The following is a 230,686-nucleotide window of genomic DNA, read 5'->3' as shown; positions in this document are numbered from 1 at the left end:
TGAAGTAAAAGGGTCATTGCTTCCAAAACTTATTGAAAAAAACATAAGCTTAGTAATAGAGGACAATGATTTTGAAATGATGATGCAACGTGATTTAATGAAGGTACTACTAACTAATCTTATAGACAATGCTATAAAAGCTTCTAAGGTTAAATCAGAAATTCACATTGGTATTAACAAATATAAATATGAAGTTGAAATAAAAGATCATGGCATAGGGATTGCTAAGGAACATATAGATAAGATCTTTGAACCCTTCTATATGGTTGATAAAGCAAGAACTAGGGCAAGTAATGGTGCCGGATTAGGTTTATCAATATGTAAAAAGATATTGGATATTCATAGTGGATGCTTTGTAGTTGAAAGTGAAATAGATAAGGGAACTTCAATTAAATTAATATTTAATACTTGTAAAGGTGGTGACTCCTTTCATGAAACATAAAATAATACTTCTCGTATTATTGATTTCTAGTATTTTTTTAACTTCCTGTAGTGATTTTAGTAACATAAAAAAAAATCAACTGGTAGTTATAAAGCTTGATAAAAATACTATATCTACTTCAGATATAGTGAATGGAAAAAAAATCTTAACAGAGGAAGGAGCAAAATTAAAAGCTCTAGAAATTTTAGAAAAATATTTTAATGTGAAACTTTACCTGACAGAGGTTGGAAGTAATGTTCAGTTCTTTAGTTCATCAATGTTAAAAAAAGATTTAGAGCTGATAAAGCCAAGTAATTATTCAAAAACGCAATTGGAATATAGTAAATCTGTGTTAGAAAACGGTTTATATAATGTAGAATTTTTTACAAGAGTAGAAAAGAAAACACAAAATACAAATTACACAGGCTATGTTATGAAAATAGATTCAAAAACAGGAGAATGTATATATTTTAACAGTTATGATAGTGAGATTATACCTTCTTCAAACAGTAGTATTGATATAACCGAAGCAAAAAAAATAGCAAAAGAATTTATACTAAAAAATAATATTGCTAATATTAAAAATATAAAGTTAGTTAATCAAAATCCGAAAAGCGTAAAGGAGCCAGTTGGATGCAGTTTAGTATACGAGGATGCTGACGTAGCTAGTAATAAGGTAATAATTTCTATTGATGAGAGCACTAAAAAAATATACAGTTTCTCAATAGGAGTAATGGCGATAATTCAATCTAATACTAGTTGGTAAGAAAATAAACAAATGGAATAAAATCATAAAACTTACTACTTTAGTGTAAGTGACATAAATAAGAAAAGGCATCCCATATTCGGAATGCTTTTTCTTATATATGTCTCTTTACAAAATACTCACCTTTAACAAAATCTTATTTTGTTAAAAGTGAGTATTTTTTTAGAACTAGATAATTCTTTTCTTTACATATGCTTTACAACTATTAAAAACTTCTGATATATTCTCCTATTATAATTAAATATATCAGATAAACGATAAAAAGCAAAAACAATGTAGAAAGAAGGGAAATCTATGAAAAAAAAGTTGTCGAAAATAAGTATAAAAGCACTCTTTGTATTCTTATTAATCTTGGGATTGCTATTTATTAGTAATCCAGTAAAAAAAGGAGCGAATGCTAATCCACAGATTATTAATAACCACGAGCAAAAGAGTAATACTTCTAATTTTACAGTATGTATTGATGCAGGCCATGGCGGATATGATGTTGGTGCTACAAACTCATCGAATATTTTTGAAAAGGATGTAACATTAGCAATTGCTCTTAAAGTAGGCGATCTCTTAGAAAAAGATGGTATTAAGGTGTTATATACAAGGACTACTGATAAAGTGTCCTGGCCCTCTGATAATAAGCTAGATCTTAGAGCAAGAGTTAAAGTATCAAATGAGGCTAAAGCAGATGCATTTGTATCTATACATTGCAATGCTGCTACTGACTCTAGTTATCATGGAGTAGAAACCTGGTGTAGGTTTCCTAATACTGATGGTGAAAAACTTGCTAAAAGCATCCAAAAGGAACTTGGTAATAGTAATTACTCCGCCGATAGAGGTTTGAAATATGAATCTAATGGACACTCATTGGCTGTATTACGGCTTAATAATTCTGTTTCCGCATTAATTGAAATAGGTTTTTTAAGTAATTCTTCAGATGCTAATTTTGTAACATCTGAAAGTGGACAAGATGTATGTGCTAATAGTATAGCAAAAGGAATTTTAAATTATAAGTCATCAGTTAAAAAGTAATTAGTTTTTAACTAAAATTAATGTTTAGATATAACAAAGGAGAAAAAAATTATGAGAATAAAAAGCAATAAATTTAAGACAATAAGAAACACTGTAATTATAGTATTTTCTATTATATTATGTGCTTTATTTTATACAGGGTATACATGGGTTTCAGAAGTGAATGTTCAAGCCAAGGGAAATCAGGTATTACAGGCTAAGGCACAGGAAATAAAGGAAAAAGACGAAGCGGATAAGAAAGCTAAAGATTTAAATACTAAAGCCGCCAATGCTGCAGCTGATTATGATATACAAAAAGTATCAGATATATCTAGCGGTAGAGGCGTGAAAGATGGTAAGAAAATCGCGTTTCTTACTTTTGATGATGGCCCATCTACTACTGTAACACCACAAGTACTAGATGTATTAAAAGATAATAAAATAAAAGCAACCTTCTTTACTGTTGGAAACCTTATAGAATCTAATAATTCAAGTAAAGAGCTTATAAAAAGAATTTCCAAAGAAGGACATTCTATAGGAAATCATAGCTATAGTCATTCAATGAAAACATTATATCCTCATAACAGACTTGATGTAAGTATTTATATGGCTGAACTTGAGAAAACTAACAATATCTTAAAAGATATTTTAGGACAAGATTTTAATGCACGAGCAATGAGAATGCCAGGTGGATATATGTCTAGAGTGTACTACGATGATCCTAATTTGACTGAATTGAATGCCAAGTTAAAGGAAAAAGATATGTATAGTATAGATTGGAATGCATATATTTTCGATGCTGAGGGTAAAAACAAAACTGCACCCGAATTAGTAGAGGCATTTAAAGAATCTGTAGGTACACAAGAAAAAATAGTAGTATTAATGCACGATACATATGGTAAGGAAGAAACTGCAAAGGCATTACCTGAAATTATAGACTATCTAAAAATAAATGGATATGAATTTAAGATTATAAAATAACTTAAGGCAGTATTTGTAATATAATGGTATAAAACAACTTATAAGTGTTGCCTAATTAGTGTAGCGAAGGCGCGATAATTAATGATGCCCGTAACTTACTCGGAAATGGTGGGTATTAAATTCAAAGCGTAGATATGACAGGCGCCATCGCTGAAGATGAAGGGATGGTATGTGGAGGAATCATGGAGGTAATAATAGAGTCTTTTTAAACATCACGAGTACGGTTGCATTTATTTTTAGTTAAATAAAATATACTTGTCCATATCTAAAGGTTACAATTAAAATAATTACAAAAGCTATAAGTCTTAATCTTATTCTTGGTTTTTTATTTTCTGAACATATCTATAAATGGTGGCTTCTGATGAGCCTAATGTTTTAGCAAGTTGTTTAACGGCACCTTTTAATAGAAAGATTCCTTTTTGATGAAGTTCCTCGACTATATGAATCTTATCTTCTTGTTTTAAATATTCAATAGTAATACCTTTAGCAGAGGTTATTTTATTAATTGAACATTGAGCTAATTCTTCAATGATTGAAGAGAGATTTTCTGATTCACTATCATCTTTACGTTCTAATTCAGGTTCTTTTTTATAAAGAGAATATACCTTTGAAACAGTTTCCATCAAAGTATTAAGTGCTGTTTCATCAGTGTTCACAGATATAAGACCAATTAAATTCATATCATCATCTCTTATAAAAAAAGTTGACGAACGTAGGGAGTTATTTATTTTATTATCTCCGTTATAATTAGTAATAAAATCATTTTTTTCATTTGAATTTTCTTTTAGTATTTTTAAAATTAAATCTGTTGCAGGAGCACCAACTTCTCTTTTGGAAATATAGTTATTTTTTATACTAATAATAGAATGGTCTAAATCTGTTAAGTCGTGTAAAGCCACTTCACTATTTTTACCCAAAATCGCAGCAATAAAATCTACCAACGGAATATATTTATTTAATTTATTCTGTATAAGTTTAGATGACATTTTTTCACCTCATAAATATCTTTATATTTAGCCTTGTGCATATTGCAAAGTGTTGTCTTTATAGAATTTTAACTGAAGAAGATATAATTCCAGTGAAAATATAATATTTACTGGAATTATAGTACTATCTCCTAACTTACATAAATGATTCTGTTTCTATATGAGATATTTTATTAGTGGCAATTTTTTTATCAGCCCAGTTTTTACCTTCAATAATGCGAGAAATAATCATTGCAACCCCAGTATCACCAGTAGCGTTAATTGCTGTTGCTGGTGCGTCTGTTATTGTTCCAATTAAAACCATAATTGGAATTGAAACAGCCGGAAATCCAAAAGCAGCTACAATAAATATTTCTCCAACATAGCCACCTGCCGGTATTGCACCCATTACTGATGAGGCTACTACAGATACTACAATAGCAGTCAATAAGTTTTTAGGATCCAGAAAGTTAATGTTAAAAATAGAACACATAAATGCAATTTTTAAAATTGAAATTAAACACGCTCCATCTTTATGAAGATTACAACCCATAGGAATAGTAATATTCTTAATATCTTCTGGAATGCCAATGTTTTTTGAGGCAATAAGATTACTCGGAATACTTGCAGCACTAGAGCACGTACCTAAAGATGTTAAAGCTGGCGGAACAATGTGTTTCCAAAAATTTCTAATTCCTCTATTTCCATCACCAATGAAAGCGAAAATAGTATTTGCTAAAAAGAAATATATTAGAGCCGCTATAAAATATATTATTAATGCTCTTGATAGTGGTCCTGCAATTTCATCACCATACTGCCCAATCAAAGTAGCGAAGAATGCACCTAGTCCTATTGGGGCTAAAAGCATGACATATCCAACCATTTTCATAATAACACTAGATAGTGAGTCAAATAATTGCATTACAGGTTTTCCTTTTTCTCCTATAGCAACAGTAGATACTCCAAAAAACATAGAAAAAACAATTAAAGCCATCAAATTTTTTCTTGACCATAACAGTGAAAAGTCATTTACTGTAAACATCGATAAAAAATTACTACTGCTCGTCATATCCTTTACTGTTTCATTCATAACGATATTTGCTCCATGAGCTGGATCAAACACTCCACAGATGACAGCCATATAAACGCTGGCTATGATTTCTGTTACAATAAACAATACCATCATGATAGATAACACTTTACCAAGTTTGTGCAAATTCTCCATATTAGCAATGGAAGATACTAAAGATACGAAAATCATAGGGACTACACAACAATATAATAAATTTAGAAAAACATCTGCTATAGGAGTAAGAAGTACAGCTTTTGGTCCAAGTATCCATCCTACAATGGACCCTACTAACATTCCCCCAAGGAGGATAAAAGAAAATTTATAATTCTTTAAAAACTTCATTAGTGTTCCTCGCCTTCTATTTTTACAAAGAATTGATATTCTTTATGATGTTGTCTACAGCCATTTCAACATATTTGGGATCAGTAGCCATATTGAGTCTAACAAAACCTTTGCAATCTTTACTAAACAACTCACCTAAATCAACAGCAAGTCTACATTTGTCCTGTATAAAGGTTTTTGTGTCCTTAGGATCTATATATTCTCGTAAATCTAACCAAGCAAGATAGGTTCCTTCTAATGGCGTAATAATTATTTTTGGTGCTTTTTCATTTAGTCTGGTTTTAACATAGTTATAATTATATCGTATTACATCTAGTAAAGAATCTAACCACTCTTTTCCATGGCTATAAGCAGCTTCTGCTGCAGTGAGTCCCATGATATTTACTTCTGTTTGATTAACAGTTTTTGCATAAGCGTCATATTTAGCTCTTATTTCTTCATTGGATATGATTATATGGGAATTTAATAACCCAGCTAGATTGAAAGTTTTTGACGGTGCTGTAACTGTTATTAGATTATCTGCATACTTTCCGCAACTTACAATCGCTGCTGGAATTTGAACATTTTTTCCAACTATAATATCCTGATGAATCTCATCTGAAACAACAAGTACATTGTGTTTTTTACATATAGACAAAACTTTATCCAATTCTTCTTCTGTCCAAACTCTACCAACTGGATTATGAGGAGAGCATTGGATAAATAATTTGACGTCGTTTTCAACAATATTCTTTTCAAAATTCTCGAAATCAATAGTATATACTCCGTTAGTATTAATTAATTCCGATGTAATCAATTTTCTTCCATTATCGTTTACCGCATTGTGGAAGGGATAATAAACTGGAGTAATAATCATTACTGAGTCATTGGGTTTTGTAAAAGCATTAACAAACCAGTATAAGGCAAGAACAACACCAGTTGAAAAACGCATCCATTCTTTATTTATCTCATAATTATGTTCATTCTTTTCCCACTTAATGAAGGCATCATAATAGGATTCAGGTACATAAGAATATCCAAATATTCCGTGTTGAATTCTTTTCTTCAGTGCATCAACTACAACTTCAGGAGTTTTAAATTCCATGTCTGCAACCCACATAGCAATTAAATCTTTATCACCATAACGCTTATCTAGTGCATCCCATTTTAAGGAGTTTGTCCCTAACCTATCTATTGAATACTTTTCACAAAATTCTTTGATATTCATTATAAAAGCTCCTTTTTTTTTATAAATTAGCTATTGCGTAAACTTCGACTAATACTTTTTATACGTTTACAATATTATATAAACTAAATAGCCATTAATTTATTATAACAATATATTATCATAGCTGTAAAAAAACGTCAACATAATAAATTATCTTAATCTTGATAAATTTTTATTAAAATTAAGATAATTTATTTTAGAATAATTTATGGATGCGAAGCATATGGTTATGTGAAAGATGAAATATTGGCTGAAGATTATTTAGTTTTTGTACTAGAATTAATGGTTAGATATAACAGGGGGAGAAAAGAATTATGAGAAGAAAAAGTAATGATTTTAATACAACAAGTAGCACTGTAAATATAGTGTTTTTTATTGTATTATGCAGTTTATTTTATACAAGCTATACATGGTTTTCTAAAGGGGCGAAAGCCGCTAATGCCGCTAATGCCACTAATGCCACTAATGCCACTAATGCCACTAATGCTGCAAATGTTGCAGCTGATTATGATATACAAAAAATATCGGCCATAGCTAGCTGCAAAGGGGAGAAGGATGGCAAAAAAATGGCATTTCTTACTTTTGATGATGGGCCGTCTACTACGGTAACACCTCAAGTACTAGATGTATTAAAAAATAATAACATAAAAGCGACCTTCTTTACAGTTGGAAAATTTATAGAATCTAATAATTCGAGTAAAGTGATTATAAAAAGAATTTTCAAAGAGGGACATGCTATAGGAAATCATAGTTATAGTCACTCATTGAAAACCTTATATCCCCATAACAGACTTGATGTAAGTACTTATATGGCTGAAATTGAGAAAACTAACAATATCTTAAAAGATATTTTAGGACAGGATTTTAATGACCGAGCAATAAGGATGCCAGGTGGTTATATGTCTAGAGTGTACTATAAAGATCCTAAGTTGATTGAATTGAACGCTAAGTTAAAAGAAAAAGATCTGTATAGTATAGATTGGAATGCATACATTTTCGATGCTGAGGGTAAAAAGAAAACTGCACCCGAATTAGTAGAGGCATTTAAAAAATCTGTAAGTACACAAGAAAAAGTAGTAGTATTAATGCACGATACCTATGGTAAGGAAGAAACTGCAAAAGCATTACCTGAAATTATAGACTATCTAAAAATAAATGGATATGAATTTAAGATTATAAAATAACTTTAAATATGTTTGGAACATAATGGTATAATTGACTTAGAAGTGTTGCCTAATTGTAGGAAAATAAGAAAATTATAAATTTAACTAAAAAAGCACCCATAAATGAGTGCTTTTTATTACTGATATTAAGAACAAAGGTAATTCTAAAATTATGCTCCCATAAACATTTTTATATCATCATCTACATTACTTATTCCACCAATACCAAAGCTGTCAACCAATACCTTTACTACGTTTGGTGATAGGAATGCTGGTAGTGTTGGTCCTAAATGAATATTTTTAACTCCTAAATGCAGTAATGCAAGTAATACTATAACTGCCTTTTGCTCGTACCATGCAATATTATAAGAAATCGGAAGTTCATTTATATCATCTAATTCAAATACTTCTTTTAGTTTAAGTGCAATTACTACTAATGAGTATGAATCATTACATTGTCCTGCATCCAATACTCTTGGAATTCCACCAATATCACCTAAATTTAACTTGTTATATTTATATTTTGCGCAACCGGCTGTAAGTATAACTGCATCCTTTGGTAGCTTTTCAGCAAATTCTGTGTAGTAATCACGGCTTTTCATTCGTCCATCGCAGCCTGCCATTACAAAGAATCTCTTTATTGCTCCAGATTTAACAGCGTCCACAATTTTGTCCGCAAGAGCTATCACTTGATTATGAGCAAATCCTCCTACTATTTCACCTTTTTCAATTTCTTTAGGTGCCGCACATTTTTTAGCCTGTTTAATTATTTTAGAAAAATCTTTTGAATTTCCATTTATTCCATCTGCTATATGCTTAACGCCTTCAAAACCTGTTAATCCTGTAGTGTATATTCTATCTTTATAAGATGCTTTTGGAGTTACAATACAGTTTGTAGTCATAAGTATTGGTCCATTGAAGCTTTCAAATTCCTGGTTCTGTTTCCACCATGCATTGCCATAATTTCCAACTAAGTGCTTGTACTTTTTAAATGAAGGATAATAGTTAGCTGGAAGCATTTCACTGTGAGTATATATATCTACTCCCGTGCCCTCCGTTTGTTTTAATAACTCTTCCATATCTTTTAAGTCATGTCCACTAATTAATATAGCGGGATTATTTTTAACTCCTATATTAACTTTTGTTATTTCAGGATTCCCGTAACTCGTAGTGTTCGCCTTATCAAGTAAAGCCATTGCATCAACACCATACTTACCACATTCAAGTACTAAGGCCACAAGTTCATCAACGCTTAAATTATCGTTAAGCGTTGATGCTAACCCCTTTTGAGTGAATGCATGAAGCCCATCATCGTTGTATCCAAGACTACTCGCATGCTTAGCATACGCAGCCATTCCCTTCAGTCCGTAAATAAGCAATTCTCTTAAAGATCTTACATCCTCATTCTCTGTTGAGAGTACTCCAACTTTTCCTGCTTTTTCATCAAATGCTTTTAAGTCATTAGAAAACCAAACTGCTGCATCGGGTAAGTTTAATTCCTCCTCTTTGCCAAATCCAAACGTATTAAATATCCTTGTAAGCCAACTAGCATTTTCGCCTTTATCACTTAACTTAATTCCAGCTTTAAGAAGCTGACCTTTTACTTCTTCCCTTAATCTTAAACCTTCTCTTATTCTTTTAATAAATACATTTCTATCAAAATTTGCATTAGTTATAGTTGCAAATAAACTTTCCATTATAAAAGCATCTACTTCTTTATTAACGATACCATTCTCTCTAGCACGTACACTGTATATAGATATTCCTTTAGTTATATAAATTAGCAGGTCCTGAGCTTTTGCGAGACTTTCAGTCTTACCACAAACTCCCTTTACCGTACAACCTTTGCAATTAGCTGCTTCTTGACATTGATAACAAAACATAGCCATATTAATAAACCTCCATTTTTCTCTTTTGTAAGCACTGGTTGTGCCTGTTCTATGTGATTATTATACTGATATATAATCATGTTGTCGGTAACATATGTTACTAACTTATTTTATTACTATACGATGTCTAGTGTATTTTTGTTTCTTCTAATTTTCTGTGTACAACACTTGCCTCTTTTATGTATGTTTAAAATCAATCTAAATACTTCTTCTCTAATTCTTCTAAAACACTTATATATTCTTTTTGTAATTGATTTTTAGTTGCCTCTAATTCAATATTTTCACAACTTACATTTACGCCCTCCATGTCCACTTGGCTTAATGCTCTTCTAGCAAAGGTATATATCAATTTATCTTCTTTATCAATATGTCTTGTTAACAGATCAGCATAGCATACAGAATTTGCGATTATATCCACTCGTGAATCTAAGTCACCATTTTTAACTCTTAAAAGAGCTTCTTCTAAAAGCGTTATATGTTGCCTTCCTAAATCGTGTTCTATATACATTCCAGATAAGGGTCCTTTTACCATATTTTGACCTAGTTGAGTTTCCATCTTCTTAAAAAGGACAACCTCTTCCTTATTGTGATGATGCTTATCACCATAGTTTCTAACAAATAGAATCATCTTTTCAAAAGATACAAAATCAACAGTATTACTATTTAATATTTCTACGCTTAATATCTTAAATAATTTTAATCCACGTAAAATATATTTATGTTCGTCCATCATTAAATCTATTGCATCCATAATTAATCCTCCTAATTTTTTCAATTCAATACTTATTTCAAGTTATAATTATATTATTAACTTGTTTAATAATATAATACTAGTTCTTATAGTGTAGAACAGTAGATTTCATACTCCTATGTTATAATTCTACTTAACTTTAATTTGAAAAAATATGATTTAAATCAAAATTATAAAAAAACAACCTAAGGCTTATGTAATAGGCCTTAGGTTGCTTGAAAATTACTATTCTACATATGATTTTAATATATCTAATTGTTTTATAATTACCACTTTATTACCCTTAAGGATGATAATACCCGACTCTTCAAATATACTGAGCTTCCTGCTTATGGTTTCTCTCGTTACCCCAACATAATTTGCCATCTCTTCCCTATTTATAGGTAAGTTGATTTGCAAACCCTGATTTGTAGCAACTCCATACTTTTCACCAAACTCTAAAAGCATAAACGCAACTCTTATTTCTGCATCATTAGTAGCCAGATTTTGGGCAAGATTTTCAGTCTGAGTTAGACGCTTTGAAATAACTTGTAATAGCTTTATTGATATTCCTGGGTTGCTCATGATAATTTTATCCATATCTTGTTTGGTTAATGTACATATTTTAACATCTGATATGGCGTAAACATTAAAATTATATATTTCATCACTACTGAACAGGCTTAGTTCTCCAAAGAAATCTCCACTAGTGAAGATATGAACTATTTGCTCTTTACCCTCTTTTGTTAACTTAGATATTTTTACTTGACCTTCATTAATAATAAATAATGTATCTGATTTTTGTCCTTGGCTACACAGCATATCTCCTTTTTTATAGAATTTATGCCCTGTCATATCAACAATTTTTATAAGTTCATCGTCAGAGAGGAATGAAAATATAGGTACCTTCTTAGCACATAGGCTATGATTACAATTTCCACAACTACACTCTTTCATATATATCACCTACCATTTAGTATAATAACATCTTTAATTTAGCCCAGTCAAATAATAATCAATATACTTTTTTAGTACTTAAAGATTTTGATTTTCTGTTTCCCCTTATTGAAACTTTGAAATAACAAAGGATGATAGTGTCTTATCAAAAATACATCAGGTTATAAAGGATACAGAGGATGAGCATGATGCTGCTGGAAATATAATTAAAGAATTAGAGAAGATAACCAGAGATTTCAATGCTTCGGAAGGGGTATATGAATATTCTCATTAATATCGTGTATAATCATGCCAGTAATGTGCAAAATATTATATAGAAGTTTTAAAAATTAGGAGGGTTACATATGCAAGGAAAAATGTTTTGTTTTCAATGTGAACAAACTTTCGGCGGAAAAGGTTGTACCAAAGTAGGAGTCTGTGGAAAAACGCCTGAAATTGCAGCAATGCAGGATTTGCTCATTTATCAGTTAAAAGGAATAAGCTGTTATGCTACTAAACTTTTAGCCAAAGGCGAAAAAATTGATAAGTCATGGGTTTCATTTATTGAAAATTCATTGTTTATGACATTAACTAATGTAAATTTTGATCCTGAATCTCATATGGATATGCTTAAAAGATCTCAAGTAATAAAAGAGGATGCCAGGAAAAAAGCAGCAGGGGAAGAAGTAAATTCTGAGGAAGCTTTATATAATTTAAGTGATACTAAGCAGCAGATACTTGAAGATGCTAAAAAAGCTGGCGTTATGTATAATGAAGACTTAGATGCTGATATCCGTTCAGTTCGCGAAACTATAAAATATGGATTAAAAGGAATTGCAGCTTATGCACATCAAGCTAGATGTATTAAATATAATAGCGATGAAGTAGATGATTTTTATTTTATAGGTTTAGCAGTAATGACTGATGATAGTTTAAATCTACAAGATCTTATCAAGTATTTAGTTAAAACTGGAGATATGTGTGTTAAGGTTATGGAGGTATTAGATAAAGCCAATAATGAGAAATACAATTCTCCAACACCTACAAAGGTTAATGTAAACATTAAAAAGGGTCCATTCATTGTGGTTTCTGGTCATGATTTAAGGGATCTTGAAATGTTACTTGAGCAAACAGAAGGCAAGGGAATAAATATTTATACACATGGTGAAATGTTACCATCGCATGGATACCCAAAGCTCAATAAATACAAACATTTAGTAGGTAATTTTGGAGGAGCATGGCAAGATCAACAAAAAGAATTTGATGGTATACCTGGTTGTATTTTAATGACAACAAATTGCTTAATGAAACCAAGAGATTCTTATAAAGATAGAATATACTCAACAAGTGTTGTTGGTTGGGATGGTCTAAAACATATATCTAATGATGAGAATGGATATAAAGACTTCTCTGAAATGATAAATAAAGCACTAGAACTCGGTGGATTTGAAAAAGATGAAGAAGTTAAAGAAATTCTAGTAGGATTTGGTCATAAAGCAACTTTAAGTCATGCTGAAACAATCGTAAATGCAGTTAAAGAAGGAAAAATTAGACACTTCTTCTTAATTGGAGGATGTGATGGTGCAAGACCAGGAAGAAACTATTACACCGAATTTGCTCAGCAGGTGCCTAAAGATTGTATTATTCTTACTTTAGCTTGTGGAAAATATCGTTTTAATAAGTTAGAGTTTGGTGAGGTAGCAGGACTTCCAAGATTACTAGATGTAGGTCAATGTAACGATGCATATTCTGCTGTTAAAATTGCCTCAGCACTAGCTGATGCATTTAAATGCAGCATTAATGATCTACCACTGGCAATTGTTTTAAGTTGGTATGAGCAAAAAGCTGTTGCTGACCTATTGGCATTACTTTCACTTGGAGTGAAAGGGATTTACCTTGGACCAACGCTTCCAGCTTTCTTAAGCCCTAACGTATTACAATTTTTAGTTGATACTTTTGATATTAAACCTATAAGCAATCCAGAAGATGATTTAAAACAAATACTCGGATAAATAATATTAATTTTATAATTATAATTTAAAATAAACGGCTGCTAAATGTAATTTGAATACATTTAGCAGCCGCTTATTTTACGTTTTTAGATTTTTTGTGACTTCAATCATATTCTAATGAAAAACAAATATGTATAATCAAAATAATATAGTGTCAATAATAAAAAATTCATTATAAAAACAAGTGATTTATAATCGAAGTCGAAGATGTAAGTTATTAGTAAATAACTTTAATTAAAAAAGGGAATATTAAAAGTAAATATTAAAATGAAATGGTGATAAAGTAAAAATATTTATTAATACAAAGGTATTGAATATAAATACAGATAGTTGATGAGTTGTTGGATAAATTAAAGAACAATAAATAATGATGGAGGTATAAATATGACAGAAATTAAATTTTGTGAGAATAACTTTACGTTTGGAACAGATGAAACTATGAAAAAATTAAAAGAGAACTATCCAGGTGTAGATATAACAGCTGAGGCATGCCTGGGATATTGTGGAGATTGCGCAGTGGGACCTTATGCTTTAGTAGATGACGAACTGATACAGGCTGGTACCGCAGATGAATTATATAAGAAAATAAAAAGCATGATGTAAGAAACAGATAAAACTATATTTTAGGATATTCATTTTAAGAACAATACCTTATTAAAAAATATATGAGAAGGGATTTTAAATCTACCATTAGATATGATTTGCCCAAGTCATGGAATTATTTGGAAAGATAATCCGCTTCAAATTGCAAATAAATATATGGAATGGGCAAAAGATTATAAAGAAAATCAAGTTACAATAATTTATGATACTATGTGGAATGCTACTAGAATAATGGCAGAGGCAATAGCTGTCGGAATAAAAAAACTGTGGAACCCTGATGAAGTAGGGCTAGACAGGTGTAAAGATTTTGGTAAGAGTATAGGAAAATCATATTGAAAGTCAAGGAGCTCTAATCACAAAGTGATTAGAGCTTCTTGACTTTATTGCATTCAATCATAATGATACTTATTAAATAACTTCATTATTTTTAATTTTTGATTTAAATCATATTTTTATAATTAGAATAAATATAGAATAGAGCCATAGGAAAGCAAGAACATATGAAAATAAATTAATATTGGAGGGACACATTATGAAGAAAAACATTATGCTAAGTGAAAAAATATTTTGGGTTGGTAAGGTTGATGATAGAGAGGTACCTTTCCATAGACTAACTTTAACTAAAGGAACCACTTATAATAGTTATTTATTAATGACTGAAAAACCTACAGTGATTGATACTGTTGATATAAGCTTTGGTAGAGAATTTGTAGAAAATTTAAAGAATATAATTGAACTTGATAAAATTAAATTTATTGTAATTAATCACACTGAACCTGATCATTCTGGTGCCCTTGGGAGTTTGGCGGCTAGAGCTAAAAATGCAGTAATTGTGTGCACAAAGCTGGCTGTAGCTGAACTTAAGGAAATGTATAATCTTCATAATAGAGAATTTTTAGTTGTGGGGGATGGGGATACTCTTGATATAGGCGGCAAGACCCTAAAATTCATAGAGACGCCTTATCTTCATACGCAGGAGACTATGATAACTTATTGCATCGATGATAAAATTTTATTCCCTTGCGATATCTTTAGTACCCACGTAGCTAACTATGAGTATTTTAATGATATGGCAAAAGACGATATCAATGATGACTATATTGGCTACTACAAATTAATAATGCACCCACATAGAAGATATGTTCAGAATATGATCGAAAAAATTAGAGATTTAGACATAAAGATAATAGCACCATCCCATGGATTTATTATTAGAAATAACGTTCAAAGTTTTATAGATATTTATGATAATATGAGTAAGAATACAGAGGTAGGTAAAAAAACACTTATTTTATACTCGACTATGACAGGTAGGACAAAAAAAATTGCTGATATTTTTAAGAAAAAATTTGAGGAGCAAAATATAGCTTCCCAAATCATGGATGTAAATAAAATACCAAGAGAAGAAGTAATGAAGGCTATCAATGAAGCCGATGCAATTTTCTTTGGCAGCTCTACCAAATATGCAGATATGATTGGAAATATGGAAGATATATTGAAGAATCTTCATGAAATAAATCTAGAAGATAAGATAGGGGCGGCATTTGGTTCTTATGGTTGGAGTGGAGAAGCTGTGGAAGTAGTTCAGGATTACTTAAAGGAAACCGATATTAAAGTTTTAAATACTTCTGATGTAATTAAGTCGACTGGTATGGTCGATATAGAATTCCCACTAAGGATTAGGTTTTCACCAAGTGAAGATAACATAAAGAGCATTGAAAGGGCAGTTGTCTATACTGCTGATTTATTACTTAGTACAATTTAAAATATGAGGAGGTATTTATTATGGGAAAAATTATAAATAAAAATCAAAGCCTTGGAGAAATAGTTTCAACTTTTCCAGGTTCTACAGAGACCTTTAACCGGTATAAAATAGATTATTGCTGTGGTGGACACGACACGTTAGCAGAAGCCTTGGAGGTCATAGATTTAGACGCTGATGAAATTATTGAAGAACTTAATAACGAGTACGAGAAGTTTATAAAAACTAATTCAGAGTATAAAGACTGGAGAAAAGAAAAACCTTCCACCTTAATAAGACACATAGTAGAAACACATCATGAATTTACCAAAAAACAGCTTAAAGAAATAGATACTTTATTATTAAAAGTACTCAAGGTACATTTTAAGCTTCATAGTGAAGAACTATTAAAGGTGCACAAATATTTTGGAACATTGAAAACAGAGCTAGAAGAGCACCTTATCAAAGAAGAGGAGAATTTATTTCCCCTTATTGAAAATTTTGAAATAACAAAGGATAATAGTGTCTTATCAAAAATACATCAGGTAATAAAGGATACGGAGGATGAGCATGATGCTGCTGGAAATATATTTAAAGAATTAGAGAAGATAACCAGAGATTTCAATGCTCCAGAAGGGGCTTGCACTTCTTTCAAGCTTGTATATACAAAACTTCATGACTTAGAAAAAGATTTATTTATTCATATTTATCTGGAAAACAGTGTTTTGTTTAATATGCTTTGGCAGAAAAAGAGTTGCTCTATAAATTAATTTTTAGAGTAAAATTATTATTATAGGAGTTCAAATATGGAAAATAAAAATATAAAAGTTGTTGTATCAGGAGACATATGTGTAAATTTGTTGCAAAGGATAACATGTCCTCAGAATAATACTGGTTTGAATTGGCAAACTAATTTAAATATGCATAGTACTTTAAAACCAGGGCAAGCTTTGCTTCTATCAAAACTTGTATCTTTGGCAACAGGAGCATCTGTGCTTTCACCACAGATGCATAATATAGAATTAATTCTACCAGGAGAGGTTCTTAGTTCTAGTGCAGAATTAGAGCTTTTTCCGAAATTTGATGATAAAAACAATAATGAAAAAGTTTATAGAATAAGGCGTTTTATGGGTTTTACAGGGCCGGTTTCTGGTGTGCCGAGGTTACTCCCTATTATTAACGACGACGCTAATGCAGATATAATTATATTAGATGACGAAAATAATGGATTTAACTCTAATAAAGAATTTTGGCCTTTAGCTTTAAAGTCATCCGAAACATCACCAATAATCTTATATAAAATGGTTAATCCTATTGATTCTAGTGCACTTTGGAAATGCCTACAAAAATTTCATAAAGAAAAGACAATAGTAATTATAAATGGTGATGATTTGCGTTCGAAGGGAGTTAATATAAGTAAAAGTCTTTCTTGGGAAAGGACAGCGCAAGATTTTGTTTGGCAAATTAACAATAATCCAAATCTTGCTTTTCTAGCAAGTTGCCGCCATCTTATAGTACCTTTTGGTCTTGAAGGTGCCATCTATTATAGAAATGAAGGTGTGCCTGAAATTAAATTGTATTTCCTACCATATGAATTTGAAGGGGGCTTTATTAAAGACTCCCAAGGTAAAATGTACGGACTTACCTCCAGTTTTGTTGCAGGACTTGCAAGCACTATTGTTTCAGGAAGTCAAGATAATGAAGAATTATCTGAATTGATAAGCATAGGAATACGCAAAGGGACTGTTTCTGCTCAAAAATATTTTATTGAGGGATTTGGTAAAAACATTGAAAAATCTCAATTTTTAAGTCCAGATATATTTGTTGAAAGGGAAGATGATTTTGTACATACGGAGCATGTACAGGATGTATTAGTACCTACTTCAACTAATCCTAATTGCCGTGCTTGTTGGTATATTTTAAAAGACAAAAGCGCTACTAACTTAGCAGAGATAGCTTATGACATTGTTAAAAATGGAGTGAAAAATGCACTTGAATTTATACCAATAGCCCGATTTGGAAAGCTAACAACAGTTGATAAGGCAGAAATAGAAAGTTATAGGAGCATTAAAAATCTTATGCTTGAGTATATCTCAACTAAAAACACAGTTCGGCCTCTTTCAATTGCAGTATTTGGAACGCCTGGATCTGGAAAATCTTTTGGTATACTGGAAGTAGCTAATAGCATTGCGTCAAATTTAATTAAAAAATTAGATTTTAATTTATCTCAATTCCGTACACCATTAGATTTAGCAATTGCTTTTCGTAAAGTAAGTGATATTGCATTGGAAGGAAAAATTCCATTAGTGTTTTTTGATGAATTTGATTCTGTTATCGAAGGAAAACTTGGATGGTTAAAATATTTCTTAGCACCTATGCAAGATGGTGTATTTAGAGAAGGAGATTCTATTCATCCTATTGGAAAAGCTATTTTTGTATTTGCTGGAGGAACAAGCAGTACTCTCAAAGGATTTTGTGGAGAAGACCTTGAAAATGAAAAAGAACAAAAACAGTTTTTACTTGAATTTAAAAATGCGAAGGGTCCTGACTTTTTAAGTCGTTTGAGGGGTTACGTAAATATCCTTGGGCCAAATCAAACCGATAATAAGTTGGATTCTTTATTTATAATTCGAAGGGCAATGTTATTACGTTCACTTTTGGAGCGTAAGGTACCTCATCTTATAAATAACAAAAAAGAGGCTCAAATTGATAATGGGGTATTACGGGCGCTTCTTAAAATTCCAAGGTATAAGCATGAATCAAGGTCTATGGAAGCAATACTCGAGATGAGCATGCTAACTAATTCGAAAAAATGGGAACAATCTCATCTACCTTCTAAAGAACAGCTACAACTACATGTAGATGAAGAACAATTTTTACGCCATTTAATGCATGATGCATTCTATAGTGAAAAAATTGAAAGTCTTGCAACTGCTATTTATGAAAATAACAGAAATATGAATGGGGATTTTATAATGCCATGGCAGGATCTTCGTGAAGAGCTTAAAAATTACAACCGTGATCAAGCAAAAAATATTCCTAATGCCTTACTTAAAATTAATTATGATGTTGTTTCTGTTAAAGAAAAACCAGCATTTATAGAATTTACAATTAAAGAATTAAATGCCTTAGCTAAGAAGGAGCATATGCGTTGGTATTATCATAGAAAAAAGGTTGGCTTTAAATATGGTGAAGTTGAAGATAATAAGAAAAAAACTAATCCTGCACTTGTACCTTGGGGCAAGCTGACAGAAGAGAAGAAAAATAAGGTATGCCAAATGATTAAGATTTGGCCAGAAATATTGGCCAAATCAAATTTTAAGATAGAACCACTAAAGAGTCTATGTCATTGTGAGACTATACTTTAACGACATTTCAGAAGGAAAGTCTCCCACTTCTATAAGTGGAGTATAAATCTCCTTCTGAAGTCGTCAATGCATCTTCTGCGAAGATGTTGCAGCTCCGCAGGAGATGATTTAACTAGAAAATAACTTTAAATGAAAAAGGGAATAATAAAAAATAAATATTAGAATAAGATGGGTGATATAAATGGCTAAAAGAATCGTAATCGTAGGGACTGGTATTGCATCAGTAACAGCAATCAAGGCAATTAGAGAAATAGATTTAGGTTCAGAGATATGTTTGATCGGACAAGAAAAATTTTATCCATATAACCGAATAAGGCTGTCGAAGGGTATATTTGATGACCTGGAGGAAAATAACATACTTCTTCAAAAAAAAGAGTGGTATGAGCAAAATAAAGTAAAAATAATTATTAATACAAAGGTATTGAATATAAATACAGATAGCCTTGAATTAATATTATGCGATGGACGTAAAATAAAGTATGATAAATTGCTAATAGCAACTGGATCCAGCAATAATATACCACCAATTGATGGTATAGGTAAAGAAGGTGTCTACACATTAAGAGGCCTTAATGATGCTTTAAATATTAAAGATAGCCTCAATGCAAGTGCACAAGTGATAGTTATTGGAGGTGGAATACAAGGAATTGAAATGGCTTGGATATTACATCAGCATGGCAAAAAGGTTACGATTGTTGAATTGCAATCAAGGCTTATGCCTCTCCAATTAGACAATAAAGCATCAGAAATATTAAAGGATATAATGCATGGTTATGGGATAGAAATACTAACAAATACTGGTGTAGTTAAAATAACAGGAGATGCTAAAGTAGCAGGCATTCTTATAGACAAAGAAGTGGAATTAAAATGTAATATGATTGTGTATTCCACAGGAATTAAACCTAATAAAGAACTAATCGCGTATACTAAAGTTAAAGCAGTAAGAGGAATATTAGTAAACAATAAAATGGAAACCAACATAGAAAATATTTATGCAGCAGGAGATATTGCTGAATATGATAATGAAGTTAATGGACTATGGAATATTGCTATAGCACAAGGAAAAGTTGCAGGTTACAACATTGCTGGGAAGGAAACTGTTTATGAAAAAATAATCCCAGTTACAACATTAAATGCTTTTGGCATTTCGTTATTTTCTATGGGGTGCATTGATGAATTAGAGTCTACAAAGGTACTAATAGATGAAGATACTAATCTTAAAATTTATAAAAAAATATTTATAAAAAATAATAAGGTAATCGGTGCGATTGTTATAGGTGATATGAAAAGATCGCCACTTCTTAAATCAGCTATAGAAAAGGGAATAACGGTAGGTGATGTTGATCTATCTGTTGATGAGTTGTTGGATAAGTTGAAGAACAATAAATAATGGTAAGAGTATAGTGAAAATTATAGGGGAGACTATAATATTAAGTAAATTTAAAGGGGATGTTTTTATGGATAAATACGTTTGTTTGGTGTGTGGATACATTTATGATCCAGAAGAAGGAGATTCAGATGGTGGAATAAAACAAGGTACTAAATTTGAGGATATACCAGAAGATTGGGTTTGTCCATTATGTGGAGTTCCAAAATCAGACTTTGAAAAAGTTGAATAAAGTTTCGTCTACTTTTAAAGTTACGGATTAAATCTTTTCTAATAACTATATTGAAGGGGTGATATTAATGAAGGCTCACGTTGATAAAGATATATGCATTGGATGTGGATTATGCCCAGGGGTATGTCCAGAAATCTTTCAAATGGAAGATGACGGAAAAGCTGTGGCATCGCCAGATGAAGTGGCAGAAAATCTCGTAAGTAGTGCAAAAAAAGCAGAAGAACAATGCCCTGTTGATGCAATTTCTGTAGAATAGTAATATCATAATAAAAAATATAATAAACTGAAAACTTGTGTTGTCAACAAGAAAATCATATTGAAAGCCAAGGAGATTTAATCACAAAGTGATTAAATCTCCTTGACTTTAGTGCATTTAAAATATAATAAAACTGAAGAAGAGCCCTAAGGCTCTAGTTATATGCATATCCAAAAGATTTATGGAAGGGTTAGGGAGTAGAAAACCTTTGCAAAAGAAAGACATTCAATATAGAATATTAATAACAGCATATAACAAATTAACATACTTATATGTTAAACAACCAATTTGAAAATGTGGTTAAAATAATTTAAATGGAGTGGTGTTATAATGAACAACATTTTAGAAATTATTAAAAACGGAACCTTAACCTACGAGCAAAAGGTATTAACCCTCGCTAGAGCAGCGGAAGACAGTATAGACGTTCTAAATATTAGAAGGGATACTCAGATGCTTCGCGATGAGGGAATAATATGTGATCTTTTTGAAGGCCATGCACCGTATAGACCTAGGTATATAGTACCTAACTATCAGAAATTCATGAAAAATGGAAGTGAATTTTTAGGACTCACGCCACCAAAGGATATTTGGGAGGCTACAAATAGTTTATTAATATTATACAAACATGTGCCATCAATTTCTTCATTCCCAGTATATATAGGGAATATTGATTATCTCTTGGAACCGTTTGTCTTAGATGAAGAAGAAGCTTTTCATGCTATAAAATTATTTTTAACACATATAGACAGAACCATAACAGATTCTTTTTGTCATGCAAATATAGGGCCAGAAGATACTAAGGCAGGAAGATTAATATTAAGAGCGGAAAGAGAACTGCAAAATGCAATTCCTAACTTAACTTTAAAATATAGTACAAGTACTCCAGATGATTTTGCTATTGATGCAATTAACACTGCCTTAATAACTGCAAAACCAAGTTTTGCTAATCATGAAATGTTCTCAAATGAGTTTGCTGGGAATTACGGTATAGTTAGTTGCTATAATGGATTAACTATAGGTGGGGGAAGTTACACTTTATCTAGATTAAATTTAGCGAGGCTTGCTAAAAAAGCAAAAAACCAAGATGAATTTATAAATGTTATATTGCCGGATGCAGTAGAGAAAATGGCTGGGTATATGCGTGAAAGAATTAGATTTTTAGTGGAGGAAAGTGGTTTCTTTGAGACCAATTTCTTAGTAAGGGAAGGATTAATAAGTAAAGATAACTTCACAGGCATGTTTGGGATGTTTGGACTTGCTGAATGTGTAAATTGTTTTATTGATTCTTCTAAATTAGAAAATAGGTTTGGCCATAGTGAAATAGCTAATACTTTAGGATATAGAATTATTGAAAAGTTAGAATCTGAGGTTAATAAATATAATGATCCTCACTGCAATATATCGAAAGGTAGATATCTGTTACATGCTCAAGTGGGTATTGATTCTGATATGGGAATAAGTCCAGGATGCAGGATTCCAATTGGAGATGAACCTGAACTTCCACAGCATATAGTGGAGTCTGCTAAATTTCATAAGTTCTTTCCCTCAGGAATAGGCGATATATTTAATTTTGATAGCACGGTTAAAAGTAATCCGGAGTATGTGCTTGATATTATCAAGGGTGCTTTTAAAAAACAAATGAGATATTTTTCAGCATATTCTACTGATTGTGATGTAATAAGAATTACTGGATATCTTGTTAAAAGATCAGAAATGAAAAAATTGCAAGAGGGGCATCAGGTGTTACAGGATACAGTAGCATTAGGACTTGGGGCAGTTCTGAATCAAAAGGTACTGGAAAGAAAGGTAAGAAAAAATGATTAAGGGATTAGTTAACCGAATTATTCCCTTTAGCTCGGTGGATGGACCGGGAAATAGGACTGCCATATTCTTGCAAGGGTGTAATTTTAACTGTTCTTATTGTCACAACCCGGAGACTATAAATATTTGTAATAGTTGTGGGGAATGCATAGATGCTTGCCATTATAATGCATTACAATTTAAGTCCTCTAATGTAGTATGGGATAAAAGAGCCTGTAGTAAATGTGATGAATGTATAAGATTTTGCAAAAGGAATAGCTCCCCTAGAGCACAAAGCATGACTGTAGAAGAAGTCGTACGCGAGATAGAGAAGAATAAAGTTTTTATCTCTGGGATTACAGTCTCAGGTGGTGAGTGCACCCTTCAAAGTGAGTTTTTAATACATTTATTTAGAGAAGTTAAAAAAATGAATTTAACATGTTTTGTGGATACCAATGGTTCGGTACCTTTATGGGAACATGAAGAGCTAGTGGATGTAATGGATATGGCAATGGTAGATATAAAATCCTATAATAACGAGGAACATAAGAGACTTACGGGTATGGAAAATACTATTGTTATAGAAAATGTAAAATATTTAGCTAAGTTAAATAAAATTTATGAGATTAGAACGGTTGTTGTACCAGAAGTTTTAGAGAATCACAATAATGTAGATAAAATCAGCAAGTTTATTGCGCTATTAAATCCAGATATAAGATATAAACTTATAAAATATAGGCAAATGGGCGTACGATCTGAAATCATAAACAGTTACACTCCTAAGGAGGAATTCATGGAGGAATTAGGAGAGATAGCGACGTATAATGGTTGCAGAAGTGTAGTTATAGTATAGTAATTATTAGAAACCTCACAAAATGTGAGGTTTTTAGTTTACCTACCGTTGTTGGATACTGAGAAATTGGTATCTTTTTTAGATTCTGGAATAGCTTAATAGTAGGAGATATAATGTAGGTACCTTTATATTTCTAACGATATAAGATATTACCTTCTTTAATATAAGGTAATATCTTATAGGGGCGGTGAATAAGATGAATTGGAAAGAAGAATTAGTTTTACAATTAAGAAATTTGACTATTGATAAAAGCATTATTGGCAGAGCAATGCAAAACTTTGTTGAGGTATTTAATAGTAATCTAGACAAATACAATATAAAGAATATTCGAGCAACAACAGATTCAAATGAATATATAGATATAAAGTATTATAAAAAAATCAAAATAGAATGTTCTGATAAAAATGTTACTTTTATTTTATTTAACAAAGATAGGATTCAGCAAAACATATCTATTAAATTAAGTATTGCTGAAAAAGTAGGAGGTTATTTTATTCAGTATATTAATACGGAAGAGCGTAACCCAAAATTGAGAGCATTTATTGATGAAAATACTATTGATGGAATTTTTGAAGATTTATTTGAATTGAATGAAGAAATAATAACTATGAATGAAGAAACAATCAATTAAATAATAAAGAGCATCCGCTTGGATGCTCTTTATTATTCAAAACATCTTATTTCCCACGTGCTAGGCCTCTATCCATTTTCATTTTTTCTCTTAATTATAGCACTGATAATAACATTTCTATTCTGGTTTATTGTAAAATAATCATATTAATTACATCATCTGGTGCTAATTTAATTAGTTAAAAGTATTTTAATTAATTAATTGGTTAAAAATGGTGGTAATTTATTTAATTTACGATATAATATAAGTACTAGTGGTCTAAATTTATTGTATAATTGTGTCAATAATTGACAGAGAGCTTCCAGTATTTAATACAAGGGATGATATTCTTGGAAGACTTACGATAACTGTAAATAATACATAGGTAAATAACTCAGAAGTAAGAGATTATTCAGTTGATACTAATAAATTTAAAGAAACTCTACATTTTAATATGTTTAGAGAAAGCAGCAAAGAAAGAAGGTAATAAAAGCAAGTAATTGATAGGAGGACTAACATATGAAAAAGAAATTCAAGATGCCAACGGCTTATACTATTTTAGCTATTATAATTGTAATGGTAGCGATTCTTACATGGATAGTGCCAGCAGGACAATATAACTTTCTAGATCCAAACGCTGATAAACTACAGCTTATCCCAGGAACATATCACGCAGTTCCTTCAAACCCACAGGGTTTTAAAGATATTGTTTTAGCTCCTATAATTGGATTCTATGACGCAGTAGATGTTATATTATTCGTTATTGTAATAGGTGGATTCTTAGGAACAGTTATGAAGACTGGGGCAATAGATGCAGGTATAGGTAGACTTGTTAAAAAGCTAGCTGGAAAAGAACGATGGCTTATACCATTGATAATGCTATTCTTCACAATAGGGGGAACAACTTTCGGTATGGATGAAGAAACACTAGCATTCTTCCCAATATTAATACCAGTGTTTCTTGCAGCTGGGTATGACACGCTTACAGCAGTTGCCGTTATAAAGCTAGGGTCAGGAATGGCAGCTATGGCATCTTTAACTAGCCCATTTGCTATTAGTATAGCATGTAAATTTGCCGGCATTTCCATTGGTGAAGGAATTGGAATAAGAATGGTACTTCTTGTTACTTTTGTAGCTTTAGGTATATTCTGGACTATGAAATATGGTGAAATGGTTAAGGCAGATCCTACTAAATCATTGATTTATGATTTGCACCATGGACACAAGAAGCATTTTCTTGGAAATAGAAATGAAAACGATATCCCTGAATTAACAGGTAGAAGAAAACTTATACTTACTGTTTTTGGGTTAACTTTCGTAGTAATGGTAATGGGAATTATTCCGTTTAGTGATTTAGGTATTAAATTCATTCCAACACTAGGCTGGTGGTTTGGTGAACTCGCAGGAGTATTCCTTGTATCTAGTATAATTATAGCTATAATAGCAGGGTATAAAGAGGAAAAATTCCTTCCTATTTTTATAGACGGTGCACGTGATTTGTTAGGAGTTGCGATAATAATAGGTTTGGCAAGGGGTATTACTGTTGTAATGGATGCAGGACATATTTCTGACACAGTTTTACATTTGGGCGAAATTTGTCTTAAAGGAAAAGGATCAATAGGGTTCACTGTATTTACTTATTTATTCTATTTACCTATGTCATTCTTAATACCTTCAACATCAGGGCTTGCAACTGTTACGATGCCAATTCTGGCACCTTTAGCCGACTTTTCTGCTGTGCCAAGACATATAGTAATAACTGCTTATCAAGCTGCAAATGGATTGTTAAGCTTATTTTCACCAACATGTCCGGTTATTATGGCTGGATTAGTTATGGGTAAAGTACCATATGAGAGATGGTTTAAATTCATATGGAAGTTGATAGTAATAACATTTGTTGTTACACTTGTACTTTTAGTATTATCTATGTTTGTATATAGATAAATAATATATTTTAATAGTATGATGTATTTATATGAAAATGATGAAGACCACTAGGCAACAGTATAATGTACCTTATAGAGTAGACAGCTAGAAAAGCCTACCCTATAGGGTACTTTTATATATAATTAAACATTATTGTCATGAATTTTCTCAGGGTATGTAAATTTTAAAAACTATTCACCTTCTAAAAAATTATGGATGTAAGGTTTGTGGTTGACTCTCATGACTTGTGATTTCGAATATAAGATGTACTAGGACCACCTCACAAAATGTGAGGTTTTTAGTTTATAGAGTTAAGTTACAAATATAAAAGTAGTATCTATTTATAATTCGTCTAAAAGCTCATTTTCATAGTGGACTACGACCAGCATTCAACATTGACCTAGGCATAGTAGCATGGTAATATATTCTTATTAGGCGATTATATGGATAAAGATTATTTAGTAACTGAATCAAATTATTTTATAATGTAAAGTACTATATAATACTTTACATAATAAAGATTTTAAATATAGAGTAAAAAAGGAGGGATAATTTTGACAAAAAAACTTACAGAAATGACAAGATCCTCTGGTTGAGCAGCTAAAATAGGGCCGGAGGCTCTCTCTAAAATATTAAGCCAATTACCTAAAATGGTGGATGAAAATTTGATTGTCGGAATTGAAACTTCCGATGATGCAGCTGTTTATAAGATAAATGATGAAATGGCAATGATACAAACTTTGGATTTTTTCACTCCTGTAGTGGATGATCCATATACTTTTGGACAAATTGCAGCGGCGAATTCTTTAAGCGACATATATGCAATGGGAGGAAAACCAACGCTTGCACTTAATATAGTTTGTTTTCCGACCTGCATTTCTATGGATATACTTGGAGAAATACTTAGAGGTGGAGCAGATAAAGTAATTGAAGCAGGAGCAATTGTCATAGGAGGACATTCAGTTGATGATAATGAGCCCAAATATGGCTTATCAGTCACTGGTTTTGTGCATCCGGATAAAATTCTGAAAAATTATGGATGTGAGGTTTGCGATGTACTGATACTTACAAAACCTTTAGGTACGGGTATAGTGAACACTGCAATAAAAGGAGGCGTCGCGTCTGTTAATGCATATAATCAAGCAGTAAAGGTTATGACTACTTTGAATAAATATGCTGGAGAAATAATAGCATCACATGAAATAAACGCCTGTACTGATATAACTGGATTTGGAATTATGGGGCACTGCTTTGAAATGGCTAAGGCTTCAAAAGTTACACTAAAGCTTTGGAAGAATAAAATACCATATATCAAAGAGGCAAAAGAGTACGCTGAAATGGGTTTAGTACCGGCAGGTTCTTATAAAAATAGGGATTATATAAAAGAGGAATACGAGCTTAGAAATATTGAACCTTGGCTGGAGGATATTATATTTGATCCTCAGACATCTGGAGGACTACTGGTTTCATGTACTAAAAGAGAAGCTGAAAAACTAATTGAAGAACTTTCAGAACTTGAATTGAAATCTGAAATTATTGGTGAAGTTCTTGAATATGGAGATAAATATATTATTGTAGAGTAAAAACAGAATGGAGAATAAAAATGGAAAAAAATTTACTGCTACGAAAATTACCAAAAATTGATGGTCTTTTAAATGAAGCTTTTGTAATTGATGTTTTGTTAAACACATCGAGAGTCAAGGTTGTTGATGCACTTAGGGAAACAATTGATCTATTTAGGAAAAACATTTTATCTGGAGATTTAGAAAACTTTGAAACAAAAGATATCCTTGAGCAATTTAAAAGAAATATAGAGGAAAAAAAATCTGTAAGTTTAAAAAAGATAATCAATTGCACTGGAGTAATTATTCATACAAATTTGGGAAGGTCGAGGCTTTCGAAAAATGCAGTAGAAGGTGTATTAAATATAGCTAACAATTATAGCAATCTTGAATATAACTTAGCTGATGGGAAAAGGGGATCTAGATACAGTCATGTTGAAGATATCCTTACGAAAATTACAGGGGCCGAAGCTGCATTGGTTGTTAATAATAATGCCGCAGCAGTACTTTTGGCTTTAAATACACTGTGCAGCGGGAAGGAAGCGATTGTATCAAGAGGACAGCTTGTAGAAATTGGTGGATCTTTTAGAATACCAGATGTAATGAGATTTAGCGGCGCAAAGCTAATGGAGGTTGGAACAACTAACAGAACCCACCCTCATGATTATGAGAGTAACATAAATGAAAATACGGGGGCATTATTAAAAGTACATACTTCAAACTTTAAAATTCTTGGGTATACACTTGAGGTTCCTAATGAGGAATTAGTTGAAATAGGACTTAAGAATGACATTCCAGTAATTGAAGATATTGGTAGTGGAACTCTAGTTGATTTTTCAAAGTACGGTTTTACTCATGAACCAACAGTTCAAGAAAGTGTAAAAAAAGGGGTAGATGTTATTACATTTAGCGGAGATAAAATGCTCGGAGGACCTCAAGCCGGGATTATAGTAGGTAAAAAGAAATACATAGATATGATGAAAAAAAACCAACTTACTAGAGCACTTAGGATTGATAAAATGACTCTTGCGGCGCTTGAAGGCACACTTAAATATTACTTTGATGAAAGTGAAGCTGTGGAAAACATTCCTACACTTTATATGATATTAAGCTCTAAGGAGCTTCATAAAAAAAGAGCATTGAGGCTTAAAAGAAAACTGAATTCAAATTCAGAAAATTTTACATTTAAAGTTTGCGAAGATTTTTCTATGGTAGGTGGGGGTTCAATGCCCGAGGCGCGGATAGCGACCTTTGTAATTAAAGTAAAAGGTAGTAATTTACCCTCAGAGGAAATTGAAAAGAGGCTTAGGCTAAATAAAGTCCCAATTATAGTACGCGTAAGTAATGATGAGGTCATACTCGATTTAAGGACTATTGCTGATAATGATTTTGAAGTAATATCAGAAGCTTTTAAAAAAATGGATCTAAATTGAAATTTTATTTGGGGTGGTGATAACTATGAAACATATTATAATTGGTACAGCGGGGCATATAGATCATGGTAAAACATCACTTGTAAAAGCACTTACAGGTAGAGAAACTGATACCTTAAAGGAAGAAAAAGACAGAGGAATATCAATAAATTTAGGATTTGCCTGTTTTGATCTACCCTCCGGAAGAAGAGCAGGAATAATAGATGTTCCTGGTCATGAGAAATTTATTAAAAATATGCTGGCGGGTGTAAGTTCTATTGATATAGTTTTAATGGTAATTGCTGCTGATGAGGGTATTATGCCTCAGACAAAAGAGCATTTTGAAATACTTCAACTACTTGATGTAAAAAAAGGAATTATTGTGCTTACTAAAATTGACATGGTGGAAGAAGAATGGCTTTCAATGGTAAAAGATGACGTTAAGGAGCAATTTAAAGACAGTTTCCTAGAGAATGCACAAGTCCATTGCGTATCATCTAAAACTAGGCAAGGAATATCGGAACTTGCATGTGAGATAGATACGATGACGCAGGAGGTACGTTCAAAAGATATAACAGGGCATTTTAGGCTTCCTGTTGATAGGGTGTTTTCGGTGAGTGGTTTTGGAACTGTTGTAACTGGTACTGTTATTAGCGGTAAAATTGAAGAAGGGCAAACAGTTATGATGTACCCCTCAAAATTAATGTCCAAAATAAGAGGAATTCAAGTGCATGACAATCCAGTTAAAATTGCAGAGGCAGGTCAAAGGTGTGCAATAAATCTTGCAAATGTTAAAACAAAAGATATCGAAAGAGGAGATGTTATTTCAATAGAAAGCGTAATGGAGCCATCTCTTATGGTAGATTGTAAGAGTTACTATTTATTGAGCAATTCAAAACCTCTTGTAAATAGACAAAGGGTAAGATTGTACCATGGAACAAGTGAAATTATTTGCAGAGTAGTAATACTTGACCTTGAGGAAATAAATCCTGGAGAGGAAGCGTATGTACAGCTTAGGCTTGAAAAGCCTCTTACAGCTCAAAGAAATGATAGATTTGTAATTAGAAATTATTCACCAATGTATACGATTGGTGGAGGCTCGATAATAGAGCCCTCAGCGCCAAAGGCTAAGAGGTTTCATGATGACTACATAGAAGATCTTAAAATAAAAGAAAGTGGGCACTCTGAGAGTATTATTGAAAAAACTGTAGAAAAATTAAGCTCAGAATTTCCAAGGATTTCTGATATATTGAAATCACTAGGTAAAAATGAAGGAGATGTTCAGGAAAAGCTTAATATTTTAGTTTTAAATCAAAAGCTACTAAAGCTTAAAGGTGGAGATTCTCCAGTTTATATTCATATAAACTATTTAAATAAAAAGGTAAATACTCTTTTAAAGCTTACTTCGGATTATCATAAAATTAATCCGCTCAAGCTTGGAATCTCAAAGGAAGAAATTAAAATAAAAGTATTTGGAAAAAATATAAAACAGAAGACCTATGATGATTTGCTATTTGGGCTTGAGCAAAAAAAAGTAATTAATCTTAAAAGCAAGTTTATAGGTGAATATGGCTATGAAATAGTACTTACCAAAGAGCAACAATCAGAAAGAAACACAATAATAAAAGTCTTTGAAGATGCACATTATATCCCACCCAAATATGAGGAGTTGCTCGAGACTTCAAAGGATAAAAAGATTTTTACTATGGTATTTGAACTACTACTTGATGAAGAAATACTCTTTAAAATAAACACAGAATGCTACTTATTAAATGACTATTATAAAGAAGTAAAAGATAAGGTTAAAAAATATATTGATGAAAATGAAAGTATTACTATTGCACAGTTTAAAGACATGATGAATACTAATAGAAAATATGGACTTATTTTACTAGAACATTTAGATGGAATAAAATTCACTAAACGTGTGGGAGATAGTAGGGTACTTTTATAGCAGGTGAAATAAAATTTAATTTTACAAAAGATATCATAGTGTGAGTATCTGTGATAAAATGGTACTAGAGTTAAATTTTTATGGGAGTAGATAGGTGCTGGTGTGCCTGCCAGTCTTCAAAACTGTGTTGACCTGCTAAGACCAGGTTGGGTGTGTTCGATTCACACATATTCCCGCCAATTAAATAGGCAGACCGCGGCTTAGATACATATTTTTATGTTATCTGAGCCGCGTTTTATTTTGGCTTTGAGAACAAAAGTTTTAGATTGATTTTCGAAAATCTGATTAAGCTTTTTTACAGCTTCCTTTTTCATGTTTGGTAGAACGTGAGAGTACGTGAGAGTACGTATAAAATAACCACATGTAAGTAGAATTATAAGTGGCTCTCTGGTAGAAATAAAAAACACAAGTCACCTTAGAATATTAGATAAATTTAAAGGCATAAATATAGAATTATTAGCAGTATGGTTTGATATAGATAGTTCAATAAAAGGGGTAACGAATAGATGTTTAGCTACGAAATTAATATAGAAAAAAGTGAGATAAATAGGTTAAAAAAATAGAATAGCAACGGAAAGAACATAGCAAAAGAGCATACAATTCGTATGCTCTTTTGCTATGTGTGTTTAAATAACATTTATATAATTGGTACAGAAAGTAAAATATGTTCTAAATTCCACAAAGGTATAAGTTATTTTAATGTTTTTTAATAAACAAATATAGACAAGTATAGACAGTTATATGCAAATAATTTTTATAAGGGAGCTTCAAAAAAAATAACAAGTCATATTCCGCCATATTTTGCACTACGCTCATCACCACAACATTTACATAGCCTAGCTATGTAAATATGAATGTTCTTTGCCTGGCACAAAACATTCACATAATCTTTGACTTGTTATTTTCTTTCAGCTCCCTTATTAATTAATAATCAAGTTTTCTTGACTTTTAAATTGAAATCGTTTAACATTAAAAATGTAAAAAAAATTGTATTATATTGACGAAAGGAGGAACACCTAACATGAAAAATTTTGGTGTTTTTGATATTATAGGTCCTATAATGGTCGGTCCATCATCTTCTCATACAGCGGGTGCTGCTAGACTTGGTAAAATAGCAAAAACTATTGTTGGAGCTGATATAAAAGAGGTTACATTCTTACTTCATGGGTCCTTTGGTAAAACTTACAAAGGTCATGGAACTGATAGAGCGCTAGTCGCTGGCATACTTGGAATGGAACCAAGTGATGATGATCTTAGAAATTCTATTTCAATTGCTGAAAGTAAAGGCTTAAAAATAAAATTTATTGAGTATGATCTTGGACAAGTACATCCAAATACAGTTAAATTGTTAATAACAGATGTTAATAATGATTATTTTGAAATAATGGGTTCGTCTATTGGTGGCGGTAATGTAGAAATAAATGAAATAAACGGAAATAGTGTTCTTATAACCGGTTTATATCCTACTATTATCACTTGTCATGATGATATCCCAGGAACAGTAGCAAAAGTGTCAGACCTTATTTATGAGGATAAAATTAATATTGCTTTTTTAAAACTTGTTAGAGGCGAAAAAGGAAAATCTGCAACTATGACTTTTGAAGTAGATAGTACTATTAGCGATTCTTTAGTAAAAAATATAAAAAAAATTACTGGAATAAACAAAGTAATAGTTATTAATCCAGAAACAAGGAGGAAGCATAATGATAGCGAAGTCAGCTAGTGAACTTATCGAAATATGTAAAACAGAAAATATAAAATTAAGTGAATATGCAATAAATCTTGAAAGTGAACAAAAGGATACTTCACGAGAAGAATTATTTCTGCATATGAAAGAAATCCTTGATGTAATGAGACAAGGTGCTACTTCTGGAAGAGAAAAAGAAGTTTATTCATTAAGTGGTCTTATAGGTGGAGATGCTTATAAACTGCAAAAATATTTAGAATCTGGTAAATCACTTTTAGGAGACACTGCTGTAAAAGCTATGGCTATGGCGTTATCTTCTTCAGAAGTTAATGGTTCTATGGGTAAAATAGTAGCGTGTCCAACAGCTGGATCCTGTGGGATACTTCCAGCCGTAATATTAACTGCTGGTGAAAAGCTTGGAAAAAGTACTGATGAAATGATTGAAGGATTATTTGCAGCTTCTGCAGTTGGTATGATTATTGGAATGAATGCAACCTTTGCAGGTGCAGAAGGTGGTTGTCAGTCAGAGTGTGGTTCTGCAGCTGCCATGGCCTCAGCTGCAGTTGTGGAAATGATGGGAGGAACACCAGAGATGAGCTTAAATGCTGGTGCCATCGTATTTAAAAATGTATTAGGACTTGTTTGTGATCCAGTTGCAGGGCTAGTTGAAATTCCTTGTGCAAAAAGGAATGTAGCTGGTGCAATTAGTGCACTTTCTACCGCTGATTTAGTTATGGCTGGTGTTTCTTCAAAAATACCATTTGATGATACATTATCTGCAATGTATAAAATCGGCATAGAATTACCAGCTTCCTTAAGAGAAACAGCTCTTGGTGGCCTTGCTGTTACTAAAACTGGTCTAGCACTTAAAGATAAGGTGTTTTCAAAAAAATAAATTTGGAATTATAAGGAGAAAAAAACAATGAACATTTTAATAGGAACTGGTCTTTTATTATTAGTATTAGCTTTATTTACACTTTTTAGTTGCAAAGCACCTGAAGGAATGAAAGCGATGGGTGCACTAGCAAGTGCTGCCTGTGCAAGCTTTCTAGTTGAAGCTTTTCAGTCTGCATTTTTTGGTGATGTATTAAAATTAAATTTTTTGAAAGAAGTTGGTTTATCTAATGGTAGTTTAGGAGGAGTAGCCGCTGCAATACTTGTACCTCTAGCTCTTGGAGTTTCACCAATATATGCAGTATTGATTGGGCTATCTTGTTCTGGTATTGGTATCTTACCCGGATTTATAGCTGGATACCTTATGTCATTTGTAGTTAAATATCTAGAAAAGAAATTACCAGGAGGCTTAGACTTAATAGTTATAATTGTTTTTGCAGCTCCATTAACTAGATTTATAGGAAACTGTATGACTCCTGTAGTAGATGGCACACTATTAAATATTGGTAGAATTTTAACTTCTGCGTCAAGTTCTAGTCCAATAATAATGGGTATAGTACTTGGAGGAACAATAACCGTTGTTGCCACTGCACCTCTTAGTTCAATGGCTTTAACCGCAATGCTTGGGCTTACCGGTGCACCTATGGCTATAGGCGCATTAGCAGTATTTGGTTCATCATTTATGAATTTCGTATTATTTACAAGAATGAAATTTGGAAGTAAAAAAGATACAATTGCAGTAGCTATAGAACCTCTAACACAAGCTGATATAACCACAGCAAATCCCATACCAATTTATGTAACTAATTTTATAGGTGGTTCTTTATGTGGAGTAATAATTGCATTAATGGGACTTGTAAATAATTCTCCAGGAACAGCAACCCCTATAGCAGGGTTCGCAGTAATGTTTGCATATAATCCAGCTTCTAAAGTGCTAATAGCAGCCTTAGGTTGTATTATAGTTAGTATTTTCAGTGGTTACGTAGGGTCTATTATGTTTAAAAATTATAAAATACATACTGCTGCAGAAATCCGTGGAGAGATTATCCCCGATTTAAAAGAAGTATCATAAATATATGTTTTTTTAAAACAATATAAGAAAAGGCTGAGTTTACTTTTATGTAAAACTCAGCCTTTTTTTAGGTATTTTAAAATTATCAAGGCGGTAACTTTCAGTTACCGCCTAAGGGGTCTGGACAGCAAACTAAAAAAAGGGAGCAAAGCGACAGTTTGGCGAAAGCCAGTGAGGATAACTATTTATATATATTTTGGCAGTTTTTCTTCGTAAAATATAATTTGATTGCATTGCTAAGGTATCTCTCTTGACTGCATTTTGACAACGCTGCATATATTTCCATACTATTTCATACTGGTATCAAAACAATGTAAAAAGACGTTAAAGCACTCAAAACACTAACTTTTGAGTGCTTTATATTATAATAAAATTTGTTATAGATAAGCATTTAAACAGTCTTCAAAACTGTGTTGACCTGCTAAGACCAGGTTGGGTGTGTTCGATTCACACATATTTAGAGATATGTTCGCATTTTATTGAAGAGTGGAGGCAACAGAATAATCCGTCATCAAGCTGGTACAATTATGTAAAGACAATCATTAATCGTTTAAATGATATCTTAGATGAAAAACCCTATGTTCGTATGCATTCTTCGAAAGGGTTGATATATCCTGCTGTTTTACGTTCCTATCTGAATGATTATCTGTCCTTTATGCGAAAGCATGGAAACAAAGAATCAACTATAAATGTACGACGAGTATACTGTACGCAGTTCCTTTGTTCTCTTGAATCACAAGGGCTTAGATCTATAGGGGAATTGCAGCCCATTCATATTTATGATGCATTCATTTCGACTTTATCCAAAGAAGGCTTAGCTGCTATATTTAACTTTAAAAAGAAATTAGGCATACATAAAGAAGATAAATTACATGTAAGGCTAAATCTCAAGTATGCTACTCAAAAAGTAACTAGATTAGCAAAATATGGAAAATCTCTTCCGTAAATTTCAAAACATTAGGCATAACTGTTTCTACTATCAGTAAATATAGAAAAAAGCAGTGAGAGAAGGATTGTTAGAAAAAGCAGAAAAACGGAATAAAGAACAAATGTTTATTTGAAATGTACTTATATTATTTTTTTGCTCAAAACAAGTTAGTTAAAGTAGAAGTATAGTATTGATAATGTTAACTAAAAAGGTAATAAAAAATATATATTAGCTAATTTAAGATCTTTGAGAAAAATATTAAAATAACACGAGTATATTTAATATTCCCCCTGAAGTTATCGTTATTTTAGTAATATATGTCTTAACTTATAAAATCCGCGTTTCGCGGTTACTATCCCTAAGGTAAATAATTCAAAGTAAATGTTTTGAGTCTGTATAACGTTTTATTTGCTGCCACTACCCCAATATGGGGAGCGGAGTTTCGCCACCGCCAATGAAACCCACGAATACATATTAACGTATTGGAGAGATCTAGTGCGGTTTTTGTTGTAATTGAAAGAGGATGTCGGAAGTATGTTGTGTCTCTATGTCCAGGTATAAAAAAACAGTTGACATTTATGGATTACAGTAGTAATCTTTCTATAGATTACTACTGTAATCTATAGAAAGAAAGTAAAAGTTATATTGAATTAAGTACAATATTAAAGGAGAGGTATTTATTAAATGAAAAACAAATTTTTGAATGGTAGGTTTTATAGATGTAAAAAATTAGTCTTAGTTATTTTAGTGATAGTTACGCTAGTATCAGGTATATATTTCCTATGGTGGAATAAAACTAAAACCATTTCAGCGAATAAATATTTTGATAGTTATGTGAATTCATGGAAGAAAAAAGATTTTGCATTAATGTACAATATGATTGATGCGGAAAGTAGAAAAAAGATTAGTGAAGCAGATTTTGTTCAGCGTTATAAAAATATTTATAGTGGAATCGAATTAAAAGAAATTGATGTTAAAATTAAGGATTCAGAAAAAAAGAAATATGATTCAAGCATAGAGAGTGTTAAGTTTGAGGTTATAATGGATACGATAGCAGGTAAATTAACTTTTGATAATACTGGTGAATTAATTAAAGATAGCAAGAATAAAACATGGAAAATTCTATGGAGCAGCAAGATGATTTTCCCTGAACTTGAGAATGAAGATAAGATACGTGTAGCTACCTTGTATGCTAAAAGAGGTGAAATAAAGGATAAAAATGATAAATCCTTGGCACTGGATGGTACAGTAGCTGAAATAGATATTATACCAGAAAAGCTTGGTAATGATGCAGCTAAATCAAAGGGAAATGTTTCAAAAATACTACAAGTCTCCCTAGAAGATATTAATAAAAAGCTGTCAGCTACATATGTAAAACCAGACATGCTTATTCCTATAAAAACAATATCTGAGGATGAAACAGAAAAAATAAGTGTGCTATTAGAAATACCAGGAGTAATGGTAAATGAGAAGAAAGCAAGAGTATATCCGTTAAAGGAAAAAGCTGCACATCTAATAGGATATATTCAAGCAATAAGTGCGGAGGAAATTGAAAAAAATAAGGGGGAAGGCTATAGAAAGGATGATATAATTGGGAAAACTGGTTTGGAGAAAATATATGAAAAAACACTTAGAGGAAAAAATGGATATGAAATATATGTAGTAGATAAAAATAATAAAAAGAAAAAGTCTTTAATTAGTAAAGCAGTACAAAATGGTGAAGATTTAAAGTTAACCATAGATGCTGATATGCAGAGTCTTCTTTATGATGAATTAAGTAAAGATGCAGGAACTTCAGTAGCAATGAATCCTAAAACTGGTGAAGTACTCGCTCTTGTTAGTACCCCTTCATATGATCCTAATAATTTTGTCATGGGAATGTCGCAAGATTTATGGAAAAGTTTAAATGAAGATGAGAAAAAGCCTTTGTATAACAGATTTCAAAGCAATTTATGTCCTGGATCAGTTTTTAAGCCAGTAATTGCTGCCATAGGGGTTAAAACAAAGAAGATTGATGCAGAAATTTCTAAGAATATTTCAGGACTTAGATGGCAGAAGGATAAAAGCTTTGGGAATTATTTTGTTACAAGAGTTGTAGATTATGGACAACCATCAGATCTAAGAAATGCTTTTATTCATTCGGACAACATATATTTTGCACAGGCAGCATTAGATATCGGCAAGGATACGCTTCAAGCAGAGTTAAAGGAATTTGGCTTAGGTGAAAAAATTCCTTTTGAATATGGATTGTCTAAATCTCAATTTGATGCAGATGGAGATATAAAAGGTGAAGTTCAGCTAGCAGATAGTGGATATGGACAAGGTGAAGTATTGATAAATCCTCTTCATTTAGCAGCTATTTATAGTTCCTTTGTTAATAAGGGCAGTATGATAAAACCATATATTAAATATAATGGAACTGCAAAGTCAGAAATGTGGAAGTCTAATGTTTTTTCAGAAGAGGTGGCAAGCACAATTTTAAAGGATTTAACTCAGGTTGTTGAAAATCCTAGAGGTACTGGACATCAAGCATATATTAAAGGACTAAGCTTAGCAGGAAAGACTGGAACTGCAGAAATAAAGCTTTCTCAAGATGATGTTAATGGTACAGAATTAGGCTGGTTTGCGGCAGTTAATACGGATAGTCCTGATCTTCTTGTAATAGCTATGGCTGAGGATGTAAAAGAAAGAGGTGGAAGCCATTATGTAGTGCCAATGGTAAGAAAAGTATTTGAAAAATTTCATCCTGTTAAATAATAGAGGATGTATTTTAGAAGGAACTCTAATAAGTTTCTAATAAATATATATAGTTGTATTAATATAAATTATGAGGGGAGTTAAGAAGAATGAAAGAAATACCAAGAATTGCTGAAACTGAGTGGAAGGTTATGAAGATTATATGGTCTGATGCTCCAGTGACAGCAAATAATGTAATAGAAAAATTAAGTGGTGATGTTAGTTGGAAACCTAAGACTGTAAAAACGTTGATTAACAGGTTACTAAATAAAAATATTATTTCCTATGAAAAGGAAGGACGAATATACAAATATTACCCTATTTTTACTGAAGAACAATGTGTAAAAATTGAACGTAACTCCTTTCTTGATAGGATATATAATGGGGGCTTTAAAGAAATGCTTTTAAATTTTATAGAGGATGAAAATTTATCAACAGAAGATATAGAAGACCTTAAACAAATTCTTGATTGCAAGAAAGATAGGTAAATTTATTATGTTAATATCTAAGTTTTTTTCTCATTTAATTTATTCTTCCATTACTAGTAGCATAGTGATATTTGGCATATTGTTAATTAAAATTTTATTTAATAAGAAATTGGGGGCAAAATGGAATTATTATATTTGGTTTATACTAATTTTAAAATTACTAATTCCTTATTTTCCTCAAATCCCAGTAAGTATAGATAGAATTATAAGCTTTTTTTCAAACATTGCACACAAAAGCATGAATATTACCAATGTAACAGTTTCAAATAATTCACATAAAGAATTATCTATGTTAATGGATTCAACGAAGGACTATGCTATTTCTATAAATAGAGATTATTCAATATTTTATATTCTGTGGTTAATAGTTTTTCTTATAGGCTTTGCCTTAATTGTTATAACCAATATTAAGCTTAGGGCAGGAATAAAAGATAGACCACAAATTTATGATGAAAATATTAAGGTTTTATTGGGAGGCTGTAAAAAAGATCTAAATATAAATCGTAGCATAAACATTGTAAGAATAGATGGTGATAGATGTCCAGCACTTTTTGGATTTATAAACCCCTATATTCTTATTCCTGATGGAATAGAAGAGAAAATTACACAGGATGAGATGAGATATATATTGCTACATGAACTAGCTCATTACAAGAGAAAGGACATGGCTGTAAGTTTGTTAATAAGTCTACTACAATTAATTTATTGGTTTAATCCTATTATATATTATGGTTTTTATCTTATGAAAAAAGATATGGAAATAGCTTGTGATGGACATGTTCTTTCAAAAATAAATGAGGAAGAGATAAAAGGCTATGGCCTTACTATTATTAAACTTCTAGAGCTAATTGCTTATAATAGAAATAATATTTTAACGCTTGGTATTATAAAAAACAAAAAGAATGCAAGAAATAGAATAAAGATGATAGCTGGATTTAAGAAAGATTCAAAAGGCATAGTTTTGACTAAAACAGTTGTTTTTATTATTTTAACATGTATGTTTTTAGGTAGTACACAAGGAAATGCTATAGTAAAGGATAAAAAAATATTAGAAAAAAATAGTGATCATAAAGATTTAAGCAGATTTTATAAAGGCTTTGAAGGAAGCTTTGTATTGTTTGATGTTAATAAAGGAGACTATATAGTTTATAACAAAGAGAAAAGTGAAAAAAGAGTATCACCTTGCTCAACCTATAAAATAGTAGAAGCTTTGATAGGGTTAGAAACAGGTGTTATTAAAGATGAGAAAGAACTTTTCAAATGGGATGGGAGTAAATATCCTTATAGGGAGTGGAATCAAGATAATACATTATTTTCTGCAATGAAATATTCTGTAAATTGGTATTTTGAAGAAGTAGATAGAAAAATAGGCAAAAATAAATTGAAGTACTATATAGATAAGATGGATTATGGTAACAAGGATATTTATTCTCTACAAGCTGATTACTGGCTTCAAGCTTCTTTAAAAATTTCACCTATAGAACAGGTGGAAATGCTAAAAAAAATGTATAATTATGAATTGCCTTTTTCCAAGAAAAATATAGACATAGTAAAAAATTCAATAAAAATAATGGAAGATGGGGAAAGAGTAATATATGGCAAGACCGGTTCAGGTGTTGAAAATAATAAAGAAGTTAATGGTTGGTTTGTAGGATATATAGAAGAAAATAATGATATGTATTTTTTCGCGACAAATATTGAAGGAAGAAATGGTGCTACGGGCGTAAAGGCCAAGGAAATAACATTACAGATATTAAGAGATTTAGGTAATGTTATGAAAAAATAACTTAACAGATTGATTAAATAACAAAGGAGAATTTATATGAAAAAATTAGTAAATTCAAAATTCAAGGTAAATAAGTTTAAAATTGCTATATTTATGCCGCTTATGATCTTTTCTCTTACTAGCTGTGGAAAGGTAGCAACTCAGCCACCTGTAAACACGAAGTCTGACACACAATATAATTCGTCATTTTCACAACTTGAAAGTGATTATGCTGTTAAACTTGGTGTATATGCTTTTGATACAGAGACGAATAAAGAAGTCGTATATCGTGCTGATGATAGGTTTGCTTACTGTTCTACATTCAAAGCTTTAGCCGCTGGTGCTGTTTTAAAACAAGATTCATTAGAGCAGCTTAAACAAGTAGTTAAATATAACAAAGAAGATGTTCTTTCTTATGCTCCAATTACAAAAGATAACATTGATAAAGGCATGACCATTGAAGAAATTTGCAATGCAGCATTACGGTTTAGTGATAATACAGCTGTAAACCTTTTATTTGATCATATAGGTGGACCTAATGGTTTTAAATCAGCACTTAATCAATTAGGGGATAACGTTACGCAACCTACACGTATAGAACCAGATCTAAACGAAGCCATACCTGAAGATATTAGGGACACTAGCACACCACGACAATTGGCAACTGATTTGCAAGCATACACAACTGGAGATATATTAATAGACGATAAGAAAAAAATTCTTATTGATTGGATGACAGGAAATGCAATAGGTAATACACTAATTCGTGCAGGAGCACCAGATGGCTGGGTAGTTGCTGACAAAAGTGGAGCTGGTTCTTACGGAACAAGAAATGATATTGCCATAGTAATGCCACCAAACAAAAAACCTATAATTATTGCAATATTGTCAACTCACGATAAAAAAGAGGCTAAATACGATGATAAACTGATTGCTCAAGCTTCTAAAATTATATTTGATTCTTTTAGCACAACTGAAAATAACAATTAAAGTAAGTTTGCCTATGTATTAAATTAGCGGAAAATCTCTAGCAAGTAAAACAGGAACTGCTGAACTGGAAAAGAAAAGTGCAGATGATAAAAATGGAAAATAAAATTTAATGTATTTAACTCAATATTATTAAAAGGAAAGATTAAAATGGCAAATAAATAAGTTGAACTTTCAACTAAATTATATGAATTTATAATGGATGAAGAAATTAAATAGTTAAAAATATCATTTAAAGGTTTTAGTGAACAAGAAAAGCAAATGGCAACTGAATTAGTAAAAAGAATGAGTGAAATATAGAAAAATATTGGCTCGATATAAAAAATAAATCAGTGTTAGCAAAGCAAAATAATTCAAGGTAATATTTGGGTGTAATAGATTAACAAAGTAGAAATATGGTAACTAATACAGAAGTTTATATATAGGCAAAACAGGGGCTATTTGTAGCTGTAAGGAGGATTGAAATGGAATTTAGAAAAGCAGTTGAAACAGATGCTAATGATATAATGAGTATTATTATGCAGGCACAAGCATACTTAAAAAAACATGGGATTAACCAATGGCAGAATAACTATCCCAATGTTGAAATAATAAGTAATGATATTGATAATAAAAATGGTTATGTACTGTTAAAAGACGATAATATTGTTGCTACGGCAGCAGTTTCTTTTGATGGAGAAAAAACATATGACTCTATTTATGAGGGGCAATGGATTAGTGATAATGAATATGCAGTTATTCATAGAATCGCTATTGACAACAATTATAAAGGATTAGCATTAGCATCACAGATTATCAAAAATATAGAGCAGATTTGTTTGAATAAAGGTGTGTACAGTATAAAAATGGATACACATGAAGAAAACTTATCTATGCAAAAGCTGCTTAAGAAAAACAAATTTCAGTATTGTGGAATAATTTATTTAGAAGATGGAAATAAAAGAATAGCTTTTGAGAAAACACTATACTAAAAAATAGTCACAAAATCATGAGTAATCTTAATTAATGGATCTTCATTAGAATTACTTATGGATATATTTAATCATTCGTCAAAATCACAGACTTTAAGATACATTGAGATTACTGAAAACAAAAGAGGGAAGTTTATTTGAAATCTAACATCGGATAGAAAAATGTACCCCTATTTCTTTATATAATCTGTAAGATCAAATTCTCCATCTTTTTGAGACCAATTGTATATCGTCCCCCTTGAGATTAGAAGCAATTCATCACGAATTTGATTTGCTCGATAATCAGTTCTCAAAACACTCTCATCCTGTGATTTTTGTATGAGTATCAACAAATTGCTTGAATTGCTACTTTAAATGCGTCCCAAATAGATTTCATAATGTTCTTAACTTCCCTAGAATCCCCAATGTTATATGTTTCCTTTTTACTTTTGTCAAGTATGCTTTGTAGTGGATTATGAGGCTCGTACCCTGTTGCAGCTATTATTGTGTCTGCGTTTAATATACTTTCTCCATCTTTATTAGAAACTTTAACACCATTCGAATCTATTTTTTCAATCTTTGTGCTAGTCATTACTTTAATATTGTTGAATGGAAGTAAATCCTTCATCATATCCCAGTTCATAAATGGCATATTGTGAGGACCACCGCAAATAACCGGAAGCATTTCTATTATGCTAACATTTTTGCTCATTTTTGACAACCAAAGACCGGTTTCACAACCAACAAGACCTGCACCTATTATTACAATATCTTTACCAGCCAAGGATGGATCCATTCCTGAAATAGTGACTGGAACATCCACAACCTGCTTAACTTGTCTACCGAATTCTCTGTACATTCCCTTATCGTTAAAATACATTGGTGGGTGATTCCAATACCAAGAATCATAAGTCCCAGCATCAACATTTAGCATATCATAGCCCGCTTCTACTAATATTTTAGCTGCTTCCAATCCTTCTTCTGTGTCCTTACCAACTTCATCAAATTTTTCTCCTGGTAATGCGCCTTGACGAAGTCCCTTCATCATACTCTTAACACTGAAACGTAGTGAAACTGGGAAATCTTCACCACATTGTGCCTTGATTCCCTTAACTATATCAGTTGCGATTTTCAAACGGCCTCTTAAGTCTCCGCCATATTCATCAACTCTTTTGTTAAAGAAACCGATTGCGAATTGATCTAAAAGATATCCTTCGTGTACAGCATGGACCTCAACTCCATCAAAACCTGACTGTTTTGCCACTGCTGCTGATTTTATGAAGTTTTCTATTAAAACTTTTATATCTTCAGTAGTCATTGCTTCATGAGTTAATCTTGGGTCAAAGCGGTTTTCTGCCTTTGAAGGAGCAATTGGCTTTTTATATAGTCCAGGCATTGCAGAACGTCCCAAACCACCTGTCAATTGTAAAAATATTTTTGCATTATAAGAATGAATTCTTTCATTCATTGGAGCTGTTGACATATTAAAGCATAGTGGATTATAAGTAGGGCAAGGTTGAATTTTATTTATCCCAGTTTTCTGGTACAGGCTTAGTGATGTATTCAGTTCCTGAGAATATAGGGCAAGCACCACCAAATTTACCAACCACACCATCAATCATCTTAATTGAATGAGGAACACCTGCTGGAATATAAACAGCACCTGGAGTTTTAATTTCGTAATAGTCATCACCTAAAGTTACTGCGATAGTAGCTGCATTTTCTTCTCCTAAGATTAAATACATTTCATCTCCATAATGAATATGTGGAGTTGCCTTTCCCATAATGCTTTAGCTTCTGGAACAATGCTAGAGCTCATAATCAATTCTAATTGTTTTAACAACATACCCCATAGAGAATATTTACATAACATATTCACCGAATGCGTTATGTAAATATATTCTATAACAATGATAAAAAAATGTAAACAATATGATTTAAAACCATAAATTACAATTAAATTTACGCTGCAAATTTAATTGTAATTTATGGACTATCATTGCTTACAGAAGTGAACAACAAGTTAATAAAGTAATCGATGAAAACGAATCTGATATAAAAGAAAAAAATACATACAAAATGAAACTTGCAACATTAGAAGGTTATAAAAAGTTAAATAACAGTAACACACTCTGATTCAGAAATCTATACCTGAAAAACAGTTATAATTCCAATATAATGCATAATGTTCATTGTGAATAAACTGTAAATATAGTAAAATAATATTATGTTTTATATATTATGGAGGGAATGAAAATGAATTGCAAAAATGTGTGATTAGTTTAGAGGTTTATTATTTTTTTAATTATTTACAATAAGAAAGTGAAGGTGAAGGACATGCTATACATAGGAATTGACATTGGATCAACTGCTTCTAAGGTATGTATTCTTGAACATGATAAAATTAAAAATACTTTTATTTACCCAACAGGTTGGAGTAGTGTCAAAACAGCTGAGGAAATAAAACAAGCAATAGAAAAGCTAGGAATGACCTCTAGTAATAGTAAAATAGTTGCAACAGGGTATGGAAGGGTTTCTGTACCCTATGCAGATAAAACAATAACTGAAATAACTTGCCATGCAGTTGGAGCGTATTACTTATTACATGAAGATTGTACAGTTATTGATATAGGTGGACAAGATACAAAAGTTATAACTGTTGAAAGTGGTAAGGTTACAAATTTCTCTATGAATGATAAGTGTGCAGCTGGCACTGGTAAATTTTTAGAATTAATGGCTGGAACACTAGGATTCGATATTGATGAACTTTGCACTGAAGCCGCAAAGGGGAGTGGAACAACTATCAGTTCAATGTGTACCGTTTTTGCAGAATCTGAAGTCATTAGTCTTATTGGTAGTGGAAAAAAACGTAAAGATATTGCATTTGGTGTTATAGAATCTATTACAGGTAAAGTAAAATCTCTGTGTCAAAAACATTCTGATTCACATAATTATTTCTTAACAGGAGGACTTTGCGATAGCCCATTTATTGTGGATCAACTTTCAGAAAAATTAGGTTCACCTGTAGCTACTCAAAGAATGGCAAGATATGCAGGTGCTATTGGAGCGGCTATAATGGCAAGCAGAATTGAAGAAAATTCTAATGAAGCATTATAACGGAGGGGGATATATTAATGAATAACTTACCAGAAAAATTTGAGGATTTTAGTGAAGCAAGAAGAAATGCTTTTTTAAGCATCAAGAATTTAAAAGATGAAGGCAAGAAGGTTGTGGGGGTGTTTTGTACTTTCACACCAACAGAAATAATAATGGCCGCAGATGCTATTGCAGTTTCATTATGCAGTATGACTGAGGAACCTATAGCTGATGCCGAAAGGGATTTACCAAGAAATCTATGCCCATTAATTAAAGCATCTTATGGCTTTGCAATTACAGATAAATGTCCATTTTTCTATTTTTCCGATATGATTGTTGGAGAAACTACATGTGATGGAAAGAAGAAGATGTATGAATATTTAGCAGATATTAAGAAGACTCATATTATGCAGCTTCCTCAAAACTGTAATGATGAGGATTCTTATAAACTATGGAGCAATGAATTAGTAAAGCTAAAGAAGTGTCTAGAAAATTTTTATGGTGTTGAAATTACGGATGAAAAGATTAAAATAGCGATTAAGCTTAAAAATAGGGAAAGAGTAGCTCTAAGAAAGTTTTATGAGCTAGGCCAGCTAGAACCACCAGCAATTACAGGCTACGAAATGCATAAGGTTCTATCTGGAGCAGGATTTAAATTGGATAAAGAAGTATTGATAAAAGATCTTGAAAGCATAACAAGTGAGTCACTAGATAGGTATAATAGTGGGGAAAGAAAAGTTTCGAGTGATGCAAAGAGAATACTTATTACAGGATGTCCTCTAGGACAAGGAACTGAAAAAATAATTAAGGCAATAGAAGAGAATGGTGGAGTAGTGGTATGCTATGAAAACTGCGGTGGAGCTAAAACAACAGAGACATTGGTTGATGAAAACAAGGATCCTCTTTACGCTTTAACAGAAAAATATTTAAATATTGGATGCTCTTGTATGACTCCAAATGATAACAGAATAGATTTGTTAGAAAAGTTATGTAAAGAATATAAAGCTGACGGAGTAATAGATGTAATACTTCAAGCTTGTCATACGTATAATGTAGAAACTCTTAGATTAAAAAGAGTTTTGAACAAGAAAAATATTCCATATATGAGCATTGAAACAGATTATTCTCAAGCAGATATAGGACAAATTAATACAAGAATGTCAGCATTTATAGAGATGTTATAATATAAATGATTTAGATGGATATTATTTCAATTTATAGATAGTATTTGAATTAAAAGCTTTACATTGTTAAAAAAAAGACTATAATAAAGTTGTAATAACTTTTAAATATTGATAGATGATGTTTTCGGGAGATTAAGCTTAAGCTTAGTTATTTAATATAACATCCTTAAATGGATAGCCGAAGGGCCAAGTATTACATGCGCTGTAATATGAATATCTCAGGCAAAAGGACCGAAGATTGATATACCTCTGGAAAGCAATTGCACCGAAGGAGTAATTCTCTCAGGTAAAAAGACAGAGATAAAGGCTTAAATGAGCTTCTTATCTTTGTCTTTTTTTATGCGCAAGCGGAAATAAATTGAATTAATGTATTTGTAAGGGGGGGATTAATTGATAGAAGAAGTATTGATTGTAACTAATAACCCATTATGTCTAGACAAATTTGGTGAAAAATATAAAGTCGAATTTTTAAGTACTGGAATAATGAATGTACTAAAAGCTGTAAGAAATCATATTCATAAGGGACACCTTTTGCTCACACATCCGCTTTCTAGTAGCATAAAGCCAAATGAAACGCCCTACAAAACTGTAATAATAACAAAATCAAAAAAAGAAGTAATAGATTTACAGTCAGTTAATTTTATTGAAGAATCAATACACACAACTGAAAAATTCATTAAAGATAGGGGAACACCAGCATGGTCAGATGCGGTGCGAAATGATTTCATGTTAATAGATTACGATATTATAAGTCATGGTCTAAATTGAAAATAAATGCAATATACTGGGAGGGCTTAAAATGGAGCATATCTATGACACTATAATTATAGGAGGTGGCCCAGCTGGGCTATCGGCAGGGCTTTACGCATCAAGGTCAAAACTTGATTCTATAATAATTGAACGAGGAAAATTTGGAGGACAGGCCGCAATAACAGATGAACTTGCAAATTATCCTGGCTCAATTGAAGAGTGCACTGGTCCAAAATTGATTAAAAGAATGAGAACTCAAGCCGAGGAATTTGGTACAAAGTTTGCAAAAGATACTGTAGAAAATATTTTACTTGAAGGTGAAATAAAAACTGTTAAATGCAAAAAAGAAACATATAAGGCTAAAACTATTGTAATTGCAACAGGCGCTTATCCCAGATTAGCAGGTTTTAAAAATGAAAATGAGCTACGGGGCAAGGGAATCTCATATTGCGCTACCTGTGATGCTGATTTCTTTACGGAGCTCGATGTAGCCGTAAATGGCGGTGGAGATTCCGCCATAACTGAAGCAATTTATCTCACAAAGTTTGCAGATAGTGTAACAGTAATTCATAGAAGAGATGAATTAAGAGCTTGTAAATCAATTCAAGAAAAAGCTTTTGCTAATCCAAAAATCAAGTTTATATACGACTCAGTTATAGATGAGGCAGAAGGCGATGAAATACTTGAAGGCCTTAAGGTCAGAAATGTTAAAACAGGCGAAGTTCAAAAAGTGAAGGTTGATGGATGCTTTGTATTTGTCGGATACATTCCTATTTCAGAAATATTCAAAGGTAAGGTCAATATGGATGAAAGTGGTTATGTAATGACGAATGATGATATGGTAACCAACATTCCAGGCGTTTTCGCAGCTGGAGATATTAGGGTCAAGAATTTGAGACAGGTTATAACTGCAGCAGCTGATGGCGCAATAGCAGCAACTTCTGCAGAAGTATATATAGCAAATAAATAGAATTAGGGGGTATTTAAAATGATTAGTTTGACAAAGGAAAATTTTGATGAGGAAGTAGTATCTTATTCTGAAAAAGCAGTATTTGTTGATTTCTGGGGTGACAAATGTGAAGTATGTAAGGAACTTATGCCTGGAGTACACGAACTAGAAAACAAATATAGCGATAAAATCAAATTTGCAAGTCTTAATATCGGTGGTTCTAGAAGACTCGCTATATCTCAAAGAGTACTTGGACTCCCAACGATGATAATTTATAAAAATAACGAAAAAATAAGCACTATTACCCCTGAAAACATCGAAACAATTGATGATGTAGAGAATTTTATTAAAAGCGTTTATGAAACATTGTAATAAATGGCTAAACTATTTCGGAGGTGGAAACTTTGCGTTTAGAACTTGGTGAAATTAAAATTAATGATGTTCAATTTGGCACTTGCACAAAGGTTGAAAAGGGAGTTATTTTTGTAAATAAAGAAGAACTGCTTGCACATATAGGCGGAGATGAAAGAATTGAAAGTATTAGCATTGAAATTGCAAGACCCGGAGATGAGACAAGAATAATTCCAGTTAAAGACGTTATTGAGCCAAGGGTAAAGGTATCAGGTAGCGGTGGGATATTTCCAGGATTTATAAGCAAGGTTGATACAGTTGGAAATGGAAGAACAAATGTTTTGAAAGGCGCAGCTGTTGTAACTACTGGAAATATTGTTGGGTTCCAGGAAGGAATCATTGACATGAGTGGAATTGGTGCTAAATATACACCATTTTCAAAATTAAACAACGTTGTAATAACATGTGAAACAAAGAAAAGCGTACTTCCACATGATCACGAAGAAGCTGTTAGAATGGTTGGATTTAAGGCTGCAACATATCTTGGTGAATGTGCAAGAGAACTTGAGGCTGATGAAATTAAGACTTTCGAAACACTTCCTCTTTTAGAACAGGTAAAACAGTATCCCGATCTTCCTAAAGTAATATATGTATATATGCTTCAAAGTCAGGGGCTTCTTCATGACACTTATGTATATGGAGTTGATGCAAAGAAAATAATACCTACATTCATATACCCAACGGAAATATTTGATGGTGCTATTGTTTCAGGAAACTGTGTTTCAGCTTGTGATAAGAACCCATCGTATGTTCATATGAATCATCCTGTAATTGAGGATTTGTATGAGAGACATGGTATTGACTACAATTTCCTTGGATGCGTATTAACTAACGAAACTGTATACCTTGCAGATAAAGAAAGATCTTCAAGCTACACTGCAAAATTAGTTGAATATTTAGGTGCAGATGCAGTAATAATTTCTGAGGAGGGTTTTGGTAATCCAGACGCAGATTTAGTTATGAATTGTAACAAGATTTCAGCACTAGGAATTAAAACAGTACTAATAACCGATGAATATGCTGGTCAAGATGGAGCTTCACAATCACTTGCAGATTCAACTCCTAAGGGCGATGCAGTAGTAACTGCTGGAAATGCAAATGAAGTTATTGTACTTCCCACAATGAAGAAAATTATCGGTCATCCAGAAAATGCAAATGTTATTGCTGGAGGACATTTTGGAAGTTTGAGAGAGGACGGCTCAATTGAAGCTGAAATCCAGGTAATTACTGGAGCAACAAGCGAAGTTGGTTATAATACTTTAAGTACAAGAGGGTACTAATTTTTTTATAGAAAGGATGATATAAATGTTAAAAGGTAAAAAAGTAATTGCTATAGGTGATAGAGATGGAATACCAGGTCAAGCAATCGAAGAAAGCGTAAAAACTGCAGGAGCAGAAGTAATATTTGCTTCAACAGAATGCTTTGTCTGAACTGCCGCTGGTGCTATGGATCTGGAGATCCAAAAAAGAGTTAAAGAATTAGCAGACAAGAATGGTGCAGAAAACATTGTAGTTATACTTGGTGGAGCAGAAGCAGAAGCTTCAGGACTTTCAGCTGAAACAGTAGCTGCAGGAGACCCTACATTTGCAGGCCCACTTGCAGGAATTGAACTTGGTCTTGCTGTTTATCACATGATCGAGCCAGAAATAAAAGATGAATGTGATGCGACGGTTTATGATGAGCAGTGTGGAATGATGGAAATGGTTCTAGACGTTGACGATATAATTAAGGAAGTAAAGACAATAAGAGATGAGTTTTCAAAATATTAATTTTAAGTTAAAAAAGTAAATTCAAAATATGAGAAAAGGGGGAAACCCAATTGATTAAGGTAGTTCATTATATAAATCAGTTTTATGCTGGTATAGGCGGAGAAGAAAAGGCAAATTATAAACCAGAAGTAAGAGAAGGTTTCGTTGGTCCTGGAATGGGACTAAACAAAATTTTTAAAGGTGAAGCTGAAATAGTTGCTACTGTTATTTGCGGAGATTCATATTTTAATGAAAACCTAGAGGAAGCAAAAGCTGAAGTAATTGAAATGATAAAAAGTTACAACCCTGATTTAGTAATTGCAGGCCCAGCTTTCAATGCAGGAAGATACGGAATGGCATGTGGTGCTGTTGCAAAAGAAGTTAAAGAAAAATTAAATGTTCCTGTGCTTACAGCAATGTATATTGAAAATCCTGGTGCTGATATATATAAAAAGGACGCATATATTATTGAGACTAGAAATAGTGCGGTTGGCATGAGGCAAGCTCTTCCCGCTATGGTAAAGCTTGGTTTAAAACTTGTTCACGGTGAAGAAATAGGATCACCTGCAGAGGAAGGTTATATTGAAAGAGGAATAAGAAAGAATTATTTTGATACAGTTAGAGGTTCAAAAAGAGCAGTTAATATGCTCGTTAAGAAGCTTAAAGGAGAGGAATTTGCAACTGAGTTTGTAATGCCTGTATTTGATAGGGTAGAGCCAAATGCAGCTATAAAAGACATAACCAAAGCTAAAATTGCATTAGTTACATCAGGTGGAATAGTTCCAAAAGGTAACCCTGACCATATTGAATCCTCAAGCGCTTCAAAGTTTGGTAAATATGACATTTTCGGTGTTGACGATTTAACAGAGGCGACATATGAAACTGCACATGGTGGATTTGATCCAACTTATGCCAATTCTGATTGTGATAGGGTTCTTCCAGTAGATGTATTAAGACAAATGGAAAAAGAAGAAAAAATAGGTTCGCTTCACAGATATTTTTATTCTACGGTTGGAAATGGTACATCCGTTGCCAATTCAAAGAAATTTGGAGCACAAATTGTAAAGGAATTGTTAGCTGATGGTGTGGATGCTGTTATATTAACGTCAACATGAGGAACTTGTACACGTTGCGGTGCAACACTCGTTAAAGAAATAGAGCGTGGAGGACTTCCAGTAGTCCACATGTGCACAGTAGTTCCAATTTCACTTACAGTTGGAGCAAATAGAATAGTACCGACAATAGCTATCCCACATCCACTAGGAAACCCTAGTTTAGAGAAGGAAGCTGAAATGAAGCTTAGATATAAACTGGTAGCTAAAGCACTTAAAGCATTAGAAACCCAAGTTGATGGGCAAAAGGTTTTTGAAGAATAAAACTATTATTAAAAAATGCAAAAGTGAAGGTGTTTATCTTCACTTTTGTTAATTTAAATAAAGGAGGAATGAAATAATGAGCTTTCCAGTAGTAAAAAAAGCATCTTATATTCTTATTAACACTCCAGATATGGTAATGCATTGCGGAACAACAGCTGCAGTTGAGAGAAAAAACAATCCGGATTCAGAATTCTTAAAAGAGGCAAAAAATCATTTAAGAACTTTTGAGGATGTAGTAGCATATCCTCCTAATCAAACTTATATAGGTAACATAATTCCAGAGCAGCTTTTAGAAATTAAAAGACCTTGGAACAATTCAAAAATTGAAGGTGCTCAAAAAACAGGAAAATTCGGAGAAATAATGCCTCAGGATGAATTTTACGGATTGCTTAAGGTTTCAGATGTATTCGATTTAGTAGTCTTAGAAAAAGGGTTTACGCAAAGTGTTAGAGAAAAATTTGCGAATCATGAATTGCTTAATGTAAAAGTTGAAGCACTTGGCGTTGGCGAGGATATAGTCAACATAAAAGAATTAGTCGATACTCAAGATGCAGAGGGGTTGTATCTTGGTGATGATCTAATTGGGTGTGTAAAAAAAGCCCATGATGTAGATATAAATCTTTCAGCACATGTTATGCTTGAAAACCTTGCTGTTAAGGCTTCAGGTGTTCTTGCATTAATGCAGTTAGTTAAGATTACCGGAATTGATGTAAGCGAAGTTGATTACTTAATTGAATGCTCTGAAGAAGCAGTAGGAGATATGAATCAAAGAGGGGGGGGCAATCTTGCCAAAGCATGTGGTGAAATTGCTGGTATTAAAGGAGCAACTGGTATTGACATGAGAGGTTTTTGCGCTGCACCTGTTCATGCAATAATAAATGCTTCTGCTCTAGTAAAATCAGGAATATTCAAAAATGTTATAGTTTTTGCAGGCGGATGTACTTCAAAGCTTGGAATGAATGGACGAGACCATGTAAAAAAAGGACTTCCAATTCTTGAGGATTGCCTTGGAGGATTCGCACTACTTATAACAGAAAATGATGGCATAAGCCCTGAAATAAGAACAGATATCATTGGAAAACATACAATTGGAGATGGCTCAGCACCTCAAGCTGTACTTGAAGCTTTAGTATTAAAACCGTTAACTAATGCTGGAATGAAAATAACTGATGTTGATAAATACGCTCCAGAGCTTCAAACTCCCGATATAACGGAGCCTGCTGGAGCCGGAGATGTACCAACTCAAAACTATAAAATGATCGGTGCTCTTGCTGTTAAAAACGGACAATTAGACAGAAAAGAACTTCCAAGCTTTGTGAAAAAGCATGGCTATCCCGGATTTGCTCCAACACAAGGACATATTCCATCAGCAGTACCAATAGTTGGACATGGAATTAGTGCAATATTGGAAGGAAGAATGAATAATTTTATGTTAATTGGCAAAGGAAGCTTGTTCCTTGGAAGAATGACTAATTTATTTGATGGAGTTTCAGTACTTGTGCAAAAGAATTCCGGAAAGCAAGATGATGGAGCTGAAGTTTCAAATGAAGAACTAAAGCTTATGATAGCCGGCAGCATGAAAAAATTTGCGGAAATGCTAATGAACGAATAATTGATGATTGTAGGGAGAGTGATTTTATGGGAAACATAAAAACAAAAAAGGCTATAGCTGAGGCTTTTAATGAAATAGCAGATGGTATTAAAAGTGGAAGCTTTAAAAAGAGAATTAAAATAGGCCTAACAACATATGGCTCGGAGCATGGTATTTCTGAAATGTTAAAAGCATGCATACTAGCATCAAAAAAATATGGCAGCTTTGATATTGTACTGATAGGTGAAAAGATTGATTGTGAATTTGAAGTAGTTGAAGTAGCTTCTGCAGAGGACGGGCACAATAAAATGTTAAAGCTTTTGGAGGAAGGTGAAATACAAGGTTGTGTTACCCAACATTTTAATTTTCCAATAGGAGTTTCTACAGTGGGAATGGCTGTTACTCCAGCAAAAGGACGCGACATGATAATATCTACAACTACAGGGGCGACTTCAACTAATAGAGTAGAAGCCATGCTTAAAAATGCTATAGGTGGAATTGCAGTTGCAAAAGCTACAGGAATAAAAAATCCTAAAGTAGGAATTTTAAATATTGATGGAGCAAGGGAAGTTGAAAGAAACTTAGGTGAATTAAAAAAGTCTGGTTATAATTTTGAATTCGCCGATTCATTAAGAGCAGATGGTGGACCAATGATGAGAGGGAATGATGTACTTGCAGGAACTCCAGATGTACTAATTTGCGATTCACTTACTGGAAACCTTCTTATTAAAATGCTTTCATCTTATACAACTGGTGGAGATTATGAAACTTCAGGTTATGGATATGGTCCAGGAGTTGGAGAAAACTATGATAAGATTATTAACATAATATCAAGGGCATCTGGTGCACCTCTTATTTGTGAAGCACTTAAATATTGCTTTGAGTGTGCACAAAATAACCTTATGATAGTAGCGGGGAATGAATATAAAGCCGCAGAAAAAGCTGGAATTAAAAAGTTAATTGATGGGATACTAAGCAAAAGTGGAAAATCATCAGAAGAAAAAGTTGCGATGCCTTCAAAGGAAGTAGTTACTTTTGCTATACCGGGTATAGACATTTTAGAACTCGATGATGCATGTGCTGCTCTTTGGAAGGAAGGCATATACTGCGAAAGTGGAATGGGTTGTACTGGACCTGTATTAATGATAAATGAGAAAAATTCTGAGAATAGCACAAAGATACTTGTAAAATGTGGTTATAAATAAAAATATTGGTTATAGAGAAGAAAGAGGTGTAGCAAATAATTAATTAACATAATTGTCTCCAATAGAATAATATATGAATGTAAGATTATTATTGGAGGTATTTAGTGGGATATTATATTAGAGTAGAAGAAAATGTAAAAATCTATGTAGAAGATATTAACCCTAAGGGTGAAAAGACAATAGTGTTTCTTCACGGTTGGCCCGGAAGCCATAAGTTGTTTGAATATCAGTTTAATGAACTTCCAAAGATGGGCTACAGGTGTATCGGTATAGATCAGAGGGGATTCGGTGAATCCGATAAGCCGTTCGAGGGCTATGACTATGATAGGTTATCAGACGATGTTCGAGGGGTAGTAGATGCACTTAAATTAAAGAATTTTACACTAGCGGGACATTCAACAGGAGGAGCAATTGCTATTAGATACATGTCCAGGCACAATGAATACGGGGTATCCAAACTAGCTCTTTTTGCAGCAGCAGCACCCAGCCTTATCCAGCGCCCATATTTCCCTTATGGATTGCAAGCGGAAGTTGTCAAAGATATGATTAAGGAAACATATAATGATCGACCTAAAATGTTAAGGGGATTTGGAGACATATTTTTCTTTCAGCATATAACCCAGGCATTTTCAGATTGGATTTTTCAATTGGGGCTACAAGCAGCAGGTTGGGCCACTGCGGCAACTTCAACCAGTTGGTTAGGCGAGGAACGTTTATTTTTTGATCTTTCTAAAATAAGTGTTCCAACTTTAATTCTTCATGGTATTCATGACAAAGTCTGTCTCTTCCCATTAGGACAGGCACAAAGACAAGGCATTAAAAATTCTAAACTTGTACCATTTGAATTCAGTGGCCACGCATTATTCTATGATGAGAAAGATAGATTTAACAAAGAATTGGCTTTATTTATTGAGGAGTAAGAAATTTAAAAGAGGCAATGGTTGAGTATGATGGATAGGCTTTTTAATACGATAAGAAGTATCTTAATTAACTAAGATACTTCTTTCTTATAATACACATTTCCTTTAAAACTTTATGAGTGAAATAAGGAAGTATATCTATTAGAAAAAAATCAGAATTTAGAAGGAGTGTAGATACATATGTAGAAACTATAGTTAATAATATTAATATCTACAAGTGCATTTGAAACATATGGAAGATTGAATCCATACCTAATAATAAAGTGGTTTAAATTGAAGGCATTACCCTTTCTTATGGTTCCTCATAGAAAAGGACAAATTAAAGATTATGTAAGTGGTAATTATAATTTAATTAAGACGTTAAAGGACTCTAATTTGATTATAAAGATTTCCAAGTTTGTAAAAAGGTAAAATTGTGTTGCATGAGGGGGATAAATTATGGAATGGATTAAAATAGAAAGTGATAATTATATATTTAATTATCATGTTGGTTCTATTGCAGAAAAGGACATAGAAGAAATAATTGACATACAGGAAACTTGTTATGATTTTATTTGTAACTGTTTAACTATTAAAATGGGAACTAAAATTAAATACTACTTATGTGAGTCTTCTATAGAAGTTGGCAAATTGTATGGAGACAATGAACCATGCAATGGATTTGCCCGTAAACCAAATGAAATATATGCTGTATATAATAAAAAAGTTAAGTGTGTAGGATTTCATGAAGATGCACATATAATTTCATATAATATATCAATGCCTCCTCAAACATTTATAAGAGAGGGACTGGCAATGTGTTTTGACAAAGTTTCCTTGGGTATACCTAATTACAGTTGGGTAAAATTTTTTATTGATAATGATTTGTATGCAAATATAGAAGATTTAGTAATTGATGAAAATTTTTATAAGTATAGTTATTTAATAACTTATCCTATTGCTGGGGCATTTGTAGATTATCTTATTTCACTTTTTGGTATCGACAAATTCAAGCTATTCTATTGCTCACTAAAAGAAGAGGATTTTAAAGTGAATTTTTTTGAAATATTCAATATCACCCTATCTAATGCAAATAGAAAGTTTATTAAATATATTAATAGTATAGGAAATAATAATGCTATTTCTAATATAATAAAAGGTGAATTAGAAGAGCGAAATATCTTAAAATTAATAAAATGATATAACACGTATGGGCATGGAACTCTAGTCTTGATAATATTGCAATTTTTAAAGGAATCTATTAATTAAGGATTCCTTTAATTAATAGGAGAATTTATATGGAAAATAAAATAATGAATTTTGCAATTAAGCAAATGAAATCTGATAAAATAAATGAAATATTTAATCAAGAACCCTTTTTTGAAGAGTATTTTAAAGTGTTTTGTGGGAATAAACCATTTGACAAAAATATTATTAATTCTATACAGCATGAGTTAGATAATGTAATTACATTATCTAACACCCTAATTAGCATATTTGAAAATAAAGCTAGTATCTTATCCAAAATTGAAATCAAAAATGATATTGGTTTAATTATTTTTATTGGAGATGGTAAAATAGATGGTCATAGTATTATTTTAAATAATTCATCTTATGTTTTTGTTGATATAAAAGCAATTATTTCACGTTCTAATAAAAATTATGATTTAGATGTTTTTCTATCTCACGAAATAATTCATGCAGTACATTATGATTTAAATAAAGAGTTCTATTTAAAAAACTATAATTCAACAGAGGATAGATATTTGAAAACATTAATTGTAGAAGGTGTGGCTACATATATAAGTATGTTTATATTTGGAATATCAGAAAATTTAGGATATTGGTTTGGATTTTTAGAAAACGATGAAGTTAATGAATGGGTTTATAATTGTAAAAAAATGAAAACAACTATAGGGATAAATCTTAAAGGATTAATTTCTGATAAAAAATTTGATAAGAATATATATGATAAATTATTTTGTATTAAATCTAAAAAAATTACTTTTTATAGAATAGGATATTATTATGGTTGTGAAATAATAAAGAATATATGTTATGAAAATAATATTAATGAAGTGTTTAGACTTGGATTCAGTGATATTAAAGAATATATAAATCATTATTTTGAAATTGCAATAATATAGATGGAAATTTTTATTGTTGCCCTTGAGAAAAATTCTATAACTTATCATTACTATTAAATTATTTTGCATAACTTTCATAGTTCAATGTTTTTAAAATGGAGAAACCTTTAGAATTATCCAATTTAAGTCAATGATGGTATAATTGTATAGGTGTTTTGTGTCGTAATAGTTAAATATTTTCAAGAAATATTAATGTGAAAAAAGGAGGTTGATAACAATGGGAAGAAAGAAAAAAATTATAATTGGATGTATACTAATTTGTTTAGTTTGTATCATTGGAGCTTATAAGTATGTAAATAATAATCAAAAGAATAACTTTAAGATAATTCAAGTAAGTTGGAATGGCGACACAAAAATTTGGACTGATAATACTCAAAATAACATTTATGATATTAAATTTCAAATATTTGATGGAACAGATTTAAAAGAGATAACTTCTGAAAAATCTACTTATGCTATGAAAATTAATTCTACTGCTGAGAATGGGGAATTAAAAATTAAGATTTATAACGATAAAAAAATATTATTTGAAAAAAATGGAACTATGAATAAAACTATAACAATTTCAAATGGTGATAGTAAAAATGTAAAGATTGAAATTACAGGAAAAAAGTCTAAAGGTCATATTAAAATTAAACTAACATAAAAAAATTGGTGTATCACAATTTTCTTTAAATGTAAGTTCTAATACAAGGTACTTTCTATCATGTGATATATATAAGTTTATATAATGGATTATATTATTTTAGAGTAAATGAAACCCAATAAGGGCATACTTTTAGTTATGTTCTTTATGGGTTTTTTATTATATTAAATTTGGGGAGGGATTTTCATTAAAATAACTAATATTAAAAAACTGCGTTAAGAACGGTGAATAGTGTGGTGATGTTATAGTAGAAATACACACTGATATAGATAATTAATAAAAATTAGCTTCTATTTTTTTGTTTTTGATGGTAATATACTTATATAGAAAAATAGTCGTAAAAAAAGCACAAAATATTTCTATTTCGACTTTTTCTAAGATCCAAAACGTATAATGTGAAATTTAGAGATGATTTAATTATAATACCTTTATAAATGAATGGAGGAAGTATTTTGCGGAATGGTTTCTTGCATCTAGATAATATTATTAATGTAGATAATTTTCAAAAAATCCAGGATAATATAGCGGAGGTAACCGGCATTGCTATGGTGACGGTTGATTATAAAGGGAAAAGGATTACTTCACATAGTAAGTGTAGTGAATTTTGTAAATTTGTAAGATTGCATCTAGACGTGGGTCACCTTTGTGAGAAATGTGACGCTAGAGGAGGACTCGAGGCTGCTAGATTACAACGACCATATCTATATATATGTCATGTAGGTGTAATAGACCTTGCAATTCCTATTGTAATAGATGGACAATACTTCGGTGCGGTAATGGCAGGGCAAGTTATTATTAAAGATGAAGAAAAGGAAGATTTAGAACAAATAGTTAACAATAAATATTTTAATATGGAATTAGAAAAAGAAGGCGAACTTAAAGTTTTATATGAAAAGTTACCTATGATGACTTTGGACAGGGTTAAATCTGTCGCCAACATGATTTTTCATATTAGTAACTATATTGTAGAAGAAGCCTTATTAAAAATAACTTCAAATAAACATAATGATAAAATTTTAACTGTGGGTTCATTTAAGACGACAAATTTACAATTTAAAAAGGCTAATAAAGTGAAAACAGTGGAAGAAAATTTAAAGAATAATGTTAACTTAGATTTTAGTGAAGATAAAAATAATATAAAATGTGAGAATAAATGCGATATTATTTTAAAACCAGCATTAGATTATATACAAAAGAATTATAGGTACGCAATTACCCTTAATGGTATGGCATCCTTGTGTAACATTAGTCCTAGTTATTTTAGTAAGCTTTTTAAAAAATGTATTGGAGATAATTTCTCGAGTTATATAAATAAAGTGAGAATAAAAAAAGCTAAAGAGTTGCTTGAGGCGTCTGATGTCCCAATAAGCAATTTAGCATTGGATTTAGGGTTTGAGGATTGTGGTTACTTTATAAAAGTATTTAAAAGGATTGAAGGGGTAACCCCGGCGGTTTATAGAGATGAATATAATGTAGAAAAATAGCACTAGGCTAAAACTAGTGCTACTTTTTTCGTCTAAAACACTAAATGCGACAAATTACTGTGGAAATTTACATAAAGTGAGCAATGTTTTTCTACAAGAATGCAATATTTTTCAATGAAAATTTATTTATACAAGCTTATACTTTAGATAGTTAGTAAATTAACAAGGGCTGTGTTAACAGTGAAGAAAATGTTAATATCACCTTAAAATAGAGTTCAGGTTACAATTCAACAAATTACAATGTTTAAAAGAACTAAGGAGGAATAATATATGAGAATGTATGATTATTTAGCACCAGCGGTTAATTTTATGGGAGCAGGAGCTGTAAAAGTAGTAGGCGAAAGAGCTAAAATTTTAGGTGGAAAAAAAGCGTTAATAGTGACTGATAAGTTTCTTCGTAGTCTTCCGGGCGGTGCAGTAGCACAAGTTGAACTTTCATTAAAGGAAGCAGGAATTAGTTTTGTATTCTATGATGATGTTGAACCAAATCCTAAGGATAGAAACGCAATTGCAGGCGTAAAAATATTTAAAGATGAAAAATGTGACATGATTATTACAGTTGGTGGCGGAAGCTCACATGACTGCGGTAAGGGAATCGGTATATTGGCAACTCATCCAGGAGAATTAGTTGACTATGCAGGTATAGAAACTCTTGCAAATCCACTTCCTCCAATCATTGCTGTTAATACAACAGCTGGAACAGCTAGTGAAGTTACTCGTCACTGCGTTATTACAAATACTAAAACTAATATTAAATTTGTTATAGTTAGTTGGAGAAACTTACCATCAGTTTCAATCAATGACCCACTAACAATGGTTGGAAAACCTGCAGGACTTACAGCTGCAACTGGTATGGATGCTTTGACTCATGCTATAGAAGCATACGTTTCAAAGGATGCTAATCCTGTTACAGATGCTGCTGCTATCCAAGCTATTAAATTAATATCAAACAACTTACGACAAGCTTATGCACTAGGAGAAAACTTAGTGGCTAGAGAAAATATGTGTTATGCTTCACTGCTTGCTGGTATGGCATTCAATAATGCTAACTTAGGTTATGTACATGCAATGGCTCACCAATTAGGTGGACTTTATGATATGCCTCATGGAGTAGCTAACGCTATATTACTTCCATTCGTTGAAAAATGGAACGTTATTTCAAATCCACAGAAATTTGCTGATATAGCAGAATTCATGGGTGAAAATATACAAGGACTTTCAGTACTAGATGCAGCTCAGAAATCTATCGATGCTATGTTTAGACTTGCAAATGATGTTGGAATTCCAACTAACTTAAGATCACAAGGAGTTAAAGAAGAAGACCTCGAATATATGGCTGAATGGGCATTAAAAGATGGTAATGCATTCAGTAACCCAAGAAAAGGAAACAAGAAAGATATTGTTGAATTATTTAAGTCAGCATTATAAATTCTCTTTAACGACATTTTCGAAGAAGATAATTTAATATAAATTAAAACAATTATAATATGTCCTTGATGCAATCATCGAGGACATATTATAAATTATATATGTCTTTGATAGTTATAAATTTAACAAAATCTTACGTTTTAGAAGATGTTTTAATAAATTGTAAACAGTAGTTAAATAAAAAAATTATATTAAGAGAGGAAGTTTTAATATGTATATTCTACAAGATGGATTTAGTAAACCAACAAAGAGGATAGTAGCATTAAAGGAACAAATACTTTTAGCAGTTCCATGTATTGAAGTTGATAGAGCGTTATTAATAACAGAATCATTTAAAGAGACAGAAGGACAACCTGCAGTAGTTCGTAGGGCTAGAGCACTTGAAAAGATATTAAATGAAATTCCTATTATTATAAGAGATGAAGAGCTAGTAGTTGGAAGTCTTACTCAGGAAGCAAGATCAGCTCAAATTTTTCCTGAATTCTCAAATAAATGGATTAAAGATGAATTTGAAACCATAGGAAAGAGAAAAGGTGATTCATTCCAAATTACTGAAAAGGCAAAAGGACAACTTACAGAAGTCTTCAATTATTGGGAAGGCAAAACTACTAATGAACTTGCTACTTCATATATGTATCCAGAAACTATTGATGCAATTAATGAAAATGTATTTACAGTTGCAAACTATTATCTTAATGGAGTAGGACATGTATCTGTAGATTACGCTAAGGTTTTAGCTAAAGGATATAAAGGAATTATTGAAGAAGTTGAATGTGCAATTGCATCTGCTGATAAAGAAAATCCTGAATATATTAAGCAAAAACTATTTTGGGAATCTATCATATGTTCTTGCAAAGCCATAATAAATTATGCACATAGATATGCAAAGCTTGCTAGAGAAATGGCTTCAAAAGAATCTAATGACGTGCGCGCTAAAGAATTATTACAAATAGCTAAAAACTGTGAAACAGTACCTGAAAATGGAGCAACTAATTTTTATGAAGCTTGCCAATCATTCTGGTTTGTACATGCAGTTATAAATATAGAATCAAATGGACATTCTATTTCTCCAACAAGATTTGATCAATATATGTATCCATATTATGAAATAGAATTAAATTCAGGAAATTTTGACATAGATGCAATTCAAGAACTTATTGATTGTGTATGGGTTAAATTAAATGATATTAACAAAGTTCGTGATGAAGTATCAACAAGAGCATTTGGTGGATATCCACTGTTTCAAAACCTATGTGTAGGCGGACAAACTAGAGAAGGCAAAGATTCTACAAATGATTTATCATACATGTGCATAGACGCTACAGCTCATGTAAGATTAGCAGCACCTTCATTCTCAGTAAGAATATGGAACAAAACTCCAGATGAATTCCTATTAAGATGTTGTGAGTTAAGCAGATTAGGCCTTGGTATGCCAGCATTTTATAATGATGAAGTTGTAATTACTGCATTAGTTAGTAATGGATTAACAATTGAAGATGCTAGAGAATATGGAATTATTGGTTGCGTTGAACCACAAAAACCAGGTAAAACAGAGGGATGGCATGATTCAGGTTTCTTTAATTTAGCAAGACTATTAGAAGTCACTATAAATAATGGTATGAGTAATGGAAAACAAATTGGACCTAAGACTGGAGAATTTACACAGTTCAAGTCTATTGAAGAAATTATTGAAGCTTATACGAAACAAATGGAATACTTTGTTTATCAATTATCAGTGGCAGACAATTCTATTGATATTGCTCATGCAGAAAGAGCTCCATTACCTTTCCTATCTTGTATGGTTGATGACTGTATAACAGATGGTAAATCACTTCAAGAAGGCGGAGCACATTATAACTTTACAGGACCACAAGGTGTTGGTGTTGCGAATGTAGGAGACTCTTTTGCAGCTATTAAAAAGCTTGTATTTGATACTAAAATGATAACTTTAAAAGATTTAAAAGAAGCTTTAGACACTAACTTTGGTCAAGAAGATTCAACTTCAAAGATAGATTTTGAGGACTTAAGACAAATGTTAATTCATAGAGCACCTAAGTTTGGTAATGATATTGATGAAGTTGATGAATTAGCAAGTCGAGGAGCATATATTTACTGCAAAGAAGTTGCAAAACATAAAAATCCAAGAGGCGGTAATTTCCATGCGGGATTATATCCAGCAGCAATTAACATCCTATTTGGTGATCTTATAGGAGCAACTCCAGATGGTAGAAAAGCACATGAAGCATTAGCAGATGGTGTATCTCCAGTTAGAGGAGCAGATAGTAATGGACCAACTGCTGCTATAAATTCAGTAGCTAAATTAGATCATTTTATTGCATCTAATGGTACTTTATTAAATCAAAAATTCCATCCAGGTTCAATTCAAGGAAGTACTGGATTAAATAATTTAGCATCACTTGTTAGAAGCTTTTTCGATCAAAAGGGTATGCATGTACAGTTTAATATAATAGATAAGGAAACTCTTGTTGAAGCACAAAAGAATCCAAGCAAATATAGAGATTTAGTAGTACGTGTTGCCGGTTATAGTGCGCAATTTATAACATTAGATAAAGCAATTCAAGATGATATTATAAAGAGAACAGAACAAACTTTCTAAAAGGAGGAAAAGCAGATGCCGATAAGAAGAATTAATTATAAGCAAAAAGGCAAAATTTTTAATATGCAACGCTTTTCTATTCATGATGGACCTGGGATTAGGACAATAGTGTTTTTTAAAGGTTGTCCTTTAAAATGTGATTGGTGTAGTAATCCAGAATCACAGGATCCATTAGTTCAAATTATGTTTAATGAAAAAAATTGTATTGAGTGTAAAAAATGTGAAAAAAATTGTCCGGCAGGCGCAATTGATATGCTAAGACCTGGAAGAATAGATAGAGAAAAATGCACAAGTTGTGGACTTTGCGCTGAAAATTGTTATCCAGGAGGTATTGTGAAATCTGGGGAAGAAACTACTGTAGAGAAGGTAATGACTGAACTAAAGAAAGAAACTATTCAGTTCAGACGTTCTGGAGGTGGAGTTACATTATCTGGAGGAGAAATGCTTATGCAACCAGAATTTGCAATTGAACTTTTAAAAGCTTGCAAGTCAATGGGATGGCATACTGCAATAGAAACTACAGGCTATGCTAGTGAAGAGACAATAGATAAGATAATTCCTTTGGTTGATTTAGTGCTTTTAGATATAAAACATTTAGATGATGAAAAACATAAAAAACATGTTTATGTAAGTAATGAAATAATAATAAGAAATGCTAAAAAAATTGCTGCTTTTGGCACAGAGCTTATTATAAGAGTACCTGTTATTCCACAATTTAATTGTGATAAAAACAGTATATCTGATATTGCTAAGTTTGCAAAAAGTTTAGGGATAGTAAAGCACTTAGATTTATTACCATATCATAAGCTTGGGGCCAATAAGTATGAGAACCTAGGATTAGATTATATAATGGGACAGGAAATTAAAACGCCAGATGAGGATACTATGAATAGCTTTAAAAAAATAGTAGAGGAATATGGATTGGAATGTTCTATTGGAGGCTGAAGATGCTTACAGTATTTCAAGCATTCAGCATATTATATTGCAAAGAATAAAAGAAGTAATTGTTGATTATGATGGATAGGCATTTAATGCCTATCCATTGTTTTTTGTTTTTAATCATATATATCAGATAACTCTATTTTAATCCGTTCTACTTTAGTTTCTTTTGTATAAATACTATTTTCATTAAATTTTTCATCTTTAGGGAGCAATTTCACAGGAATCTCTACTCTAAATTCACTGCCATTATCTAGAGTACTTTCTAATTCAATAGTTCCATTATGTATAACTACTAACTCCTTAACTAATGAAAGCCCTATTCCACTTCCTTCTCTGTTTCTAGATAGAGACTTGTCTACTTGAACAAATTTTTCAAATATAGAAGATTGTTTTTCAATAGGTATTCCTATTCCTGTATCTTTAACAGATATAACTACACTATTTAGCTTATTATATATATTAACTTCTATTTTCCCACCACTAAGAGTAAATTTTATAGCATTTGATAACAAATTCAGTATTATTCTTTCCATTGCATCTGCATCAAAAGCCATAAATCTTTCTTCTATTTCTGTATCAAAAAGGATAGAAATATTTTTGTTTTCTACATAATCAACAATTGATGATACAATATTTTCTACTACATTTACTATGTCATTGTTTTGCATTTGTATAAAAAAATGACCTGCATCAATCTTTGTTATATCTATAAGATTACCAATAATTCTAAGTAACCTATAGCAATTTTGTTTCATTATATCTGTATATTTTTTTATGTTTTTATCTTCTTGCTTAATTTCACTATTTTTTAATTCTATAACCTGAAGAGCACTAAAAATTAAATTTAGAGGTGTTCTGAGTTCATGAGAAATATTTGAAAAAAAGTTTGTTTTCAATTTATCATAATTCATAAGTTCTATAATCATCTTTTCATTTTGCTGATTATTCTTAAAATCTGTTATATTAAACCCTAACAAAATCAACCCTTTATAAGTTCCATCATCACTAAATAGAGGTATTCTCAATGTATCATAAATTTTATTAATGTTCTCTCTTTCATCTTGCACTACTTCCTCACTTCTATATACAGTGCCTGTTTTCAATGCTTCCTCATCCTTATTTGACCAATTTTCTAATACATATTTTGCCCGAGTTGATATATTAGTTAATTCCCCGATATTTTTATCCTTACAATCTTTTTCATCGATATTTAGTAATGTTAAAAGTACATTATTTATATCAAGAAACTTACCTTTAGCACTTTTAAAATAAATTATATTAGTAGTAGAATTTATTAATGTATTTAACAAATTTTCACTTTCAGATAATAATCTTTCAGCACGCCTACGTTTGTTTATATTAATAATGACAAAAATCGTTGCTCCTATAATTATAAATATAACAATAGATGAGGCATATAAAATTTGTTTTTTAGACATATTATAAGATTTATGAGGTTCATTAACTATCTCTGATCCTTTAGGCAAATCCTTCATATCAATAGTAAATTGTTTTAATTTATCATAATTAAATACGTATCTATGAGATGAATCCTCAGTAACAGGTATATCAGAAACTTTTTCACCATTCAATATTTTCAAGGCTAGTTTACCTACTTCTTTTCCTAAGTCATTACCATATGTAACCACGCCTCCAACACTTTCTTTGTTAGTCTGGATATAACCTGTAGAATATATGGGTATAAATGTATCTTTGAAAAGTACATTTACAGTTTCCCCAATTGAAATATCCTTACCCTTATTATTTTTAGTTGTTCCATTAGAATCAAAATAAATAATAGTATCTTTAGGTAAGCTTTTTACTCTTTCTTTAAGTTTTGTAACATTTTCCTCATCAGAAAATAAAAATTTAACTTTGTCTTTATATAAAGGTATTAAACCTTCTATAAGATTTTTAGTAATTATTCCCCTTGGGTTTTTATTTGTAATTATAAATATTTGCTTAGTACTTGGATGAAGCTTTAAACCAACATCAATGGTACTTTGAATATCCGGACTCTTTGAAAGCCCTGTAAAAAGAGGATTGGCGTTAATCATAGACTTATTAAAGTTATAGACTCCACAAAATACAACTGGAGTTTTAGGAAACAAGGTATCTCCATATTTCTGTAAGAATTCAAATGCATTATCATCTAAAGTAATTACAACATCAAATTTTGTGCTTCTAAATTTATATTTAAATAATTTATAAACTATCTGCGAATACTCTTCTTCAAAATTATAACCTGAGTCCAAGTATTGAATTTTAACATCTATATTTTTTTTACTATTTACAAACTCTGAATTTATTGCAGATGTAATTTGTCCAGTCCAATTTATGGATTGATTTCCAGCGGCAATACTACTATCATTACCATATGAATTTAAAATCAGTACATTTTTCTGAACTGTATTTTCGGCATGAACAGAAGTTTGAAGAAAAAGAAAAAAGATTATAAAAGATATTAAGAAAATATAATATTTTGTATATTTATTAATTGTCATATAAGAATTAAATCCTCCTGAAAAAAATTATATACATTGATTACTTCAATGTTAATTACTTTTTATATATTCTTCTACTTTATATTACAAGTTATGTATATGTATTCTACATAAAATATAAATTTCCTTTTTTTTCTGTGTTTTACACAATTTTAGGAACACTCTTTTAGCAAGTTCAGGCGGTCTTCCTTTGCAAATACACTTGAGATAATTATTTTTATTTTTTATACAAATTCCGCAGGATAATTGCGAATGTATGTTGAATTATGCTAAATAGAATATTTTGGAGGCCTGAATAAAGAATATAACGATAACTTTGGCCATTTAGAAGGGGATAAATGTTTAGTTAGTGTTGCTAAAACTTTGAAAAAATTGAGTGATGGACATTATTTTGCTGCAAGGTATGGTGGTGATGAATTTGTAATTGTGTTACCAAAGTGTTCAATTGAGCATGCAATTAGATTTGGGGAAAACAAAAGAAATAAAATGGTAGAGATAAATATTTCACATAAATTCTCGAAAATTTCAAGTAGAGTTACGCTATCAATTGGGATCTCTTTTGTAATTCCCAGCAAAAATGTTTCAATAAATGAATTCATAGAAAAAGGTGATACCCGGCTTTATATTGCTAAAAGAAATGTTTGATATTCAATAGGAACCAGCGGGAAACCTAATAACAAGTACGATGTTACATTGTATGGTAACGTATAAAAGGAGTTGATTTTTATGAAATATACAATTGCAATCTGTGATGATGAACCTGTTCAAGTAAGAGTTATTGAAAAATATATGGAATCATTCAACAAAGAAAAAAAATTTCATATCATTTGTTCTAACAGTGGTGAACAATTACTTTCCCAAATACAATACAAGCCTGCACACATTTGCTTTTTAGATATCCAAATGAAAGGAATGAATGGACTGGAAATAGGAAAAAAAATTAGAGAACTTAATAAAAATGCAATCATTATATTTATTACAGGATTTAAAGATTATGCATTGCATGCTTTTGGCATAAAGGCTTTTGACTACATTATCAAACCGATTACGGAGGAGAGATTTAAAAATTTATTTCAAGAAATATCCGAAAAGCTGAAAAGTACCTATCCTTATGCAGAAGAGGAAAAAGACCTAACTATCAAAACTAAAGAAGGTATCTACAACATTAAATACGATTCCATCTACTATTTTGAAAAACATTTGAGGAAAATCATTGCTGTGTGCAAGGGAAAAAATTTAGAATTTAATGAAAGTTTTAAGAACTTAAAGGATCATTTAGATATGACCTGTTTTACCCAATGTCATCAAGGATTTATTGTAAATAATAAGAAAATTTCATTTTACAAAAATCAACAAATTTGTGTGGAGAAAATAAATCTATATGTTCCTGTAAGCAGAGCATGCGTGAATGAAGTTAGGAGAATTTCCTGTCATAATTTATTCCGTTAGGAGGTGGGATGCATGTGCTTTTTATGGGGAGCTTATGAATTCTCAATTAATCTATTAGAATATTACATATTGTATTTTTTTCTTACTCTAGTTTTTCAAAAAAAAATTAAAAATAAGTATACGGTTGTTTTCATTATTCTATTTCAAAGCATCCTTCTTCAACTTATAAATAAAGGGTTAGGACATGCAAACTTTTTAGGGGTTATCCTTATTTTATGTGTTACTATTGTAATTTATTTTATAACCCTTAATTGCAACTTAAGAAATCTATTTTTTGTAATGATTCTGTTTATGGGATGTCTGGCAACCTTTGATTTTCTCGGTGTTATTATTACAAGTATGGTATTTCATGTTTCTCCAGGTCTTCTTGTGCAAAAAAACATTTATAGAGTAATCAGTGCAGTGACCACCCGAATAGTCATGTTATTTTTTATACAATTTAAAGTGAGTACTTCTTATATTAGAAAAATTCTTATTTACCAAATTACTATTGTTTTAATGATAAATATATTTTTCAATTCTATTTTTTTTAATATATATGAGGGGAAATCTTTTTTTAAAACTAATTTTTTTATAGGATTCATTACCCTCTGTATAATACTTTTCAGTTTTGTTATCATGAAAATTATCCAGCAAATTTTAATCTATTCAAAAAAAGAGGTAGAATGGTCTCTACAAGAAATAGAATATAAAAAGCAGATCTTTTATATGAACAATATACAAGAGTTAATTCATACATTAAGAGCACAGAGACATGACTTTAACAACCATATCAGTTGTATCTACGGGCTTTTAAAGACAGGAGAAATAAATGTCGCAAAAGAATATTCTGAAAAACTAGCAAATCAAACATCAGAAATTAATACTATTCTAAATATAGATATTCCTATTATTGCAGCGCTGTTAAATTTCAAGTTATCTATCGCAAAAGAAAGAAAAATTGAATTGTATATAGAGATAAATTTACCTAAAAGTATTAAAATAGATCCTGTGAATATCTCTATACTTTTAGGAAATGCACTAGATAATGCCATAGAAGCTTGTGAAAATATAGCAAATGGAAATAAGTTTATTCGAATCAAAATGTATATAGAAAAAGTACATCTAATCATTAAAATTACCAATAGCACAAACAAAGCAACACAGGAGGGGACAGGGGAACATAAAACAACACATCCCGATAAGGAAAACCATGGGTTCGGACTTGAAAATATAAATTACATAGTAAACAAATATGATGGTTTAATACAAATAGAAGAAGAAGAAAATTTATTTATACTGAATATTGCCCTATTAATAAAATGACAGACAGATTACCCATAAATTTACAAAGAAATATTCGATTATGACATTTCAACAACCAATCATGCAAACTCTATTTAAACCTTTACATAAATATGTATAATTGTAATAAAAGAGGCAATATTTAATTTCAAATCAAACAATTTATTAAACTTTCCAAAAGAAAATATGTAAATCAAAGATAATTTAGTAGATTTACTTATAAAAATAATGAAAGTAGAAAAGGGGGAAATGTAATTATGAAGAAAACAAAACCTTTGATTATATTAATCTTTACAGTTGCAACATTTTTTATGACAGGTACAGCTTACGGTTGGAATGGTAATAAGGATGGAACAGGAACTCATGCAGTGATTACGGATCAAGCAATGGAAATGTTAAATAACGACTTAGATCCAGGTGAACCACAGAAAGTAAAAGAAAATGTAGAACTTTTAAATCAATATATTAATGACTTGAAAGTTGGGTCTACTTACCCAGATTTTGATCCAAATGGATATGATTTGTATCAAGACCACTTCTGGGATCCAGATACAGGATATAATTTTACTCATACGGCGCCATGGTATACTAGTTATACGGTTACAGAAACAGCAGACAGTCAAAGTAGAAAATTTTCAGCATTGGCTTTAAATGAATGGAAAAAGGGGAATTACCAAAATGCTTCAAATCTACTTGGACAAGCTATTCACTACTTAGAAGATATCAACTGCCCTTATCATGCTGCGAATATAACGGCGGTAGATAGCGCAGGACATGTCAAATATGAGACATATGCTGATAATAACATAGGGAAATACCTTCTTAATACAATGAATGGAACAACTAAGGAGCCAGTATATGCAAACGTTATTACAACGGCTGATTTTTCAAATTGGATTACAAAAAACAATACTTACTGGGGAAAGCTTTCAAAATCATTATATTTTTCAAAATCTACTATGTCTAACTCATATGCAGATTGGGATTATTCGCTAGGAGAAGCACTACCAAATTCTCAAAAAAGTATAGCAATGTTCCTATATAGGTTTATAAATGAAGCGGCGAATACTGTACCAGCAGCATCACTTAACTTTAATCAATTACAAGTTGTTATTAAAACAGCAGACTTTGATTATGCAAGTACAGACGATTATGTTTACTTTGGCATTGAAACACAGGATGGGCAAAAATTTGAATTGCCCTTGGACAATCCGGGGAATGATTTTAAAAGAAATCAAACAGACAGCTATAATTTGACTTTACCTAAAACTATTAATGCAGATACTATTACAAATACATGGTTAAGAAAAGCTATATATACCGCTCCGGGAGATGATTGGAAGCCTGAAAATATAAAGGTAATCATTTGCGGAGAGGTAAGACAAGATTTAAATATTACTCCAGTGTTAAGCGGAAATGTTAAATATACGATGCCTTTTAGTTTGAAATAAGAGTGATAGAAATGCTATGTATTTAGTATTTTATAAAAGTTGAAAATAATTTTTTCAAAAAAACATCATATAAAAGGGATTTCTAAATATGGAAATCCCTTTTGCATGCACTCGATAAATAAAGGTGATTATTTAACAATGAGACCTAGTATGCTCGATATAGAAACGGCTTGCATAGTGGTAACTATTGCGCCCTTAACATCAGCAATGTTTACTCCTATACCTTCAAGATTGCAACTGGTAAAATCTATTCCTTTAAGACTTGTAAAATTAAATTGAGCCTGGAGTAGATTAGACTCTTGAAATTCAACTTTTAAAAATTTTGAATTTTGAAAATCGGAAGAGCGTAATTGACATTGAAGGAAGGCGACTTGTTTACAATTAGAATAACTAAAAAAAGCAAATTGACCGTTACAATTTTCAAAAATCACATTTCTCAAGGTAGCTTCATTTAAATTAATACCAATAATCTTACAATTTACAAATTCTACTCTATGTAACGAAGCCTCATTAAAATCTACATTTGATAAATCACAATTTTCAAATCTCACATCCATAAGTTCTATACGTCTAAAAGCTATTTTATTAAAAATAACTTTTTTAAATATAACTTGTTTAAAATTTACCATGTCTGCTTTATGGTTTTCTAAAGAGCAATCACTAATTTTTCCATAAGAAAATATAGCTTCATCCACTATGTTTTCTTTAGATAACTCTAGGATATCTAAATCGCTATCAAAGGTAGGTCTTAAAATCTTCGTTTTTAGTTTAGTGTTTTCCATGTGTATTACCTCCAATTTAATCTAAAAACAAATAACCCTACGTAAGGGTATGCTCTAAACGAACATTTCATTTATTCTTTCTCTATAATTATAACATTTTTTCACTAAATAAAAAATTAAAGGACTGTCTTTTGTAGGGCAAAATTTTGGAGCAGAAAAGTGGGATAGAATTTATAGGAGATTTTAGAGGTTGAATAATATAGTGTCTATGATATACTTTAAGAGTAAAAATTATTTATGTTTTAAAAATATGAGGTGAGTGAATATGATATATCCACATGGAAATATGTAAGGGCCATACGTCTTATAAAATAAGTTGTATTTAGGCGAATTATCGGTATAATTTCACATAGGAAAGCAGATCATGTAAGCGAAGCAAATTTCGCTTCGAGCATTGTGTATCTGCTCGTTATGTTAGCGTTGTAATTATTCAGTTGATAGGAGTGATACCATGAGAAACATAATAGAAGTTAAGGATTTTGTAAAGAAATATGATAAATTCACAGCAGTCGACAATGTTTCATTCGAGGTAGAAGAGGGAAGCATTTTTGCGTTTTTAGGTCCAAATGGAGCAGGTAAAAGCACAACCATCAATACTCTGTGTACCATATTTGATAAGACATCAGGAACCCTGACTATTGACGGAAAAGACGTTTCGCATGAAAAGGATGATGTTAGAAGTGTTATTGGGGTTGTTTTTCAGGAAACGACATTGGATAATAAAATGACCGTTCTTGAAAATTTAATTATGCATTGTCATTTTTATGGTATACCCAAAAGTGAAGTCACAGAGCGTATCCAATTTGTTTTAAATTTAGTGGATTTACTGGAGTGGAAAAAAGCAATGGTAAGCAGTCTGTCCGGCGGGATGAAACGTCGTGTGGAAATAGCCAGATCGCTACTACACTACCCAAAAGTATTGTTCTTAGATGAACCAACCACAGGTCTTGACCCTCAAACAAGGGCTCATATATGGAATTATATTGTAAAGCTTCAAAAGGAGAAGAATATTACTATTTTTTTAACTACGCATTACATGGATGAGGCCGAAATTTGCAGCAAAGTTGCCATTATGGATGGTGGTAAAATAGTTGCAATGGACACTCCGTATCGTTTGAAACAGCAATATACAAAGGATAAAGCAAATATTACAACTAGTGACGAGCAAGGTCTTGAGGCACTGCTAGACACTGCGGGGTTTAAATACATGAAAAAAACTGGTTATTATTCGATTGAAGTTAATAGTATACCCAAATTGATGGAGTTATTAAGTCAGCAGAAAGAGTCGATAACGGATTTGGAAATTAAAAAAGGCACATTGAATGATGTATTCTTAGAAATTACCGGAAAAGATATAAGGAAGTGAGAAATTTATGGATATTATATTAGCTTTATGGTTTAGAAACATTAAAATTTTTGTTCGCAATCGTGTTCAGCTTGTTTTCACGATTATCATGCCATTCTTCTTTTTATATGTGTTTAGTTCGATATTTAAAAATGACAATATTCAAAATCCAGTAAACTATATGCTCGCAGGTATTGTAATAACGACCGTCTTTCAAACTTCCCTTACTATTGCGACCAGTACAATTGAAGATATTGTTTCGGGATTTATGAAGGAGGTGCTAGTAAGTCCTGTTAAAAGAATTCAGATTGCCGCCGGTCAGCTATTATCAGCAGCAACAATAGCAACCATGCAGGGTATTATTATTCTAATGATTGGTTATTTTATAGGGCTTAAATTCACATCCTGGATAACACCATTTGCGGTAATCTGCGTGATGATTGTTGTTGGACTTGTGTTTTCGGGGTTAGGATTGTTTTTAGCAGCTCTGGTTAAAAATTCACAAACTTTTCAAATTGTAATAACGGCGATAACAATGCCGATGACATTCCTTTGTGGCGCATATATTCCGCTTTCAATGTTACCAAAAACAATGCAATATGTTGCTTATCTCAATCCAATGACATATACAACAGCATTTTTTAGAACTATAATACTGGAAAAGACGTCTTTAACAACCGATCAAATGGTTGCGGAACAGCTTGCTTTTAAAATAGGGGATTTTGTAATTACGCCTCTTATTAGCATGGCGATTGTAATCATTTTTGGGATCGTGTTTTTACTATTATCAACCTATGTTTTCTCAAGGGTGGATTTTTCAACAATTAATCGCTCAAAAAGTAAAGAGGCTGATATATGGAGTTAGTAATAATATGAGCAATGAGTATTAGCTAAGCAAAGTAATAAAGATAAACCTATATGTTCTGATATGACTGACGCTGATAAAAAGGCGTTAGTTTTTATTATTTAAGGTATAAATTCCTCCCCCAATTGCTAGAATAGTAAAAATTGCTCCTACTATATTATATAACATAAATTTGTAACCCTACTTTCTTCATAATAGATTAGAGTTGCGACTTAATCCGTAGAAAAATTATACCATTAAAGTATTAAACTCCAATCTATCCTTTGCTTTTATATTAAATATGCCTTGACCTTCTGATATTAAATAATTAGTACTTAAACTCCGCTCTGTTCAACTTCACATTTCAATGGTACATATTTCTCAAAAGGTATTTTAAAATTATCCATATTTTCAACTTTGTTAAAAAATTCTTCTACAGAGTTGCAGTCGTATTCCCATAAATTTGTATCTAACCCTTGTAATTTAGCATTGGGTTTAAAGTATATTGTAAGTCTTAATTGCTCCATACCGTTATATTCTCCATCATCTAACTCAAAAGTAAATTGTCTAACAAACTCCGAATAAAATAAGGCTTCACCTTTAACTTCTTCTACTCCACATTGAAACAACAGACCATCATCAGCACAATCAACTTTGATACTAAAAAACTTTTTAAAAATTTCCAATGCCAATTTAGAATTTGGATTATTAAAATCAAAATTTGATTCACTTAACATATTAATTAATACTTCTTTGGATTCATTAGCATTTATCATTTTACCCTCCATTAAAATCTTATTTGGTACATAATTTTTTATTAATCTGACGCAACTCATAGGAATATTGTACCATTGAGTTATGCAAGTTGTCACAAATACCCTATTTTTATAAACACTAGCTATATTTCGGCATAATTTTTAATTTATGTATGTTATAATGCGAATGCAACATATCCAATAGGGGGAATATTAAATGAATAAAAACAAATTGTTAGCTAAGGTTGTGCTCATAACCTGTATCATTTCGATAAGTAGTAACTTACGAATTGAGTAAACTTAAAAATTTTCGGAGTCTACTACCCTAATACCTTTTTCAATGATGGCTTCAGTAAATAAACCATGCCCCTCAATTAAAGTACCACTAAAAGACCCATCATAGATAGTATTTACACCACAAGTAGGACTTCTTGACTGTAATATTGCTAAATCTATCTTTTGTCCCTTAATTTTCTCCATTGCAAGTTCTACTCCTTTGCGATATTCTGCATCTACATTCTCACCATTCTCAGACATTACAATGCCGTTTACTATCTCAGCACATGCCCTTGGGCATTTCATACCTGTCAGCAGTTCAGGACATATTTCAATCACAGTATGTCTTTGTATAAATTCAACTACACTTCTATTCAAATTATTTCCGCCATTATATTTGCAGTTTTGGCCTATTACACAGGCACTTACTAAAATATTCATGTACATCTCTCCCAACAATTCGGATTTATCCACGCGTTATATAAATAATGTTTACTTCACAATAATCGACTGTTGCGACAAATACAATTATTTAATTATACTATTATTACCGTAAATTGGATATTAAAAAGAATGTATGATTTTAACCAAATATTAAATGGTTACATAAAAACTTGAGATTATAAAAATAATCTGAAATTTTCATTAACTACGAAATAATATTTTTGCGTATGCTACCCCAAATTTGCTTTTAAAAAGTAAGCAAGTAGTATATAATAAATATAACGAACTGATGTTCTAATATGAGTAAATTAAGATTAATAAAAAGGAAGATGATTTATACTATGAGTAAATTAATATTTCATATTGACGCAAATAGTGCCTATCTCTCATGGGAAGCTGCGTATAGACTTCAACAAGGTGAGCAGTTAGATCTTAGAACAGTACCATCTGTAGTAGGCGGAGATGAAGAAAGCAGGCATGGAATTGTTTTAACTAAATCAATGCCTGCTAAAAAATTTGATATTCACACAGGCGAGACTTTATATAGTGCTAGGGCTAAGTGTCCTGGAATAATAATTGTACCTCCAAGATATTCATTATATATGAAATGTAGCGAGGCTATGCATCAAATATTTTTAGAATACACTCCAATTATTCAGCGTTTTTCAGTTGATGAAAGTTTTTTGGATTTTTCTAATATGGAACATTTATATCCTGACTATTTGAAACTCGCTGAAACTATAAAAGAGAGGATAAAGAATGAGCTTGGGTTTACAGTGAACATAGGGATATCAAATAACAAACTGCTTGCAAAGGTAGCTTCAGATTTTAAGAAGCCAGATAGAATTCACACACTTTTCCAAAATGAAATAAAAGATAAAATGTGGCCATTACCTGTTGAAGATTTATTTATGGTAGGTAGAGCGACAGCACCTAAATTGCACAATTTAAATATTAATACTATTGGGGAATTAGCAAATTATAATTTAGATATTTTAAAGAATAAATTAAAGAGTCACGGTCAAGTTATTTGGAATTACGCCAATGGCATCGAGTTTTCAGAAGTCCGCAAGAGCAATTATATTAAAGTGAAGGGTATAGGCAATTCTACAACAATAGCCTTTGATGTGGAAGATAAAGACACGGCTCATAAAGTATTACTATCCTTGTGTGAAACAGTTTCCATGCGTTTAAGAGATTCACACAATTGTTGTACTGTGATAAGTATAAGCGTCAGGGGTAGCGACTTAATATTTTATTCTCGTCAAAAGAAAGTAGATGTAGCAACTGACTCTACTCGCAAAATATATGAAATAGCATGCTATTTATTTGATAATGTTTGGAAAGGTAATCCAATAAGACACTTGGGGATACATATCACAGACTTTTGTAGTAATGAGCTTTATCAGTGTTCGTTACTAGATAGTTTTGATTATGAAAAAGATAAAAAGATAAATGATACCGTTGATAAAATAAGATTAAAATATGGGCCAAAAGCTGTAGTTCGGTCTTGTTTTCTTCATTCAGGATTAAATAGTATGTGTGGTGGAATGGCAGATGGTGAGGAAGATTATCCATTAATGAGCGCAATACTTTGAGGAGGTTTATAATAAATGAAGGTTTTAGCATTACCTGTAGAAATGGTTTCATACACGGATAATAAAGGCGATATAAAGCCTATAAGGTTTAGAATGCAAGTAGGCGATGAACCTATGCAAGTTATAAAAATAGATAAGGTTATAGTAAAAGATACTGAGAAATTGGCAGGTAATATTATGATTATTTATAAGTGTCAGAGTGTAATTGACGGAGCTGAAAAGTTATATGAGCTAAAGTATGAGATGGGTACTTGTAGGTGGATATTATTTAAAATTTAGATGTCAGACTATCAATTACTGAAATAATATAGCCTGTACACATTTTATATTTTATTAGTTTCTCATATTATGAATTGTGATTAATATGTTATTTTAATCATTAAGGAGAGAAATAAATAGAAGGGCACCTGGGCAGTTAGGTAGTTTTATTATGTATGATTATATGAAATTAATGGTAACCATGGTATGATATAAAATATATTTTGCGTCTAAATTCTATAATACGGCGAGGCAAATGGTATGAAATTAAATTTTCAGATTGGGTATTCCTCTTATATGAAATTGAATATGCGGTTCCTGCTAGATACTCAGATAGATATAGCGATAAGCGCTAGTTAAATGTGAAAGATGTAAAAAAATTAATTATATTAGGTGGTGCAGAATAAATATGAAAATTCAAAACAAAAAGACATATATAGTAGTGCTTATTTTAGTAACAATAGATCAGGTTATTAAAATAGTAATTAACAACAATTTTCTTGACAAGAGATCTACAATATTGCCTCATTTGCTATACTTTGAGCCTATGTTCAATAGGCACTATTCATGGTTTAATTCTATGTTGCAATTAGGTATCAGTAAGTATATACATATTTCACTAGTGGCAATTATGAGTATATTAATATATCTGTTTTATCAATATTTAAATAAACAATTTGGAACTAACAAAACTATTAATAGCATGTATGCTTTTATATTTTCTGGTGCTATGTGTTCATTAATTGACAAGATTTTTTGGAACGGTAGTTTAGATTACATATTAGTAAATGGTTTTTTCACGTTTGACTTAAAAGATGTATATATTAATATTTTTGTTGGGTTGCTAATCTTAACATTGCTCTTAAAAAACAAAGTTTTAGACCAAATTGATGATAATATAGTAAAAGATTTTACTGAATATATTCTACGAAAATTATAAACATAAATTACATCACTGAAAGAATAAGAATTATTAACAATTGTAGTTAAGTCACATTGTTCGTAAATCTCGTAATAAACAATTGCAAAATTACTTGAGAGAGCAGACGAAATAGACAGATTGTGTCATATAAATTGATACTGCCTTAGGGGGGATATTATGACAAGGAAATATAATTTATACCAAATTGACTCATTCACTAAGGAGAAGTTTTCTGGAAATCCAGCTGGAGTAATAACAAATGCTGACGGATTAACTGAAGCTGAAATGCAGAAAATAGCTAGGGAACTTAATAATTCTGAAACAGCATTTATTCTATCTTCAAATAATGATGAGTATGATGTTCACATACGGTTTTTCACTCCAACAAATGAAGTGCCAATTTGTGGACATGCAACTATTGCGGCTCACTATGCCCGTGCAATTGAAAACAGGCTTGTTACTTCTAGGGTTTATCATAAAACTGGTGCTGGAATTTTACCTGTTGATATAGTAAAAGAAAATGATGACTATAAAATTATTATGACACAAGGTAAGATTGAATTTGGATCGATTATTGATGGAATAAATATAAAAAATATTACATTGGCGTTGAATATAAGTAATAAGGATTTACTAGAAGATTATCCAATACAGGTAGTTTCAACAGGTCACTCTAAGGTTATGATTGGTATAAAAAACATTGAAACTTTAAATAAAATGAAACCAAATTATGATGCCCTTTCTAAATTGAGCAACGATATTAAGTGTAATGGATATTACGTTTTTACAGTTAATACTCAAGATACTGATATTTTAGTACATGGCAGAATGTTTGCTCCTGCGATAGGCATTAATGAAGATCCTGTAACTGGTAATGCAAATGGTCCTTTGGGTGCATATCTGGTTCATCACAAATTGGTTAATCATAATAATTCTTTATTTAGATTCAAAGCTAAACAAGGTGAAGCTATAAAAAGAACAGGTATTATCGACGTTGAGGTAAAGATAGAAAATAAAGAACCTGTAGAAATTAAAATTTCAGGAAATGCCATAATAGCATTTAAATCTGAATTATCATTGGAATGACTATCTTAAATAACAACCAATTTAGATAAGATAGAATAAAGTTTAATAGATAAATGAAATGCTGGGAGTGGATTTAGCGTGATTGAAAATCCGATCAAAAAAGAAGGTACAAACTAATTGATACTTTGATGAAATAGTGACAAATAATTAAATATTTATAAGTTTTCATGAAACCGGGGAGGTGTGTATATGGAGTATTGTGCGTGGCTACAGCAATTAATTAATGGTGAAAGAACTAAAGTTGGTGAGGGATACAAAGTTTACTATTCAAATAAGACCTTTGAAGAGCTTGATAGTATTAAAGGAAAAGAAGTATTTCTAGTTAATGAAAAAGAAATTGAAGATTTATTGTTTTTAGACTGCGAAAGGAAAATTATTGAGTTTAGCAAAGAAAAAGAAAACAGAGATGTATATGTTGTTGTATTAGAAATAGATACTGAGGTTGGAGGGATAGGGATATCAATTAATACCAATGAAGCGCTAGAAATAAGTGTGAAAGAAGACTCAAATTATAAACAAGTTCAGACTTTAGGATTAGATGGACTGAGATATAACCCAGCTGATTTTTCATATAGGTTTTTTGAAGAAATCTTATCTAAGGAATCTAAGGAGATTTTAGATGCTTATTATTGTATTAATAATGAACATCATATTTTAGATATTAGTAAAGCAATAGCGTTTAAAAGCGATTTCTTTGATAATGCACTCTTGTTGATTGGGATTAATTTAGTAAATAGATTAAAGCCAGTTTTTCAATATTTAAATAAAACACCGGATTTTATCGCTTATTATAAGGATGGTTTTTCCTGAAGTAAATTGTGGTATAAGGTGCTCCCATAGAAAAGTAAATGAAATTATAGAATTAGGAGGATAAAAAATGAAAGACGTGGCTAAAAGTGAAAAACAGTTGTTAGAACAACTTGGATCATGTCCTATATCAGAGGTTATAGGTATAGTGGATATAAACGGAGTTAGTGCTGGAAGAACAGGTGGTGAGAAGCTATGGACTTTAGGTGTGAAACTTGTTGCATGGAGAGTTGTGAAGGAATATCTAAAGACTGAACCATTACATATTAGACGAAAAGTTACTCATGAGGAACTGAATGATATTAGAAATATGATTAGGCCTGAGACAATAATAAAAATTAATGCTCGTGTTATAGAGGAGAGTGTATTTGGTAGATCTGATGCACTTTTTGAAGGATTTATTGAATTTGTTTCAAATGATAATGAATTAAACGTATATTTAGAGGAACTTAAAAAACCAATTATTTATATTGATAGTATCTTAGGAACATTTACTTTTAATAGGCAAGTTAATTGGTATATAGGAGATATAAGCTGGAATGGGAAAAGTATTAAACTGAATTTGTCGGTAGATGAACCAGAGGGCATAAATTTAGGTCTACAGGTTGCAAAAACCTTATGGGAAGATCAGGTAACATGGAATAACCGTGTATGCAAATATGCTGTACATGAATTATTGAAAATCAAAAATGAAAGTTGGCTTGAGGAAGAAGAGGACAAGGTAACATCTGAGCAGTTCAGAAATTGTATAATACTTGAAGAAATTACTATAAACCCAAATGGTGAATTCGAATTTTGGCACAATGATGGTGACTTATTCTGGGGACATTCAATTTTAATTTCAGGCAATTTGACTGACGGGCCAAATGATGCAGATATTACTGGATAGAGGAATAAATGATTGAAGTAGGGACAATGTTCTCGTATAACAGAATGTTGTCGTTTGCCTTGCTCGAGAGTATTTCGAATAGGTCATGTGATGTACTCAAGTCTATTTTTCAAATCAAGAAAATCTTCAAATCTTAGACAAGACACATTTCTTCACCAAGTCTGGTTAGGTTCAGAAATGTAGTCAACTGTGTGATGAAGTTTATGGGTAGATATTACTGCAGGGTCAAGTCCGGATGAAATAATGCGACCACTGTTTCTTGAATTCCGGTTTTAATTTTGGAAAGTGAACTTGGGCATATTGTAAGCATTTTATTGAGTATTTTAGGAGGATATGGTAAATTAATGTCGAAAAAGTTCCCACTCTTGTACTTATAGGAATTTTTAAAGGTAGGACATATATATATATTTTAATTTAAACCTTAGTCAAGAGGATTTAAATCAACTATTTAAGCCGTTTACACAGGCAGATAACTCAAATACTAGAAAATTTGGAGGAACTGGTCTTGGTCTTGAAATTAGTAAAGAATTAGTAAGGCTTATGGATGGCGCTAGAGTTAAGTGTATAGAAGCTGGTATGGATGATTATATCAGTAAGCCTATTAATTTTGAAAATCTGTTTAAAATTATAGAAGATGGCATAAAGAAGACATATGAGTAAAGGCAATAATCATAAAAAATTTCCGAAAGTTAGTAATAGAAATAACTATAATAAACAAAGCAAACCTAGTGATGAATCAATGGAAAAAGATTCTTTGTTTGGAATACCAATATAAGTAATGTTAATACATGAATTTTAAAACATTTTATATTAAGAATGTGCAGAATTAAAGGGTGGATTTAAATGATAGTATTTATAATAACGTTTGCTTTAGCAATACTAATAATAAGCATCATATGCTTAGATCTTAGCAATAAGGTACTTTTACTCAATAAAAAATTCATGAGCATATATTTTATTTTTGCACCTCATATTGTTTTGTTAGGGTGGCTTTTTAGCGAACGCACTAAATTTGGACAAGATAAAGTTATATGCAAATGGATTATTTTAATCCAAATAATTATTTTCAGTTTTTATATTTGGTTAAAAATAAACATAGCCCCAAACGCATTTAAGCAAATTGTTAACATTAGATTAAAGGTAATGTTAGGTGGCAAACGTCTTGTTCTCTATGGATTGTATGTAGCGTTTATTCAAATCTTAATATACATAATAGGGTTTAAAGCAATAAAAGACTTCGTTATTTCTAATAATATCGTTGTAATAGATGTTATTATTATGGTATTGACTACTATTACTTTACTTGCAAATGGAATGTTACGAATCTTATGTACTTCAAGAAGGCTAAGTATATTAAAAAGATATATAGTAGCCGTTATGGTCTTTATTCCAATTATAAATATTTTTATAATGTTGTATGCTTGTCATATTGCAAAAATAGAATATGATCATGAGTGTTATAAGGTAATTAATAATGAAGCACGTGTTGACTTAGAGGTATGTAAAACAAAATATCCTCTTGTGTTAGTTCATGGAGTTGGATTTAGAGATTTAAAATACATTAATTATTGGGGAAGAATACCTAAGGAATTGATTCGTAATGGGGCAACAGTTTATTATGGAAATCAAGAAGCTTGGGGAACAGTGGAATGTAATGCGCAGGACATTAAAGATAAAATTCTTGATATTGTTAAGGCAACAGGATGTGAAAAGGTAAATATTATAGCACATTCAAAAGGTGGATTAGATGCACGTTATATGATTAGTAAGTTAGAGATGGGGGAATATGTTGCATCGCTAACAATGGTGTCATCACCTCATAGAGGATGTAAGTTTGTTGATATTGCTTGTAATATGCCTGATAAGCTTTATAAAGCATATGTTTAGTGATTATATAGTGACCATTCCTTATATTTTAGTGAAGTTAACGGAAGGTGAAAATGATGGTTTAGTATCTATTAATTCTGCTAAATGGGGAGAATTTAAAGGTGTGCTTAAAAATAAGCATAGGCGTGGAATCTCTCATGGAGATATTATAGATTTAAGAAGAGATGATTATAAAGGATTTGATGTAATGGAAAAATATGTAGAGATTATATCAACCCTTAAAAATGAGGGATATTAAGTAAACCTACTTGTAAATATGCTAAATAAAGGTGTTTCCTCAGATGATTTTGTTATAAATGATACAAAATTTACAGCAGTTTTAATGACTACAAGTATATTGGGTGTGGTTACTATGATTGTGTTAAATAACGTTTATGATGAAAATATAATAACTGCTACAACAAATGCTTATGTAGAACTCCTTGTTAAAGGAGTTTCAAGAAAATAAAAGGAGCCAATAGATTATGATTTGGAACGTAGAAGCTATCTCTTTATTGATTTTAGGTAGATGTAAGGCTTAGTTGTATTTTAATTCCAAGAAATTTATATTGAAAGAGGTTCTAATAATGAAAGTTGTAGTAATTTACAAATCAAAAACAGGTTTTACAAAGCAATATGCAGAATGGATTGCAGAGGAGTTATCGGCTGATATTTTTGATGTTTCAAATGTTGCAACCAATATAGTGGCAGCCTATGACATCGTGATTTACGGTGGCAGTTTGTATGCTGTTGGTATCAATGGAGTAAAATATATAACAAAGAACTTGGATATACTTAAAGATAAAAAAGTCATTATTTTTGCAACGGGAGCATCTCCCTCTAGCCAAGAGGCGATAGATGAAGTAAGAAATACAAACTTTACTCCTGGAGAACAGAAACATATACAGTTCTTTTATTTAAGAGGTGGATTTAATTATAGTAAACTAAAGCCTTTTGATAAGGTGCTTATGACATTACTAAAATGGAAGATGCAGATGAAGGTGAAGATGAAAAAAGATTTAACACCTGATGAAAGAGGCATGCTAGCCTGCTACGATAAGCCCGTAGATTTTACAAGAAAGAAAAATATAGATAAAATAATCACTTATGTTAATTCATAACAGTATTTTATTGTTTAAGAACTAAAGCCATGTACTGGAATCAATATCCAGAATGTGGCCGGTTTTTACACGTATGTCAACTGTACCTGTAATTTTAGGTATTGATGAATTGACGTGTATGGTAGTTACACACAAACTTGTTGATGAAGTACTCAGAATGTATGATGGGATAATAGTAGCCAACAATGGAAGGATAGAGGAGATAGGTAATTTTGATGAATTAACACAGAAAAAAGGTTATTGTCCAACAGCCACAAACGGCAGCAATGCCTTTTTTCTTTTTCCTAAGATTGATGATAAATAGGTATAGTACATAAGATGAATCTTTGTACTATACCTATTTACCTGCCACTTATCATATATATATTGGGTTAGTATACAATTTACGGTAATGATAGTATAATTAAATAAATATTTTGTGTTACAACAGTATAATATTGCGTATTAAATATTATTTATACTACCTTTGAAAAAGAAAATAAGGATGAAGGGATTCATAAACATCACTGCTCTATGAACTATGAATATTTTTAGAAGGAGATGAAATAATATTAAATATTTAATATTTAATGGAAGCCCTCATAGGGGTAATACATGGCGGTTAGTTAAATTGATTCAGGAAGATTTACATGAAATCTCACCTGAATCAACATTTGAGGAAATACAGTTAACAGATTTGGAACTACCCTTTTGCACTGGATGTAGTCTTTGTTTTAGAAAAGGGCATGAACACTGTCCGCATCATAAAATTATGCAGAGAATAATTGATAAAATTGATGAAAGTGATGGCGTGATTTTTGCAATGACAACCTTTAATATGCAACCAAACGCTTTGACTAAAAATTTGATTGACCACTTGTGCTATATGTTTCACAGACCTCACTTTTTCAAAAACAAAGCAATAGTTGTTACAACAGTGGGTGGAGTAGGCGGTAATAGTGCAGTAAACTACCTTTCGGCGTGGCTAAAAGGAATTGGATTTAGCTATTGTTATAAATTACCTGTCATATCATATAGTTGGAATGATTATACAGTAAATAAAAGAATAAAAATAAAATGCAGAAGGTTGGCAGAAAAATTTCATAATGATGTTTCATCTAAAAAAATGCATACACCGAGTTTTGCTGTTTTTGACCTGGTCAAGTAAAATTGTAACACTTGTGTGTAAATAATTACTTAGAATATCTTTTCTCAAAAGGGGTTAATCCTCCCAGAGAACTATGAGGCCGTTTATGGTGATAATATCTAAAAATATAATCATTTGTTAGTTCTTCTAAATGTAGAGCATCTTTAATACTGTAATGCTTAATATGTTCATTCTTGAGTTTTCCAAAGAAAGACTCCATAGGAGCGTTATCATATGGACAACCTGCTTTGCTCATAGACTGCTGCATTTTTTTATCCTCGCAAAAGGAAGTGAATGCCTTTGAGGTATATTGCGATCCCTGATCACTATGAATTATTAATCCCGTAGGGGGCTTATGATTAGATATAGCTTCACTAAGTGTATCAATAGCTAGTTCAGCGGTTATATGATTAGATATTTTAGTTGCTACAATACTTCTATCATATAGATCTAAAATAGAACAATTGTACATTATCCTACCGCTTGAAAGATGTATATAGGTGAAATCTGTACACCATTTTAAATTTTTAGCTACAGCTGTAAAATCTCTATTTAGGATATTTGAAAATACTTTATGTGAAGTTCCTTTTACATAATTAGGTCTTTTCCTAAATGAAACCGACTTAATATTTAATTCTTTCATATATTTATGCACAGTTAATAAGCTCAAATTAGTTCCTTGTTTTTCTAATGAGCGTTTTACCATTCTATATCCCATTTTTCCATTTTCACTGTGGAAAATTTTCTGTATATGTTTTAAAACTAATTTCTTTTGTTCCATATAGATATTTTTTCTGAATTTTAAATAATTATAATATGCATTAGGTGATAGCTCAAAGCGACGTAATAACCATCTGATGCCAAACTCTTTATTGTTGGCAAATATAAACTGGTAGATTAATTGTCTATTTCCTTGGCGAAGAATGCCGCAGCTTTTTTTAAGAAAGCATTTTCCTTTTCTAATTCAGTAGTTCGCTTTTTTAATAATTTATTTTCCTCATAAACACTAGGAGATATTTTTTCTTCTGATTCTTTGCATTCTTCACAATAGCTTTTAATCCACACATTAAGGGTTGATCTAGATACACCATACTCTTTAATTAGACTTGGAATTGTTCTACTATTTTCTAGATTTAATTTTACCAGTTTTTCTTTAAATACTTGATCATATATTTTCTTTGCCATTTGTAACACCACTCTCCTAATTTTATTATACTATTTTATTAGTACTCAGTGTTACAACTTTAGTATATCAGGTCATTTAATACCATACAATCTATTTAGAGGAATGAGCCTTGGATTGTGACAATGTTAAATTCTAAATACAGGGGATATTTCAACTATTACGGAGTAATAGGAAATAGTAAGGGACTTAGTGAATTCTATGGACCATCCCTAAGAATATTGTATAAATGGATGAATCGTAGAAATCAAAGAAAGGGTTTCAACTTGGAAGAGTTTAATAAAAAGATGAATTGGTATGGACTAATTAAACATAGAGTAGTGGAAAGAGCAGAAACACAAATGAGAATCGAAACCTGTTTTGAGTGATTACGTAAGCGAATATATTTGAAGAGCCCGCTGCGGTAGTTCCGCACGCTGGGATCTGTGCGGAGTGTACTGGGTGACTAATACGTCTACCGTGACATTCTACGATACATGAATAATTGTAATATATAACGAACTAATGGAGGAGGGATTTTTATGAATTTAACAGTAAGAGAAGCAATTAGTAGTGATTACAATGATATTAGTAACCTTAATGCCGAGGTACATAATTTGCATGTTGAAAATAGACCAGATGTTTTTAATATCAATAATCCTTTATTAAAAGAGCATTTTAGTAATTTATTGAATACATATAATACAAAATTATTTGTTGTTGAAAATACTGATAAAAAAGAATCAATTGCTTATAGTACAGTGAAAATTATTGATATGCAAAGCGTATCAATATTAATACCAAGAAGAGTGGCTTATATAGATGATTTCTGTGTCAATTCAAATTATAAGAAAAATGGGATTGGAAGATTATTATTTCAATATATTGTAGATTATGTAAGAGCAGAAGGTGCTTCATCATTACAATTAGTTGTATGGGAATTTAATAAAGGTGCAATTTATTTTTATGAAAAAATGGGAATGTTAACAAGAAACAAAAAAATGGAATTAAATTTATAGTGGTTATAATTTACAACATTCTTTTATTGCTCGTCAACTGTATAAGCACCATAAACGGTTGTTTTTGGAACTGAATAGGTGTGTGGTATAACAGCCATTAGTGGGATAAATAGTAATGGTTATTATACCAAACAAATTACGCAAATAGGAGGCAGTTTATCTATGGAAACAGAAATATTAAATGTTAAAGATTTAAATATTAATTATAAAAATATTGTAAAAGGTGCAGAGTATCTAAGAAATGGTGAAGTGATTGCAATTCCAACAGAAACTGTTTATGGATTAGCCGCAGATGCTTTTAATGAAAATGCAATAAAAAAAATATTTGAAGTTAAAGGAAGGCCACAGGATAATCCATTATTGGTACATATATATAAATTGGAACAAGTGTATGACATATGCAAAGATATTTCAAAAGAAGCAGAGAAAGTATTTGGTACTTTTTGGCCGGGATCAGTAACTTTGATTTTTAATAAGAAAGATTGCATTTCAGATACAATTACTGCAGGAATGAAAACTGTAGGAGTTAGATTCCCAAAAAGTGAAATAGCAAGGGCTATAATTAAAGAAAGTGGAACTTTATTAGTAGCTCCATCTGCAAATTTATCAGGAAAGCCATCAACTACTAGTGCCGAGCATTGCTACAATGATTTAAATGGAAAAATTTCTTGTATTTTAGATGGAGGGCCGTGTTCAATTGGGTTAGAGTCAACAATTATAGATATGTCTACTCCAGCCCCAATACTGCTAAGGCCAGGAGCAATAAGCTTGGATGACATATGTAATGTGATTCCAAATCTTATATATAAAAAGGATTTATTAAGCGTGAAAGAAAATGAAATTCCAAAGGCTCCAGGAATGAAATATAAACACTATGCACCAGATGCACCACTAACATTGGTTGAAGGAGATTATGTAAAAACTTCTAAATGGATTAAAGAAAATGCAAATGAGAATGATGTTGTAATTTGTTTTCAAGAATTTTTAAACGATTTTAAGGACTATCAACATATATATAGTTTAGGAAGCTTTAAAATGTTAAATATAGCTGCACAAAAGATGTTTGATTTGATTAGAGAATGTGATAAATTGAGTGTAAGTCATATTTATATACAAGCTCCCAATAACAATGGGTTAGGGAATTCTATAATCAATCGATTAGAAAAAGCAAGTGCAGGAAACATTATTCATATATAAATCATATCGGTTGTTTTTAATTACAATAACAGGAACAGCTGTGATTATTAAGAGCAATATTGAGAATATATTGTAGGATATAATTGACGAACAAAATGCAGTAACTGTGATATGTCGAACTTACTAAACAGTGCGAATTGTAAATAATTTGTAAAAAGCAAAAGGCAACTTCTTTTTATTGAAGCTACCTTCCGGCTCATTATTCAAGCCAGGATGAAATAATCGCTCCTAGCATAGTACAAGCTATCCATACAGCAATATTTCCTACATTCTTTGACAGGATATTAAAATTAATCTCAACTACCTTATAATGTATGGAAAGTATTATGATGGATACTACGAAAAATCCTACTTTAAGATGCTTCATGACAATTCCTCATATAAATAATTCTCAAATTATTCATCGGATGTAGAATTACTTTTGCATCTTTTGCTAATCTATTTATAAGCTTTTGTAAATAATTTTTTAACTAAAGTAGGATATCTAAATTATTGACAATCTTATAATAATTATTCAATGAGGGTGATGAATAATTATTATAAAATTATTGTATAACTGTGGAAGAATAAGTAAAATTGCAATGCCATTCCCAAAAATAAAATAGTCAATTTATTTTTGGGGTAGTGTCAGCGAAAATGATATTTCGTACGTCAAGGAAAGTATAATTACAAAAATGTAATTATTTTACTTGACAAATTCATAAATCTAACTATTTTTATGAATTTAAATTTTAAAATCATTGTGTACGAATGTGGGTGTTTTTGCCTATCCCCCCAATATTCGTTGCGTTTTGTCGAATTACGATAAAATTATTCCAAATAAGACGGTTAAAGTTAATACGTCAATTAGGTAAAATTATATTTATAGCAATAAGATGAATTGCAAGCAGGAGGTATATATGAGAAAAAAGATTTCAATTGTAACCGTGCAAAGGCGGCTTTTGATGAGCTGGGCGTTAAAAAGTTGCATACTGTCAAGGCTCTGCAAATAGAATATTCCGAGCTACTCACCCAAAAGAAAAAAGCCTATACAAAGTACCATTCGGTAAAAAAAGAAATGTAGGAAGTAGTTACCGCAAATGCAAATGTTGATCGTCTTATAGGCGACGATATGGCTCATCGAAAAAAAGAAAAATAACAGGAGCAGAGATAATCTGACCTGTGATTTTTTCAGCTCACGGAGTGAGCGTAGCCACACAATTTATTGTGTGTTCAGTGGGGATTGGGGATACTCCCCAATAAGCAGATTTTCCAAAAATCCCGCAAGGGGATTTTGAGCAAATTCGCAAGGTATGTACCACCTTGGCCTGCTTGCCGGAATACTGACATTTAAAGCCGCCTAACATCTTTAGCCTTTGCGGGAGCGCGAACGCTTTTCAACGCTCCTGTAATTTTTTGTTTTATACCTCAGCATGTAAATTTCCGTCAAAATAAATACAATAGAGTTATGAAGGTATTATGCGTGAATTATATAACGACAAAAGAAGCAGCGAAAATTTCGGGAATCACAGACAGAATGGTTGTGTGCCATTGCTCTTCCGGGCGGATTAAGGGAGCTAAAAAAATGGGAAATACATGGCTTGTTCCTGCTGACACTGAAAAACCGGCTGACGGACGATATAGGAGCAGTAAAGTAAAGGATGGTGAAAATAAATGAAACGGATATTTTTGGTTGAGGACGATAAGGCAATCGCTAAAAACCTTATGCTTTTGCTCCGCGCGGAGAAATTTACAGTCACCCACGCCCCTACGCGGAGTGAAGCCCTTGCCGCTCTTGCCGGGAATAAATTTGACTTGGCGTTGATTGATATTTCTTTACCTGACGGAAATGGCTTTATGGTTTGCACGGAAATCAAAGAAACGCAAGATATTCCCGTTATCTTTCTGACGGCTTACGACGATGAGGCGAGTGTTGTTACCGGCCTGAATATGGGCGCGGACGACTATATCACCAAGCCTTTTCGTCCGCGTGAATTGATTGCGCGAATTGGAACCGCCCTGCGAAAAAGCGGGCGTTCTAGGTCGGCTTTTGAAATCCGAGGGCTTTATGTCGATACGGCAAGCGGCGTTGTGAAGAAAAACGGCAACGAGGTTTTCCTTTCAGCATTAGAATACCGCTTGTTGCTGGTGTTTATTAGAAACCCCAAAAGCATTATCACGAGGGGCAGGCTACTTGACGAATTGTGGGACGCGGCGGGCGAGTTTGTCAATGACAATACATTGACCGTGTACATCAAACGCCTGCGGGAGAAGATAGAGAACAACCCCGCAAGTCCGCAAATCGTTCTGACCGTTCGCGGAACGGGGTATAGATTGGGGGGCGAGTATGCTTCGGAATAGAGAGTTTCGGCAGCTTGCAATCTTGTTCTCCTTAATAGCTACCACCACTGTAACGCTGGGATTTACAATAAATAGGTTGGCTGGAATCCTTGCCATTGCTTCTGCCGCCGTCTTTGGCACAGCGTTTTTCGCGTTTACCAAAGCCCGATACAAAAGCATTGCTCGGATTTCAGATCAAATCGATCTTGTGCTTCATAATGCTGACCATTTGTATATTGGTGAATCGGACGAGGGCGAACTTTCCATTCTGCACAGCGAGATAACAAAAATGACGTTGCGCATTCGGGAGCAAAACGACGTGCTGAAAAAAGAAAAAGAACATCTTGCAGGTTCGCTGGCCGACATAGCCCACCAACTCCGAACCCCGCTCACATCCGTGAACCTCATTCTGTCATTGTTAGCGAATAACCCTGATGAAACCGAGCGGAAAGCATTTGTGCGGGAAACAGAGGAATTGCTTGTGCGGATGGATTGGCTGATTACTTCCCTATTGAAGTTATCCCGCTTGGACGCGGGCATTGTGGTGTTCCAAAGCGAGCAGATAGATGTAAACAACTTGATATGTGCCGCGATTCGCCCGTTTCTAATCCCAATGGAACTGCACGATATTGATTTTCAAATAGATGCACCGAAAGGTATGATTATTCAGGGTGATTCAGGTTGGCTTTCGGAAGCAATTCAAAACATCCTCAAAAATTGCATGGAGAGCGCAGGCGAGAACGGGAAGATTGAGATTGTCTGCACGGACAACCCACTGTTTACCGAGATTGCCATCCACGACAGTGGCGCGGGCTTTGAAAAAGAAGATTTACCCTGCCTGTTTAACAGGTTTTATCGTGGGAAAAACCCAAACGCTACAGGATACGGGATTGGATTGGCTCTCTGCAAGATGATTATAACACGGCAGGGAGGGACGATTACCGCAAAAAATCACCCGCAGGGCGGCGCAATATTTGCCATTCGTTTCCCAAAGTGACTAATCTCTCACCTGAAAGTCACAGAGATGTAAGTTTAAGGTGCTATTATATGGGTAAGACATGAGAAAGGAGACTCACATAATGGAGTTTTTAAAAATTGAAAATTTATACAAGGTCTACGGAAAGGGCGAAAACCAAGTTACCGCGCTTGACCATGTTTCGCTTACAATCGAAAAGGGGGAGTTTACCGCAATTATCGGCTCCTCCGGCTCCGGTAAATCCACATTGCTTCACATCATCGGCGGCGTGGACGTGCCGACAAGCGGAAAGGTGTATTTGGAGGGGCAGGATGTATATGCCCAAAACAATGAAAAACTCGCCATTTTCCGCAGGCGGCAGGTAGGGTTGATTTACCAGTTTCACAACCTCATTCCCACTCTGAATGTGGTGGAAAACATCACTTTGCCTATACTGATGGACAAGCGCAAGGTCAACGAGGAACGGCTGAATGACTTGTTGGAACTGCTTGGGCTAAAAGACCGCAAAACGCATTTACCCAATCAGCTTTCGGGCGGTCAGCAACAGCGCGTTTCCATAGGACGCTCTTTGATGAACTCCCCGGCGGTCATGCTTGCCGATGAACCCACGGGCAGTTTGGACAGCCGAAATGGACATGAAATCATCAAACTGCTGAAAGAAAGCAATAAAAAATATGGGCAGACCCTGCTCCTCGTCACCCATGACGAAAATATCGCCCTGCAAGCAGACCGCATTATCGGCATATCAGACGGCAAAGTAGTGCGAGACGAGAGGGTGAGACCATGAATATTTTCAATAAAGTTACCCTGCAAGGCATGAAAAAAAGCCAAACACGAACGATTGTAACGGTTATCGGGGTTATCCTGTCCGCCGCCATGATTACGGCAGTCGCTACCTTGGGTGTTTCCATACTGAACTATCTGGCAAAAGGCGCGGCCCAGGAATACGGCGATTGGCACGTCGAGTATTTGAACGTTGATTCCTCTTTCGCACAGGAACGAACTCTCGACAATGGAGTTGCAAACACCGCAACATTTGAAAATATCGGCTACGCAAAACTTGACGGAGGGAAAAACCCCAAAAGGCCGTATCTTTTTATAGCCGGATTTAGCAAGAAAGCCTTTGATACCTTGCCCATAACCCTGGTTTCAGGTAGATTGCCGAAAAACAGTGGGGAGATTCTTGTTCCGCTGAGCGTCGAAGCAAGCGGCGGCGTTCAATTTGCGGTGGGTGACACGCTTTCACTTGCTGTCGGAAGCCGCATGGAGGTCAACAAAAATCTCAGTCAACAAAACCCTTACATTTCTGGAAAAGAAACTCTTATGCCAAAAGCCAAGAGAACCTACAAGGTTGTCGGAATCTGCGAAAAACCCGGTTTTGATGAGTCTTCCGCGCCGGGATATACCTTGATAACGAAAGCAGATGCAGAAGGCAAAGCGGACAGCTTAAACCTATTTGTCACGCTTAAAAACCCGCATGGGGTTCACGCTTACGCAAGCAGCACAGCCCAAAGCCATAGCTATGTATTTAACGATAATGTGTTGCGCTTCATGGGTCTTTCGGAGGATAAGTTTTTCAACACGCTTCTGTACTCGATTGGCGGCATTTTGGTTGCATTGATAATGGTAGGCTCGATTTTTCTGATTTATAATTCGTTCAACATATCAATGAATGAACGCACACACCAGTTCGGGATTCTCTCGTCGGTGGGAGCCACAGCGAGGCAGCTGCGAAATTCGGTGCTAGTTGAGGGACTTTGTATAGGTGCGGTCGGCATACCGATTGGCGTTATCGTTGGCATAGGCAGCATCGGGCTTGTGATTTCCGGTGTCGCCAAGAATTTTGAGCACGTTCTCTACAGCAACGTCCATTTCACCTTGACAGTGTCCGTCCCCGCGATTGTCGGCGCGGCGGCAGTCAGCATAGTTACAATTCTGATTTCGGCCTATATCCCGGCCAGAAAGGCCGCAAGCACTCCCGTTATGGAGAGTATTCGCCAGACGAACGAGGTCAAAGTTGAATCCAAAGCCGTGAAAACGTCAAAACTGGCGCAGCGTATTTACGGTTTGGAGGGAACCCTTGCGCTAAAGAATTTTAAAAGAAACAAGAAACGCTATCGCAGCATTGTGCTATCACTTGTTTTAAGCGTAGTGCTGTTTATATCGACCAGTGCTTTTGTAACGGATATAAAACAGGTGTCGGAGCGGACAGTAGAGGTTACTACCTTTGACATCGGTTTGGCCACACAGGACATGGACGATAGCGAAATGTTGTCGCTTTACGACAAATTGAAAACCGCCGACGGTGTTTACGAAAGCTCGTATCAAGCGCTTATGAAGTATTCATGCGCGGTTAAAGCAAGCAATTTTTCAGACCGCTACCGGAAATACGCGGGTTATAATTTGCCGGACAAAACGGTTAATCTGCCAATGGACATCCAGTTTCTTGGTGATAGCGCCTATCTGAATATTATCAAAGGCTTGGGTTTGCCCGTAAAGGAATATACCGGGAAAAACGCGAAAATGATCGCCGTTGCCCAAAAAGTAGACAACGCGAAAGCCGGGCAGAGCGAGCTGATTGATATATTCAAGAGTTCTTCCATGAATTTTACCATCGCTCCCGAAACAAATGGCAAGCCGAAGATAAAACAGGGGCGAAACGTAAGCATTACGTTTGTCAATACCGTGCTGCCTGATACACTCCCGATCCTAGGAAACTCCGGGTCGAAGAATCCGTGCATTTTTAGCGTGATGGTCCCCTATTCGCTCAAAGAGAAGTTTGAAACCTCCGATACCCATGCGGTTATTAAGGGATTGACCTTTAGATTAAAGAATCCCACAAAGTCGATGGCTAAAATGGAAGCGATGATTAAGGGTATGGGAATTAAATCCAATTATAAACTGTACAATTATTATGAAATGTTTGATCAGAGCCGCAATTATATATTAATTGTCAACGTGTTCGCTTATACTTTTATCATTATGATTTCGCTGATTGCGGTTGCTAATGTGTTCAACACTATTTCCACTAATATCAAGCTGCGTCGGCGAGAGCTTGCCATGCTCCGATCTGTGGGGATGTCTGACCGCGATTTCCAAAAGATGATGAATTTCGAGTGTGCCTTTTATGGCATGAAGGCGTTGCTCTTCGGGCTTCCCATAGCGGCAATCTCCTCTTGGCTGATTTACAAAGGGATGGTCAGCAGCGGGGAGGACATCGGTTTTATGTTCCCGTGGGGCAATATGGCAATCAGCGTGTTCAGCGTGCTCTTTGTAGTGTTCATTACAATGCTGTATTCTGTTAGCAAGATAAAAAAAGAAAATATTATTGACGCGCTTCGGGATGACATGAATTAATTCAAAACCGATATTGACTTGATAGAAAATCAAAAAAACATTTAGTTCAAGTGATTCGCAATCGCCCCGAAGTTGTACCACAATAAAATACGGCAAAAAACCCGCCGCGCAAGCGGAAAAAGAAAAAAACGTTATTCGGCGGGGGTTCGTTATGCCATAAAAAGATATACAGAAAACGGTGGTTTTGAAAATCAAAATCGCCGTTTTCTGTATACCGGAGGGATTGATAAACTGTGCCCCTTTTTCGGGACACGGCGGCGTAAAAGGAGGACGTTGCCGTGCTTTGTTATTACTGTATTTCAAAACAGCACATCAAGCCGTTATGGAAACATAACGGCTTGATTTAGCCAGCCGACAGCAAAGTATCTTGTAACTTCGGGCCGGGCCTGTTTACTGCCCCAGCCGCCGTTCCCCGCCATCTCCCTTCATCAGCCATAGTCTGTGGAGCATCCGCAAACATGATAAACGAGGATCTTTAAATGAAACTTAGATGGTAAAATTTAGGACCTGTGTTCCGGTACTACACAGACCCATGCCACATCAGGTTTTCGTATGAAGAATGAATGAGAAAATTTGATGTGGACCAGCCTTTGAGTGCGGCATCTTAGTCTCATACTAAGATTGATTTATAATTCATTACTTCTGCGCCAATCAATTTTCAGGTAAATTGAATGATACCTATCCTCAATATCTATGTCTTTAGTCTCTCCATCCTCAATATTTCCATAAAGGATACCGACAATCAACATATCATGATATGTTGATTGTCTTGATAGCTGAATTATAAATACATTCATAAAATATACATTTGATCATACCATAATTCTCATAAATTATTAATTATAAGATAATAATATAATTAATAAATAAAAGAGGTGATATATATTAAAAAGAATATATTATTTTTAGTAATGACATTATTGTTGTCTTTATCTTTTTCAATTAATTCCCATGCCTCAGTTTCTAGTATCCCACAAAAAAACTCTACGGAAGAATTATATCAGGATATTTTTACTACATTGCTATTTGAAAATATACAAGATGGCTTGGAATCATACTATAAAAAGCCAGTGCAATATGACCTTTTTGATATAAAAGTTTTAGAGGCTATTAGACCTGATGGTTATAGGACATTTGGATTTTTATTAAAGCTTCAAGTTAAACCATTTGTGGGTGCGCATAATACTATTGGTATTGATAACATTACATTTGAAATATCTCCGTCAGGTGTTATTATGAAAAAATTTGAACATATTAAAAGTTTTGAGTTACCTCTATATTTGCAATGATTTTGCAACTTAATATGGACTTTGTTTTCTGTAATAGATTTGCTACTGCATATGGGGGTAGTGCTCGCAAAACGCGGAAAATATACGTTGAGACAGTTATTACCAAAAGAGTCTTTTATCAAAATATTCCGACTTAGAATTAATACTAAAAAGTTCTAACTCGAAAAAATATATAACATCACTGTAAAACATTGATACACATAGGGTTTAATCACGAAATGATAAAGCTCTTATTTTTTTGCTCAAAACAAGTTAGTTAAAGTAGAATTATAGTATTGATAATGCTAACTAAAAAAGTAATAAAAAATATATATTAGCTAATGTAAAACCTTTGAGAAAAATATTAAAATAACACGAGTATATTTAATATTCTCCCTGTATTTATCGTTATTTTGGTAATATGTATCTTAACGTGGTAAATTTACGCTTAGCGGATACTACCCCCTAATATAAGACAACTTGAATACTTCATTACCTAATGGTAATTCTAAAACCATTTTTTCTGTATTAGGGGTTTAGGTAGTAACGGAACAGAAATCAGCTATAGGTCTGTAAATATATGGCGATAACTAAACCTAATCTGTACACAGTAGGTGTTTGAGAATACTAATTATTTAATATGAACGTTCAAAAACACAAAAATTAGATATAGTGAACGCTCTATATACCGTTTAAAAAAGTACACCTTTACGGAGAGTAATTCGTTTTAACATCAAACTAAATTATGAAATGTATAAAGATAGGCTGTATTGGTTTGTAAAAATAGTATTTAATGGTATTATATTTCTAGTGATTAAGTCGCAACTTAAAGCGATGACGAAACAATTTTAAAGGGGGTACTATGAAATATAAGTCTTATTATATATATTTTTTTGGTGCAATAATTGGCTTTTTAGCCTTTGCATTTAGTATGAAATATGCAGAATTTGAACCAATATTGATTATAGTTGGTTGTGGTGGCACAACAGGAATGGCGTATTGCGTTACAAAATTAGTTAATTTCCATAAATGACGCAACATTCATATATTGCTCAACAAACCAAAAGGCAGCGATGCCTTTTTTTCTTTTCTTAAGATTGATGATAAACAGCTATTTAAATTTAAAATTCCATTTTTTTTGCACACTTATAGTAGTTTTTGGTTCCGTTACTACCTGTACCCCTATTTGCAGCAAAATTTATTATGGGAAGTGCTGCCATAGCTAAATTATATGCGTATCAGATGTAAACAATACTACGCACGTATATTTGAAATACCCAGCCACCTTGTGCAAGTTGTAGGTTCATCACAACTTGTTCAAGGTGGACCAGCCCTAAGGTGGAATAGGCAAATTATCTAAAAAACCTTTTAGGTATTTTATGCAATTTTTTTCTGTATATAGATAAGTGGTATATATTTGTAACACCACAACATCCTGAGTATAAAGGTCATCAGGGTGTCGGTTACCACAACAGCGAGTGCTACAGAGCATACCTCCTTTGAACAGAAAAACAGGCGCTCCGGCTGTTAAATAAGTAGGCTTTTCTTACATTGGAAACACACTTTTTTCAAATATTTATTGTCATGGGTCATTCCTCATTGAAGCTAAATTCATGACTGATTCGCTTTTTTTATGGGATTCGAATAATTGCAGATTGAAACAAGATCTTTCACTACTATTGCCATTTCTTCTGGCGATTTCTGTGTACTGTCGTTCAGCCACCTGAGAAGGATGTGCATAAACCCACCAGTGCTAGATGTTAAAGCGTACTGAATATTTTCTTTAGGAAAAGGCATCTTTTCACCCTTTACCTCATCAAAAGCGGGCAGGGGTAACTTTACATTTGGTTTTTATCCATATGTTTATATGCATCCGTTTTAAGCACTATGTACCAGGAGTCATCACATCAATTATTTTACCACTGCCTAGTGTCTGGTCCTTATATACCGCTGAGAAGATATTGCATTATGGCATGAATACAATCATGTTAGCCTCCTTGTTGGGAATTATTCTAACTCTAATTCTGATACCGGCGCTTCACAAAATTATGGGTTCCTGGTCTAAATATTTGTACAAATATTCAGAAATACAGGAAAAAGAATAAATAAAGAATGAAAAAGGAACGGGATCTGTTTTCAGAATCTGTTCCTTTTTACGTTAAAAAAAACAGTTAACTCTGTCAAAAGTGCTTAGCAATAAAACACAATTGTGACTTAATCACTAGAAAAGTTATAACATTAAACGTTAATTTTTTACAAATTAATAAATACCTTATATATATTTCATATTAAATGCGGTAGTATTAAATAATTACGCACTTTTATTATTAGTAAATAAGGTTCAAAATTTCAGTTCTTCTTTCATTTAAGATAACATCTTATTATGTTGTATGTTACTCAATCCCTATTATCAAATATAAATTTATATAACATATCTATTAAGTTGTTTATGTATTCATTTCTTTGTTTAGTATCTTTTATTGCAACGATAGCATTTGCATTACTTTGAACAGTATTTAATATTATTTGACATTTTATATTCCAATTAATGTTTTTCTCTCCATGATATAAACTTTTAATAAAATCTTGAAGAAGTAAAATCATTTTATCATTGTTATAATTATAAATGTTGTATACTTCACAGGACTCTTTTTTTAATGATTCTAAATCATCATATAGATGTCTGTTTTTACAAGATGCTTTTATACCATTACGAATATAGTTTATAAACAAAGGTTTGTAATCTACATTTTCTATAGATAAGTTACTTATTAAATTCTCTAGATAGTTATATGAATATGAACAAGTGGTTTTATAAATTTCTATAAATATATCCGTTTTGTTATCAAAATAATTATAAAATACACCTGTTGAAACTCCAGCATGTTTTGCTATTTCTTTTGATGTTGTATTATAAAAACCCTTAATCATAAATAGATCATCGGCTGATATAACGAGCTTTTCCTTGTTTTCTATAGTTCGTACTTGAATTTTACGTATGTTCTTCACTAATATTTACCTCCATACTTTTACATTATCATTGTAAAATTTCTTTTGAAAAAAGTCAATAAAACAACTTTAATATTATAAAAATTATATTATAATTTTTATAATATTAAATGAACTTTTTTTCATGTTTTATATAAAAGTTAACTAAAATATTTTATTTAATAATTAAATAAAGGTCATTATTTCATGAATTATATATATTCTCTTAAAAAAATTCAATTCATAATAACCTACCGATTCACTGTAGCATGTTAAATACGTACTTGAAGGAGGCATTTAACATTTGAAGTTTACTATTCTTTTTTTTTATATAAGCATTCAGGATTTACAAATAGACTTAAAATAAGGGCTGGAACTAATCCTAAAATAGAAATTCTGAAGGTATCAGTAAACGCTTTTGATGTATTCTCTCGTGTATATTTTGTATCTCTACTTATTATATTACTTAATATATAAGCTTCTTCTTTAGGCGTACTTGTATTTTTTATCACAAAATTTATTCTTTCTGGTAATTTGTTATAGTTACCCTTATCCATATTCTCTAATTGAGCAATAATTTTATTTTTTACATTTGAGTTTAATCTAGATTCAACCTTTATTGAATTAATCATTTCATTTTTAGATGAGTTGAAATAATAATTTTCATTGCTTATTAATATAGCTGATAATATTGAGATACATAGTAAATTCCCTATATTAGCGATCATTCTATTAACTCCAGAAGCTTGACCATTTTTTTCTTTAGGGATGTCTGCTAAAGCAGATGCAACTAATTGACCACCGACTATACCGTTTCCTAATCCTCCTATGAATAAGTATAATCTTAATGTATTTATACTAACATTGGGGTTGATTGTTGATATTAAGTATAATGATGCCATACATATTATTACAGCTATAAAAGATAGAGTTGAAAATTTTAATTTAGTAGATAAAATTCCAGCTATAATAGATGAGACTAAAAAACCTATGGACATAAAGGCTATTATATTTCCAGATTGTGAAGTAGTATAATTCAATATACCTTTTAAATAAAAATTTATTAAGCTTCCACATACAGCATAAACAACACCAACAAAAGCCAAAGTAACTGATGCTACTGTAAAACTTCTTATTTTGAAAAGGGAGAGATCAAATAGAGCATTCTTATTTCTTTTTTCAATAATTAATAAAATTATTGTTGATATTATTGTAACACCAAATAATGTTAATATTTTTATAGAATCGAATCCATAATTATTCCCTTCTAACAGCCCATAAATCAGACAGAATAAGGATATTGAAAGAAATAATATTCCACCCAGATCTATTTTCTTATTGTTTAACAATATTTCATCTTTAGATACAAACATTGTAACCAATATATAAGAAATTATTGCTAAAGGTATATTAATATAAAAAATATACCTCCAATTAATCTTTTCTGTTATAAAACCTCCAAGAGACGGACCAATAGCCATTGCAAGTGCCATTGATGATCCCCATGCTCCAGCTATCATTCCACTTTTTTCTTTTGGAAACATACCTAGAGCTATCGGTATAGCTATAGTCATTAATCCTGCAGAAGCTATACCTTGAACAGCTCTAGCAATGATAAGTATTAATAAAGATGGTGAAATACCACATAAGACAGATGATATAGTGAATACAGATAAAGATATTAGAAATAACGTTTTCCTACCAAACATATCTCCTAATTTTGCTAAAGTAACAAGAGAGCTTGCATTAAATAATAAGAATATTGTACTTATCCACATTACGCCCTGAAATTCTACATCAAAGCTTTGTTGTATTGCTGGTAGAGATACATTTACAACTGTAGAATCTAATGAGCCTATAAACCCAGACATAACTAGACCAATTAGAGCCAGTAATTTTTTTTTGCTATCCTTCATATAAAATATCCTCCTAATTAATATATTTAAGCTTATATATTTTAATAAAAATGAAACAAAGTTCATTTTTTAAACGATAATTAAATTATATAATTAAGATATATAGAAGTCAATTAAAAGTGAAATAAAGTTCATTTTTATTAATTATATATTAAATGTATAAGGCCTTTTGAGAAAAGCTATGCATTAAAAAAAAGCCATATAGGCAAAAGGCTACCATAAAAACTATACAGTAAAAATGTTGTCTGAATACGAATGTCAAAATAAAAATAAAAATAAATAATAGTTAGTAGCATTAATATATGTCGTCACAAGTAAACCCATATCTGATGATATGGGTTTACTTGATTAAGTGTGTATTGAGTTACTTTCACTTTGAGGCTATTACTCATTTTAAAAAAATTGTAAATATACTCAATTTATGGTTGTTGTGATATGATTAAATATATATTATATGTCGTACTCGTAAAGGAGAGTGTCGGCAACACGATACGTTAGGCGTCATACTAATTAAAGGAAAGGGTGAAAAAGATGAAAAAATTAACCAAACTAAATAGCGATAACATTGCAGAAGAACACATTTGCTGCGCTATATCGGATAAGAAATGTAAAGAAAGTTATGAACTAAAAAAAGATTGGCTAAAAAAAGAATTTGATAATGGTTATGTTTTCCGAAGAATTGATGCAAGAGCAAAAGTTTTTATTGAATATGGACCTGCTGAAATGAGCTGGGTTCCTATAGATGCTCCAAATTATCTAATGGTCAACTGTTTTTGGGTTTCCGGACAATATAAAGGTCAGGGTTATGGAAAAGAATTGTTGAAAACCGCTATTGAAGATGCAAGAAGTCAAGGAAAAAGTGGATTAGTTACTGTTGTTGGGAGAAAGAAATTCCATTTTATGAGTGATACAAAATGGCTTTTGAAACAAGGATTCGTAGATTGTCAGAGAATATTATCCGGTTTCAGCCTTTTAGTGATGAAAATTGACCCCGATGCTGAAACACCTAAGTTTAAAAAATCTGTACTCAGTGGTGAATGTTTTGACAAAAAAGGAATAGTTGTATATTTTTCAAATAGGTGCCCATTTGCAGAATTTCACGCAAAGACTTCTTTGATTGAAACCGCTACTAAAAGGAATTTGCCCTACAAGATTATTAAACTTGAAACAATGGAACAGTCACAATTAGCACCAAGTCCTGCAACTATTTTTAGTTTATTCTTTAATGGTAAGTTTATTACAACAGATATAAGTGTCTGCATGGACAGCCACTTTGACAAAATATTAGAAAAAGAATTGAAATGAAGTACGAACGCCTAACAACGCACTCAAGTAGAAGATAGCCAATGCACATTCCTTCGCCAATCGCGTCGCGCTAGGGCTTAGGAACGTCTTGAGTTCAAAACGTTATTTGAAATAAAATGTTAGCAAAAATAATGTTCTGAATTAATTTTTTAATGATGGGTGTTTTTGTGTGTCATAGGTACATCTTATTTATTTCTGACATATGTCAAATGGATAGTACATGTTTTGAAATATAAATATAGGAAACTAGTTTGGGAATGGCTACATTTCAGAGAATATCGAATTAGTGATTTGCCTATTCCCCCTTTTCGGGGGGGTGGGCAAAATAACCACTATCTATTACTTTGGGGGGAAGTCTAAAAGTTTGTGAATTAGGAATAACAAGTACACTTATAAACAGATTACTTATATAACAGGGGGTAAAAATTCAATGAAAAAATCCAAGTTTACTTATGTGTCCCGTATGCAAATGTGACTTGTCTGAAAAATTGGAATGTAAGAAGTGCGGAAATAAATTCTCTTATGAGCACGGAGTTTTTGATGTTGTTTCTCCAAAATTGTCAAGTAATCAGGAGATATTGTGGGAGATAACGGATGATATGATTGAAAACGATATTGAAGCCACAAAACAGAAAGATAATGATAATGCCTGTATTAAAGATTACAATGTACATAAAAACAAAGAAACACTTGAGGCAGAAAAAATGCTGAGTGAGCACATGGACAGCTTGATTGAAGGCTTTTCAGGCATAGTTTGTGATCTTTCTACGGGAATGGGCTGCATGCTTCAAAAAATGCTCAACGCAAATAATAAAAATTTCTCTATTGTTTGTACTGATATAGATAAACGCATATTAATGTGGACTAGAAAATTAAAGCAAACAGATGATCATAGAGTATTCTATATAGCAAGCGACGGCAAATATATGTCAATAAAGGATAAAAGCTTTGATTATATTGCCTCATTAGCCGTATTTGGAAATATTCCCGAGAATGATAAGGTTGCAAAAGAATTATATCGAATACTTAAACCTAATGGCAAAATTGTCATTCAAGGCAATTATATTGAAAAAGACAGTAAAAGCTTTGAGCTTGCCCAAAGCAAAAGCCTTGAAAGAGGCTTGGTTGAAGAATATTTGGTTAATGATTTAAAAAATGCAGGCTTTGAAAATATTATATCAACAGTTGTAGCAGAAGTTGTATGGGCAGAAAATCCATATGATTTACTTCCTGTGGCAGGCGACACTCAGCGTTATTGCATAATTCAAGCTCAACGCACAAAATGAGCATACCACGAAGTTGATAAATTCGAATTTATCTAAGCTATTAAATAGAATTTAATAATAACAATTTTCTTATAGTACGTCATAACAGCCACAAAATAGTAGTTTCATTTTTGCTTTACAGTTCATTTAAAAGGCAAAATGCTGTCTTGTGGCTGTTTTTTGCACGAATCGTCGCCGTACCCCATAGCCATCAAGCTAAGAAAATTCTATAAAAATAAAGACCTCCATTTGTAAAAATGTTATTATTTGAATGATAATAAAAACACATTGATGGGGGTATTTTACAAATGATAGAAGAAAAGGTAAAATTAATACGTGGGAATTCGTTTGCTTATGCTGTTTTATGGATGCAGAGGTTGCGAATAATACACTTGTTACCTTATGTACAAAGCTTAGTGCAAAAATAGGAATAGTTATTTCTAATCAAGCATTAGATCAACGTTTAAATGAAAGATGTGTGGAATTTTTAAAGAAGATTTTTGAGAACCTATTGCGCCAAACAATAACAGGTTTTGGGCGTAGAACCCCTTAATGTAATCAGCTTTTAAAAGCAGTTGGTTACATTTAGGACATCTTACTTCTTCAATTTTGATCACTTCATTTTGTATAAAAAAATAACGCCTAGTTTCCTAAGTGTCATGATATTTACAAGTATACTTCTGTAGTATCTTCCATGTGTTGAGTATTTATCTTACTTTTAAGCTCTTTTATAAAACTGGGCCAATTACTAAAACCAACCATCTTAAAACTTAACACTTTTACATCTCTACTTTGAGATTTATAGTTTATTACCATGTAATATTTAGTTTCCGTAGTATGTTTATCGCCTATTCCACTCATACCACCTACAATAGCGCCTAGCGGCCCTAATAATACTCCACCTACTGCAGCTCTACCGACAGTACTTTTATTTTTTTGGATTATATTACTTTTTGAAATACGTTGTACTCCTGTTATTTGTTCTAACATTAGGTGTATAGGTGGGTTTTTAAATACTCTTGCGTTAATTGTTAAACATTGTTTGTCATTATCTATAGTTAAACTTACCAAAGTTTCTTTGCTATATCCGTCTATTCCATCCACTAAAGATAAAGTTATACTTCTGTTTTTATTTTTCTTACTAAATATACCTATTGCAATCACTCCTCGTGTGTTTTATATCATAATTATACAGTACAAGGGTGCATACTACAATAATTTGGATAAATCCCCACCATTAATCAGCCATAGTTAGTTAAATTTCATTTAAGTTGAAAGGTGCAAGTACCTTTCAACTTCTTTTTCTCTGTACGTTTAGATATTTCACCAAGTCCATATGTGACACTTAGAGAAATACCCATTCAAGATAACATTCGTTATGTTGTATGCTTTTTATCGCTTAGAACTGTAAAATTCTCGTATGAAATATATGTTATATATAGTATAATTAAGCATATAAGTTAATTCGTATTTGTAATCAAGGACGAAGTAAAGATTATTTATATAATAAGCATACAAATTGGAATTTAAACTGCAGATTATTTATATTTTCTGAACATCAAGGAGGTGTTGATTGTGCAGATGTTTTCTTTAGATAAAGACGGATTTTGCGGAACATTTTATAAAGGCAATAAATATTTGGAAAAATCCATAATTTTCATGAGTGGTGCAGGGGTCGGATCAAAACGGGCGCAAGCATCGGCTTCATTTTTAGTTGAACAAGGATACTCTGTTCTTGTCCTTGGTTTTTATAAATGGAGCGGACTCCCAAAAGAAATGCATGGCATTCCGGTGGAATATGTACATAAAGCGATAAAGTGGTCGCTTTCGTACCAAGAACAAAAAATTAAAAAAATAGCCATTATCGGAACATCCACTAGTGCAGGATATGCTTTGTTATGCGCATCGCTTTTTCCGGAAATTAGTTGCGTTATTGCAATTTCGCCGTTTGACCATGTAATGGAGGGGGCAGACAAGAAATTCAGAAGAACACATAAGTCGACCTATACATACGGTGGAAAAGACATTGCTTTTACTTCCAGTACGCTTTTGGATAAGGGCCTTTTTACTTTATTGCATCAAGCCCATAAAAATAAAAAGTACACTCTGCGGCGAGCTATGCGTTATATTTATGACATAAATCCGCCAATACCTTCCTCACGTATAAAGGTTGAGAATATAAAAGCCGATATATTGATGCTTGCTGCGCAAAATGATGATTGTTGGCCAGCTGATGAAGCCGTTCCAAGAATGGAAACCGTGCTATTAAAATCAAATTATCCATATAGAGTAAAAAGCATTGTTTACGAAAAGGCAAGTCATCTACTTGGAAATATACCTATAGTAAATCCATTAAAAAAACTATTTATTAGAAGGGCTATTGAAGCTGAGCAAAAATATCCGAAAGAGTGTGCAAACGCCAGAAAGGACAGTGTACAGCAGATTTTGTCATTTTTATGTGAATGGTAAATCAATGAACAAAATGTGAATTCTACAAAATTCCAATTTGTAGAGTTGAGATAAGAGATAACATAAGTTTAGATTCAGTTATGTCGTCTCTTTCTTATACTATGTACTAAATATTATTAAAATGGTATAGAGTTTAGAGCATGGATAAATTGTTAAAAAGTGCATAAATGGAGTGCATATTCTCAATTAGACACCTTTTATGCAGTGAAATAGTTGCTTAGTGCATATGGAAAAAGAATGAATGAAGCTCTAGGCTATATATAGGTACACAACAAATGTCGTTAAATTAATTATTTCACGACATTGTGTTTTTTTGATACCATAATATAAACTATTCTTTTTACCCCAATATTAACGAACCCTATTTTGCTTTTCTTATATATAATTTAATGTAATTCTATACATAGTGTTAAATTGACATAATAGTAAAATAATGCTATATTAGCAATGTAAGGTTAACCTTACAAAGGTGGTACTAATGAAAAATAAAATAAAACAATTTCGTGAATCTTTTGGATTAACGCAACAACAATTAGGAGAACTTGTGGGTGTATCAAGACAAGCAATTAATTCTATTGAAACAGCAAAATTTGAGCCGTCTATATGGTTAGCCTATGATATTTGTAAAACATTTCGCAGTTCCATAGAGGATGTTTTTCTTTTTGAAGAAAGTGAAAGAAAATCTAGAGCACAGCAAAGTAGAGGGGTAGTTTAAATGGCATTAAGACAAATTAGATTTTTTGATGATGAAATATTGAGAAAAAAAAGCAGATTAGTTGAAGTAATAGACGATAAAATACGGCTTATTCTAAATGATATGGCAGATACTATGTATAATTCAAAAGGTGGAGGGTTGGCGTCTCCACAGGTAGGCATACTAAAGAGATTAATTGTAGTAGATATGGGTCAAGGACTTATAAAATTAGTTAATCCAAAGATAATTAAGTCGGAAGGTATTCAAGAAGTTGTAGAAGGATGTTTAAGCATTCCAAATAGATTAGGGAAGTTAAAAAGACCTGCAAAGGTAACGGTACAAGCGTTGAATGAGAATGGAGAGGAAATTATAGTGACTGGCACAGGAGATTTAGCAAAATGTTTTTGCCATGAAATAGACCATTTAGAAGGTATTCTTTTTACTGATCTAATTACTGAATATATAAAGTAATGCAAATCAATAAACGAACTTATAACACAAATGACGTGAAAGTTATCTTTCACGATATTTGTATTTTTCCTTATTATATTAAGAGTTATTAAGTAATCTATCAATAACATTATCTTTACCAATAACCCATACAATATAATTTAATTATGTTGTATGGGTTATTGGTAGTTTTAAAAAATGATATTCCATATATATTTTTATTTCACCTTAATAATACGTTCCAGTGTTAAAAAAGTGTATGATGTTGTTTTATCATCATTGATGTACCCAGTTTCTTCTTCTCTACTATTCCACTCTAAATAGTTTAGTTTAGGGAAAAAAATATCAGCATTATATTTCTTATGTACTTTTGTTAAATGTATCTTATTACAATAAGGCAATAATAACTTGTAAATCTTTCCGCCACCTATAACAAAGTATTCTTTACTGTCTTCCATAAATGCAAATAGCTCTTCCTTAGAATTTAAAATAGTAACTCTTTCATCATTTATAACAAAATCTTTATTTTGTGTAATAACAATATGATGTCTACCAGGAAGGATACCAGGAAGTGTCTCAAAATTCTTTCTTCCCATTATAATAGTATTTCCACCTGTGATTTGCTTGAATCTTTTTAAGTCTTTTGAAAAATGCCAAAGTAAATTGTTATTTTTACCTATAGCAAAATCCTCTCCAATTGCAACAATACATGTAAGCATTATACCGCCACACTCCCCATATTTATTTTCCCAAGGTGTTTATAATCTATAAGTTTAATATCTTCTGGTGTAAAGTTATAGAAGTTTTTAATATCTGGAATTCTTCTTCTAAATCAAATTGCATAATTTGATGAGGTAGTTTGTAAGTTGCAACTCCAGTACGGTTTTAGTCATGATATCCTCTTTTCAAAATCTTCTCACCCATTTTAAGATATTGTCTATCCATTTCATTTAACATAATTCATCTTTAGTGAGAGGGTATTCAACAATTACCCAAACCCACTAAATATTCACTTCCTTACTATATCCCGTGTACAAAGCACTAATAGTTAGCTGCCCATATTATACAAATACAACATAGCATTCTATAAATGTGTTTTAAATATTATATCATGAATAGCCGCATATGAGTTTACCACAAGGGATATTTTGTATAACTCATACACTGAATTGCATAAAAAGCCACATAAAGAATAAAGTACAAATGACGTGAAAGTCTGTTTTCACGACATTTGTTGTGTTTTCCTTGACTGTTAAATTACACTTTAAGGGGGAATGGTCTAAGATTTTTTTATTGGATTATAGTTAGCACTCTTTGTAAAATTCCCGCTAAATAATAGTAATATATCGTACATAATGGTATTATTTACTTGTCAATTAATCCGTAATTGTATAAAACAACGAAAGAAATAAGGATTATTTTAGGAGTGGTTCTATGAAAAAATGTATTGTAATAATGGGATAGTCAAAAAATTAGCATAATTCATTAGCATAATACAAAGGAGAGAGGTAAACATGACTATTCCAAATACAAATGTATTTGTCAAGTGAAAACTCCCCCATATTCTAACCCAAAACTCCTCCACCAAAAATTGTAAAAAAAAATAATATTCCCTCCAAATTAATTATATAGTGAAGGGAAATTTTATTATTGTTTTGCGAGCCATTCTTTAGTTTCCTTTAATCTGTAGGAGTTACCATTCATATTTACTATATATGCCTTATGCGTAAGTCTATCGATCATTGCAGCGGTCATAATAGGGTCTTTAAATATCTCATTCCACCTTTCAAAGGATAAATTTGTGGTTACTATAGTTGATTTTCTACCTGCTCTTAATGATAAGTGACTAAATAAAAGTTCTGAACCTTCTTTATCATAAGAAATATATCCCAATTCATCAGCAATAATTAAATCATATTTATCAAATTTATTTTCAAATGCTCTTAATACTTTCTGAGAACGACTTTCTTTTAATTGGGTGATAAGCGATGATACCGTAATAAAAAGAACTTTATAGCCAGCTAAACAAGCTTTTATTCCAAGGCCAATACTCATGTGGGTCTTGCCTGTCCCAGGATTTCCAGCTAAAATTACATTTTGTCCTGTACTAATAAATTCAAGTGAACTTAACGTCTTTAATTTCTTTTTAGCATCAACTGGTAAATCTTCAACTACAAGATCTTCGATATATTTTTTATAAGGAAACTTTGCTATTCTAATTCTATTTTGTTTACTACTTTCACTTCTTAAAACAGATTCTTTTTCCAATAATTTGTAAAGAAATTCTTCATAGCTTATGTCATTAATGCAAGCATCTTTCGCACCCACCTCAAAGTTGTTTTTTATACCTGCAAGTTTAAGATCTATTGCTAATTCTTCAATATCTTTATATAATTTCTTCTTATTTATCATATTATAGCCACCTCATTATTAAAATCTTCCGTTGATATTGGTATTAAAGATTTATACACATCTAGTAAACCGTTAGGTTCAAATTCAACAGTTGAATTTAGTTGGATAACATTATTTTCGATAAAATTAGTATAATCTCTATTACAAATAGACTTTATTTTTTCGGTTGTTATATCCGTAGGATTTATTTTATTTAATAAATTTATTGCATTTAGGACCTTAGAGATATTACTTTTACCTATAAATAAAAGTAATTCTATAAAATCTTTCTCTTTTTTGTTATAATAGGTATCATAGATGTTTTGAATCCTAGGGTCTGCTTGTAGCATTGCAGTGCTTGAAGCTAATGATCCTGGCTTTCTTTTAAAGGTATTAAGATAATGTTCAAGCTTAATAGACCATTCATAAAATCCTAACTTCCTTTCATGGGAAGCTATTTTTTTACCCTCACTAAAGCAAACAATGTCATTGGAATATACTTTTATGAATATTCTTTTTCCAACATATATATCAGGTACAGAATACCGACAGGTATTCACTGAGAATGTCGAATATTTATCCACTCTAGGTTCTTCTATCCTAGCAGTGTCAAGTTTTGCAATATAATGCCCCATATGTTGTCTTTCCTCATTAAGAATTTCTTTTGCAGTCTTCATATTTTTTATTTTATGTGGTTGGCTATTCAATTTATCGCATGTTTCCATCAGATATTTATTAGCTTCTTCTAATGATTTAAAACTATCATTTTTACTAAAAGACTTACGTCGTACTACCTCTACACTTCGCTCGACATGACCTTTTTCATTTCCAGCTCGAGTATTGCAAAACCTAAAATCAAAGCCATAATACATGGACATTTTAAGCAATGCATCCGTAGGTTCTTTCTCAGTAGGTCCTACAAATTTTTTAACTGCAACTCTCATGTTATCATAAACGATTGTTCTATATACTTGTCCTATATGTTCAAAAAACAAAGCATGAGCTTCTTGAAAACACTCTGAATTTTGTTTAGCAAATAACTGTGCATATCTATAATTCCCTTTTGCAGATGTAAATACAGCCATTTGAAATGTTCTATCCACAGCATTAATAGTTAACTTTACTTCCCCCCAATCAAATTCACAAATATCCCCAAGCTCATATTCTGATTTTATAAATGCCTCGGCTCCATTCTCAAGTAATTTATTTATATAGTTACTCACAGTTGGATAACTTATATCGTAATCGTCTTCTTTTAACGCTTCATATATATCAATTTTCTTTTTTTGCTGCTTATGCCTCCCGGCATGCCGTTTTTGCTGGTTTTCTTCAATATACCCCTTTATCTTATTTATAATTTCATCGGTTAATTTTTTCTTTTTTCTATTTATGCAATTGTATTTAGGTTTCTCAACAATACTGTCCTGAAGTTCTCTTATATCATCAATTCCTCCATTAAAATTCAAAATTTCTTGTCTTGCCACTTCGTATTCTTTAACATATTTACTAATGGTTTTTCTATCAATTCCGGTCTCTCTAGCTATGGACCTTTGAGACTTTCCGTTTAGATGTGCCGATATTATGATGTGTTGTTTTTCACTCAATTTAATCATCTCCATTTCCCCCTCTTATGATGCCTCTCATAAGAAAGTTTACTGTAAGGTGGGGGATATTTCAATTAGAATTGTGGGGTAGTTTTAGATTAACATATACAACAAATAAAGTATATCCAAGAAGTAACGATTACCAAACAATATATCTTAAAAATATAATTACAAGAGATAATATAAAAGTTGGAGATTATACAATATATAATGATTATTATAATGATCCAAGGGATTTTGAAAAAAATAATGTATTATATCAGTATCCTGTAAACAATGATAAATTAATAATTGGGAAATTTTGTTCAATTGCATGTAAAGCGAAGTTTCTCATGACAAGTGGAAATCACACAATGAAATCACTATCTACTTATACATTTCCAATATTTTATGAGGAATGGGGCTTAGACGTCGGCCATATAACAAATGCTTGGGATAATAAGGGGGATATTGTAATTGGAAATGATGTGTGGATAGGTTATGACGCTATAATTATGGCAGGTGTGAAAATTGGAGATGGTGCAATTATTGGAACTAGGGCAGTAGTTACCAAGGATGTTCCGCCATATACTATTGTTGGAGGAGTACCCTCTAAAGTTATAAAGAAAAGGTATGATGATGACATAATTTCTAAATTGCTTAAAATTAAGTGGTGGAATTGGACATATGAAAAAATCCAAGCAAATATTAAATATATTCAATCAGGAAACATTGATAAGTTAAAGTGATAGTTTAAAAATATCAACTCATGTAAAAGTGAACAACTCAAGTAACCCCATATCATTAGATGTGGGGTTTAGTGTATTAAGGATGTACTAGTAATAATATTTATTGCGATTGCAACGATGTTAATGTCTTAAATGACGTGAAAGTGATCTTTCACGACTTTTATGTTTTTGAATTCCTAATAATATACTATTTAATTTATCATATAATTAACAAAACCAATTTTAATTTATATATATAATTAGGTAAAAATAGTATAATTAGCTAAACATCTATGTCATAATCGTAGATTATTGCGTCTTAGATAATAAAATAATAATTAATCATATGGGAGGTACAATGGGAAAAGTGAGAGGTAGCTGGAGTCAAAAACAATGGAGTAAAAAACAAACAGATGAAAAAGTGCTGTCTGTACTTAGCAATATTTGTTCTATAAGCATAATAATATTTGTATGTACGCAGATTTTAGGTGTTTGGAAAATTGAAACAGGTGTATTTGTTCCATTGTTGGGTGTGTCAATGTTAATTCAAGCCATTCAGTATTGGAAGAAAAATAAAGAGGTTGCTAAAAGTCATTTATTGGCTGCGATACTTGCTTTAGTGTTTTCAATTTTTGAATTTATAATAAAATAAACTCAAATTTGTAAAATGGATTGGATTAGCGAAAGTAACACAATAGTAATTGTGTTACTTTCACTTTGGCTGGATACCATGCATATCAAAATGGATCTTCATTAGAATTACTTATGGATATATTTAACCATTCTTCAAAAGCACAGACTTTAAGATACATTAAGACTTATAATTAATGTATTATTACTGTATCATTACAAATATGAATTAAATTTAATTATTAGGGGGTAATTTCATGAACATTGTGTACAGACAAACTGAACTTTACAAATTCTTAAAACATTGCCAGGATATTTCCTTAGAAAAAACGGTGTTAGATTGTGGAGCAGGAGGAAACTGCCCACCCCTAGGACTTTTTCATGAATTTGGATATGAGACCTATGGAATAGAACTAGATGATACCCAAGTCCAAAAATCCAAAGAATTTGAACTACTTCACGAAATGATACTAAATATCGCCAAAGGTGATATGAGACACCTACCCTTCGAAGATAATTCAATTTCCTTTGTATATTCCTATAATTCAATCTTTCATATGAAAAAACAAGATATAGCCCTTGCAGTCAATGAAATTAAAAGAGTACTTAAACCTAATGGCTTATGCTTCATTAATTTTCTTTCACTGAATAACTTTGGATTTGAAAAGGGTGAAAAAGCTGGTGAAAATGAATTCCTTGAAGATGAAGATGGTGAAAAAGTCCTTCATTCATATTTTGATATAAATGAAGGTGACCAATATTTTAGTGATATGAATATACTATTGAAAGAGAATAGAACCTTGGAAAGAATATATGAAGGCAAAATGATAACTCAGGGATATATTGATTATATAGTAAAAAAATAAAAAAGTTTATATCCCATTAAAAACAAAAATATTGTTTAGGATATTTAGAAATCTTATGAGTAGCTATTCGGATGGTCATCAAGATAAAGAATATTGCAGAGAAAAGGGTTGGTTATAAGGAAAAAGACATTGGTAAGATTAGGATCAAAATCTTGTTTGCAGATAAGTCTCATTATTCTTATATTGTTCATCAACTTTAAAAGGCATTGCTGCTTTTTTTCTATATAATCTACTAATATACCTTTTTGGCGGGATAGGCAAAAACACCCTAATACTTTTAAAAGTTTTGGAAGTGCAGTCAATAATAAAGGACTGAAATTAACAGTTCCATCAGTAGGCAGTACATTTAAAATAGGTGATGCGACTGTTACTATATTAGCACCTAATGGAACAGGATATGAAGATCCAAATGATTACTCTATAGTTGCAAAAGTCACTTTCGGAAATACGTCCTTTTTATTAACCGGAGATGCAGAAGCTGAATCAGAAAGTCAAATGTTATCAAAAGGGTTAGATTTATCGGCAACAGTACTTAAAATAGGTCACCATGGAAGTAAATCTTCTACAGGACAAAGTTTTTTAGATAAGGTAAATCCTAAATATGGTGTTGTAAGTGTGGGCAAAGGAAATAGCTATGGACATCCTACACAATCAACTATGAACAGATTAAAAGCTAAAAATATACCAGTTTATAGAACTGATGAAGACGGCACGGTGGTTGCTACTTCTAACGGTACCAATGTAAGTTTTAATGTGTAACCAGGTAGTTATAATGGGGCCACTTCTACAAGTAGTTCATCATCTAGTAATACATCAACCAGCAAGGCAGTATCAACTCCTAATCCAACAGTTACAACAAGTCAAAATCAAAATACAACTGTGTATACTACTAAAACTGGAAGTAAGTATCATGTAGATGGATGTTCCTCCTTAAGTAAAAGTAAAATTTCAATAAGCTTAAGTGATGCAAAATCAAAAGGATTAACTCCATGCAGTAAATGTAATCCACCACAATAAGAGGAGGATATAATTTATGAAAATAATTATTGATAGATTTGAGGGGCTTTATGCAGTATGTGAAAAAGAAGATAGAACTATGATAGATATTAAAAGGATTACATTACCTTCTCAAGCTAAAGAAGGCGATGTACTAATTATCAATAATAATACGATTACTATTGATATAAATGAAACTGAAAAAAGACGTAAAGAAATCCAAAAATTAACTGAAGATTTATGGGAATAAAGAATGATTTTAATTTGGGGTTCTACGCCTAAAACCCCGAAATTTTTGAGTAAATTGCCCATCTGTACCAATCATCAGAATCTATTTTGCTTAATTCTTTTTTCACCCAGTTAACAGTTTTGTTTATATCATTATGACTGGTCCAAAACATATATTTTGCTACCTCAGGATCACTTTCCCAACACTCAAATACTTCCTGTGCATCTTCCATACAAAATGGCCGTAATATTAATCTATCCGTTTCTAATGTGGGTGTTTTCATACCTATATACCCCTTTCACTATGTTATATATGAATAATCTATAATTCGCAATTTCCTACAGTTGCGACTTAATCACTAGAAATATAATACCATTAAATACTATTTTTACAAACCAATACAGCCTATCTGTATACATTTCATAATTTAAATAGAAACTATAGTTTGATGTTAAAACGAATTGCTCTCCGTAAAGGTGTACCTTTTTAAACAGTATATAGAGCGTTCAATATATTTAGCTTTTGCATTTTTGAACGTTCATATTAAACAATTGATATTTTCAAACATATCCTGTATTATTTTAATAAATATTGTCTTAGAAAGAGGTTATTTATATGTAAAATATTGCATACATATGAGTTTCATCAATTGAACAGCATACAGATAGACAAGAAATAGCACTGTGTGAATTTAAAATTAATAGATATTTTATTGAAAAAGTTAGTGGCAAAGATGCTGAAAGAGCAGGGTATAAAAAAATGATGGAGTACGTTAGGGATGGTGATACTCTTTATATAGAAAGTATAAGTAGACTCGAAAGAAGCACTAAGGATTTACTTAATATTGTTGAACAACTAAAAATTAAAGGTGTAGAACTTGTTAGTCTTAAAGGGAATATCGATACAAAAACAATCATTCATTTTTTACTTCTTACATATACATTATATTGTCTTAATAAAATTAATAAAAGTAGAAAACATTATACTAAATTAATCTTTATGTTGGGTATTATAATAAATTATATGACATATAAGCATTCTCAATATCTTGGATATGATGGTTATTTTTTAGATATACTTCAGGGGGATCTCTTTATAGCTTATGGCCTGTATTTTAAATTTATTTATCTACCGCACTAGATTACTTTACTTGTAAAAAATACGGTAATCCTCAGCAAGATTAAAAACGCAATACTTTCAAAATCTGTCTTAACTTTATAAGTCATCTTCTTCAATAATAATCATAACAGAATATTGAGTTGAAAACATAAGACTGCCCCCATTTGAACTATATTGAATGTCATTAATTTTCACTTTATTATTTTTGATAAAATCATTTACCTCTGTTACTAAACAAAATTTATTGGTATTATTAAATATCCTTATTTGTTTCAAATTCGCCATCACCTTTCTATTTTATCAAACTTTAATTTGCCAGTTGGTAAGAACACATCTTCTTTTTGCGTTATTTTTATGACACGCATGATTCCTCTTACCACTCCAGCTACATAACCTACAAAAGTCCCTAAGCCAACTCCAATTAGGAGAATCATTTTAGGAGATAATTCAAAAAAAGAAGGAGTTCTTTCGCCGACCCAATATCCACTGATCACCCCTAATAAAACTATTGAACCAATTATTAATGAACGCTTAAAAACAGATTTAAGCATGATATCACTTATATTATTACCCATACTTATAATCACCTCCACTAAATTTAAAAGTCGTGCATCCATTGCATTAACAAATACATCAATTATTTCTTTGAAAGAGAGCTTCCTTTTCTCTAAAATATATAAAAACTCATCTTCATAACGTTCTCTCCACTTTTTAGGATATAGATGAATAACCCATTTCATATCATACCTAACCTCTTAAAACCTAAGTTTGTAACATTCTCCATCTCTCTCAATTTTCCTTGTAAATATTCTCTGCCTTCAGGAGTAATTTGATAAGGTTTTCTCCTATCTTTTGAGGGAACACTCTCAATGAACTTTAGTTTTTCAATACGACTAATAGCACCATATAATGTACCTGGTCCAATTTTAATATTGTATGAAATTTCGATATCTTCCATGATCGCATAACCATGTTTGTTACTCTCTGCTAAACTAATTAAAATAAATAATGTAGGTTCTGAAAACCGTTCAATTGAGCTCATTATTATTTGTTCATCTCCTATAACTTATTATGTTGCATGGTATATCACGTAACGTAATAGTAAACCACAAAAACCTATTTGTCAATATTAATATGTAGTAACCGTGTGATTACATTAATTTCTGCTCTGTTTAGTAATTAGATGGATATATAAATTACATTCAAATATATATCAAATTATATTGACATTATACGGAGAATTGTCTAAAATGTATTTAGATGATATTCTAAGTAATACTTAGATACAAATATGAAGAATGAGGGGATAAAATGAAGATAATTTTTGATAAAAGGCAAGGTGTATTACTTGATTTGTTTGATAGTATATCCTGGGTATTGAATGATTGCCACAGGGAAATGCATTCAAAGTTTGAAGCAGAGGTCAACAAAGATGTAGAAAGAGCCGTAAAAGCACTATCTAAGATAGTTAATAAAAATATTGAGCTTTTAGAGGTATATTTTAAAGAAGGGTCACCATTAAATTATCCAATAGGTAAGAACTCAGATATATGGGGCTGCTCTGATAAGGAGGAACTTATAAATTTTATAAGAAAGTTGAATGGTCAGCAAATTAAATATGAAGCGATTAAATCTATGGGAGAATTTAAGGAGGATGCTGCTTCTAAGGAAAAGATTAATGAGATACTGCAAAGTGATATCAAAATATTAGACTTAATAGAATCTTTAAAAGTGGATGATAACATGAAGTGGAAGCTACTAAAACTTATTAATAATAGTGACAAATGGGTAAGAGAATTTATGCAGTTTATTGAGGGATATATCTCTCAATATGAACAGACCATGGAGAAATATGAAAAATCAATACAAGTATTTAATAATTATGTTGAAGAAAATATAAATAACGACGGAATTAAATTTTTAGAGAAAATACTTGGAAACTTCAAGGATGTATTTTTAAAATTTGATGATTATGAGGAAATATACGTTAATACTATTTTTTTTAATTCAATAAGTTGTGCTTTTCATGAATCAGATAAAAAATTATATATGTTCTTGGGGAGGGATTTTGAAGCAACAACAAAACGATTAATTGGAGAAAATGAATTTGAAAAAAATATCAACATATTCAAAAATTTGTGTGATAAAACAAGGTTTAATATACTAAATTATCTTATGGATGGAGAAGTCTATAGTCAGGAAATAGCTAATAAATATGGGATTTCCATGGCCACAGTGTCATATCATATGAATTATTTGGCAAGTGTAAAATTAGTTAAATCTGAAAAAAGAGCGCAAAAGACTTATTATGTTGTTAATAAGGATACTTTAAGAGAGTCTATTGAGTTTTTGAAGAAAACATTTAAATTATAAATAGTTGGGGGGGGAATAAAATGAAGAGGTATTTTTTCAAATTTAAGGGTCTACTTTCTGTAAATATTTTTATGATTGCACTTACAGCAGTAGCAAATGTGTATCTTGCTTTTATATTAAAATCAATTGTTGATATAGGAACAAAGGGTACGGTGAGTGAATTAAAGACAGCTTTGGTATTTTCTCTATGTTATGTGGTAGCAACATTTGCTATAGGTTATACAAGAAAGTTTTTGGAAGCTTTGTATATTAAGAAAACGTTGGTATCATTAAAAAACGATGTATTTAGTAAAATACTTGGGCAAAATTTAAAAAGCTTTAATGAAGAAAATAGTGCGAAATATATTTCTTTGATTACAAATGATATTAATATTGTTGAGCAGGATTATTTTATAAACATTCTTCAGATTATTTATAACGCTATATCCTTTGGAATTGCTACTTTTGCTATAATAAAAATGAATGTTTATATTACAATTGGTGTTTTTGTTGTTGGGGCAGTTACTATTATAATTCCTATGGCGTTTGGAAAAAAATTAGGAAAAAGCAAAAATATATATTCTGATAACCTAGGTATATTTACAACAAAGGTTAAGGATATGTTTTCAGGATTTGAAGTGATAAAAAGTTTTAATATTGAGGACAAAATTCAAGATGAATATAAAATATCAAATTATAGGGTTGAAAATTCAAAATATAAGTATTTACTGCTTAGTGCTTTTGTTGATGGTTTATCTGAAATAGGTGGATTTTTAATGTTTTTTACAGCAATGGGACTGGGAACTTATTTTGTTATTAAGGGTGAGTTAACAGTGGGTGCAATGATTGCTACAGTTCAATTGATGAATAATATAGTTGGGCCGCTTGTTGCAGTGTCAACAAGATTAAACAAGGTTAAAGCAGTTAAATTAATCGGTGAGAAGCTAGTGAAATTTGTAGGTGAAAATCAAAATCGCGATAGTGGGATTGATAAGTTAAGTTTTGAAAGGGGAATAACCTTTGAAAATGTAAATTTCTGCTACAGTGAAGAACGGAAGGCGCTAGATCGTGTATCTTTGAATATTAAAAAAGGTAGTAAATATGCAATTGTTGGGGGAAGTGGAAGCGGTAAATCTACTATAATCAAATTGTTTTTAAGGTATTATGAGAATTTTGAGGGAGCTATAAAAATTGATGGAGTTGATAATAGAGAGATTAAAGTTAGTGATTTGTATAAGTTGATTACGGTAATACATCAAAATGTATTTATGTTTGATAATAGTATAGGAGAAAATATTGCGTTATTTAAGGAATATGGTGAGGGGGATATTAAAAGGGCGGTAAAGCTTTCAGGACTTGAAGAATTAGTAGGTAGACTTTCTGGTGGACTCGATAGTAATGTTGGTGAAAATGGTTGTAATCTATCAGGTGGAGAAAAGCAGAGGGTGGCTATTGCTAGGGCATTGATTAAAAACACTCCAATCCTTGTACTTGACGAAGCAACATCATCACTTGATAATGAGACAGCTTATAATATAGAAAAATCAATTTTAGGTATTAATGAATTGACGTGTATGGTAGTTACACACAAACTTGTTGATGAAGTACTCAGAATGTATGATGGGATAATAGTAGTCAACAATGGAAGGATAGAGGAGATAGGTAGTTTTGATGAATTAACACAGAAAAAAGGATACTTTTTTAGTCTTTATAATGTTACAAAGGAAGATGACAAGTGAAAGTATGTGGAGAAAGCGAATGCCAGTAGGACGAAAGTTCAGGAAAAAAGGTTATTGTCCAACAGCCACAAACGGCAGCAATGCCTTTTTTCTTTTTCATAAGAGTGATGATAAATAGGTATAGTACATAAGATAAATCTTTGTACTATAGCTATTTACCTGCACTTCTCATATATATAGGTAATAAATTACTCCCATTAAAACTGGTAGCATACCAATCCAGTTGGTTTTATTCCACCACTTTTTTTAATTCGTAATATGTCTTCCTGTTGCGATGTATAACTAATATTTGTATTCTAATATATTATAAGTCAAATCGTTCTTTTATCATCTTTGCAACCATTTCTGCTGGAAGAGTGGAATTATCGATTTTTATATAATTTTCAAATGGAATTTCGCCATCATTGCTGACACAACGATAGTTGTTGTCATCATTAATGAGTCTTTGGGTTGACATTTCAACATCTCTTTTTGTTGCTTTGTGCTTCAAACGATTTTCAGTAGCATTCCTTTGTAGTCTGATAGATTGAGGTGCAACAAGTTCCACATAATATATATCTGCACTATGTTTTTTAAAAATGTCACAGACATGTTCTACATAATTCCAATCGGATTGCTGGTCAAATGCCCACATATATGTGAAAATTAATCCGTAACAGTCAGAATTCGCAAATTCCTCAAAAATAACATCCCTCATTCGTGTTATTGCTTTTCCGTAAAAATATCCAAATGTCTCTATTACAGGTTCAATAAGTATATGATTATGGAATAACCGAAAATCCGTAATTTTGGCCAGCTCCTGTCCAACTGTCATTTTACCGACAGCAGTATCTCCAATTAAAAATACTAATTTCAAAACAACACCTCTTTTCTCAAATATAAATATTACTTCGCAATATTTTACGGTTGCAACATAAATATATGGTTAATTATCCTATTTTAACTTCGAACAATATATAAAATAAAAAGATTTTATATATTAGGGATCAAAAAAATAAAATGCCGTGAAACAAAAATTTAGGGTAGGGGGAAAGTACGTCTATTTTTAGAAGATAATCAAAAATAAGAAGGAATATAGATACAATTGTGAGAATTAAAGTTAATAATCTTAATGTTAAAGCTAATTTCAGAAAGAGGAGAAAGATTGAATCTCCATAGTAGCTAACGCGGCATCGTTCAATAGCTCGTTTCAGAAATTGAGCAATTTTCGTAGCTATCATCATTTAAGTATATACTTAAGGTGATAGCTTTTATCGCATAATTAACAAAATTGAGGTAAGTATTATCCAGTAATATGGGCAAACTAAAACTGGATGATAAACATGCCATAGGGAAATTACATATGTGGATACAAGAAGCTTTTCAATTTGATAATGAAGCGGTTAATTAAAAGATATTAAACCATGGAGGGGATAAAATGAGTTTTAAGATTATTGCAGACTATCATACTCATACTAATATTGCAAAGGGACATATTCCCTTATTTAATATTATTTTGGGAGAACATGCAAAAGGAAGTATTGAATCAAATGTTAAAGCTGGAATAAAAAGAGGATTAAAAGAAATTGCTATAACAGACCATGGTTATAAACATATTACCTTCGGGATGAAACTAAATCAATATGAAAAATTACGCAAATCAATTGATGATATTAATAAGAGTTCATTATTGAAGGAGAATGACTTTAAGATTCTTCTTGGCGTAGAATGTAATATTGTTACTAAAAAAGGTGATATAGATATTAAAGATGAAGTAATTGATTACCTGGATATAATTTGTGTGGGTTATCATCCTGGAGCAGTGCAAAATCCATTTTTATTGAGGAATTATACAGAAGCTGCGATTAATGCCATTAAAAAATATGAAATTGCAATATTAAATCATCCTTTAGAGCATGTTAATCCAGATATTATCGAAATTGGAAAGGTTGCTGTTGAAAGAAATACTGCTTTGGAAATTAACAGAAGTCATAAGAATATGGATATTGAAACAATAAAAAAGTTAAAGAATATGGGTGTTAAATTTTCATTGGGAAGTGATGCACACAAATCGGAGGATGTAGGGTATTTTGGTAAAGCTTATAATATTGCAGTTGAGGCAGGTCTTACAGATGATGATATTGTTAATGCTGATGGAAGTGCACATAGATCAATGAAATTATTAAGATATTAGTGTGGCTAGATTAAACTTTATTTCCATTCCGACAATTACTCTTAGAGTCTGTAAGAGCTACCTTTTTTTTCGTTGCAATATATTATATTTATTTTATGTATAAAGAATTGTAGAAACATTTAAGGCATTAGAGAAAGTGTGTTCAAAGAATGTTTAATATCAATGGTTAATATCAATGTTTAATGCATATACTACAATTATTAAAACAAAGCTAAAAATAAGAAATAAGGTGATTTAAATGATATACATATATAATTGTTATGGAGGAACCCACTCATCTATTTTAGCAATCGCTTATCACTTAAAAATGCTGGATGAAACCCGAGAACCGACTAAGGATGAAATATTGGAATTACCTAACTTTAATAAGTTAGTATATGGAAATCGTGGAGAACTTTTTTATTATGGAAGTGATGAGGATGGTAACAAAGTCTATGTTGTAGGTAGGGGACGTTCAAAGGTTTTAATTCCTGGATTATATAATTTAGCATCTATGCTTCATAAACAAAATCTATTAAATGAAAAAATTATATTTTCCAATACGTCACCAACTGTTCCATTACCAATGACCTTTGGTGGATTATTTTCTAGATGGCTAAAAATTGATTTTATAGGAGTGCCCTTGCTTGTAAAAGGAGCAAAACAATCATACCAGGACGTTATAAAACTTGTAAATCACACAAAGAAGGCAGCAAAGGAAGATAAGTCAGGGGTTATTATTTTAGATAATAAGGAATTTAAGAAAAAATGATTTTTAACTATTATACGGGTTACATCAACTAAAAGCTGATGTAACTTTTTATTTCAAAATGGGAAAGTAATTGATACTGAGTTTAATGCTTTTTGTAATATACTCGTTTATTCTATCTTCTGAAAGATTTTATCATTCAATTAACAACTGCGTATCAAATCTGTATTCAAGCATAACTATTCTCCTTTTTCGTTTTACCAATTCTGATTTATATTTTGGTTAATTATAATATATTTTTTAAATATCACACTATTTAATAAACAAAGAACATCTTTTATCAGTTGCTACGTAATACGGATCTTTCACGACATAATGTTTTTATGTAGGTTTATATATTAATTGCCTTTTCCTTGTATATTATAAATATATTCATGCTATAATTACTACTATATACAAATGGTTGGAAGAAGAATATGTTGATAATAATTCATTAAATAATACACATTCTGGAACCCCGCAAGGGCGGTTTGTCTAAAATATAGGATTAAGGATGTGTTAATATGAAAATCGAACATGTAGCTATATGGACTAAAGATATTGAAAAATTAAAGAAATTTTATGTGGATTATTTTGATGGCATTGCTGGTGATAAATATACTAATATAAAAAAACATTTCGAATCATATTTTATTAAATTTGAATCAGGTGCTAGACTTGAAATTATGCAGATGACGACAATTCCTTCCAATTTAAATGATGCTATTAGTCAATATATTGGCTTAATTCATATTGCTTTTTCTGTAGGGAGTGTCGAAAAGGTTAATAGACTTACTGATACATTAAGAAAATCAGGTTACATGGTAGTAAGTGAGCCACATTATACTGGAGATGGTTACTATGAGAGTTGCATTTTAGACCATGATGGAAATCGAATAGAGATAACAGAATAAGGCTGATATTTAACATTATTATGTTATTGTCCAACTACCACGAACGGTAATAATAGTATAATTAAATAAATGATTTGCGTCGCAACAGTATAAAAAGACGACGTAAAAATACTGTAAAATTCATTTGAATTTTACAGTATTTTTAAATATTATTCGGTTTTATTAGTTGTGACGTTTTATAAGGAAATTATTCAGTTTCTATATCCTTTTATAATGGCCACTTATTTTATAATACGGAATTAGAACGATTGGCTGATTTGCAGGTGTAAACAAATCTATTCCCCCTTGGTTTTCATCTGGTCTAAAATATTTCATCCCAAACTTTTCTACCACCCATCCTTTAACTCCAATAGGGATTGAACCATAATTGCCATTTTTCTCAACTGATTCAAATGATGGCATTGCATTACCTGTCGCGCCAATCAGTGTGCAGTAACATCTTTCTGTAATTTCAATTCTGTATAAATTCTTTGTTTCTAAAGGACTCATAGAAATCTTCTCCTTTCTTTATTTAAAAGTTACACGGTCTAATGTTACAACTTCAACCTAATCCCATATAAATTATAACATATTATACATATTTATACACGATTACATTCATATAATAGAGATGAATATAAAAGAATATATATTATTTACCACGGATGGGAAAAACCAAAGGAGAGAAGTGGATTATAAATTCAGATGTAATGCTAGATATTGTAAATGATTTTATTGGGAAAATTATCTCAAGTGAAAATTTTATGCTTGCAGTAAATTTTTTGAACTTTTTGTCCCAGTGTACGTTTAATAATTGTGAGGTGAAAAAAATGAATGCAATAAATATATCGAATCTTAAAAAATCTTATGATGGAAAGACTAATGCAATAAACAATATAAGTCTGCGCATACCCAAGGGTGAAATATTTGGATTTCTTGGTCCTAACGGCTCGGGAAAAACTACTACTGTTAGAATTCTCAATGGAATTCTTTCATCAACCTCAGGTCATGCTGAAATTTTAGGAAAGCCTGTGAATGAACATAATCTTGAACTCCATAGATTATGTGGAGTTATGACCGAAAGTTCTTCCTGCTATGAAAATCTTACGGCTGAGGAAAATCTAAAATTCTTTGGAAGAATGCATGGTATGGAAGAAAAGCTGCTGAGGCAGCGCATAGATTTCATTTTAAAAAGGCTGGAATTACTAGATATAAGAAATAAGAAGGTTAAAGCTTTAAGTACAGGGATGAGGAAGAGAGTTTCTCTAGCTATAGCTATTATTCACAATCCTCAAATTTTATTTCTTGATGAGCCTACTTCTGGCTTGGACCCAGAAAATGCACTTAATGTCTCAAAACTTATAAAAGAACTTGCAGAAGAAAATGAAGTTACAATCTTTCTTTGCACTCATCAGTTAAAATACGCTGAAAATATTTGCACATTGTATGGCTTTATAAATGATGGTAATATTCTTGGATTCGGTACTTTTGATGAACTCGCGTCAAAGAAAAATGCAAGTCTTCAATTAAAAATCAGGGGAAAAAATATTTCAGAGAAATTTGGACTTATTCATGAAGATCATAATCTATATAGTAAATCTATTTCAGGGGACGCCGAAGTGAATGCTATTATACATAATATAATAGCAAACGGCGGAGAAATTTATGAGGTGCTGCAACAGAAATGGTCCCTGGAGCAGCTGTATTTTATGTATATAAAAGGCACAGCCGACGGTGTAACATTGTAATAATGGGGGTGGATTAATATGAATAGAAATGAAAAAGTATTAATTAAAAAAGATTTAAATGAGATAACAAGTTCAAAGCGGGTAATTGTGCCAATGGCTATTGTACCAATTGTTCTCACCGTACTTATACCTTTGGCGTTAATTATCGGTGTCAATTATATCGGGAATGCTTCAGATGTCTTAAGAGGGTTCGGCTCTCTTCTTAAAAAGCTACCTTCTGAATATAAGGCATATAGTCCTGCACAACTTGTAATAAAAATTGCTATAAATTATATGTTTCCATCATACTTTCTTATAATTCCCATAATGTGTTCAGGAATTATTGGAGCCAGCAGTTTAGTAGGCGAAAAAGAACATAAGACAATGGAGACACTACTTTATACACCAATATCCATGGAACAACTGCTAAGGGCAAAGATTTTAGGCGTTTTTATACCATCCTATATTATAACCCTGCTTTCATTTATAGCTTTTGGCATAATAATCAATATAAGTGGATTCATATATTTTGGAGGACTTATTTTTCCAGATATAAAATGGCTCATTATAATACTTTGGATTTCACCTGCTATTAATTTGTTATCCTTAACCTTCACTGTGATGGTATCAGCAAAGTCAAAAACCTTTCAGGAAGCACAGCAGGTAAGTGGAATTCTTGTTCTTCCTGTAGTTATTCTATTGGTAGGACAAATGACAGGTGTAATTATGCTTAATAACCTTATTATGTTTACAGCGGGTGGTGTTCTCCTGATAATTGATTATATATTAATAAAGAGAATTTCTTCTAAATTTATTCCTGAGAAGCTGATTTAAATATAGGGTATTGTTCTATTTACATTCCCACTATCACTTGCATTTGTTATCCATTTAATCTAACGACTTAAGTGCATATTGGAAAGATTAGAATTAGATAGGATAAATCGTATTACAAATGACACAGGCTTTCTGTGAAAGCATTGATATAGCTTAATTTAAATAATGAAATTATCATCTAAATAAATTGCAGATATAGAGTGTATTTCAATAATCATAAATGAGATAGCCATTAAAATAATAAAGACGTAGAAATTCACTTTAGATGAAATATATACAGATATTTGAGAAGTAATAAAGAAGGAGAATCCTCTGATGATGTGGGTTCTCCTTTTATTTTATTTGTTACAAATTTATAGTTGACAAAAATAAAGAAAAAATGTTATGCTGTCTATGAAATTAATAGACAGGAGAAAGATATGAATGAGTTTATTCGCAGTGCAACTATTGAAGATTTTAAAAGAAGTTATGTATGGGATGGTAAAAAAGCAGAATTTATTTGTTTAATATGTGGAAAATATATTGGCGAAAATGATGAAAGTGTAAATATTCATACTGCAAATCATGGAACTCCTATTGAAATGCTGCTGATGCTGGACAAGAAATATACAGGATTGACTGAAATTCAAAAAGAGTTTTTAGATATGGTATCTAATAAATATAGTGACAAAGAAATAGCAATGAAGCTTGCATGTGCAGAATCCACAGTAAGAAATATGAGATTTGCATTGAGAGAGAGGGCAAGACAAGCACGGGCATTTTTGGCGGTTATGGAATTAGCTGAGGAAAAGATGCCAAAAATAAAAAATCCGAAGCTTCGTGTGTTCCCTGTTAAAGAAGAGAAGCGGAAAGCATTATTACCAAGGTTTGCTGATTTGTTTGAACCTGATAGAGAATATACGGAAGCTGAAGTAAAGAAAATCATTAAAACTATTTATGAAGATGATGCAATAATACGACGGTACCTGGTAGACCATCGATACTTGAGCAGAACCAATGATGGCAGCAAATATTATAAGAATTGTGAGGAAAATATCATGAGAAATATAAATAAAAAAGAAATTATAAACAACTATAAGCAGCAAGAAATACAGATGGGTATAATTCAAATATATAATACGGTTAATGGATATTCTAATGTGAATATATGTACAAATTTATATAAGCCCTTTGAATCAATTAAGTTTCAATTAAATTTAGGTAGGATTAAAATTAAAAGATTACAAGAGGATTGGGCTGCTTACGGAGAGAATGCCTTTGAGTTCAAAGTTGTAGAAAAACTTAAACCTAATGAGGTATCTACAGATAAAGAAAAGGTTGATGATTTAAAAGATCTTTTAAATATGTGGATTGAAAGTCAAGGAGAGAACCTAAAGTTATATAAATAAATATTAGGGGCAGAAACTGTAAATGTATTTTTAGCAGAAAAAGATATTAAACACTGTAGAGGTCGCCATTTATGCTGGTTCAAAAGTCCAGGACAATGTGTAATTAAATAAATTGAAAATTAAGGACATTCAATATAGTACAACTGGTGGTATGTTTTCAACTCAATATTCTGTTATGATTGTTATTGAAGGAGATGAAATACTCTGTTAAGACAGAGTTTTCTTAAATTGCGTCATAAACGAATGTACGATTTAATATAAAATCGTACATTCATAAAAATATAACTTTTTATTGTATAGGAAATAGCTTGGGATGACATATAGGAATGTTATAAAGGAATTATACTATTTCTTTTGATGTGGCTTCACTAGAAGATATACCCCAATAAATATAAAAAGTACTGGTACAAAGTATATTCCTATGCTCTGTTTTATAAAATCATATATTGAATTACTTCCAAATAATTTATTAATAATTGAAAGAACACCTATTATCACCAATGCACAGCCGACTATTAGCCCACTTTTATCTTTCATGTTTTCTATAGTATCATTATTTAGATTTTCTTTCTTATTGAAATTATGATAATTACTAAATATAAAGTCAGAGTCACATACATTTTCGCCGCGATCAAGCTTATGAGCGATATTGAATGTGTCAAAGAGCAAATAGAACCAAAGTGGAATTTGAATTACGCTTGTTAATCCTCCTAACCCAATAAATCTAAATAAGGGTTCCACCATGAAAAATATAACCATTGCTTGTATTCCTTTTTTCATAAGTCCTAAGTACATATATCCAAGCCCAGGAACTAAGGCTGCCATAAAGGTTAAAAAATCATTTCTTTTTTGCATTATATCCATCTCCAATCAAATATTTTAAATCATTCATGTTTTCATTATATTTATATTGCACAACCATAATTTCTGTTTTTAATCTGCATTGTGTTTTAATTATTTTATATTGTAAGTTAGTACTAATTATCAGCATCATAGTCAGCCCTGCAACAATTAGTGACATAGCAGGAATATCTATTGAACTTTTTTTATTCTTTTCAATTCTGTTTATTAGCTTCTCATTATAATTGCTACTTAGCTCATGTTCTTCAAAGGAATTTAGTATTAGTCTATCTAAATCATCCCATTTTTCGTGCATATTTCGATATCCCCCCTTTGAATTTCTATCCTCAGTTTTTGTTTTGCCCTATAAACTCTTCCCTCTACAGTTTTTTGAGATACATTTAAAACCTTAGATATTTCCTTTTCCTTTAACCCTACATAATAGTATAATACTACAGCTTCTTTTAAATCTCGTGGAAGGCTACATATGCATTTCCTGACATGATTTTTCTCATCTATGTCACATTCCGTCGGTTGAATATTATTAGTAAAAAGTCCGGTTAAAAATCCCTTTAGATTTCTCTTTCTCTTATAATCTAAAGCTTTTGATATTGATATTTTATAAATATATGTGGATAACGAACATTCTTCTCTAAATTTTGCTATATTATTATACAAGGCAATAAATACTTCTTGCGACAAATCTTCAGCTTCAAAGTAATCTTGAGTATATGCATAGCATAAAGAGATAACCTTTCTTTTGTACTTATTTACTATTTCAATAAAGCTCTCATTGTCCTTGTTTCTAAGTCTCTCTACTATTTGGTGTTCTTCCAAAAAAATCACTCCTGACTATTAACACTCACTACCCCATTAGCAATATCAACTTTTAATTTACCGTCCCCATTCCCAATTTTTGTTGATATTCCTTTATTTACTCTTTTCTCTCCATTTACTATACATGCTCCACTATTTATATTCGCGTCTACATTTAAGTTCTTACTCTCTGTGTATACAGTAATCTTACCATTACTTGCATTCATATTTATATCTTTACAAAGTTTATTTCTAAAATATATATTAGCATTAGAAACATTTATATTACTTTTTTCAATATCTCCCTCTAAGGAAATATTTGCATTACTTGCATCAATATCTATATTAGATTTTATATTTGAATCAATAGTTTTTATCTGACAATTAGCAGCATCGATTTTTAAATTGTATCCATAAGGTACATATATATATGCCTTGACATGTTTAATATAACTTTCTTTAATATTAACCTCATACCCCTCCATAGTTTTTTCCTCAGCTATTTTATAATCGTTAACAGAACTATTTTCTTTCACATAGATATCTGCTTGGATTTTTATATTTTGGTCTTGTGATCTACAAATCTTAATATCCGCATTGGGAGCTTTAAATACAAGTCTATTTCCATTAATAGATAAGGTTTTAGATGCACTTATTTTTTTTGTGTTATTTAAAGAACCTATTTTAAAGTTTTCGTCGTTAAATTCAATGCCAGACCCAACTTTATCTATTATGCTTCCAAATTTTCCGGATAAATTAAGGAATACATTTATTCCTAAATACAAAAATATAATTAAAATCGTCAAGTAATTAAATTGATTTCTACAGCTCTCATGCTTTCTATTAGACTGTATTAATATCTCTACTCCCAGTAGAATGAAAATCCCAGGCCACCATATAAAAATTTGCTTACCAAGTTCTGGATTATTCATATATATAATCATCCAGATACCAAGAAAAATTAGCCCTATTGAAGAAGTAATCGTACCTATTTTTCTCATAAAAATCCCCCTTTAATTTAGTTCTCATAGGTTTAGACGTATGTACTATGAAAAAACCCACAGACTTTTTTAAATTTTGTGGAATTTTTTATTATATTATTAAAATGTAGGTACATGGACCTTGGGAATAGTCTAATAGAATACCATAATAGGTATAACTTCTTGTCCATCACTAATTCCGATATTGGGGTTAGAGGCTAATTGGCTATAATATCAAATATTAGCTATAAATAAAATAAAAAAGCCATCCAATATAAATTTCGTTATATTGGATAGCTTTATTATTAGTTAACCTATTAATCTTTCTATTGTATTATCTAGGCATTCTACAATACCGAATCTACCATTAAATATATTAAAGTTATAATGTTCATATAGATCTTTAGCTAATATATTTCCATTATTAAATGTTGTATTTGTTTTCTCAGGTATAATTAACTTAAACCCATACTCAAATGCAACTTTACAAGTAGTATCAAAGCAATACTCTGTTTGCATACCTGTCATAATTAATTTGTTAATACCTTTATTATCTAAATAATCTTTTAAAATTGTCTCCTTAAAAGCAGAATTAAAAGTTTTACTTATTACCGTTTCATTTATAGCAGGACTTATTTCTCCATAGATTTTCCAGCCTTCTGAATTAGGCTCTAATTCACCCCCAATTTTATCAGTATGTTGAATATAAATTACTTCTACATTTTTTTCTCTACATGTTTTAATTAATTTTTTTATATTACTAATGACCTCTTCTACTGCGAAAGGCTTGGCTAAGACTAGTGCATTTTGAACGTCTACAACTAAAAGGGCTGTATTTCTCATAGTTATATCTCCTTTTTAATTTAATCTATATAAGACTAATATTTACTTAATTATACTATTAATGATGTATATTCCATAGAAAAATATGTTCAGATTGAATACCTAATGCATAATTCATATGTATCTTTAGTTGACTTCGCCGTTATTTTATCATGATTATGTCAATTTTATGTCTTAAAGTGGATTTTGTCGTGAATGTTGGCGGTACGTATAAAAACTATTAAGTTAAAAATAAATAACGCAATCAATAATACTATTGATACGGGAATATAATATTGTGTAGATCAGGTATTTTTTAGTTTTCTAATTTATCTTTTCGATTAAATAATCTCAAAGAGGTTAAAATTGCCCCAATCATACAAATAACCGCTGCAGTTATATATACAGTTTTCATGCCGTAAATAAATGCATCATTTCTTCCTACTACGTAATCTGTTACATGATATCCAATTTTATAGCTCATCATGCTATACAAAAGAGTAGTAGATAAAGCTATGCCGCATACCATTCCCAAATTTCTTACAAGTCCATTTATACTCCCTGCAATGCCTAGCTTATCCTTTGATACTGTTGACATTATTAAAGAAGTATTAGGTGATTGGAATAACCCAGTACCCAGTGACATAACCCCTATAAAAATTACCATGCTTATAGTTGAAGATTTCTCATTTAGAGTTGACATTAATATTAAACCTAAACTTAAAACTACTAACCCAATAAAAGTTAAAATTTCTGAGCCTATTTTATCTGAGAAATGTCCACTAAGAGGTGCCACCACAGACAAAACTAATGGATAGATCATAAGTAATAAACCAGTAGATGAAGGTGAAAAATTCATCACATCCTGAAGATAAAAAGGTTGAATAATACTTGAGCAAAAGATGGCTACAAAGAATATGAATCCACAAAATATACTAAGTGAAAACAATTTATTTTCGAAAATTTCTAGCTGTAATAAAGGGTCTTCACATTTCTTTTCCACCATAACAAATACAATAAAAGAAATAATTGCGATTAAAAACCCTAATAAAATTATGGGCTGAGTAAATCCAACCTCTTGACCTTTACCTAAAGCTACAAATAGAGGAACTATAGCAAACATAAACAATAACGCTCCTGGCACATCTAATTTTCCTTTTGCTCTTTTGTGTTCTTTAGGAAGTATCTTAAAACTATAAAGTAAAGTTATTATACCTATTGGGACATTTATTAAAAAAATATATTCCCAACTAGTAGCTTGTACTATAAATCCTCCCAGTGGAGGCCCAACTAAAGCTCCAAGTGCCACGAAGGATCCTGAGATTCCTAGTGCTTTCCCTCTTTCATTTGATGGAAATACTGCAGTGATAATCCCTTGGCTGTTTGCCATAGTGGCTGCGGCCCCTACGGCTTGTATTACTCTAGCTAGGACTAAAACAAACAGTGAACTTGTTACTCCACAAAATAAAGAACCAAGTGTAAATAAAGCTATACCAAACTTAAATATCTTTGTTTTAGAAGCTATATCCCCCAATCTTCCAAAAACTAATATAGTTGCTGAAATTATAATTAAATAACTGGTTACTACCAGTTGAATACCTGCTGATGTCACATTTAAAGATTTAGCCATCATAGGTAAAGCTACATTTACAATGCTACTATCTAGGGTAGACATAAAAACTACCATTACAATTATAATTAGAATTACCCATCTATGTTTATTAATGCTATTATTTGCTGCTTCCATTTATATTCTCCTTTTATCCTTATAATTTAAAATTTTTCATATTATTTAAAATCTTATTCAATGAATCTAGGGTAATAACTTTCTCCTTTTCACTTAAATCATTTGTTATTAGACCTTCCAACTTATGAATTTCATTGAGCACATTTGGAATTATAATCTTAGCCTTCTGTGTTAAATATAATTTATATGCTCTAGAATCGGCCTCATCCTCTTTTCTATCTAAGTATCCAAGGTTTATAAGTTTTGTGACAGTCCTAGCTGACATTGCTTTATCAAAACCTAATTCTTTACTTATTTTATTCTGGCTTATACCTTCATTTTCATTTAATACAAGTAAATATGGGTAAGAACCACTGCTTAATTCATATTTCTTTAACACCTTATCCAAATAAACCTGGGTGGTTCTAAAAATTTTATTATTGAGCTTAATTAAATGTATTATATCTTCTTTCAAAATTTAACCCCCTTATACTCAAGTATATTAAAAAACTTCTTGTTTTAATTGATAAGTCAACCTTATTATAGAACGATTTTGTTGACTCGTCAACCATATATTTAAACCAAAAATACAGGTATATTTTAAGATTTCTGTAGAACATTATATATATATAGTAGGTTAAAAAATATTAATGATATGGCGGTGTATAAAATGTCAATGAAAAGTACAATTTATGATGTCACAATAACAGAAGAGGGGCTTGAAGATTATAAAGCTGATACGATTAGTGCAAAAGACATGGCTGAAAATCTAGGTATTGATGCCGTTATGACTGATTTTCAGTGGGATGAAGGTATAGAGAGAGGTTTAATTCTTACTGCCAGAATCATAGATGATATATCAGTAGAAGATGCTTTATCCGAATTGAAAAATGTTGACTATATTGATCATGTAGAAGAAAGTTAGCAAAATAAGTTGTGCCGCAATTTGGTAATATACCCCGGGAAATTTTCTGAAGGAGACTGCAACTGCCGATAATTATTATAAAAGGTAACGTAAGTTACGGACTTTTATCACTAATAGTAATATACTGTAATTAAAGAATTTAAGGGGGTAACAGTATGAAAAGCTTAATTAAAAATATAGAATTCTCAAAAGTAATTGATTTAAAGAATTTAATATCTTATCAAGAGGCCCAGGTTATAAGTAGAACGATTGCGCAGACACCATCTGTGAGTATTACATTATTCTCACTGGATAAAGGAGAAGGTATCAGCACCCACGTAACTCCTGGAGACGCTATGGTTCAAGTATTAGATGGTGAAGCGGAAATTACCATAGATAATGATATTTTCAATGTTAAGGCAGGCGAAACAATAATCATGCCTTCTAATGTTCCTCATGGACTTGAAGCTCGCGTAAGATTCCAAATGCTTTTAACGGTGATAAAAGGTTAAATAATTAAGGTTGTAGCAATAGTAGCTCCGCATATGATTTAATTAAAAAAAGCACTAAAAACTTTTCTATTGATTAGTTTTTAGTGCTTTTGTTTGCCAGAAAATAAATAAGGGCTAGTAGCTGCAGTATCCTATTTTTTTAGAAACTTAATTTATTTTATTAAATTCGACAATTTATTTAAATAAAGACACCAATAATTACTAGCCTTTGGTATAATATAGTTATAAGATTTTAAAATAGTTGTATAAAATAAACTAATAAGGCATGCTGAAAAATAGACAAGCGTATTGACTTGTTATTTTTGAAGGTTCTTAAAGGGTTAAATTATCAATAATTAGTAAAATTGTATAAGAATAAGGAAAAGGTGGAGGAATAATTTATGATAATAATAAGAAACTTATTAGGGATTGTAATGTTATTTGGTGTTTTATATCTAGTATCAAATAATAAGGTCAATATTAATAAGAAATTAATTATTAAGGCATTTGCTATACAATTTGTAGTGGCAATCTTATTAGTTAAAGTTCCATTGGGAAGGGTAGTTATACAAAATGTATCAGATGGGGTTAGTAACGTTTTAAACTATGGTAGTGCGGGGTTAAACTTTATATTTGGATCATTAGCAGACGGAGCTGCACCAACAGGAATGGTATTTGGTATACAAGTATTAGGTAACATAATATTTGTATCAGCATTGGTTTCAGCTTTATTTTATCTAGGAGTTTTAGGGCTTGTAATTAAAATAATAGGTGGAGCAATAGGAAAGGTTATTGGAACAAGCAAAGTAGAAAGTTTTGTGGCAGTAGCAAATATGTTTTTAGGGCAAACAGATTCACCATTACTTGTAAGCAAGTATCTACCTAAAATGACTGAAAGTGAAATAATGCTAGTGCTTGTATCAGGTATGGGTAGTATGTCCGTTAGTGTAATAATGGGATATGTTGGTCTTGGAATACCTATGGAATATCTTTTAATTGGTAGTACATTAGTGCCACTCGGAAGTATAATTATCTCTAAAATATTAATTCCTGAGGCAGAAGTGGCGAGTGAAATAGAGAATTTAAAAATAGATAATAAGGGTGATAATGAAAACTTAATATCAGCTATTTCAGAAGGCGCATCTGCAGGGCTTAATATGGCTCTTGGAATTGGTGCAGTACTTATAGCAATAGTAGCACTAGTTGCAATGCTTAATGGATTTCTTGGAATCTTTGGAGTATCACTGGAAGGAATACTCGGATATGCATTTGCACCAATAGGTTATTTAATGGGTGTTCCGAATGACCAAGTATTACTTGCAGGGCAATTACTTGGAAGTAAGATGGCGTTAAATGAGTTTGTAGCATTTGGACAACTTGGTAAAGTAATTAGCACATTAGATTATAGAACAGGACTTATGCTTGCAGTATCATTAACAGGTTTTGCAAACATATCAAGTATGGGAATCTGTGTATCAGGAATATCAGTATTCTGTCCAGATAAGAGAGGACAACTATCAAAACTTGCTTTTAGAGGAATGATAGGTGGTTTCTGTGTAAGTATATTAAGCGCATTAATTGTAGGTTTAATTATTGCAATATAGAATATTAAAGTTAGTCATATAAAATAATAATATAAAAAAAGATATGGGATTCATAGTTTAAAATGAAGCCCATATCTTTTTTTGTAAACTGAATTTTTCTATTTGCTATAGTACATTTAATGATTTCCCTATCTCGAGATTTCTCAATGTTCTATATATAAACATAATAAACTAGTTTTACAACTTTTCAGTTCAAATTATCTGAAAATATATTTATTGGTATTTTGGATTTAAATTACAGTAAATATGGTAAAATAATAAGAGAAAATGCGATTTTCAAGCGTTATATAATATGGAGGGTAGAGGCTATGACAGAAAAAGAAAAAATGTTAAGTGGAAAACCATATAAAGCATTCGGAGAAGAACTATTATCTGAACGCCAATATGCAAAAGAAATGATATTTGACTATAACACCCTACGCCCAAGCCAAGGTGAGAAGCAAATGGAAATTGTAAAGAAATTATTAGGTGTAGTTGGGAGTGGGTTCCATATAGAATCACCATTTCGATGTGACTATGGATATAATATTTCTATTGGAGAAAATTTTTATAGTAACTACAATTGTACTATTTTAGATTGCGCTAAGGTTACAATTGGTGATAATGTTATGTTTGCACCAAACGTAAGCCTTTTTACCGCAGGTCATCCTATTCATTTTGAACCACGCAATGCAGCACTTGAATATGCATTTCCAATTAATATAGGCGATAATGTTTGGATAGGAGGTGGTGTTATAGTAAATCCAGGAATTACTATTGGTGATAATGTAGTGATTGGCTCTGGTAGCGTTGTAACTAAAGATATTGCATCTAATTCTATAGCTGTAGGTAATCCTTGTAAAATAATAAGAGAAGTTACAGAGGAAGATAAGAAATACTACTTTAAAAACTTTAAAATTAAATAAATAGGGTTCTCATATAAAATAGATATTTACAAATAACACCGGCTAGATAGCGGTGTTATTTTTTGTACGCCAGCATGTATGCTTCCTGAAATTTGCAACAAAATATAATTTGAAGTTAAAGCTTTTTTGTAAACGACATGGAATCTATTTTATGTATGGAGTTACTTTATATATATAAAAGGGGGAATTAATATGACCAATAAGAAACGAAAAAATCTGTTCCGCAGCTATACTTTTAGTAATTCTGGTAATACCAACTGTAGTATTTGCGAGTAGCTACGCTTCTACTTTAAGTTTTGATACTACTAGATGAGGAGTAACCCGAAGTTTTACTGGAACAAATCTTACAATGTCAATGACTGCATCTAGCTCTAGAATGAGTGGCTCTGGAGTAATTTGATGGATGGACAATTAAGAGCGGTAGTGTAAGTATGCATAACTAAAATTTATAATAAAATATATTTTTAGTAATAACTGTCTTAACGTATATTCCCCGCGTTTTGCGAGTAAAATCAAATAAAGCTTTTTCATAACGCAGTAAAAAAGTAATTCTTAAATTTTGCATTTTAAATTGGAATGTAAAAAACTAATTAATTAGTTTTTTAACATACTCTATTGTTAATATAAAAAGGATTGATGGTTATGATAAAGAAAAAAGATGATGTTTCTCTGTTTAAAATATTTAAAAGATTACTAACTTTTACATTAAAAGCTTGTCCTATATATATATCTATATATTCTTTGATAAAAATTTTGTTAGGAATATTTTTAGCATTAAATACTATAGCTATAAGTAACCTTTTTGATGCCGTGTCTAATTATATTTTAGGTAAAATAACATTTGTAAATTTATTAATCCAGATTTTTTTATTATTTGGATGTATTGTAACCGTTCAAATTTTGAATGGAGCTTCAAATGTAGTATACAAAGATTTATTTAAAAAAGTATCTGGAAAAATAATAAAAAAAATCAATATAAAAAGTTCAAAAATGAATCCTATTGATTTTGAGAATCCTCTTTTCCTTGATGATATAAATAAAGCCGAAGAGGGTGCTAACAGAGGAATGTCTGCAATAGACGTACTACTTGGTGTGCTTTTAGTGTATATTCCGTATTTTGTGATTATGGGTATATATCTTTACAAATTAAAGCCTATACTTGTACTATCAATATTTATTATATTTGTTCCAGTAACTTTAGCACAGGTGTTAAAAGTTAGACTTTTTGCAAATCTTGAAGATAAAGTTGCTCCATTAAGGAGAGAATACCAATACTATGAAAAATGTATTATGGATAGGGAATATTTTAAAGAAACTAGAATTTTAGGATGTTTTGGATACTTTAAAAAACTTTATAAAAATGCTTTATCAATAATTAATAATGAAGCTTTCAAAACTCAGAAAAAATCTGCGGTTATAGAATTCAGCTTAAAGCTTTTAACTTTAAGCGGTTATATTATAATTCTTCTGATTCTTGTAAAATGTGCATTAGATAAATCAATATCAATAGGTGCTTTTGGTGCAGTATTTGGATCTTTAGATATGCTTATAGGAATGATGGAAGAAATGATATGTTGGAATATAGGCAGCGTACTTCCAAAGATTGGTACTGTGAAAAATCTTATAAGATTTTTTGACATGGACGAATGTAAAGGAGAAGATGTAAAAACAAAGGGGATTCCTGGAATAAATATAGAGGATGTTTCTTTTGTTTACCCTGGAAGTACTAAAAATTCACTATCACATGTTTCTTTTGATATAAAACCTGGTGAAACTGTTGCAATAGTTGAATTTAATGGACATGATACTCGATATGTTTCTAAAGGAAGTATATTTAAAAATACTTCAGGTGTATTTCAAAAGTTTCAGAAATATAAGGATATGTATAAATCTCAAAGTAAATGGTACATTTCTAAATAAGAATCTACGATATAGGTTAAACTCAAAGTATAGACTATCAATATATTTATGAACTATTTCACAAGTTTTAAGTTCACTGGCTTCAAGGTCTTTATTTTATAAAGCTAAAGTCCTCATTTTAAATATTACAGCAGAGCTTATTAGTAGCAAGATAAGTTTTCCATAAAGCTGACATTAAAACCATAGCGTGGGTTTTGTCGAAAATGTTGGCGCTATCCCGAATATAACTCAATTGTATTTTAATGCAAGGCTTATTTGAAAAATAAGCTGCTTGTGTAAAGCAGCTTATTCATATCTATATAAATCATTCATAAATATAATAGGTTTTATTTATGAATACATTTATTACTTGTCAAATTTTTCAAGATGGTTAATCACACTCATTGCATTCGTGTCTTTTACATTCATTACAATCGTGTCTTTTACATTCATTGCATTCGCGTCTTTTACATTCATTACAATCGTGTCTTTTACATTCATTGCATTCGCGTCTTTTACATTCATCGCATTCATGTCTTTTACATTCATTGCATTCATGTCTTTTACATTCATTACAATCGTGTCTTTTACACTCATTACAATCGTGTCTTTTACATTCATCGCATTCATGTCTTTTACATTCATTACAATCGTGTCTTTTACATTCATCGCATTCATGTCTTTTACATTCATTACAATCGTGTCTTTTACATTCATTGCATTCGCGTCTATTACATTCATTACAATCGTGTCTTTTACATTCATCGCATTCATGTCTTTTACACTCATTACAATCGTGTCTTTTACATTCATTGCATTCATGTCTTTTACATTCATTACAATCGTGTATGAGGGACTTTTCACGTTGTTGTTTATCATATTCGCTCATATCAGCGTGCCAATAACTATACATAGTTTTACCTCCTAGCAGTATCAGTTTTTCTAACTGCTACTCTATGTTATTCAAATAAAAATATACTGTGATTAATTATCTAGTATTAAAATTGAAAATAATAAACAATTGGAACATTTAATGCAATTTAAAAGATAAAAATTTATTTTCGAGTCCGGCATAGGAGCCAATAATTTTATGTATACTGAGTAAATAAGTTAACAGAAAGTGTTTCACAAGCTTGGGCAAAAAGAGAGGGGAAGAAATATTTCTTAATAAATGAAAAATACTCTTCATTAATGTATATGTTGGAATGTCCCGATGTACAAGTTAGCCTTACGAAAGGGCCTGATGGATATTTTCGCTTAAACAAAATTATAGATAATAATTCAGCTGTTGCTATATTAGATGGTCCAGATGTATTATCACGTGACCTATTGGACTACACATTTTATAAAAAGGATGAGGTTGAATACCTAAGGGCAGGTGGTGCTACTTATGTATCAGAAGATGCAATTGAAACTTTTCCAACAAAGAATAAATTCAAATTTACAATTAAGAAAGACGGATATGCTAGCTGGTATAAAATAGATAAGGAATCAGCTGGTAAGGAAATTACTGTAGATATACCGAAGAATACAGCCTTTGTAGTTTATGATAGCAATGGAGTTTTAGTGAATGATTCTCTAATTACAGGTATTAAAAAGGTTACATTGTCTAAAAATGGAACAATCGTATTTTTAGGTAATGCACAATCAAAGTTTACGATTCAATATAAGGAATCTTCAAAGCAATAATAAGCAGACTTCAATGGCATAATCCTTACATAGCGCAACTATGTAAGGGTTATAGCGCTTGGTCCGGTACAAAATATTCTGCGGGTCGATACATTTTGAGCAAAGAATGATTTTGTTTAATTTAAAAGCGGCTTTCAAAATTTTTAATGTATATATTATAGTGCCCACAATCCTCCTTGGGGTATAGAAACGATTACTATTAACGTTAGAAAAAGCAAAAGCTACCATGGTTCAAACCAACAGGAATAAAGCGAAAAGCAGTAATTCCAAAGGGAGGTAACAGATGAGAAATACTTCACTAATAATGAAGTCCACATTACCCAACAATGTCATATGGAAACAAATTAATTTTATTCATGTTTACAGATATGTAGAAAAATTGGAACAACGAATATATTAATATTTTTGCATATTTAGAATTAGAGGTATTGTAAGAAAAATGTAGAATAAGTATGAATGCAGTATATTTATAGTAATTACTTGTAGAATAATTTTGTTTTCGGAGGTATGCGTAAAATATGAAGGATTTTTTAATTATGGTTTTTCTAGTTTTAATTGGAGGAATTATCTTACTTTCAATAACTATTATGTTTATTACAAGGAAAATAAAAATAATAAATCCTAAAATAATATATATTATGCTAGGATTATTTCCTATTATTTTGTTAGTCATTCCTACTGCATTAGTTTCACCATATAAAGGCTATTCTATTGAAAATTTATCACTTTCAATTCCGAGATGTATATATTCTTTGGAGATACTATTAACTGTAATAGTAATTTTAGGTATAGTTAATATGTTCCCAGGGTCTACCTTTGTCAGTAAAGATATAAATTACAGTGCTAAGAAAATTGGCTCAGGAGTAAGACTTTTACAGTATTCTATTTTTGGTAACATACTTTATATAATACCAACATTAATATTCATAATATATGCAATTAATTTGATAATTAACACTCCAAATTATGGAAAAGACGCTTTAGGTACCTTCTCTTGGTTTTTCATATGGGGTGTATTGCTTTTTCCAGCAGCTGCACAGCTTTATGTTATTCTAGCAATTTGTATAATTTCTATATTAACTTTAGCAGTTATATTCTTTATAACATCTGTAAATGGAACTATTCGAGTAACTTCAGTAGCAGTAGCAAATAAAAAAATTCGTATATTATACACTATTTCTATGGGATTACCTGTAATCAATGTTATTAGCATGCTTTTCCTATGTTATATTGCAAAGAACAAATTAAAGATTGAATCTATTTATTTTTAAGTTTATTTTTGTTGAAAATCTATGGATAATAAGGGGCTATAGGTACGGCGCCTCTGAATCTTTGTAAAACGGGTGGACAAAAAAGTGGATATAAAATCAAACCAACTAATTAAGAGATCAATTATTAGTACTTACCAATCGTATCTGACTTTTATTTTTACCATAATAACAACTTCCTTGCTCTAAAGAGGTTGTTATTATAATACTTTATGTGTTAACTAATGTTCATTTCTGATAGCATCCAATGCCTTTTTTTCGTATACAACGATTCTTTTAAGACCATTTTCTGATTCTCCACGGTTTAGCTGTGCTAAAATACGCCTACGATAATCTTTGTCATCCAAAAATGATAGTTTATGAGTGGTCTTAAAAATTAGTCCAAATTCTCCAATTGCATGACCCAGTATGGTTGGATGTCCACCTCTTAGGAACATTTTGATAGGGGTTCTAATGTTGGTAGCTCTAAGGAAGAGGTTCTTAGAGAAAAACTTGCATGGTTATTCCAGGAAACATTTGGTGAGGTGATAGTGTACTGGCGTTTGTTGTAAATAATAGTGTTAAGAAAATCTTAGAAAAGAGTTTTATTATTACTATCACAACTGCTTATGGCCTGTATTTTTAATTTATTTATCTATCGCACTAGATTACTTTACTTGTAAAAAATACGGTAATCCTCAGCAAGATTAATCTAATCACATATTTACAAATAAAGGTAGTCATACTGCCGTTTCGGTTCCGTTGCTATAAATGCCCCCATATTTGATATAAATCATTCCATATAATGAGATGTTATATTTAACGGACTTTCTCGTATCCATTTCTTAATATACCTAATAGCTTGGCATTACTGAGTCCAGTTTCCGTAAGTTCCCCTACAACATTCTCTACCATCTTTAAACCTTGTAAAGCATAAGGATGTAAATTAAATTGGCTAAAAAGATTATGTATTTAATATAGCAATAATTATAAAAATCAATAGAAAAACATTAACAATAGTAGAAATACACATGGTAATTAATCTTTTCTTAACGGAAAGCATGGTATAAGAATAGAAAACTTTGTTGTTGTGGAGGAAATTGAAAACATATTGTTTCATTATAAAGTGGCCAAACTAAGCTAATGCTAAAAAACCTTTATGGATATGAACACTAAGTAGTGGGTAAAATATTTATGCATATAAAAATAGATTAGGCTAGAATACTGACTTGATATTTTTTTAAATGATATTTAAAGTAATGAATAGGAGAGGTGATTACAACGGGAAAAATAAAAGCTTTTTATACAATGCCACATCCACCTATAATAATTCCAGAAGTGGGACGTGGAGAGGAAAAAAAGATAAAAAACACATACGATGCTTGCGTGCGCATTGGAGGCGAAATATCAGAGTTAAAACCAGAAGTAATAATAGTAGTGACACCACATGGAACTATGTTTTCAGATGCCATAGCTCTTTCTTTTGAAAGTTCTATTTCAGGAAATTTAAAGCAATTTGGGGCGTCAAAAGTTTCTATGAATTTTGAAATAGACATGGATTTGACAGGGAAAATTATGGCTAAGGCACGCAGTAATAATATACCAACGGTAGAAGTAAGCACAAGTTTTCTTAAAAAATACGATAGAGAATATGAATTAGATCACGGCAGCATAGTTCCACTGTACTTTGTTGTTGATAGGTATAATTCTTTTAAGCTTGTTCATATTACCTATGGGGGGCTTAGTCCTATACAGTTATATAAATTTGGTAAACTCATTAAAGAGGCAATAGAGGAGAGCAATGAAAATGCTGTATTTATTGGAAGTGGTGATCTTTCACATCATCTTAAAGATGAAGGACCTTATGATTATAATCCCTATGGAGAAGTGTTTGATGCCGAAATAATAAGTCTATTAACAAAGGGTGATGTAGCAGGAGTATTTAATATAAATCCAGAAATGGTTGAAAATGCTGGAGAATGTGGCTTAAGGTCTTATTATATAATGCTTGGAGCAATGGAAGGTAATGAAATAAAGGGAGAACTCCTTTCCTATGAAGGCACCTTCGGAGTGGGTTATGCGGTAATGAAATTTGACCTTAAAAACAGTGATAGAGATACATTATCAGAAATTACTAATGAAAAAAGAAAAAAATATGAGGAAAGAGTAAATAACGAAGATGTTTATGTTAGGCTTGCCAGAGAAAGTCTTACTCATTATCTAATAGAGGGTAATTTCATGGATCAACCAAACTATGTAACAGAGGAAATGATAAATAATAAAAGAGGGGTATTTGTTTCTCTTAAAAAATTTGGGCAGTTAAGGGGCTGCATAGGTACAATTTTTCCTGTAACAGAAAGTGTAGCAAGTGAAATAATGCGAAATGCCATTGAAGCAGGAGAAGGGGACCCAAGGTTTAGTCACGTATCGGAGGGAGAACTTGAGGATATTGTGTTTTCCGTAGATGTTTTAACGGAGCCTATAGCAGCTATAAAAGAACAATTAGATCCTAAAAAATATGGAATTATTGTGAGAAGTGGTAGAAAGAGTGGACTACTATTACCAGATCTTGCTGGTATTAATACCATATAGGAGCAAATAAGTATAGTATTAAATAAAGCATCAATTTCCCCAAATGAAAAATATTCTATAGAAAAGTTTGAGGTTATAAGGCATAAATAGGAGTGGTAATTATGGAAAAAGAAGCTTTCTTTTATGAAAAACAAGGAGAGGTAGTTAAATGCAAACTTTGCCCTCATAATTGCCATATTCCATCAGGCGCTCATGGCATATGTAATGTACGGGTAAATAGCAAGGGAAAACTTTATACGATAAATTATGGAGAAATAACTTCTATGGCTCAAGATCCCATAGAAAAAAAACCACTATATCATTTTAAGCCAGGAAGCAATATACTTTCTGTAGGAAGCTTTGGTTGCAATTTTAGCTGTGGGTTTTGCCAAAATTACTCCATATCCCAAGGGAGAGCAAAGAGCGAATATGTACCACCAGAAAAATTAGTGGAAATATGCAAAAGTCTGGAAGGTAATATTGGGATAGCATTTACATATAATGAACCTTCTATTTGGTATGAATATGTATACAATTCATCAAAACTATTAAAAGAAACGGTAAAAGATATAAATATAGTGGTGGTTACGAATGGCTATATTAAAGAAGAACCTCTAAAGATACTTCTTCCATATGTGGATGCTATGAATATTGATTTAAAAGCGTTAAACAACAAGTATTATAAGGATATATGCGGAGGCAGTGTGACACCTGTTATGGATACTATTAAAATAGCATCAAAACAGTGTCATGTAGAGGTAACTACTCTACTCGTAAATGGAGAAAATGATTCTGCAGAAGAAATTGAGGGAATTGCAGGATTTATTGCCTCATTAAATAAAGATATTCCACTTCATTTATCAAGATATTTTCCAAACTATAAGATGGATAATCCTGCTACAAAAGTTGAGGTAATGTATAAAGATAGGCGAATAGCAAAAAAATATCTTAACTACGTATATTTAGGTAATGTAGCAGGCACAGATAACTCGACTTACTGCCCAAAGTGCAGTTACAAGCTTATTGCAAGAGAGGGATGCCAGCTTCATGTTAATACTAGTGATGATATATGTCCAAAGTGTGGTTATAAAATAAATATTATACTTTAAATTAACAATAATCTCCAAAGCTAAATTTATTTCGCATAAATGTAGTTTGGAGGTTTTATTTCAAGAGATGTCTGTTGACTTAAAACCAATTCAAGCAAATATAATGAGTCACGAATGGTTCCTGTTCAATGAGAATATAAGCTTTAAAGAATATTTCACTTTAAATGAACAGAAGACTGGTAAAGAAAAGAAATACTATTATGGATGGAATAATTTTAAAATTAACTTTATGTAATTGTAAAAATTTCATTGGTGATTTATGTTCCATCTTTAAGAATAAAAAGAAGCAAATCGTTGATACTGCACATAGGGTATCTTAGAACTCCATTAATGTACTTTATTTACATATAAGAATATTTATGTTATATTTATAAGCAAATACTCATTTGGCGGTGATTTTTATTTTTGTATTAGAAGGATTAGGCTATTTGCTTTTGCCTGTATTGTTTTTAAATGTTATATTTATAAAAAAATTTGATGATAAAAAATTATCAATATATACCAACATTCAAAAAAATGTTATAGAGGTTTCATTTTTATACTTGATTGGTATAGGTATGATATCTTTAAGTAATAAAAGTATATATATTGGATTAAGACATATAGTGATATCATTAATCATAGTTTTAATATTACCCATGATTATATTTAGTTTATTAAAAATTAAAAGTATTAATATATTTTTTTTGAACTTAAAACTAAAACTGATAAAAGTGTTTAATGCTACATATTGTGTCCTCATAGTGTTAATAATATTATTCCATTTTTTTTATAAAGAAAATTATTTAAATAAATATTCATTTAATGCTATGTTTTATTTGATCTTTATATATTTTTTAATTAATTATACAAAAGAAAAGAAAGAAGAGTTCTAATTATAATGGTACCTATAGACAGGACACTTTGAAAAAAGGTGTTTAGACTATAGGTGTTTTTTATGCTTAATATTTTCAAAAAATGTAACTTACGAGGTGCTATAAGCAGCATAAGTGTGTGACGATTGTTATCATCTAATACCTATGATATGCTTTTTTGAAAGGAGGGAAGTTATGAGAATAATAATAATTGAAGATCCTTTAATGGAAGATATCGAGGTGAAAATACTATGTAAAGAAAGAACTATCTATGTTGATCATTTAGCAGCTGAGCTATCTAAGGATCAAATAACTATAAGTGGCAAAATAGAAAATGAGTATACACGGATTTTTTCCGATGATATCTTTTATTTTGAAGCTGTTGATAATAAAATCTATATTTATTGCGAAAAAGACGTATATCAAAGTGATATGAAATTATATGAGTTAGAAATAAAATTATCAGGTGCAAAATTTGCTCGAATAAATAAGTCTTGCCTTATGAATATTGCAAAATTAGAAAAAGTAAAAGGTCAAATTAATGGCCGGTTGCTTGCAACTTTATCAAATGGAGAAAAACTAATTATTAATCGTAGCTATGTACAGGAAATTAAACGAATTTTAGAGATATAATTTATAATAGAATTGGAGGAAGCAATGAAAAAAATAAATCAATATTTCTGCAGTGGTTGTGTTGCCTTTACTATAACAATAATTTTAGTAATTATTATACATCTTATAAACCATCAAGTAACCATTGGTGTAAAATCAGAGGCTAGTTTGCTATTTTTGATTTTATTAATACAATCAGTTCTGTATTTTATGGAAAATATTCATGTTAAGTCCCCAATTATACATATGGCTTTTGAATTATTCATAATTATAAGTGTGGTTTTTTCTATTGGAATACCACTGAAGGTTATTAAAATTATTTCTTTACCTTCAGTAATAGAAATAATTTTAATAATTGCTGTGGCCTATGCAATAGCTTGTTTAAGCTTATATAAAGATAGTAAAAATGATGCAAAAGATATAAATAAGAAATTACAAGAAAAATAATAAGGAGGTAATATATATGTATTTGTTTGGGAATACATATTTCGAGTTAATAACTATTAAGAGAACTTTTCAAGTGGTATTCATTTTTTTTCTGATCTCAGAAATATTTATTTGGTGTTTTACTTCTTGGATCAGTAGAAAACATTCAGGAGAGAAACAAAATGGAGACAAAGGGTCTTACTTCTTACTTGTAGCTGGTTTTGTATCCATAATATTTTTAAATCTTGTTTGTAGAAAGCAAATCCACTTTATACTTCCAATGTTGTTTTTCTGGATAGGTATTTTTTTTATTATCATTGGAGTTTTGTTCCGATCTTATTCTGTATGGACTCTACGTAATTTTTTTACACTATCTGTACAGGTGAATTCAACGCAAAAAATAATTCAAACTGGTCCATATAAATACCTAAGACATCCATCCTATAGTGGAAGTATATTATCCTTAATTGGCATTACATTATCTTTTAGAAGCTTTGAGGGGGTTATAGGAACTTTAATTATTATTGTTGTAATCTATGGATATCGAATTACAATTGAAGAAACAATATTAGAAAAAACCTTTAAAGAGACCTATAAGGATTACAAAGATAATACTTATAGAATTATTCCATTTATTTGGTGACTAATAAACGTTTTCTTGAATGGGTTTTCGGCGCATAGGGTTAAGTACCTAAGGTATTGCGTTACGTAGAAGCGATACCTTAGGTGAAAAATGGAAAGTATAAACGAAAGGTGAGCCTTCGTAATCTTCGTTAAAGAAGATAAGCTTACTGCGTTGTGACAAGCTTAACATGGATAGGAAAGATTAAATCGCAGTGCAATAATTGATGTTGAGGTACCCGACCACCTACATTCAAACTAATAAAAAAGCCACAGTAAAAAATGTACTGTGGCTTTTTTGATTCAATATAACATCTTGGTTTTTTCACACCAATATACTTAACTTCCCCTATTTATACAATTCTTTAACTGCTTCTCTTGTTTCAATTAAGATTTCTTCAACTTCTTTTATATTATTTCTAACCATGCCTATAAATAACATATCTATTATTGCTAGCTGTGATATTCTCGAGCTAATTGCACCTTCCCTTAAAGATTTTTCTACTGCTGGCACACGTAATACTACATCTGAGATATCAGCTATCTTATTATTTACACTAGCCTTTGTTATTGCTATTACTGGAACCTTTCTCTTTTTTGCATTTTCTACACATTTAATAACTTCTCTTGTTTCCCCTGAGTAGGATATTGCTATTGCTACATCACCTGGCTCCATTAGTATAGATGAGGTTATTTGCAAATGTGTATCTGTATGTGATATACATCTCTTATTTATCCTGCTTAACTTATAATAAAGATCTTGACCTACTAAAGCTGATACTCCTACACTGAATACATATATATTTTTAGCATTTATAAGTAATTCTATTGCATTATCTAGTTCGTCTTCCTTTAAAAATCTAACTGTCTGTTCCATGATAGAATCTACTGAATTTTTTATTACATGAATTATATTCTTTGTTCCTAAATCTTTATCCAAGTATTGAAACCCTATATCTTGATCCATTTTATCTAAATTTATGGATAACTTAAGCTTCATTTCATTTAAGCTATTAAAACCTATTTTTTTAGCAAACCTAACCACTGTTGGAGCTGATGTTTTAGTAGTATAGGCTATATCCTTAGCTGACATTGATATAATACTTTTCTTAGTTTCTAATAAATAATTTGCTATTAATTTTTCACTATCTGTAAAACTATCGTAATTTTGCCTTATATATTGTAATACATTCATAATATCACACCCTATTTACATTTGATGTTAGCTCTATTTATTTACTATATTAAAGTAAAATTTTTTACCACCATTTATATATTTTAATAGATAAATATGATTTTGTAAAACAGAAGCTACAACATTTGTCCTATAATCACTCTTTTGACTTGTTTTTAATATTTGTAATTCTCCCATATACCTCATGTAATTTTCGTTATCTATAATAATATCTCCATAATTTTTATCCACTGTATTTAAGGCCTTTATTTTATTTCCATTAAGAACTAATCTACTTTCACTAGCTCTTATAGCATCTCTAGCCTCATCTTCTCTTTGGGTGTAAGTTTCAGTAAGTAATCCTAGGGTTACAGTATCATATTCTTTTAATTCTATAAAAAGCTCTACTGCATCTGGATTTAATCCAGATAGATCTTCTAGTTCTTTTTTGCTTGGAAGTGAATCACCTATAAATACAGATTTATTTCCTAATGCAAACAAATGATTCGCAGCCTCTCTTACTTCTATACCTCTATGATCTTCTAAACTTGGTAGGCCATCATATAATGGGCCTCTTTTTCTATTATTTGATTGTACAAAAGCAGAAGATTCTATTCCTCTTTTACTTAAAATAGAATTTTTTTCTTTCATACATTCTTCTGAAATACCTGTACCCACTCTTGGATAAAAATTATGTAATGCATCAACATTTTTATAATTAGGGGAATATCTATCTAGGTTTTCAAAAAACTTTTTAGTTATTGTTGATGCATTTAGTTGTATTTTAATTCCATAAGTGTTTTTGCTCATTTTAGATACTTCTTCTTCTGTATATCCAAAATCTATTCTTATAGTCTTAACCCCTATATCAAATAGTCCCTTCAAATCCATATCATTTAAGTCTAAAAACTTAAATGTGTTAGGAGAAATATCGCTTATTATATCCATATTATATTTTTTAGCCAATTTGAAAAATTCTTGTGCCTCAGTCTTTAAGATACTATAATTTGCCTCTGGTATATGAAATGAGGTAAATATTCTAGTAAATCCAAGTTTATGGGCCTCATTTAATAACTTTATATTTTCTTCCTTTGTATTGTCTAGTCCAAAATAAATAGAAAAACCATAACTCATAAAAATCCCTCCTCAAATCATAGATTGTTATTCTACTGGATCTTCAAAACCTAACATGTTAGTAAAGAAATATCCACCTATATATGATACCAATACACCTAATAAGAATACTGGCATTTTTCCATTTGCAATTAATAATGCGAGTGGTAATCCTGATACACCTAATGCAACTGCTCCTACCTTAAATATTGCCATAACTGCTCCACCTAGTGCTGCTCCAAAACAAGCTCCAACAAATGGCTTTCCAAGTGGTAATGTTACTCCATATATTAATGGCTCTCCTATTCCTAAAAATCCTGGTATTAATCCATTTTTAGCTACTTTCCTTAATCTTTCATTTTTTGTTTTTCTAAGTACTGCTATAGTAGCTCCTACCTGCGCCATTCCAGCTGTAGCTAATATAGGAAGTAATACTGTAAATCCAACATTAGCTATTAAATCTGCATGTATTGGAGTTAATGCTTGGTGCATTCCTGTCATAACGAGTGGTAAGAATAACCCTCCTGATACTGATCCTGATATAACTGATATTATCATATTATCGGATGCAATAGTTTGAGCTACAACTATTCCTATACTATCTGAAACAAATCCCCCAATTGGTTGAAGTATAAATATTGCTACTAAAACCGAAAGTGTAAGTGTAACGAGTGGTGTAACGAATAAATCCAACACATCTGGTACAAACTTCCTGCAAACCTTTTCAATGTAACAAGCTAAACTTACTACTAATATTACTGAAATAATCCCCCCACGTCCTGGAGTTAATGCTGTTCCAAAAAGAGTTATCTTTGCAAGTGCTGCTGATGATAGAATACCACCTAATACTCCACCCATCATTGGCATTTGTGAACCGAATTCTTTAGCTGCATTTACACCAACTAAAATTGATAATATAGAGAATACGCCATTACCTATAAGCCCTATTATTTGAGCTGCTGTTGTGGTTTTATATACATCACCCAAATATACTCCTGCTATATTATTAACTGCAAGTACAAGCCCAGAAGCTACGAATAGTGGTATTAAGGGAATAAATATATTCCCTAGTTTTTTAAGTATGTTTTTAAACTTAGTGTTATTCTTTTCTTTTAATTTATTTTTAGTTTCTGCTACTGCATCTTCACCTATAACTGGATTTCCCCCAAGTATTTTTGTTACTTCTTCAGTTACCTTATTTACCTTTCCTGGGCCATAAATAACTTGTAACTGTCCCTCTGACTCAACCACTCCAAGGGCTCCTTCAGATTTTTTTATTTTATCTATTTTAGCTTTTGAAAGATCGTTAAGTTCTAATCTGCATCGCGTCATACAGTTTGTAACAGATTTTATATTACTTTTCCCTCCAACTAGCTCCACTAAGTTTTTAGCAATATCTTTATTTACCATAATATTTCCTCCCTATTTTAGATATTATTTAGTGCTTTTGCTATATATCCTTTATTTTCATCTAATATGATTTTTGCTTCCTCTTTATTAAGCTTTGATAATATCATGAATATTGAAAGCTTAACATCAAAATCTGTTTTATTTAATACTTCGGATGCTTCTTCAATAGCTACTCCCGTTGCTTCACAAATTATTAACTTAGCTCTCTCAACTAGTTTTTCATTTGTTGATTTTACATCTACCATAAGGTTGCCATATACTTTACCTAGCTTTATCATAACCCCTGTTGATAACATATTTAGTACTAGTTTCTGAGCTGTTCCTGATTTTAATCTTGTTGATCCTGTCACAACTTCTGCTCCAACTACTGGTTCTATTGATATTTTCGATGTTTTTGAAACTTGTGAATTAGCATTACAAGTAACTGAAATGGTTAATGCTCCTATTTCATTTGCATACTCTAGTCCTCCTATAACATATGGAGTTCTACCTGATGCTGCAAGTCCTACTATTGTATCATTCGCTGTTATATTTTTATTTTTCAAATCTTTTACTGCGAGTTCCTTAGAATCCTCAGCGCCTTCCTTTGCACTAAACATAGCTTGTTTACCACCTGCTATAATCCCTTGTACTAGTTCTTCAGAAATTCCATATGTAGGTGGACATTCTGATGCATCTAAAATTCCAAGTCTTCCGGAAGTTCCTGCACCTATATAAATTAATCTCCCACCTTTATACATTCTTAAAGTTATACAATCTATGGCTTCTACTATTTTAGGAAGTTCCTTTTCCACGGCTTCTGCTACCTTTTTATCTTCATTATTTATTATTTTCACCATTTCTAAGGTTGAAATTTTATCTATGTCCATGGTATTTTCATTTCTACTTTCTGTTGTTAGTTTTTTTAAGTTTAATATATCCATATTTCCTCCTTTATTGCTGATCATTTTTCTTTTGTGTACGGTTTCATCTTATGAGATTATATTAGCATAACTGAAATTACATTTCAAGTATTTTTTAAAAAAAAGTTATTTCATTTCATTCATGTTTTGTGAATATATTCCTTATCCTTCTTGCTTTCATTAATAATAACGTAATCAGTGATAAACCTAAGTATTTTCAAAAAATATAATGCATAAAACTTGAAAATTATGCTACAATTAGTATAAGAATGTATAAAATATTCATATGATAGCATAGATTGGAAATATGAGCTTAATTGTATATAATGAATATAACAGAGAAATAAAGCTCAATTTTATCTAACATAGCATAATTCATAAAAAATAATTGAAATTTACGGAGGATATAACATATGAGAATAGCTGACGCTATAATAAAGACACTTTCACTTAATGAAGTGAATTACGTATTTGGAATACCATCTGCAACATTTGCGGGTATACTTGATGCTTTAAATGACAGTGATATAGAATTTATAATAACAAAGAATGAAGCAGGGGCTACTTACTGCGCTACAAAATATTCTGATTTATCAAATAAATTAGGGGTATGTATGTTGGCAGGTGGTGTAGGTGTAAACAATGCCATCAATGGAATTGCAGACGCGCAAAGAAATAAACTTCCTATGCTTGTTATAAATGGGGATATAAAAAGGTCTTTCATGGGCAAAGGTGCTTTGCAAGAATTTGATAATATAAAATTGCTTAGTAGCTTAACAAAATACTCGAAAAATATTCTAAATGAAGATGAAGTTATTGAAGAGATTGAAAAAGCGATTACAATAGCCATGACACCACCATGTGGTCCCGTTGCATTATCAATTCCTTTTGATATTCAAAATAATGAATTTAAAGGAATTCTTCCTACTAATAAAATAGTCATTGAAGCAATGCAGTTTGATGAAAAAAGTTTAAAAGAAGCTATTAATGAGATTAATAATACTCAAAAGGGATTAATCTTAGTTGGTAGAGGTTCAAGAGGTATTAGTAAAGAAATAAAAGCATTAAGCGAAAAACTTAAATGGCCTGTAATGTCTACACCCAATGGTAAAGGGATTGTGCACACAGACTTCCCTTATTATATTGGAAATTATGGATTTTGTTCAGCAGATGGAGCTGTGGAGTATGTAGAGAAAGAACAATTTGGTTGTCTATTAATCCTTGGTTCATCTTTAGGACAAGCTGCAACAAGGGATTACAATGATATTCTCGTTAAAGATAGAAAAGTTATAAGAATAGACTGGGATGTAGCGGAGTTTAATAAAGTTTTTAAAGAAGATATTTCTGTTTGTTGCGACCTAAAACAAGCAGTAACTTTGATTAGTAACAATGTATCAGTAAAGGAAAATCCATTCATTAAACCTTTGATGAATAAGCCTTATGTAAAGAACCATACAGGGATGTCTTTAAGACTATTTACTGAAAAAATATCAGACTTACTGCCTGCGGATACTTGTTTCGTAAGTGATATGGGGGATTTTTTTAATTGTTTATTTAAGTATATGCCAATAAAAGAGACAATGGATTTTCAAACAAGTATAAATTACGCATGTATGGGAACCGGTGTAGGGGGAGTTGTAGGTTCATACTTAGCTAATCCTGATAGAACATATGCCGTAATGGTAGGCGATGGTGGATTTTACATGAATGGAATGGAAATACTAACAGCTAAAGAATATAATATACCTATTATCTACTTTGTTGTAAATAATTCAATGTTAGGACTTGTTAATAATGGATTAAATGTACTATATGGTAGAAGTTGCAAAGGCAAAGTTAAATTTGCTAAAAAAAGTATAGCTTCTATTGCAGAAGCCATGGGAGTAGAAGCTATACAGATAACCTCGAATGAGGAAGTTGATAACATAAAGGACTTGCTACACAATAGAACACAACCATTACTTATTGAATTAGTTACTGATGGTTCAGAAATTGTTATAGATACTGATAGATTACAAAAAGTTAAATCATCTCCTGCGGAGAGCTGTGCAGATTCGAAGAGGATGAATTTGAATTAAATGAAGAAGTAATAAATTAAGAGCATCCGTTTGGATGCTCTTTTATCAATCTCAGTCTCAAGCTATTTAGGGAAATATCCCGGGGGACATTAACAAATTGGGAATACAATTTGTCTTGCTAAAACTTAATCTGCGGAGTAGCTTTTTCTTTCTCATCCACATTGAAGAAAGGTTCTTCTTTGAAACTAAACATGCTTGCAATCAGACTTGATGGAAACATTTGTACAGAGTTATTGTAATCCATAGCAACATCGTTGTAAAATTGCCTTGCATAGCTAATTTTATCCTCTGCTTTTGACAATTCTCCCTGAAGCTCAAGAAAATTTGTATTTGCCTTAAGTTCTGGATATGCTTCTGCTACAGCAAACAATTTTCCAAGAACCTGTGTTAACTCACCATTAGCCTTCATCATATCGCCAGGTGTATTTGAGGAAAGATAGTTAGTTCTGGCTGAGGTTACTTCTTCAAAGGTACTACGTTCATGATTAGCATAGCCTTTTACAATTTCAACTAGGTTAGGGATAAGATCAAATCTTCTTTTTAGTTGTACGTCTATTTGGCTCCATGAATTCCTCACCTTATTACGTTTGATTATGAGGTTATTATAAAGAAAAATCAGTATCAGTACTAGTGCAGATATTATAATTACTGGAATTAACATAAAAATCGCTCCTTTATTCTTTTTTAATTATGACGCATTAAAATGCGCCACCGCCGCCACAACCGCCACCGCCACCGGAACTACCGCCACTAAAGCCACCACCACCACCAGAAGATGATGAATTCTCAGAACTTGCAACGCTTTGTGCTGTGGAAATTGCACCCTCCACGGTATGGATAGTATCATCAAACATTGCACCAAAGCCACTGAAGTAACCATAGCTTGCCCCATACATATAGGTGAGATTATTATTATTATTTAGATCCTCATCGCTGAAAACAATAGGAAGCTGTTTTATAACTTCCTTTGCGACGCCAAGAGAAATGGCGTATACAAGATAGTGTTCCCATAATATAATAGACGGAATTTCAGCTTTATCTAATCTGCTGAAGTCTTTTAAAAAGTTTTTGAAGGACTGCCACATTGCATGCTGCTCATTTCCATATGCTGTTCTTCTTTTTATTAATGTTGAGAAAATCACCATTATAACCCCTTGAATTATGGCAACTACAGCAATTGGAGTAAACAGTAGTAATGTAACAGCTATTCCAATTAATAAATAAGAAAATCCTGTTAATGTTCCAAGTAAGATTCCCTTTTTACAGGTTTGATCAAAAAAATCATTTTTAGCAGCTTCCTCACATGCGAGTGTATTCCATTTATCATAATCAGCCTTAAATTCTAGTGCTTCACTCTTTTCTTTAACATAATCCTTTATTTCATCAAGGGCAACATAATTTCCGTTTCCTATTTTACCTATAAACCAGCTTATCAAAAACTCTTCGTGCGTCTTTAAAGTTATTGATGGTGCTTTTTCATTTAAGGTAATTACATATTTATCTATCTCCTTACTATTAAAGAAACCCTTTTTAGTAATCTTATTTTGAGAAATTATAAGTTTCTTCTTTCTTGCAAGATCCATAAGGGTAGCCATTACATCTCTAGTATTTACTTTGCCAAAGGACATTAAAACACTCATTTCTGCGGGGGTATAATCACCCGGAAGCTCCCTGTAATACTTGCCATAAAAGTTTGGTTTAATTTCTTTATCATATTTTATATATATATAATAAATTATTGGAAACCATAACAGTATGAGAACTATTGCTAGAGGGTTGCCTACAGATTTACGCTGCGATTGCATTTCAACCTGCTGCTGCACCTCCTTCCTTGATTCCTCTCTTGTTTTATTTGCTTCATCCGCAAGGGTAGCTTCATTTGCCATTATTCTAGGTAGTGCAGTTTCATCTACTACATTACTCGATCCAGGAACAAGATTTATAGGGAATAAAACCAGGGTTTCTATAAAAGTACCCGGTGACACTGTAGGCACAGTAAATTCTACAGTACGGTTATCTAATATGGAAGATTCGCCTATAAGGGGCCCATGAGTAAATATTTTCAACTCCTCTTTTGTAGCTCCAGGTGGAAGTGTTATTTTTATTTTTATGTTATCCAATCTAGTTTTCCACCTAGAGTCAATTATCTTTCTGTTAAACTCTGCAGTGTCCTTATATTTTGTAACAGCATCAATTAACTTGTATTTTATAACAAAGGTTTTTTCTTGATTTTTTGAAACCTCAAAAAGCTTAAGCCTCGCCAAGGTTCCTTCCTCTATAAAGTTATAGGTGCCTGGTTTACCTGTGGCATCAAGAGAATTACCGGGATTTAGCTGAAGTTCTTTCAAATTATCATTTTCCAGTACATAAACTTTTTTGTCTTTTATGCCTTTTGTAAAAGAAAAATCAACATCTCTAGTAACTCCATTAAACTTACCGTCGAAATTATAAGTAAGCCGCTCTTCAAAGTTAGCTGAACCGTCCTTATTTACTATTACATTAATAGCATACCTAGATAAATTATATGTTTTAGTTCCCGAAGCATATACTTGTTGTCCAAATGTAGAGAGAGTAAAAAGAACAATTGCCAAAAACATTTTAGTAAAAATTATTGTGAAACCCTTTTTCATAAATTCACCTTCCTATAATCTTATTATATACAATTTATTCAAGGAATTCACTATATTTCATATTTTAACGTCATTTTAAAAGGAAAGTTTAATTATGAATGTAGCTAAAGATTTAAAATCAGTAAATAGAGAATTATGTTTTGAAAAATTTGAATTATTTAATACGTCATGCAAAGTCATTTATGAAAGTGACGATAAGGCTAGTGGATTTTCAGCTATTGAAATAGCTGAAAAATTAAACATACAAAGAACTAATGCCTGCAGTGATTTAAATGCTTTAATTAGAGAAGGAAGAATAGAGAAAATTAAAGGGAAGCCAGTTTTATATACAGTGAATAATTATGAGAAACCGGCTAAACGTGATGAATAATGGTACATTATTAGATTTACCAGACAATGTTGGTATTGAAAGAAATGTTATAGTTGATGGTAATGGTGCATACCCTATAAGTGTAGGACATCTACCAGTAAATAGACAAATACAAAATAAAGAATATTCAGGAATTCTGCTACAGCAAAATTTCTGATATAACGGGTGCTATCACTTCACCATTTTCAAGAGGAACAATGATTGAACTCTGCACACCAATTTAAGGTAATTATGGTATAATTAAATAGGAATTTTCTGTCGTAATACTTGAAAATGATGATTACATAAAGCTTGTAAAACAGTTTGATAGACAAATATAAAGTAATTATAGCTGTAGGAGATGAAGGAATGAATAGTAATTTCAATTTATCTGAATATATGAATAATGGCATTGAAAATGTTGTAAGGGGGATATTAAAGGCATCCTTTAAAAATACAAAAGAAACAGCATTTGTATTAAAATATGTATTATCAAGTAGGGAAGCAAAAAAGAAGAGAGGGAGATTTGAAAGAAAAGGAGAAAATGTTCCTGCATTTTTGATTTCTAGCATAACCAGTAGATGTAACCTGTTTTGTAAAGGTTGCTATGCAAGGGAATTTAACTCCTGTGGAGAAGGAGTACAAAAACAACAGTTGTCTACCGAAAGATGGGAAAGTATTTTTATGGAAGCTAGGGAGATTGGAATTTCTTTTATACTGCTTGCAGGTGGAGAACCTTTAATGAGAAAAGATGTTATAGAAAAAGCAGCAAAGGTGAAAGAGATTATGTTTCCTATATTCACCAATGGTGTAATGCTCCAGGAAGAGTATATAAAGCTATTCCATGAAAATAGAAATCTTGTACCTATACTTAGCATTGAAGGAGATATGGAGCAGACAGATGGTAGGCGAGGGGAAGGAACTTATGAAGTTTTAATGAATGTAATGGACAAACTTAAGGAAAAAGGTATTTTGTTTGGGGCTTCTGCTACGGTGACAACTGAAAATTTCATGACTGTCTCCAGTAAAGCTTTTTTTGACAAGCTATACAATAAAGGCTGTAGGGCATTAGTTTTTGTAGAATACGTGCCCGTGACAAAAGAAACATGGAAGCTTGCACCTACTGAGAATGAGCGCAAAAAATTGGAATGTGAGCAGCACAAACTTAGAAAGCACTATGAAGATGCTATTTTTCTATCCTTTCCTGGTGATGAGAAATATTCAGGGGGATGTCTTGCAGCTGGAAGAGGCTTCTTCCACATTAATGTAGATGGTTCAGCAGAACCCTGTCCTTTCTCACCTTATTCTGATACAAACTTAAAGGAATGTACTTTAAGAGAGGCTCTGAAGTCGCCACTATTTACAAAACTTAATGAAACAGGAATGCTGATTGGAGAACATGCGGGTGGTTGCCTTCTTTTTGAGAAAGAAAAGGAAGTGAAAGAATTAATTAATAGCGGTTAATAAATTTAAAACATATATACGCAAATTTAATAATGAAAAGGAGTGAATTTTTTATGAATATTAATGCAAATGTAAGGTCACTGGTTAATGCTTTCTCAAAAATAGAAGAAGTGGAGGGCATCTTATTAGCTGGATCACACGCAACAAAAACTAATGATAAAGATTCGGATTATGATATATACATTTATACATCTAAGGAAATACCAATATTAAAGAGAAAGGTAATTACTGATAAATATTGTAGTTACATGGAACTAAATAATACCTTTTGGGAAACCGAAGATGATGGATTTCTAAAAGAAGGTAATATCCCAGTAGAAATTATATATAGAGACTTAGATTGGATTGATGGTTTATTAAATAGAAACTTAGTAAAATGTGAAGCAGATGCAGGATATACAACTTGCTTTTGGGCTAACTTCATAAATTCGATTATACTGTATGATAAAAATGGTGATTTAAATAAGCTGAAACAGAAATATGAGATAGGATATCCTTATGAATTAAAGCAAAACATAATAAAAAAGAACTATCCACTACTAAAGCTTCAAATGCCTTCATATTATTATCAAATTGAGAAGGCTTTAAAAAGAAATGATTTTATTAGTGTAAATCATAGAGTAGCAGCATTGTTTGCAAGTTATTTTGATATTATATTTGCAATAAATGAAATGCCGCATCCAGGTGAGAAAAAAATTCTTAAGATCATAAAAGATAATAATTTAAGAGTGCCTACAGATATGGGAATAAACGTTAATAATATTTTAAAGTATTCAGCAGTAAATGATATAACAATATTATTAGAAATAGATTTATTGATTGATAAATTAGATATATTGCTAAAGAATGAGGGGATACCATATGGTAGATAGTTCTTATTAACAACCCCCTCGACGAATCAAGATTGAAAGTGAAATATCATTATTTTGAAACTTCCATAGAGTTGGATTTTAGCTAGCATTTTATAAACTATATTAGTTGAAATAAAATCTGAATTTTGAAAAATAAGAAATATGAATGCAGAGGTGAATGATTTGTCATGTAAATCTAAATATGCTTTGATTATTGTAAGTTTAGTTTTAGTAGGGATTTTTTTTATGTATGGTAGTGTAAATTCTAAGAATAAAAATCCTAAAACTATACTTCCTGAAACTACTGGGGTAGAGACTTTTAGTGGCGTTGTAAAAAATATTGAAACTATTGAAAACATTGTTTTTATAGTTGTCGGTAAAGATAGTAAAGAAACAGTTTATTATACAAGCACAGGTAGGGCTGTTGCAAAGGAAGTTTTAAAGCTCAAGGTTGGTGATAATGTGGATTTAAAATATGCACGTGGAGCTCCCAAAAAATACAAAGAAGTAATTGCAATGCCACTATTAAATATTAAAGTTATAGAATAAATTAATTTTTATTTACTATACACTATAAGACATATGTATGTTTTTTAGACAGTTTTACAAATTTGATTATATACAATCCTTTCGTTTGAATTTATATTGTATCTATAGCAAGTGCATGCAAGTGATTGAAAGTGCATGTACTTGGTTAACTTGGTAAATACAAAATTGACCTAGGCTTATGGCTTATGGCATAATTTTTCAAATGGAGGGGTTTAAAATGAGATTTAATTTTGATCAAACTATTGATGTAGAAAAAATAAATGCTTATATGGTTGGTGCTGGACTTGCATCACTTTCTGCTGCGGTATTTTTAATTAGAGATGGACATGTTCCAGGAAAAAACATTCATATATATGAAGAATTAAACATCACAGGTGGGAGCATGGACGGAAGTGGTGATGCTGAGAATGGTTATGTAATTCGTGGTGGAAGAATGTTTGATAGGGAAGCTTATGCTTGTACTTTTGGAGTAATGGAAAGCATTCCTTCATTAACTGATCCTAAAGTTTCAATACTTGATGAATTTAATGCTTTTAATAAAAAAATTCATACCCATGCAAAAGCTAGATTAATAGATAATGATGCTAAAATAACTGATGTATCAGCTTTGGGACTTGTTCGCGCTGATAGAATGGCATTAATGGATATAATGATTAATTCTGAAGATTCTTTGGGAACAAAAACTATTAGAGAATGTTTCCCAGAACCATTTTTTAAATCAAACTTCTGGCTTCAATGGACTACACTCTTTGCATTTGAAACTTGGCACAGTGCTAAAGAATTAAAGAGATATCTTCATAGATTTATTCAAGAATTACCACGTCTAAGTGATTTATCTGGAATACGTCGTACACCATATAATCAATATGATTCAATGTTATTACCTATGACAAAATGGTTAGAGGCGCAAGGTGTTAATTTTGAATTAGATTGCAGGGTAACTGATTTTGAATTTAAACCATCAGATACTGAAACTACGGTTACAGCATTCAAATGTGAAAAAAATGGGAAAGAAACTAGAATAGAAGTTGGAGAGGGAGACCTTGCATTTGCTACTATCGGCTCTTTAACAGCGGGTACTAGCCTTGGATCAATGACTACACCAGCAAAGATTAACGACAAAAGTGTAGGTGGAGCATGGGATCTTTGGGAGAAAATTGCTAAGGGACGTCCTGAGTTTGGTAAACCTCAAGTCTTTGATGAACGTGTTGAAGAATCAATGTGGCAGTCTTTCACAGTTACTCTTAAAGACCCAACAATGTATAAAAGAATAATAGAATTCTCAGGAAATCAACCAGGAACTGGTGCTCATATGACATTTAGAGATTCTGCATGGCTCATGACAATAGTTGTACACAATCAACCACATTTTCTTAATCAACCTGATAACATACAAACTTTCTGGGGTTATTCTTTGTTCCCATATGCAAAAGGTGATTTCATAAAGAAGAGGATGGTGGATTGTACTGGTGAGGAAATATTAACTGAGGTATTATATCACCTAAACTTTAAAGAGGATATGGAGAAGATTCTTAAAACGTCTATTTGTATACCTTGTATACTACCTTTTACAACAGCACAATTTTTAACTAGAGAAAAGGGCGATAGACCACAAGTTATTCCAGAAGGTTCAACTAATTTAGCATTACTTGGACAGTTTTGTGAAATAGAAGATGATGTAGTATTTACTATGGATTATTCTGTAAGAGGCGCACAAACTGCTGTTTATAAATTCCTAAATCTAAATAAAAGAGTTACACCTATTTATAAAGGACAGCATGATGTTCGTGTACTAATTAATTCTGCCCTTGAAATGATGAAGGATGATAACTTAAGTAAAGAAATAAATGCACTTAAATCTATGATATTGAAATAAGCTAATCACAGTTCAGCTTCGAAGAAGATGAATAGCACCGAAGGTGATAAATAGCACCGAAGGTGATAATTAATGGGACGGTTGTCCATTTTTCTATAAAAAGAAGATTGGACAACCGTCCTCATTAATGTCTAGATAAAGCACCAAGCATGCTGCCTTCAACCACATTTCGCATCTTTTCTACCATGATTTGAGGTGAGTCTTTCATGCCGGTTTTAATCCACTGAACGATTATACCTACAAAAGCATGGGTATAAAAATCAGCAATAAACTTTTTGTCCATATCAGGAACATTCATGCCTAAGGATACATCATTAACAATCCCCATAATAAGTTCGCAACTAAAGTCAAAGAAATATCCATTAAAAGCATTTTGACCAGGTGTGTTAAGCGCATTAATATAAAAGGAATTATTATTCATTAGGTAGCACAAGGTTCTATACATGCCATCAGTCCAATTTTCATAACGATTGCAGTTAGCGATGCATTCTGTAACTTCAGTGTAATAAATCCAATTCACAAGATCGAATTTATCTTTAAAATGATAATAAAATGTTTGTCTATTAAGTCTACAATTGTCTGCAATGTTTTGAATTGAAATCTTTGACAAAGGAACTGTTTTCATTAATTGTTTTAAGGATAAAGCAAGGGCCTTTTCTGTTATTATTGATTCAGACATAATAATCACCTACAAAAACTAGTTTTAATAGTAATTATACACCATAAATATGGATTTTTTGTAGATAGTTCTATAATAGAAAATTAAATTTCACGTGTTTTTTAGACAAACACTCAAAAGTGTGTAAATACAATTAACGTTACTAGGTTTATAATAATAGATAAGATATTTATTATTAACGGGACAAAATGGAGGGAAATTTTATGAGTAAAAAATCAAGCAAAAATGGTATGAACGTATTACTTACGTTAGGTGCAATAGCTGGTGCGGCTGCTGTAGCAACTATTAGTGCAAAGAAGTTTAAAAATAATTCTAAAACAACGATAGATTTATCAGAAAATAGAAATAATGAAGATAGACAAGTTTATTTTATTGGTGGAGGGTTAGCTTCCTTAGCTGGTGCTGCTTATCTTGTACGAGATTGTAACTTTAAAGGAGAAAATATTCATATTATTGAAGGAATGAAAATCTTAGGAGGCAGTAACGATGGTGCAGGAGATGCCATAAATGGTTATGTATGCCGTGGCGGTAGAATGTTAAATGAAGAAACCTATGAGAATTTTTGGGAATTGTTTTCAGGTATACCATCCCTAGATATGCCGGGTAAAAGCGTTAAAGAAGAAATTCTTAATTTTGATCATTTACACCCAACACATGCACAGGCACGGTTAATTGATAAAGATGGAGTAATTCTAGATGTGACTAGTATGGGCTTTAATAATTCCGATCGTATGGCTCTTGGAAAACTTATGATTACTTCAGGAGAAAAATTAGATAATAAGACTATTGAGGAATGGTTTAGTCATACGCCACATTTCTTTGAAACTAATTTTTGGTATATGTGGCAAACAACCTTTGCTTTCCAAAAATGGTCCAGTCTTTTTGAGTTTAAGCGTTACATGGAACGTATGATTTTTGAATTTTCTCGTATTGAAACTTTAGAGGGGGTTACACGTACTCAGTACAATCAATATGAGTCTGTTATTCTTCCATTAAAAGCTTACTTAGATAACTTTGGAGTTGATTTTAGTATAAATGCAACTGTAACTGATTTAGATTTCAAATCAGGAGATGAAATTACAGTAACGGCTATGCATATAGAAGAAAAAGAAGGTGAAAGGGTTATTCAGTTAAACCCTAGAGACGTTTGCATTATGACAAATGGATGCATGACTGACTGCGCAACTCTTGGTGATATGTACACACCTGCAGAATATAATCCAAGCAAACCAATATCTGGTGAACTTTGGGCGAAAATAGCTAAAAAGAAAAGAGGTCTTGGAAATCCAGAACCCTTCTTTGGACATGCAAATGAAACTAATTGGGAAAGCTTTACCGTGACTTGTAAGGGTAATAAATTGTTAAACCTAATTGAAAAATTCTCCACTAATATTCCAGGTAGTGGCGCATTAATGACATTTAAGGATTCTAATTGGTTAATGAGCATAGTTGTTGCAGCTCAACCACACTTTAAAAATCAGCCCATTGATACAACTATGTTCTGGGGCTATAGCATATATACTGATAAAGTTGGTGATTTTGTAAAGAAATCAATGCGTGATTGTACAGGTGAGGAAATGCTAATAGAACTTCTACACCACATGCATATGGAAGACAAGCAAGAGGAAATTATGGACACTATAATTAATGTTATTCCATGTATGATGCCGTATGTAGATGCTCAGTTCCAGCCTCGGAAGATGACTGATCGTCCAAGTGTTGTACCAGAATGCTCAACAAATTTCGCTATGATTAGCCAGTTCGTTGAAATTCCAGAAGATATGGTATTTACAGAAGAATATTCTGTACGCGCAGCAAGAATTGCGATATACACGTTATTTGATGTAAAAGATAAAACTATTTGTCCAGTAACTCCTTATAGAAAGAATACGAGGATATTAAAAGAAGCATTAAAAACTTCATTTAGATAAAAAATTCGGAAATATAAGTAGGTTGCTTTTGCAAATCTATTTATATTTTTTTGAGCGGGTAAAATTAAGTTCTATCTGTTACATTCTTTATTGAGTCCTTTCAAAATGAATTTTAAGTGTACTTTATTTTATTTCTATGATATAATATCTTTATACAATACAAACAATAATAATTATTAAGAAATATTTATTGGTGTTTATTAAAAAAATTGTCGTTATAACCAATAAAAGTTGAGAATTATTTGTTGAAATAGGAATACTATAATGTTAATGATAACATTTTAATATGGATAAATTTATATAATATGGAGGGATAGCAAATGTCAATTTATGATTTTAAAGCAATTACAATCGATGGTGAAGAAATATCTTTGGAACAATATAGGGGAAAGGTATTGGTTATAGTTAATACAGCAAGTAAGTGTGGATTTACACCACAGTATGAGGGTTTGGAGAAGATTTATGAACAGTACAAGGATAAGGACTTTGAAATACTAGGCTATCCAAGCAATCAATTTGCTGGGCAGGAACCAGGTGAAAGCAATGAAATAAAGAATTTCTGCACAATTAATTATGGAGTGAGTTTTCAATTGTTCGAGAAGGGTGATGTAAGAGGGGAAAATGCCCTTCCGCTTTTTAAATATTTGACAGAGGAAGCAACTTTCAGAGGTTTTGATCTGAATAAGCCTAATGAAAAAAAACTTAATGATATACTCTACAAAAGATTTCCTGAATTCCTAGAAGGGGATTCAGTGAAATGGAATTTTACAAAATTCCTTATTGGTAGAGATGGCAATGTAGTCGGAAGATATGAACCAACAATTGAGCCGTCAGCTATGTCAACAGATATTGAAAAATTATTAGCGGAGAATGATATATCTGAAATTGACAAATCAGAAGTTGACGTAGACAATAAAAAAATTTATACTGGCAAAGATGATGAAGAAGTTTTAAATTGTGAAGGAAAACCTTGCAACTTTGTATATAATGATAAAAATGATTAGTTAGTTAATGACATTTCAGAATGGAATTTAAAAGGATTAGTAATGAGAATTTTACATAAAATTCCTCATTGCTAATCCTTTGATTTACTTAGATAAATCCTTTTTACTTCCATAATAAGAAACATTTATTTTTGTTCCTATATCTACAAGGGTACCGGCCTCGGCATTTTGCATGAATATTTTTTTATTGTTATTTTTGGAATGATTGCCCTTACGGGCTTTGTCATCCATATTTATAGGTGTTTTCTCCCCAAGCTCTAATTGAATGTTATCTAGAATTTCTTTAGCATCATCAAGGGTTTTGCCATTTAATTGTGGGACAGTAACCTGTTCAATTTTTTTTCCTTGGCTTATAACTAAATCTACTTTGCCATCTTTTTCATAGGATGTATTTACCTCAGGTGATTGACTAATAACTAAACCCTGAGCAATACTATCACTATATTCATTTGAAATATTGCCAAGCATAAAGCCATTATTAACTACAGTCTGATTTGCAATATCTTGGGTCCTTCCAATAAGTGAGGGCACAAATTTATTTTCAACAACGGATAGTTGTTCATCTGCCTGTTGTTTTTTATCAACATGCTGTATCTCATCTGACTGTAATTTTTCATCTGCTTTTGGAACTGTAGTTTCGACAATGGGAGCTGGTGTATTAATAGAAGTCCCGTTGGATATAAATTTACCTAAAATGGAAGCAATCACAACTAAAATAATTGAGGCAATAATAATTACTGCCTTTTTATTATTAACGGTCTTCTCATTCCCCGTTATTACTTCGTTATCTTTTTTATTTGCTGCTTTTTCAGCGATGGATGCTCCACTCATAACCGTTGTGAAATTGTCTTTTATATCAGAAAATATTGTTGCACCCATAATATTTGTAGCATCATCTAGGTCATTATTTACCTTAACTTCATAATTAGAATCTTCTTTAATTGCATTTATTATATCTGCCATGTCCTTAGCCGTTTGGTATCTTTTAAAAGGCTCTTTTTGCATTGCCTTCAAAATTACCTGGTTTATATTTTCAGGAATATCTGTAATGATTTCTTTGGGCGCAGTAACGGGTTCATGAATATGCATTATAGCTATGGAAATAGAGCTTTCTGAATTATAAGGTACTTGTCCAGTAATCATTTCATACATTACAATACCTAAGGAATATATGTCTGTTCTACAATCTATAAAATTTCCTTTTGCTTGTTCTGGAGAAAAATAGTGTACGGTACCCATAACTTTACTAGAATTGGTTATGGTTCTTGAATCAGCAACTTTAGCTATTCCAAAATCCATAACCTTAACTATATTATCTTCTGTTATCATGATATTATCCGGTTTTATATCTCTATGAATTACATTGTTAATATGTGCACATTGAAGTGCTTTGGCTATTTGGAGTGAGATATCTAAAGCCTTTTGCGAAGTAAGTCTAACATTTTCATTTATTAATTGCTTTAATGTTATTCCATTAATATATTCCATAACTATAAAATTAATATGGTTTTCTGCACCAACATCATGAATATTCACGATATTTGGATGTGACAATCTTGCGATTGAAGTAGCTTCCCTTTTAAATCTTAAAACAAACTCTTCATCATTACTTAACTCTGCTTTTAATATCTTTACAGCGACAAATCTATTTAACAAGTGGCACTTTGCTTTATAGACAGTTCCCATACCGCCTTCGCCAATTTTCTCTAATAACTCATATCTATTTAAAAGTAATTTTCCTATCATATTTAGCCTCCCATGAAAAACGGCAATGTATTTATTATAACATAGTAGCACTTATGAGACGTTTATCTTTAATTAAACTACTAAGTTTTTAATTGCTTGTTTTGGAAAACCAATGTCCGCATCTGATTTTCAATATAATTTTATCAATAAAAAATGAAAACAGAAGGCTATTTTACTTTTTAAAAGTAAAATAGCCTTCTGTTTTTTATTTTTAAGAGGAAATTTCAATTTCTCCGTTTATTGTATAATCTTTACCGTTAACGCATAAAGTTATTTGTTGCTTATTTTCGCTGGTAATAATAACTTTATGTGTTTTGATATTTATTTTAAGTAATGATTCTCTAAACAAAACATTAAAAGAGAATGAACTCCAATTTTTTGGTATAAAAGGATTTAAAAGAAGCTTTCCATCTTTTACTCTCATCCCAGCAAAGCCTTCAACTACGGACATCCAAGTTCCAGCCATACTAGTAATATGACATCCATCTTTTGTATCGTTATTGTAATTGTCTAAATCTAGTCTTGCAGTTCTAAGATACATTTCATAAGCTTTTTCATGTTTTCCTAATTTTGCGGCAAGGATAGTATGCACACAAGGAGATAAAGATGACTCATGTACTGTTCTTGACTCATAAAATTCAAAATTTCTTCTTATGGTATCTAAATCATATCTATCTTGTAGAAAATATATTCCTTGCAATACATCTGCTTGTTTTATAAAGCAAGATCTAAGAATTCTATCCCAAGACCATTTTTGATTTAATGGTAAATTTTTGCGATCCAAGTCTTTTACAAGAATCTGCTGCTTATCCATATATCCATCTTGTTGCATGAATATCCCTAGCTCTTCATCTACTGGATAATACATATTTTTAATGATATCTTGCCATTTACTAACTTCTGCTTCTTTTAAACCTAATTTATTTACTAACTCTGAATATCTCCCAGGTTCATTATTTTTTAAATGATTAATTACACAAGTAGTATATTCTAGTGTCCAAGCAGCAATTCTATTAGTATACCAGTTATTATTTGAATTATTTTCATATTCATTAGGGCCAGTAACTCCAAGTATTACATATTTTCCTTTGTTTGAAGCAAAACTAACTCTTTCTTCCCAGAATCTTGAGATCTCTACTAATACTTCTAATCCATATTGACCTAAATAACATTTATCTCCAGTATAATTAACATAATTATATATACCATATGCTATAGCACCATTTCTATGAATTTCTTCAAAAGTTATTTCCCATTCATTGTGACACTCTTCTCCATTCATAGTAACCATTGGATATAGAGCACCTTTTGTAAAACCTAATTTTCTTGCATTTTCTTTAGCTTTTTCTAATTGCTTATACCTATAAAGCAAAAGATTTCTAGATATACTTGGATCAGCAGTACTTAAATAAAATGGTATGCAATATGCTTCTGTATCCCAATAAGTACTTCCACCATATTTTTCTCCTGTAAAACCCTTTGGGCCTATGTTTAATCTATCATCTTCTCCAGAATATGTCTGATTCAATTGAAAAATATTAAATCTAATAGCTTGCTGCGCCGAAACATCTCCTTCAATAACAATATCGCTTTGTTTCCATTTTTCACCCCAAGCTATTGCTTGATCTTTAAGTAATAATTCAAAACCGCTTCCATAAGCTTTATCTAAAAATTTTCTATTAACAGCCAATAATTCTTCTACAGCGTAATCTCTTGAAGTTACATTGCAAACATACTTATACACTACGATTTCTTCATTTTGTTTTACATTTAAACTAACTATATTACCTACAAATTTTTCTGATTCTATAAATTCTGCATTAAAATCTACCTTTTTATCTGCTCGAAAAATATCTAGTTTCATTGAAGAACACACATAAAAATCAAGTTTTTTTGTTTTTACTATTAAAGATGATTGTTCTTTATTGCACTGCTTTGAGATTTCATCCCAAAATTTTTCATCATAATTAGAATCCGCATTTTTTATATCACCATCTAAGTAAGCGGATATACACAATGTACCTTCAAAATTAACTGGTGTAATTGAATATCTAATTGCTCCTATTTCTTTTGCAGCAATACTTACAAATCTCTTTGCATCTACATTTACTTCTTTTCCGCTAGTAAGCTTTGCGGTAAAGCATCTATGTAGATATCCTTCTTTCATATTTAAAATTCTCACAAAATTTTTCACTTCACATTTTGCAAGGTCTAGTGTTTCTCCATCAACACTAACATCTATTCCAATCCAATTGGTAGAATTTAATACCTTTGCAAAATATTCTGGGTATCCATTTTTCCACCAGCCAACTCTTGTTTTATCCGGATAGTAAACTCCTGCCATATAACTTCCCTGAAGAGACTTTCCGCTGTACGTTTCTTCGAAGTTAGCTCTTTGTCCCATATACCCATTTCCTATACTAAAAATTCCTTCAGATACTTCATGATTATCTTGGTTAAAACCTTCCTCTATAATATTCCATTCATCTAATTTTAAATATTGTTTCATATTGAGTCTCCTTTACAATAAATTTAATAGTTTAATAATTTAATTTTTCAAATGTCATTTCTTTCAAAGAAGAAACAACGATATTAGCTTTATTTAAAACAAGTGGATCGCCGATTCCAACACTATACATTCCAGCATTTATTGCGGATTCAATACCCGCCTTGGCATCTTCGAAAACTACACATTCAGAAGGGGATACACCAAGTTCCTTTGCACCCAATAAGAAAACTTCTGGATCGGGCTTTGCATTGCTTGTTTTAGTTCCATCGATTATTGCATCAAAGTGATTAACTAATTTTATATTATTTAATATGGTCATGGCATTTTTACTTGCAGAACCTAGTGCAATTTTAATCCCATTATTCTTTAATTCTTCTAAAAATTCCACTGTACCAGGTAAAATTTCATCAGGGGTCATCTTTAAAATATACTCACGATACCAATTATTCTTTTTCTCTGCAAGAGTCATTTTTTCTGCTTCAGTTAAAGTTAAACCTCCTATATTTAAAAGTATTTTAAGAGATTCCATTCTACTTATACCTTTTAAGCTTTCATTTTGCTCCTTTGTAAAATCAAACCCTAATTCCTTAGCTAGTCTTCTCCATGCTAAATAATGATATTTAGCAGTATCTACAATCACCCCATCTAAATCAAACAAACAAGCCTTAATCTTTGTCATTGCTTTTTACCTCCAGTTTTTATTATTAATAAACTTTTAATACTTATATCTAAAAAAGCTATATTATTTATACTAATTCTAATTGCCAAACCATTTGGATACTTTTACTTTCACCTGGCATTATGCTGCTCATACCTCCAAGAATTTCAAGCTCAGTGTAGGCTAGCTTATCATCCACATAAACTTCAACATTACTTCCATGTGGATATACAACTTGTCCTTCATACTGAAATTTCTGCGTAAGTAAGAGGGTTTTGTGTTTATATGCACTGCAATAATATCTTAGTATCGCATCATCTGTTACTACACCTACTTTAAACTTCTCTTCATTGTTACAATTCAATCTTAAAATTTTTCTATCTTCTTTTCTCAAAGAATAAGCATTGTTTGAAGGTATATCAAAATCTTGATAAAATGTTATTCCTCCTATAAATACGTCAGAGTTTAGTTTTATATCTATATATCCAGGAGATAATGCTTGGGTATTACCCCAAACTGCCCATTGTACTGGTTCTTCATTTAAGTTAACTATGGTTTCCTTTATAGTTATATGATTACATTTATCTTCAAATAATATTTCCCTTATAAATTTAAGACCAACAATGTTTGATATAGGACTACTTAATGTAACTACTAATGAATTTTCTAACTTAGCTATGTCGTATTCAAAAACATTTAAATCAATATCAAATATTGGAGGCCATGCCCATTTTGTTTGTGGAGCAGGCCAACCTTTATATCCTCCAAAATTAAGCCAGTTTTCTGGAATATATTCAGCTTTTATATCACCTTTAATTCCTATAAGATTCGCATTTCTATATAACACATTTAAATTTTCTGTTGAAAACTCTAAAATCCTACCACCCTGCTCTGGGACTATAATTACTTTTATTATTCCGTTTTCAAGTATTATCTCTTGTGTGTTTTTACACTTTACTATTGAATAATTTAGCATACTCAAAACCCTTCCGTTTTAGGGGAATAACCCCAAACTTGTATCTATTTCTACTCCATAATGGTCTGACACCACGAAGTCGTTTTTGCCATTAAATATTACTTTAGAATATTTAACATCTACACATTTATTTGTTAAAATTAGATCCAGCCTTAAATCATTTTTATTTAAATCCCATCCATCTATTTTACCTTTTACAGTTATACCACAATCTTTTTCCTTAGAGAGGGTATAAGTATCCTTTATTCCTTTTTTCATTAAATAATCATAGCCTTCATTTGATGCAAAAGCGTTATTATTAAAATCTCCCATAAAGAATGTTAATCTGTCATTTTTCATATTATTAAGTAACTTATCTACTTGCTGACTGAACGGTTCTTCTTCATCTTGCCACCAGCCTAAATGACAAGAGTAGAAATCTATAATTTCGTTATTTATTCTAATTGAAGCTTTTACGACCTTTCTAGTTTTCCAAAAATCCAAGTCCTTGCTGTTGCTTATGAAAAATGAGTAAGAATCTTCTTCTATTATTTTATGTTTAGTTATAATACTTACCCCTTCTTCATATATTCCATAACCTATATGAGAAAAATCCCACAGCATTGAGTATTCTTTGCATCCTAAGTTCTCTAATTCTTTTAATAAAACTAAAGCAAAATTATCTTGTTTTATGTTATTAAAGGCTATATTTTCCTTTATAGATTGATTTACTTCTTGCAGGGCAATTACATCAAAATTTTTTTCTTTTATAGTATTTGCAATAATGCTCATCTTTTCTTTTGGGCTTTCTTCCATCCAAGAATGACAATTTAAAGTTAATAATTTCATTTTAGACTCCTAATATATCTATAATATCCGATTTTAAAACATCTGCCTTTGGTCCATATATAGCCTGTATCCCTTTACCTTTAATTATTAAGGCTAAAGCCTTATTTTTTTTCCATTCATTTTCTTCGGCAACTAATAAATTATCTTTTACTGTTACACGAAGACGGGTCATACATGCGTCCACATCTACAATATTTTCGTTCCCTCCAAGTAATTCAATAATGGTTGCGGCTTGACTTCCTTTTTTACTAGCCTCAACTTTTTGATTTACAGTAGAATCAATTGAATTTTCCTCCATATCAATTTCATTTCCGTTACGGCCTGGAGTTGCTATATTAAATTTCTTGATCATAAATTTAGATACAACATAATTTATGCAGAAAAATACGACGGTCACCAGTACATATCTTATAAGATCACCTATAATCCCTGCTTTTACAATCATCGGTATACGTGCTACAAGCTCTATAACACCAAAACTGTGAACTCGCAGATTAAATATGTCCGCACACATAAATGCAAAGCCTTGCATAACTGCATAAGTACCATATAATATTGGTGAAACAAACATAAACATGAATTCTAATGGTTCAGTAACACCTGTTAAGAAAACTGCAATGGCTGCTGAAAAAAATACTGATTTATATTTTGATCGTTTTTCATTTGGTACACTTTTATACATAGCAAGTGCAACACCCATTAAGGAGCCAGCTCCGCCAATCATTTGGCCAACTTTAAAACGTGCTGGATGAATTGTTGCAAGTAAGTTATTATATGCACTCATATCTCCAGCGGCTTTTAAGTTACCTAAGTCAGTAGCCCATGCAAGCCAAAGCGGATCTTGTCCAAGTATAAGACTGCCTGCATTAGCTCCAGTTAATACTTTATATGCTCCACCAAGATCTGTATAATTTATTGGTATTGTAATCATATGATGAAGTCCAAAAGGTAGTAATAGACGCTCAAGCGTACCATATATAAAGGGTGAAATAAATGGTGCAGTATTTTGTGATGTTGCAATCCATTTGCCAAATCCATTTATAACTGATTGAGCAAATGGCCAAACTATTACAAATAAAAGTGCAACAACGCTGGAGCCTGCGATAACAACGAATGGTACAAATCGTTTACCATTAAAGAATGCAAGTGCATTTGGTAATTTATTATAGTTATAATACTTATTAAATAAAACTGCTCCAAGAAAACCTGATATAATACCAACAAATACTCCCATATTCAATGCTGGGGATCCAAGAACAGAAATAAAGTAATCTTTAACCAAAAGGTGCTGACCTGTTAAGGAAGTTACTGTTGCATGAGCATCCGTGAGCATCTCATTGGTAATATTAAATACATTACCAGTAATTTTATTTATTAAAATATATGCAATGAGTGCTGCAAATGCTCCACCAGCACGCTCTTTAGCCCAAGAACCACCGATAGCTACAGCAAATAATAGCCCTAAATTAACTATTAGCCCCCATCCTATACCTCCCACAACTTGCGATAACGTTTGCACAAATGAAGAATTAGGTGCTGCTATTCCTATAACTGATCCTAATGAAATCATTAGTCCACCTGCTGGCATAACTGCGACCACCACTAATAATGCCTTACCAAATTTTTGCCAAAAATCGAATGAAATTATTTTTGATTTGTTCTTAACCATAGTCCAATTACCTCCAATATTGATTTAATGAATATGTATTTATAAAAATTTCAATACGCAATTGTATTTTTATATTAAACATGTGCAAACGTTTGCGTTCTTTATTAAAGTATATTTCATAGTGAAAATATTGTCAATGAAATATTAAAATAAATTTCTAAATAAAATTGTACCCATGTTTGAACTGTACACCATGTTTCATCCAATAAATATTTTTCAATCAAGTCATTTGCAAGAATGTTGTTGAAATTTTAGGATATAATATATAAATAATCACTTATATGTGGAATAGACATATTATAATAATTAGAACACATATTGACAATTGGAATAGGTTGGAATACAATAGTTTTAAATTAAAAACTGTGAAGAGGAAAAGTAAATAGTATACTGTTCAAAGAGAGAGAAACTCACCGGCTGAAAAGTTTCTTGAATAAGCAATATTGAAAACCACCTCTGAGTTGATTACTGAACTTAAGTAGGTAATTCCGCAAACCGGCGTTAGTGGTATTGAGTGACAGAGGTGAGTTTAAACTAAGCCTTCTGTAATTTGGGTGGAATCGCGATAAAACTCGTCCCTTATTTTGGGACGGGTTTATTATTTTTTGAAGGAGGAATATTTATGTTAAAGGTTGTAATAAAAGATGGAAGTGTAATAAATTCTAATGAAGAAGAAGGAAAAAGGGCGCTTAGACACACCACATCCCATATACTCGCTCAGGCAGTAAAGAGATTGTATCCAAATGCTAAATTGGCTATAGGTCCTGCAATAGATAATGGGTTTTATTATGACTTTGATGTGGAAGAACCCTTTACTATGGATATACTCCAAAAAATTGAAGAAGAAATGAGAAAAATAGTTAAGGAAGACTTAAGACTCGAGAGATCAGTTATTTCTCGAGAAGAAGCTTTAAAACTTATGAAGGATAAGGGCGAGATTTATAAAATAGAACTCATTAATGATTTGCCAGAGTATGAAGAACTAGTTTTCTTTAAGCAAGGAGATTTTATAGAACTCTGTGCAGGGCCTCATGTACTATCAACTTCAAAGGTAAAAGCTTTCAAATTATTATCAGTTGCAGGCGCTTACTGGAGGGGTAGTGAAAAAAATAAAATGCTTCAAAGAATATATGGAACGGCATTTGCAAGGAAAAGTGAACTTGATGAATATTTGAATATGCTTGAAGAAGCGAAGAAAAGGGATCATAGAAAACTTGGGAAAGAGCTAAAATTATTTGCTTTAATGGATGAGGGACCAGGATTTCCATTCTTTCTCCCTAATGGTGTAGTTTTAAAAAACAAATTAATTGAGTACTGGAGAGAAATTCATAAGAAGGCAGGTTATGTTGAGATAGAAACTCCTATGGTGTTAAACAAAGAACTTTGGGAAACATCTGGGCATTGGTCTCACTATAAAGAGAACATGTATACAGTCAATATAGATGAAGAAGAATTCGCTATAAAACCAATGAACTGCCCGGGAGGAATGCTTGTATATAAATCAGAAACTCACTCTTACAGGGATCTACCAATAAGAGCGGGAGAACTAGGTAAAGTGCACAGACATGAACTATCTGGAGCTTTGCACGGACTTATGAGAGTTAGAGCATTTACACAGGATGATGCTCACATATTCATGTTACCAGAGCAGATAAAAGAAGAAATAAAGGGCGTAGTTAAACTTATAAATGAGGTTTATGGAAGGTTAGGGTTTAAATATAGAGTAGAACTTTCAACAAGACCAGAAAATTCTATGGGAAGTGATGAAGAGTGGCAATTAGCAGAAAGCTCACTTCAGGGCGCTCTCACGGAAATGAACATGGATTTTAAGATAAATGAAGGAGACGGGGCATTCTACGGACCTAAAATTGACTTTCACTTGCAAGATAGCATAGGACGGGAATGGCAATGTGGAACTATACAACTAGATTTACAGCTACCACAAAGATTTGACCTTCAATATATTGGCAGTGATGGAGAAAAGCACAGACCAATTGTTATACACAGAGTAATTTTTGGTAGTATAGAAAGATTTATTGGCATTTTGATAGAACATTTTGCAGGCAAGTTCCCAACATGGATATCACCTGTACAAGTTAAAGTACTGCCTATATCGGAGCAGTATAATGATTATGCAAAAGATGTAGTAAATAAACTGGAAGAAAATAATATCAGAGTTAGTTTAGATGGTAGAGCAGAAAAAATAGGATATAAAATTAGAGATGCTCGAAACGAGAGGTTGCCATATATTATTGTTATTGGTGAAAAAGAAGAAAACTCAGCGAGTATATCCCTTAGAAGTAGAAAGAATGGTGATGAGGGCAATTGCTTACTTGAGGACTTTATTTCAAGAATCATACAGGAAATCGATAGTAAAAGGCTAGATGATTAATTGTAAAAAACATGAAATTTAATTGTGCCATTTCGCTTATGTTATGAATAAGTTATTCTACTGTAAATGTTAAAAATCCTGCTAATAAAATAAATTAGCAGGATTTTTTCTAACATTTATTAATTTTCAGTTTTTAAATTTCTCATATATATTCTAAAAACAAGCTCTTCTAAAAAGTTGAACACACTTGTGGTTATCAAGTATATCCCCACTGCAATTGGAGCTGCTTTAGCAACAAATAAACCAGCTACTGCCATTATTATGATATTACTCTTGCTCATTGTAGCCTGGCCTTTAATTTCTAAAAAAGTTACATATGAAAGCAGGCTTGGGGTTAAGGATACAAGCATATATATCAGTGGAACGATAAAATAACTGTCTGAGATCTTAATACTAGACACCCAAGGTATAAGATATGTACCTACGCTCACAGGGATTTTATTAAATACACTCCACATAGTCATTAATATAGGCAGTTGGAGTAGTGTTACTAAGCACCCCATCATACTTTTTGCACTTTGGACAGATTGTTTTTTAACTTCTGCTTCAAGTTTTTCTTTGTTATCTTTATATTTTTCCTTAAGTTCTTTCATTTTTATAGCAAACCTTTGCTGCTGTTGCATGGATTTTTTTTGTTTGAAAGACATTGGTGAAAGTACTAATCTTACACTTATCGTAAGTAAAACTATTGCTAGGCCCCAATCCCCAGTGAAATTAAAAATTGAATTTAATAAACTACTTAAAAAATTAAAAATGATGTTCATATTTATCCTCCTTCGAATAATTTTGGCTAAAACATCATTTCAATTTTAAAACGATCTGTATATATCCACATACCATATTTCTCATAAATAATATAATCTTCTGGAAGTATTTTTTTTATAAATCCAAGCCACTGAATTAAAATATTTCTTGCAACATTTTCTTCAGTTTTATACTTAAGATTTTTATAGGAGTATACAGTATAAGAGACTATGCTAGCAAAACATATAACTAAAAACATTAACTGAATTAAATTTATTAAGTCATAATTCAACTTACACACCTCCTCACTTGCTATTTTTAAACATTATAACATATATTATGGACAATATTACATTTGTAAAAAACAATAGGATCTTTTTATAAAAATTTCTATTTCCTGTAAGTCAATTTTGTCTTTGCCCCCATCCTCTTCGCAAAGGAATATGTGATATTTCCAAAAAAACATTTGTAAAAAGGGAGGCCGCTGAAAAAAGCACTCTTTATTTAGTAGAGTTTTCAAGCTTGAATAGAAAAAGCATGAGATATTCATATTTTGGATATCTCATGCTTTTTATTTTATAATTAAGTTTTAAAAGCCCTATTTCATGCTTTTCAACTTAATTATTCTCTTTAGATTCACAGTGAAGATTGATAATGCACCTTGCATTTGCATGCTAATTAAGCCTGACGATATTGCTACATCATAGCTATGTTGGTGCTTAAGTTCACTGTTTTTAGCCTCTATCATATAACGTTCCCTAGCTCGTTTTTTAAAATATTCACTTTTTTCGAACTCTATTTGATCTTTGTGAGTATTTGACTTTATTGAAACTGAATAAGTTTTAGATTTAGCGCCTTCTTTATAACACCCATCTTTATGAACACAATTTTTACACTTTTCTACATTAAAATAGTAGGTTAGCACTTGATTTTTACCAACATTCTTCTTTCCCTGTTTTGCTTTTTTAATAGCCATATGACCTGCCGGACATACAAATAAACCAGCATCTTTATTAAACTCAAATTCATCTTCTTTTTTTCGCATTCCTTGTGAAATTACAGGATTTAGTCTTGAAATTAATGCAATTTTATTTTCTTTTGTATATTCTAGGTTTTTCTTTTCAGAATAAGCTGTATCTCCAATTACTTCATTTACATCTATACCAGCCTCACGGCTTTTTTCTATTAAGGTTATGAGCTCCTTTCCATCACTTTTTTCGCCAGTTGTAATAACAGCTGCTGTAATTAAACGTTCTTCACTCATAGCAAGGTGTGATTTATATCCAAAAAAAGAACTATCCTCAGTTTTATGCCCCACTTTTGCATCCTCATCTTTTGATATTTTTAGATTTTCTAAGTCATCATTAATAGCTTCCATTAAGTAGTTTAATTTAGTTTTCACAGCTGGATTTGCTGCAGTTTCTGGCTTCTCGTTTATGGTATCAATTAATAATTTGCAGTACTCAAGAATATCTTCAAGTACTCCAGTTGTAACTTTATTAGGTAACTCTTCTTTAATACCAGGATGTACTCCGTACAATGTTTTTCTTAAGTTTTTTGCACGTTTCAATAATTCCTCGCTTGCTGACTTTTGGTTATAACGTGACTTGGTATGCGTAGCATCAACTATTATTGCTTTACTTTTTAAAACTCCCTCTTTTATAGCAAGTTCTACAGTCTTGTTTATTAATAAATCCAATAAATTCATGTCTTTAAGGCGAAGCTTTCTAAATTTAGTTAGTGTACTTGAGTTTATTAAATTTGTTTCTTCTGGGGCTAAATTTAGAAAATATTTAAAGGACATGTCATAAAGAGTTCTTTCAACAACATCTTCATCAGACAATTCATATATTACTTTCAAAAGTAAATATTTAAATAGCATTATGGGGTTAATAGCACCTCTACCCATAGATGAACTATAGTTAATCATCAATTCGTCATAAACAAATGAAAAGTCAACAAGGTCATTAATTTGCTTTAAAATGTTATCTTTCGGAATAATTAACGAATATAAGCTATGGTATGTATTTATTTTTATTTCCAATTGTCCTTTTAGCATAATAGTTTAGCCCCTTTTATTTTATTCTACTATACTAATTCGACATATCTTTTAAAATTCCTTTTTGTTTTTTAGTCTTTTATATAAAAAAATCGCCATCTTTAATTAGATGACGATTTTTCATATAGTTTTTCAGTGGCCTCTAAAAAGGAAGGGGTATTTTTGTCGCATATGCAACATCAACTAGTCCAGTTTCTTTCCAATACTTATTGTCATAAAATTCATCCTCAGTTCCAGCATGGCTCATCCCACGAAAAATATTATAAACCAATAAATTCACAAATGTTGGAGAATATAACTTCTCACTATCAACGTCCTTGTAGAATTTCTCAGCAACTCTTTCGCATCTTTTAGTCACTTTTTGCGGAGGTTCATACTCTCCGTAACTATTCGATATAACTGGAAGTTCATATCCACGATTAAATCCCCAACACATAAATGTTTCTCTTAAGTATTTGGTACAGCTTTTAGCGCCATTTCCACCTGCAGTGGATACCGCGAGCATTTTCTTTCTGAAAAAGCTTGGTCTGTGAGTTTTAAAAGCCAAATGATCTATAAAATTCTTCATCAATGCGCTCACATGATTGCTATAGCAAGGACTCGCAATAATTGTCGCATCATTTTCTTCAATTTTATCAATAAGTTTTTGCACTTCCAAGTGATGAGGGCAACTTTTATTTCCTCTAATAAAGCATGAACTACATCCGGCACAAAAGGGGAGTCCTATTTCTTTTAAATGTACCTCGTCAAAATCTATATTTCTATCTGAAAGTTCTTGCATATGTTTTTTTACTATTTCCACAAGTGCCCAGGTATTTCCTTTATGTGCACTCCCATTGATAATTAGTATTTTCAATTAAATCATCTCCTTCGGAGCTGAAAGATTAACGACTTCAGAAGGGGATTTATACTCCCACTTATATAAGTGGGAGACTTCCCTTCTGAAATGTCGTTAACATCACCACCTATCTAAAGGCTTATTTATAATAGTATATCTTGTGATTTTTTCCCACACAACCAAAAGTATGCTTCCAATTAGGTAGCATACAATATCTTTTATATCAAATGAAGTTCCGATAATTGTTGAAATCATTTTATTGTTTTCTAAATGTAGCAAATCTACAATATGATAATATTGACCCAATTCTACGGCTGAAGCAAAAAAGAATAGGTAAATAGGTAAAAACTTTATTGGTTTTTGTATAAACCCTCTTATGAAGGTGTACATTAAAATAACTACCAGAATATCTCCAATGTATGGTCGAATAATGGTGTCATTTATAAAAAGTGCAATAATTGTTTCAGTTATCAATAAAATAATAAAACTCAATATATACTTAATGTTTATTTTCATAAAGACCCTCTACTTTCACTCATTTACTTTAAAATAAACAGAAATACTTAAAGTGGTTTTACTCTAAGTCATTCCAATATTACGTTCATTCCTTGTTGCAAACGGCTTATATTTTCCATGATATTATATATTTATACAATACAATTGAATAACTAGTACCTTTATTATATCGTAAAGCAAACAAATTACCATCATTTTGAATTTATTTTAATTTTAACGACATTTCAGAAGTCAAGTCTCCCACTACTATAAGTGGGAGTTATATACATTAACAAAGAGAAAACTTCAGTGAGAGTATAAATATCCTTCTGAAGTCGTTAATATTGTAGCACCGCAGGTGATGATTTAATGTTATACTTGATGATATAAAAAAAATGGAAATAAAAATACATTTTTTAATCGTAATAACGGTAGGGGGGAAAACTATGAAAAAAAAATCTAATAACTTAATTATCAAACTAATTGTCGGTGTAGCACTAGGGTTAGGTATTGGTTTAGTATGTCCTAAAAGCTTAATGGTTGTAATTGTTACCATTAAATATATACTAGGACAAATAATCTTCTTTGCTGTACCACTTATCATCATTGGATTTATAGCACCATCTATCACTAAGCTAAAACAGAATGCTACAAAAATGTTAGGTATTGCTGTTTTTATAGCTTATGTATCCTCAATTGGTGCTGCAACTATGTCAGCAATCGCTGGATATGCAATTATACCAAGTCTTTCAATAACACCTGCTACTGAGGGATTAAAAGAGCTACCTGCATTAATCTTCAAACTTGATATACCTCAAATTATGCCAGTTATGAGTGCATTAGTATTCTCTATGGTTATTGGATTAGCTGCAACATGGACAAGCGCTAAAACAATTGAAACCGCTTTAGATGAATTTCAAAACATGGTTTTAGAAATTGTTACAAGAATAGTCATTCCTATTCTTCCTGTTTTCATAGCTTCAACATTTGCGACTCTTGCTTATGAGGGATCTGTCACAAAACAACTTCCTATTTTCTTAGGTGTCGTTTTAATAGCAATTGTTGGGCATATTATCTGGCTTACTGCTTTATACGGCATTGCTGGTATATACGCAGGTAAAAACCCTATGTCTGTTTTAAAACACTATGGTCCTGCATACTTAACAGCAGTTGGGACAATGTCTTCAGCTGCTACACTACCGGTTGCATTATCATGTGCAAAAAAATCAGATTCACTGAGACCGGATATGGTAGACTTTGGTATTCCTCTGTTTGCAAATATTCACCTTTGTGGTTCTGTTTTAACTGAAGTTTTTTTTGTTATGACTGTTTCACAAATTCTTTATGGAAAGCTTCCAAATCTTACATCTATGGTAGTATTCGTTATTCTACTTGGTATTTTCGCAATAGGTGCTCCTGGTGTTCCTGGAGGAACTGTTTTGGCTTCTTTAGGTCTTATCGTAAGCGTTTTAGGTTTCAATGAAACGGGTACTGCACTAATGATTACAATTTTTGCGTTGCAAGATAGCTTTGGTACTGCGTGTAATGTTACTGGGGATGGTGCGTTAACACTGATGCTTACAGGATATGCAAATAAACATAAATTATAAATATATTAAAAGGCCAGGCACATCATGGAATTATTATCTATGATGTGCCTGGTTTTCTAATATGGTAGTTTTTAATATCCATATAAGGACATTAATAGAATATTGGAGAGGGAAACCTCTCCTTCTTTATTAGCAAAAATCTGATTGCTATTAGTGTTTTTTATTGGTAAAATATACCGAAGATAATAAAGAAACACTAGAAGTTGTTGCATGGATATATGGTAGTAATATTATTTGTAAAAAATATAGTAACCAGTGGATGCGCCAAAAGCCTAAAGTATTGGCAAAGTATAAAGCACAAAATAAAAACATATAAAGAGGAATTTAATATGAGTAAAATACTAGTTGTTGAAGATACACAAAGGCTTAGAACGGAATTAAAAGTATTATTGGAGCGTTATGGATATGAAGTTATAGCTCCTGAAACATTTGATAATATTATAGATGTTATTAAAATGCAGCAGCCGGAACTTCTGATGCTAGATATTAACCTACCTGTATATGACGGTTATTATATCTGCAGAGAAGTGCGAAGATTTTCAGAAGTTCCAATTATTATAGTAACCAGCCGTGACAGTGACATGGATGAACTTCTGAGCATAAAATTAGGTGCAGATGATTTTATAACAAAGCCATATAACACAGAGATACTATTAGCTAGGGTAAATGCAGTACTAAAACGGAGCGAGGCAGGGAATAAATCTAAAGAGGGGATGGAATGTAGTGGACTTACCATAAATTTATGTAACAGTTCAATGGCAGCAAATGGAGTAAAGATTGACATTACAAAAAATGAACTAATTTTATTGACAAGCCTTATAAAAAGAAAAAATGAAATTGTGTCAAGAGAAGAATTAATGGAAGAGTTATGGTCTGCAGAATATTTTGCTGATGATAATAGCCTTTCTATAAATATGACAAGACTTAGAAAAAAATTAGATGAAATAGGCCTTAAAGAGTTTATTAAAACAAAAAGAGGACAAGGGTACATAGTAGAATGAATATTAGAAAATATTTGAATGATAAGAAGCTATTTCTATGCTGTAATACACTACTTAGCATTCTGTTAATACTGTTCTTGATCTATATTAATATAGAGAGTATCTGTTTATTCGGTATTTTAATAATCTGGTATTTCCCAATTCTTTTATTTATGACAATTGATTACGTGAAGAAAAAGGAATTTTATGATTGTGTTATTGAAAGTACAGAAAAAATAAATGAATTATATCTGATAAAGGAGACACTTGATGAACCTGACTTTTTCGAAGGAAATATTATATATAATACATTTGGAAAAATTGAAAAAAGTGTTGTTAATAAAATTTGTGAATACCAGCAGGTGACAGATAATTATAAAGAATATTTAGAAATATGGCTGCATGAAATAAAAACACCATTAGCATCCGCTGAACTTATTATTGACAATAATCCGTCACAGGTGACAAAGAATGTTAAAACTGAATTAAAGCAGATAGAACGTTTACTGAATCAAGTATTGTATTATTCAAAGAGTGAGTATGCTGAGAATGATTATTTAATTAAAAAGCTTTCATTAGAGCGTGTTGTCAAAAAATGTTTTAAGACCTTTGCAAAATCTTTTATTTACAATAGAATACATTTAGAATTTGACAATCTTGAGGTGTTTGTATATTCGGATGAAAAATGGCTTAATTTTATTTTACAGCAGATTATAACAAATGCTATTAAATATTTAGATAAGGACGAGAAAATCATAAGAGTTACAGCAAAAAAAAGAAATAATCAAATAATACTTACGATTGAAGATAATGGAATTGGTATATCAGAATCGGATATTGAACAGGTTTTTAATCATGGATTTACTGGTGAGAATGGAAGAATCTACGGCGAATCTACAGGTATGGGGCTATATATATGTAAAAAGTTATCAGATAAGTTAAATATAGCTCTTAGCATAGAGTCAACCGGAGGAGAAGGTACAAAATTTAATATAGTATTCCCAGTAGGCGGAACAATGTGTTTTGAGTCATGATAATCATGACTTATTTTTTTGCTCAGTAATCTTTCAAAATTGAAAGATTACTGAAATGTAAATCAATATAGGATTATGTAAATACGTATTATACTTAGTACATAAAGTGTTAGACGAGGAGGAAATAAAAGATGAAAGAAATATTAAAAGTAAGTCATATAGAAAAATATTATGGTACAAAAGGAATGCTGACAAAGGCGTTAGACAGAATTTCATTTAGCGTTAATGAGGGAGAATTTGTTGGAATTATGGGACCATCGGGAAGCGGAAAAACAACGCTGCTTAATTGTATATCAACGATTGATGATATTACAGGTGGTGAAATAAATATTAATGGAACAAGAATAGATGGAATGTCTGAGAATAAATTAGAAAAGTTTAGAAGAGAAGAGTTAGGTTTTATCTTTCAGGATTTAAATCTCCTAGACACATTAACAGCATATGAAAATATAGCACTTGCACTAACGATTCAAAAGAAAAATCCAAAAGAAATAGCAGCAATGATAGAAAATATCTCAGAAAAATTAGGAATAAGAGATATATTAAATAAATATCCGTGTCAGATGTCGGGCGGACAAAAACAGCGTATAGCATGTGCGAGAGCGATTATTTCAAGACCATCCCTTCTTTTAGCTGATGAACCGACGGGAGCTTTGGATTCTAAATCAGCTGCTCAGTTTTTAGATTCATTAGAATATCTAAACCGGGATATGCAGGCAACCATACTAATGGTTACGCATGATGCATTTACAGCAAGCTATGCGAAAAGAATTCTTTTTATAAAAGACGGCAAACTCTTTACAGAGATAAAAAGAGGCAAAGATAGCAGAAAAGATTTTTTTGACAGAGTCATTGAAGTAATAACAGAAATGGGAGGAGAAACCAATCATGTATTTTAAGCTGGTATATAAAAATGTTAAAAAAAGTTTTGGCGATTACCTTATTTACTTTATTACACTGACATTTTCGGTTGCCATGTTTTTTACATTTAATTCATTGGATTCACAGGCTGGATTTTCGCAAATCCAAAGCAGTCAGGAAATGATACTTAATCTTTTGGAAAATATTCTAGGAATCATTTCGCTATTTGTATCAGTAGTCATCGGTTTTTTAGTTATATATGCAAATAATTTTCTGATTAAACGGAGAAAAAATGAGTTTGGTATCTATGGAAGCCTGGGAATGGGACGTAATGATATTTCAAGAATGCTTTTGATGGAAACTTTATTAATTGGAATAATAGCAATGTTTTTCGGTATTATTTTAGGAATATTTGCTTCAAAAGGGTTACAGGTAGTAACAATAGAGATGTTTAGAGGCGACAAATCGCTAGATTTATCAAAATATAAGTTCGTTTTTTCGTGGAGTGCATTACGTAAAACTGCTATATGTTTTGCAAGTATTTTTGCATGTGTTGCCGCATTTAATATTAAGATAATTAAAAAGAATAAGCTGATTAATTTATTATATGATATAAAAAGCGATAAAACAAAATTTATGTCTGTGAAAGCAGGTTTCTTAGCTTTTACATTATCGCTTATTATGTTAGTCATTTCCTATGCAATTATTTTGAATATAGGTCTTAAACCAAAAAATAAATTGTTCTTTGTAAGTTTGGGTTGTGGAGTAATAGGAACATATTTATTCTTTTTATCATTGGGAAGCTTTATAACAGAATGCTTACGTAAAGTAGATAAGCTATATCTAAAAAACATAAATTTATTTACAATAAGGCAGATTGGGAATAAAATAAGTAAAAATGTGATTTCATTGACAATTATCACACTCATGCTATTTTTAACAATTACGATTTTATCAAGTGGAATTGGTGTGAATAAAGCTATTATTGGGAATTCTAAATTTAACCAGCCTTTTGAGGTTACAATATATGGATTAGCAGATAAAAAAGCAGCATTAGAAATAATGAATAATAAAGACACGGTTATTAAAGACGACATAAAGGAAATCTATGCATATGAAGTTTATGAAAGTGGAATTCAGATTAAAAGTTTAATGAGTGACGAATATTTATCAGACATTACTAAAAATGACATGAAATTATTAAACACACAGCAGCAGATTGCAGTTATGAAACTGTCAGATTATAATAATTTGATTGGCATGGAAGGCAGAGAAAAATTACAGATTGATGATAAATCTTACGCAATCTGTTCTAACAATAAAATTGTTGTGAATGGATTAAAAGGAAAAGCTAATGAGATCTCAATAAATGGAAAGCAGTTTAAGTCAGAAAAAGATGAGTGTTTATATAGCAATTTTAGTAATATAAATGATCCAGCCTCGACAGCAATCATTATTTTAGCCGATGATCAAGTGAAAAACTTTAATGCGAGCATGGGCGGCCTTGTAATTAATACATTTAAGGATTTAGACATTGCGGTTATTGATAAGTATGATAATGAATTATTAAATTACGGTAATTACATTGCTGCATGTCGTGTAATGAGACAGATTGGAAATTTAACAACATCAATGTTGGCTTCTTTTGTGGGAATATATGTAGGCATAATCTTTTTAGTGTCAAGCGGCGCCATACTTGCAATTCAGGAGTTGTCAGAAGCGAGTGATAGCAAAAGAAGATATAAAATGCTTCGAAAACTTGGGGTTGGAAGAAAACAGGTTAATAACAGTATATTAGCGCAGATTTTGGTTTACTTCTTGGTTCCATTTGCAATGGCATTATTACACTCATGTGTCGCATTAAAAGTTATCGGTAAGCTTATTAAACAGTTGGGCACAACGAATATGATGACAAATATTATTATTGTTTCTGCTATTGTATGCTGTATATATGGAATATATTTAATGATAACTTATGCAGGTGCTAAAAGAATGAATAAGTAGTATGGGAATGTGCAACCATGGGTGCTGATTGAATGAGGCCAACTTAGAGATTTAGCAACCTTAGATGAATACAGAAAACATTTAACTAATCTGAAAAAATAGGTAGGCAACATAGTATTCTATGATGTTATATCTGTTTTTTTAGATTAGTATTTTATTAAGCTTTTAAAATATAACATAAGAATATATTATTGTAACAATAGTTTGTGATAGAGGTTGCTATTAAAAAAGTGAAATTTATGTAATGAAATGAAAAAATTTACGTATTAACATATGAGATTACTTGGCCGGGTAAAAAACAAAGAAGGGAGGGCTTTAAAAAGATGAAGCAACTTGCATTGTGTGATATTTCATATAAAAAAGAAGTTACAGAAGAATTATGTAAAGAAGATATTGCTCATATTTTTGAAATCTATTACAAAAGAGTTTTCAACTATATGTATTATCGCGTTAATAGCATTGAAACGTCAGAAGACCTTACAAGTCAGGTTTTTGAAAAAATAATGTTTAAAATAGACATGTATTCTAAACATAAGTCACCTTTTGAGGTGTGGATGTTTGCTATAGCTAGAAACATAGTAAATGATTATTTTAGAAGCTTAAAAAAGCATAAATTATTCTCTATTGACACAATTAAGGACTTGGTATCAAAAGGAAAAACTCCAGAAGAGATAATATTATCAGCAGAAAGTAACAGTGAACTTTCAAAGGCTTTGAAGATGTTGAATGAAAGGGATCGAAATATTGTTTCTCTTAAGTTCGGTGCAAATCTTAAAAATCAGGAGATAGCACAAATATTAGATATTACAGAAGGCAATGTTGGAGTAATACTTTATAGAACAATGAAAAAGCTAAAAAAGAAAATTGAGGAAGAGAGGGAACAATATGAGCAATAAGAAAATTGAAGATAAGTTTTCTAGAGAAATAGATGCTTATTTTAATGGGATAGAGGATAAGAAAAAAATAGAACAAAGTGAATATAGCGAACTTTTAGAATTTAGCAAGAGTATGTCAAAAGAAGATTTCAGTAAAGATAGCGATAAAAAAGGGGTATTTAATAAAATTTTGAAAAGTATAAATGAAAATAAAGGAGAGAATATTATGAAGAAATCAAATAAATTTAAAAAAACTGCTATTGCAGTGGCAGCAATATGTATAATAAGCGTTTCTGTAATGCAAACATCCTTTGCTCAAGATATTGCTGAGAAAGTAATAAAAACTATATCTTTAGGACATATAAGTGTTATACAAACGGAACCATCAAAAATAAAAGAGATGAGACTTACGGATGAGTATAAAGGTAAAGTTTTTGATAAACAAGGAAAGCAAGTACAAGTAGTTACGAAGGACAATTGCAATGAATTATTCACAGCAAAAGGTGAAAAAATTGCTCATATGCAGAATGGAAAAATAATAACTGTAGCTGAGCAAGAAAAAATGGACAAAGAAAGGGAAGAAGGTGTAGTTGTTGAAGTAAAAGATTCTAGTAAATTAAATGAATATACTTGCTTTGATGTTAAGCTTCCAACGTTTTTGCCAGAAGGATATAAATTTGATAGAGCAGAATTTTATAAGGAGAAGAATGAAACAAAAGTTAAAAATAGTAAATATATTAGTTTATATTTTACTAATAAGGAGACTGGAAAGTTTATATTTATGCAACAAAGGTTTCCTGATGAAACCACTAAATCTGCATCTGGAACAGATGGTAAAATTGAAGAAACAAAAATTAATGGTGTAAATGCTGTAATAAGTGATGATAGATATATTGATTGGGAAACTAAAAATTGTATTTATAGTTTATCGGGTAGAGGAGAAATTACAAAGAATGAACTAATAAAGATTGCAGAATCTATTAAATAATCATTAAGGCATATGAAAATAAATCGCAAGTAAGGGATATTACCATACTTGTGATTTATTTATTTTTTTTAATATATGATCTTTATTTATGAAAAAAAATGTTCCAATGTGTGGTAAAAAATAATAATATTACATAAAGGGTTGCGAAACAGTTGTATTTTGTGACGAAGGTGTCATAAACAAATATAAAATAGATTGAAATATATAAAGGAAGCGTCTGTGTGAAAAAGTATGAATATAAATGCGTCTTTATAGCAGGGGCTGGTGAAAGAACAACAGGGATAATGAATGAATATGGAGAATAAGGGTGGGGGTTTGTTAGGCCTTCGTAGTGTTGGCATTATTATAAAAGATTAATTGAAAATCACTTTAGGGTCAAAATATGAATCAATTGAGGGAGACGGAATTGAATAATCAAAATGATAATATTAATAAAGCATTACTTGTGATAGATATACAGGAGGATGCTACAGGAAAAACAGCAAAACGACCATATAAAAATTCACAAGAACTTATTAGTAATGTGAATTTAGTTATTGAAAGTAGTGAAAAGAAAGGAATTACTGTTATATATATAAAGCATGAAATAAATAGTAATTTTTTAAATAAAATTGTAATGAGAAACAGATTTATGAAAGGAACGCAGGGAAGGAATAAAGATTGTTAATAATTATATTTATTCAAAAGATAAAGGAAATGCTTTTTCAAATCCTAAATTAGATAGTTTCCTTAAACAAAATCATATCAATGAAGTCTTTATTGTTGGATTAGATGCAACTGCATGTGTATACAGGACATCAATAGGAGCAATAGATAAAGGATATAAATCAATAGTTTTAGAGGATGCAATAGTAACCTCAAATATGAGGAAGATGCCAAAAATATTAGAAAAGTATGAGAACGAAGGGATACTCTTAACTACAATTCAAAAGTTTAAACAAAATAAATAATGAGTTCCTTAGAGTACAATTTTCTTTGAAGGGTACAAGTATAAAATTTATACTTAATAAGACTCATTTTTCATAAAGAGTAGATTAATCCTAAATATACGATTGATGAACAATCGGAAAAAAATGTGTCGTAAGAGTAAGACAATATAAATGAAGGGAGTTAAATATGGTTATTCCAAATTCAGGTAAAGTATATCCAAGAAGTAATGATTACCAAACAATATATCTTAAAAATGTAATTACAAGAGATAATATAAGAGTTGGAGATTATACAATATATAATGATTATTATAGTGATCCAAGGGATTTTGAAAAAAATAATGTATTATATCAGTATCCTGTTAACAATGATAAGTTAATAATTGGGAAGTTTTGTTCAATTGCATGTAAAGCGAAGTTTCTCATGACAAGTGGAAATCACACAATGAAATCAATATCTACTTATACATTTCCAATATTTTATGAGGAATGGGGTTTAGACGTCAGTAATGTAACAGATGCTTGGGATAATAAAGGAGATATTGTAATTGGCAATGATGTGTGGATAGGTTATGACGCTATAATTATGGCAGGTGTGAAAATTGGAGATGGTGCAATTATTGGAACTAGAGCAGTAGTTACTAAAGATGTTCCACCCTATACTATTGTTGGAGGCATACCTGCAAAAGTTATAAAGAAAAGGTTTAGTGATGATATAATTTTAAAATTATTGAAAATTAAGTGGTGGGATTGGACAGATGAAAAAATCCAAGCAAATATTAAATATATTCAATCAGGAAACATTGATAAGTTAAATAGAAGGAAACTTAAGGGAATGTAGAAAAATAAATGAACAATACTGGTCATTGCTTAACTTGAGCATCCTTGAGGCTGAATATAGAAATAGTACAATTTATGGGATGGTATACTTAATTTTAAGTTTATAATAGATAATAAGTCTCCATTTCTTTAAATTATTTTAAATCGTGGAGACTTATTATGTTGAATGATGTTCATATGTATTTTTACCAATTTTCATAATGTATTAGTTCTTTAAGTTTTTTTCGCGTACGAGCTTTTGGTGTTTCATTTGCATAACCAAGAGTAATAATGCCAACTACATATTTATCATCAGGTATATTTAAAATTGGTCTTATTTCTTCTTGGATAAACCATGCAACACAACAAGTACCTAATCCTAAGTTATCAGCTTCAAGCAGCATATGTCCTATACAAATTGAGGTATCTCTGATTATCTGCTTAAGTTCTTCTTGTGAACTATCTTCATTTAATAATACATTTACATCGTCTTTTATTCTGCAACGTATATCTGCTACACATACAATAAAAACTGGAGAAGAAATCATCCATTTTTGGTTATGAGAAACTTTAGCTAATTTTTGTCTACTTAATTCGGATTTTACTACAATGAAATGCCAAGGCTGCGTGTTACTACCAGATGGAGCGAGTCTTGCACTCTCAAGTAGCTGTATTATTTTTTCATTTTCAACTGGTTTATCAATATATTTCCTTATACTTCTACGCGCTGTAATTTCTTTTATCATAGTTTTAGATGCCTCCTTAATATATATAGTGTAGCACAGGCTACACTATAGCCCTGTTAATATAATATTTAAAATTGATACGTAATATTAGGCCTTTACGAGCACTTTTGTAATTAACTTATGCATTATCTAACCATATTAACATATACAAACATGCAGACCAACTCTTAAAACTTTTATTATACAATTTATACATAATTATGTTAACTGCTTGAATAACTATAGGGATATATCATATAATTGAATAAAGATATGATGTAAGGTTTTATTTGAATTGAAAGCGTACATTCATTTTTGTTTAAAGCATTGGCATCATCAATCGCAAATCAGTAATAATTGAACAAGTGGTGAAGGCGGTAAGTAATATACTATACGAATAGGAGTGGAAATTATGTTTGAAATCATAGATAATAAAAAGGAATCACTAGATGGCAAGAGACCCTTGAGTAGAATTGCTGTAGAAAATTTAAAAAAATATTTTGATGTGGAACTAACATATAATTCTAATGCGATAGAAGGAAATACTCTGACAATAACTGAAACTAAAGTAATCTTGGAGGATGGCTTAACTATAGGAAAAGGTAAGAGCTTAAAAGAACATTTAGAAGTAATTAACCACAAGGAAGCAATTGATTATGTAGAAGACATTGTAAGTGAAGATACGGATATATCAGAAAGAGTTATTAAAGACTTACATTACTTAATATTGAAAAGTATAGATAATAAGTATGCTGGAGAATATAGACAAAATAATGTAATTATCAGTGGTAGCAAGCATATACCTGTAGAACATTTTTTAGTGAAAGAAAAAATGACAGAACTAATAGAGTGGTATAATTGCAGCAAGAATAAAAAACATCCAATAGAATTGGCAGCAGAGTTTCACTTTAGGTATGTGTATATTCATCCTTTTACTGATGGAAATGGAAGAACTGCAAGGCTTCTTATGAATCTTATATTAATGAGAAATGGATACCCTATAACAGTGATAAGGACTGAAAATAGAGAGGAATATATGAAAGCATTAGAATTGGTTAGTTTTGAGGGGAAGTTAGAGGGATTTATAAAAATCATTTCAGGAGCTGTAGATAGAAGCTTAGATACGTATCTATATTTAACAAAATAATTTAGAAATAAAAAGCCATGGTTACTTCTGTTTTATGAAGTATTCATGGTTATTTTAATTTAGATTTAATTTCATCTATAGAATATGGTATATTATAGGTAGATTATAGGAGTATGAACGATAATTCGTAAAATCATTAAGGGGGATGCTATGTATAAAATATTGATAATTGAAGACGAAGAGAAAATTAGAGATATAATAAAAGAATCCCTTTGTAAATGGGGTTTTGAAGCCTATGCAGTTAATAACTTCAATAATGTATTTGAAGAATTTGTGAAGGTAAAGCCGCAACTTGTTCTAATGGATGTAAATCTGCCTGCTTTTGATGGATTTTATTGGTGTAATAAAATTAGAAATGTTTCTAAGGTGCCAGTAATATTTTTATCTTCAAGAAGTACAAATATGGATGTTATTATGGCAGTGAATACGGGTGCGGATGATTACATTACAAAACCTTTTTCTCTGGATATACTTATGGCAAAAATAAATGCAATTTTACGTAGGACCTATTCTTATGGAGATACAAGTTTGGATACTATTGATTATAAAGGCGCTGTGCTATCATTAAGGGATAACACCCTTTACGTAGGCGAAAAATCAATTGAACTAACCAAAAATGAATTTAAAATATTATATGTATTAATGAAAAAGCATGAAACCATAGTAAGCCGAGAGGATATAATGCAAGAACTTTGGCAAGATGAAAACTTCATCGATGACAATACACTAACAGTTAATATAAACAGACTAAGAAAAAAGCTAAAAGAAATTGGTCTTATAGATTTTATTAAGACCATTATAAATCAAGGATATGTTATTAAATGAGCTTTATTAAATATTTAAAGGAGAACCTTAAGCTTTTAGTATTTTACTTTCTTCTCATGGCTTTTATTTCATTAACTATATATTTTGACAGAAAAAATCGCGTACTTACTTCTAATTTACTTTACATAATATTTGTTTCTTTTTTCATGTTAATAATTTATATTAGTATAGATTATTATGAAAAATCCCAGCATATTAAAAAGCTTTTATTCGTTAAAAATTCAGAAGATAAAACTCCTATTTTACCGGGTCCAATAGATTATAAAGATGAAATATATGCTCAAATAATTCAGATGATTTATGAAGATTTCCTGAAAATTACAAGAAGCACGGGAACAGATTTCAAAGAAAATGCAGAGTTTATGACTGCGTGGGTTCATGAAATTAAAACTCCAATTACTACATCAAAGTTATTGATTGAGAGCACAGGCGCTACATCTTCATCCTTAAAAGAAGAACTTGAAAAGATTGAGGATTATGTTGAAAAGGTACTTTATTATTCAAGAAGTAATAATTTTTCTGAAGATTATATCCTTTCAGAAGTGAGTATCAACAAAGTAATTAAAGAAAGTATTAAAAAACATTCAATTATATTTATAAAAAAACATATTAAATTAATAAATAATGTACCTGAAACTCTTATTATAGATACCGATAAAAAGTGGTTGCTTTTCATAATTGATCAACTTGTTTCAAATTCATTAAAATATACCAGCAATGGTGGAAGCATAATATTTAAACATATTAAAGCCACAAAAGAGGTTTTATTAATAGTAGAAGATACGGGAATAGGCATTAAAAGTGAAGATATAAATAGATTATTTAAAAAGTCTTTTACAGGTTTTAACGGAAGAAACGAAAACTTAAAAGCTAGTGGAATGGGTTTGTACCTTTCTCAAAAAATTGCTAAAAAACTTGGCCATTATATTACCATAGAATCAGAATATGGTAAAGGCACCAAAGTAATTATTCATTTTCTAAAATGGGATAATTACTATGATGTTACAAAAATGTAAGGTGAAAGAGCAAAATGTAAGCCGAAGCAATGGCGGTATATTTTGCTTTTTTGTATACTAAGAGTGTAAAACATATTCAAAATAATTAACATTAACGACATTTCAGAAGGGAAGTCACCCACTTCTATAAGTGGGTGTTACATACTATAACAAAGAAAAAACTTCAGTGAAAGTATAAAACTCCTTCTGAAGTCGTTGATGCTATAGCTTCGCAGAAGATAATTTAACGGGGGGTATTTATAATGACAGAAGTATTAAAGATAGAAAATCTAAGAAAAGTTTACGGATCAAAATTTGGTGGTGTAAAATATACAGCACTTGATGATATAAATTTGAAAGTAGAAAATGGTGAATTTGTAGCAATAATGGGACCATCTGGTTCAGGAAAAACAACCTTTTTAAATGCAATATCAACTATTGATAAACCAACCTCAGGAAGTGTAATAATTCATGGTGATGACATAACCAAACTAAAGGAGCCCAATTTGTCTAAATTTAGAAGAGAAAAACTTGGATTTATATTCCAAGACTTTAATTTGCTTGATACTATGACTCTAAAGGAAAATATTGTACTGCCTTTAGCTCTTGCAAAAACTCCTTATAAGATTATAAAGACAAAGTTACAAGACATAAGTATTAAGCTTGGCATTAGGGACATATTAAGCAAATATCCTTATGAGGTATCAGGAGGACAAAAGCAAAGAGCAGCGGCCGCAAGAGCAATGATTACTGAGCCTTCTATGGTGCTCGCTGATGAACCTACAGGTGCTTTAGATTCCAAATCTTCCAAAGAATTGCTCGGATGCCTTGAGAATTTAAATGAAAAAAATAAAGCTACAATTCTTATGGTTACTCATGATGCCTTTGCAGCATCTTATTGCACGCGAATTGTATTTATTAAAGATGGTAAACTATTTAATGAAATTTATAAAGGGGATAAATCAAGGAAGGATTTCTATCAAAATATATTAAAGATTCTTTCAGTCATAGGAGGTGGTACAGATGACCTTAATTAGCATGGCTGTAAACAATATAAGGAAAAACTTTAAAAATTACTGGACATTTTTTCTAAGTTCTACCTTCAGTGTTTTTGCATTATATCTTTTTATGTCTATTGTAAATAATGCAGATGTAAAAGTCCAACTAGGAGAGATGAAAAGCTGTATGAGTATATTTATCATTGCTGCCTACATGATTGCAGCTTTCTCAGCGTTTTTTATATGGTATTCTAATTCTTTCCTTATAAAATCAAGGAAAAAAGAGTTTGCAACTTATATGTTACTAGGCATGTCCAAAAAGCAGGTAGTAACATTAAACATTATAGAAAATTTAATAACTATATTTGGTGCCTTTTGCAGCGGAATTTGTTTAGGACTAATTTTCAATAAATTTTTTATAATGCTATTATATGTAATGATAAGAGTTACAGGTGATGTGCCTTTTCAGATTAGTTTAGAAGCTTTAAAATTTTGCTCTATAGTATTTGGAGCTATGTTTATAATAATTAGTATTCACGGTTCTAAGCTTATATACAGGGATAACCTTATAGATCTTTTCAATTCATCAAAAAAAGCTGAAAAAGGTTTAAAAGTATCCTTTTTAACCCTAATAATTAGCATCCTTTCTTTAGTTTTCTTAGGCTATGGATATTATATGGCTATTAGAAAGGTTGCTGCTGATATTCGCCTAGCTCCCTTGATAATATTGTTAGTTGTTATCGGAACTATATTATTTTTTACAAGCTTTACTTCTTTAATTATTTATATTAGTAAAAAGAATGAAAAAAGTCTCTTTAAAGGAACAAAACTTATATATATTTCACAACTTTACTATAGATATAAAGGTAATGTAGGTACCCTAAGTGTAATAGCAGTTACAACTACTGTAGCTCTTTGTGCCATGATTTTCTGCTTTGGACTTCTTAATCAAGTTGAAGAAAATTCAAGAAATATGAGACCATTTTCTATAGAATATGAAAATGGTACTAATAATACAGATAAAATCTTTGAGGATACTATTAAAAATCACAAAAAGGTTTCAGTTGTATATAAGGATAATATGGAGTTTCTTAAGGTAAAAACTAAAGATTACCTGCTTGGCAGTCATGAATTTTTAGTTTTAAACGAAAGTAAATTTAATGAAATTAATAGTCATGAAAAATCGGACATAAAAATAAATTTGAAAAATGATAGGGATTGCTATTTCTTTCAAATAGCCATGGCTGTTACTAATAAAAGCGTGATTGGTAAAGAGGTTAAATTAATGGGGGGAGGTAGTGACTATAATCTAAAGATAACTGATACTGATATGAAATACTTTATGGCACTTGATGACTCTAAACCAACGTTTGTTGTTAAGGACAGTGTCTACTCTCAAATTAAAAATACAATTTCTAAAGAGAATACCTATAAAGTAACGGGATATATACTTAATAATGATTTCTTTTCAGAAAATTTTATTAAAGACCTTAAAAGCAAAATACCTTCTGAAAATAAGCTTTTAACCTTCTATGAACATTTTACAGATGGCATAACGTTAGCGGGTATGATGGCCTTCAGTGGATTATTCATTGGATTAGTATTTCTTACAGCTACAGGCAGCATTATATATTTTAAAATGTCCATGGAAGCTGAGGAGGATAAAAACAAATTCATAATTCTTAAAAATATAGGGGCTAGTAAAGCTGAAATAACAAAAGCTATCTCAAAGGAACTAATGATTTTATTTGGAGTACCCTTCGTTATGGCAACGATAAATTCTTTTGCTGCATCAATTCCAATTGGAAAAATGGTTACAATTAATATTACTAAAGAGTTTATTATTATAATTTTGGTTTATGCAGTGCTTTATAGTATATACTATTTAATAACTTTAAAATCCTATATTAAAATTATAAGTAGATAACATTAAGATAGAAGGGTAAATTATCTTCAGCGAAGCTATATTGACGACTTCAGAAGAAGAGTTAGACTCCTACTGAAGTTATCTCTTTATGATTAAATAATCATTTCATATAATAAATGGTATCCTGAGCCAAATCCTTATTATATGAAATGATTTTTCTTTTATTTATAAAAGAAATTATACAAGCATTACTGATTATTTAAACAATCCCATTCTTGTTAGAAAGGGGTTTATTAACAGTAGTATAATTAATAATAATGCCATTTTACCGAAAACACTTCTTAAAATTTTATTTAATTTAGGATAATTTGTTTTACTGCTATAATTTCCTACTGTAAGAAAAGCTAATGTAATAATGCTATCTGTAATTTTAAAATATAATGTATTTGTTATTCCAATTTGTTTCATAAAAAAGGAGCCTAAATAAACATCTCCTATGGTTAATGCAATGGTAAGTCATTTAAAAATAATAATCCAATACCAACAAAAGGGTTAGGAGATTTTTTATTTTATACAATACTACTTTCAGGCATATATAAAGTAAGTAATGATTCTAATTTTGTATTTTATGGGGCATGTTTAATATTTCTAGGATGTGCAATAAATTGGATTATAGTTTGTTTTATATATAATAAGAAATGGTATAAGGGGTTCCCAGCAACATTTATCCCTCTTATGTCACTATTACCATTATTTTTGAAGCTTGTAAATTGAATGTTTAGTTCATAAATATTGTTAACATAGCTTTATAATAATCAATAAAAAGTGCCTGTTTCATTGCCAACTTTTGAAATGGACATATTATATATATAATATGCCCCATATCAATAGTTAATTATAAAGTCTTCCTAATGCGTCTGCTCCAAGTATAGCTGCATATACATCATCTGCAGTAACCGCAAATGGCATATTATGAATAGTTTCTCCCACTGCGCAGGAAGTTTCAGCGACCCTTCTTATATCTTCTTCTTTTATTTCTTTGATTCCCATTTCTTCTAAAGTAACAGGCAATCCTAAATCAATACAAATGCCTATAACATCATCGAGTTCTTCTTGTGGGCTATTTTCTAAAACTAATTGAGCTAGTAATCCAAAGGCTACTTTTTCTCCATGATATAAGTGATGACATTCCTCAAGAACTGTGAAACCATTATGAATTGCATGAGCAGCTGCTAGCCCACCACTCTCAAAGCCTATACCACTTAAGTATGTGTTAGCCTCTATTATATTTTCAACTGCTGGAGTACAAACTCCTATTTCTACCGCTACTTTGGCTTTAATACTATCTTCTAATAAAGTATTATAACAAAGCTCTGCTAAGGCATAAGCAGCTTTGGTAATTTTACCGCCACTCATATTTGATGCATTAGATTGCTTGCAAGCTCTTGCTTCAAAATATGTCGCTAATGCATCTCCTATGCCTGCTACTAATAATCGAGCTGGGGCCTTAGCTACTATTCCTGTATCAACTAAAACTACATTTGGACTATTTGGTAAAAATAAATATTTGCTGAAACTGCCTTCTTCTGTATATATAACGGAGAGTGAACTGCAAGGAGCATCTGTTGAAGCAATAGTTGGTACTATTACCACGGGTAAATTTTCATAGTAAGCTACAGCCTTAGCAGTATCAAATATTTTACCTCCGCCTATTCCTATAACGACATCGCAGTTATTAGTTTTTACGTCTTCTCTTAATCTATCTATTTCGCTGTTGCAACATTCTCCATTAAATTTTTGAAATGTAAGTTTAACGTCTGTCCCTTTAAAGCTTTTATCTATAATTGGTTGGTTTCTCTTGATGCCATTAGAACTTGCAATTATATAAAATGATTTTCCTAAGTTTTTTGTATGTTCGTTTAAGTTTCTTAATTCTCCATTTCCTTGAATATATTTTCCAGGTGATATTATTGTCTTTAGCATTTTTCCAACTCCTATTGTTTAGTGGCATTATTGTTCATATATATTTTAACATCAAAATGCGGGCCTTTCTATGAAGTTGGTTAAAAAATTAACATAATGATGTAAAGAATTAGTATAAACTACCGATTTTTTAATGCAATATAGTATTGTTCATAAATTATTATCATATTTGTCATGTTACTGTCACATAATAGGACTAGTATTAATGAATAGGATCCCCCTATAAAATAGATATTTACAAATAACACCGGATAGATACCGGTGTTATTTTTTTGCATTAAATTTCAGGTTTATTGCTATAAAAATCAATGTAATTGCTGATTGTAATAAATAGCTAAAAATCTTATAATGATGAAAGGCGATTAGAAAATGAGTGGGCATTTTTAGTTTGTTTAATAATGAAAATAAAGTAGAATCTCAGTAAAATAGATAAGTGCAACCAGTAGTTGACAATAAGAAAGCTGGAGTTGGTAGCTTTTTTATAACTATTTTCGTAGGATGGATATGGAGGTGTTAATAGTGAATTTTTCAGAAAGACTACGAAAATCAAGAAAAGAGAAAGGATTTTCTCAGGAAGAGTTAGCTGATAGAATAGGAATATCGAGACAGGCTGTTTCAAAATGGGAGTCAGGTCAATCAAATCCTGATACTAATAATTTAATAATGCTAAGTGAATTATATGGAATAAGTTTAGACGTTTTACTAAAAGGAGATCAGGAAAAAGTAGAAGAGATAACAAAAGTCATTAATAGAAGTTTCCATTATGAATATAAAAGCAAGAGAAAAATTTTTGGAATTCCATTAGTTCATATTAATATTGGACTAGGAATTTATGAAGCAAAAGGAATTATTGCAATAGGAAATATTTCAAGGGGATTAATATCATTAGGAATACTTTCGCTAGGCGTGTTAAGTTTTGGGGTTGTAGCGATAGGGCTGATAAGTATAGCAAGTATAGCTATAGGTATTTTAGTCGCTCTAGGGGGAATTGCCATTGGCACTATTGCCATAGGGGGAGTAGCAATGGGAGTAATTACCCTTGGAGGGTTATCCATTGGAATGTATTCAGTAGGTGGTTGTTCAATTGCGTCAGAAATAGCAATAGGTAATTATGCAATGGGACATATAGCAATAGGAAGTAGTGCCAATGGGGTGAGAACTATTATTGATACATCATCTAATGGTAATTTTGCCAATATTACAGCTGCGCAGATAGAAAATTTAATCAAAGAAGAGTATCCAAAATTATGGGATCCTATTGTACATTTTATGACAATGTTTTTATAGGGAGGATACTCAGGAAGAAAATTTGTCTAACATAATGATAAGTAGATCTTTTCAACAATATTAATTAGCCTGTATTTGCAATATATATGTGAATACAGGTTAATTTTTTGAGTATCTGGAAACAAATAATTACTTCAATTATTATTTACAACGTAACAATGTTATGTTACACTAAATGTATAATAAAAAAACAATATTGTTAAATAACCTCAAAGCATAAAAGGAGTGGCAATATGGATAAAGAGTTAATAACGAAAAAAGAGTTGCTAGAAGTCACGAATGTTTCCTATGGGCAGTTGTATAGATGGAAAAGGAAAAATCTTATACCAGAAGAATGGTTTATAAAAAAATCTAGCTATACTGGTCAAGAAACCTATTTCCCAAGGGAGGAAATATTAGATAGAATAGAAAAAATTATTAATATGAAAGGGGATGCATCATTAGATGACCTGGCACAAATGTTTTCACCACAGTTAGCGGATGTGTTTTTAAATGAGAGCGAGTTATTAAAAAAGAAGATTGTTACGAAGCAGACATTAACAATGTATAAAAACATCTATGGAGAAATAAAAACATTTTCTTTTAAAAAAATCTTATATATTTCACTATTAGAAAAGAGCTTAGTATCTGGTAATGTATCTTTAGAAGAAAGTAAACTTATAATAGAGACTTTAGAAGGAAATTATAAGTCGTTAGAAGGTAAAAATTGCGAGATGATTTTTTTAAGAAAATTTGGGATGGCGCTATGTTTTTTAATAACTGTTCCTAATGAGGTTTATATAGAAAAAGATGCAAAAATAGTATTAAGGCTTAATATTTCACAGTGCATCGAGGATCTTAAAATTAAAATTTAACGACATTTAAGCTCCGCAGGAGATGATTTAATATAGAAAAATATGGGAGGTTTAATATGGAAAAGATGAATAATAATGATATAAAAATAAACGGCTCAGGAAGTTCAGGTGGTGGAAAATATAATAGTGTAATTATAAGTGGGTCAGGAAAAATTAACGGTGATTTAGAGTGCATAGACTTTAAAACTAGTGGTTCATCAAAAGTTGCAGGTAATTTAAAAGCAGAAAGTATAAAAATCAGCGGGTCTGCAAAAATTGAAGGTGATGTAGAAGTAGGAGATATAAAGATAAGTGGATCCTCTCATATCGTAGGAAATGTAAAAAGCAAAAGCATAAAAATAAGTGGATCAACTCATATAGAAGGAAGCCTATACGGAGAAGAAGTTAGTGTAGCGGGCTCAGTGAATATAGGGAAAAATTGTGAAACGGAATGTTTTAAGGCTAGTGGTGGTTTTAAAATACAAGGATCATTAAATGCAGGACAAGTAAATGTTAAACTAGGTGGGAAATGCATTGTAAAAGAAATTGGTGGCGAGCATATTGAAATAAAAATTAATTTTTTTGATAATTCTTTGGTTAGAAAAGTAATTGATAAAATGTTTAATTCAAGAAGTGAGTTAACCACAGAGCTAATAGAAGGGGATGATATATATATCCAAAACACCAATGTAAAAATAGTAAGAGGAGATAATATTACGGTAGGTGAAGGTTGTAATATAGGGCTTTTAGAATATAAGGGAGAGATTAATATTTCCGATGCGTCCATAGTCAAAGAGGTAAAGAAGCTATAAATGTAATTAAAGTAAAACTTAATTATCTATTGAAGGTGTTTAAAAGTATGTATTTATTGTATAATCATAGGATATTATCATAAAGTATAAAAGGAGAAATTATGAGTTTAGCTTTTCTAAATATGATTATATATATCATCAGAAATATATTATTAATTAAACAAAATATTTTTTGGTCGAGATTTCTTATAGTGAGGCTTTAAAATCTATTCCCAAAATAGTTATTATAAACCATAGATTAGAAAAATTATTAGTTGAACAATCTATTATTAGTAAGAAACAGTAGTAGGGTTAATCAATAGACGAGGATTAGAAAATTAGTTTTGAAAAAATTTAGAAGATTGGTAGGCGAGTGTTATGAAAAGAGTATTTGCACCGGGATGTGCATTAATGATTTATAAACCAGAGTTAGGGAGAAAAGTACTGGATTTTTTAAATAGTGAGTTAGGAGATATAGATGAATATTTAATTTGTTGTAATCATAAACCTAATTTGGAAAATGGAACACAAATAATAAATGTCTGTGCTGGTTGTGATAGACGGTATAGGGAACTTTATGAAGAAGTAACGACAATTTCACTTTGGGAGATATTAGCTGAGGTAAAAACATTCCCATTCCCAGATTATAAAGGAATGGAAATGACTATACTTGATCCATGTCCTACTCGAGATCAGGAAAGAGTGCATAATGCAGTAAGAGTGCTATTGAAAAAAATGAATATCAATTTGGTAGAACCAGAAAAGACGAGAACAATTGGTACTTGTTGTGGAGATAGCTTTTATGGTGTTCTTTCTGTGGAGCAGGTTAAGGAGCAAATGAAAAAACGTGCTCACGAGATGCCTGCTAGCGATGTTGTTGTTTATTGTGTTTCTTGTTCTAAATCAATGTATATAGGTGGTAAGAAACCGAGGTACTTAGTAGACCTTTTATTTGGAGAGGATACAATACCGGGGACATTTGAACCAGATGATTGGCACGGGCAACTTAATAATTTTATAAATGAACATTAAAAATTTTTTAGTTTCAACAGGTACTATTTTTAAAGTATACTCACGAGGGCAATTATATGCCTTCTTTTTTTATCTCCAATAAGTCCCAAAACAAGCCAAATGGAATATCTGCACGTTTTCTGAATTCGCTTTTATCAAAATTTTATTATACTAAACATATAAGTCATTTAAGCTTGATTGAAGTTAGTTTATTTGACAAAGTCATATTTGTAAATTTGTTAATGCTAATTAACGAATTCAATAATACCAAGTATTATTAGCAATATACCTGAAAATAAGGGTGCGTATTTGCCCAAAATTTCACCTAATACATGATTACCTACGGCCTCACCAAATATAATTGTAAGAATACTTAATATAAATGTAGATATGACTGTAAGTTGAATATTAACTCCGGTTATACTTGCAGCTACTCCGGTTCCTAAATTGTTAAAGGTTAATCCGAATGCTACAATGAGAGCTTCTTTCATATTTATATCGCCAGAGTTATCTAAATCTGATTCTTCAGCATAATCAATCATTTCACTAATGTTTTTCAAGGCAAGTGCCTTTGAATTAGTCTTATTTAAAAGATTTACTATACTTTGGATTATAAAATATACTCCCAATATAATAATAACTATAGCACCTAAACCATTAGCTATTGAGTGAGGTAAAAATTTTGATATATATGCTCCAACTAACATAGATAAAAGTGTTCCTACGGATGTTACAATGGCTATTATAAGATTTGCAATTATACCTATTTTTACTTTCTTTATTCCGTAAGCTATTCCTACAACAGCGTTATCTAGGTTAGAGGATAAGCTAAATGATAATGCTGATATAATTAATGACATATAGGTTCTCCCTTTTCATTATTTACATTTTAATATATGGGTTATAACCTTATAAGGTGAAGAATTATCTTCAATGGAAAAAGTGTATAACATCAAAAAGGGATATCTGATGAGAAAAACTAATGAGAGTAGTATTAATATATAAAAAAATTAGGATACTATTTATAGTATCCTCAGGTTGTTTACAAACCCAGTATAATTTTTTTATTATACTGGGCTTTTTACATGCAATTATGCGATAGCATTTTGAGTTATGGATAAATGTAAAATAACAACTATCTTCTTAGTTAGAAAATCAAAAAACAGTAAAGATAGCAGGCTAGCTATCTTTTTCATATTCTGCACTGCTGCTGTAAGCAGACACTGCTCTTGCACATTTTCTAATCCACGCATATGGCAATAGCGAAGCCCATGCAGTTGTTTTGAATCTGCGAAGCTTCGCTCTATAGTTTCTTTTCTTCTTCTATATATATTTCTGCCTTTATCTGTTCTGGTGAACTTTACAACATCTTCTTTATACGTTTCCCAAACATGTCTTCTAATAGTTTTAAACTTGCTTTTTGCAGAAAAGCATTGAGCTCTATTTGGACATATCTCGCAATATTTTGCATTACCAACATATTCTTTATATCCTTCTCTTGTTGTCGTTTTATAATGTAAAGCCCTTAAGTCAGGGCATACGTAAATGTCCTGTTCTTTAACATATTGGAATTTATTTTTTGTGTACATTCCTTTTGTATGTGGAGACCTACGGTATCCCATTACAGATTTTAATTCCCTCTCATATAGTTCTTTACATATAAGATTTGTAGCATAACCAGCATCTGCACCAACATATTTTGTATTAAAATTAAACTTTTTTATTTGCACATCTAATCTATCGATATAAGGATCAACATCATTTATGTTTCCAGGAGTAACATACACATCAGTAATTATATTATGTCTGCTATCGACAGTTCTGTGATCTAAATATGAGAAGCCTTCCGGCTTGCCATCTCTCATCATATATCCACTGTCGGGGTCGGTTGTGCTAACTTTAGTTTCTTTTATTTTGGTAACAGGTTCTTTTTCCTTTAAAGGTTTTTTACCATGGTTTATTCTATCTTCTTCCACTGCTTTATTAAGTTCAGCTACATATTCTTTCGGCGTTTTTTCAACTTCAATTTTCACAAGCTTTCGCTTATTAGCATTTGCTTTTAGGTGTGTAGAATCTGTGTAAAGTATTTTACCGGTTACCATCTTAAGATTTATAGCCTTAAATACTACTTCGTCAAATATTTTTTGAAACACATCTGTACCTTTAAACCGTCTACGTCTATTTTGGCTAATTGTTGAATGATCTGGAATAGGATCAGTAAGACTTAGTCCTAGAAACCATCTATAAGCCACATTTACTTCAATGTCCTTTACAAGTTGTCGTTCAGATTTTATTCCAAATAAGTACCCAATAAACAGCATTTTAAAAAGTATAATAGGATATGAAGATAGGTAAGACTCTGATATTACTACCTCGGTCTTTTCCCCCTTCCCACACTGTACGGGCGACTTTCATCGCATACAGCGTTCCAACGTCTGACAAACTGAAAACTCAAATATATTTATAACCACTTTTGAAATCAAGTTTTTTTTTTTTTTTTTTTTTTTTTTTTTTTTTTTTTTTTTTTTTTTTTTTTTTTTTTTTTTTTTTTTTTTTTTTTTTTTTTTTTTTTTATAGCAAACTTATCAATTCTTCGACCCTTTTATGATACTTCTTTCCAACCACATCATATAATTTTGCTCTATTATTACTATGTAGTATGATATGTTGCTCCTTACTTAGTATGCATAGATTATTATAATCGTCTTTACCACCCTTATTACAAGGCACTATATGATGGCAATGATAATCTTCTACTGGAACTACTTCCCCAGAGATATGACTCAATCCATGTAACGAACTATATTTACTAATTCTAAATTGACTAAATCTACTTGCCTGACGAGATAATTTAGCACTCTCTACAAGGTACTTAATATCATTAAGAGATACACCAGGCTTATGGTTTTTCTTTTCACCATAATCGTACGGATTGATTCTACATATTTTACCTTTTATTGCACTCACTAATTTATATTCCCAATTAGCCCATTCTATATGAACAATTGGTATATCATACAACATGTAGTATCCTGTTTTACCCCAACTTTTATATGTACCCTTTCTAAAATTATTCTTGATTTTTTGTTCTGTTATAAACTTAATTCGACCTTCCATTGTATTATAAAACCTTTTGTAAATTCGCCATCCTAACTTTCCAAAACATTTATTAAACTCATTCATACCTTTATAGTAATTATGTAATCCTATAATATATACATTCCAAGCCATGATGTTCTCATAACTAGGTATTTTTTTAATATCATTAAGTCTTTTACAACATTCTTCTACTATTAAATTCCCCTTATCCTTTGGTAAGCTGTTAATTACCATTAGCTCCTTACCATTTCTTATTCTACTACGTTTTTGATAAAGCTTAAAATTATAGCCCAGATATTTCATCTTTTCTTTCTTTAAATCATAAATTTTAGTTTTATCTTCATTAATAATAAGTTTCATATTTTTTGTAAGATATTTCGTTACACTATATTTAAACTTTTCAGCATCACTCTTACTCTTACATAAAACTAAAATGTCATCAGCGTACCTTACATGGATACCAATTTTCAAATTAGTTCTTCTCATATTTGAACGTCTATTGTCTATATTATGAAACTTATTAACACTTTTATCATGCCAATCATCACCCTGATCTCGCAACCATACATCAAAACGATGAAGGTACACATTTGATAATAATGGTCCTATAATACTACCTTGTGCAGAACCCTTCGGGTCATAGATTTTGCACCCTGCTTCTAGGTAACCTTTCTTAATAAAACGATAAATATAGTTTAATATTACTTGGTCATGTATTCCCATATGCCATAGTTCCCTATACATAATATTAGGGTCTATAGTTCCAAAATAATCCTTCATGTCTACAGATAAGACATATGGCATAACATTAGTTTGGTTTTTAACTTTTGCTATTGCATTATGTGTTGATACTTGCTCCCTAAATCCAAAGGAACTAGGAACAAACTTAGTTTCACAGTACGGGTCTAATACTAGCTGAATACACTTCTCAACAAGCTTATCCCAGATTGTGCATATGCCAATAGGTCGTTTCTTACCATCACCTTTAGGAATATAAATACGTTTAACATAATCCATCTTTTTATTAAGTAAACGGTCTTTTACTATCATACCTAACTCAATAAAATTCGTTTTTGCTATGGTATCATAATTAGAACCATCTGGTCCTTTTGTCATTCTTCCTTTACCCTTGCTAAGTTGACGTACTGCTAGCATAACATTCTCTTCGGAATAAACTAAAGGACTTAAATTACGCAAATCTATATTTCCATTTTTAAAATCTTCAAATCTCTGTTTCATATCTATGAAGTAAATATTATTTATACTCGTTAGTCTGACTCTCCTCATTTCTGTACGAATAGTCTCTTTCATCTAATTTGGCGAATTAGAAATTTACAAATTATTTTATATACATCACACGTCTAAGGCTCTTTCCTCTCCTATATTTCTTAATATAGGATACTAACGGTACTACAGCCTCGCTGTTAACCCATTCATAATCTTTATTGATTTACCCTTTCGGTGCAATCAGTCCCCAATTATTATTACACGGAGTGTAATTAGGTCAATCACCTTTCCCAATATTTTCGCTTTATATATCATACTTAGGTCTCCTCTATATTCCGTTCTTTTCAGTTCTTACCTGGATACGTCTCACACGCATTCTCCAACCACCATAAGGTCGTCCCCCTTCTGCACGCGTAGACATACATTGAGGTAAAAAAATTTTTACACCCTCCCATCTGAACTAGGGATAGGGATTATCTGTTACGAAATTTAAATACAAGGAAATTATAACCATATATGACTGGACCCGAAGTGTAGCATTACTGCCAGTGTCTCCGTCTTCACCTATGCTTCGCAACGTTACATTACTGCAAGGCTGGCAGGAGTATTAGTCAGACTCAGTATCCATAAGATATTAGGCTCTCATGCTGGTCTCGAAAATATTAGTTACCTACAATAATAATTGTAGGTCTACAGCAGTGTTCACTCTACTACGAGGATATTATGCTGTAATTAAGGTCGCACCTACGCCAGGTCTTCCATTATCTAAGCAGTAATATTTTTTAGTCAGTTCTCTTATAAAAGAGAAATCCATGTATTTATCTATATTTCTCAGAATATGGTCTTTAGGAACTAAATCTTCTAAATACACCATTTCTAGTTTTTGTTGTGTGAAGTTCTTTTCATTAATCATAATAATGCCCTCCGAATTATAAAGTTTGTATACTATATATATTCGACATTGATGTCCTAAAATCCTTTTTGAATATAAAAAAAACACTCCAATTTTAAATTAGAGTGTTTTACATTTTATGTTTGTCAACGGTCTGAGGATACTATTTATAGTATCCTAATCAATGAGTTTTTGTGTTATCTACTACGTAATGCGTCTATCGGATCCATTTTTGAAGCTTTTAAAGATGGATAAAAGCCTGAAATCATACTTAAAACTACGCAGAATAGTAAAATTAAACCAGCATCTGCAAGTGGCAATTTAGCTACTTCCATATAAGGAGCATTTGCAGAGATATTCTTTAAGAAACCATAAACTGCTGAATTGATGAGTTTAGATGCACCTAAAGTAAATAGTAATCCTATGCCTGCTGATAAGACGCCAATAATAAATGATTCTGCAACGAAAATATTCAAGATATCTTTTTTTCGTGCACCCACGGCGCGGAGAATACCTATTTCCTTAATTCTTTCAAGTACAGAAATATAAACAACTATTGATATCATTAGAGCTGCTACAAGAATTGATATTCCGGAAAATCCCATAAGTGCATAACGCACTTGTTTCATTGCTCCATCAACTTGCGAAGATATAGTTTTACCGGTTAATTCAAATTTGTATTTATCTTGTGAATCATTTAATTTTTGGAGGCTTGCATCTAAGTCTTTAGTATTACTAGAATATAAAACTAAGGAAGGGCTTTCCAAAGTTATTTTATCTATTTTAAACTCTATTTCATAAAAATTAATTGCCCAATCACTCGTTGCGTAATAGGTATCAATTAAAGTTGTAGTATTGGCAATTCCGGCGATCTTCCAAGCTTTCACAATGGGTACTTCAGGAATACCACTTTGCTCACTATGTGGATTAGAACCTTGTTTTAAATAGCGAACGTACATATTTTTACCAATTAAGTCCTTGAGATCACCACCATTTTTTTCTAAATCCTTCGCGGTGGAAAGTGAGATAACAATTTCATTTGTGGAACCTGCTTCTGGAAGGCTGCCATATTGAATGTCATTTTTAACATCTTCTAGCACCCCTGGAGCCATCATCATAACCAATTTTTCTCTAGTGGATTGGTCGGACAGTTTAGTCATCAATTTTTCATCTTTAATTATGCTTTGATCTAAAGAATAAAATTGTGCAACAGGAATTCCTTTGCCTCCAATTTGAAAGTAATAGGCATATATATTTTTATCTAAGGACATAACTGAGTTTATATCACTATATTTTAGAGGCTTAATATTTTTTAGAGACTTATCAGTATTTTCTTTTAACCCTACAGTTATTGCATTTGTTGGAAATATGCCTTTAACTTGAGTATCAACTGCATTAGTTGTACCTGAAGTAATAGCTATAGCTAAGGCAATTCCACAAATACCTATAGAAGTACCAATGGCTGTTGCTAGGGTTCTACCTTTTTTAAGCCATGCGTTACGAAGTGATATTTTTAAGGATGATAAAAAGGACATTTTTGATTTTGTTTCTATTTTATCTATAATAGGCGCAGCGGTTGACACCGAGGCCATATTTTCTTCAATAGAAATTAACTTACCATCTTCCATTTTAACAATTAAATCTGCATAAGCCTTAGCAAGGTCCGGTGCATGGGTAACCATGAGTACTAGCTTATCTTTTGAAATTTCTTTTAATAATTCCATAACTTGCTCACCTGTTTTAACATCTAAGGCGCCAGTTGGTTCATCGGCTAAAATTATTTCTGGATCATTAGCAAGAGCACGGGCAATAGCAACACGTTGGCGCTGTCCACCTGACAGAAGGTTTACTTTCTTCTTCATTTGATTTGATAGTCCAACTTGCTCTAAGAGGCTACATGCTTTTTTCGTTTTATTTTGCTTAGATATTCCTGATAAATCTAAAGCGAGTTCCACATTTTGGATTGATGTTAGTGAATTAAGCAAGTTAAACTGTTGAAAAATAAAACCCACTGTATTTTTTCTATAAGTGTCTAAATCTTTTTCTCCGGCCTCTTTTAAAGATTTTCCGTTAACAATAACATCACCTTCAAAATCCTTATCCAAAGCTCCTATTAAGTTCATCATTGTTGTTTTTCCGCAACCAGAAGGTCCAACAATTGCCACGAGTTTTCCATTAGGTAAATCAAAAGAAACATCATCTAATGCTATAACCTGGTGCTTACCGATTTTATATGTTTTTCTTAAATTTTTAATTTGTAACATTTACTATTCCTCCTATTCATCACGCAATGCGTCGATAACTTGAATTTTAGTTGCTCTTTTAGATGGAAAGTGTCCCGCTAAAACTGCGACTAATATACTGATAACAATTAGTCCGGCAATAGTTACAAAGGGAATTTTAATATCTGTAAATGGGATACCGGTTAATGGGATATTTACGATATTATCTGCATTAATATTTAATACATTATTGATTATTCTATTTGCAATTGGTTGTATTATAAAAGCTACTAGAACTCCAGTGACCCCTGCAAAAAGACCAATTAAGGCAGACTCAGCTTGGAAAATACGAGCAATATCTTTATTTCTTGCTCCCACAGCTTTTAAAATACCTATTTCCTTTTTACGCTCAAGTACACTTGAGAAAATTACAATCCCTATTAAAATTGTTGAAACTACGAGTGCTAGTGATATAAATACAATCATAACCGCCTCGGCCAAATTAATTAAAGTTTTGATAGCAGTTTTAACCATAACAATTTGTGAGGTTGCGGAAAAGCCTTTTGTTTCCGTCATTTTATTTCCGCCAATACCGCCATTTTCCTTAGCATTAATGTAATTTAATACAGCTTCATTGTTATGAACGTCTTTTATAACCACTTCTGCATTTACTATGCGGTTTTCTTTTCCTATAAAATAGCCATCATTTTTTAGCCATGTATTAACTGCATCATAAGAATAATATGCAGAGGCTGAGCTTAAGGCTATTTCATCCACAACACCGACAACTTTAAAATCCTGTGTATATTTTTTACCTAGAATTTCATCTCCTGTGATTGGATTTGTGGTTTTCTCCTGAATTATTACCTTGAGTTTCTTACCAATGGCTTTTGTATAATCATCTTTATCTGGGTTCATGCCATACATTTCAATTACATTTTTAGCCATATCCTTATTTACTAATAATTCATTCTTATTGTCCTTTGGTACACTACCTTTTAGTGCATGCTCAATGTTTGTAAGATAATTTTCACCAGCTAAGGAGTTAAAGGGAATATCCTTTAATTCTTTATTATTTGCTTCAAAAGAAGTAATATCTTTAACATTTAGGTCTTCTCTAACATTTAATACGTCGGGATTTTTCTTAATGCTGTCATAGACATTTATATTCTTTGGGTAATCAGTTTTTTCAATCGCCGCATCTTTAAACTTCATAGATGCTTGTATTATGTTAGCACTAGCAAAAGAATTTGTTTGAATATCTATGTAATTAGTTGCCCCATTGCTAAGCCCGATAACTAATAAAATACCTGCTATTCCAATTGAACCAGCAATAGTGGTTACGACTATTCGTCCCATTTTCTCTTTAATATTTCTAAGGGATAGTTTTATGGCATTTCCAAAAGACATGCTACCATCTTTCTTTTTTAGCTCTGATTTTAAACTATTTTTTTCAGATTCATTAATTTTCTCGTCTTTTTGAATTTTACCATCTAGAATAGCTACAACGCGGGTAGAGTATTCATATGCCAGTTCTCGGTTGTGAGTAACCATAATAATTAACTTATCACGAGCAACATCTTTAATAAGCTGCATAATTTGAATCCCTGTTTTTTTATCAAGGGCTCCTGTTGGCTCATCTGCTAGTATTATGTCTGGATCATTTGCAAGGGCTCTTGCTATAGCTACACGTTGTTTTTGGCCTCCAGATAATTCACCTGGCTTATGATCCATATGTTTTTCCAGGCCTACCTGTTTAAGTAAGCTTTCTGCACGCTTTATACGATCCTTTTTTGATAGACCGATTAAATTCATAACAATTTCAACATTTTCAAGTGCTGATAAATGTTCAATTAAATTAAAGGATTGAAAAATAAAGCCTATATTGTTTTTACGATATAAATCCCAATTCTTTTTTTTGTATTTTTTAGTTGATTTTCCCTCAATAATTAAATCACCTGAAGTTGGCCTATCGAGGCCAGCGATTATATTTAAAAGTGTGGATTTTCCACAGCCTGACGGTCCGAGAATTGAAACCAATTCCCCTTTTTCAAAATTAAGATTTACAGAGCTAAGAGCGTTGAAACTCTTCTTTTTTTCAATAGTATATTCCTTTGAAAGATTGTTTAATGATAAAAGCATAAATAACTCCTTTCGAATCCATTAGTGTATTTCCAGTTTTGAGCTTATACATTTATAATAGCAATTGAATCTTAAATAAGCCCTGTGTTAATCTTAAATCTACCTTAAATCATCCCCTGGGTCGCTGCATTAACAACTTCTGACGGAGCTTTTGATTACCACTTATAGATGTGGAAGACTTCCTTCTGAAATGTCGTTAAATAACAAAGGAACTCCCTCAAGATAGAAACAAATTCTAAAGTGAGATAGTTCCTTTAGTTATTCTAATTTGATGATAAATTTACAGCCTTTTCCTATAGCAGTTTCAAGGCTTATTCGTCCATTATGTTTCTCGATTATAGTCTTAGTAATTGCAAGTCCGAGGCCCGTACCTCCAGTTTGAGAGTTCCTTGCGCTATCCACTCTTTTAAAGGGCTCAAATATTTCCGCGGATAGGTCCAGAGGAATTCCAATTCCATTATCCAGAATTTCTAGTACTACTTTGTTAAAAGAATTCTTTAATAAAATTTTTATTTCTGTACCTCGCTTATTATATTTTAAAGCGTTATTAAGAATGTTAATGAGGGCTCTATCCATTTGTTTCACATCAATAAGAACAACTTTTTTATCGAATGGTATCTCAAAAGAATATTTAAAACCAGCCTCTTCGATTTGAGGTATTAATGAGGCTATAAGCTCTCTTAAATATTCACAAATATCTACGCTTTTAAGATTAAGCTTAAAATCTGAGCTCCCCATTTTAGATAATTCAAATAAATCTCCTATTAAACTATTGGCTCTTGAACTATTATTTATAATAATGCCCAAAAACTTTTCTCTGTCACAGTCCGATATATCCTTGTTATTCATTAGTAAATCAGAGTATCCCATTATATTAGAGAGGGGAGTTTTTAAATCATGAGATATATCTAGTATTAGCTTTCTCCTATTATCTTGAGATTTTTCTTTTAGATTTTTCTCGCTTTCAATTTTTTCTGCCATTATGTTGAAAGCATCTTTAAGCTCCCCAAATTCGTTTGTCGATCTCAAATCAACCCTGGCAGAATAATCACCGCCTGCAATTGTTGTAACTCCACTTAATAATTTTTTTAAAGGTTTTACAAAATTATTAGAGGTTAACCGTGAGTAAATAATAAGCCCAAGGATAAAAGAAGTAATATTAATTAAACCACCTAAAATTAGAATAAATATAAAATTATCTATGGCTCTAGGAATTCCATTTTTATCGAAAAAAATGCCATTAACGAATTGAGTTTTAATAGGAATAACTATTTTTAACCAAAAATCACCGTTGTTATTATAGCGTACATTATAATAATATTCTTCTTGATGCTTGCCGCTATTAATTAAGAATTCACTAAACTCACTCTTAGTATATTGTTCTATATTCTTCGGATTTATTCCCCTTGAAAAAACAACCTTATAATTTTTGTCAATTACCTGAACCCCACCTTTATATTTTAAAACCTGAGAAAAATCTATATTCTCATAGTCATCTCTCATAATTTGAGAAGCTGATAGTTCTGGTATTTCATCATGTTTTATTAATCCCTTAAAGCTTACTGAAATGATTAAGGACACTATAATGAAGATTATTGTAGAAAAAATAAATAGTAATAAATAATTTAACAAAAGCATGTTTGCAACTTTCTTTTTTTTCATACTTTATTCCTTAGCCCTAAGTTGTTTTCCAGCTTATAACCAATTCCTCTTATAGTTTTTAAATACTGAGGATACTTTGGGTTATCTTCAATCTTGTCTCTTAAATGGCTAATATGCACCATGATTGTATTATCATCGCCATCGCAAAAGTAAGCATCTTCCCATACCACTTCATAAAGTTGCTTTTTTGTATATACTCTTCCTACGTTTTCCATAAAAATTTGAAGTAATTTTAGCTCCTTTGCATTACATTCTAATTGTTTATTATCTTTATATACACTGTAACTATTTTTATCAAAAGTTAAATCTCCTATTTGAATAATTAACTTATCGGGTATTTTTAGCGCCATTTTGTACTTGTAGGATCTTCTTAGTTGCGCATGGACCCTTGCGATTAGTTCAATGGGATTAAAGGGTTTGACCATATAGTCATCAGCACCTAGTCCCAGTCCTAATATTTTATCTGAATCTTCACCTCTTGCAGTTAAAAAAATTACAGGGATTTCACTTGTTTCTCTTATCTTTCTCAGTAAATTGAAACCATCAAGCCCTGGCATCATTACGTCAAGAATAGCTAAATTGATTTCGTTATTCTTAAATATCTCCAAAGCTTTTAACCCGTTTTCTGCATCATATACCGTAAAGGCTTCTTTTATAAGATGTAATTCCAATAGTTGCCTTAAATCCTGATTATCCTCTGCTATTAAAATATTTAAGATGTCCACCTCCATGTCTAAAATTTACTCTTTAACGACAGTTCAGAAGGAAAGTCACCCACTTCTATAAGCGAGAGTACCTACTATAAGTAGGAGTTACTTACCCTAACAATAGAAAACTTCAGTGGGGGTATAAATCTCCTTCTGAAGTCGTTAATATTGCAGCACCGCAGGTGATGATTTAATTATGCCCTAGGGTGTAGAAATTATCAATTAATATTATTAAAATTAATTGTCTCAATCAGAAAGTCGTTGTGCAAACAGTTTTAAATTATTAGTATAACAGTTTTAAATAACAATATATATGATAAAATAATAGGTATATATAATTTAGAAAGTTAAGGGGGAAGTATAAATGGCTGATCAAAGACTTAACAAACTTGCAAAGCTACTTGTGAATTATTCTACTAAGGTTAAACCAGGTGATTTTGTATTTGTATCTTGTGATGAGGTTGCAAGACCTTGGATGGTAGAGGTAGTAAAGGAAGCTGTGAAGGCAGGTGCTCATGTGGAAACTGTATTAACTTCACAGGAGGTATCAGAAATAAAACTTAAATATAGCAGTGAAGAACAGCTTCTTCAAGAAAATCTGATTTTTAAAACTATGCTTGAAAAAGCAGATGTGTGGATTTCCGCTTGGGGAAGTAGAAATACAAAGACAAATTCAAGAATTGATGCAAATAAATTTAAAATGTATTCCCAAGGGGAAGCGAGTTGGAGAAAAATATATTCTGAGAAGATGGGCAATGGGTCGTTAAGATGGTGTGGCACACAATTTCCTACTTATGCAGATGCTCAGGAAGCTTCAATGAGCTTTAGCGATTACGAGGACTTTGTTTATGGTGCAGGATTACTTGATGCGAAAGATCCAGTAGCAGAATGGAAAAGGATAAGTTCTGAGCAAGAAAGATGGGTTAGATACCTTGATACAAAAAAAGGATTACAGTTTATTTCTGAGGGAACAGATATCAAAGTAAATATATCGGGAAGAAAATGGATAAACTGCGATGGAAAAGAAAATTTTCCAGACGGAGAGATATTTACTTCACCTGTTGAGGACGGAGTGGATGGAGTAATTACCTTTAGCTTTCCAGGAATATATATGGGTAAAGAAATTGAAGGGATAGTTCTAGAGGTTGAAAAAGGAAAGGTGGTTAAAGGATCAGCCACGAAAGGAGAGGACCTACTTAAGGCACTTCTTGAAACGGATGAAGGAGCACATAGCTTTGGTGAGGTAGCTATAGGAACCAACTATGGCATTGTGGATTTTACAAGAAATATGCTTTTTGATGAAAAAATTGGTGGAACGGTGCATATGGCTATTGGCGATTCAATGCCAGAAGCTGGTGGACTAAATAGATCTACTATTCACTGGGATATGCTTTGTAATATGAGAAATAGTGGGGAAATTTATGCGGACGGTGAATTATTCTATGAAAATGGAAAGTTTATTGAAGGCATATTAGAAAAGTATAAATTATAATATAAAAGATAGGATTTCCTATCTTTTTTTATCCTGAAAATTGTAAAAATTATTTACTTTTTTCGATTTAATTGCTCTGCAATAATTATTGATAAATACTTACCAGTATTTTTTGCTTCCGAAGTAGTATTAGTATAGGAGCCTAGTTCAATTAATACTGCATTACCACTTCTATTCTGGTTATAAAAACCAATTCCGCGATTAACAACAGTAATTTCTAGCCCTCTTAAAAGATTAGGATACAATTTATTTGATATTCCTATCATGGAATCTATCAATTTTTTCTGTTGAGCATATTTGGGGTCTTGCTGTGCGATTACAAACATAAATTGGGCAACATTTCCCCCGTCTATTTTCGTCGTTACTGTATTCTTATCGTTTACACTATCTCTATGTAAATCAATAATTAAATCAAAATTTTCATATACTTTTAAATACTTATCTAGAGTAACACCAGATTTCTTGTAGGCTTTAGGATAATATGGCTTATCATTTACCGTTTTATCATGTATAACGGCGATTCCATATTTTTTTTCTAAGTTCTCCTTTATTACATCCCCTACAGCACATACATTTCTTGTTTGATCTGTACTACTGTTAGTTTTAGAGGTATCATTATCCGAGGTCCGATAAGCTTCTGAGGTATGAGTATGATATATTAGGACTCGAGGCTTTTTTCTATTTAAGGGTTGTTTCAAGTCTGGACCAGGGAGATTTGAAACAACATTTGGGTCTTCAGACTTATTTACCTGATTTTCAATTAATTTAAAGGGTATAACTGTTTTTATATTTTCGCCTTCATTGTTAGTGCTATTTTCATTTTTAATTTCATTATTAACATCCTGTTTTCCAGTGTTTGGGGAATTAATTGAAGCTAATGTAAGGTTAACAACCTTAATATAAAAGTGATTTTGAAATTTTCGTTCATTGCTTGCATTAACACTTTTAGTTAAAATTAAGCCTAATAAAATAATAATGAGAAACGTGGAAATACTTAAAAACATTCTTCCACTATCATCTTTTTTAACAACTTTACGCCTCATCTTGATCCCCCCACTACATTTTTATCTTTTATTTAGATGAAGTCTTTTGAGTATTCTTTAATGCTGAAACGAGTGCATTTACACAAACTTCAATATCGCTGTCGCTGGATATATTATTTCCAAGCTCAATAACTGTTGAATTGTTAGATAAATCTTCATTGAAATAAGATATTCCAAATTGATAAAAGTACATTTCGGATTTAACTTCTTTTGAATTTTTAATATTTCCTAATAGACTGTCAACAAATTTTTTATTTGCTTTATAACGCGGGTTTCTTTTAGTAAATTGAAATACCATTTTTCTCGCATTAGATTTTTCATTTTCTATTATATTGGAGTGTATGTCTATTAAAATAGTATTTGAATATTGCTTGACATTTTTTGTTATTAAAGCACGTGCAGCTTGATATGATTTATTATAGTCTGCCGGTGGGTCACACTTTATAAAATGGCTATTAAAACCTTCTTTTACAAGTTTATTGCTCAATAAAGCACCCACATCAGATACTTTCATTCCAGAGGGATAAGCTTCATCAGCGTGACTATTGTAAATTACTATGTCAGCTGAAAATGGTACTATAGAATCAGTATTATCACTTGTTGATTTTTTTATAATAGCTGCTGAGGCTGTATTTGGTGTGTTTTTAACTGTACTTTTAGAAGTTATTACTGGTGTTTTTACTTGCAATGTTGTAGCTTTAACAATATTTTTATCAGAGATTATGTTTGAAGTGTTTATTGCAATGCCGAGTCCTCCTATAATAACGAAAACGACCGTCCCAAGTAATATACCTTTGAAATTTATCTTCCTATACTTTGAAATCATAATAATCCTCCTTTTTATTTCAAAACTATTTAAAATCATTGAAGTAGTTCCTATAAGTCTATTGCTTTTGCCAGCCAGCTCCAATACTTTTATTATTGTATTTCCATATTGCAGGTTTTCGCTAGCTCCTAAATAAGAAATAACCTGACCATCGCAGGAAATTTCACAGTCTTGTCTCATTTTATGGAAAGCATAGAGCAAGAGAGGATTAAACCAGTAAATTATGGACAATAAAGTAATAGCATAATTTATAAATATATCCTTGTTTTTCAAATGGGTTAATTCATGCATTATAATATATTTAAATTCTTCATCACCAATATTGGCGGCTACACTGACTGGAATTAATATCTTTGGTTTAATCAATCCACACAAAGAAGGGCTATTTATTTTTTGCGAATATGATAATTCTACCTCAGTTCTTATATTCATAGCTTTCTTGCATTTATTTAGAATTTCTCTATGTGTGCTGTTTATATTTTTTATAGACGTTCCAACAATATCCTTTAATTTTTTATATCCTGTAACTAATATCGCTATTGATAATGAGGTGCCCAATATCCATATAAAACAAAACACTTTTTCAATATTAACTTTGTGGTTTAAAGGAATACGGTTAGCCTTACTAATTACACTTTTATTTGAAGGGTGAATCGCACTTATTGATATTGGATTGCTTAAGGTTGCATTTGTAAGTTCTTTTGAAGAATTAATTTGTGTTATTTGTGTAGCTTTATTTGTAGTACCCTGTACATGAAAATTTTCATATAAATTAGAGATGTTTAAAGGGTTTTGTGGCCCAAATGGAATTATTAATTTTATAATTAATATTAACCATATATAATAGTGGAAAGTAAAATTTAGTTTATTTCTAAATATTCCTTTGAAAATTAATATCATTAGTACAATTATGCTACCAATTAAAGATGAAAGTACAATCATCTCAAAAATATTTAAAAAATCCACACGCATCAACCTTCCCTTTTACTTGATTGGTTTAGTATATTTTTTAACTCATCTATATCTGTTTCAGATATTTCTTCTGATTGGGCAAAAGTTAAGAGCATAGATTTGATAGAGCCATTAAATACCCTATTAATAAAGGAGTGGCTTTCAGATTTTTTACATTCATCTTCTGATATTAAAGGGAAATATAAATATTCATAACCTAATTTAGTAAATCCAATTGCATTTTTATTTAATAATCTGTTTATCAGACTTTTAACTGTAGCTGGTTTCCAATCGGATTTATCCTTTAATTCTTGTATAATATTGATTGATGAAATTTCAGAATTAATCCATATTATTTTCATTATTTCCCATTCAGCATTTGATATCTTGGGAATTTTACACATTCCATATCATCTCATTTCAATTACAACTGTAATTTGTATTATTCTATACTATACTCCTCTAAATGGTAATTATTACATTTATATTTAAATAGAACTAAGGAGTAAACCAATAAAGATTTATGATATTATAAATTATGCTTGAATGGAATTTTGAGCTGATAAATTGATATCTTTTTTGCTTTGAAACAATAAATTAAAAGCATCCGATTGGATGCTTTTTTTGTTCCGTGTTAATTAATTTTTAGTACTCAATAATGAGTTACAACTTTTGTGTAGTCATTAAATCATCTTCGCAGGATATGATTTAATAATAAAGGGATCTGAAATAAAATGTGGAATACTAAACTTAATAGGAAAATAAATTAAAATTTACTAATTTTTGTTTGGATATTATCATTGTTATTATTAAAAAATGGGTAGATATAGAATCCTATATCCCTTAGGGGGTAGATAGTAGGGAGAGTGGATGTATTGCATAAAATGAAAAAAGTTTTTGTAAGCGTAAGCATACTATTAATTATTATTGCTATAATTTTTAAGTTTGATATACCTAATAAGATATATGCAAAAAAATTCTTAAACATTGATATTGAGAAAGCTAAGAGCATAAAAAATAATATTCCGAAAGATATTTTGGAGAGTATTGTTGAAAGCAGGGATGCAACGAGTGAAAGAAATCAAAGCATAAGGACAATTAATGACTTCAAAAAAGAGTTTCTTTATAAATATGAAAACTTAAAAAATGTACCGGATTATATAGAAGTAGATGAATCAAAAAGAGGGATTTCAGTGGAGGGAAAAAAGGCTGTAGAAGATGTAGAATATATCTTTAAAGAATTAAAATATGGATATGCTGGTTATAAATATTTTGGAGGAGATGAAAAGTTTCTAAAAGCAAAAGAAAATATCTTAATAGAATTTAAGAAGTTGCAGAAAAAGAATGGCAGAATTGAATGTAACGAATTAGAAAAAGTTATGTGTGAGAATTTAGATTTTATTCAAGATGGGCATTTTTCTATAGGGGGTGGCAGAACATGTAAGGAGTCTATTATGTACACTACTGAAAAATACGAAGTTATAAAAAAGGATAACTCTTATTTTTTGAAATTGAATAACGATATGAAAGGTATTGTTACTATAAATAAAGAGGAGCCTGAAAAATACATTAAGCCTTCTATAGATGAAAATGGAAATATTGTATATAGATTATGTAGATTATATAAGAGTAATGAAGATATGTTATCAATTTGTCTAAAATTTAAAGATGGTAATAAGGACAATAATATAAGTATTAACTTAGAGAATACATCAAAAAATCACGTGCATAAAGGAAGTAATAATAGTTATAAATATGAAGAAGTTTATAAAATACCAGTAATTGATTTAAATTCTTTTGAGCCATCTGAAAAACTTGAAAAATTTGTGGAAGATGGTAAAAAAATATCTAAGAAAGATTTAGTTATAATTGACTTAAGAGGGAATTACGGTGGGAATGAAATATATGCTTTCGATTGGATTAAAAATTTTACAAATCAAGAGTACAAATCACCGGGCTTTAGTTCAACGCTACTTACTAAAAATTCAAAAGATGCATTGCTTTACAACGGTAAAAAAATGGTGGGACCAAAGGATTATCCTAAATTTGAACAGCAACTTAATGATATGTATAAAAATAAGAAAAGTTATCTTAAATATATCGGTTGGTCAGAAGTAGGACATGATGATTCAACTCATATTAATAATGAAAAGATAATTTTTGTTTTAATGGATAAGAATACAGCTTCAGCAGGTGAAAGCTTTGTAAAGGCATTAAAAAGTTGTAGTAACACATTTTTTATAGGTACAAACACAAGTGGGATGTCAAATATAGGGGATGTGGGATATTATGTTCTACCAAATTCTAAGATCGATATTTTTTTTGGAAATACTCTTTTTGTAGATAATGATTTAGAATGGAGAGATGGATTAGGAGTTTTACCTGACTTCTGGGTTAATTCTAAAGATGAGGAATATAGATTACTTAAATTCATAAAGAATTACTCAGAAGGCAGTATCAAAAAGGATGTGCAGAAATAAGCGGAAATCAGGATAATGATATTAATATAAAACTGTCTAAATTAATTTTATAGTTGATTTAGACAGTTTTTCTCTAATCTCATCAGTAAGGTCCGAACTCGTAATTATAACATCTATATCATCTAAAGTAGCAAATTTATAGGTGCCATCAACATTAAATTTTTCTTTTTCTACAAGTAAAAATACTTCTTTACTATTAGAGACTATAATTTCTTTAACATTACCATCTTCTAATGTAACAGTACCTACGCTATTTGTAATTAAGTTTATTCCAGAACTCCCCACAAAACCTTTATTAAAGGTATATTTAGATATACTCTTAGTTGCCTCTGAACCAAAAACCCCACCAGATTTATTATTATATACTCCACCTATACATATTAGCTTAACGGTTTCATTATCATTAAAAAGGGGTGGTATTAGTGACATATTGGTTATTAAAGTTAAATTTTTAGTACTATTAGATATTAATTTAGCTAACAAAAAGTTGATACTTGAGGTATCTAAAAAAATCACATCTCCATTCTCTATAAGGGAAAAAGCTTTTTGAGATATTAACTCTTTGCTATTTAAGTTTACGTTCATTCTAGTAGTTATAGAGCTGTTTTTAGAAATCTTTCTATTTAGGATAGCTCCACCATAGGTCCTTTGAAGGGCCTCAGATTTTTCTAGTCTTTGTAGATCCTTTCTTATCATACCTTCTGAAACATTAAATCGTTCACTTAGTTCTTTAACTTTTATTCTACCGGTTTCATTAAGTATACTTAAGATTTGTTCTAGTCTTTCTTCAGTAAACATTTAAGCACCTCATCAATTATTATCATTTAGTGTTGTTGCTGATTAATATTATAACATTATTATCTAAACTTACAAAATATATTGAATAAAAACTTTAAATAGTATACAATGATAACAAACAATAGAAAACAACTTAAATTAATTAACAGAAATATTTAAAAGATGTTATAATTTAGCGTGATAAGGTAATGCTTAGCGTGATATTTTATATATTAAGACATTTGAAAAAAAGCTAGCCATGTTAATGGTTAGCTTTTTTATGCATATAGTCACAATGCATAGGCAATATTATAGGATGCTCCGTAACTGTAGTTTTTGTAGCTCCTCTATACAATTTATAAATAGGAGAGCTGTTGAATTAATATATGAATATTTAAAAATTAAAACAAAAAAATCATATAACCATCTTACTGCTCCATTTACCACACCTATCTCCAAAACAGCCTACAGTTTTTTCACCATCTTTTATTTCAATTACTTCACAATTGTTACCACAACCATTGCACTCTATATTTCGAGGGGCAAAATCATTGAAAGCTACTTCAAACCCTTTGAAATTTGTTTTTCCTGTCTTCATAACTGCTTCATTTGCAAGTACTGCCGCTCCAATAGCACCCATTACATCGTAGTGCTCTGGAACATGAATCTCAGTGCCTAAGGCTTTTTCAAAAGCTACTTTAATGCCTATATTCGCTGCAACTCCACCTTGAAAAAATATTTTTGATCGAATTTGTTTTCCTTTCCCTACATTGCTTAGATAATTCCTAACCATTGCCTCACAAAGACCTCCTATTATATCGTCCTCATTATATCCAAGCTGTTGCTTATGTATCATGTCAGATTCCGCAAAAACAGCACATCTCCCAGCTATTCTTACAGGTGATTTTGACTTTAATGCATACTCTCCAAAATCTTCAATAGGTATCTCTAGCCTTTCCGCCTGCCTATCAATAAAAGAACCTGTGCCTGCTGCGCAAACCGTATTCATTGCAAAATCTGTCACTATGCCATTTTTTAATAGTATTATCTTTGAATCTTGACCTCCAATTTCTAATATAGTACTTACATCTTTATCAATTTCGAGTGCTGCCACTGCATGAGCAGTAATTTCATTTTTTACTATGTCAGCGCCTATTAAAAAAGAAGCCATATGTCTTCCGCTACCTGTAGTTCCAACTGAGCTTATTTGCTTACTATCGTATTTTTCACTTAGAATTTTAAGTCCATCTTGGATTGCTTTTATAGGTTTACCTTTTGTTCTTAAATATAATTTTTCAATAACTTTTAATGTATTATCTAATAGTACAATATTAGTACTTACAGATCCCACATCAACTCCCATATAGTACATTGTTTTTCCTCCTCTCTAACATATCTACAAATGCTTCTATTCTAGTAATATACCCTGCCTCTCCAGTCATTTCATCTACTATCAAAGTCATTATCGGAAAATCTTTATCATTTGAAATTGCAGTCAAAATTGATTTTGATACAATTTCTGGCATACATCCCATAGGAAAAATTTGAATGGCTCCATCAAAATTCTCTTTTTCAGCAAGGAGTACTTCTCCTATGCACTCTCTAGCGTGCCCACCGATATAATATGGGAGATATTCTCTAGAAGCTCTCCTTATGTCAATTGAGTTAAGCTTTAAAGGGCGAAGTGCTGTATCTTTAATCCACCAACTAGGAGTAAGCATTCGTTTAGTGGCGACCCCATAATCCATAAGTTTATCTTCTATATAAAGATTAGAAAAGGGTTCAATTATAGTATAAATTTCACCGATAATTGCAATTTTTACTGGGGACTTATGTTTATTAATAGGAATCTCGTTTATTTTATTTTTATATTCTTTTAGAATATTCACCATCTGTGATGGCGAACTTGCTTTCGAAGCATTAAGGGTACATTCTTTTAAAAGGCCCTTAAATTCTCCTTTGGTTACCTCGAATCCTGTTAAATAATGTGCTTTACTTTCAATTTTTTCTATTAGCTCAATTACATTATAGGCTACCTTTAACGCTCTAATTTTTTGAGCTTTACCTAATGGGCTATTACCCGTGATATTGGATAGGCGATTTAAGAATTCTTCTTTACCTATGTCAAAAGGGCTATCAACTACGATAAAAGTCAAATCGTGTCCTAATTTCTTTAGCGCATTCATCTGTAATTCACAGTACTCGCCAAATCTACAGGGACCACAGCTTCCAGGGATAATTATGGTATCCGCTCCAAGATCTATACTCTGTAAATAATTGCCCATCATAATTTTATAAGGTAAGCACATTTCTTCTGGAGAAAACTTTGAACCGAGCTCTAACGCCTCGTTACTACTAAATGGTGGAACTATGCATTCTATACCCAGTCCATCAAATAGTGCTTTAGCTGCAAGATATGTGTTGCCTAAATGTGGAAATGTTATCTTCATTATTATTTTTCCTTTCAATCATATCAATAAAGGCCTCAAGCCTTGTGTCTAGGCCGCCTTCACCAGTATGTTCATCAACTTTTAAAACTAAAAGAGGGAAATCTCCAATTTTTTCTTTAATAAGTTCTAGTACAACAGAGTCTATTCCACAAGCAAAGGATGATATGTATATTGCTCCATCTATTTCATTATTTTTAGCTATACTAGTTGTAAATCCATAAGAATTTGCAGCAAAAGTCCAAAAGGGCCTTTTAAAAAGAGTTTTTACTTCTGCCTTAATTTGTTCCTCCGCCATATATTCCTCTGTTATAACTCCTACACCTAGTTTGTTTAATTTTTTTACTATATTCATATTAATGAAAGTATCGTAAAGATTATATGGATGTCCTACTAAAGCAACATTTTTTTTAAAGCCTTCATCTTTAATCCCAAATTTAAAATTCCTCTGTGTTTCTAAGGCTTTGTTAAATGCAACGCTTACCTTGCTATTATCTTTCGTAATCATTCGAGCTAGTTTTTTACACCAACAATATAATTCTTTCTCATTAGTTGCATATATAGGTTCTGTCATTACCTTTGGCAAATTGGGTATGCTATACATTATCATTTCTGGAAGTCCACAAAACTTAGGGCATATAAATTCGCGTGCGCGGACCCTCATAATTCTAGGTATTATTAGTAAATCACATCTGTCCTTTATATCTAGTATGTGTCCATGAAATATCTTTATGGGCAAACAAGCCTCGTCTACACAGTATTTAACCCCTCCATTTAAAATGTTTTTGTTTGTATCAGCAGATGTAATTACTTCTGCACCTAATTCAATTAAAAACTTTTCTATAAAAGGAAAGTATTTATAATATAATAAGCCTTTAGGAATACCAACTTTCATAATTTCCTCCTTACATCCTTTTTTACTAGCACTTTTTAATTCTGAACTATTAAGCTGAAAAGTATTCGTAAAATATAAAAAAAACTGGATTTAGTATCCATGATTTAGCGACATTTCAGCTTCGAGGGTGATGATTTAATATTATTTATATATGACATAAAATTCCGAAAAATGCATTGGATTTTTATCGTTGTCGTATTATGGTATAATAAAATAATACTCCAAAGGAAGTACGGGATTTAATTTTAGGGTGAAGCTTTATGTGAAATTAAGGTGCCTATACCCTAACCTGTCAACTAACCTGGGAGGAAAAAGGAGTGGAAATAATGACCAAATTTAAAAGTCTTAAATCTATTTTATTAACAACAACATTAACAATTGGTGTATCAATGCTTACATCACAAAATATATTTGCAGCTACATCAACAACTAAAACTTATACTGTTAAAAGTGGGGATTGCCTATCTTCAATAGCGATGAAGTACGGACAATCATTAAATAACTTAAGGAAAGCTAATAACAAATGGAACGATTCTATTTTTCCGGGTCAAGTTCTTAAGATTTCAGGAGGAGATAGTGCTACGGTGAAACAAACAACACAAACGAAGAGTGATTCACTTAAGACTTATACTGTTAAAAGTGGGGATTGCTTATCTTCAATAGCGAAAAAGTGTGGACAATCATTAAATGATTTAAGGAAAGATAATAACAAATGGAATGATTCCATTTTCCCAGGACAGGTTCTTAAGATTTCAGGAGGTACTAGTTCTACTGCAGCGCAAACATCGCAAACAAAATCTACGGCAATAAAATATACAGATAGCGATTTGAACTTGCTAGCTAGATTAATAACCGCTGAAGCAGGAGGAGAAAGTTATGAGGCTCAGGTTGCTGTAGGCGCAATAGTTGTAAATAGAGTTAAGAGCAGTTATTTCCCAAATTCAATCAAGGCTGTTATTAATGAAAATACAAATGGGCGTTATCAATTCACCCCGGTATTAAATGGTAACATTAATAGACCTGCAGAGGCAAGTGGAATGAAGGCTGCAATGGAATCACTTAATGGAAATGATCCAACAAATAAAGCTTTGTTTTTTTACAGTGGAGCTACTCCCAAAGGATTGACTGAGCCACAACCAGTTTCCAGAATAATAGGTAATATGACATTTGTACAATTGATAAAAAAGTAAAGTATTACTTTAGTGAAATGTGTAAAATAAAAGTATAATACGACAATACATAATAGTAATATAATTCATTGGCACTTGTAGAAAATTTACAGGTGCTTTTCTAATGGCTAATAATGGAGCTATTAATTCTTATGGATTACACAGTTATTAAAAGTCTATAAGTCAGTAATTATTAAATTTCAGAACTTAATTAAAATCTTTTTTAAGTGGAATTAGTTGTTGAATTTTTTGATTATGCCGCATTCATACAAGTTAGAAAATATTGTTTTAATAATGGCATAAATAGGGACAACAGCAAAGGCAGCCAAAGGTCCACCTACTGCAACTGCACCTATTACTAAGAAGATGTCAGTTAGAGGGTGAATTTTCATTGCATGAGACATAATTGCAGGCACAACAACCCTTCCTTTTAAAGTTTGTACAATGATGAATACAATAATAAGTTTTACTATCATGAGAAATCCCATGCTTAAAGCAATGATAGAGGGAATAATCATGGAAATAAAAAAACCTATAAAAGGAATAAAAGCCAAAATAAAAGTTATTGAGGAGAAAAGTAGAGCATTGGGAATGCCTATTATTTTGTAGGCAATAAATATCATAATGGATAAAGAAAGAGCTACTTTTGCTTGACCTGTAACATAAGCATCCAATACCTTATTGCTCTCAGAAAGAATTTTCAGAACAAGTTTTCCATACTTTTTAGGGGTTATGCACATGATTTTATCTTTAAATTTACAACCATCTTTAAGCAAAAAAAATAATATTATTAACACAAGAAATAGAGTTGAAAATGTGTGCATTGCATACTTTACTGCAAACATAAGGGTTTGACCCAAATTATGCGTATAAGTATTAGCTATATTGGCAAATGTTTTATATATCTCAGGGGGTATATAGTTATTAATTTTATTCATTATTTGATTAACAGGGTCTTGGCTTTTCATAAAATTGGTTAGTTCTTCTATTGTTCCATTAAACTGAATTGCAATATAATTACTAAAAAAGGTTATAGCACCTGTGCCAATAGATACTCCAAGGATTAATGTTAATAGAGCTGAGGTACTTGGTTATAAACCATTTTTCATGAAAATTGTATTTAATGGGTTCATAATATAAAACAAAAACACAGAAAATATAAAAGGAGTTAAAAATGATTTAAAAAGTATAATTATAATTTTATGAACAAAGAACATCTTACTGAAAAGAAGTATGGCCAAAAAAATTAAATTAATAATCAGCAAATTTTTTAGTATGTTATTTTTAAGCATAGTCATACACTTCCTTTGATTTACTCCATATAATATAGTTTGAGCATGTAGCTATATACTTATTCATTGCTAACAAATAGATATATCTAAACATTAACGTCTTTGTCTTTCTTCTTTTAATGTTTTGTCGCATAATAAATATTTTTGTAGATATAATAATAAAAGATAGTTTATTAAATCAAACAAAAGGGGAGATGAAATTATGAAAAACAAACCAGATGACAGGAGAGATAATGTAGATAAAATTCAGGAGAATATTGATAATTCTATTGAAAATTTTAACCTTGCTGAAGAAGCTATTGAAAAAACAGATGATGAAAAAATTATAAATTCACTAGAGGAAAAGAATGAGAGAAGAAAAGAAGCTATTACAGGCATGAGAACAGAAATTAGAGAAGAGGCAATAGATAAAAAAAACGGATATAGATAGAGTAAGAATACAATAATCAGAAACGGTATAGCAATATTTAGCTATACCGTTTTTATGAATTTTGTATGTAAACATACTGGTATTTCATTTGCTTTCGCAGTATATATTAAGCATCTTTAATTTGATAATTATAATTATTATTATATTTTCATGTTATTATGGTAAGAAATTAGAAAAGATAGATAAAGCTCAATTTATACGTGTGTTTAAATAAATTTAAGGGGTATGATTTTATGAAGAATGAGATATTATTAAAAAGTGTTGATGATAATTTGGAAGAAAAACTTATAGAGATACGTCATAATTTTCATAAGCATCCAGAGTTATCTAAAGAGGAGTTTAAAACAACGCAGACTTTACGTAAGCTATTAAATGAAGCTCAAATTCGAGTACTTGATCTACCACTTGAAACAGGGTTAGTTGCAGAAATAAAAGGATTTAAGGAAGGGCCTATTATTGCAATTCGTTGCGATATTGATGCGTTGCCTATTATTGAAGAAACAGATTTAGATTATAAGTCAGAAGTTTTTGGAAAAATGCATGCTTGTGGACACGATTTTCATACAACTGTTATTTTAGGTGCAGCTTATTTA

At 31.4% G+C, this 230,686-nt stretch carries 215 protein-coding genes, 2 tRNA genes, 9 pseudogenes, 1 riboswitch and 1 other annotated feature (2 of these 228 running past the window's edge); of the genes and pseudogenes, 150 read left to right on the top strand and 76 right to left on the bottom strand.

The genetic code is table 11. The features are described from left to right. From KTC92_RS06915 to KTC92_RS06900, 4 genes are all read left to right on the top strand, one after another. Positions 1-442, top strand: partial view of a HAMP domain-containing sensor histidine kinase gene (locus KTC92_RS06915; RefSeq protein WP_216303530.1) — the 3' portion only. 1,007 nt of this gene lie to the left of the window's left edge; 442 of the gene's 1,449 nt are visible here — the last part of the coding sequence; its start codon lies off the left edge, out of view; the stop codon is at positions 440-442. Further along, positions 432-1,187 carry a hypothetical protein gene (locus KTC92_RS06910; protein WP_220286606.1) on the top strand — a complete coding sequence of 252 codons (756 nt, stop codon included), beginning with the start codon at positions 432-434 and terminating at the stop codon, positions 1,185-1,187. Before KTC92_RS06915 ends, KTC92_RS06910 begins: the two co-directional genes overlap by 11 nt. A 294-nt stretch (positions 1,188-1,481) precedes the next feature. Beyond that, complete coding sequence (locus KTC92_RS06905; RefSeq protein ID WP_220286607.1) at positions 1,482-2,210, top strand: N-acetylmuramoyl-L-alanine amidase; 729 nt, start codon at positions 1,482-1,484, stop codon at positions 2,208-2,210. Positions 2,211-2,261: 51 nt separating this feature from the next. Then, a complete protein-coding gene (locus KTC92_RS06900) occupies positions 2,262-3,170 on the top strand; it encodes a polysaccharide deacetylase family protein (RefSeq protein WP_220286604.1) in 909 nt (302 codons plus the stop codon). Between the two features lie 311 nt (positions 3,171-3,481). On the opposite strand, the gene KTC92_RS06890 is transcribed toward KTC92_RS06900, so the two are convergent. The 3 genes from KTC92_RS06890 to KTC92_RS06880 all read right to left on the bottom strand — a co-directional run bounded on the left by KTC92_RS06890 (position 3,482) and on the right by KTC92_RS06880 (position 6,756). Next, positions 3,482-4,156: a transcriptional regulator gene (locus KTC92_RS06890; protein ID WP_220286609.1), complete on the bottom strand. Its 675-nt coding sequence runs from the start codon at positions 4,154-4,156 to the stop codon at positions 3,482-3,484. Between the two features lie 136 nt (positions 4,157-4,292). Continuing rightward, positions 4,293-5,549: a dicarboxylate/amino acid:cation symporter gene (locus tag KTC92_RS06885; protein ID WP_216303525.1), complete on the bottom strand. Its 1,257-nt coding sequence runs from the start codon at positions 5,547-5,549 to the stop codon at positions 4,293-4,295. Positions 5,550-5,571: 22 nt separating this feature from the next. Continuing rightward, complete coding sequence (locus KTC92_RS06880; protein ID WP_216303524.1) at positions 5,572-6,756, bottom strand: MalY/PatB family protein; 1,185 nt, start codon at positions 6,754-6,756, stop codon at positions 5,572-5,574. Between the two features lie 314 nt (positions 6,757-7,070). On the opposite strand from KTC92_RS06880, the gene KTC92_RS06875 reads away from it, so the two are divergent. Beyond that, entirely contained in the window at positions 7,071-7,940 is an 870-nt protein-coding gene (locus KTC92_RS06875) for a polysaccharide deacetylase family protein (RefSeq protein ID WP_220286610.1), read from the top strand. Between the two features lie 149 nt (positions 7,941-8,089). Here KTC92_RS06875 and hcp (KTC92_RS06870) read toward each other — a convergent pair whose 3' ends face one another. From hcp (KTC92_RS06870) to KTC92_RS06860, 3 genes are all read right to left on the bottom strand, one after another. Then, positions 8,090-9,808, bottom strand: coding sequence for a hydroxylamine reductase (gene hcp, locus KTC92_RS06870; protein ID WP_220286611.1), 1,719 nt, complete (start codon positions 9,806-9,808; stop codon positions 8,090-8,092). Between the two features lie 193 nt (positions 9,809-10,001). Then, complete coding sequence (locus KTC92_RS06865; RefSeq protein ID WP_220286612.1) at positions 10,002-10,559, bottom strand: hemerythrin domain-containing protein; 558 nt, start codon at positions 10,557-10,559, stop codon at positions 10,002-10,004. Positions 10,560-10,784: 225 nt separating this feature from the next. After that, positions 10,785-11,495, bottom strand: a complete 711-nt coding sequence (locus KTC92_RS06860; protein WP_220286613.1) for a Crp/Fnr family transcriptional regulator — start codon at positions 11,493-11,495, stop codon at positions 10,785-10,787. 344 nt (positions 11,496-11,839) lie between these two features. On the opposite strand from KTC92_RS06860, the gene hcp (KTC92_RS06855) reads away from it, so the two are divergent. The 27 genes and pseudogenes from hcp (KTC92_RS06855) (at position 11,840) to KTC92_RS06725 (ending at position 42,718) form a co-directional block, all read left to right on the top strand. Next, positions 11,840-13,486, top strand: coding sequence for a hydroxylamine reductase (gene hcp / locus KTC92_RS06855; RefSeq protein ID WP_216303519.1), 1,647 nt, complete (start codon positions 11,840-11,842; stop codon positions 13,484-13,486). Positions 13,487-13,870: 384 nt separating this feature from the next. Further along, on the top strand, positions 13,871-14,089 hold the full coding sequence (locus tag KTC92_RS06850) for a DUF1450 domain-containing protein (protein ID WP_220286614.1): 219 nt from the start codon (positions 13,871-13,873) through the stop codon (positions 14,087-14,089). 78 nt (positions 14,090-14,167) lie between these two features. Beyond that, positions 14,168-14,356 (top strand): annotated as a pseudogene (locus tag KTC92_RS18580) (anaerobic nitric oxide reductase flavorubredoxin); the annotation flags it as partial. A gap of 265 nt (positions 14,357-14,621) precedes the next feature. Beyond that, positions 14,622-15,854, top strand: coding sequence for an FprA family A-type flavoprotein (locus tag KTC92_RS06840; RefSeq protein WP_220286615.1), 1,233 nt, complete (start codon positions 14,622-14,624; stop codon positions 15,852-15,854). A 20-nt stretch (positions 15,855-15,874) separates the two neighbouring features. Then, positions 15,875-16,600, top strand: coding sequence for an iron-sulfur cluster repair di-iron protein (ric, locus tag KTC92_RS06835; protein ID WP_220286616.1), 726 nt, complete (start codon positions 15,875-15,877; stop codon positions 16,598-16,600). 36 nt (positions 16,601-16,636) lie between these two features. Further along, positions 16,637-19,198, top strand: coding sequence for a RyR domain-containing protein (locus KTC92_RS06830; RefSeq protein WP_220286617.1), 2,562 nt, complete (start codon positions 16,637-16,639; stop codon positions 19,196-19,198). A 181-nt stretch (positions 19,199-19,379) separates the two neighbouring features. Continuing rightward, complete coding sequence (locus tag KTC92_RS06825; RefSeq protein ID WP_220286618.1) at positions 19,380-20,588, top strand: NAD(P)/FAD-dependent oxidoreductase; 1,209 nt, start codon at positions 19,380-19,382, stop codon at positions 20,586-20,588. 67 nt (positions 20,589-20,655) lie between these two features. Beyond that, entirely contained in the window at positions 20,656-20,817 is a 162-nt protein-coding gene (rd, locus tag KTC92_RS06820) for a rubredoxin (RefSeq protein ID WP_165414173.1), read from the top strand. Between the two features lie 67 nt (positions 20,818-20,884). Further along, a complete protein-coding gene (locus tag KTC92_RS06815) occupies positions 20,885-21,073 on the top strand; it encodes a ferredoxin (protein ID WP_216303513.1) in 189 nt (62 codons plus the stop codon). A gap of 330 nt (positions 21,074-21,403) precedes the next feature. Beyond that, positions 21,404-22,897 carry a YjjI family glycine radical enzyme gene (locus KTC92_RS06810; RefSeq protein ID WP_216303512.1) on the top strand — a complete coding sequence of 498 codons (1,494 nt, stop codon included), beginning with the start codon at positions 21,404-21,406 and terminating at the stop codon, positions 22,895-22,897. Further along, positions 22,890-23,726 (top strand): YjjW family glycine radical enzyme activase, encoded by an 837-nt coding sequence (locus tag KTC92_RS06805; RefSeq protein ID WP_216303511.1) that lies wholly within the window; start codon positions 22,890-22,892, stop codon positions 23,724-23,726. Before KTC92_RS06810 ends, KTC92_RS06805 begins: the two co-directional genes overlap by 8 nt. A gap of 196 nt (positions 23,727-23,922) precedes the next feature. Continuing rightward, positions 23,923-24,357 (top strand): hypothetical protein, encoded by a 435-nt coding sequence (locus KTC92_RS06800; protein WP_216303510.1) that lies wholly within the window; start codon positions 23,923-23,925, stop codon positions 24,355-24,357. Between the two features lie 498 nt (positions 24,358-24,855). Further along, the gene (locus tag KTC92_RS06795; protein WP_216303509.1) at positions 24,856-26,280 is read left to right on the top strand and encodes a YfcC family protein; all 1,425 of its coding nucleotides are present in this window, start codon (positions 24,856-24,858) and stop codon (positions 26,278-26,280) included. A gap of 557 nt (positions 26,281-26,837) precedes the next feature. After that, entirely contained in the window at positions 26,838-27,845 is a 1,008-nt protein-coding gene (gene selD / locus KTC92_RS06790; RefSeq protein ID WP_258876006.1) for a selenide, water dikinase SelD, read from the top strand. Positions 27,846-27,865: 20 nt separating this feature from the next. After that, positions 27,866-29,257 carry an L-seryl-tRNA(Sec) selenium transferase gene (gene selA / locus KTC92_RS06785; RefSeq protein WP_220286619.1) on the top strand — a complete coding sequence of 464 codons (1,392 nt, stop codon included), beginning with the start codon at positions 27,866-27,868 and terminating at the stop codon, positions 29,255-29,257. A gap of 25 nt (positions 29,258-29,282) precedes the next feature. After that, complete coding sequence (gene selB / locus KTC92_RS06780; RefSeq protein WP_220286620.1) at positions 29,283-31,190, top strand: selenocysteine-specific translation elongation factor; 1,908 nt, start codon at positions 29,283-29,285, stop codon at positions 31,188-31,190. A gap of 82 nt (positions 31,191-31,272) precedes the next feature. Further along, positions 31,273-31,369: transfer RNA gene (locus tag KTC92_RS06775), tRNA-Sec, on the top strand. Between the two features lie 842 nt (positions 31,370-32,211). Further along, positions 32,212-32,913: an L-serine ammonia-lyase, iron-sulfur-dependent subunit beta gene (gene sdaAB, locus KTC92_RS06770; RefSeq protein ID WP_216303798.1), complete on the top strand. Its 702-nt coding sequence runs from the start codon at positions 32,212-32,214 to the stop codon at positions 32,911-32,913. Continuing rightward, complete coding sequence (gene sdaAA, locus KTC92_RS06765; RefSeq protein WP_216303799.1) at positions 32,894-33,772, top strand: L-serine ammonia-lyase, iron-sulfur-dependent, subunit alpha; 879 nt, start codon at positions 32,894-32,896, stop codon at positions 33,770-33,772. The genes sdaAB and sdaAA overlap by 20 nt, the downstream gene beginning before the upstream one ends. A gap of 27 nt (positions 33,773-33,799) precedes the next feature. Further along, complete coding sequence (locus KTC92_RS06760) at positions 33,800-34,843, top strand: PTS sugar transporter subunit IIC (RefSeq protein WP_216303800.1); 1,044 nt, start codon at positions 33,800-33,802, stop codon at positions 34,841-34,843. A 383-nt stretch (positions 34,844-35,226) separates the two neighbouring features. Then, a tRNA-OTHER gene (locus KTC92_RS06755) sits at positions 35,227-35,303 on the top strand. Positions 35,304-35,498: 195 nt separating this feature from the next. Then, entirely contained in the window at positions 35,499-35,789 is a 291-nt protein-coding gene (locus tag KTC92_RS06750) for a hypothetical protein (protein WP_220286621.1), read from the top strand. 666 nt (positions 35,790-36,455) lie between these two features. Then, positions 36,456-38,528 (top strand): penicillin-binding transpeptidase domain-containing protein, encoded by a 2,073-nt coding sequence (locus tag KTC92_RS06745; protein ID WP_220286622.1) that lies wholly within the window; start codon positions 36,456-36,458, stop codon positions 38,526-38,528. An 89-nt stretch (positions 38,529-38,617) separates the two neighbouring features. Beyond that, a complete protein-coding gene (locus KTC92_RS06740) occupies positions 38,618-38,995 on the top strand; it encodes a BlaI/MecI/CopY family transcriptional regulator (RefSeq protein ID WP_216303803.1) in 378 nt (125 codons plus the stop codon). A 7-nt stretch (positions 38,996-39,002) separates the two neighbouring features. Further along, positions 39,003-40,781, top strand: coding sequence for a BlaR1 family beta-lactam sensor/signal transducer (locus KTC92_RS06735; RefSeq protein WP_258280723.1), 1,779 nt, complete (start codon positions 39,003-39,005; stop codon positions 40,779-40,781). Between the two features lie 36 nt (positions 40,782-40,817). Next, positions 40,818-41,750: a class A beta-lactamase gene (bla, locus tag KTC92_RS06730; protein WP_258280722.1), complete on the top strand. Its 933-nt coding sequence runs from the start codon at positions 40,818-40,820 to the stop codon at positions 41,748-41,750. 461 nt (positions 41,751-42,211) lie between these two features. Then, positions 42,212-42,718 (top strand): GNAT family N-acetyltransferase, encoded by a 507-nt coding sequence (locus KTC92_RS06725; protein WP_220286625.1) that lies wholly within the window; start codon positions 42,212-42,214, stop codon positions 42,716-42,718. 170 nt (positions 42,719-42,888) lie between these two features. Here the strand turns inward: KTC92_RS06725 and KTC92_RS06720 are convergent, their stop codons facing one another. From KTC92_RS06720 to KTC92_RS06710, 3 genes are read right to left on the bottom strand one after another with little or no spacing between them, the layout of a single operon-like run. Next, the gene (locus tag KTC92_RS06720) at positions 42,889-43,011 is read right to left on the bottom strand and encodes a hypothetical protein (protein ID WP_258280721.1); all 123 of its coding nucleotides are present in this window, start codon (positions 43,009-43,011) and stop codon (positions 42,889-42,891) included. Positions 43,012-43,043: 32 nt separating this feature from the next. After that, on the bottom strand, positions 43,044-44,180 hold the full coding sequence (locus KTC92_RS06715; RefSeq protein ID WP_258280720.1) for an FAD-dependent oxidoreductase: 1,137 nt from the start codon (positions 44,178-44,180) through the stop codon (positions 43,044-43,046). Positions 44,181-44,220: 40 nt separating this feature from the next. After that, complete coding sequence (locus tag KTC92_RS06710) at positions 44,221-44,481, bottom strand: hypothetical protein (protein WP_216303807.1); 261 nt, start codon at positions 44,479-44,481, stop codon at positions 44,221-44,223. 553 nt (positions 44,482-45,034) lie between these two features. Between KTC92_RS06710 and KTC92_RS06705 the strand changes: the two genes are divergently transcribed. The 18 genes from KTC92_RS06705 (at position 45,035) to KTC92_RS06620 (ending at position 65,174) form a co-directional block, all read left to right on the top strand. After that, complete coding sequence (locus KTC92_RS06705; protein WP_220286626.1) at positions 45,035-45,814, top strand: acyl-CoA dehydratase activase; 780 nt, start codon at positions 45,035-45,037, stop codon at positions 45,812-45,814. Positions 45,815-45,831: 17 nt separating this feature from the next. After that, positions 45,832-46,977, top strand: a complete 1,146-nt coding sequence (locus KTC92_RS06700) for a double-cubane-cluster-containing anaerobic reductase (RefSeq protein ID WP_220286627.1) — start codon at positions 45,832-45,834, stop codon at positions 46,975-46,977. Positions 46,978-47,216: 239 nt separating this feature from the next. Then, positions 47,217-47,285, top strand: a riboswitch (glycine riboswitch). 82 nt (positions 47,286-47,367) lie between these two features. Next, complete coding sequence (locus KTC92_RS06695) at positions 47,368-47,745, top strand: GrdX family protein (RefSeq protein ID WP_187351433.1); 378 nt, start codon at positions 47,368-47,370, stop codon at positions 47,743-47,745. Between the two features lie 31 nt (positions 47,746-47,776). Next, on the top strand, positions 47,777-48,697 hold the full coding sequence (gene trxB, locus KTC92_RS06690; protein WP_216303810.1) for a thioredoxin-disulfide reductase: 921 nt from the start codon (positions 47,777-47,779) through the stop codon (positions 48,695-48,697). 18 nt (positions 48,698-48,715) lie between these two features. After that, on the top strand, positions 48,716-49,048 hold the full coding sequence (locus tag KTC92_RS06685; protein ID WP_216303811.1) for a co-chaperone YbbN: 333 nt from the start codon (positions 48,716-48,718) through the stop codon (positions 49,046-49,048). A gap of 32 nt (positions 49,049-49,080) precedes the next feature. Next, positions 49,081-50,367: a glycine/sarcosine/betaine reductase component B subunit gene (locus tag KTC92_RS06680; RefSeq protein ID WP_220286628.1), complete on the top strand. Its 1,287-nt coding sequence runs from the start codon at positions 49,081-49,083 to the stop codon at positions 50,365-50,367. A 25-nt stretch (positions 50,368-50,392) separates the two neighbouring features. Further along, entirely contained in the window at positions 50,393-50,857 is a 465-nt protein-coding gene (gene grdA, locus KTC92_RS06675) for a glycine/sarcosine/betaine reductase complex selenoprotein A (RefSeq protein ID WP_165413475.1), read from the top strand. 50 nt (positions 50,858-50,907) lie between these two features. Beyond that, positions 50,908-52,212, top strand: a complete 1,305-nt coding sequence (grdB, locus tag KTC92_RS06670) for a glycine reductase complex selenoprotein B (RefSeq protein ID WP_220286629.1) — start codon at positions 50,908-50,910, stop codon at positions 52,210-52,212. 76 nt (positions 52,213-52,288) lie between these two features. Then, positions 52,289-53,824, top strand: a complete 1,536-nt coding sequence (gene grdC, locus KTC92_RS06665) for a glycine/sarcosine/betaine reductase complex component C subunit beta (RefSeq protein ID WP_220286630.1) — start codon at positions 52,289-52,291, stop codon at positions 53,822-53,824. Between the two features lie 26 nt (positions 53,825-53,850). Then, positions 53,851-55,008: a glycine/sarcosine/betaine reductase complex component C subunit alpha gene (gene grdD, locus KTC92_RS06660; RefSeq protein ID WP_220286631.1), complete on the top strand. Its 1,158-nt coding sequence runs from the start codon at positions 53,851-53,853 to the stop codon at positions 55,006-55,008. Between the two features lie 104 nt (positions 55,009-55,112). Further along, positions 55,113-55,928 carry an alpha/beta fold hydrolase gene (locus tag KTC92_RS06655; protein WP_216303816.1) on the top strand — a complete coding sequence of 272 codons (816 nt, stop codon included), beginning with the start codon at positions 55,113-55,115 and terminating at the stop codon, positions 55,926-55,928. A gap of 438 nt (positions 55,929-56,366) precedes the next feature. Next, positions 56,367-57,107: a hypothetical protein gene (locus KTC92_RS06650; RefSeq protein WP_220286632.1), complete on the top strand. Its 741-nt coding sequence runs from the start codon at positions 56,367-56,369 to the stop codon at positions 57,105-57,107. Between the two features lie 98 nt (positions 57,108-57,205). Further along, positions 57,206-58,054 carry a hypothetical protein gene (locus KTC92_RS06645; RefSeq protein WP_220286633.1) on the top strand — a complete coding sequence of 283 codons (849 nt, stop codon included), beginning with the start codon at positions 57,206-57,208 and terminating at the stop codon, positions 58,052-58,054. 217 nt (positions 58,055-58,271) lie between these two features. Then, positions 58,272-58,700, top strand: coding sequence for a hypothetical protein (locus KTC92_RS06640; protein ID WP_220286634.1), 429 nt, complete (start codon positions 58,272-58,274; stop codon positions 58,698-58,700). A 452-nt stretch (positions 58,701-59,152) separates the two neighbouring features. Next, positions 59,153-60,184 carry a PocR ligand-binding domain-containing protein gene (locus KTC92_RS06635; protein ID WP_220286635.1) on the top strand — a complete coding sequence of 344 codons (1,032 nt, stop codon included), beginning with the start codon at positions 59,153-59,155 and terminating at the stop codon, positions 60,182-60,184. A 270-nt stretch (positions 60,185-60,454) separates the two neighbouring features. Beyond that, positions 60,455-61,612, top strand: coding sequence for an iron-containing alcohol dehydrogenase (locus KTC92_RS06630; protein ID WP_165414189.1), 1,158 nt, complete (start codon positions 60,455-60,457; stop codon positions 61,610-61,612). Between the two features lie 211 nt (positions 61,613-61,823). Further along, positions 61,824-64,229: a glycyl radical protein gene (locus KTC92_RS06625; protein ID WP_258876004.1), complete on the top strand. Its 2,406-nt coding sequence runs from the start codon at positions 61,824-61,826 to the stop codon at positions 64,227-64,229. 15 nt (positions 64,230-64,244) lie between these two features. Beyond that, on the top strand, positions 64,245-65,174 hold the full coding sequence (locus tag KTC92_RS06620; RefSeq protein ID WP_216303820.1) for a glycyl-radical enzyme activating protein: 930 nt from the start codon (positions 64,245-64,247) through the stop codon (positions 65,172-65,174). A 110-nt stretch (positions 65,175-65,284) separates the two neighbouring features. Here the strand turns inward: KTC92_RS06620 and KTC92_RS06615 are convergent, their stop codons facing one another. Beyond that, on the bottom strand, positions 65,285-67,675 hold the full coding sequence (locus KTC92_RS06615) for a sensor histidine kinase (protein ID WP_220286636.1): 2,391 nt from the start codon (positions 67,673-67,675) through the stop codon (positions 65,285-65,287). A 273-nt stretch (positions 67,676-67,948) separates the two neighbouring features. On the opposite strand from KTC92_RS06615, the gene KTC92_RS06610 reads away from it, so the two are divergent. The 4 genes from KTC92_RS06610 (at position 67,949) to KTC92_RS06595 (ending at position 71,859) form a co-directional block, all read left to right on the top strand. Then, on the top strand, positions 67,949-68,320 hold the full coding sequence (locus tag KTC92_RS06610; protein WP_220286673.1) for a GGDEF domain-containing protein: 372 nt from the start codon (positions 67,949-67,951) through the stop codon (positions 68,318-68,320). Between the two features lie 81 nt (positions 68,321-68,401). After that, a complete protein-coding gene (locus KTC92_RS06605; RefSeq protein WP_216303822.1) occupies positions 68,402-69,124 on the top strand; it encodes a LytTR family DNA-binding domain-containing protein in 723 nt (240 codons plus the stop codon). 708 nt (positions 69,125-69,832) lie between these two features. Further along, entirely contained in the window at positions 69,833-70,429 is a 597-nt protein-coding gene (locus KTC92_RS06600) for a sensor histidine kinase (RefSeq protein WP_258280719.1), read from the top strand. 236 nt (positions 70,430-70,665) lie between these two features. Beyond that, positions 70,666-71,859, top strand: coding sequence for a phospholipase C (locus tag KTC92_RS06595; RefSeq protein ID WP_216303824.1), 1,194 nt, complete (start codon positions 70,666-70,668; stop codon positions 71,857-71,859). 128 nt (positions 71,860-71,987) lie between these two features. Here the strand turns inward: KTC92_RS06595 and KTC92_RS06590 are convergent, their stop codons facing one another. Further along, the gene (locus KTC92_RS06590; RefSeq protein WP_220286638.1) at positions 71,988-72,641 is read right to left on the bottom strand and encodes a pentapeptide repeat-containing protein; all 654 of its coding nucleotides are present in this window, start codon (positions 72,639-72,641) and stop codon (positions 71,988-71,990) included. A gap of 451 nt (positions 72,642-73,092) precedes the next feature. Here KTC92_RS06590 and KTC92_RS06585 point away from each other — a divergent pair, with 451 nt between their 5' ends. Both KTC92_RS06585 and KTC92_RS06580 read left to right on the top strand, forming a co-directional pair. Beyond that, entirely contained in the window at positions 73,093-74,007 is a 915-nt protein-coding gene (locus KTC92_RS06585; protein ID WP_216303826.1) for an ATP-binding cassette domain-containing protein, read from the top strand. A gap of 7 nt (positions 74,008-74,014) precedes the next feature. Further along, the gene (locus tag KTC92_RS06580; protein ID WP_216303827.1) at positions 74,015-74,851 is read left to right on the top strand and encodes an ABC transporter permease; all 837 of its coding nucleotides are present in this window, start codon (positions 74,015-74,017) and stop codon (positions 74,849-74,851) included. 314 nt (positions 74,852-75,165) lie between these two features. Here the strand turns inward: KTC92_RS06580 and KTC92_RS06575 are convergent, their stop codons facing one another. Next, a complete protein-coding gene (locus KTC92_RS06575; protein ID WP_220286639.1) occupies positions 75,166-75,606 on the bottom strand; it encodes a hypothetical protein in 441 nt (146 codons plus the stop codon). Between the two features lie 279 nt (positions 75,607-75,885). After that, positions 75,886-76,302: a DUF523 domain-containing protein gene (locus tag KTC92_RS06570; protein ID WP_220286640.1), complete on the bottom strand. Its 417-nt coding sequence runs from the start codon at positions 76,300-76,302 to the stop codon at positions 75,886-75,888. A gap of 344 nt (positions 76,303-76,646) precedes the next feature. Here KTC92_RS06570 and KTC92_RS06565 point away from each other — a divergent pair, with 344 nt between their 5' ends. The 13 genes and pseudogenes from KTC92_RS06565 (at position 76,647) to KTC92_RS06505 (ending at position 85,999) form a co-directional block, all read left to right on the top strand. Then, positions 76,647-77,903, top strand: coding sequence for a DNA polymerase IV (locus KTC92_RS06565; RefSeq protein WP_220286641.1), 1,257 nt, complete (start codon positions 76,647-76,649; stop codon positions 77,901-77,903). Positions 77,904-77,918: 15 nt separating this feature from the next. Beyond that, on the top strand, positions 77,919-78,182 hold the full coding sequence (locus KTC92_RS06560; RefSeq protein WP_220286642.1) for a hypothetical protein: 264 nt from the start codon (positions 77,919-77,921) through the stop codon (positions 78,180-78,182). 388 nt (positions 78,183-78,570) lie between these two features. Then, a complete protein-coding gene (locus KTC92_RS06555) occupies positions 78,571-79,101 on the top strand; it encodes a signal peptidase II (RefSeq protein ID WP_220286643.1) in 531 nt (176 codons plus the stop codon). A gap of 159 nt (positions 79,102-79,260) precedes the next feature. Beyond that, positions 79,261-80,169, top strand: coding sequence for a PhzF family isomerase (locus KTC92_RS06550; RefSeq protein WP_220286644.1), 909 nt, complete (start codon positions 79,261-79,263; stop codon positions 80,167-80,169). Between the two features lie 189 nt (positions 80,170-80,358). After that, a complete protein-coding gene (locus tag KTC92_RS06545; protein WP_220286645.1) occupies positions 80,359-80,979 on the top strand; it encodes a DUF4303 domain-containing protein in 621 nt (206 codons plus the stop codon). Positions 80,980-81,046: 67 nt separating this feature from the next. Continuing rightward, positions 81,047-81,865 carry a DUF2262 domain-containing protein gene (locus KTC92_RS06540; protein WP_220286646.1) on the top strand — a complete coding sequence of 273 codons (819 nt, stop codon included), beginning with the start codon at positions 81,047-81,049 and terminating at the stop codon, positions 81,863-81,865. Between the two features lie 429 nt (positions 81,866-82,294). Continuing rightward, positions 82,295-82,414, top strand: a pseudogene (locus KTC92_RS18655) (ATP-binding protein); the annotation flags it as partial. A gap of 103 nt (positions 82,415-82,517) precedes the next feature. Next, entirely contained in the window at positions 82,518-82,640 is a 123-nt protein-coding gene (locus tag KTC92_RS06530; RefSeq protein ID WP_258280718.1) for a hypothetical protein, read from the top strand. 68 nt (positions 82,641-82,708) lie between these two features. Continuing rightward, positions 82,709-83,990: pseudogene (locus tag KTC92_RS06525) on the top strand (esterase/lipase family protein). Between the two features lie 18 nt (positions 83,991-84,008). Continuing rightward, positions 84,009-84,200, top strand: coding sequence for a hypothetical protein (locus KTC92_RS06520; protein ID WP_216303605.1), 192 nt, complete (start codon positions 84,009-84,011; stop codon positions 84,198-84,200). Positions 84,201-84,318: 118 nt separating this feature from the next. Beyond that, positions 84,319-84,852 carry a flavodoxin domain-containing protein gene (locus tag KTC92_RS06515; protein WP_216303606.1) on the top strand — a complete coding sequence of 178 codons (534 nt, stop codon included), beginning with the start codon at positions 84,319-84,321 and terminating at the stop codon, positions 84,850-84,852. A gap of 73 nt (positions 84,853-84,925) precedes the next feature. Next, the gene (locus KTC92_RS06510) at positions 84,926-85,156 is read left to right on the top strand and encodes a hypothetical protein (protein WP_220320222.1); all 231 of its coding nucleotides are present in this window, start codon (positions 84,926-84,928) and stop codon (positions 85,154-85,156) included. Positions 85,157-85,402: 246 nt separating this feature from the next. Continuing rightward, on the top strand, positions 85,403-85,999 hold the full coding sequence (locus KTC92_RS06505; RefSeq protein WP_309137248.1) for an NAD(P)H-dependent oxidoreductase: 597 nt from the start codon (positions 85,403-85,405) through the stop codon (positions 85,997-85,999). 25 nt (positions 86,000-86,024) lie between these two features. On the opposite strand, the gene KTC92_RS06500 is transcribed toward KTC92_RS06505, so the two are convergent. Then, positions 86,025-86,876 (bottom strand): IS3 family transposase, encoded by an 852-nt coding sequence (locus KTC92_RS06500; protein ID WP_309137247.1) that lies wholly within the window; start codon positions 86,874-86,876, stop codon positions 86,025-86,027. Further along, positions 86,876-87,163, bottom strand: a complete 288-nt coding sequence (locus tag KTC92_RS06495; protein ID WP_220286647.1) for a transposase — start codon at positions 87,161-87,163, stop codon at positions 86,876-86,878. Before KTC92_RS06495 ends, KTC92_RS06500 begins: the two co-directional genes overlap by 1 nt. A 123-nt stretch (positions 87,164-87,286) precedes the next feature. Between KTC92_RS06495 and KTC92_RS06490 the strand changes: the two genes are divergently transcribed. The 3 genes from KTC92_RS06490 (at position 87,287) to KTC92_RS06480 (ending at position 89,356) form a co-directional block, all read left to right on the top strand. Next, positions 87,287-87,529, top strand: a complete 243-nt coding sequence (locus KTC92_RS06490; RefSeq protein ID WP_220286648.1) for a hypothetical protein — start codon at positions 87,287-87,289, stop codon at positions 87,527-87,529. A gap of 153 nt (positions 87,530-87,682) precedes the next feature. Continuing rightward, a complete protein-coding gene (locus KTC92_RS06485; RefSeq protein WP_220286649.1) occupies positions 87,683-88,159 on the top strand; it encodes a GNAT family N-acetyltransferase in 477 nt (158 codons plus the stop codon). A 162-nt stretch (positions 88,160-88,321) separates the two neighbouring features. Next, a complete protein-coding gene (locus KTC92_RS06480) occupies positions 88,322-89,356 on the top strand; it encodes an L-threonylcarbamoyladenylate synthase (RefSeq protein ID WP_220286650.1) in 1,035 nt (344 codons plus the stop codon). Between the two features lie 199 nt (positions 89,357-89,555). On the opposite strand, the gene KTC92_RS06475 is transcribed toward KTC92_RS06480, so the two are convergent. Next, positions 89,556-89,723, bottom strand: a complete 168-nt coding sequence (locus KTC92_RS06475; protein WP_220286651.1) for a hypothetical protein — start codon at positions 89,721-89,723, stop codon at positions 89,556-89,558. Between the two features lie 1,080 nt (positions 89,724-90,803). On the opposite strand from KTC92_RS06475, the gene KTC92_RS06470 reads away from it, so the two are divergent. The 7 genes from KTC92_RS06470 to KTC92_RS06440 all read left to right on the top strand — a co-directional run bounded on the left by KTC92_RS06470 (position 90,804) and on the right by KTC92_RS06440 (position 98,309). Then, a complete protein-coding gene (locus KTC92_RS06470) occupies positions 90,804-91,013 on the top strand; it encodes a helix-turn-helix domain-containing protein (RefSeq protein ID WP_253198218.1) in 210 nt (69 codons plus the stop codon). Beyond that, complete coding sequence (locus tag KTC92_RS06465) at positions 91,010-91,696, top strand: response regulator transcription factor (protein WP_220286652.1); 687 nt, start codon at positions 91,010-91,012, stop codon at positions 91,694-91,696. Before KTC92_RS06470 ends, KTC92_RS06465 begins: the two co-directional genes overlap by 4 nt. Further along, a complete protein-coding gene (locus KTC92_RS06460; RefSeq protein ID WP_220286653.1) occupies positions 91,683-92,672 on the top strand; it encodes a sensor histidine kinase KdpD in 990 nt (329 codons plus the stop codon). Before KTC92_RS06465 ends, KTC92_RS06460 begins: the two co-directional genes overlap by 14 nt. Before the next feature lie 82 nt (positions 92,673-92,754). Beyond that, entirely contained in the window at positions 92,755-93,438 is a 684-nt protein-coding gene (locus KTC92_RS06455; RefSeq protein WP_220286654.1) for an ABC transporter ATP-binding protein, read from the top strand. Beyond that, positions 93,435-96,008 carry an FtsX-like permease family protein gene (locus tag KTC92_RS06450; protein WP_220286655.1) on the top strand — a complete coding sequence of 858 codons (2,574 nt, stop codon included), beginning with the start codon at positions 93,435-93,437 and terminating at the stop codon, positions 96,006-96,008. The genes KTC92_RS06455 and KTC92_RS06450 overlap by 4 nt, the downstream gene beginning before the upstream one ends. A 911-nt stretch (positions 96,009-96,919) precedes the next feature. After that, a complete protein-coding gene (locus KTC92_RS06445) occupies positions 96,920-97,297 on the top strand; it encodes a DUF3888 domain-containing protein (protein WP_220286657.1) in 378 nt (125 codons plus the stop codon). Between the two features lie 841 nt (positions 97,298-98,138). Then, positions 98,139-98,309 (top strand): hypothetical protein, encoded by a 171-nt coding sequence (locus KTC92_RS06440; protein ID WP_220286658.1) that lies wholly within the window; start codon positions 98,139-98,141, stop codon positions 98,307-98,309. Between the two features lie 578 nt (positions 98,310-98,887). Here the strand turns inward: KTC92_RS06440 and KTC92_RS06435 are convergent. Next, the gene (locus KTC92_RS06435) at positions 98,888-99,106 is read right to left on the bottom strand and encodes a TetR-like C-terminal domain-containing protein (protein WP_258280765.1); all 219 of its coding nucleotides are present in this window, start codon (positions 99,104-99,106) and stop codon (positions 98,888-98,890) included. 29 nt (positions 99,107-99,135) lie between these two features. Between KTC92_RS06435 and KTC92_RS18650 the strand changes: the two genes are divergently transcribed. Beyond that, positions 99,136-99,381 (top strand): hypothetical protein, encoded by a 246-nt coding sequence (locus KTC92_RS18650; protein WP_369811898.1) that lies wholly within the window; start codon positions 99,136-99,138, stop codon positions 99,379-99,381. A gap of 292 nt (positions 99,382-99,673) precedes the next feature. Here the strand turns inward: KTC92_RS18650 and KTC92_RS06430 are convergent, their stop codons facing one another. Continuing rightward, entirely contained in the window at positions 99,674-100,285 is a 612-nt protein-coding gene (locus KTC92_RS06430; protein WP_220286661.1) for a TetR/AcrR family transcriptional regulator, read from the bottom strand. A gap of 293 nt (positions 100,286-100,578) precedes the next feature. Next, positions 100,579-102,180 carry a DHA2 family efflux MFS transporter permease subunit gene (locus KTC92_RS06425; RefSeq protein WP_220286662.1) on the bottom strand — a complete coding sequence of 534 codons (1,602 nt, stop codon included), beginning with the start codon at positions 102,178-102,180 and terminating at the stop codon, positions 100,579-100,581. A gap of 531 nt (positions 102,181-102,711) precedes the next feature. Between KTC92_RS06425 and KTC92_RS06420 the strand changes: the two genes are divergently transcribed. The 3 genes from KTC92_RS06420 to KTC92_RS06410 all read left to right on the top strand — a co-directional run bounded on the left by KTC92_RS06420 (position 102,712) and on the right by KTC92_RS06410 (position 105,303). Continuing rightward, positions 102,712-103,485, top strand: a complete 774-nt coding sequence (locus KTC92_RS06420; protein ID WP_220286663.1) for an N-acetyltransferase — start codon at positions 102,712-102,714, stop codon at positions 103,483-103,485. A 476-nt stretch (positions 103,486-103,961) separates the two neighbouring features. Then, positions 103,962-104,771, top strand: coding sequence for a class I SAM-dependent methyltransferase (locus KTC92_RS06415; protein ID WP_258280717.1), 810 nt, complete (start codon positions 103,962-103,964; stop codon positions 104,769-104,771). 343 nt (positions 104,772-105,114) lie between these two features. Further along, a complete protein-coding gene (locus KTC92_RS06410; RefSeq protein ID WP_220286665.1) occupies positions 105,115-105,303 on the top strand; it encodes a hypothetical protein in 189 nt (62 codons plus the stop codon). 113 nt (positions 105,304-105,416) lie between these two features. Here the strand turns inward: KTC92_RS06410 and KTC92_RS06405 are convergent, their stop codons facing one another. Then, complete coding sequence (locus KTC92_RS06405) at positions 105,417-105,914, bottom strand: hypothetical protein (RefSeq protein ID WP_258280716.1); 498 nt, start codon at positions 105,912-105,914, stop codon at positions 105,417-105,419. Between the two features lie 417 nt (positions 105,915-106,331). On the opposite strand from KTC92_RS06405, the gene KTC92_RS06400 reads away from it, so the two are divergent. The 3 genes from KTC92_RS06400 (at position 106,332) to def (ending at position 108,384) form a co-directional block, all read left to right on the top strand. Further along, positions 106,332-107,219 carry an acyl-CoA thioester hydrolase/BAAT C-terminal domain-containing protein gene (locus KTC92_RS06400; RefSeq protein WP_258280764.1) on the top strand — a complete coding sequence of 296 codons (888 nt, stop codon included), beginning with the start codon at positions 106,332-106,334 and terminating at the stop codon, positions 107,217-107,219. 478 nt (positions 107,220-107,697) lie between these two features. After that, a complete protein-coding gene (locus KTC92_RS06395) occupies positions 107,698-107,934 on the top strand; it encodes a helix-turn-helix transcriptional regulator (RefSeq protein WP_220286667.1) in 237 nt (78 codons plus the stop codon). Then, the gene (gene def, locus KTC92_RS06390; RefSeq protein WP_220286668.1) at positions 107,935-108,384 is read left to right on the top strand and encodes a peptide deformylase; all 450 of its coding nucleotides are present in this window, start codon (positions 107,935-107,937) and stop codon (positions 108,382-108,384) included. A gap of 197 nt (positions 108,385-108,581) precedes the next feature. On the opposite strand, the gene KTC92_RS06385 is transcribed toward def, so the two are convergent. The 4 genes and pseudogenes from KTC92_RS06385 to istA all read right to left on the bottom strand — a co-directional run bounded on the left by KTC92_RS06385 (position 108,582) and on the right by istA (position 112,367). After that, positions 108,582-109,082, bottom strand: a complete 501-nt coding sequence (locus KTC92_RS06385) for a dihydrofolate reductase (protein WP_220286669.1) — start codon at positions 109,080-109,082, stop codon at positions 108,582-108,584. Between the two features lie 82 nt (positions 109,083-109,164). Continuing rightward, positions 109,165-109,308: pseudogene (locus KTC92_RS06380) on the bottom strand (thymidylate synthase); the annotation flags it as partial. Positions 109,309-110,010: 702 nt separating this feature from the next. Continuing rightward, positions 110,011-110,775, bottom strand: a complete 765-nt coding sequence (istB, locus tag KTC92_RS06375) for an IS21-like element helper ATPase IstB (RefSeq protein WP_258876041.1) — start codon at positions 110,773-110,775, stop codon at positions 110,011-110,013. Then, on the bottom strand, positions 110,772-112,367 hold the full coding sequence (gene istA / locus KTC92_RS06370; protein WP_220287875.1) for an IS21 family transposase: 1,596 nt from the start codon (positions 112,365-112,367) through the stop codon (positions 110,772-110,774). The genes istB and istA overlap by 4 nt, the downstream gene beginning before the upstream one ends. A 71-nt stretch (positions 112,368-112,438) precedes the next feature. On the opposite strand from istA, the gene KTC92_RS06365 reads away from it, so the two are divergent. The 6 genes from KTC92_RS06365 (at position 112,439) to KTC92_RS06340 (ending at position 115,807) form a co-directional block, all read left to right on the top strand. Continuing rightward, positions 112,439-113,086 carry a CatB-related O-acetyltransferase gene (locus KTC92_RS06365; RefSeq protein ID WP_258280715.1) on the top strand — a complete coding sequence of 216 codons (648 nt, stop codon included), beginning with the start codon at positions 112,439-112,441 and terminating at the stop codon, positions 113,084-113,086. 337 nt (positions 113,087-113,423) lie between these two features. Next, positions 113,424-113,717 carry a hypothetical protein gene (locus KTC92_RS06360; RefSeq protein ID WP_220287052.1) on the top strand — a complete coding sequence of 98 codons (294 nt, stop codon included), beginning with the start codon at positions 113,424-113,426 and terminating at the stop codon, positions 113,715-113,717. A gap of 235 nt (positions 113,718-113,952) precedes the next feature. Then, a complete protein-coding gene (locus KTC92_RS06355) occupies positions 113,953-114,561 on the top strand; it encodes a class I SAM-dependent methyltransferase (protein WP_220287053.1) in 609 nt (202 codons plus the stop codon). 237 nt (positions 114,562-114,798) lie between these two features. Continuing rightward, the gene (locus KTC92_RS18645; protein ID WP_369811897.1) at positions 114,799-115,320 is read left to right on the top strand and encodes a ComEC/Rec2 family competence protein; all 522 of its coding nucleotides are present in this window, start codon (positions 114,799-114,801) and stop codon (positions 115,318-115,320) included. Between the two features lie 120 nt (positions 115,321-115,440). Then, positions 115,441-115,578 carry a hypothetical protein gene (locus KTC92_RS06345; protein ID WP_220287055.1) on the top strand — a complete coding sequence of 46 codons (138 nt, stop codon included), beginning with the start codon at positions 115,441-115,443 and terminating at the stop codon, positions 115,576-115,578. 16 nt (positions 115,579-115,594) lie between these two features. Beyond that, positions 115,595-115,807, top strand: a complete 213-nt coding sequence (locus KTC92_RS06340; RefSeq protein WP_220287056.1) for a DUF3006 domain-containing protein — start codon at positions 115,595-115,597, stop codon at positions 115,805-115,807. Between the two features lie 28 nt (positions 115,808-115,835). On the opposite strand, the gene KTC92_RS06335 is transcribed toward KTC92_RS06340, so the two are convergent. Then, positions 115,836-116,069, bottom strand: coding sequence for a GNAT family N-acetyltransferase (locus tag KTC92_RS06335; protein ID WP_220287057.1), 234 nt, complete (start codon positions 116,067-116,069; stop codon positions 115,836-115,838). Between the two features lie 365 nt (positions 116,070-116,434). Between KTC92_RS06335 and KTC92_RS06330 the strand changes: the two genes are divergently transcribed. After that, the gene (locus KTC92_RS06330; protein ID WP_220287107.1) at positions 116,435-116,926 is read left to right on the top strand and encodes a recombinase family protein; all 492 of its coding nucleotides are present in this window, start codon (positions 116,435-116,437) and stop codon (positions 116,924-116,926) included. 75 nt (positions 116,927-117,001) lie between these two features. Here KTC92_RS06330 and KTC92_RS06325 read toward each other — a convergent pair whose 3' ends face one another. From KTC92_RS06325 to KTC92_RS06315, 3 genes are read right to left on the bottom strand one after another with little or no spacing between them, the layout of a single operon-like run. Continuing rightward, positions 117,002-117,181: a hypothetical protein gene (locus tag KTC92_RS06325; protein WP_165414627.1), complete on the bottom strand. Its 180-nt coding sequence runs from the start codon at positions 117,179-117,181 to the stop codon at positions 117,002-117,004. A gap of 8 nt (positions 117,182-117,189) precedes the next feature. Further along, positions 117,190-117,645, bottom strand: coding sequence for a hypothetical protein (locus KTC92_RS06320; RefSeq protein ID WP_220287058.1), 456 nt, complete (start codon positions 117,643-117,645; stop codon positions 117,190-117,192). Beyond that, the gene (locus tag KTC92_RS06315; protein ID WP_165414625.1) at positions 117,642-117,947 is read right to left on the bottom strand and encodes a PadR family transcriptional regulator; all 306 of its coding nucleotides are present in this window, start codon (positions 117,945-117,947) and stop codon (positions 117,642-117,644) included. Before KTC92_RS06315 ends, KTC92_RS06320 begins: the two co-directional genes overlap by 4 nt. A 269-nt stretch (positions 117,948-118,216) precedes the next feature. Between KTC92_RS06315 and KTC92_RS06310 the strand changes: the two genes are divergently transcribed. Further along, positions 118,217-119,278, top strand: a complete 1,062-nt coding sequence (locus KTC92_RS06310; RefSeq protein ID WP_220287059.1) for a helix-turn-helix transcriptional regulator — start codon at positions 118,217-118,219, stop codon at positions 119,276-119,278. Between the two features lie 20 nt (positions 119,279-119,298). Next, complete coding sequence (locus KTC92_RS06305) at positions 119,299-120,996, top strand: ABC transporter ATP-binding protein (RefSeq protein WP_220287060.1); 1,698 nt, start codon at positions 119,299-119,301, stop codon at positions 120,994-120,996. Positions 120,997-121,300: 304 nt separating this feature from the next. Here KTC92_RS06305 and KTC92_RS06300 read toward each other — a convergent pair whose 3' ends face one another. Further along, the gene (locus KTC92_RS06300) at positions 121,301-121,852 is read right to left on the bottom strand and encodes an AAA family ATPase (protein ID WP_220287061.1); all 552 of its coding nucleotides are present in this window, start codon (positions 121,850-121,852) and stop codon (positions 121,301-121,303) included. Between the two features lie 561 nt (positions 121,853-122,413). Here KTC92_RS06300 and KTC92_RS06295 point away from each other — a divergent pair. The 3 genes from KTC92_RS06295 to KTC92_RS06285 all read left to right on the top strand — a co-directional run bounded on the left by KTC92_RS06295 (position 122,414) and on the right by KTC92_RS06285 (position 124,810). Further along, positions 122,414-123,169: a PHP domain-containing protein gene (locus tag KTC92_RS06295; RefSeq protein WP_220287062.1), complete on the top strand. Its 756-nt coding sequence runs from the start codon at positions 122,414-122,416 to the stop codon at positions 123,167-123,169. Positions 123,170-123,407: 238 nt separating this feature from the next. Continuing rightward, positions 123,408-123,920, top strand: coding sequence for a DUF3189 family protein (locus KTC92_RS06290; RefSeq protein WP_216303632.1), 513 nt, complete (start codon positions 123,408-123,410; stop codon positions 123,918-123,920). 500 nt (positions 123,921-124,420) lie between these two features. Further along, positions 124,421-124,810 carry a VOC family protein gene (locus tag KTC92_RS06285; RefSeq protein ID WP_220287063.1) on the top strand — a complete coding sequence of 130 codons (390 nt, stop codon included), beginning with the start codon at positions 124,421-124,423 and terminating at the stop codon, positions 124,808-124,810. A gap of 198 nt (positions 124,811-125,008) precedes the next feature. Here the strand turns inward: KTC92_RS06285 and KTC92_RS06280 are convergent, their stop codons facing one another. After that, positions 125,009-125,299 (bottom strand): hypothetical protein, encoded by a 291-nt coding sequence (locus KTC92_RS06280; protein WP_216303634.1) that lies wholly within the window; start codon positions 125,297-125,299, stop codon positions 125,009-125,011. Between the two features lie 320 nt (positions 125,300-125,619). On the opposite strand from KTC92_RS06280, the gene KTC92_RS06275 reads away from it, so the two are divergent. The 3 genes from KTC92_RS06275 to KTC92_RS06265 all read left to right on the top strand — a co-directional run bounded on the left by KTC92_RS06275 (position 125,620) and on the right by KTC92_RS06265 (position 128,738). Further along, the gene (locus KTC92_RS06275; protein ID WP_220287108.1) at positions 125,620-126,537 is read left to right on the top strand and encodes an ABC transporter ATP-binding protein; all 918 of its coding nucleotides are present in this window, start codon (positions 125,620-125,622) and stop codon (positions 126,535-126,537) included. A gap of 18 nt (positions 126,538-126,555) precedes the next feature. After that, on the top strand, positions 126,556-127,350 hold the full coding sequence (locus KTC92_RS06270; protein ID WP_220287064.1) for an ABC transporter permease subunit: 795 nt from the start codon (positions 126,556-126,558) through the stop codon (positions 127,348-127,350). Between the two features lie 359 nt (positions 127,351-127,709). Further along, the gene (locus tag KTC92_RS06265; RefSeq protein WP_258280714.1) at positions 127,710-128,738 is read left to right on the top strand and encodes a DUF2087 domain-containing protein; all 1,029 of its coding nucleotides are present in this window, start codon (positions 127,710-127,712) and stop codon (positions 128,736-128,738) included. Between the two features lie 345 nt (positions 128,739-129,083). Here KTC92_RS06265 and KTC92_RS06260 read toward each other — a convergent pair whose 3' ends face one another. From KTC92_RS06260 to KTC92_RS06230, 7 genes are all read right to left on the bottom strand, one after another. Further along, entirely contained in the window at positions 129,084-129,593 is a 510-nt protein-coding gene (locus KTC92_RS06260; protein WP_220287065.1) for a hypothetical protein, read from the bottom strand. Then, positions 129,577-129,894 (bottom strand): hypothetical protein, encoded by a 318-nt coding sequence (locus tag KTC92_RS06255; RefSeq protein WP_216303638.1) that lies wholly within the window; start codon positions 129,892-129,894, stop codon positions 129,577-129,579. Before KTC92_RS06255 ends, KTC92_RS06260 begins: the two co-directional genes overlap by 17 nt. Next, the gene (locus tag KTC92_RS06250) at positions 129,870-130,415 is read right to left on the bottom strand and encodes an RNA polymerase sigma factor (RefSeq protein ID WP_216303639.1); all 546 of its coding nucleotides are present in this window, start codon (positions 130,413-130,415) and stop codon (positions 129,870-129,872) included. The genes KTC92_RS06255 and KTC92_RS06250 overlap by 25 nt, the downstream gene beginning before the upstream one ends. 5 nt (positions 130,416-130,420) lie before the next feature. After that, entirely contained in the window at positions 130,421-131,395 is a 975-nt protein-coding gene (locus KTC92_RS06245) for a hypothetical protein (protein WP_220287066.1), read from the bottom strand. Positions 131,396-131,683: 288 nt separating this feature from the next. Further along, a complete protein-coding gene (locus tag KTC92_RS06240) occupies positions 131,684-132,217 on the bottom strand; it encodes a cysteine hydrolase family protein (RefSeq protein ID WP_216303641.1) in 534 nt (177 codons plus the stop codon). A gap of 295 nt (positions 132,218-132,512) precedes the next feature. Further along, the gene (locus tag KTC92_RS06235) at positions 132,513-133,943 is read right to left on the bottom strand and encodes an MFS transporter (protein WP_220287067.1); all 1,431 of its coding nucleotides are present in this window, start codon (positions 133,941-133,943) and stop codon (positions 132,513-132,515) included. A 19-nt stretch (positions 133,944-133,962) separates the two neighbouring features. Beyond that, a complete protein-coding gene (locus tag KTC92_RS06230) occupies positions 133,963-134,397 on the bottom strand; it encodes a MarR family winged helix-turn-helix transcriptional regulator (protein ID WP_220287068.1) in 435 nt (144 codons plus the stop codon). A gap of 195 nt (positions 134,398-134,592) precedes the next feature. On the opposite strand from KTC92_RS06230, the gene KTC92_RS06225 reads away from it, so the two are divergent. The 5 genes from KTC92_RS06225 (at position 134,593) to KTC92_RS06205 (ending at position 139,746) form a co-directional block, all read left to right on the top strand. Next, the gene (locus KTC92_RS06225) at positions 134,593-134,847 is read left to right on the top strand and encodes a hypothetical protein (RefSeq protein ID WP_220287069.1); all 255 of its coding nucleotides are present in this window, start codon (positions 134,593-134,595) and stop codon (positions 134,845-134,847) included. A 155-nt stretch (positions 134,848-135,002) separates the two neighbouring features. Further along, positions 135,003-135,338 carry a cupin domain-containing protein gene (locus KTC92_RS06220; RefSeq protein WP_216303644.1) on the top strand — a complete coding sequence of 112 codons (336 nt, stop codon included), beginning with the start codon at positions 135,003-135,005 and terminating at the stop codon, positions 135,336-135,338. Between the two features lie 380 nt (positions 135,339-135,718). Then, positions 135,719-136,921, top strand: coding sequence for a NupC/NupG family nucleoside CNT transporter (locus tag KTC92_RS06215; RefSeq protein WP_216303645.1), 1,203 nt, complete (start codon positions 135,719-135,721; stop codon positions 136,919-136,921). 308 nt (positions 136,922-137,229) lie between these two features. Further along, complete coding sequence (locus KTC92_RS06210) at positions 137,230-137,826, top strand: sugar O-acetyltransferase (RefSeq protein WP_220287070.1); 597 nt, start codon at positions 137,230-137,232, stop codon at positions 137,824-137,826. Positions 137,827-138,468: 642 nt separating this feature from the next. Then, positions 138,469-139,746 carry a hypothetical protein gene (locus KTC92_RS06205; RefSeq protein ID WP_220287071.1) on the top strand — a complete coding sequence of 426 codons (1,278 nt, stop codon included), beginning with the start codon at positions 138,469-138,471 and terminating at the stop codon, positions 139,744-139,746. A 345-nt stretch (positions 139,747-140,091) separates the two neighbouring features. On the opposite strand, the gene KTC92_RS06200 is transcribed toward KTC92_RS06205, so the two are convergent. Beyond that, on the bottom strand, positions 140,092-140,562 hold the full coding sequence (locus tag KTC92_RS06200) for a hypothetical protein (protein WP_220287072.1): 471 nt from the start codon (positions 140,560-140,562) through the stop codon (positions 140,092-140,094). Positions 140,563-140,922: 360 nt separating this feature from the next. Here KTC92_RS06200 and KTC92_RS06195 point away from each other — a divergent pair, with 360 nt between their 5' ends. After that, a complete protein-coding gene (locus tag KTC92_RS06195; protein WP_258280713.1) occupies positions 140,923-141,414 on the top strand; it encodes a hypothetical protein in 492 nt (163 codons plus the stop codon). Between the two features lie 518 nt (positions 141,415-141,932). Continuing rightward, positions 141,933-142,685, top strand: a complete 753-nt coding sequence (locus KTC92_RS06190; RefSeq protein WP_220287074.1) for a hypothetical protein — start codon at positions 141,933-141,935, stop codon at positions 142,683-142,685. Positions 142,686-142,903: 218 nt separating this feature from the next. Here the strand turns inward: KTC92_RS06190 and KTC92_RS06185 are convergent, their stop codons facing one another. Further along, positions 142,904-143,125, bottom strand: coding sequence for a Tn3 family transposase (locus KTC92_RS06185; protein ID WP_375294767.1), 222 nt, complete (start codon positions 143,123-143,125; stop codon positions 142,904-142,906). A gap of 844 nt (positions 143,126-143,969) precedes the next feature. Between KTC92_RS06185 and amrA the strand changes: the two are divergent. The 7 genes and pseudogenes from amrA to KTC92_RS06150 all read left to right on the top strand — a co-directional run bounded on the left by amrA (position 143,970) and on the right by KTC92_RS06150 (position 148,876). Then, a pseudogene (amrA, locus tag KTC92_RS06180) lies at positions 143,970-145,343 on the top strand (AmmeMemoRadiSam system protein A). Positions 145,344-145,354: 11 nt separating this feature from the next. Then, complete coding sequence (gene amrS / locus KTC92_RS06175) at positions 145,355-146,341, top strand: AmmeMemoRadiSam system radical SAM enzyme (RefSeq protein WP_220287076.1); 987 nt, start codon at positions 145,355-145,357, stop codon at positions 146,339-146,341. Positions 146,342-146,387: 46 nt separating this feature from the next. Continuing rightward, positions 146,388-146,576, top strand: a complete 189-nt coding sequence (locus tag KTC92_RS06170) for a hypothetical protein (RefSeq protein WP_258280712.1) — start codon at positions 146,388-146,390, stop codon at positions 146,574-146,576. 151 nt (positions 146,577-146,727) lie between these two features. Next, on the top strand, positions 146,728-147,216 hold the full coding sequence (locus KTC92_RS06165) for a hypothetical protein (protein WP_258280711.1): 489 nt from the start codon (positions 146,728-146,730) through the stop codon (positions 147,214-147,216). A gap of 174 nt (positions 147,217-147,390) precedes the next feature. Next, positions 147,391-147,828 carry a LytTR family DNA-binding domain-containing protein gene (locus tag KTC92_RS06160; protein WP_220287078.1) on the top strand — a complete coding sequence of 146 codons (438 nt, stop codon included), beginning with the start codon at positions 147,391-147,393 and terminating at the stop codon, positions 147,826-147,828. A 24-nt stretch (positions 147,829-147,852) separates the two neighbouring features. Next, positions 147,853-148,254, top strand: a complete 402-nt coding sequence (locus KTC92_RS06155) for a hypothetical protein (RefSeq protein WP_220287079.1) — start codon at positions 147,853-147,855, stop codon at positions 148,252-148,254. Between the two features lie 16 nt (positions 148,255-148,270). Beyond that, positions 148,271-148,876: an isoprenylcysteine carboxylmethyltransferase family protein gene (locus KTC92_RS06150; protein ID WP_220287080.1), complete on the top strand. Its 606-nt coding sequence runs from the start codon at positions 148,271-148,273 to the stop codon at positions 148,874-148,876. A gap of 327 nt (positions 148,877-149,203) precedes the next feature. On the opposite strand, the gene KTC92_RS06145 is transcribed toward KTC92_RS06150, so the two are convergent. From KTC92_RS06145 to murQ, 4 genes are read right to left on the bottom strand one after another with little or no spacing between them, the layout of a single operon-like run. Next, a complete protein-coding gene (locus KTC92_RS06145; protein WP_216302943.1) occupies positions 149,204-150,049 on the bottom strand; it encodes a MurR/RpiR family transcriptional regulator in 846 nt (281 codons plus the stop codon). A 33-nt stretch (positions 150,050-150,082) separates the two neighbouring features. Then, complete coding sequence (locus tag KTC92_RS06140) at positions 150,083-151,162, bottom strand: DUF871 domain-containing protein (RefSeq protein WP_216302944.1); 1,080 nt, start codon at positions 151,160-151,162, stop codon at positions 150,083-150,085. A gap of 27 nt (positions 151,163-151,189) precedes the next feature. After that, complete coding sequence (locus KTC92_RS06135; protein WP_216302945.1) at positions 151,190-152,551, bottom strand: PTS transporter subunit EIIC; 1,362 nt, start codon at positions 152,549-152,551, stop codon at positions 151,190-151,192. 17 nt (positions 152,552-152,568) lie between these two features. Further along, positions 152,569-153,474 (bottom strand): N-acetylmuramic acid 6-phosphate etherase, encoded by a 906-nt coding sequence (gene murQ, locus KTC92_RS06130; protein WP_220287081.1) that lies wholly within the window; start codon positions 153,472-153,474, stop codon positions 152,569-152,571. 392 nt (positions 153,475-153,866) lie between these two features. Here murQ and KTC92_RS06125 point away from each other — a divergent pair, with 392 nt between their 5' ends. Continuing rightward, positions 153,867-155,531, top strand: coding sequence for a thiamine pyrophosphate-binding protein (locus tag KTC92_RS06125; protein ID WP_220287082.1), 1,665 nt, complete (start codon positions 153,867-153,869; stop codon positions 155,529-155,531). A gap of 118 nt (positions 155,532-155,649) precedes the next feature. On the opposite strand, the gene KTC92_RS06120 is transcribed toward KTC92_RS06125, so the two are convergent. Beyond that, complete coding sequence (locus tag KTC92_RS06120; protein ID WP_258280710.1) at positions 155,650-156,108, bottom strand: LemA family protein; 459 nt, start codon at positions 156,106-156,108, stop codon at positions 155,650-155,652. A gap of 121 nt (positions 156,109-156,229) precedes the next feature. After that, positions 156,230-158,161, bottom strand: coding sequence for a DUF2207 domain-containing protein (locus KTC92_RS06115; protein ID WP_220287083.1), 1,932 nt, complete (start codon positions 158,159-158,161; stop codon positions 156,230-156,232). 94 nt (positions 158,162-158,255) lie between these two features. On the opposite strand from KTC92_RS06115, the gene KTC92_RS06110 reads away from it, so the two are divergent. From KTC92_RS06110 to KTC92_RS06085, 6 genes are all read left to right on the top strand, one after another. Beyond that, entirely contained in the window at positions 158,256-158,531 is a 276-nt protein-coding gene (locus KTC92_RS06110) for a hypothetical protein (RefSeq protein ID WP_220287084.1), read from the top strand. Continuing rightward, a complete protein-coding gene (locus KTC92_RS06105) occupies positions 158,524-158,688 on the top strand; it encodes a hypothetical protein (RefSeq protein WP_220287085.1) in 165 nt (54 codons plus the stop codon). Before KTC92_RS06110 ends, KTC92_RS06105 begins: the two co-directional genes overlap by 8 nt. A 191-nt stretch (positions 158,689-158,879) precedes the next feature. Next, positions 158,880-159,974 (top strand): radical SAM protein, encoded by a 1,095-nt coding sequence (locus KTC92_RS06100; RefSeq protein WP_220287112.1) that lies wholly within the window; start codon positions 158,880-158,882, stop codon positions 159,972-159,974. A gap of 53 nt (positions 159,975-160,027) precedes the next feature. Continuing rightward, positions 160,028-160,846 (top strand): DUF4037 domain-containing protein, encoded by an 819-nt coding sequence (locus KTC92_RS06095; protein ID WP_220287087.1) that lies wholly within the window; start codon positions 160,028-160,030, stop codon positions 160,844-160,846. Positions 160,847-161,008: 162 nt separating this feature from the next. Continuing rightward, entirely contained in the window at positions 161,009-161,374 is a 366-nt protein-coding gene (locus KTC92_RS06090) for a hypothetical protein (RefSeq protein WP_220287089.1), read from the top strand. A 217-nt stretch (positions 161,375-161,591) separates the two neighbouring features. Next, the gene (locus tag KTC92_RS06085; protein ID WP_220287091.1) at positions 161,592-163,250 is read left to right on the top strand and encodes an oleate hydratase; all 1,659 of its coding nucleotides are present in this window, start codon (positions 161,592-161,594) and stop codon (positions 163,248-163,250) included. A gap of 124 nt (positions 163,251-163,374) precedes the next feature. On the opposite strand, the gene dhaS is transcribed toward KTC92_RS06085, so the two are convergent. Then, complete coding sequence (gene dhaS / locus KTC92_RS06080) at positions 163,375-163,929, bottom strand: dihydroxyacetone kinase transcriptional activator DhaS (RefSeq protein WP_216302954.1); 555 nt, start codon at positions 163,927-163,929, stop codon at positions 163,375-163,377. Positions 163,930-164,132: 203 nt separating this feature from the next. Between dhaS and KTC92_RS06075 the strand changes: the two genes are divergently transcribed. After that, positions 164,133-165,860 (top strand): oleate hydratase, encoded by a 1,728-nt coding sequence (locus KTC92_RS06075; protein WP_216302955.1) that lies wholly within the window; start codon positions 164,133-164,135, stop codon positions 165,858-165,860. A gap of 320 nt (positions 165,861-166,180) precedes the next feature. Beyond that, positions 166,181-166,723: pseudogene (locus KTC92_RS06070) on the top strand (glutathione peroxidase); the annotation flags it as partial. A gap of 225 nt (positions 166,724-166,948) precedes the next feature. On the opposite strand, the gene pknB reads toward KTC92_RS06070, so the two are convergent. The 6 genes from pknB to KTC92_RS06040 form a co-directional block, all read right to left on the bottom strand. After that, positions 166,949-168,610 carry a Stk1 family PASTA domain-containing Ser/Thr kinase gene (pknB, locus tag KTC92_RS06065; protein WP_220287095.1) on the bottom strand — a complete coding sequence of 554 codons (1,662 nt, stop codon included), beginning with the start codon at positions 168,608-168,610 and terminating at the stop codon, positions 166,949-166,951. A 211-nt stretch (positions 168,611-168,821) separates the two neighbouring features. After that, positions 168,822-171,119 carry a glycoside hydrolase family 65 protein gene (locus KTC92_RS06060; protein WP_220287097.1) on the bottom strand — a complete coding sequence of 766 codons (2,298 nt, stop codon included), beginning with the start codon at positions 171,117-171,119 and terminating at the stop codon, positions 168,822-168,824. A 31-nt stretch (positions 171,120-171,150) separates the two neighbouring features. Beyond that, the gene (gene pgmB, locus KTC92_RS06055; protein WP_216302959.1) at positions 171,151-171,798 is read right to left on the bottom strand and encodes a beta-phosphoglucomutase; all 648 of its coding nucleotides are present in this window, start codon (positions 171,796-171,798) and stop codon (positions 171,151-171,153) included. A 67-nt stretch (positions 171,799-171,865) separates the two neighbouring features. Continuing rightward, positions 171,866-172,753: a DUF4380 domain-containing protein gene (locus tag KTC92_RS06050; protein ID WP_216302960.1), complete on the bottom strand. Its 888-nt coding sequence runs from the start codon at positions 172,751-172,753 to the stop codon at positions 171,866-171,868. A gap of 18 nt (positions 172,754-172,771) precedes the next feature. After that, a complete protein-coding gene (locus KTC92_RS06045; protein ID WP_220287099.1) occupies positions 172,772-173,581 on the bottom strand; it encodes an endonuclease/exonuclease/phosphatase family protein in 810 nt (269 codons plus the stop codon). A 1-nt stretch (position 173,582) separates the two neighbouring features. Further along, the gene (locus KTC92_RS06040; protein WP_220287101.1) at positions 173,583-175,250 is read right to left on the bottom strand and encodes a PTS transporter subunit IIBC; all 1,668 of its coding nucleotides are present in this window, start codon (positions 175,248-175,250) and stop codon (positions 173,583-173,585) included. A 356-nt stretch (positions 175,251-175,606) separates the two neighbouring features. Then, positions 175,607-175,833 (top strand) — a binding site (T-box leader). 39 nt (positions 175,834-175,872) lie between these two features. On the opposite strand from KTC92_RS06040, the gene thrS reads away from it, so the two are divergent. Next, positions 175,873-177,642: a threonine--tRNA ligase gene (gene thrS / locus KTC92_RS06035; RefSeq protein ID WP_220287103.1), complete on the top strand. Its 1,770-nt coding sequence runs from the start codon at positions 175,873-175,875 to the stop codon at positions 177,640-177,642. Between the two features lie 119 nt (positions 177,643-177,761). Here the strand turns inward: thrS and KTC92_RS06030 are convergent, their stop codons facing one another. The 5 genes from KTC92_RS06030 to KTC92_RS06010 all read right to left on the bottom strand — a co-directional run bounded on the left by KTC92_RS06030 (position 177,762) and on the right by KTC92_RS06010 (position 181,799). Beyond that, positions 177,762-178,406, bottom strand: coding sequence for a membrane protein insertase YidC (locus tag KTC92_RS06030; protein WP_220287105.1), 645 nt, complete (start codon positions 178,404-178,406; stop codon positions 177,762-177,764). A gap of 26 nt (positions 178,407-178,432) precedes the next feature. Continuing rightward, a complete protein-coding gene (locus KTC92_RS06025) occupies positions 178,433-178,678 on the bottom strand; it encodes a hypothetical protein (protein WP_216302965.1) in 246 nt (81 codons plus the stop codon). Positions 178,679-178,984: 306 nt separating this feature from the next. Beyond that, positions 178,985-180,445: an IS1182 family transposase gene (locus KTC92_RS06020; protein ID WP_220287894.1), complete on the bottom strand. Its 1,461-nt coding sequence runs from the start codon at positions 180,443-180,445 to the stop codon at positions 178,985-178,987. Positions 180,446-180,587: 142 nt separating this feature from the next. Continuing rightward, complete coding sequence (locus KTC92_RS06015; RefSeq protein WP_220287512.1) at positions 180,588-181,301, bottom strand: NAD(P)H-dependent oxidoreductase; 714 nt, start codon at positions 181,299-181,301, stop codon at positions 180,588-180,590. 102 nt (positions 181,302-181,403) lie between these two features. Then, the gene (locus KTC92_RS06010) at positions 181,404-181,799 is read right to left on the bottom strand and encodes a DUF2809 domain-containing protein (protein WP_216302967.1); all 396 of its coding nucleotides are present in this window, start codon (positions 181,797-181,799) and stop codon (positions 181,404-181,406) included. A 425-nt stretch (positions 181,800-182,224) separates the two neighbouring features. Between KTC92_RS06010 and KTC92_RS06005 the strand changes: the two genes are divergently transcribed. From KTC92_RS06005 to KTC92_RS05960, 11 genes are all read left to right on the top strand, one after another. Beyond that, positions 182,225-183,388: a dicarboxylate/amino acid:cation symporter gene (locus KTC92_RS06005; protein WP_216302968.1), complete on the top strand. Its 1,164-nt coding sequence runs from the start codon at positions 182,225-182,227 to the stop codon at positions 183,386-183,388. Positions 183,389-183,551: 163 nt separating this feature from the next. After that, complete coding sequence (locus KTC92_RS06000; RefSeq protein WP_220287513.1) at positions 183,552-183,704, top strand: hypothetical protein; 153 nt, start codon at positions 183,552-183,554, stop codon at positions 183,702-183,704. Between the two features lie 13 nt (positions 183,705-183,717). Next, on the top strand, positions 183,718-184,389 hold the full coding sequence (locus KTC92_RS05995) for a response regulator transcription factor (protein WP_216302969.1): 672 nt from the start codon (positions 183,718-183,720) through the stop codon (positions 184,387-184,389). 152 nt (positions 184,390-184,541) lie between these two features. Beyond that, positions 184,542-185,402 carry a HAMP domain-containing sensor histidine kinase gene (locus KTC92_RS05990; RefSeq protein ID WP_258280709.1) on the top strand — a complete coding sequence of 287 codons (861 nt, stop codon included), beginning with the start codon at positions 184,542-184,544 and terminating at the stop codon, positions 185,400-185,402. A 131-nt stretch (positions 185,403-185,533) separates the two neighbouring features. Continuing rightward, entirely contained in the window at positions 185,534-186,301 is a 768-nt protein-coding gene (locus KTC92_RS05985; RefSeq protein ID WP_216302971.1) for an ABC transporter ATP-binding protein, read from the top strand. Continuing rightward, entirely contained in the window at positions 186,291-188,267 is a 1,977-nt protein-coding gene (locus KTC92_RS05980; protein ID WP_220287517.1) for an ABC transporter permease, read from the top strand. Before KTC92_RS05985 ends, KTC92_RS05980 begins: the two co-directional genes overlap by 11 nt. 323 nt (positions 188,268-188,590) lie before the next feature. Further along, positions 188,591-189,163 carry a sigma-70 family RNA polymerase sigma factor gene (locus KTC92_RS05975; protein WP_220287519.1) on the top strand — a complete coding sequence of 191 codons (573 nt, stop codon included), beginning with the start codon at positions 188,591-188,593 and terminating at the stop codon, positions 189,161-189,163. After that, positions 189,153-190,130, top strand: coding sequence for a DUF4367 domain-containing protein (locus tag KTC92_RS05970; protein WP_220287521.1), 978 nt, complete (start codon positions 189,153-189,155; stop codon positions 190,128-190,130). Before KTC92_RS05975 ends, KTC92_RS05970 begins: the two co-directional genes overlap by 11 nt. Before the next feature lie 406 nt (positions 190,131-190,536). Beyond that, a complete protein-coding gene (locus KTC92_RS05965; RefSeq protein ID WP_220287523.1) occupies positions 190,537-190,797 on the top strand; it encodes an isochorismatase family protein in 261 nt (86 codons plus the stop codon). Continuing rightward, positions 190,784-191,080 carry an isochorismatase family protein gene (locus KTC92_RS18640; protein WP_220287555.1) on the top strand — a complete coding sequence of 99 codons (297 nt, stop codon included), beginning with the start codon at positions 190,784-190,786 and terminating at the stop codon, positions 191,078-191,080. The genes KTC92_RS05965 and KTC92_RS18640 overlap by 14 nt, the downstream gene beginning before the upstream one ends. Positions 191,081-191,246: 166 nt before the next feature. Next, positions 191,247-191,900: a CatB-related O-acetyltransferase gene (locus KTC92_RS05960; RefSeq protein ID WP_220287526.1), complete on the top strand. Its 654-nt coding sequence runs from the start codon at positions 191,247-191,249 to the stop codon at positions 191,898-191,900. Positions 191,901-192,084: 184 nt separating this feature from the next. Here KTC92_RS05960 and KTC92_RS05955 read toward each other — a convergent pair whose 3' ends face one another. After that, a complete protein-coding gene (locus tag KTC92_RS05955; RefSeq protein WP_220287528.1) occupies positions 192,085-192,624 on the bottom strand; it encodes a nitroreductase family protein in 540 nt (179 codons plus the stop codon). Between the two features lie 391 nt (positions 192,625-193,015). Between KTC92_RS05955 and KTC92_RS05950 the strand changes: the two genes are divergently transcribed. The 5 genes from KTC92_RS05950 (at position 193,016) to KTC92_RS05930 (ending at position 198,495) form a co-directional block, all read left to right on the top strand. Continuing rightward, positions 193,016-193,750 carry a Fic family protein gene (locus KTC92_RS05950; RefSeq protein WP_220287531.1) on the top strand — a complete coding sequence of 245 codons (735 nt, stop codon included), beginning with the start codon at positions 193,016-193,018 and terminating at the stop codon, positions 193,748-193,750. A 150-nt stretch (positions 193,751-193,900) separates the two neighbouring features. Continuing rightward, positions 193,901-194,575, top strand: a complete 675-nt coding sequence (locus KTC92_RS05945) for a response regulator transcription factor (RefSeq protein WP_220287533.1) — start codon at positions 193,901-193,903, stop codon at positions 194,573-194,575. Beyond that, positions 194,572-195,591, top strand: a complete 1,020-nt coding sequence (locus KTC92_RS05940) for a HAMP domain-containing sensor histidine kinase (protein WP_220287536.1) — start codon at positions 194,572-194,574, stop codon at positions 195,589-195,591. Before KTC92_RS05945 ends, KTC92_RS05940 begins: the two co-directional genes overlap by 4 nt. A 242-nt stretch (positions 195,592-195,833) precedes the next feature. After that, positions 195,834-196,607, top strand: coding sequence for an ABC transporter ATP-binding protein (locus KTC92_RS05935; RefSeq protein ID WP_216302981.1), 774 nt, complete (start codon positions 195,834-195,836; stop codon positions 196,605-196,607). Then, on the top strand, positions 196,594-198,495 hold the full coding sequence (locus KTC92_RS05930; protein ID WP_220287538.1) for an FtsX-like permease family protein: 1,902 nt from the start codon (positions 196,594-196,596) through the stop codon (positions 198,493-198,495). Before KTC92_RS05935 ends, KTC92_RS05930 begins: the two co-directional genes overlap by 14 nt. A 195-nt stretch (positions 198,496-198,690) precedes the next feature. On the opposite strand, the gene KTC92_RS05925 is transcribed toward KTC92_RS05930, so the two are convergent. Continuing rightward, positions 198,691-198,903 carry a hypothetical protein gene (locus KTC92_RS05925; RefSeq protein WP_220287540.1) on the bottom strand — a complete coding sequence of 71 codons (213 nt, stop codon included), beginning with the start codon at positions 198,901-198,903 and terminating at the stop codon, positions 198,691-198,693. 423 nt (positions 198,904-199,326) lie between these two features. Next, positions 199,327-200,418, bottom strand: a complete 1,092-nt coding sequence (locus tag KTC92_RS05920) for a glycerol dehydrogenase (RefSeq protein ID WP_220287543.1) — start codon at positions 200,416-200,418, stop codon at positions 199,327-199,329. A 519-nt stretch (positions 200,419-200,937) separates the two neighbouring features. Between KTC92_RS05920 and KTC92_RS05915 the strand changes: the two genes are divergently transcribed. The 4 genes from KTC92_RS05915 to KTC92_RS05900 all read left to right on the top strand — a co-directional run bounded on the left by KTC92_RS05915 (position 200,938) and on the right by KTC92_RS05900 (position 204,361). Next, positions 200,938-201,705, top strand: a complete 768-nt coding sequence (locus KTC92_RS05915; protein WP_220287545.1) for a helix-turn-helix domain-containing protein — start codon at positions 200,938-200,940, stop codon at positions 201,703-201,705. A gap of 233 nt (positions 201,706-201,938) precedes the next feature. Then, the gene (locus KTC92_RS05910; RefSeq protein WP_220287547.1) at positions 201,939-202,559 is read left to right on the top strand and encodes a YhbD family protein; all 621 of its coding nucleotides are present in this window, start codon (positions 201,939-201,941) and stop codon (positions 202,557-202,559) included. A 56-nt stretch (positions 202,560-202,615) separates the two neighbouring features. Continuing rightward, the gene (locus KTC92_RS05905; protein WP_220287549.1) at positions 202,616-203,350 is read left to right on the top strand and encodes a polymer-forming cytoskeletal protein; all 735 of its coding nucleotides are present in this window, start codon (positions 202,616-202,618) and stop codon (positions 203,348-203,350) included. A 357-nt stretch (positions 203,351-203,707) separates the two neighbouring features. Further along, entirely contained in the window at positions 203,708-204,361 is a 654-nt protein-coding gene (locus KTC92_RS05900; protein ID WP_220287551.1) for a (Fe-S)-binding protein, read from the top strand. Between the two features lie 224 nt (positions 204,362-204,585). Here the strand turns inward: KTC92_RS05900 and KTC92_RS05895 are convergent, their stop codons facing one another. The 8 genes and pseudogenes from KTC92_RS05895 to KTC92_RS05860 all read right to left on the bottom strand — a co-directional run bounded on the left by KTC92_RS05895 (position 204,586) and on the right by KTC92_RS05860 (position 216,315). Next, positions 204,586-205,200 carry a manganese efflux pump gene (locus KTC92_RS05895; protein WP_220287553.1) on the bottom strand — a complete coding sequence of 205 codons (615 nt, stop codon included), beginning with the start codon at positions 205,198-205,200 and terminating at the stop codon, positions 204,586-204,588. A gap of 231 nt (positions 205,201-205,431) precedes the next feature. Then, a pseudogene (locus KTC92_RS05890) lies at positions 205,432-206,679 on the bottom strand (IS1182 family transposase); the annotation flags it as partial. 232 nt (positions 206,680-206,911) lie between these two features. After that, positions 206,912-208,678: a reverse transcriptase domain-containing protein gene (locus tag KTC92_RS05885; RefSeq protein ID WP_220287873.1), complete on the bottom strand. Its 1,767-nt coding sequence runs from the start codon at positions 208,676-208,678 to the stop codon at positions 206,912-206,914. Positions 208,679-209,396: 718 nt separating this feature from the next. Further along, a pseudogene (locus KTC92_RS05880) lies at positions 209,397-209,579 on the bottom strand (IS5/IS1182 family transposase); the annotation flags it as partial. A gap of 176 nt (positions 209,580-209,755) precedes the next feature. Then, the gene (locus KTC92_RS05875) at positions 209,756-211,822 is read right to left on the bottom strand and encodes an ATP-binding cassette domain-containing protein (protein ID WP_220286965.1); all 2,067 of its coding nucleotides are present in this window, start codon (positions 211,820-211,822) and stop codon (positions 209,756-209,758) included. Positions 211,823-211,834: 12 nt separating this feature from the next. Next, a complete protein-coding gene (locus KTC92_RS05870) occupies positions 211,835-213,922 on the bottom strand; it encodes an ATP-binding cassette domain-containing protein (RefSeq protein WP_220286964.1) in 2,088 nt (695 codons plus the stop codon). A gap of 258 nt (positions 213,923-214,180) precedes the next feature. After that, a complete protein-coding gene (locus KTC92_RS05865) occupies positions 214,181-215,584 on the bottom strand; it encodes a cell wall metabolism sensor histidine kinase WalK (protein ID WP_216302998.1) in 1,404 nt (467 codons plus the stop codon). Further along, positions 215,581-216,315 carry a response regulator transcription factor gene (locus KTC92_RS05860; RefSeq protein ID WP_220286963.1) on the bottom strand — a complete coding sequence of 245 codons (735 nt, stop codon included), beginning with the start codon at positions 216,313-216,315 and terminating at the stop codon, positions 215,581-215,583. The genes KTC92_RS05865 and KTC92_RS05860 overlap by 4 nt, the downstream gene beginning before the upstream one ends. Before the next feature lie 340 nt (positions 216,316-216,655). Here KTC92_RS05860 and KTC92_RS05855 point away from each other — a divergent pair, with 340 nt between their 5' ends. Then, the gene (locus KTC92_RS05855; protein ID WP_220286962.1) at positions 216,656-217,783 is read left to right on the top strand and encodes an aminopeptidase; all 1,128 of its coding nucleotides are present in this window, start codon (positions 216,656-216,658) and stop codon (positions 217,781-217,783) included. A 53-nt stretch (positions 217,784-217,836) separates the two neighbouring features. Here the strand turns inward: KTC92_RS05855 and KTC92_RS05850 are convergent, their stop codons facing one another. Genes KTC92_RS05850 through KTC92_RS05840 form a run of 3 tightly spaced genes read right to left on the bottom strand, consistent with a single transcriptional unit; the run spans position 217,837 to position 221,007 of the window. After that, entirely contained in the window at positions 217,837-218,826 is a 990-nt protein-coding gene (locus KTC92_RS05850; protein WP_220286961.1) for a stage II sporulation protein P, read from the bottom strand. Positions 218,827-218,854: 28 nt separating this feature from the next. Next, complete coding sequence (locus KTC92_RS05845; protein WP_258280708.1) at positions 218,855-220,624, bottom strand: M56 family metallopeptidase; 1,770 nt, start codon at positions 220,622-220,624, stop codon at positions 218,855-218,857. Next, positions 220,624-221,007, bottom strand: a complete 384-nt coding sequence (locus KTC92_RS05840; RefSeq protein WP_220286959.1) for a BlaI/MecI/CopY family transcriptional regulator — start codon at positions 221,005-221,007, stop codon at positions 220,624-220,626. The genes KTC92_RS05845 and KTC92_RS05840 overlap by 1 nt, the downstream gene beginning before the upstream one ends. Before the next feature lie 480 nt (positions 221,008-221,487). Between KTC92_RS05840 and KTC92_RS05835 the strand changes: the two genes are divergently transcribed. Beyond that, on the top strand, positions 221,488-223,083 hold the full coding sequence (locus KTC92_RS05835) for a S41 family peptidase (protein ID WP_220286958.1): 1,596 nt from the start codon (positions 221,488-221,490) through the stop codon (positions 223,081-223,083). A 36-nt stretch (positions 223,084-223,119) separates the two neighbouring features. On the opposite strand, the gene KTC92_RS05830 is transcribed toward KTC92_RS05835, so the two are convergent. The 4 genes from KTC92_RS05830 to KTC92_RS05815 all read right to left on the bottom strand — a co-directional run bounded on the left by KTC92_RS05830 (position 223,120) and on the right by KTC92_RS05815 (position 227,202). Beyond that, the gene (locus KTC92_RS05830) at positions 223,120-223,881 is read right to left on the bottom strand and encodes a DeoR/GlpR family DNA-binding transcription regulator (RefSeq protein ID WP_216303005.1); all 762 of its coding nucleotides are present in this window, start codon (positions 223,879-223,881) and stop codon (positions 223,120-223,122) included. A 394-nt stretch (positions 223,882-224,275) separates the two neighbouring features. Beyond that, a complete protein-coding gene (locus tag KTC92_RS05825) occupies positions 224,276-225,232 on the bottom strand; it encodes an acyl-CoA dehydratase activase (protein ID WP_216303006.1) in 957 nt (318 codons plus the stop codon). Then, positions 225,213-226,310, bottom strand: coding sequence for an acyl-CoA dehydratase activase-related protein (locus KTC92_RS05820; protein ID WP_220286957.1), 1,098 nt, complete (start codon positions 226,308-226,310; stop codon positions 225,213-225,215). Before KTC92_RS05820 ends, KTC92_RS05825 begins: the two co-directional genes overlap by 20 nt. Further along, positions 226,264-227,202 (bottom strand): acyl-CoA dehydratase activase-related protein, encoded by a 939-nt coding sequence (locus tag KTC92_RS05815; RefSeq protein ID WP_220286956.1) that lies wholly within the window; start codon positions 227,200-227,202, stop codon positions 226,264-226,266. Before KTC92_RS05815 ends, KTC92_RS05820 begins: the two co-directional genes overlap by 47 nt. A gap of 326 nt (positions 227,203-227,528) precedes the next feature. On the opposite strand from KTC92_RS05815, the gene KTC92_RS05810 reads away from it, so the two are divergent. After that, positions 227,529-228,392 (top strand): LysM peptidoglycan-binding domain-containing protein, encoded by an 864-nt coding sequence (locus KTC92_RS05810; protein ID WP_220286971.1) that lies wholly within the window; start codon positions 227,529-227,531, stop codon positions 228,390-228,392. A gap of 212 nt (positions 228,393-228,604) precedes the next feature. On the opposite strand, the pseudogene KTC92_RS05805 reads toward KTC92_RS05810, so the two are convergent. Continuing rightward, a pseudogene (locus tag KTC92_RS05805) lies at positions 228,605-229,441 on the bottom strand (AI-2E family transporter); the annotation flags it as partial. Positions 229,442-229,865: 424 nt separating this feature from the next. On the opposite strand from KTC92_RS05805, the gene tlp reads away from it, so the two are divergent. Both tlp and KTC92_RS05795 read left to right on the top strand, forming a co-directional pair. Further along, positions 229,866-230,093 (top strand): small acid-soluble spore protein Tlp, encoded by a 228-nt coding sequence (gene tlp, locus KTC92_RS05800; RefSeq protein WP_216303011.1) that lies wholly within the window; start codon positions 229,866-229,868, stop codon positions 230,091-230,093. A gap of 233 nt (positions 230,094-230,326) precedes the next feature. Then, a protein-coding gene (locus KTC92_RS05795; protein ID WP_220286955.1) for an amidohydrolase crosses the window boundary here: on the top strand, positions 230,327-230,686 show its beginning. 810 nt of this gene lie beyond the right edge of the window; the window shows 360 of its 1,170 coding nt (coding positions 1-360); it begins with the start codon at positions 230,327-230,329; the stop codon falls past the right edge of the window.

Source organism: Clostridium sp. CM027 (assembly GCF_024730565.1).
In the GTDB taxonomy this organism is placed as follows: Bacteria; Bacillota; Clostridia; order Clostridiales; family Clostridiaceae; genus Clostridium_AD; species Clostridium_AD estertheticum_B.
The sequence above is the reverse complement of the archived record's forward strand: the minus strand, read 5'-3'. Positions and strand labels throughout refer to the sequence as shown.

Bases quoted from the DNA above. Each gene is read 5' to 3' on its own strand.
- KTC92_RS06010 (WP_216302967.1), bottom strand. From the start codon at position 181,799: ATGAAAATAAACATTAAGTATATATTGAGTTTTATTATTTTATTGATA.
- KTC92_RS06710 (WP_216303807.1), bottom strand. From the start codon at position 44,481: ATGGGAAAGGCAACTCCACATATTCATTATGGAGATGAAATGTATTTA.
- KTC92_RS06255 (WP_216303638.1), bottom strand. From the start codon at position 129,894: ATGCACGAAAAATGGGATGATTTAGATAGACTAATACTAAATTCCTTT.
- KTC92_RS06030 (WP_220287105.1), bottom strand. From the start codon at position 178,406: ATGAACATCATTTTTAATTTTTTAAGTAGTTTATTAAATTCAATTTTT.
- KTC92_RS06910 (WP_220286606.1), top strand. From the start codon at position 432: ATGAAACATAAAATAATACTTCTCGTATTATTGATTTCTAGTATTTTT.
- KTC92_RS06240 (WP_216303641.1), bottom strand. From the start codon at position 132,217: ATGAGAAATACAGCCCTTTTAGTTGTAGACGTTCAAAATGCACTAGTC.
- KTC92_RS06510 (WP_220320222.1), top strand. From the start codon at position 84,926: ATGTCAACTGTACCTGTAATTTTAGGTATTGATGAATTGACGTGTATG.
- KTC92_RS06275 (WP_220287108.1), top strand. From the start codon at position 125,620: ATGAATGCAATAAATATATCGAATCTTAAAAAATCTTATGATGGAAAG.
- KTC92_RS05955 (WP_220287528.1), bottom strand. From the start codon at position 192,624: ATGATAAAAGAAATTACAGCGCGTAGAAGTATAAGGAAATATATTGAT.
- hcp (WP_216303519.1), top strand. From the start codon at position 11,840: ATGCAAGGAAAAATGTTTTGTTTTCAATGTGAACAAACTTTCGGCGGA.
- KTC92_RS05825 (WP_216303006.1), bottom strand. From the start codon at position 225,232: ATGTACTATATGGGAGTTGATGTGGGATCTGTAAGTACTAATATTGTA.
- KTC92_RS06190 (WP_220287074.1), top strand. From the start codon at position 141,933: ATGAAGGATTTTTTAATTATGGTTTTTCTAGTTTTAATTGGAGGAATT.
- KTC92_RS05850 (WP_220286961.1), bottom strand. From the start codon at position 218,826: ATGAGGCGTAAAGTTGTTAAAAAAGATGATAGTGGAAGAATGTTTTTA.
- KTC92_RS06700 (WP_220286627.1), top strand. From the start codon at position 45,832: ATGAATAACTTACCAGAAAAATTTGAGGATTTTAGTGAAGCAAGAAGA.
- istA (WP_220287875.1), bottom strand. From the start codon at position 112,367: ATGATTAAATTGAGTGAAAAACAACACATCATAATATCGGCACATCTA.
- KTC92_RS06215 (WP_216303645.1), top strand. From the start codon at position 135,719: ATGATAATAATAAGAAACTTATTAGGGATTGTAATGTTATTTGGTGTT.
- KTC92_RS06105 (WP_220287085.1), top strand. From the start codon at position 158,524: ATGAATAATGGTACATTATTAGATTTACCAGACAATGTTGGTATTGAA.
- def (WP_220286668.1), top strand. From the start codon at position 107,935: ATGGCATTAAGACAAATTAGATTTTTTGATGATGAAATATTGAGAAAA.
- KTC92_RS06225 (WP_220287069.1), top strand. From the start codon at position 134,593: ATGTCAATGAAAAGTACAATTTATGATGTCACAATAACAGAAGAGGGG.
- KTC92_RS06530 (WP_258280718.1), top strand. From the start codon at position 82,518: ATGAGTAAAGGCAATAATCATAAAAAATTTCCGAAAGTTAGTAATAGA.
- KTC92_RS05935 (WP_216302981.1), top strand. From the start codon at position 195,834: ATGACAGAAGTATTAAAGATAGAAAATCTAAGAAAAGTTTACGGATCA.
- KTC92_RS06220 (WP_216303644.1), top strand. From the start codon at position 135,003: ATGAAAAGCTTAATTAAAAATATAGAATTCTCAAAAGTAATTGATTTA.
- KTC92_RS06890 (WP_220286609.1), bottom strand. From the start codon at position 4,156: ATGTCATCTAAACTTATACAGAATAAATTAAATAAATATATTCCGTTG.
- KTC92_RS06310 (WP_220287059.1), top strand. From the start codon at position 118,217: ATGAAGATAATTTTTGATAAAAGGCAAGGTGTATTACTTGATTTGTTT.
- KTC92_RS05870 (WP_220286964.1), bottom strand. From the start codon at position 213,922: ATGCTTTTATCATTAAACAATCTTTCAAAGGAATATACTATTGAAAAA.
- KTC92_RS05925 (WP_220287540.1), bottom strand. From the start codon at position 198,903: ATGAAACAAATTGGAATAACAAATACATTATATTTTAAAATTACAGAT.
- KTC92_RS06125 (WP_220287082.1), top strand. From the start codon at position 153,867: ATGAGAATAGCTGACGCTATAATAAAGACACTTTCACTTAATGAAGTG.
- KTC92_RS05970 (WP_220287521.1), top strand. From the start codon at position 189,153: ATGAGCAATAAGAAAATTGAAGATAAGTTTTCTAGAGAAATAGATGCT.
- KTC92_RS06825 (WP_220286618.1), top strand. From the start codon at position 19,380: ATGGCTAAAAGAATCGTAATCGTAGGGACTGGTATTGCATCAGTAACA.
- KTC92_RS06540 (WP_220286646.1), top strand. From the start codon at position 81,047: ATGAAAGACGTGGCTAAAAGTGAAAAACAGTTGTTAGAACAACTTGGA.
- KTC92_RS06450 (WP_220286655.1), top strand. From the start codon at position 93,435: ATGAATATTTTCAATAAAGTTACCCTGCAAGGCATGAAAAAAAGCCAA.
- KTC92_RS05855 (WP_220286962.1), top strand. From the start codon at position 216,656: ATGGCTGATCAAAGACTTAACAAACTTGCAAAGCTACTTGTGAATTAT.
- KTC92_RS06145 (WP_216302943.1), bottom strand. From the start codon at position 150,049: ATGAATGTATTACAATATATAAGGCAAAATTACGATAGTTTTACAGAT.
- grdD (WP_220286631.1), top strand. From the start codon at position 53,851: ATGGGAAACATAAAAACAAAAAAGGCTATAGCTGAGGCTTTTAATGAA.
- KTC92_RS06600 (WP_258280719.1), top strand. From the start codon at position 69,833: ATGAACAATATACAAGAGTTAATTCATACATTAAGAGCACAGAGACAT.
- KTC92_RS06750 (WP_220286621.1), top strand. From the start codon at position 35,499: ATGCGAAAGCATGGAAACAAAGAATCAACTATAAATGTACGACGAGTA.
- KTC92_RS06745 (WP_220286622.1), top strand. From the start codon at position 36,456: ATGAAAAACAAATTTTTGAATGGTAGGTTTTATAGATGTAAAAAATTA.
- KTC92_RS06295 (WP_220287062.1), top strand. From the start codon at position 122,414: ATGAGTTTTAAGATTATTGCAGACTATCATACTCATACTAATATTGCA.
- KTC92_RS06280 (WP_216303634.1), bottom strand. From the start codon at position 125,299: ATGAGTCCTTTAGAAACAAAGAATTTATACAGAATTGAAATTACAGAA.
- KTC92_RS05830 (WP_216303005.1), bottom strand. From the start codon at position 223,881: ATGTTTACTGAAGAAAGACTAGAACAAATCTTAAGTATACTTAATGAA.
- KTC92_RS06860 (WP_220286613.1), bottom strand. From the start codon at position 11,495: ATGAAAGAGTGTAGTTGTGGAAATTGTAATCATAGCCTATGTGCTAAG.
- KTC92_RS05985 (WP_216302971.1), top strand. From the start codon at position 185,534: ATGAAAGAAATATTAAAAGTAAGTCATATAGAAAAATATTATGGTACA.
- thrS (WP_220287103.1), top strand. From the start codon at position 175,873: ATGTTAAAGGTTGTAATAAAAGATGGAAGTGTAATAAATTCTAATGAA.
- KTC92_RS06340 (WP_220287056.1), top strand. From the start codon at position 115,595: ATGAAAATAATTATTGATAGATTTGAGGGGCTTTATGCAGTATGTGAA.
- KTC92_RS06315 (WP_165414625.1), bottom strand. From the start codon at position 117,947: ATGAGCTCAATTGAACGGTTTTCAGAACCTACATTATTTATTTTAATT.
- KTC92_RS06085 (WP_220287091.1), top strand. From the start codon at position 161,592: ATGAGATTTAATTTTGATCAAACTATTGATGTAGAAAAAATAAATGCT.
- KTC92_RS05815 (WP_220286956.1), bottom strand. From the start codon at position 227,202: ATGAAAGTTGGTATTCCTAAAGGCTTATTATATTATAAATACTTTCCT.
- KTC92_RS05990 (WP_258280709.1), top strand. From the start codon at position 184,542: ATGACAATTGATTACGTGAAGAAAAAGGAATTTTATGATTGTGTTATT.
- KTC92_RS06760 (WP_216303800.1), top strand. From the start codon at position 33,800: ATGAACATTTTAATAGGAACTGGTCTTTTATTATTAGTATTAGCTTTA.
- KTC92_RS06815 (WP_216303513.1), top strand. From the start codon at position 20,885: ATGAAGGCTCACGTTGATAAAGATATATGCATTGGATGTGGATTATGC.
- KTC92_RS05840 (WP_220286959.1), bottom strand. From the start codon at position 221,007: ATGTGTAAAATTCCCAAGATATCAAATGCTGAATGGGAAATAATGAAA.
- KTC92_RS06565 (WP_220286641.1), top strand. From the start codon at position 76,647: ATGAGTAAATTAATATTTCATATTGACGCAAATAGTGCCTATCTCTCA.
- grdC (WP_220286630.1), top strand. From the start codon at position 52,289: ATGAGCTTTCCAGTAGTAAAAAAAGCATCTTATATTCTTATTAACACT.
- dhaS (WP_216302954.1), bottom strand. From the start codon at position 163,929: ATGTCTGAATCAATAATAACAGAAAAGGCCCTTGCTTTATCCTTAAAA.
- pgmB (WP_216302959.1), bottom strand. From the start codon at position 171,798: ATGACAAAGATTAAGGCTTGTTTGTTTGATTTAGATGGGGTGATTGTA.
- KTC92_RS06150 (WP_220287080.1), top strand. From the start codon at position 148,271: ATGTATTTGTTTGGGAATACATATTTCGAGTTAATAACTATTAAGAGA.
- sdaAA (WP_216303799.1), top strand. From the start codon at position 32,894: ATGATAGCGAAGTCAGCTAGTGAACTTATCGAAATATGTAAAACAGAA.
- KTC92_RS06050 (WP_216302960.1), bottom strand. From the start codon at position 172,753: ATGCTAAATTATTCAATAGTAAAGTGTAAAAACACACAAGAGATAATA.
- KTC92_RS06580 (WP_216303827.1), top strand. From the start codon at position 74,015: ATGGATATTATATTAGCTTTATGGTTTAGAAACATTAAAATTTTTGTT.
- KTC92_RS06100 (WP_220287112.1), top strand. From the start codon at position 158,880: ATGAATAGTAATTTCAATTTATCTGAATATATGAATAATGGCATTGAA.
- KTC92_RS06900 (WP_220286604.1), top strand. From the start codon at position 2,262: ATGAGAATAAAAAGCAATAAATTTAAGACAATAAGAAACACTGTAATT.
- KTC92_RS06705 (WP_220286626.1), top strand. From the start codon at position 45,035: ATGCTATACATAGGAATTGACATTGGATCAACTGCTTCTAAGGTATGT.
- KTC92_RS06270 (WP_220287064.1), top strand. From the start codon at position 126,556: ATGAATAGAAATGAAAAAGTATTAATTAAAAAAGATTTAAATGAGATA.
- KTC92_RS06495 (WP_220286647.1), bottom strand. From the start codon at position 87,163: ATGGCAAAGAAAATATATGATCAAGTATTTAAAGAAAAACTGGTAAAA.
- KTC92_RS06420 (WP_220286663.1), top strand. From the start codon at position 102,712: ATGAAAAAATTAACCAAACTAAATAGCGATAACATTGCAGAAGAACAC.
- hcp (WP_220286611.1), bottom strand. From the start codon at position 9,808: ATGGCTATGTTTTGTTATCAATGTCAAGAAGCAGCTAATTGCAAAGGT.
- KTC92_RS06585 (WP_216303826.1), top strand. From the start codon at position 73,093: ATGAGAAACATAATAGAAGTTAAGGATTTTGTAAAGAAATATGATAAA.
- KTC92_RS06545 (WP_220286645.1), top strand. From the start codon at position 80,359: ATGGAGTATTGTGCGTGGCTACAGCAATTAATTAATGGTGAAAGAACT.
- KTC92_RS06385 (WP_220286669.1), bottom strand. From the start codon at position 109,082: ATGCTTACATGTATTGTTGCAATTGGAGAGGATTTTGCTATAGGTAAA.
- KTC92_RS06570 (WP_220286640.1), bottom strand. From the start codon at position 76,302: ATGAATATTTTAGTAAGTGCCTGTGTAATAGGCCAAAACTGCAAATAT.
- KTC92_RS05875 (WP_220286965.1), bottom strand. From the start codon at position 211,822: ATGTTACAAATTAAAAATTTAAGAAAAACATATAAAATCGGTAAGCAC.
- KTC92_RS06840 (WP_220286615.1), top strand. From the start codon at position 14,622: ATGAAGAAAAACATTATGCTAAGTGAAAAAATATTTTGGGTTGGTAAG.
- KTC92_RS05930 (WP_220287538.1), top strand. From the start codon at position 196,594: ATGACCTTAATTAGCATGGCTGTAAACAATATAAGGAAAAACTTTAAA.
- KTC92_RS06740 (WP_216303803.1), top strand. From the start codon at position 38,618: ATGAAAGAAATACCAAGAATTGCTGAAACTGAGTGGAAGGTTATGAAG.
- KTC92_RS06425 (WP_220286662.1), bottom strand. From the start codon at position 102,180: ATGAAGGATAGCAAAAAAAAATTACTGGCTCTAATTGGTCTAGTTATG.
- KTC92_RS06095 (WP_220287087.1), top strand. From the start codon at position 160,028: ATGAATATTAATGCAAATGTAAGGTCACTGGTTAATGCTTTCTCAAAA.
- trxB (WP_216303810.1), top strand. From the start codon at position 47,777: ATGGAGCATATCTATGACACTATAATTATAGGAGGTGGCCCAGCTGGG.
- KTC92_RS06155 (WP_220287079.1), top strand. From the start codon at position 147,853: ATGAAAAAAATAAATCAATATTTCTGCAGTGGTTGTGTTGCCTTTACT.
- KTC92_RS06555 (WP_220286643.1), top strand. From the start codon at position 78,571: ATGAAAATTCAAAACAAAAAGACATATATAGTAGTGCTTATTTTAGTA.
- amrS (WP_220287076.1), top strand. From the start codon at position 145,355: ATGGAAAAAGAAGCTTTCTTTTATGAAAAACAAGGAGAGGTAGTTAAA.
- KTC92_RS06485 (WP_220286649.1), top strand. From the start codon at position 87,683: ATGAATTTAACAGTAAGAGAAGCAATTAGTAGTGATTACAATGATATT.
- KTC92_RS06590 (WP_220286638.1), bottom strand. From the start codon at position 72,641: ATGGAAAACACTAAACTAAAAACGAAGATTTTAAGACCTACCTTTGAT.
- KTC92_RS06480 (WP_220286650.1), top strand. From the start codon at position 88,322: ATGGAAACAGAAATATTAAATGTTAAAGATTTAAATATTAATTATAAA.
- rd (WP_165414173.1), top strand. From the start codon at position 20,656: ATGGATAAATACGTTTGTTTGGTGTGTGGATACATTTATGATCCAGAA.
- KTC92_RS06140 (WP_216302944.1), bottom strand. From the start codon at position 151,162: ATGAGTTATGGTTTTTCTATTTATTTTGGACTAGACAATACAAAGGAA.
- KTC92_RS06520 (WP_216303605.1), top strand. From the start codon at position 84,009: ATGCTAAATAAAGGTGTTTCCTCAGATGATTTTGTTATAAATGATACA.
- KTC92_RS06880 (WP_216303524.1), bottom strand. From the start codon at position 6,756: ATGAATATCAAAGAATTTTGTGAAAAGTATTCAATAGATAGGTTAGGG.
- istB (WP_258876041.1), bottom strand. From the start codon at position 110,775: ATGATAAATAAGAAGAAATTATATAAAGATATTGAAGAATTAGCAATA.
- KTC92_RS06615 (WP_220286636.1), bottom strand. From the start codon at position 67,675: ATGACAATTAATAAATATACAAAATATTATATTTTCTTAATATCTTTT.
- bla (WP_258280722.1), top strand. From the start codon at position 40,818: ATGAAAAAATTAGTAAATTCAAAATTCAAGGTAAATAAGTTTAAAATT.
- KTC92_RS18650 (WP_369811898.1), top strand. From the start codon at position 99,136: ATGTTTATATGCATCCGTTTTAAGCACTATGTACCAGGAGTCATCACA.
- KTC92_RS06805 (WP_216303511.1), top strand. From the start codon at position 22,890: ATGATTAAGGGATTAGTTAACCGAATTATTCCCTTTAGCTCGGTGGAT.
- KTC92_RS05895 (WP_220287553.1), bottom strand. From the start codon at position 205,200: ATGTCATTAATTATATCAGCATTATCATTTAGCTTATCCTCTAACCTA.
- KTC92_RS06290 (WP_216303632.1), top strand. From the start codon at position 123,408: ATGATATACATATATAATTGTTATGGAGGAACCCACTCATCTATTTTA.
- KTC92_RS06605 (WP_216303822.1), top strand. From the start codon at position 68,402: ATGAAATATACAATTGCAATCTGTGATGATGAACCTGTTCAAGTAAGA.
- KTC92_RS05940 (WP_220287536.1), top strand. From the start codon at position 194,572: ATGAGCTTTATTAAATATTTAAAGGAGAACCTTAAGCTTTTAGTATTT.
- KTC92_RS06160 (WP_220287078.1), top strand. From the start codon at position 147,391: ATGAGAATAATAATAATTGAAGATCCTTTAATGGAAGATATCGAGGTG.
- KTC92_RS06550 (WP_220286644.1), top strand. From the start codon at position 79,261: ATGACAAGGAAATATAATTTATACCAAATTGACTCATTCACTAAGGAG.
- KTC92_RS06285 (WP_220287063.1), top strand. From the start codon at position 124,421: ATGAAAATCGAACATGTAGCTATATGGACTAAAGATATTGAAAAATTA.
- KTC92_RS05920 (WP_220287543.1), bottom strand. From the start codon at position 200,418: ATGCTAAAGACAATAATATCACCTGGAAAATATATTCAAGGAAATGGA.
- KTC92_RS05820 (WP_220286957.1), bottom strand. From the start codon at position 226,310: ATGAAGATAACATTTCCACATTTAGGCAACACATATCTTGCAGCTAAA.
- KTC92_RS06885 (WP_216303525.1), bottom strand. From the start codon at position 5,549: ATGAAGTTTTTAAAGAATTATAAATTTTCTTTTATCCTCCTTGGGGGA.
- KTC92_RS06810 (WP_216303512.1), top strand. From the start codon at position 21,404: ATGAACAACATTTTAGAAATTATTAAAAACGGAACCTTAACCTACGAG.
- KTC92_RS06045 (WP_220287099.1), bottom strand. From the start codon at position 173,581: ATGAAATTATTAACTTTAAATTGTCATTCTTGGATGGAAGAAAGCCCA.
- KTC92_RS06440 (WP_220286658.1), top strand. From the start codon at position 98,139: ATGAAATATAAGTCTTATTATATATATTTTTTTGGTGCAATAATTGGC.
- KTC92_RS06685 (WP_216303811.1), top strand. From the start codon at position 48,716: ATGATTAGTTTGACAAAGGAAAATTTTGATGAGGAAGTAGTATCTTAT.
- KTC92_RS06260 (WP_220287065.1), bottom strand. From the start codon at position 129,593: ATGCAAAAAAGAAATGATTTTTTAACCTTTATGGCAGCCTTAGTTCCT.
- KTC92_RS05835 (WP_220286958.1), top strand. From the start codon at position 221,488: ATGAAAAAAGTTTTTGTAAGCGTAAGCATACTATTAATTATTATTGCT.
- KTC92_RS06360 (WP_220287052.1), top strand. From the start codon at position 113,424: ATGGGAAAAGTGAGAGGTAGCTGGAGTCAAAAACAATGGAGTAAAAAA.
- KTC92_RS05905 (WP_220287549.1), top strand. From the start codon at position 202,616: ATGGAAAAGATGAATAATAATGATATAAAAATAAACGGCTCAGGAAGT.
- KTC92_RS06460 (WP_220286653.1), top strand. From the start codon at position 91,683: ATGCTTCGGAATAGAGAGTTTCGGCAGCTTGCAATCTTGTTCTCCTTA.
- KTC92_RS05950 (WP_220287531.1), top strand. From the start codon at position 193,016: ATGTTTGAAATCATAGATAATAAAAAGGAATCACTAGATGGCAAGAGA.
- KTC92_RS06115 (WP_220287083.1), bottom strand. From the start codon at position 158,161: ATGAAAAAGGGTTTCACAATAATTTTTACTAAAATGTTTTTGGCAATT.
- KTC92_RS06245 (WP_220287066.1), bottom strand. From the start codon at position 131,395: ATGAGAAAAATAGGTACGATTACTTCTTCAATAGGGCTAATTTTTCTT.
- KTC92_RS06465 (WP_220286652.1), top strand. From the start codon at position 91,010: ATGAAACGGATATTTTTGGTTGAGGACGATAAGGCAATCGCTAAAAAC.
- KTC92_RS06235 (WP_220287067.1), bottom strand. From the start codon at position 133,943: ATGGAAGCAGCAAATAATAGCATTAATAAACATAGATGGGTAATTCTA.
- murQ (WP_220287081.1), bottom strand. From the start codon at position 153,474: ATGGATATATTAAACTTAAAAAAACTAACAACAGAAAGTAGAAATGAA.
- KTC92_RS05945 (WP_220287533.1), top strand. From the start codon at position 193,901: ATGTATAAAATATTGATAATTGAAGACGAAGAGAAAATTAGAGATATA.
- KTC92_RS05865 (WP_216302998.1), bottom strand. From the start codon at position 215,584: ATGAAAAAAAAGAAAGTTGCAAACATGCTTTTGTTAAATTATTTATTA.
- KTC92_RS06060 (WP_220287097.1), bottom strand. From the start codon at position 171,119: ATGAAACAATATTTAAAATTAGATGAATGGAATATTATAGAGGAAGGT.
- KTC92_RS06515 (WP_216303606.1), top strand. From the start codon at position 84,319: ATGAAAGTTGTAGTAATTTACAAATCAAAAACAGGTTTTACAAAGCAA.
- KTC92_RS06865 (WP_220286612.1), bottom strand. From the start codon at position 10,559: ATGGATGCAATAGATTTAATGATGGACGAACATAAATATATTTTACGT.
- KTC92_RS06645 (WP_220286633.1), top strand. From the start codon at position 57,206: ATGGAAAATAAAATAATGAATTTTGCAATTAAGCAAATGAAATCTGAT.
- KTC92_RS05960 (WP_220287526.1), top strand. From the start codon at position 191,247: ATGGTTATTCCAAATTCAGGTAAAGTATATCCAAGAAGTAATGATTAC.
- KTC92_RS05975 (WP_220287519.1), top strand. From the start codon at position 188,591: ATGAAGCAACTTGCATTGTGTGATATTTCATATAAAAAAGAAGTTACA.
- KTC92_RS06075 (WP_216302955.1), top strand. From the start codon at position 164,133: ATGAGTAAAAAATCAAGCAAAAATGGTATGAACGTATTACTTACGTTA.
- KTC92_RS06205 (WP_220287071.1), top strand. From the start codon at position 138,469: ATGATAAAGAAAAAAGATGATGTTTCTCTGTTTAAAATATTTAAAAGA.
- KTC92_RS06135 (WP_216302945.1), bottom strand. From the start codon at position 152,551: ATGGTAAATAAAGATATTGCTAAAAACTTAGTGGAGCTAGTTGGAGGG.
- KTC92_RS06795 (WP_216303509.1), top strand. From the start codon at position 24,856: ATGAAAAAGAAATTCAAGATGCCAACGGCTTATACTATTTTAGCTATT.
- KTC92_RS06005 (WP_216302968.1), top strand. From the start codon at position 182,225: ATGAAAAAAAAATCTAATAACTTAATTATCAAACTAATTGTCGGTGTA.
- KTC92_RS06335 (WP_220287057.1), bottom strand. From the start codon at position 116,069: ATGAAAACACCCACATTAGAAACGGATAGATTAATATTACGGCCATTT.
- KTC92_RS06715 (WP_258280720.1), bottom strand. From the start codon at position 44,180: ATGTCAACAGCTCCAATGAATGAAAGAATTCATTCTTATAATGCAAAA.
- KTC92_RS06195 (WP_258280713.1), top strand. From the start codon at position 140,923: ATGTTGGAATGTCCCGATGTACAAGTTAGCCTTACGAAAGGGCCTGAT.
- KTC92_RS06020 (WP_220287894.1), bottom strand. From the start codon at position 180,445: ATGCTAAAAGGACAATTGGAAATAAAAATAAATACATACCATAGCTTA.
- KTC92_RS06305 (WP_220287060.1), top strand. From the start codon at position 119,299: ATGAAGAGGTATTTTTTCAAATTTAAGGGTCTACTTTCTGTAAATATT.
- KTC92_RS06630 (WP_165414189.1), top strand. From the start codon at position 60,455: ATGAGAATGTATGATTATTTAGCACCAGCGGTTAATTTTATGGGAGCA.
- tlp (WP_216303011.1), top strand. From the start codon at position 229,866: ATGAAAAACAAACCAGATGACAGGAGAGATAATGTAGATAAAATTCAG.
- KTC92_RS06355 (WP_220287053.1), top strand. From the start codon at position 113,953: ATGAACATTGTGTACAGACAAACTGAACTTTACAAATTCTTAAAACAT.
- KTC92_RS06200 (WP_220287072.1), bottom strand. From the start codon at position 140,562: ATGAATGTAAAAGACATGAATGCAATGAATGTAAAAGACACGATTGTA.
- KTC92_RS06395 (WP_220286667.1), top strand. From the start codon at position 107,698: ATGAAAAATAAAATAAAACAATTTCGTGAATCTTTTGGATTAACGCAA.
- KTC92_RS06640 (WP_220286634.1), top strand. From the start codon at position 58,272: ATGGGAAGAAAGAAAAAAATTATAATTGGATGTATACTAATTTGTTTA.
- KTC92_RS06410 (WP_220286665.1), top strand. From the start codon at position 105,115: ATGGATGCAGAGGTTGCGAATAATACACTTGTTACCTTATGTACAAAG.
- KTC92_RS06455 (WP_220286654.1), top strand. From the start codon at position 92,755: ATGGAGTTTTTAAAAATTGAAAATTTATACAAGGTCTACGGAAAGGGC.
- KTC92_RS05810 (WP_220286971.1), top strand. From the start codon at position 227,529: ATGACCAAATTTAAAAGTCTTAAATCTATTTTATTAACAACAACATTA.
- KTC92_RS05980 (WP_220287517.1), top strand. From the start codon at position 186,291: ATGTATTTTAAGCTGGTATATAAAAATGTTAAAAAAAGTTTTGGCGAT.
- KTC92_RS06625 (WP_258876004.1), top strand. From the start codon at position 61,824: ATGTATATTCTACAAGATGGATTTAGTAAACCAACAAAGAGGATAGTA.
- KTC92_RS06445 (WP_220286657.1), top strand. From the start codon at position 96,920: ATGACATTATTGTTGTCTTTATCTTTTTCAATTAATTCCCATGCCTCA.
- selB (WP_220286620.1), top strand. From the start codon at position 29,283: ATGAAACATATTATAATTGGTACAGCGGGGCATATAGATCATGGTAAA.
- KTC92_RS05910 (WP_220287547.1), top strand. From the start codon at position 201,939: ATGGATAAAGAGTTAATAACGAAAAAAGAGTTGCTAGAAGTCACGAAT.
- KTC92_RS06210 (WP_220287070.1), top strand. From the start codon at position 137,230: ATGACAGAAAAAGAAAAAATGTTAAGTGGAAAACCATATAAAGCATTC.
- KTC92_RS05885 (WP_220287873.1), bottom strand. From the start codon at position 208,678: ATGAAACAGAGATTTGAAGATTTTAAAAATGGAAATATAGATTTGCGT.
- KTC92_RS06735 (WP_258280723.1), top strand. From the start codon at position 39,003: ATGTTAATATCTAAGTTTTTTTCTCATTTAATTTATTCTTCCATTACT.
- selA (WP_220286619.1), top strand. From the start codon at position 27,866: ATGGAAAAAAATTTACTGCTACGAAAATTACCAAAAATTGATGGTCTT.
- KTC92_RS05845 (WP_258280708.1), bottom strand. From the start codon at position 220,624: ATGCGTGTGGATTTTTTAAATATTTTTGAGATGATTGTACTTTCATCT.
- KTC92_RS06475 (WP_220286651.1), bottom strand. From the start codon at position 89,723: ATGAAGCATCTTAAAGTAGGATTTTTCGTAGTATCCATCATAATACTT.
- KTC92_RS06320 (WP_220287058.1), bottom strand. From the start codon at position 117,645: ATGAAATGGGTTATTCATCTATATCCTAAAAAGTGGAGAGAACGTTAT.
- KTC92_RS05900 (WP_220287551.1), top strand. From the start codon at position 203,708: ATGAAAAGAGTATTTGCACCGGGATGTGCATTAATGATTTATAAACCA.
- KTC92_RS06650 (WP_220286632.1), top strand. From the start codon at position 56,367: ATGGAATGGATTAAAATAGAAAGTGATAATTATATATTTAATTATCAT.
- KTC92_RS06400 (WP_258280764.1), top strand. From the start codon at position 106,332: ATGTTTTCTTTAGATAAAGACGGATTTTGCGGAACATTTTATAAAGGC.
- KTC92_RS06725 (WP_220286625.1), top strand. From the start codon at position 42,212: ATGGAATTTAGAAAAGCAGTTGAAACAGATGCTAATGATATAATGAGT.
- KTC92_RS06800 (WP_216303510.1), top strand. From the start codon at position 23,923: ATGAATTGGAAAGAAGAATTAGTTTTACAATTAAGAAATTTGACTATT.
- KTC92_RS06560 (WP_220286642.1), top strand. From the start codon at position 77,919: ATGAAGGTTTTAGCATTACCTGTAGAAATGGTTTCATACACGGATAAT.
- KTC92_RS06490 (WP_220286648.1), top strand. From the start codon at position 87,287: ATGTTAAATTCTAAATACAGGGGATATTTCAACTATTACGGAGTAATA.
- KTC92_RS06470 (WP_253198218.1), top strand. From the start codon at position 90,804: ATGAAGGTATTATGCGTGAATTATATAACGACAAAAGAAGCAGCGAAA.
- pknB (WP_220287095.1), bottom strand. From the start codon at position 168,610: ATGATAGGAAAATTACTTTTAAATAGATATGAGTTATTAGAGAAAATT.
- KTC92_RS06595 (WP_216303824.1), top strand. From the start codon at position 70,666: ATGAAGAAAACAAAACCTTTGATTATATTAATCTTTACAGTTGCAACA.
- ric (WP_220286616.1), top strand. From the start codon at position 15,875: ATGGGAAAAATTATAAATAAAAATCAAAGCCTTGGAGAAATAGTTTCA.
- KTC92_RS06905 (WP_220286607.1), top strand. From the start codon at position 1,482: ATGAAAAAAAAGTTGTCGAAAATAAGTATAAAAGCACTCTTTGTATTC.
- KTC92_RS06830 (WP_220286617.1), top strand. From the start codon at position 16,637: ATGGAAAATAAAAATATAAAAGTTGTTGTATCAGGAGACATATGTGTA.
- KTC92_RS06620 (WP_216303820.1), top strand. From the start codon at position 64,245: ATGCCGATAAGAAGAATTAATTATAAGCAAAAAGGCAAAATTTTTAAT.
- KTC92_RS06575 (WP_220286639.1), bottom strand. From the start codon at position 75,606: ATGATAAATGCTAATGAATCCAAAGAAGTATTAATTAATATGTTAAGT.
- KTC92_RS06040 (WP_220287101.1), bottom strand. From the start codon at position 175,250: ATGGTTAAGAACAAATCAAAAATAATTTCATTCGATTTTTGGCAAAAA.
- KTC92_RS06875 (WP_220286610.1), top strand. From the start codon at position 7,071: ATGAGAAGAAAAAGTAATGATTTTAATACAACAAGTAGCACTGTAAAT.
- KTC92_RS06110 (WP_220287084.1), top strand. From the start codon at position 158,256: ATGAATGTAGCTAAAGATTTAAAATCAGTAAATAGAGAATTATGTTTT.
- KTC92_RS06850 (WP_220286614.1), top strand. From the start codon at position 13,871: ATGACAGAAATTAAATTTTGTGAGAATAACTTTACGTTTGGAACAGAT.
- sdaAB (WP_216303798.1), top strand. From the start codon at position 32,212: ATGAAAAATTTTGGTGTTTTTGATATTATAGGTCCTATAATGGTCGGT.
- KTC92_RS05995 (WP_216302969.1), top strand. From the start codon at position 183,718: ATGAGTAAAATACTAGTTGTTGAAGATACACAAAGGCTTAGAACGGAA.
- KTC92_RS05860 (WP_220286963.1), bottom strand. From the start codon at position 216,315: ATGGAGGTGGACATCTTAAATATTTTAATAGCAGAGGATAATCAGGAT.